This is a genomic window from Marinovum sedimenti (genome assembly GCF_054052205.1).
In genome coordinates, this window is record NZ_CM133223.1 from 2,568,766 (window position 1) to 2,798,093 (window position 229,328).

Annotated in this window: 203 protein-coding genes, 4 tRNA genes and 5 pseudogenes (2 of these 212 only partly in view); 88 read left to right on the forward strand and 124 right to left on the reverse strand. The window is 61.6% G+C overall.

The window, feature by feature from the left end:
- The 4 genes in view from ACW9UO_RS12340 to ACW9UO_RS12355 are tightly spaced (at most 45 nt apart) and all read left to right on the forward strand, a layout consistent with a single transcriptional unit that may run on beyond the window.
- Positions 1-237, forward strand: the 3' portion of a protein-coding gene (locus tag ACW9UO_RS12340) for a RidA family protein (RefSeq protein ID WP_457086101.1). The gene continues 228 nt to the left of window position 1, outside the view; only the last 237 of its 465 coding nucleotides appear in the window; its start codon lies beyond the left edge, outside the window; the stop codon is at positions 235-237.
- A complete protein-coding gene (locus ACW9UO_RS12345) occupies positions 234-986 on the forward strand; it encodes a glycerophosphodiester phosphodiesterase family protein (RefSeq protein WP_457086102.1) in 753 nt (250 codons plus the stop codon). The genes ACW9UO_RS12340 and ACW9UO_RS12345 overlap by 4 nt, the downstream gene beginning before the upstream one ends.
- Positions 987-1,031: 45 nt before the next feature.
- On the forward strand, positions 1,032-2,219 hold the full coding sequence (locus tag ACW9UO_RS12350) for a GNAT family N-acetyltransferase (protein WP_457086103.1): 1,188 nt from the start codon (positions 1,032-1,034) through the stop codon (positions 2,217-2,219).
- Positions 2,216-2,512 (forward strand): 4a-hydroxytetrahydrobiopterin dehydratase, encoded by a 297-nt coding sequence (locus ACW9UO_RS12355; protein ID WP_457086104.1) that lies wholly within the window; start codon positions 2,216-2,218, stop codon positions 2,510-2,512. The genes ACW9UO_RS12350 and ACW9UO_RS12355 overlap by 4 nt, the downstream gene beginning before the upstream one ends.
- Before the next feature lie 52 nt (positions 2,513-2,564).
- Here ACW9UO_RS12355 and ACW9UO_RS12360 read toward each other — a convergent pair whose 3' ends face one another.
- On the reverse strand, positions 2,565-3,053 hold the full coding sequence (locus ACW9UO_RS12360) for a peroxiredoxin (protein WP_457086105.1): 489 nt from the start codon (positions 3,051-3,053) through the stop codon (positions 2,565-2,567).
- 100 nt (positions 3,054-3,153) lie between these two features.
- On the opposite strand from ACW9UO_RS12360, the gene ACW9UO_RS12365 reads away from it, so the two are divergent.
- Positions 3,154-4,362 (forward strand): NAD(P)/FAD-dependent oxidoreductase, encoded by a 1,209-nt coding sequence (locus ACW9UO_RS12365; protein ID WP_457086106.1) that lies wholly within the window; start codon positions 3,154-3,156, stop codon positions 4,360-4,362.
- On the forward strand, positions 4,359-4,922 hold the full coding sequence (gene rsmD / locus ACW9UO_RS12370) for a 16S rRNA (guanine(966)-N(2))-methyltransferase RsmD (RefSeq protein WP_457086107.1): 564 nt from the start codon (positions 4,359-4,361) through the stop codon (positions 4,920-4,922). Before ACW9UO_RS12365 ends, rsmD begins: the two co-directional genes overlap by 4 nt.
- A 197-nt stretch (positions 4,923-5,119) precedes the next feature.
- Here the strand turns inward: rsmD and rlmH are convergent, their stop codons facing one another.
- From rlmH to ACW9UO_RS12390, 4 genes are all read right to left on the reverse strand, one after another.
- The gene (gene rlmH, locus ACW9UO_RS12375) at positions 5,120-5,590 is read right to left on the reverse strand and encodes a 23S rRNA (pseudouridine(1915)-N(3))-methyltransferase RlmH (protein WP_457086108.1); all 471 of its coding nucleotides are present in this window, start codon (positions 5,588-5,590) and stop codon (positions 5,120-5,122) included.
- Positions 5,591-5,599: 9 nt separating this feature from the next.
- A complete protein-coding gene (gene rsfS / locus ACW9UO_RS12380; protein ID WP_457086109.1) occupies positions 5,600-6,073 on the reverse strand; it encodes a ribosome silencing factor in 474 nt (157 codons plus the stop codon).
- A 46-nt stretch (positions 6,074-6,119) separates the two neighbouring features.
- Positions 6,120-7,475, reverse strand: a complete 1,356-nt coding sequence (locus ACW9UO_RS12385) for a mechanosensitive ion channel family protein (protein ID WP_457086110.1) — start codon at positions 7,473-7,475, stop codon at positions 6,120-6,122.
- Positions 7,476-7,571: 96 nt separating this feature from the next.
- Positions 7,572-7,733: a hypothetical protein gene (locus ACW9UO_RS12390; RefSeq protein ID WP_457086111.1), complete on the reverse strand. Its 162-nt coding sequence runs from the start codon at positions 7,731-7,733 to the stop codon at positions 7,572-7,574.
- 259 nt (positions 7,734-7,992) lie between these two features.
- Here ACW9UO_RS12390 and leuC point away from each other — a divergent pair, with 259 nt between their 5' ends.
- The 8 genes from leuC (at position 7,993) to ACW9UO_RS12430 (ending at position 15,257) form a co-directional block, all read left to right on the forward strand.
- The gene (gene leuC / locus ACW9UO_RS12395) at positions 7,993-9,396 is read left to right on the forward strand and encodes a 3-isopropylmalate dehydratase large subunit (protein WP_457086112.1); all 1,404 of its coding nucleotides are present in this window, start codon (positions 7,993-7,995) and stop codon (positions 9,394-9,396) included.
- Positions 9,397-9,478: 82 nt separating this feature from the next.
- Complete coding sequence (leuD, locus tag ACW9UO_RS12400; RefSeq protein WP_457086113.1) at positions 9,479-10,084, forward strand: 3-isopropylmalate dehydratase small subunit; 606 nt, start codon at positions 9,479-9,481, stop codon at positions 10,082-10,084.
- 384 nt (positions 10,085-10,468) lie between these two features.
- Positions 10,469-11,296: a hypothetical protein gene (locus ACW9UO_RS12405; RefSeq protein ID WP_457086114.1), complete on the forward strand. Its 828-nt coding sequence runs from the start codon at positions 10,469-10,471 to the stop codon at positions 11,294-11,296.
- A gap of 50 nt (positions 11,297-11,346) precedes the next feature.
- Positions 11,347-12,342: an endonuclease/exonuclease/phosphatase family protein gene (locus ACW9UO_RS12410; RefSeq protein ID WP_457086115.1), complete on the forward strand. Its 996-nt coding sequence runs from the start codon at positions 11,347-11,349 to the stop codon at positions 12,340-12,342.
- Positions 12,343-12,448: 106 nt separating this feature from the next.
- Positions 12,449-13,555 carry a 3-isopropylmalate dehydrogenase gene (gene leuB / locus ACW9UO_RS12415; protein ID WP_457086116.1) on the forward strand — a complete coding sequence of 369 codons (1,107 nt, stop codon included), beginning with the start codon at positions 12,449-12,451 and terminating at the stop codon, positions 13,553-13,555.
- 216 nt (positions 13,556-13,771) lie between these two features.
- On the forward strand, positions 13,772-14,047 hold the full coding sequence (locus ACW9UO_RS12420; RefSeq protein ID WP_457086117.1) for a hypothetical protein: 276 nt from the start codon (positions 13,772-13,774) through the stop codon (positions 14,045-14,047).
- A gap of 95 nt (positions 14,048-14,142) precedes the next feature.
- Positions 14,143-15,084 (forward strand): DMT family transporter, encoded by a 942-nt coding sequence (locus tag ACW9UO_RS12425; RefSeq protein ID WP_457086118.1) that lies wholly within the window; start codon positions 14,143-14,145, stop codon positions 15,082-15,084.
- A 96-nt stretch (positions 15,085-15,180) separates the two neighbouring features.
- Positions 15,181-15,257 (forward strand) — tRNA-Pro (locus tag ACW9UO_RS12430).
- Positions 15,258-15,341: 84 nt separating this feature from the next.
- Here the strand turns inward: ACW9UO_RS12430 and ACW9UO_RS12435 are convergent.
- The gene (locus tag ACW9UO_RS12435; protein WP_457086119.1) at positions 15,342-16,082 is read right to left on the reverse strand and encodes a sulfotransferase-like domain-containing protein; all 741 of its coding nucleotides are present in this window, start codon (positions 16,080-16,082) and stop codon (positions 15,342-15,344) included.
- 397 nt (positions 16,083-16,479) lie between these two features.
- Here ACW9UO_RS12435 and ACW9UO_RS12440 point away from each other — a divergent pair, with 397 nt between their 5' ends.
- The gene (locus tag ACW9UO_RS12440; protein ID WP_457086120.1) at positions 16,480-16,791 is read left to right on the forward strand and encodes an H-NS histone family protein; all 312 of its coding nucleotides are present in this window, start codon (positions 16,480-16,482) and stop codon (positions 16,789-16,791) included.
- A 102-nt stretch (positions 16,792-16,893) separates the two neighbouring features.
- Here ACW9UO_RS12440 and ACW9UO_RS12445 read toward each other — a convergent pair whose 3' ends face one another.
- On the reverse strand, positions 16,894-18,492 hold the full coding sequence (locus ACW9UO_RS12445; protein WP_457086121.1) for a phosphoenolpyruvate carboxykinase: 1,599 nt from the start codon (positions 18,490-18,492) through the stop codon (positions 16,894-16,896).
- A gap of 359 nt (positions 18,493-18,851) precedes the next feature.
- Between ACW9UO_RS12445 and ACW9UO_RS12450 the strand changes: the two genes are divergently transcribed.
- Genes ACW9UO_RS12450 through ACW9UO_RS12480 form a run of 7 tightly spaced genes read left to right on the forward strand, consistent with a single transcriptional unit; the run spans position 18,852 to position 24,215 of the window.
- Complete coding sequence (locus tag ACW9UO_RS12450; RefSeq protein WP_457086122.1) at positions 18,852-19,553, forward strand: response regulator transcription factor; 702 nt, start codon at positions 18,852-18,854, stop codon at positions 19,551-19,553.
- Complete coding sequence (locus ACW9UO_RS12455) at positions 19,553-21,259, forward strand: sensor N-terminal transmembrane domain-containing protein (RefSeq protein ID WP_457086123.1); 1,707 nt, start codon at positions 19,553-19,555, stop codon at positions 21,257-21,259. The genes ACW9UO_RS12450 and ACW9UO_RS12455 overlap by 1 nt, the downstream gene beginning before the upstream one ends.
- Positions 21,260-21,276: 17 nt before the next feature.
- Complete coding sequence (locus ACW9UO_RS12460; protein WP_457086124.1) at positions 21,277-21,666, forward strand: HPr kinase/phosphorylase; 390 nt, start codon at positions 21,277-21,279, stop codon at positions 21,664-21,666.
- A gap of 15 nt (positions 21,667-21,681) precedes the next feature.
- Entirely contained in the window at positions 21,682-22,581 is a 900-nt protein-coding gene (rapZ, locus tag ACW9UO_RS12465; protein ID WP_457086125.1) for an RNase adapter RapZ, read from the forward strand.
- Positions 22,582-22,623: 42 nt separating this feature from the next.
- Positions 22,624-23,025: a PTS sugar transporter subunit IIA gene (locus ACW9UO_RS12470; RefSeq protein ID WP_457086126.1), complete on the forward strand. Its 402-nt coding sequence runs from the start codon at positions 22,624-22,626 to the stop codon at positions 23,023-23,025.
- Positions 23,022-23,300 carry an HPr family phosphocarrier protein gene (locus tag ACW9UO_RS12475; RefSeq protein WP_457086127.1) on the forward strand — a complete coding sequence of 93 codons (279 nt, stop codon included), beginning with the start codon at positions 23,022-23,024 and terminating at the stop codon, positions 23,298-23,300. The genes ACW9UO_RS12470 and ACW9UO_RS12475 overlap by 4 nt, the downstream gene beginning before the upstream one ends.
- A 39-nt stretch (positions 23,301-23,339) precedes the next feature.
- Complete coding sequence (locus ACW9UO_RS12480) at positions 23,340-24,215, forward strand: lysophospholipid acyltransferase family protein (RefSeq protein WP_457086128.1); 876 nt, start codon at positions 23,340-23,342, stop codon at positions 24,213-24,215.
- Between the two features lie 50 nt (positions 24,216-24,265).
- On the opposite strand, the gene ACW9UO_RS12485 is transcribed toward ACW9UO_RS12480, so the two are convergent.
- The gene (locus tag ACW9UO_RS12485; RefSeq protein ID WP_457086129.1) at positions 24,266-25,141 is read right to left on the reverse strand and encodes a 3-hydroxybutyryl-CoA dehydrogenase; all 876 of its coding nucleotides are present in this window, start codon (positions 25,139-25,141) and stop codon (positions 24,266-24,268) included.
- A 170-nt stretch (positions 25,142-25,311) separates the two neighbouring features.
- Between ACW9UO_RS12485 and ACW9UO_RS12490 the strand changes: the two genes are divergently transcribed.
- The gene (locus ACW9UO_RS12490; protein WP_457086130.1) at positions 25,312-26,142 is read left to right on the forward strand and encodes a DUF6473 family protein; all 831 of its coding nucleotides are present in this window, start codon (positions 25,312-25,314) and stop codon (positions 26,140-26,142) included.
- Between the two features lie 99 nt (positions 26,143-26,241).
- Here the strand turns inward: ACW9UO_RS12490 and ACW9UO_RS12495 are convergent, their stop codons facing one another.
- The 3 genes from ACW9UO_RS12495 to hemC all read right to left on the reverse strand — a co-directional run bounded on the left by ACW9UO_RS12495 (position 26,242) and on the right by hemC (position 29,041).
- The gene (locus tag ACW9UO_RS12495) at positions 26,242-27,168 is read right to left on the reverse strand and encodes an electron transfer flavoprotein subunit alpha/FixB family protein (RefSeq protein WP_457086131.1); all 927 of its coding nucleotides are present in this window, start codon (positions 27,166-27,168) and stop codon (positions 26,242-26,244) included.
- A complete protein-coding gene (locus ACW9UO_RS12500) occupies positions 27,168-27,926 on the reverse strand; it encodes an electron transfer flavoprotein subunit beta/FixA family protein (protein ID WP_457086132.1) in 759 nt (252 codons plus the stop codon). The genes ACW9UO_RS12495 and ACW9UO_RS12500 overlap by 1 nt, the downstream gene beginning before the upstream one ends.
- A 149-nt stretch (positions 27,927-28,075) precedes the next feature.
- Complete coding sequence (gene hemC / locus ACW9UO_RS12505; RefSeq protein WP_457086133.1) at positions 28,076-29,041, reverse strand: hydroxymethylbilane synthase; 966 nt, start codon at positions 29,039-29,041, stop codon at positions 28,076-28,078.
- A 99-nt stretch (positions 29,042-29,140) separates the two neighbouring features.
- Here hemC and hemE point away from each other — a divergent pair, with 99 nt between their 5' ends.
- The 8 genes from hemE (at position 29,141) to ACW9UO_RS12545 (ending at position 37,948) form a co-directional block, all read left to right on the forward strand.
- The gene (hemE, locus tag ACW9UO_RS12510) at positions 29,141-30,178 is read left to right on the forward strand and encodes a uroporphyrinogen decarboxylase (RefSeq protein WP_457086134.1); all 1,038 of its coding nucleotides are present in this window, start codon (positions 29,141-29,143) and stop codon (positions 30,176-30,178) included.
- Between the two features lie 103 nt (positions 30,179-30,281).
- Positions 30,282-31,211: an ABC transporter ATP-binding protein gene (locus ACW9UO_RS12515; RefSeq protein WP_457086135.1), complete on the forward strand. Its 930-nt coding sequence runs from the start codon at positions 30,282-30,284 to the stop codon at positions 31,209-31,211.
- Positions 31,208-31,969, forward strand: coding sequence for an ABC transporter permease (locus ACW9UO_RS12520; protein ID WP_457086136.1), 762 nt, complete (start codon positions 31,208-31,210; stop codon positions 31,967-31,969). The genes ACW9UO_RS12515 and ACW9UO_RS12520 overlap by 4 nt, the downstream gene beginning before the upstream one ends.
- An 89-nt stretch (positions 31,970-32,058) precedes the next feature.
- Positions 32,059-32,856: a S49 family peptidase gene (locus ACW9UO_RS12525; protein WP_457086137.1), complete on the forward strand. Its 798-nt coding sequence runs from the start codon at positions 32,059-32,061 to the stop codon at positions 32,854-32,856.
- A 168-nt stretch (positions 32,857-33,024) separates the two neighbouring features.
- Positions 33,025-33,996: a calcium/sodium antiporter gene (locus ACW9UO_RS12530; protein WP_457086138.1), complete on the forward strand. Its 972-nt coding sequence runs from the start codon at positions 33,025-33,027 to the stop codon at positions 33,994-33,996.
- 17 nt (positions 33,997-34,013) lie between these two features.
- Positions 34,014-34,790, forward strand: coding sequence for an SDR family oxidoreductase (locus ACW9UO_RS12535; protein WP_457086139.1), 777 nt, complete (start codon positions 34,014-34,016; stop codon positions 34,788-34,790).
- A 312-nt stretch (positions 34,791-35,102) separates the two neighbouring features.
- Complete coding sequence (uvrC, locus tag ACW9UO_RS12540) at positions 35,103-36,977, forward strand: excinuclease ABC subunit UvrC (RefSeq protein WP_457086140.1); 1,875 nt, start codon at positions 35,103-35,105, stop codon at positions 36,975-36,977.
- Positions 36,978-37,178: 201 nt separating this feature from the next.
- Positions 37,179-37,948, forward strand: a protein-coding gene (locus ACW9UO_RS12545; RefSeq protein ID WP_457088577.1) for an IS5 family transposase whose coding sequence is annotated in 2 segments (ribosomal slippage) — positions 37,179-37,515 and positions 37,515-37,948 — 771 coding nt in all. Because the reading frame shifts where the segments join, the coding sequence is not laid out codon by codon here.
- A gap of 554 nt (positions 37,949-38,502) precedes the next feature.
- Here the strand turns inward: ACW9UO_RS12545 and ACW9UO_RS12550 are convergent.
- On the reverse strand, positions 38,503-39,615 hold the full coding sequence (locus ACW9UO_RS12550) for an AAA family ATPase (protein ID WP_457086141.1): 1,113 nt from the start codon (positions 39,613-39,615) through the stop codon (positions 38,503-38,505).
- Between the two features lie 335 nt (positions 39,616-39,950).
- Positions 39,951-42,449, reverse strand: coding sequence for an adenosylcobalamin-dependent ribonucleoside-diphosphate reductase (locus tag ACW9UO_RS12555; RefSeq protein WP_457086142.1), 2,499 nt, complete (start codon positions 42,447-42,449; stop codon positions 39,951-39,953).
- A 116-nt stretch (positions 42,450-42,565) separates the two neighbouring features.
- On the opposite strand from ACW9UO_RS12555, the gene ACW9UO_RS12560 reads away from it, so the two are divergent.
- Positions 42,566-42,997 (forward strand): DUF1489 family protein, encoded by a 432-nt coding sequence (locus ACW9UO_RS12560; RefSeq protein WP_457086143.1) that lies wholly within the window; start codon positions 42,566-42,568, stop codon positions 42,995-42,997.
- Positions 42,998-43,061: 64 nt separating this feature from the next.
- Here ACW9UO_RS12560 and ACW9UO_RS12565 read toward each other — a convergent pair whose 3' ends face one another.
- The 6 genes from ACW9UO_RS12565 to ACW9UO_RS12590 form a co-directional block, all read right to left on the reverse strand.
- Positions 43,062-43,622, reverse strand: a complete 561-nt coding sequence (locus tag ACW9UO_RS12565; protein WP_457086144.1) for an MOSC domain-containing protein — start codon at positions 43,620-43,622, stop codon at positions 43,062-43,064.
- A gap of 4 nt (positions 43,623-43,626) precedes the next feature.
- Entirely contained in the window at positions 43,627-44,175 is a 549-nt protein-coding gene (locus tag ACW9UO_RS12570) for a biotin transporter BioY (protein ID WP_457086145.1), read from the reverse strand.
- A complete protein-coding gene (locus tag ACW9UO_RS12575) occupies positions 44,165-44,788 on the reverse strand; it encodes an energy-coupling factor transporter transmembrane component T family protein (RefSeq protein WP_457086146.1) in 624 nt (207 codons plus the stop codon). Before ACW9UO_RS12575 ends, ACW9UO_RS12570 begins: the two co-directional genes overlap by 11 nt.
- On the reverse strand, positions 44,763-45,539 hold the full coding sequence (locus ACW9UO_RS12580; protein ID WP_457086147.1) for an energy-coupling factor ABC transporter ATP-binding protein: 777 nt from the start codon (positions 45,537-45,539) through the stop codon (positions 44,763-44,765). The genes ACW9UO_RS12575 and ACW9UO_RS12580 overlap by 26 nt, the downstream gene beginning before the upstream one ends.
- 96 nt (positions 45,540-45,635) lie before the next feature.
- Entirely contained in the window at positions 45,636-47,072 is a 1,437-nt protein-coding gene (gene cls / locus ACW9UO_RS12585) for a cardiolipin synthase (RefSeq protein ID WP_457086148.1), read from the reverse strand.
- A complete protein-coding gene (locus ACW9UO_RS12590) occupies positions 47,069-47,749 on the reverse strand; it encodes an endonuclease/exonuclease/phosphatase family protein (protein WP_457086149.1) in 681 nt (226 codons plus the stop codon). Before ACW9UO_RS12590 ends, cls begins: the two co-directional genes overlap by 4 nt.
- 132 nt (positions 47,750-47,881) lie before the next feature.
- Between ACW9UO_RS12590 and xylB the strand changes: the two genes are divergently transcribed.
- The 4 genes from xylB to ACW9UO_RS12610 are packed head-to-tail and all read left to right on the forward strand — an operon-like array spanning position 47,882 to position 51,455.
- A complete protein-coding gene (xylB, locus tag ACW9UO_RS12595; RefSeq protein WP_457086150.1) occupies positions 47,882-49,330 on the forward strand; it encodes a xylulokinase in 1,449 nt (482 codons plus the stop codon).
- A 43-nt stretch (positions 49,331-49,373) separates the two neighbouring features.
- Entirely contained in the window at positions 49,374-50,267 is an 894-nt protein-coding gene (locus tag ACW9UO_RS12600) for a DMT family transporter (protein WP_457086151.1), read from the forward strand.
- 60 nt (positions 50,268-50,327) lie between these two features.
- Positions 50,328-51,026: a cytochrome c biogenesis CcdA family protein gene (locus tag ACW9UO_RS12605; RefSeq protein WP_457086152.1), complete on the forward strand. Its 699-nt coding sequence runs from the start codon at positions 50,328-50,330 to the stop codon at positions 51,024-51,026.
- Between the two features lie 12 nt (positions 51,027-51,038).
- Entirely contained in the window at positions 51,039-51,455 is a 417-nt protein-coding gene (locus ACW9UO_RS12610) for a thioredoxin family protein (RefSeq protein WP_457086153.1), read from the forward strand.
- Positions 51,456-51,494: 39 nt separating this feature from the next.
- On the opposite strand, the gene rimK is transcribed toward ACW9UO_RS12610, so the two are convergent.
- From rimK to trpS, 5 genes are all read right to left on the reverse strand, one after another.
- Entirely contained in the window at positions 51,495-52,400 is a 906-nt protein-coding gene (gene rimK, locus ACW9UO_RS12615) for a 30S ribosomal protein S6--L-glutamate ligase (protein WP_457086154.1), read from the reverse strand.
- Positions 52,401-52,445: 45 nt separating this feature from the next.
- Positions 52,446-52,655 (reverse strand): lipopolysaccharide assembly protein LapA domain-containing protein, encoded by a 210-nt coding sequence (locus tag ACW9UO_RS12620; RefSeq protein WP_457086155.1) that lies wholly within the window; start codon positions 52,653-52,655, stop codon positions 52,446-52,448.
- Positions 52,652-53,074 carry a hypothetical protein gene (locus tag ACW9UO_RS12625; protein WP_457086156.1) on the reverse strand — a complete coding sequence of 141 codons (423 nt, stop codon included), beginning with the start codon at positions 53,072-53,074 and terminating at the stop codon, positions 52,652-52,654. Before ACW9UO_RS12625 ends, ACW9UO_RS12620 begins: the two co-directional genes overlap by 4 nt.
- Before the next feature lie 99 nt (positions 53,075-53,173).
- The gene (locus ACW9UO_RS12630; RefSeq protein WP_457086157.1) at positions 53,174-53,995 is read right to left on the reverse strand and encodes a DUF481 domain-containing protein; all 822 of its coding nucleotides are present in this window, start codon (positions 53,993-53,995) and stop codon (positions 53,174-53,176) included.
- Between the two features lie 424 nt (positions 53,996-54,419).
- Positions 54,420-55,454 carry a tryptophan--tRNA ligase gene (gene trpS / locus ACW9UO_RS12635; protein WP_457086158.1) on the reverse strand — a complete coding sequence of 345 codons (1,035 nt, stop codon included), beginning with the start codon at positions 55,452-55,454 and terminating at the stop codon, positions 54,420-54,422.
- A gap of 120 nt (positions 55,455-55,574) precedes the next feature.
- Here trpS and ACW9UO_RS12640 point away from each other — a divergent pair, with 120 nt between their 5' ends.
- Positions 55,575-56,306, forward strand: coding sequence for a rhomboid family intramembrane serine protease (locus ACW9UO_RS12640; RefSeq protein WP_457086159.1), 732 nt, complete (start codon positions 55,575-55,577; stop codon positions 56,304-56,306).
- Between the two features lie 104 nt (positions 56,307-56,410).
- Here ACW9UO_RS12640 and murJ read toward each other — a convergent pair whose 3' ends face one another.
- The 4 genes from murJ to ACW9UO_RS12660 all read right to left on the reverse strand — a co-directional run bounded on the left by murJ (position 56,411) and on the right by ACW9UO_RS12660 (position 60,626).
- A complete protein-coding gene (gene murJ / locus ACW9UO_RS12645; protein WP_457086160.1) occupies positions 56,411-57,958 on the reverse strand; it encodes a murein biosynthesis integral membrane protein MurJ in 1,548 nt (515 codons plus the stop codon).
- 211 nt (positions 57,959-58,169) lie between these two features.
- Positions 58,170-59,285, reverse strand: a complete 1,116-nt coding sequence (locus ACW9UO_RS12650; RefSeq protein ID WP_457086161.1) for a site-specific DNA-methyltransferase — start codon at positions 59,283-59,285, stop codon at positions 58,170-58,172.
- Positions 59,286-59,373: 88 nt separating this feature from the next.
- Positions 59,374-60,006 (reverse strand): ribonuclease HII, encoded by a 633-nt coding sequence (locus tag ACW9UO_RS12655; protein ID WP_457086162.1) that lies wholly within the window; start codon positions 60,004-60,006, stop codon positions 59,374-59,376.
- A 164-nt stretch (positions 60,007-60,170) separates the two neighbouring features.
- Positions 60,171-60,626 (reverse strand): hypothetical protein, encoded by a 456-nt coding sequence (locus ACW9UO_RS12660; RefSeq protein ID WP_457086163.1) that lies wholly within the window; start codon positions 60,624-60,626, stop codon positions 60,171-60,173.
- A gap of 199 nt (positions 60,627-60,825) precedes the next feature.
- On the opposite strand from ACW9UO_RS12660, the gene ACW9UO_RS12665 reads away from it, so the two are divergent.
- The 6 genes from ACW9UO_RS12665 to ACW9UO_RS12690 all read left to right on the forward strand — a co-directional run bounded on the left by ACW9UO_RS12665 (position 60,826) and on the right by ACW9UO_RS12690 (position 65,434).
- A complete protein-coding gene (locus ACW9UO_RS12665; RefSeq protein ID WP_457086164.1) occupies positions 60,826-61,065 on the forward strand; it encodes a hypothetical protein in 240 nt (79 codons plus the stop codon).
- Between the two features lie 105 nt (positions 61,066-61,170).
- Entirely contained in the window at positions 61,171-61,875 is a 705-nt protein-coding gene (locus ACW9UO_RS12670; protein ID WP_457086165.1) for a hypothetical protein, read from the forward strand.
- Between the two features lie 367 nt (positions 61,876-62,242).
- Positions 62,243-63,544 (forward strand): histidinol dehydrogenase, encoded by a 1,302-nt coding sequence (gene hisD / locus ACW9UO_RS12675; protein ID WP_457086166.1) that lies wholly within the window; start codon positions 62,243-62,245, stop codon positions 63,542-63,544.
- Between the two features lie 3 nt (positions 63,545-63,547).
- Positions 63,548-63,895 carry an arsenate reductase (glutaredoxin) gene (gene arsC / locus ACW9UO_RS12680; protein ID WP_457086167.1) on the forward strand — a complete coding sequence of 116 codons (348 nt, stop codon included), beginning with the start codon at positions 63,548-63,550 and terminating at the stop codon, positions 63,893-63,895.
- Between the two features lie 60 nt (positions 63,896-63,955).
- Entirely contained in the window at positions 63,956-64,897 is a 942-nt protein-coding gene (locus ACW9UO_RS12685) for a serine hydrolase domain-containing protein (protein WP_457086168.1), read from the forward strand.
- An 18-nt stretch (positions 64,898-64,915) separates the two neighbouring features.
- On the forward strand, positions 64,916-65,434 hold the full coding sequence (locus tag ACW9UO_RS12690; RefSeq protein ID WP_457086169.1) for a DUF2937 family protein: 519 nt from the start codon (positions 64,916-64,918) through the stop codon (positions 65,432-65,434).
- Between the two features lie 48 nt (positions 65,435-65,482).
- Here ACW9UO_RS12690 and ACW9UO_RS12695 read toward each other — a convergent pair whose 3' ends face one another.
- From ACW9UO_RS12695 to ACW9UO_RS12705, 3 genes are all read right to left on the reverse strand, one after another.
- Positions 65,483-65,857 (reverse strand): hypothetical protein, encoded by a 375-nt coding sequence (locus ACW9UO_RS12695; RefSeq protein ID WP_457086170.1) that lies wholly within the window; start codon positions 65,855-65,857, stop codon positions 65,483-65,485.
- Positions 65,858-65,889: 32 nt separating this feature from the next.
- A complete protein-coding gene (locus tag ACW9UO_RS12700) occupies positions 65,890-66,285 on the reverse strand; it encodes an arsenate-mycothiol transferase ArsC (protein WP_457088649.1) in 396 nt (131 codons plus the stop codon).
- Between the two features lie 67 nt (positions 66,286-66,352).
- Positions 66,353-66,832: a UPF0262 family protein gene (locus ACW9UO_RS12705; protein ID WP_457086171.1), complete on the reverse strand. Its 480-nt coding sequence runs from the start codon at positions 66,830-66,832 to the stop codon at positions 66,353-66,355.
- A gap of 300 nt (positions 66,833-67,132) precedes the next feature.
- Between ACW9UO_RS12705 and ACW9UO_RS12710 the strand changes: the two genes are divergently transcribed.
- Entirely contained in the window at positions 67,133-67,786 is a 654-nt protein-coding gene (locus tag ACW9UO_RS12710) for a hypothetical protein (RefSeq protein ID WP_457086172.1), read from the forward strand.
- A gap of 118 nt (positions 67,787-67,904) precedes the next feature.
- On the opposite strand, the gene proS is transcribed toward ACW9UO_RS12710, so the two are convergent.
- Positions 67,905-69,245: a proline--tRNA ligase gene (gene proS / locus ACW9UO_RS12715; protein WP_457086173.1), complete on the reverse strand. Its 1,341-nt coding sequence runs from the start codon at positions 69,243-69,245 to the stop codon at positions 67,905-67,907.
- 254 nt (positions 69,246-69,499) lie between these two features.
- On the opposite strand from proS, the gene ACW9UO_RS12720 reads away from it, so the two are divergent.
- The 4 genes from ACW9UO_RS12720 (at position 69,500) to ACW9UO_RS12735 (ending at position 75,079) form a co-directional block, all read left to right on the forward strand.
- Complete coding sequence (locus ACW9UO_RS12720) at positions 69,500-70,558, forward strand: AI-2E family transporter (RefSeq protein ID WP_457086174.1); 1,059 nt, start codon at positions 69,500-69,502, stop codon at positions 70,556-70,558.
- Between the two features lie 25 nt (positions 70,559-70,583).
- Positions 70,584-71,267 carry a P-loop NTPase family protein gene (locus tag ACW9UO_RS12725; RefSeq protein ID WP_457086175.1) on the forward strand — a complete coding sequence of 228 codons (684 nt, stop codon included), beginning with the start codon at positions 70,584-70,586 and terminating at the stop codon, positions 71,265-71,267.
- A gap of 7 nt (positions 71,268-71,274) precedes the next feature.
- The gene (locus ACW9UO_RS12730; protein ID WP_457088650.1) at positions 71,275-73,449 is read left to right on the forward strand and encodes an RNA degradosome polyphosphate kinase; all 2,175 of its coding nucleotides are present in this window, start codon (positions 71,275-71,277) and stop codon (positions 73,447-73,449) included.
- An 85-nt stretch (positions 73,450-73,534) separates the two neighbouring features.
- Positions 73,535-75,079, forward strand: coding sequence for a Ppx/GppA family phosphatase (locus tag ACW9UO_RS12735; protein ID WP_457086176.1), 1,545 nt, complete (start codon positions 73,535-73,537; stop codon positions 75,077-75,079).
- Positions 75,080-75,247: 168 nt separating this feature from the next.
- On the opposite strand, the gene ACW9UO_RS12740 is transcribed toward ACW9UO_RS12735, so the two are convergent.
- Together ACW9UO_RS12740 and ACW9UO_RS12745 are read right to left on the reverse strand one after the other, a co-directional pair.
- Entirely contained in the window at positions 75,248-78,274 is a 3,027-nt protein-coding gene (locus ACW9UO_RS12740; protein WP_457086177.1) for a valine--tRNA ligase, read from the reverse strand.
- Positions 78,275-78,665: 391 nt separating this feature from the next.
- Positions 78,666-79,676, reverse strand: a complete 1,011-nt coding sequence (locus ACW9UO_RS12745) for a ribose-phosphate pyrophosphokinase (RefSeq protein WP_457086178.1) — start codon at positions 79,674-79,676, stop codon at positions 78,666-78,668.
- 103 nt (positions 79,677-79,779) lie between these two features.
- Between ACW9UO_RS12745 and ACW9UO_RS12750 the strand changes: the two genes are divergently transcribed.
- The gene (locus tag ACW9UO_RS12750; protein ID WP_457086179.1) at positions 79,780-80,376 is read left to right on the forward strand and encodes a 2-hydroxychromene-2-carboxylate isomerase; all 597 of its coding nucleotides are present in this window, start codon (positions 79,780-79,782) and stop codon (positions 80,374-80,376) included.
- A gap of 1 nt (position 80,377) precedes the next feature.
- Here ACW9UO_RS12750 and ACW9UO_RS12755 read toward each other — a convergent pair whose 3' ends face one another.
- Complete coding sequence (locus ACW9UO_RS12755) at positions 80,378-80,734, reverse strand: hypothetical protein (RefSeq protein ID WP_457086180.1); 357 nt, start codon at positions 80,732-80,734, stop codon at positions 80,378-80,380.
- Positions 80,735-80,927: 193 nt separating this feature from the next.
- Positions 80,928-81,683: a DUF1013 domain-containing protein gene (locus ACW9UO_RS12760; protein WP_457086181.1), complete on the reverse strand. Its 756-nt coding sequence runs from the start codon at positions 81,681-81,683 to the stop codon at positions 80,928-80,930.
- Positions 81,684-81,812: 129 nt separating this feature from the next.
- Here ACW9UO_RS12760 and ACW9UO_RS12765 point away from each other — a divergent pair, with 129 nt between their 5' ends.
- Positions 81,813-82,448: a ribonuclease T2 family protein gene (locus tag ACW9UO_RS12765; RefSeq protein WP_457086182.1), complete on the forward strand. Its 636-nt coding sequence runs from the start codon at positions 81,813-81,815 to the stop codon at positions 82,446-82,448.
- Positions 82,449-82,544: 96 nt separating this feature from the next.
- Here the strand turns inward: ACW9UO_RS12765 and rlmN are convergent, their stop codons facing one another.
- Positions 82,545-83,726 carry a dual-specificity RNA methyltransferase RlmN gene (rlmN, locus tag ACW9UO_RS12770; RefSeq protein ID WP_457086183.1) on the reverse strand — a complete coding sequence of 394 codons (1,182 nt, stop codon included), beginning with the start codon at positions 83,724-83,726 and terminating at the stop codon, positions 82,545-82,547.
- 162 nt (positions 83,727-83,888) lie between these two features.
- Entirely contained in the window at positions 83,889-84,398 is a 510-nt protein-coding gene (locus ACW9UO_RS12775) for an invasion associated locus B family protein (RefSeq protein ID WP_457088651.1), read from the reverse strand.
- A 196-nt stretch (positions 84,399-84,594) separates the two neighbouring features.
- On the opposite strand from ACW9UO_RS12775, the gene ACW9UO_RS12780 reads away from it, so the two are divergent.
- Positions 84,595-85,593 carry an asparaginase gene (locus ACW9UO_RS12780; RefSeq protein ID WP_457086184.1) on the forward strand — a complete coding sequence of 333 codons (999 nt, stop codon included), beginning with the start codon at positions 84,595-84,597 and terminating at the stop codon, positions 85,591-85,593.
- Positions 85,593-86,213, forward strand: coding sequence for an HAD-IA family hydrolase (locus ACW9UO_RS12785; RefSeq protein ID WP_457086185.1), 621 nt, complete (start codon positions 85,593-85,595; stop codon positions 86,211-86,213). The genes ACW9UO_RS12780 and ACW9UO_RS12785 overlap by 1 nt, the downstream gene beginning before the upstream one ends.
- 293 nt (positions 86,214-86,506) lie before the next feature.
- Here ACW9UO_RS12785 and ACW9UO_RS12790 read toward each other — a convergent pair whose 3' ends face one another.
- The gene (locus tag ACW9UO_RS12790) at positions 86,507-87,745 is read right to left on the reverse strand and encodes an MFS transporter (RefSeq protein WP_457086186.1); all 1,239 of its coding nucleotides are present in this window, start codon (positions 87,743-87,745) and stop codon (positions 86,507-86,509) included.
- Between the two features lie 135 nt (positions 87,746-87,880).
- Here ACW9UO_RS12790 and zapE point away from each other — a divergent pair, with 135 nt between their 5' ends.
- A complete protein-coding gene (gene zapE, locus ACW9UO_RS12795) occupies positions 87,881-88,951 on the forward strand; it encodes a cell division protein ZapE (RefSeq protein WP_457086187.1) in 1,071 nt (356 codons plus the stop codon).
- Between the two features lie 346 nt (positions 88,952-89,297).
- Here zapE and ACW9UO_RS12800 read toward each other — a convergent pair whose 3' ends face one another.
- The gene (locus tag ACW9UO_RS12800) at positions 89,298-90,560 is read right to left on the reverse strand and encodes an FAD-dependent monooxygenase (protein WP_457086188.1); all 1,263 of its coding nucleotides are present in this window, start codon (positions 90,558-90,560) and stop codon (positions 89,298-89,300) included.
- A 42-nt stretch (positions 90,561-90,602) separates the two neighbouring features.
- Between ACW9UO_RS12800 and ACW9UO_RS12805 the strand changes: the two genes are divergently transcribed.
- The 4 genes from ACW9UO_RS12805 (at position 90,603) to ACW9UO_RS12820 (ending at position 97,308) form a co-directional block, all read left to right on the forward strand.
- Positions 90,603-91,931 carry an amidase gene (locus tag ACW9UO_RS12805; protein ID WP_457086189.1) on the forward strand — a complete coding sequence of 443 codons (1,329 nt, stop codon included), beginning with the start codon at positions 90,603-90,605 and terminating at the stop codon, positions 91,929-91,931.
- Between the two features lie 179 nt (positions 91,932-92,110).
- Positions 92,111-93,301, forward strand: coding sequence for an aminotransferase class I/II-fold pyridoxal phosphate-dependent enzyme (locus ACW9UO_RS12810; RefSeq protein WP_457086190.1), 1,191 nt, complete (start codon positions 92,111-92,113; stop codon positions 93,299-93,301).
- 7 nt (positions 93,302-93,308) lie between these two features.
- Positions 93,309-96,533 (forward strand): DNA translocase FtsK, encoded by a 3,225-nt coding sequence (locus ACW9UO_RS12815; RefSeq protein WP_457086191.1) that lies wholly within the window; start codon positions 93,309-93,311, stop codon positions 96,531-96,533.
- Positions 96,534-96,711: 178 nt separating this feature from the next.
- Positions 96,712-97,308, forward strand: coding sequence for a LolA family protein (locus ACW9UO_RS12820; protein WP_457086192.1), 597 nt, complete (start codon positions 96,712-96,714; stop codon positions 97,306-97,308).
- Between the two features lie 6 nt (positions 97,309-97,314).
- Here the strand turns inward: ACW9UO_RS12820 and ACW9UO_RS12825 are convergent, their stop codons facing one another.
- The 6 genes from ACW9UO_RS12825 to ACW9UO_RS12850 form a co-directional block, all read right to left on the reverse strand.
- The gene (locus tag ACW9UO_RS12825) at positions 97,315-97,722 is read right to left on the reverse strand and encodes a universal stress protein (RefSeq protein WP_457086193.1); all 408 of its coding nucleotides are present in this window, start codon (positions 97,720-97,722) and stop codon (positions 97,315-97,317) included.
- Positions 97,723-97,843: 121 nt separating this feature from the next.
- Entirely contained in the window at positions 97,844-99,151 is a 1,308-nt protein-coding gene (gene hisD / locus ACW9UO_RS12830; protein WP_457086194.1) for a histidinol dehydrogenase, read from the reverse strand.
- Positions 99,152-99,163: 12 nt separating this feature from the next.
- Entirely contained in the window at positions 99,164-100,225 is a 1,062-nt protein-coding gene (locus ACW9UO_RS12835) for a DUF475 domain-containing protein (RefSeq protein ID WP_457086195.1), read from the reverse strand.
- A 31-nt stretch (positions 100,226-100,256) separates the two neighbouring features.
- On the reverse strand, positions 100,257-102,575 hold the full coding sequence (locus ACW9UO_RS12840; protein ID WP_457086196.1) for a TRAP transporter large permease subunit: 2,319 nt from the start codon (positions 102,573-102,575) through the stop codon (positions 100,257-100,259).
- 80 nt (positions 102,576-102,655) lie between these two features.
- Positions 102,656-103,750 (reverse strand): TRAP transporter substrate-binding protein, encoded by a 1,095-nt coding sequence (locus tag ACW9UO_RS12845; RefSeq protein ID WP_457086197.1) that lies wholly within the window; start codon positions 103,748-103,750, stop codon positions 102,656-102,658.
- 128 nt (positions 103,751-103,878) lie between these two features.
- Positions 103,879-105,480, reverse strand: coding sequence for a GMC family oxidoreductase (locus ACW9UO_RS12850; protein ID WP_457086198.1), 1,602 nt, complete (start codon positions 105,478-105,480; stop codon positions 103,879-103,881).
- Positions 105,481-105,572: 92 nt separating this feature from the next.
- On the opposite strand from ACW9UO_RS12850, the gene ACW9UO_RS12855 reads away from it, so the two are divergent.
- Positions 105,573-106,358 (forward strand): IclR family transcriptional regulator, encoded by a 786-nt coding sequence (locus ACW9UO_RS12855; RefSeq protein WP_457086199.1) that lies wholly within the window; start codon positions 105,573-105,575, stop codon positions 106,356-106,358.
- A 9-nt stretch (positions 106,359-106,367) separates the two neighbouring features.
- Here ACW9UO_RS12855 and ACW9UO_RS12860 read toward each other — a convergent pair whose 3' ends face one another.
- Complete coding sequence (locus ACW9UO_RS12860) at positions 106,368-107,108, reverse strand: N-formylglutamate amidohydrolase (protein ID WP_457086200.1); 741 nt, start codon at positions 107,106-107,108, stop codon at positions 106,368-106,370.
- A 152-nt stretch (positions 107,109-107,260) separates the two neighbouring features.
- Here ACW9UO_RS12860 and pyk point away from each other — a divergent pair, with 152 nt between their 5' ends.
- The 5 genes from pyk to pheS all read left to right on the forward strand — a co-directional run bounded on the left by pyk (position 107,261) and on the right by pheS (position 110,928).
- Positions 107,261-108,706 (forward strand): pyruvate kinase, encoded by a 1,446-nt coding sequence (pyk, locus tag ACW9UO_RS12865; RefSeq protein WP_457086201.1) that lies wholly within the window; start codon positions 107,261-107,263, stop codon positions 108,704-108,706.
- A gap of 30 nt (positions 108,707-108,736) precedes the next feature.
- A complete protein-coding gene (locus ACW9UO_RS12870; protein ID WP_457086202.1) occupies positions 108,737-108,958 on the forward strand; it encodes a hypothetical protein in 222 nt (73 codons plus the stop codon).
- 128 nt (positions 108,959-109,086) lie between these two features.
- Positions 109,087-109,287 (forward strand): 50S ribosomal protein L35, encoded by a 201-nt coding sequence (gene rpmI / locus ACW9UO_RS12875; protein WP_457086203.1) that lies wholly within the window; start codon positions 109,087-109,089, stop codon positions 109,285-109,287.
- 13 nt (positions 109,288-109,300) lie between these two features.
- Positions 109,301-109,666 carry a 50S ribosomal protein L20 gene (gene rplT, locus ACW9UO_RS12880; RefSeq protein WP_457086204.1) on the forward strand — a complete coding sequence of 122 codons (366 nt, stop codon included), beginning with the start codon at positions 109,301-109,303 and terminating at the stop codon, positions 109,664-109,666.
- Positions 109,667-109,851: 185 nt separating this feature from the next.
- Positions 109,852-110,928 (forward strand): phenylalanine--tRNA ligase subunit alpha, encoded by a 1,077-nt coding sequence (gene pheS / locus ACW9UO_RS12885; RefSeq protein WP_457086205.1) that lies wholly within the window; start codon positions 109,852-109,854, stop codon positions 110,926-110,928.
- A gap of 216 nt (positions 110,929-111,144) precedes the next feature.
- On the opposite strand, the gene ACW9UO_RS12890 is transcribed toward pheS, so the two are convergent.
- The 5 genes from ACW9UO_RS12890 to ACW9UO_RS12910 form a co-directional block, all read right to left on the reverse strand.
- Positions 111,145-111,597 carry a YaiI/YqxD family protein gene (locus ACW9UO_RS12890; protein WP_457086206.1) on the reverse strand — a complete coding sequence of 151 codons (453 nt, stop codon included), beginning with the start codon at positions 111,595-111,597 and terminating at the stop codon, positions 111,145-111,147.
- A 4-nt stretch (positions 111,598-111,601) separates the two neighbouring features.
- Positions 111,602-112,429 (reverse strand): S-formylglutathione hydrolase, encoded by an 828-nt coding sequence (gene fghA / locus ACW9UO_RS12895; protein ID WP_457086207.1) that lies wholly within the window; start codon positions 112,427-112,429, stop codon positions 111,602-111,604.
- Between the two features lie 26 nt (positions 112,430-112,455).
- Complete coding sequence (locus ACW9UO_RS12900) at positions 112,456-113,385, reverse strand: AEC family transporter (protein WP_457086208.1); 930 nt, start codon at positions 113,383-113,385, stop codon at positions 112,456-112,458.
- Positions 113,386-113,478: 93 nt separating this feature from the next.
- Entirely contained in the window at positions 113,479-114,453 is a 975-nt protein-coding gene (mbfA, locus tag ACW9UO_RS12905) for an iron exporter MbfA (RefSeq protein WP_457086209.1), read from the reverse strand.
- A 71-nt stretch (positions 114,454-114,524) separates the two neighbouring features.
- On the reverse strand, positions 114,525-115,367 hold the full coding sequence (locus tag ACW9UO_RS12910) for an isocitrate lyase/PEP mutase family protein (RefSeq protein WP_457086210.1): 843 nt from the start codon (positions 115,365-115,367) through the stop codon (positions 114,525-114,527).
- Positions 115,368-115,517: 150 nt separating this feature from the next.
- Here ACW9UO_RS12910 and ACW9UO_RS12915 point away from each other — a divergent pair, with 150 nt between their 5' ends.
- Positions 115,518-116,159 carry a TetR/AcrR family transcriptional regulator gene (locus ACW9UO_RS12915; RefSeq protein ID WP_457086211.1) on the forward strand — a complete coding sequence of 214 codons (642 nt, stop codon included), beginning with the start codon at positions 115,518-115,520 and terminating at the stop codon, positions 116,157-116,159.
- Positions 116,160-116,254: 95 nt separating this feature from the next.
- Here the strand turns inward: ACW9UO_RS12915 and ACW9UO_RS12920 are convergent, their stop codons facing one another.
- From ACW9UO_RS12920 to ACW9UO_RS12930, 3 genes are all read right to left on the reverse strand, one after another.
- Entirely contained in the window at positions 116,255-116,950 is a 696-nt protein-coding gene (locus ACW9UO_RS12920; RefSeq protein WP_457086212.1) for an NYN domain-containing protein, read from the reverse strand.
- 31 nt (positions 116,951-116,981) lie between these two features.
- Positions 116,982-117,476 (reverse strand): GNAT family N-acetyltransferase, encoded by a 495-nt coding sequence (locus tag ACW9UO_RS12925; RefSeq protein ID WP_457086213.1) that lies wholly within the window; start codon positions 117,474-117,476, stop codon positions 116,982-116,984.
- A gap of 75 nt (positions 117,477-117,551) precedes the next feature.
- Positions 117,552-118,664, reverse strand: coding sequence for an S-(hydroxymethyl)glutathione dehydrogenase/class III alcohol dehydrogenase (locus ACW9UO_RS12930; RefSeq protein WP_457086214.1), 1,113 nt, complete (start codon positions 118,662-118,664; stop codon positions 117,552-117,554).
- Positions 118,665-118,858: 194 nt separating this feature from the next.
- Between ACW9UO_RS12930 and ACW9UO_RS12935 the strand changes: the two genes are divergently transcribed.
- Both ACW9UO_RS12935 and ACW9UO_RS12940 read left to right on the forward strand, forming a co-directional pair.
- Complete coding sequence (locus ACW9UO_RS12935; RefSeq protein WP_457086215.1) at positions 118,859-120,523, forward strand: Y-family DNA polymerase; 1,665 nt, start codon at positions 118,859-118,861, stop codon at positions 120,521-120,523.
- A gap of 115 nt (positions 120,524-120,638) precedes the next feature.
- The gene (locus tag ACW9UO_RS12940) at positions 120,639-120,974 is read left to right on the forward strand and encodes a DUF2794 domain-containing protein (RefSeq protein ID WP_457086216.1); all 336 of its coding nucleotides are present in this window, start codon (positions 120,639-120,641) and stop codon (positions 120,972-120,974) included.
- Between the two features lie 42 nt (positions 120,975-121,016).
- On the opposite strand, the gene ACW9UO_RS12945 is transcribed toward ACW9UO_RS12940, so the two are convergent.
- The 3 genes from ACW9UO_RS12945 to ACW9UO_RS12955 all read right to left on the reverse strand — a co-directional run bounded on the left by ACW9UO_RS12945 (position 121,017) and on the right by ACW9UO_RS12955 (position 122,727).
- A complete protein-coding gene (locus tag ACW9UO_RS12945; protein ID WP_457086217.1) occupies positions 121,017-122,279 on the reverse strand; it encodes a glycosyltransferase family 4 protein in 1,263 nt (420 codons plus the stop codon).
- 167 nt (positions 122,280-122,446) lie between these two features.
- A complete protein-coding gene (gene ykgO, locus ACW9UO_RS12950; protein WP_057820407.1) occupies positions 122,447-122,572 on the reverse strand; it encodes a type B 50S ribosomal protein L36 in 126 nt (41 codons plus the stop codon).
- A gap of 80 nt (positions 122,573-122,652) precedes the next feature.
- A tRNA-Val gene (locus ACW9UO_RS12955) sits at positions 122,653-122,727 on the reverse strand.
- 154 nt (positions 122,728-122,881) lie between these two features.
- Between ACW9UO_RS12955 and ACW9UO_RS12960 the strand changes: the two genes are divergently transcribed.
- Positions 122,882-123,742, forward strand: coding sequence for an N-formylglutamate amidohydrolase (locus ACW9UO_RS12960; protein WP_457086218.1), 861 nt, complete (start codon positions 122,882-122,884; stop codon positions 123,740-123,742).
- A gap of 4 nt (positions 123,743-123,746) precedes the next feature.
- Here ACW9UO_RS12960 and ACW9UO_RS12965 read toward each other — a convergent pair whose 3' ends face one another.
- On the reverse strand, positions 123,747-125,000 hold the full coding sequence (locus ACW9UO_RS12965) for a DNA polymerase IV (RefSeq protein WP_457088652.1): 1,254 nt from the start codon (positions 124,998-125,000) through the stop codon (positions 123,747-123,749).
- Between the two features lie 64 nt (positions 125,001-125,064).
- On the opposite strand from ACW9UO_RS12965, the gene ACW9UO_RS12970 reads away from it, so the two are divergent.
- Positions 125,065-125,484, forward strand: a complete 420-nt coding sequence (locus ACW9UO_RS12970; protein WP_457086219.1) for an NUDIX hydrolase — start codon at positions 125,065-125,067, stop codon at positions 125,482-125,484.
- Positions 125,485-125,717: 233 nt separating this feature from the next.
- On the forward strand, positions 125,718-127,703 hold the full coding sequence (locus ACW9UO_RS12975; protein WP_457086220.1) for a hypothetical protein: 1,986 nt from the start codon (positions 125,718-125,720) through the stop codon (positions 127,701-127,703).
- Between the two features lie 126 nt (positions 127,704-127,829).
- On the opposite strand, the gene ACW9UO_RS12980 is transcribed toward ACW9UO_RS12975, so the two are convergent.
- The 13 genes from ACW9UO_RS12980 to ACW9UO_RS13040 form a co-directional block, all read right to left on the reverse strand.
- The gene (locus ACW9UO_RS12980; RefSeq protein ID WP_457086221.1) at positions 127,830-129,284 is read right to left on the reverse strand and encodes a hypothetical protein; all 1,455 of its coding nucleotides are present in this window, start codon (positions 129,282-129,284) and stop codon (positions 127,830-127,832) included.
- 268 nt (positions 129,285-129,552) lie between these two features.
- The gene (locus ACW9UO_RS12985) at positions 129,553-130,938 is read right to left on the reverse strand and encodes an alkaline phosphatase family protein (protein WP_457086222.1); all 1,386 of its coding nucleotides are present in this window, start codon (positions 130,936-130,938) and stop codon (positions 129,553-129,555) included.
- 61 nt (positions 130,939-130,999) lie between these two features.
- Positions 131,000-132,418, reverse strand: coding sequence for a DUF6880 family protein (locus ACW9UO_RS12990; RefSeq protein ID WP_457086223.1), 1,419 nt, complete (start codon positions 132,416-132,418; stop codon positions 131,000-131,002).
- 116 nt (positions 132,419-132,534) lie between these two features.
- Positions 132,535-132,957 carry a GlcG/HbpS family heme-binding protein gene (locus ACW9UO_RS12995; protein ID WP_457086224.1) on the reverse strand — a complete coding sequence of 141 codons (423 nt, stop codon included), beginning with the start codon at positions 132,955-132,957 and terminating at the stop codon, positions 132,535-132,537.
- Between the two features lie 69 nt (positions 132,958-133,026).
- Entirely contained in the window at positions 133,027-134,502 is a 1,476-nt protein-coding gene (locus ACW9UO_RS13000; protein WP_457086225.1) for a tripartite tricarboxylate transporter permease, read from the reverse strand.
- Positions 134,503-134,560: 58 nt separating this feature from the next.
- Positions 134,561-135,034: a tripartite tricarboxylate transporter TctB family protein gene (locus tag ACW9UO_RS13005; RefSeq protein ID WP_457086226.1), complete on the reverse strand. Its 474-nt coding sequence runs from the start codon at positions 135,032-135,034 to the stop codon at positions 134,561-134,563.
- A gap of 146 nt (positions 135,035-135,180) precedes the next feature.
- Entirely contained in the window at positions 135,181-136,161 is a 981-nt protein-coding gene (locus ACW9UO_RS13010) for a Bug family tripartite tricarboxylate transporter substrate binding protein (protein WP_457086227.1), read from the reverse strand.
- Positions 136,162-136,702: 541 nt separating this feature from the next.
- Entirely contained in the window at positions 136,703-138,520 is a 1,818-nt protein-coding gene (locus tag ACW9UO_RS13015; protein ID WP_457086228.1) for a cation:proton antiporter, read from the reverse strand.
- Positions 138,521-138,733: 213 nt separating this feature from the next.
- Entirely contained in the window at positions 138,734-139,615 is an 882-nt protein-coding gene (locus tag ACW9UO_RS13020; RefSeq protein ID WP_457086229.1) for an NAD(P)-dependent oxidoreductase, read from the reverse strand.
- Complete coding sequence (locus tag ACW9UO_RS13025) at positions 139,605-140,891, reverse strand: TRAP transporter large permease (RefSeq protein ID WP_457086230.1); 1,287 nt, start codon at positions 140,889-140,891, stop codon at positions 139,605-139,607. Before ACW9UO_RS13025 ends, ACW9UO_RS13020 begins: the two co-directional genes overlap by 11 nt.
- The gene (locus ACW9UO_RS13030; protein ID WP_457086231.1) at positions 140,888-141,454 is read right to left on the reverse strand and encodes a TRAP transporter small permease; all 567 of its coding nucleotides are present in this window, start codon (positions 141,452-141,454) and stop codon (positions 140,888-140,890) included. Before ACW9UO_RS13030 ends, ACW9UO_RS13025 begins: the two co-directional genes overlap by 4 nt.
- 81 nt (positions 141,455-141,535) lie before the next feature.
- On the reverse strand, positions 141,536-142,477 hold the full coding sequence (locus ACW9UO_RS13035) for a TRAP transporter substrate-binding protein (RefSeq protein WP_457086232.1): 942 nt from the start codon (positions 142,475-142,477) through the stop codon (positions 141,536-141,538).
- A gap of 101 nt (positions 142,478-142,578) precedes the next feature.
- On the reverse strand, positions 142,579-143,664 hold the full coding sequence (locus ACW9UO_RS13040) for a 4-hydroxythreonine-4-phosphate dehydrogenase PdxA (protein ID WP_457086233.1): 1,086 nt from the start codon (positions 143,662-143,664) through the stop codon (positions 142,579-142,581).
- A 98-nt stretch (positions 143,665-143,762) separates the two neighbouring features.
- Between ACW9UO_RS13040 and ACW9UO_RS13045 the strand changes: the two genes are divergently transcribed.
- On the forward strand, positions 143,763-144,437 hold the full coding sequence (locus ACW9UO_RS13045; RefSeq protein ID WP_457086234.1) for a GntR family transcriptional regulator: 675 nt from the start codon (positions 143,763-143,765) through the stop codon (positions 144,435-144,437).
- 41 nt (positions 144,438-144,478) lie between these two features.
- Here the strand turns inward: ACW9UO_RS13045 and ACW9UO_RS13050 are convergent.
- The 18 genes and pseudogenes from ACW9UO_RS13050 to ACW9UO_RS13135 form a co-directional block, all read right to left on the reverse strand.
- Positions 144,479-144,751 (reverse strand): annotated as a pseudogene (locus tag ACW9UO_RS13050) (integrase core domain-containing protein); the annotation flags it as partial.
- A 36-nt stretch (positions 144,752-144,787) separates the two neighbouring features.
- A pseudogene (locus tag ACW9UO_RS13055) lies at positions 144,788-145,285 on the reverse strand (IS30 family transposase); the annotation flags it as partial.
- A gap of 254 nt (positions 145,286-145,539) precedes the next feature.
- Complete coding sequence (locus tag ACW9UO_RS13060) at positions 145,540-146,565, reverse strand: IS110 family RNA-guided transposase (protein ID WP_457086235.1); 1,026 nt, start codon at positions 146,563-146,565, stop codon at positions 145,540-145,542.
- 86 nt (positions 146,566-146,651) lie between these two features.
- Positions 146,652-147,527 (reverse strand): annotated as a pseudogene (locus ACW9UO_RS13065) (transposase); the annotation flags it as partial.
- A gap of 46 nt (positions 147,528-147,573) precedes the next feature.
- Positions 147,574-148,238, reverse strand: a pseudogene (locus ACW9UO_RS13070) (IS3 family transposase); the annotation flags it as partial.
- Positions 148,239-149,600 carry an IS110 family RNA-guided transposase gene (locus ACW9UO_RS13075; protein ID WP_457085813.1) on the reverse strand — a complete coding sequence of 454 codons (1,362 nt, stop codon included), beginning with the start codon at positions 149,598-149,600 and terminating at the stop codon, positions 148,239-148,241. It abuts the pseudogene before it with no gap.
- A gap of 227 nt (positions 149,601-149,827) precedes the next feature.
- A pseudogene (locus ACW9UO_RS13080) lies at positions 149,828-150,070 on the reverse strand (transposase); the annotation flags it as partial.
- A 44-nt stretch (positions 150,071-150,114) separates the two neighbouring features.
- Positions 150,115-150,657 (reverse strand): hypothetical protein, encoded by a 543-nt coding sequence (locus ACW9UO_RS13085; RefSeq protein WP_457086236.1) that lies wholly within the window; start codon positions 150,655-150,657, stop codon positions 150,115-150,117.
- 92 nt (positions 150,658-150,749) lie between these two features.
- Positions 150,750-150,824 (reverse strand) — tRNA-Phe (locus tag ACW9UO_RS13090).
- Positions 150,825-150,931: 107 nt separating this feature from the next.
- The gene (locus tag ACW9UO_RS13095) at positions 150,932-151,984 is read right to left on the reverse strand and encodes an alginate lyase family protein (RefSeq protein WP_457086237.1); all 1,053 of its coding nucleotides are present in this window, start codon (positions 151,982-151,984) and stop codon (positions 150,932-150,934) included.
- On the reverse strand, positions 151,912-154,641 hold the full coding sequence (locus tag ACW9UO_RS13100; RefSeq protein ID WP_457086238.1) for a tetratricopeptide repeat protein: 2,730 nt from the start codon (positions 154,639-154,641) through the stop codon (positions 151,912-151,914). The genes ACW9UO_RS13095 and ACW9UO_RS13100 overlap by 73 nt, the downstream gene beginning before the upstream one ends.
- On the reverse strand, positions 154,629-155,942 hold the full coding sequence (locus ACW9UO_RS13105; RefSeq protein ID WP_457086239.1) for an alginate O-acetyltransferase AlgX-related protein: 1,314 nt from the start codon (positions 155,940-155,942) through the stop codon (positions 154,629-154,631). Before ACW9UO_RS13105 ends, ACW9UO_RS13100 begins: the two co-directional genes overlap by 13 nt.
- Positions 155,942-156,766, reverse strand: coding sequence for a hypothetical protein (locus tag ACW9UO_RS13110; RefSeq protein WP_457086240.1), 825 nt, complete (start codon positions 156,764-156,766; stop codon positions 155,942-155,944). Before ACW9UO_RS13110 ends, ACW9UO_RS13105 begins: the two co-directional genes overlap by 1 nt.
- 3 nt (positions 156,767-156,769) lie before the next feature.
- A complete protein-coding gene (locus tag ACW9UO_RS13115; protein ID WP_457086241.1) occupies positions 156,770-158,302 on the reverse strand; it encodes a right-handed parallel beta-helix repeat-containing protein in 1,533 nt (510 codons plus the stop codon).
- Positions 158,259-159,662 carry a mannose-1-phosphate guanylyltransferase/mannose-6-phosphate isomerase gene (locus tag ACW9UO_RS13120; protein WP_457086242.1) on the reverse strand — a complete coding sequence of 468 codons (1,404 nt, stop codon included), beginning with the start codon at positions 159,660-159,662 and terminating at the stop codon, positions 158,259-158,261. The genes ACW9UO_RS13115 and ACW9UO_RS13120 overlap by 44 nt, the downstream gene beginning before the upstream one ends.
- Positions 159,659-160,756: a hypothetical protein gene (locus ACW9UO_RS13125; protein ID WP_457086243.1), complete on the reverse strand. Its 1,098-nt coding sequence runs from the start codon at positions 160,754-160,756 to the stop codon at positions 159,659-159,661. The genes ACW9UO_RS13120 and ACW9UO_RS13125 overlap by 4 nt, the downstream gene beginning before the upstream one ends.
- Positions 160,757-160,765: 9 nt before the next feature.
- Positions 160,766-162,241 (reverse strand): glycosyltransferase, encoded by a 1,476-nt coding sequence (locus tag ACW9UO_RS13130; protein ID WP_457086244.1) that lies wholly within the window; start codon positions 162,239-162,241, stop codon positions 160,766-160,768.
- Between the two features lie 41 nt (positions 162,242-162,282).
- Positions 162,283-163,602, reverse strand: coding sequence for a nucleotide sugar dehydrogenase (locus ACW9UO_RS13135; protein ID WP_457086245.1), 1,320 nt, complete (start codon positions 163,600-163,602; stop codon positions 162,283-162,285).
- A 541-nt stretch (positions 163,603-164,143) separates the two neighbouring features.
- Between ACW9UO_RS13135 and ACW9UO_RS13140 the strand changes: the two genes are divergently transcribed.
- The 4 genes from ACW9UO_RS13140 (at position 164,144) to ACW9UO_RS13155 (ending at position 171,709) form a co-directional block, all read left to right on the forward strand.
- On the forward strand, positions 164,144-165,028 hold the full coding sequence (locus ACW9UO_RS13140; RefSeq protein WP_457086246.1) for an MBL fold metallo-hydrolase: 885 nt from the start codon (positions 164,144-164,146) through the stop codon (positions 165,026-165,028).
- Positions 165,029-165,305: 277 nt separating this feature from the next.
- Positions 165,306-165,491, forward strand: a complete 186-nt coding sequence (locus tag ACW9UO_RS13145) for a hypothetical protein (protein ID WP_457086247.1) — start codon at positions 165,306-165,308, stop codon at positions 165,489-165,491.
- The gene (locus ACW9UO_RS13150) at positions 165,491-165,700 is read left to right on the forward strand and encodes a hypothetical protein (RefSeq protein WP_457086248.1); all 210 of its coding nucleotides are present in this window, start codon (positions 165,491-165,493) and stop codon (positions 165,698-165,700) included. Before ACW9UO_RS13145 ends, ACW9UO_RS13150 begins: the two co-directional genes overlap by 1 nt.
- Before the next feature lie 414 nt (positions 165,701-166,114).
- Entirely contained in the window at positions 166,115-171,709 is a 5,595-nt protein-coding gene (locus tag ACW9UO_RS13155) for a DUF11 domain-containing protein (RefSeq protein ID WP_457086249.1), read from the forward strand.
- A gap of 94 nt (positions 171,710-171,803) precedes the next feature.
- On the opposite strand, the gene ACW9UO_RS13160 is transcribed toward ACW9UO_RS13155, so the two are convergent.
- From ACW9UO_RS13160 to ACW9UO_RS13170, 3 genes are all read right to left on the reverse strand, one after another.
- A complete protein-coding gene (locus ACW9UO_RS13160) occupies positions 171,804-172,085 on the reverse strand; it encodes a transposase (protein ID WP_457086250.1) in 282 nt (93 codons plus the stop codon).
- Positions 172,086-172,197: 112 nt separating this feature from the next.
- Positions 172,198-172,274: transfer RNA gene (locus ACW9UO_RS13165), tRNA-Arg, on the reverse strand.
- A gap of 55 nt (positions 172,275-172,329) precedes the next feature.
- Complete coding sequence (locus ACW9UO_RS13170) at positions 172,330-173,994, reverse strand: tryptophan halogenase family protein (protein ID WP_457086251.1); 1,665 nt, start codon at positions 173,992-173,994, stop codon at positions 172,330-172,332.
- Between the two features lie 197 nt (positions 173,995-174,191).
- Here ACW9UO_RS13170 and ACW9UO_RS13175 point away from each other — a divergent pair, with 197 nt between their 5' ends.
- Complete coding sequence (locus ACW9UO_RS13175; RefSeq protein WP_457086252.1) at positions 174,192-175,217, forward strand: LacI family DNA-binding transcriptional regulator; 1,026 nt, start codon at positions 174,192-174,194, stop codon at positions 175,215-175,217.
- A gap of 9 nt (positions 175,218-175,226) precedes the next feature.
- Positions 175,227-176,468, forward strand: coding sequence for a winged helix-turn-helix domain-containing protein (locus tag ACW9UO_RS13180; RefSeq protein ID WP_457086253.1), 1,242 nt, complete (start codon positions 175,227-175,229; stop codon positions 176,466-176,468).
- Between the two features lie 97 nt (positions 176,469-176,565).
- Here the strand turns inward: ACW9UO_RS13180 and ACW9UO_RS13185 are convergent, their stop codons facing one another.
- Positions 176,566-176,817 carry a hypothetical protein gene (locus tag ACW9UO_RS13185; protein ID WP_457086254.1) on the reverse strand — a complete coding sequence of 84 codons (252 nt, stop codon included), beginning with the start codon at positions 176,815-176,817 and terminating at the stop codon, positions 176,566-176,568.
- Positions 176,818-177,019: 202 nt separating this feature from the next.
- Here ACW9UO_RS13185 and ACW9UO_RS13190 point away from each other — a divergent pair, with 202 nt between their 5' ends.
- Together ACW9UO_RS13190 and ACW9UO_RS13195 are read left to right on the forward strand one after the other, a co-directional pair.
- A complete protein-coding gene (locus ACW9UO_RS13190) occupies positions 177,020-178,966 on the forward strand; it encodes a cytochrome c3 family protein (RefSeq protein WP_457086255.1) in 1,947 nt (648 codons plus the stop codon).
- Between the two features lie 139 nt (positions 178,967-179,105).
- Positions 179,106-179,312, forward strand: coding sequence for a DUF1127 domain-containing protein (locus tag ACW9UO_RS13195; protein ID WP_457086256.1), 207 nt, complete (start codon positions 179,106-179,108; stop codon positions 179,310-179,312).
- 7 nt (positions 179,313-179,319) lie between these two features.
- Here ACW9UO_RS13195 and ACW9UO_RS13200 read toward each other — a convergent pair whose 3' ends face one another.
- The 12 genes from ACW9UO_RS13200 to ACW9UO_RS13255 all read right to left on the reverse strand — a co-directional run bounded on the left by ACW9UO_RS13200 (position 179,320) and on the right by ACW9UO_RS13255 (position 194,377).
- Positions 179,320-179,919 carry a glutathione S-transferase family protein gene (locus ACW9UO_RS13200; RefSeq protein WP_457086257.1) on the reverse strand — a complete coding sequence of 200 codons (600 nt, stop codon included), beginning with the start codon at positions 179,917-179,919 and terminating at the stop codon, positions 179,320-179,322.
- A 78-nt stretch (positions 179,920-179,997) separates the two neighbouring features.
- The gene (holA, locus tag ACW9UO_RS13205; RefSeq protein WP_457086258.1) at positions 179,998-181,023 is read right to left on the reverse strand and encodes a DNA polymerase III subunit delta; all 1,026 of its coding nucleotides are present in this window, start codon (positions 181,021-181,023) and stop codon (positions 179,998-180,000) included.
- 6 nt (positions 181,024-181,029) lie between these two features.
- Positions 181,030-181,524, reverse strand: coding sequence for an LPS assembly lipoprotein LptE (lptE, locus tag ACW9UO_RS13210; protein ID WP_457086259.1), 495 nt, complete (start codon positions 181,522-181,524; stop codon positions 181,030-181,032).
- Entirely contained in the window at positions 181,511-184,084 is a 2,574-nt protein-coding gene (leuS, locus tag ACW9UO_RS13215; RefSeq protein WP_457086260.1) for a leucine--tRNA ligase, read from the reverse strand. Before leuS ends, lptE begins: the two co-directional genes overlap by 14 nt.
- Positions 184,085-184,255: 171 nt before the next feature.
- Positions 184,256-185,896, reverse strand: a complete 1,641-nt coding sequence (locus ACW9UO_RS13220) for a peptidoglycan-binding domain-containing protein (RefSeq protein WP_457086261.1) — start codon at positions 185,894-185,896, stop codon at positions 184,256-184,258.
- 17 nt (positions 185,897-185,913) lie between these two features.
- Entirely contained in the window at positions 185,914-187,086 is a 1,173-nt protein-coding gene (locus ACW9UO_RS13225; RefSeq protein ID WP_457086262.1) for a phenylacetate--CoA ligase family protein, read from the reverse strand.
- A gap of 80 nt (positions 187,087-187,166) precedes the next feature.
- Complete coding sequence (locus tag ACW9UO_RS13230) at positions 187,167-188,003, reverse strand: ABC transporter ATP-binding protein (RefSeq protein WP_457086263.1); 837 nt, start codon at positions 188,001-188,003, stop codon at positions 187,167-187,169.
- A gap of 68 nt (positions 188,004-188,071) precedes the next feature.
- Positions 188,072-189,364: an ABC transporter substrate-binding protein gene (locus tag ACW9UO_RS13235; RefSeq protein ID WP_457086264.1), complete on the reverse strand. Its 1,293-nt coding sequence runs from the start codon at positions 189,362-189,364 to the stop codon at positions 188,072-188,074.
- A 61-nt stretch (positions 189,365-189,425) separates the two neighbouring features.
- Positions 189,426-190,502 carry a branched-chain amino acid ABC transporter permease gene (locus tag ACW9UO_RS13240; RefSeq protein ID WP_457086265.1) on the reverse strand — a complete coding sequence of 359 codons (1,077 nt, stop codon included), beginning with the start codon at positions 190,500-190,502 and terminating at the stop codon, positions 189,426-189,428.
- An 84-nt stretch (positions 190,503-190,586) separates the two neighbouring features.
- Positions 190,587-191,540, reverse strand: coding sequence for a branched-chain amino acid ABC transporter permease (locus ACW9UO_RS13245; RefSeq protein WP_457086266.1), 954 nt, complete (start codon positions 191,538-191,540; stop codon positions 190,587-190,589).
- Between the two features lie 10 nt (positions 191,541-191,550).
- Positions 191,551-192,363 (reverse strand): ABC transporter ATP-binding protein, encoded by an 813-nt coding sequence (locus ACW9UO_RS13250; RefSeq protein ID WP_457086267.1) that lies wholly within the window; start codon positions 192,361-192,363, stop codon positions 191,551-191,553.
- 49 nt (positions 192,364-192,412) lie between these two features.
- Positions 192,413-194,377 (reverse strand): AMP-binding protein, encoded by a 1,965-nt coding sequence (locus tag ACW9UO_RS13255; RefSeq protein WP_457088653.1) that lies wholly within the window; start codon positions 194,375-194,377, stop codon positions 192,413-192,415.
- 625 nt (positions 194,378-195,002) lie between these two features.
- On the opposite strand from ACW9UO_RS13255, the gene ACW9UO_RS13260 reads away from it, so the two are divergent.
- Both ACW9UO_RS13260 and ACW9UO_RS13265 read left to right on the forward strand, forming a co-directional pair.
- Positions 195,003-196,913 carry a hybrid sensor histidine kinase/response regulator gene (locus ACW9UO_RS13260; protein WP_457086268.1) on the forward strand — a complete coding sequence of 637 codons (1,911 nt, stop codon included), beginning with the start codon at positions 195,003-195,005 and terminating at the stop codon, positions 196,911-196,913.
- Complete coding sequence (locus ACW9UO_RS13265) at positions 196,910-197,614, forward strand: response regulator transcription factor (protein ID WP_457086269.1); 705 nt, start codon at positions 196,910-196,912, stop codon at positions 197,612-197,614. The genes ACW9UO_RS13260 and ACW9UO_RS13265 overlap by 4 nt, the downstream gene beginning before the upstream one ends.
- A gap of 9 nt (positions 197,615-197,623) precedes the next feature.
- Here ACW9UO_RS13265 and ACW9UO_RS13270 read toward each other — a convergent pair whose 3' ends face one another.
- Positions 197,624-197,785, reverse strand: a complete 162-nt coding sequence (locus ACW9UO_RS13270; RefSeq protein ID WP_457086270.1) for a hypothetical protein — start codon at positions 197,783-197,785, stop codon at positions 197,624-197,626.
- A 125-nt stretch (positions 197,786-197,910) separates the two neighbouring features.
- Between ACW9UO_RS13270 and ACW9UO_RS13275 the strand changes: the two genes are divergently transcribed.
- On the forward strand, positions 197,911-198,312 hold the full coding sequence (locus tag ACW9UO_RS13275; RefSeq protein ID WP_457086271.1) for an MAPEG family protein: 402 nt from the start codon (positions 197,911-197,913) through the stop codon (positions 198,310-198,312).
- Positions 198,313-198,344: 32 nt separating this feature from the next.
- Here ACW9UO_RS13275 and ACW9UO_RS13280 read toward each other — a convergent pair whose 3' ends face one another.
- Entirely contained in the window at positions 198,345-200,030 is a 1,686-nt protein-coding gene (locus ACW9UO_RS13280; protein ID WP_457086272.1) for a phospholipase D-like domain-containing protein, read from the reverse strand.
- 142 nt (positions 200,031-200,172) lie between these two features.
- Entirely contained in the window at positions 200,173-202,941 is a 2,769-nt protein-coding gene (fdhF, locus tag ACW9UO_RS13285) for a formate dehydrogenase subunit alpha (RefSeq protein ID WP_457086273.1), read from the reverse strand.
- Positions 202,942-203,234: 293 nt separating this feature from the next.
- On the opposite strand from fdhF, the gene ACW9UO_RS13290 reads away from it, so the two are divergent.
- Genes ACW9UO_RS13290 through ACW9UO_RS13300 form a run of 3 tightly spaced genes read left to right on the forward strand, consistent with a single transcriptional unit; the run spans position 203,235 to position 206,086 of the window.
- Positions 203,235-203,885, forward strand: coding sequence for a histidine phosphatase family protein (locus tag ACW9UO_RS13290; RefSeq protein ID WP_457086274.1), 651 nt, complete (start codon positions 203,235-203,237; stop codon positions 203,883-203,885).
- A 12-nt stretch (positions 203,886-203,897) separates the two neighbouring features.
- On the forward strand, positions 203,898-204,962 hold the full coding sequence (locus ACW9UO_RS13295) for a saccharopine dehydrogenase (RefSeq protein ID WP_457086275.1): 1,065 nt from the start codon (positions 203,898-203,900) through the stop codon (positions 204,960-204,962).
- Positions 204,959-206,086, forward strand: a complete 1,128-nt coding sequence (locus ACW9UO_RS13300; RefSeq protein ID WP_457086276.1) for a saccharopine dehydrogenase family protein — start codon at positions 204,959-204,961, stop codon at positions 206,084-206,086. Before ACW9UO_RS13295 ends, ACW9UO_RS13300 begins: the two co-directional genes overlap by 4 nt.
- 10 nt (positions 206,087-206,096) lie before the next feature.
- Here the strand turns inward: ACW9UO_RS13300 and ACW9UO_RS13305 are convergent, their stop codons facing one another.
- From ACW9UO_RS13305 to ACW9UO_RS13315, 3 genes are all read right to left on the reverse strand, one after another.
- The gene (locus ACW9UO_RS13305; protein ID WP_457086277.1) at positions 206,097-206,819 is read right to left on the reverse strand and encodes a metallophosphoesterase family protein; all 723 of its coding nucleotides are present in this window, start codon (positions 206,817-206,819) and stop codon (positions 206,097-206,099) included.
- A gap of 117 nt (positions 206,820-206,936) precedes the next feature.
- Positions 206,937-208,532, reverse strand: a complete 1,596-nt coding sequence (gene serA / locus ACW9UO_RS13310; protein ID WP_457086278.1) for a phosphoglycerate dehydrogenase — start codon at positions 208,530-208,532, stop codon at positions 206,937-206,939.
- An 89-nt stretch (positions 208,533-208,621) separates the two neighbouring features.
- The gene (locus ACW9UO_RS13315) at positions 208,622-209,776 is read right to left on the reverse strand and encodes a phosphoserine transaminase (RefSeq protein WP_457086279.1); all 1,155 of its coding nucleotides are present in this window, start codon (positions 209,774-209,776) and stop codon (positions 208,622-208,624) included.
- A gap of 242 nt (positions 209,777-210,018) precedes the next feature.
- Between ACW9UO_RS13315 and serB the strand changes: the two genes are divergently transcribed.
- Positions 210,019-210,894: a phosphoserine phosphatase SerB gene (gene serB, locus ACW9UO_RS13320; protein ID WP_457086280.1), complete on the forward strand. Its 876-nt coding sequence runs from the start codon at positions 210,019-210,021 to the stop codon at positions 210,892-210,894.
- Between the two features lie 261 nt (positions 210,895-211,155).
- Here the strand turns inward: serB and ACW9UO_RS13325 are convergent.
- The 3 genes from ACW9UO_RS13325 to ACW9UO_RS13335 all read right to left on the reverse strand — a co-directional run bounded on the left by ACW9UO_RS13325 (position 211,156) and on the right by ACW9UO_RS13335 (position 213,533).
- Positions 211,156-211,925 (reverse strand): IS5 family transposase gene (locus tag ACW9UO_RS13325; RefSeq protein WP_457088577.1). Its coding sequence is split into 2 segments (ribosomal slippage): positions 211,156-211,589 and positions 211,589-211,925, totalling 771 coding nucleotides; the frame shifts between segments, so codons are not numbered across the junction.
- Between the two features lie 87 nt (positions 211,926-212,012).
- Positions 212,013-212,939, reverse strand: a complete 927-nt coding sequence (locus ACW9UO_RS13330; protein ID WP_457086281.1) for an aldo/keto reductase — start codon at positions 212,937-212,939, stop codon at positions 212,013-212,015.
- Between the two features lie 3 nt (positions 212,940-212,942).
- On the reverse strand, positions 212,943-213,533 hold the full coding sequence (locus ACW9UO_RS13335; protein WP_457086282.1) for a VOC family protein: 591 nt from the start codon (positions 213,531-213,533) through the stop codon (positions 212,943-212,945).
- A 252-nt stretch (positions 213,534-213,785) separates the two neighbouring features.
- Here ACW9UO_RS13335 and ACW9UO_RS13340 point away from each other — a divergent pair, with 252 nt between their 5' ends.
- Complete coding sequence (locus ACW9UO_RS13340) at positions 213,786-214,706, forward strand: SHOCT domain-containing protein (RefSeq protein WP_457086283.1); 921 nt, start codon at positions 213,786-213,788, stop codon at positions 214,704-214,706.
- A 115-nt stretch (positions 214,707-214,821) separates the two neighbouring features.
- On the opposite strand, the gene ACW9UO_RS13345 is transcribed toward ACW9UO_RS13340, so the two are convergent.
- The 8 genes from ACW9UO_RS13345 to xdhA form a co-directional block, all read right to left on the reverse strand.
- Positions 214,822-215,904, reverse strand: a complete 1,083-nt coding sequence (locus tag ACW9UO_RS13345; protein ID WP_457086284.1) for a BMP family ABC transporter substrate-binding protein — start codon at positions 215,902-215,904, stop codon at positions 214,822-214,824.
- Positions 215,905-215,951: 47 nt separating this feature from the next.
- Positions 215,952-216,875 carry an ABC transporter permease gene (locus tag ACW9UO_RS13350; RefSeq protein WP_457086285.1) on the reverse strand — a complete coding sequence of 308 codons (924 nt, stop codon included), beginning with the start codon at positions 216,873-216,875 and terminating at the stop codon, positions 215,952-215,954.
- 85 nt (positions 216,876-216,960) lie between these two features.
- Positions 216,961-218,049, reverse strand: a complete 1,089-nt coding sequence (locus tag ACW9UO_RS13355; protein ID WP_457086286.1) for an ABC transporter permease — start codon at positions 218,047-218,049, stop codon at positions 216,961-216,963.
- Positions 218,046-218,213: a hypothetical protein gene (locus ACW9UO_RS13360; RefSeq protein WP_457086287.1), complete on the reverse strand. Its 168-nt coding sequence runs from the start codon at positions 218,211-218,213 to the stop codon at positions 218,046-218,048. The genes ACW9UO_RS13355 and ACW9UO_RS13360 overlap by 4 nt, the downstream gene beginning before the upstream one ends.
- The gene (locus ACW9UO_RS13365) at positions 218,200-219,723 is read right to left on the reverse strand and encodes an ABC transporter ATP-binding protein (RefSeq protein ID WP_457086288.1); all 1,524 of its coding nucleotides are present in this window, start codon (positions 219,721-219,723) and stop codon (positions 218,200-218,202) included. The genes ACW9UO_RS13360 and ACW9UO_RS13365 overlap by 14 nt, the downstream gene beginning before the upstream one ends.
- On the reverse strand, positions 219,720-220,472 hold the full coding sequence (gene xdhC, locus ACW9UO_RS13370) for a xanthine dehydrogenase accessory protein XdhC (protein WP_457086289.1): 753 nt from the start codon (positions 220,470-220,472) through the stop codon (positions 219,720-219,722). The genes ACW9UO_RS13365 and xdhC overlap by 4 nt, the downstream gene beginning before the upstream one ends.
- Positions 220,469-222,907, reverse strand: coding sequence for a xanthine dehydrogenase molybdopterin binding subunit (gene xdhB / locus ACW9UO_RS13375; protein WP_457086290.1), 2,439 nt, complete (start codon positions 222,905-222,907; stop codon positions 220,469-220,471). Before xdhB ends, xdhC begins: the two co-directional genes overlap by 4 nt.
- On the reverse strand, positions 222,904-224,292 hold the full coding sequence (gene xdhA / locus ACW9UO_RS13380) for a xanthine dehydrogenase small subunit (protein ID WP_457088654.1): 1,389 nt from the start codon (positions 224,290-224,292) through the stop codon (positions 222,904-222,906). The genes xdhB and xdhA overlap by 4 nt, the downstream gene beginning before the upstream one ends.
- A 332-nt stretch (positions 224,293-224,624) precedes the next feature.
- Between xdhA and dnaE the strand changes: the two genes are divergently transcribed.
- Positions 224,625-228,125, forward strand: a complete 3,501-nt coding sequence (gene dnaE / locus ACW9UO_RS13385) for a DNA polymerase III subunit alpha (protein WP_457086291.1) — start codon at positions 224,625-224,627, stop codon at positions 228,123-228,125.
- 183 nt (positions 228,126-228,308) lie between these two features.
- Here dnaE and ACW9UO_RS13390 read toward each other — a convergent pair whose 3' ends face one another.
- Positions 228,309-229,076 (reverse strand): sulfite exporter TauE/SafE family protein, encoded by a 768-nt coding sequence (locus ACW9UO_RS13390; protein WP_457086292.1) that lies wholly within the window; start codon positions 229,074-229,076, stop codon positions 228,309-228,311.
- 147 nt (positions 229,077-229,223) lie between these two features.
- Between ACW9UO_RS13390 and ACW9UO_RS13395 the strand changes: the two genes are divergently transcribed.
- Positions 229,224-229,328, forward strand: the 5' portion of a protein-coding gene (locus tag ACW9UO_RS13395) for an acyl-CoA dehydrogenase family protein (RefSeq protein ID WP_457088655.1). The gene runs 1,596 nt beyond the window's last position; only the first 105 of its 1,701 coding nucleotides appear in the window; its start codon is at positions 229,224-229,226; its stop codon lies beyond the right edge, outside the window.

Genomic DNA, 229,328 nt, shown 5'->3' on the forward strand with positions numbered 1-229,328 from the left:
CAGGTGCGCGCCGCCTGTGACGGCGATCTGTCGCGGCTGAAACGGGTGGTGAAGCTGACCGGTTTCGTCAACTCCACCGATGATTTCACCGACCAGCCCAAGGTGATCAACGGGGCCTCGGATACGCTGGTCGAAATCCTTGGAGACGCCGGGCGGCATGCGCGTTCTGCGGTGTCTGCTGCCGCGCTGCCTTTGGGCGTTGCGGTTGAAATCGAAGGCATTTTCGAAATCGCATGACCCTGCATTCCGATTTCTTGACTCGCCCGGTGGCGCACCGGGCCTTGCATGATCTTGCCCAGGGGCGGCCCGAAAACTCGCGGGCTGCCATCCGTGCCGCGATTGCGCGCGGCTATGGCATCGAGATTGACCTGCAACGCTCGGCGGACGGTCGGGCAATGGTGTTTCACGACTATGATCTGACGCGGCTGACCGGGGTTGAGGGGCGGCTGGCCGATCACACCGAAAGCACGCTGGCCGGGATTGGGCTCACTGGCGGTGACGAGGGCATTCCGACGCTGCCCGAGGTGCTTGAGATCGTTGCGGGACAGGTGCCGCTGCTAATCGAGATCAAGGATCAGGACGGCGAAATGGGCCCCAACGTGGGTCCGTTGGAGCAGGTCACGGCAGAGGCGCTCAAGGGCTATGCCGGGCCGCTGGCGGTGATGTCGTTCAATCCGCATGCCATGGCCGAGATGGCGCGGCTGGCGCCGGATATTCCGCGCGGGCTGACCACCTGTGGCTATGATCCCGAAGACTGGCCCGAGGTGCCTGAACCGGTGCGGGCGCAGCTGCGTGATATTCCCGATTTCGACCGGGTCGGGGCCTGTTTTATTAGCCATCACGCCCGCGATCTGGCCGCCGCGCCGGTCGCGGCGCTCAAGGCCCGCGACGTGCCTGTTCTGTGCTGGACCATCCGCACGCCCGCGCAGGAGGCAGAGGCGCGCAAGCTGGCCGACAATATCACCTTCGAGCGGTATTTGCCTTGAAAGCGGATCGCGCCGCGCCAATTCTGACAGTGCAAGGCAGGTGACATGCGCGAAACCCAGATCGAAATTCAGACCCATGACCGGATTTCCGCGATTGGCGCGGCGGTTTGGGATGCCTGTGCCTGCCCCGAGGCGCAGGACGGCGGGCGGCCGGTGGACCCCTTCACCACCTATCGGTTTCTCAATGCGCTGGAAGACAGCGGATCGGTCGGGCGCGGCACCGGGTGGCAACCCACCTATCTGACCGCGCGGATTGATGGCGAGGTCATCGCCTGCGCGCCGCTTTATGCCAAAAGCCACAGCCAGGGCGAGTATATTTTCGATCATAACTGGGCGCAGGCTTTTGAAAACGCGGGCGGCGACTATTACCCCAAGCTTCAGATCGCCGCGCCCTTTACCCCAGCGACAGGCCGCCGGTTTCTGTGCCGTCCGGGGTTTGAGGAAGTTGGCGCCTCGGCCTTGGTGCAAGGCGCGATACGGCTGGCGGCGAACAACGATCTATCGTCGCTGCACATCACTTTTTGCACCGAGGAAGAGGCCGAAGCCGGGGCCGAGATGGGCCTTTTGCGTCGCCAGACCCAGCAGTTTCACTGGCTCAATCAGGGATATGCCGATTTCGACGGGTTCCTTGCCGCGCTGTCATCGCGCAAGCGCAAGACCATCCGCAAGGAACGCCAGCGCGCGCAGGGCTTTGGCGGTACCATCCGCACCCTGACCGGCGATCAGATCGAACCGGAGCATTGGGATGCCTTCTGGGTGTTTTATCAGGACACCGGCAGCCGCAAATGGGGCACGCCTTACCTGACGCGGGCGTTTTTCGACATCGCGCAGGAGGTGCTGCGCGACGATATCGCCTTGGTGCTGGCCGAACGGGATGGCGTGCCGGTGGCGGGGGCGCTTAATTTCATCGGGCGTGACGTGCTGTTTGGCCGCTACTGGGGCTGTATCGAAGATCACCCCTGCCTGCATTTTGAGGCGTGTTACTATCAGGCGATCGACTTTGCCATTGCGCGCGGGCTCAAACGGGTCGAGGCCGGGGCGCAGGGCGAGCATAAACTGGCGCGCGGATACCTGCCGGTGCCCTGCCATTCGCTGCATTGGGTGGCGGACAAGGGTTTTTCCGAAGCGATTGCGCGCTATCTTACCGCAGAACGGGCCGCAATTGACGAGGATATCGAGATCCTCACAAGCTATGGCCCGTTTCGGCGCGACACCAGGGAGGAACAGCCATGAGCGAGAAATTGTCGGACACCGGTCGCAAGACCATGCTGGCCCCATTGATCGAGGCGGGCTGGACCGTCGATGAAGCCCGCGATGCGATCTGCAAGACCTTTGAGTTCGCCGATTTCGTTGAGGCGTTCGGCTGGATGACACGCGTGGCGATCTATGCCGAGAAATGGAACCACCACCCGGAATGGCGCAATGTCTACAAAACGGTTGAGGTGGTGATGACCACCCATGATCTGGGCGGTTTGTCGGCGCTGGATGTCAAGCTGGCGCGGCGGATGGAACAGCTGGCGGAATAGTCAGAGGGGGCCGGGGGGGCCGGGCGCGCAGAGCCTGCGCACCCGGTTTGTATCAGATTTCCGCCAGCAGCGCTTCGCCGCCCGAGATGTCACAGACGCCGGGGCTTTCCTCGCGGTGCAGCACCTTGACCACGCCGTCTTCGGCATAAAGTGCATAGCGCTGCGACCGGTCGTGCAGGCCTGCGGGAGGGGCGTTGAACTCCATGCCGATGGCTTTGGTGAACGCGGCCGAGGCATCGCCAAGGAAGGTCAGGCCCGCCTCGGTGGCACCGGTGCTTTCGCCCCAGGCCTGCATCACGAAGGGATCATTGACCGACACGCAGATGATCTCGTCCACGCCTTTGGCATCAAAGTCACCCTTGGTGCGCATAAAGCTGGGGACATGTGCGCTTGAACATGTGCCGGTATAGGCACCGGGCAGGCCAAAGATCACCACTTTGCGGCCCTTGAGCTTGGCACCCAGATCGACCTGTTCCGGTCCTTCATTTCCCATTGTCAGCAAAGTTGCCTGCGGCAGGCTGTCGCCCACTGAAATCGCCATATCTACGTTCCCATTCGAATTGATTTCACATCTCCCGGCAATATAAGGTCCGGCGAACCGGGCACCAGCCCCAATAGGCCGATCAGTCAAGAGGAACGCCATGACCCATTTCATCGTTGTCGGCGGCGGACAGGCCGGGGCGTCGCTTGTGGCGAAACTGCGCAATTCGGGGTTTGAGGGCGAGGTCACGCTGATCTGTGGCGAACCGGTGCCGCCGTATGAGCGCCCGCCTTTGTCCAAAGCGTATCTGTCGGGGGACATGGCGCAGGAGCGGCTTTATCTGCGGCCCGAGCAGTTTTACGCGGATCAGGATATTGCGCTGCGGTTGAATGCGACGGTGAGCGCGATTGATGCCGAGGCGCGGACGGTTCGCCTTGGCGACGAGGTGCTGCAGTATGACGAATTGGCGCTCTGCACCGGTTCGCATCCGCGCCGGTTGCCGGCTGCGATTGGTGGCGATCTCGGCAATGTTTTTGTGGTGCGCACGCTTGGCGATGTCGACGCGATGGAGCCGCAGGTGCGCGAGGGTGGGCGCGCTCTGATTGTGGGCGGCGGCTATATCGGGCTTGAGGCGGCGGCGGTGGCGGCCAAAAAGGGGATGACAGTCACGCTGGTCGAGATGGGCGAGCGCATCCTGCAACGGGTCGCGGCGCCAGAGACGTCGGATTTCTTCCGCAAGCTGCACCGCGATCACGGCGTGGATATCCGCGAAGGCGTGGGGCTGGAGCGGTTGCTGGGCGACGGCAACGTGTCTGGCGCGCGGCTGAGCGATGGCAGCGAGATCGCGGCGGATATGGTTGTGGTTGGCGTCGGCATCATGCCCGCCACCGAACTGGCCGAAGCGGCAGGGATTGTGATCGACAACGGCATCGCGACCGATGCGCAGGGCCGAACCTCTGCGCCGCATATCTGGGCGGCGGGCGATTGCGCCTCGTTTCCCTATCGCGGTGGACGCATCCGGCTGGAAAGCGTGCCCAACGCCATCGACCAGGCCGAGGTGGTGGCGCAGAACATGATGGGCGGCGCGGTGGATTACGTTGCCAAGCCGTGGTTCTGGTCGGATCAATATGACTGCAAACTGCAGATCGCCGGGCTGAACACCGGCTATGACCACGTCGAAACCCGCCACAGCGATTCGGGCCATGTGTCGTTCTGGTACTTCCACGGCGATGCGCTGGTGGCGGTGGACGCGATGAACGACGCGCGCGCCTATATGGTGGGGAAGCGGCTGATCGAGGCAGGCAAGACCCTGAGCCGCGATGAGGTACACACGCCCGATGGCGATATGAAAAAGCTGCTCAAGCGGTGAGGATCATCGCCGGAGAGCATCGCGGACGGGCGCTGACGCCGCTGGGCAAGGGCGACGCGGGCGCGCATCTGCGGCCCACCACAGACCGGGTGCGCGAAAGCCTGTTTTCGATGCTGGGCGGCGGGCGGTTTGGCGCGCCGTTTGACGACACCCGTGTGCTTGATCTCTTTGCGGGCACCGGCGCGTTGGGGCTTGAGGCCCTGTCGCGCGGGGCGGCGCATGTCACCTTTGTTGATGATGGCCGCAAGGCGCAAAAGCTGATCCGCGCCAATGTGGCGATGCTGCGCGAAGAGGAAAGCTGTCGGCTGTTCACCTGCGATGCCACCCGGCTTCCGGCGAATGACGGGGCAGCTTGCGATCTGGTATTCCTTGACCCGCCGTATGGCAAATCGCTTGGCGCGCGGGCGCTGGGCGTGGCGCAGGCGGGGGGCTGGCTTGCCTCCGAGGCGCTGATCGTCTGGGAGGAAAGCACCGCCCAAAGCGCGCCGGACGGCTTTGACCTTTTGGAGAGCCGCAAGTACGGCGATACCTTTATCAGCATACTTGAATTTATTGCCTGACCGGCTGTGACATTGCGGTGACAGACAAGAAATTTCATGTTACGCTTGAAGCAGTATCGTACCACCCTCACGGCGGCCTAGGGGCCGCAAAATGCCACGGCATCGGAGAGCTGCGCACGGGCCACAAGCAATTGGGGCTAGCTCTCTCGATGGCCGTGGTTTCGTTTTGCAGGGGGGGTCGTTTCGCGGCTAAAGCGTCAGACCCGGTGGTAAGGCGCACCGGCAAGGATGGACGCCGCGCGATACAGTTGCTCGCTTAGCATCGCCCGCACCAGCATATGCGGCCAGACCATTTTGCCAAACGACAGCGCCATATCGCATTCGGCGCGCAGCCCCGGATCAATGCCGTCCGCCCCGCCGATGATCAAAGCGAGGTCGCCGCGCCCGTCGTCGCGAAAGCGGGACAGGACACCGGCAAAATCCGGCGAGTTCATCAGCTTGCCGCGTTCATCAAGCGCGATACACACCGCGCCTTGCGGCAAGGCCTTGCGCAAAAGCGCGGCTTCGGCGCCCATGCCGCCGCCTTTGCGATCCTCAACTTCGTGCAGTTGCAACGGGCCAAGCCCCAAGGCCCGGCCGGTGCGATCAAAGCGCGTGACATAATCATCAATCAGCGCCTTTTCGGGGCCCGCCCGCAGGCGACCCACAGCGCAAATATGCACCCGCATCCGTCTAGATCAGTTGTGGCTTGTCGGCCGCGCCGCGGCTTCGTCTGTCGGCAGCCACATCTTTTCCAGCTGATAGAACTCGCGTACCTCGGGGCGGAACACGTGCACGATCACATCACCGGTGTCGATCAGAACCCAGTCACCGGTGCCCTTGCCCTCAAGCTTGGAGTGGCGCCCGAATTCAGTCTTCAACGTATCGACAAGCCGTTCCGAAATCGACGCAACCTGACGCGACGAGCGACCTTGGCAGATCACCATATAGTCGCCGATGGCGGTTTTGCCGCGCAGATCAATCTGCACGATTTCCTCGGCTTTGCTGTCAGCAATAGAGGTTAGAATGTGCGCAAGCAGCTCTTCGCTGGTGACTTGCGCGTGTTGGCCCGCGTGGGGCACGCCTTGAACGGCTGTGTTTGCCGCTTCAATGGTAACAGTCAGGACACTGTCCTCCTTGATATCGCGCCGATTGGCCCTGGCGCCGAGCATCTCCCTAAAATAGCAAGCAACAGGTCACATTTCAATGAATGTGGCATCAAGGCTGCAAGATGCCGCCGGTTTCGGCCGTATCCGCATCGTCCTTGAGCACACGCACCTCGCGCTGCGGGAAGGGAATCGAAATGCCGTTTGCCTTGAAAGTGTCCCAGAGTGCAAGGTACACATCGCCGCGGATGTTGGTCAGGCCGCCGGTCGGATCCTTGATCCAGAACCGCAGAATGTAGTCTACCGACGAATCTCCGAAGCCAACGATGTGGCAAACCGGGGTTTTGGGGAACTCCAGCACCCGTTCGGCACCAGAGGCGGCCTCGATGGCGAGTTTGCGCACTTGGTGCGGGTCGTCCTGATAGGCGGTGCCGAAAAAGATATCGAGCCGCACGAAATCCGACGAGTGTGACCAGTTCACCACTTGCCCGGTGATCAGGTCTTCGTTCGGGATCAGGTATTCCTTGCCGTCGCGGGTCACAACGCTGACGTACCGCGCGCCCAGCGAGTTGATCCAGCCAAAGGTTTCGCCAAGGCTGATGACGTCGCCCGGCTTGATCGACTTGTCGAGCAGGATGATGATGCCGGATACGAGGTTCGACACCACCTTTTGCAGACCAAAGCCCAGGCCGACGCCGATGGCCCCCGACAACACCGCCAGACCGGTGAGATCGACGCCGACAAGGTTGAGGCCGATAAAGAAGGCCGAGCCGTACAGCACCACTTGCAGGAACTTGACGGTCAGCACCTGCATCGAGGGCGAGATGTCTTCGTTGCGGCGAATGCGGTCCGAGGTGGTCTTGGCGATGAACCGCGCCAGCGCGATGGTCGCCGTCAGCATCACCAGCGCCTGCACCAAAAGCCAGGCCGAGATCCGGGTGTCGCCCAGCGTGATGGCCATGCGATCCAGAAGGATCTGCGTGCCGTCGGTGAGGCCAAGGATCGACAGTGTCACCCAGATCCACGCGCCATAGCGCACGGTGGTGCGCAGCAGCGGATTGTCGATCAGCCGGGTGGCAAAGACCACAAATAGCCAGGCCGTGGCCAGATTTGAGAAGATCCCAAGCAGATAAGAGCGGGATGGCCAAGCGATCTCGCGCATGATCAGCACGGCGATCCAAAGCAGGATGACGAAGAAGATCATCCTGAGGCGCCGGTGCACAATCACCAGTACCCGCATGCGCCAGCGTGGCCAGCCTTCGCGCCCGCGCATCCAGTCATGAAGCCGTGGGCGGGCGAGGCTGCCCAGCCCCCAGGCCAGCGCGAACAGGCCAAGGGCAATGCCAACCTGATACAGGTTCCATCTGCGCATCAGGCCGGTGAGGTAGAATTCGCCAAGAGATTTTGCGTTGGTGAGAAATTCCTGAAGCAGGGCCATGGCCGCTACCGGGTCGGTCTGGGGATCCATCTGCGCTCCTGTCAGGGTCTTTTCTCAGGGTCGCATGATTTCCAGCTGTTTCACAAGTCGCAGGGCAAGTCGCAGCACAGGGCGCGGGACAGGGCGTTAGGGCTGGCCCAGCCCGGTGGCCTCGATGATGGCGCGCAGGCTTTCCTCGGAAAACGCGGTTTCCGACGGGGTGATCCCGCCTTGACCGGCCTGCACGGCCAATCCAACGCTTAAGGTCGCGGCGCACAGGGCCGCATAAATCACACTCAACTTGCTCATCGCCAATACCTCACTACCGCTGCGTTTTGTCCACGCATCCCACCGGATCACGATTTTCGGGAAACTTCCGCCAAGGCTTGATAGAATCTCGCCTAGGCTGTAAGTGGCGAGCTATGCAAATGCTGACAAATATTCAAGACCGTGCCCGCCTTCGCGAGCGGTTCTACGGTGCGTCACATACGGTGCTCGCCCGGGCTTGAGCGGCCTTTTGCCAATCCGCCCCACACATATTTAATTTTTGAACGGGAGAGGACCAGCCATGTCCCCCAAAACGCTCTATGATAAAATCTGGGATGCGCACCTTGCGCATGAGGCCGAAGACGGCACCAGCCTTCTGTACATCGACCGTCACCTTGTTCACGAAGTGACCAGCCCGCAGGCCTTTGAAGGGCTGCGGATGACGGGCCGCACCGTGCGCGCACCGGAAAAGACCATCGCGGTGCCCGATCACAATGTGCCCACCACCGAAGACCGCGTGAACGGCATCGACAACGAAGAGAGCCGCATTCAGGTCGAGGCGCTCGACAAGAACGCCAAGGAATTCGGCGTACACTATTACCCGGTGTCGGATGTCCGTCAGGGCATCGTGCACATCGTTGGCCCCGAGCAGGGCTGGACCCTGCCGGGCATGACCGTAGTCTGCGGCGACAGCCACACCGCGACGCATGGTGCCTTTGGCGCACTGGCGCATGGCATCGGCACCTCCGAGGTTGAGCATGTTTTGGCGACGCAGACGCTGATCCAGAAGAAATCCAAGAACATGAAGGTCGAGATCACCGGCAAGCTGCGCCCCGGTGTGACCGCCAAGGACATCACCATGTCCGTGATCGGCGAGACCGGCACCGCCGGCGGCACCGGCTATGTCATCGAATATTGCGGCGAAGCGATCCGCGATCTGTCGATGGAAGGCCGCATGACCGTCTGCAACATGGCGATCGAAGGCGGCGCACGCGCCGGCCTTATCGCGCCGGACGAAACCACCTATGCCTATGTCAAAGGCCGGGCGCATGCGCCCAAGGCTGGCCAGTGGGAAGCGGCGCTGACCTGGTGGAAAACGCTCTATTCCGATGACGACGCGCATTGGGACAAGGTGATCACTCTCAAAGGCGAAGACATCGCGCCGGTTGTGACTTGGGGCACCTCGCCCGAAGACGTGCTGCCGATCACCGGCAAAGTGCCCGCCCCCGAAGACTTCAAGGGTGGCAAAGTCGAAGCCGCGAAACGTGCGCTGGCCTATATGGATCTGACACCGGGTCAGGCGCTGACCGATATCCAGATCGACACGGTCTTTATCGGGTCGTGCACCAATGGCCGGATCGAGGATCTGCGCGCTGCGGCCGCGATCCTCAAAGGCAAGAAGGTCAAAGACGGGATGCGCGCGATGGTCGTGCCCGGCTCGGGCCTTGTGCGGGCGCAGGCCGAGGAAGAAGGTCTGGCGGATATCTTCAAAGCAGCCGGTTTCGAGTGGCGCATGGCGGGCTGTTCGATGTGCCTCGCGATGAACCCCGACCAGCTGTCCGAGGGAGAGCGCTGTGCCTCGACCTCGAACCGCAACTTTGAGGGGCGTCAGGGTTTCCGGGGTCGTACCCACCTTGTTTCCCCTGCGATGGCGGCGGCTGCGGCCCTGACCGGCCACCTGACTGACGTGCGCGAGATGATGTGACGGTGTGCCGGGCCTATGCCCGGCCTACCCATGACCGTAGGCCGGGCTACTGCCCGGCACCCGTTCCAAGAGGATTGAACCGATGGAAAAATTCCAAAAACTCACCGGCACCGCGGCCCCCATGCCGTTGGTCAATATCGACACCGACATGATCATCCCCAAGGTGTTCCTGAAATCCATCCAGCGCACGGGCTTTGGCAAGAACCTGTTCGATGAGATGCGCTATAACCGCGACGGCAGCGAAGTCGCGGATTTCGTGCTGAACAAGCCGCAGTACCGCAACGCCGAGATCATCGTCGCGGGCGACAACTTCGGTTGTGGCTCGTCGCGCGAACATGCGCCATGGGCGCTCAAGGACTTTGGCATCAAATGCGTGATCTCCACGTCCTTTGCCGACATCTTCTTTAACAACTGCTTCAAGAACGGCATCCTGCCGATCGTTCTGCCGCAGGAAGATGTCGACAAGCTGATGGATGACGCAGGCCGTGGCGCCAACGCCACCCTGACCGTGGATCTGGTAAACCAGACCATCCAAGGCCCCGACGGCGGCACCATCGCCTTTGAGGTGGATGCGTTCAAAAAGCATTGCCTGCTTGAAGGTCTCGACGACATCGGGCTGACCATGGCCAAAGAGGCGTCGATTGATGCGTTTGAAGCCAAGGCCGCGCAGGAGCGTCCCTGGGTCTGAGTTTTACGACCCCTGTCAAATGAGGCGGCGCTGGATACTCCGGCGCCGTTTTCGTTTCTGCTCCCCCGACTCTGCCCCGATTGTTTCCACGCGGCCTTCGCCCTATGCGCGCGCCGCTAGTGGTGCGGGGGGCACGTTCCGCTATATCTGGTGTACCCTGTTTTCATTGACATTTTTTGGCCACCGGATTGATGCAATGCAGCACCACCCGCCCCACGAAATCGCCAAATTGAGTCCCTTATGGTGAACAGACGGTTGAGACACCGGCCGAAAAGGGGCAACAATTGGGCAAGAATGAGGCAGGCCGCATCACCCAAGCGGCATCAAACGGGAACAAGAGCACGGCATTGAACCGCGCTCGACCGGATTGAAGGGGAACGAACAGTGATTTCACGCATTTTCGGTGCGGCTATACGGGCGTTGCTGGTGTCCAGCGTTGTCGTCCTTCCCGGCCTGATGCTCGGCTCGAACGGAGTCGACAGTGCGCAGATCTCTGTCTTTGTCGCTTTGCTTGCCGCGCTGTTCGTGTTTGCCGAATATGCCTCCTCTTACCCCAGTTTCGTTGAATTCCGCCAAGCGCCGCCGTTCAACCGGATGCGCTTTGTGATGTTGGTTCTGATGGTGCTTTGCCTGACGTTGCTTAGCCGCGATGCGACCCATCCCGGCGTGCTGTCGGGCGTTGTGGCCCGCGGTGCGGCCACCATTGGCGATTTCATGGACCTGCCGTATTCGCCGGTGCGCATCCTTGTGTATGGCTTGCCCGCCGATTCCAGCCTTGAGTTGGTTCAACGTGCCCGCGACGGGGCGGCGCTGGTGTATGCGCTGTCGTTGACGGCGCTCGGGACTTTTGCGCTGTTGGTGCATATCTATGACTGGCCGTCGCGCAATGGTGCCTTCAACGTCTGGACCAATCTGCCGCTGTTTGATCCAACCACCGGCGGCGATGTGCTGCCACGCCTGCGCCGCGACGGGTATCTCAACATTGCGGCGGGGGTTGTGCTGCCGTTTCTGATCCCGGCGTTGTTCCGGGTGGCCTCGGTGATGTTCGACGCGCTGTCGCTGTTTGACTCGCAGAGCTTTGTATGGACGATGGTTGCATGGGCCTTCATTCCCGCCAGTATGATCATGCGCGGCATCGCGATGAGCCGGGTTGCCGATCTGATCGAGGAAAAGCGGCGCCGCGCCTATGCCCGCGCCCAGCACGCTGGCTGATTTGCCTTTTTAGTTTGATGGTGGGTCCGGCTTTGGCCGAACCTGTGCGCGTGGCGACATGGCATGTGGAGCTGAGCCGCAAGGGGCCGGGGCTTATGCTGCGCGACATCCTGAAGGGCAAAGACCCGCAGGTGGCGGCGGTGATCGAAACGCTGGCCGAGGTCCGCCCCGATATCCTGCTGCTCACCGCGATTGACCATGATCTGACGCTGGCCACTCTGACCGCGCTGGTCAAGGGGCTGGCCGCGCGCGGTGTTGAGTACCCGCATCTGTTTGCGCCAGTGCAGAACGCTGGCCGCGATGTCGGCGCCGATCTGGACGGCGATGGGCGGCTGCAAGAGCCGGAGGATTCGTTGGGGTTTGGGTTTTTCACCGGGCAGGGCGGCAATGCGGTGCTGTCTCGGTATCCGCTGGATGTCGCGGCGGTGCAGGATTTCTCGGGGCTTTTGTGGCGCGATCTGCCGGGCAATCTGATGGAAGGGGCCGAGGTGCCCGAAGCGGCGCAGGCGGTGCTGCCGCTGTCGAGCACGGCGCATTGGGTGGTGCCGGTGCTGATGCCGGGGGGCGTGCTGAGCCTGCTGACCTTTTCGGCCACGCCACCGGTGTTTGACGGCCCCGAAGATCGCAACGGGCGGCGCAACCATGACGAGGTGCTCTTTTGGCGGCAGTATCTTGATGGCGGTTTCGGGCCGGTGCCCGCGCATTTCGTGCTGATGGGCAATGCCAATCTTGATCCGTCCGACGGCGAAGGGCGCCATGATGCGATCCGTATGCTCTTGGCTGACCCTCGGCTTCAAGACACGCAGCCCGCCGATCCTGCTGCTATAGCCGAGGACAACCCGGCGCAAACCGGCGATCCGGCGCTTGATACCGCGAATTGGAACGATCCGGTGCCGGGCAATCTTCGGGTGGATTACGTGCTGCCGTCGGCCGGGTTGCAGGTGATCGACAGCGGCACACTTTGGCCCGCGCCGGGCAGCCGGGCGGCCGAGGCCTCGCGCCATGCGCTGGTTTGGGTGGATCTGGAGTGGCCGCCCGCGCGCTGATCCGCGTTTCAGGGTCGGTAAGAGCCCATTGCGGCGGTCATTTCTTGAACTTCCCGCCGGTATTGGCTAGGCGATGCGGGACCCATTTCGACAAAGGAATACCCCCATGAGCACGCCCTCCCTTCTGATTCTGCCCGGCGATGGCATCGGCCCCGAAGTCATGGCGCAGGTGCGCCGGATCATCGCGTGGTACGGCGACAAGCGCGGGCTGAATTTCGACGTCAGCGAAGACCTCGTCGGCGGCTGCGCCTATGACAAGCACGGCACCGCGTTGCACGATGACACGATGGCCAAGGCGCAAGAAGTTGATGCCGTTCTGCTTGGTGCCGTTGGTGGCCCGCAGTACGACAACCTCGATTTCTCGCTCAAGCCCGAGCGCGGCCTGCTGCGTCTGCGCAAGGAAATGGACCTTTATGCCAACCTGCGCCCGGCGCAATGCTTTGACGCGCTGGCGGAATTCTCGTCGCTGAAAACCGAAGTGGTGTCGGGCCTCGACATCATGATCGTGCGCGAGCTGACCTCGGGCGTGTACTTTGGCGAGCCGCGTGGCGTGTTCAAAGAAGGCAACGAGCGTGTGGGCATCAACACCCAGCGTTACACCGAGTCCGAGATTGCCCGCGTGGCGCGTTCGGCCTTTGAGCTGGCCCGCAAGCGCAACAACAAGCTGTGCTCGATGGAAAAGGCCAATGTGATGGAATCGGGCGTGCTTTGGCGCGATGTCGTGACCGAGGTGCATCAGGCCGAGTATTCCGATGTCGAGTTGACGCATATGTATGCCGACGCCGGTGCGATGCAGCTGACCCGCTGGCCGAAACAGTTCGACGTGATCGTGACCGACAACCTGTTTGGCGACATGCTGTCGGATCTGGCGGCAATGCTGACCGGATCGCTCGGCATGCTGCCGTCGGCCTCGCTTGGCGCACCGATGGCCAATGGCCGCCCCAAGGCGCTGTATGAGCCGGTACACGGTTCGGCGCCCGACATCGCCGGTCAGGGCAAGGCCAACCCGATCGCCTGTATCCTGTCGTTCGCAATGGCGCTGCGCTACAGCTTTGACCAAGGGTCCGAGGCTGACCGTCTGGAGCAAGCCGTGGAAAAAGTGCTGGCCGATGGTGTGCGCACTGCAGATCTGCTGCAAGCTGACGGTTCCGAGCCGGTGTCGACCTCTGAGGCCGGTGATGCGGTTCTGGCGGCGTTGGACGCCTCGCTTTGATATCGGTCCGGGGGCGGCGGAGTTTCGCCCCCGGTTCTCTCCCCCCCGGATCTGCTCTGTGATCTGAACCATCGACGGCACGTCGACCGCTGCGATAGGCTGGGCCTGTTTCAACCCCACAGGTGCCTCATGTTCAGAGCTTTTGTAGCCTCCCTTTTCCTCGCCACCCCCGCATTTGCCAACGGAACCGAAATCGGGGAGATCGTCGATTGGCCGATGGCGGAGATCACGCAGGCCATCGCCGGCTTTCCTGCCAGCGAGGAAGAAGGCCGCCCCCAGATCAATTTTGTCCTGCGGCGCAACAACGAGGGCCACACCGTCGCGCAGTTTGCCGAAACCGGGTTTGCCGACGATTCGGTGTTTGGTGAGCGCCACACCTATGTGCTGGAAAATCAGGCAGACGGGCGGGTAAAGCTGCTCGACGCCAAGGTAGAGTACAGTTGTTACCGTGGTGCCACCCCCAGAACGTGGCAATCTGGCCTTTGCCCGTGATCGCGCGCCGCACCCCTTGAACCCGGCAGCCAAATCGCCCTAACAGTTGGACGACGCGCAACACCCGCCCCGGCGGCCAGATCCGGCGAGATCCCATGAACATCAAAGGCCTTCTGTATGCCCTTTTGGGCTTTGCCATGTATTCCACGCATGACGTGGTGGTAAAGTTTCTCGGCGCCACCTATTCGCCTGTGCAGATCATCTTTTTCGCCTCGCTGATCAGCTTTCCGCTGGTCACGTTCATGCTGATGACCGACCCGAGCCGCGACCACATTCGCCCGGTGCATCCCTGGTGGGTGCTGATGCGGGTGCTGAGTGCGCTGATTGCCGGGCTTTGTGCGTTTTATGCCTTTTCGGTGCTGCCTTTGGCGCAGGTCTATACACTGCTGTTTGCCGCGCCACTGCTGATCACCGTGTTGTCGATTCCGATGCTGGGCGAAAGCGTTGGTCGGCATCGCTGGGCGGCGGTGATTGTCGGGCTGATCGGGGTGCTGGTGGTGCTGCGGCCGGGTTCGGGGGCGGGGCTTTCGCTGGGCCACCTCGCGGCGCTGACGGCGGCGTTCGGCTCGGCGCTGGCCTCGGTGATTGTGCGCAAGGTCGGGCGGGAAGAGCGGACCGTTGTGCTCTTGCTCTATCCGCTGGCGGGCAACTTTGTCCTGATGGGCGCGGCGTTGCCGTTTGTCTATGTGCCGATGTCGTTGTTGGAGTTTGGCGGCATGGGCGTGATTGCTTTGCTCGGCTTTCTCGCCTCGTTCTGCATCATTCTGGCCTATCGCAATGGCGAGGCCGCGATTGTCGCGCCGATGCAGTATTCCCAGATCCTTTGGGCCACGTTCTTTGGCTGGATGCTGTTTAATGAAACGCTGGATCGGCCAACGCTGATCGGGGCGGGGCTTATCATCCTGTCGGGCATCTATATCGTGTTCCGCGAAAGCCGGGCGGGCGTGTCCGAGAACACGCCGGTGTTGCGCAACCGGTCGCGCCTGTTCAGCCCCGGCGGGTTCCGCGTTTCGGTGCTTTTGCGCCACCACGATTAGGCGAACCGCCTTGGGGCGGTGCGGCTGGCGGGATGACAAAAGCGGGGAATGCCTCTTGCAAAGTGGCGAAGCCCGATGTAATCCGCCGATCACAGTCGGAGTGTAGCTCAGCTTGGTAGAGCACTGTCTTCGGGAGGCAGGGGCCGGAGGTTCGAATCCTCTCACTCCGACCATTTTCCCGCTTTCCCTACAGTCTATTGCCGTTGATCGCAGGCTTGCGCAGGTTGGCCGCGGCGGCGCATGTCGCGCGGTTTCGCTTAGCCGTGTGGGGCGGTTTCCGGGCCGGGCAGGGCGTGTTCCCGGAGCCGCCGATAGTGCGGCAGGGCGGCGTCTGCGACGGCCTGAAGCGCGGTTGTGAGCGTTGGCAAAACCCCCTCCGCCCCGGCAAACCCGGTCGAGCGGTGGGCGGCATCGTACCAATGCGCCGCCCAGACACCATCGCGCGCGTGGCCACCGGCGGGCCAGCGTAACATCCCCGGATCGAAGGGGATGCCAATCGCCGTGCAAAGCTGCCGCAGCATCCATTCGGGCGCGCGGCGCAGATCGGCGCTGTCGATCACCACAGCCGGCGCACCCGCCGCCCGGACCTGATCGAAAATCTCGGTCTGTTGCCGAAATCCGATGTCATCGAGCACCGGCTTTTCCCGCTTGCGATCATAGCTGGCGAGGACACGCGCAGGGTGGCGAATGAGGAAAATATGGGTAACAGAGCCGAACCATTCTCGGTCAAATCCGGAAATCATGTGATGGGTCATATGTTTTTGATAAAAAAGTTTCTGGCCGCCCGGCGCTGGCATCGCGCAGCCTTTCGCAACCACTGCGGGATCTGGTTCGCCGGCGGAAATGATCGCCTCGCGCATTGGATGGACGAGCCCGGTCTGCGCCAGATAAGCCGCATAAAAAGGTTCATCCCAGATATAGCAATCCGCGCGCGCACCGAAGGAATACATCATCGCGGTCGACAAATTCCGTGGCCCGGACCACATGGCAATATTCATGGCCAATTCCTCCAACCCATTGCGAAATCTTTGCAAATTCCAGCAACTGTAAGCCTGCGCCAAGCCATTGAGTAAAGCAATTGCTTATCTGGCACCCTCTGCATTCAAAGGCCAGCAGTGCCAATTCAAAGCGATGGTCATAGCCGCGGATTGATCTTATCGGCCGTTTCCCGCCGGTGCGCAACGGGCGCGATATGCTGCTATCTTTAATCGCCTTTATGTTGATACTGGTTCGCGTCAATGGCAACCCAGTGCACAGTCTAAACGCGAAGGAATGCCCTGAATAAAAGGGGAAAGTTGTGTACTTGTCGCCTTGACACAAATAGCCGAATTGACTGTATATTCACGATGAATTAACGATCTTGGGTGAGACAAAAAACCACCAACAGGAAAGGATATGCCGGAAATGGACTTAGAGGGACTTTCTTTAAAGGAACTGAAGCAGCTGCAGAAACAAGTGGCAAAGGCGATCAGTACTTTTGAAGACAGAAAGAAAAAAGAGGCGCTTGCAGCACTGGAAGCCAAGGCAGCAGAGATGGGGTTTTCCCTTTCCGATCTGACCACAGGCAAGGGCGGCAAGATCTCAGCGCCCAAGTACCGAAATCCCGACGATGGCACTCAAACCTGGACAGGCCGCGGCCGTAAACCCGGTTGGTTTGTCGAAGCACTCGACCGCGGCGTTTCGCCGGAAGACATGCATATTTCCTAAAAATACGGGCCGAAAGGCCACCTTGCCTGGAGTGAGACACAGGCCACAACAAAACCCCCGGTGCCAAGCATCGGGGGTTTTGCGTTTATATATCTGCGCAGGTCAGCCGATGGCGGCCGCTTTCACATCGTCGTCGATGAAAGGCACATATTGCTCGAAATTGTCGGCAAACATCTGCACCAGCTTGGCGGCCTGCGCATCATATTCGTCGCGCGCGCCCCAGGTGCGGCGCGGATCAAGCAGAACCTCGGGCACACCCGGCACGTCCTTGGGCACGTCGAAGCCAAAGTTCGGATCCTTGCGGAACTGTGCATCCGCCAGCGAGCCATCGAGCGCCGCTGTCAGCAGGGCACGCGTTGCCTTGATCGGCATCCGCGAGCCAGTGCCATAGGCCCCACCGGTCCAGCCAGTGTTGACCAGCCAGCAGGTCGCGCCATGTTTGGCGATCTTTTCGCGCAGCAGGTTGCCATAGGCCTCGGGGCGGCGCGGCATGAAGGGCGCACCAAAACAGGTCGAGAAGGTTGGCTCAGGCTCGGTCACGCCACGCTCGGTGCCCGCCACCTTGGAGGTGAAGCCCGACAGGAAGTGATACATCGCCTGCGCCGGGGTCAGCCGGGCAATCGGAGGCAGCACGCCAAAGGCATCACAGGTCAGCATGATGATGTTCTTGGGGTGCCCGCCTAGCGCGCTGGACGAGGCGTTGGAGATGTACTCCAGCGGATAGGCGCAGCGCATGTTGGCCGTCAGGCTGTCGTCTTCAAAGTCCAGCTCTTTGGTCTCTTCGTCATAGACCATATTCTCGATCACCGTGCCGAACTTTGACGTGGTGGCGAAAATCTCGGGCTCGGCCTCGGGCGAGAGGTTGATGGTCTTGGCATAGCAGCCGCCTTCGAAATTGAAGGTGCCGCGATCCGACCAGCCATGTTCGTCATCGCCAATCAGAACGCGCGCGGGATCGGCCGACAGCGTGGTCTTGCCGGTGCCCGACAGGCCAAAGAAGATCGCGGTATCAACCGGATTGCCCACTGCGTGGTTGGCCGAACAGTGCATCGGCATGATGCCCTTGGCCGGCAGCAGGTAGTTCAGCAGGGTGAAAACTGATTTCTTGTTCTCGCCGGCGTATTCGGTGCCACCAATCAGGATCATCTTGCGATCAAAGTTCATCGCAATCACGGTCTCTGACCGACAGTTGTGGCGCGCGGGGTCGGCCTTGAAGGTGGGGCAGTTGATGACGGTGAAATCCGCCGTGAACTCATCCAGGTCTTCCAGCTCAGGGCGGCGCAGCATGTGGCGGATGAACAGCCCATGCCAGGCCAGCTCAGTGACCATGCGCACGTCGATGGAATGCGCCGGATCGGCCCCGCCCACCAGATCCTGAACAAAATAGTCGCGGCCCTTCATATGGGCCAGCATGTCCTCATACAGCGCGTCAAACCCTTCGGGCGACATGGCGGCATTGTTGTCCCACCAGATGCTGTCAGCGACGCTGTCGGTCTTGACGACATGTTTATCTTTGGGGGAGCGGCCGGTGAATTTGCCGGTCGATACAAGGAATGCCCCTCCTTGCCCCAGCGAGCCTTCCTCGCGCCGAAGTGCCTCTTCAATCAGCGCCGGTTCCATGAGGTTGTAATAGACATTGCCCAGACCTTCGATCCCTTGATCTTCGAGCCGGAACTGCGGGTTTACCCGTCCAAATGCCATCTTTTCTCTCCATGTATCCGCGCATCACGCAGCGGAAGTCTTGTAACTTGGCGGTCTAATTGACGCCCCCGCGACGTATTTCGACGCCCCGGTGACAAAGGTGTAACATGCCGGTTATTCGGGTGAACAGGACGCAAACGCACAGTTAGCGCCACCAAACCCCTGTTTAGCGCAATCATATTTCCCTTAGGTCACAAGTGAAGACGTAGGTGAGGCAAATTAGCCATTCCTTCGTACTTTTCGGGTGTGATGTGGGGGATGCAGTTGCCTGATTCGCAGTTAAGGATTGATTGCGCTCTGCGAAACAAGGCATAAAGGTGAAAAAATACAGGCATCCAAGCAGTATAAGGACAGACATAATGTCTAAAATCGCCCTTGTGGACGATGATAGGAACATCCTGACATCCGTCTCCATGACGCTTGAAGCCGAAGGCTTCGAGGTCGAAACATACAACGATGGCCAGTCCGCGCTCGACGCGTTCAGCAAGAAACTTCCCGACATGGCCGTGTTGGACATCAAGATGCCGCGCATGGACGGGATGGACCTGCTTCAGCGCCTGCGCCAGAAAACCACCATGCCGGTGATTTTCCTGACTTCCAAAGACGACGAGATCGACGAAGTGCTCGGTCTGCGGATGGGGGCGGACGACTATGTGAAAAAGCCGTTTTCCCAACGGCTTCTGGTAGAGCGCATTCGTGCGTTGCTGCGCCGTCAGGACGCGATGGACAATGACACCGTCGGCGACACCGAGGAAACCAAGGTGATGGAACGCGGCGATCTGCGGATGGACCCGCTGCGCCATGCGGTGGCCTGGAAGGGTCAGGACGTGTCGCTGACCGTGACCGAGTTCCTGCTGCTTCAGGCGCTGGCCCAGCGCCCCGGTTTCGTGAAGTCGCGCGATCAGCTGATGGATGTGGCCTATGATGATCAGGTCTATGTCGACGATCGCACCATCGACAGCCACATCAAGCGTCTGCGCAAAAAGATGCGCACCGTGGATAGCGATTTCTCCGCGATCGAGACGCTGTATGGTATCGGTTATCGGTACAACGAAGAGTAATGGCTCTGGTCGAGGAGATGGGCGTGCAGGACGCAGGCTCTAAACGCCGCGGGGACGTGGTTCTTGGCGACGATTGGGTGGCTCCCGACGGCACCGTCGAGCAGGAGCTTCAGGACAGTCGCGCGCGCCGTGGCTGGTTTTCGCTGCGGACATCGCCGCTGACGCGCAAGATTATCATGTTCAACCTCGTGGCGTTGAACGTGCTGGTTGGGGGCATCCTGTACCTCAATTCCTCGCGTGATGGTCTGGCGGCGCAGCGCGCCTCCGGGCTTGTCAGCGAGGCAGAGCTGATCGCCGATGTGTTCGAGGCGCAACTGCCGGGAAGCGCGCCGGTCAATCTGGCCACAGGCGACGGCATCGACGTGGGCGGAACGCTGGACGGCATCGCCTTGCGACGCGGGGCCGAGGTGTTTGTTTTCGATCCGGGTCAGGCGCTGGTGGGGCGGTCGGCCTCCAAGACTGTCGGCGCTGCGGATGAGGATGGCCGCACCTTGATCACCGATCTTCTCGGAACGATCTGGGATACGGTGGCCGGTCTGGTCACGCCCTCCGAAGAAGAGCGTATCGCAGCCTTTGAAGAGCATCTGACCGGGCTTGCCGAACCGGCGTTGGCGGGCAAAACCACCGTGCGCACCACTGAATCCGCTGAGGGTGGCACGGTCTTTACCGTCGGCACGCCGATTGAGCACAACGGCACCACCATCGGTGCCGTGGTTCTGGTCTCGGCCTCGGGCGAGATTGACACGCTGGTCCGCACCGAGCGCGAGCGGGTGTTGCAGATGTTCCTCGTGGCGACGCTTGTTTCAATCGGGCTGTCGCTGGTGCTGGCCTCGACCATCTCCAATCCAATCTCCGATCTGGCGCGCGCCGCCGAGTTGGGCCGCGAGAAAGACCGACGCAAGGACTCCAAGGGCCGTATCCGCATCCCCGATCTGACCGCGCGGCCCGACGAAATCGGCCGCCTGTCGGGGGCTTTGCGCGGCATGGTGACCGCGCTTTACGACCGGATCGATGCCAACGAACAATTCGCCGCCGATGTGGCGCATGAAATCAAGAACCCGCTCGCGTCCTTGCGCTCTGCCGTCGGCTCGTTGCGTATGGTCAAGCGTGAGGATCACCGCGCGAAACTGCTCGACGTGATCGAGCATGACGTGCGTCGCCTTGATCGGCTGGTCAGCGATATCTCCGATGCCTCGCGGCTTGACAGTGAATTGGTCAAAGAGGACGAGGATCAGTTCAACCTGCTCGATTTGCTGGGAAATCTGGGCGAGTATCTGGGCAAGGATGCACAGGCCAAGGACATCGAATTCATCACCGATCTGCCCGACGCGCCGATCATGGTCGACGGGCTCGAGGCGCGGCTGGCGCAGGTTTTCGTCAACCTGATCACCAACGCCATCAGCTTTTGCGAAGAGGGCGATGCCATCCGCGTCTGGGCCCGCCAGCGTGAAAATCGCGTGCTGGTGGTGGTCGAAGACACCGGTCCTGGCATCCCGGACGAGGCGCTGACCAAGATTTTCAAGCGCTTCTATTCGCACCGTCCCGAGCATGATTTTGGCAACAACTCCGGCCTTGGGCTCGCAATCTCCAAGCAGATTGTCGAAGCGCATGACGGGGTGATCTGGGCCGAAAACATCCGTCCAACCGAGGCTGACGTGACGTCGGAACCGCTGGGCGCGCGCTTTGTCGTGGGCCTTCCGGTCTGATCCTGCACGCCAGCACTGTGGCGTTGGCGGGGCGCGGGGTGTTGATCCTCGGGGCGTCGGGGCGCGGAAAATCGGCGCTGGCGCTGGAGCTTTTGGCGCTGGGCGCGGGGTTGGTGGCGGATGACCGAACGGTGATCACGTTGCGGGACGGTCAGGCCATCGCCAGTTGCCCGCCCGCGCTGTCCGGGCTAATCGAGGCGCGGTTTGTGGGGCTGTTGGCGGCTGATCCGCATCCGCCGGTGCCGCTGGCGCTGGTGGTCGATCTTGACACAACTGAGGACCAACGCCTGCCGCCGGACCGTCGTCGGGACATCGCCGGGATCACGCTCCCGCTGCTTCACAATATCGCGCGGCCCTATTTCGCTGCTGCAATTCGACAATATCTCTTGCATGGTCGCCGCGACTGAGGAGACGACACCGAAATGGCCCAGACCCCTCTGGCCCCCCAACCCCGCCTTGTGCTTCTGACCGGCCCGTCCGGTGCAGGCCGGTCTACTGCGCTTAATGCACTCGAAGACCTCGGGTTTGAAACCATCGACAATCTGCCGCTGTCGCTTGTGCCGCGCCTGCTTGACGGTGGGCTGACCCGCGATATGGCGCTGGGCCTTGATGTGCGCACGCGGGATTTCTCGCCTGCCGCGGTGTCTGGGCTTCTGGCGGAAATTGCCACGCTGACCGGCCAAGCGGCGGATCTTTTGTTTCTTGACGCAGAGCCGGGCATTCTGGTGAACCGCTATTCCGAAACCCGCCGCCGTCATCCGATGGCTCCGGATGGTACGCCAGAGGCCGGGATCGCGCGCGAATTCGATTTGCTCGGCCCGCTGCGCGATCAGGCGTCGATCCTTGTCGACACCTCGGCCCTGTCGCCGCATGAGTTGCGCGCCGAGGTGCACCGGATCTTTGGCGTCGATGGCGGTCATGAATTGGCGGTGTCGGTGCAATCGTTTTCCTACAAACGTGGCCTGCCGCGCGCGGCGGATGTGGTGTTTGATTGCCGCTTCCTGACCAACCCGCACTGGCAGCCCGATCTTCGCCCGCTGACCGGCGAAGACAGCCGCGTCGCGGATCATGTCGCCAGTGATGCCCGCTTTGCGCCGTTTCGCGAAAAGGTGCTTGATCTGCTGGTGTTCCAACTGCCCGCCGCACGCGAAGAGGGTAAGGCGCATTTCGCTGCCGCCTTTGGCTGTACCGGCGGCAAACACCGTTCTGTTGCCCTTGCGGAAAGCATTGCCCGGGGGCTTGCAACGGCGGGCTGGCGGGTGTCAATTAGGCACCGTGAACTAGAGCGGCGCGCGCTGGCGCCGAAGGCCCCGGATGAGTGATGACGCGATGAAAATGGGGCGATGGACGGGAGACCGACGACGTTGATCGGGATCGTGATTGTGGCACATGGCGGATTGGCCCGCGAATACCTGGCCGCGATAGAACATGTCGTGGGCCAGCAGCCGGGGATCCGCGCCATCGCGATCGAGCCCGACCATGTCCGCGAGGTCAAGCAGGGCGAGATTTGCAGCGCTGCCGATTCCGTGGATCAGGGCGGCGGTGTCGTGATCGTGACCGACATGTTCGGCGGCTCTCCGTCGAACCTTTCCTTGATGGCCTGTGCTCCGGAAAATCGCAGAATCCTGTACGGCGCGAACCTGCCAATGCTGATCAAATTGGCAAAAAGTCGCGATTTGGGCGTTGCTGATGCCGTTCGGCGCGCGACAGAGGCGGGACGTAAGTATATAGACAGTCAGAATATCTCGTCGGATCAGGCATTATGACACAAAGCGTTACCCGTAATTTGAAGATCGTGAATGAAAAGGGTCTTCATGCCCGGGCCTCGGCCAAACTTGTTGAGGTGGTCGAAGGATTCGACGCCCGCGCCGAGGTGTCACGCGATGGCATGGACGCGTCGGGCGACAGCATCATGGGGCTTTTGATGTTGGCAGCGTCAAAAGGAACCACTATTGAGGTTCAGACGTCGGGCCCTGACGCTGAAGCGCTGGCAGACGCGGTCGAAGCGCTGGTGGCGGACCGGTTCGGAGAGGACTGCTAAGGCCTCATTTGGCCTTTTTGGAAGGACCTGGACGCAAGAATGGTGGAATCCGCGCAATCCGCAGCCGAGCGCAAAGCGTCTTTGGCAGCCCAGCAAGCCCCCTATGACAAGCGCAAGCTGTCCTATGCGAACACCTTTACCAACCCGTGGAAGGCCAACACCATCCGTGCGATGGAATGGCTGACGGGCAAGCTGCCGCTGTTGCGGCTGGTGCGTCGGTTCGAGCGCGAGGGGCCCAAACAGGGCCATGCGTTCTTTGGCCAAGCGCTTGAGTTCATGAAAATCGAGCTTCAGACCCCGCCAGAGCAAATCGCCCAGATCCCCAAGACCGGCCCGGTGGTTATCGTGGCGAACCACCCGCATGGGCTGGTGGATGGGATGGTGCTGGCGGAATTGGTCGGGCGGGTGCGGACGGACTACAAGATCCTGACCCGCAACCTGTTGTCCGGGGTCGAGGAGATCGAGGACTTCATGATCGCGGTGCCGTTTCCGCATGAGGATAACGCGCGCGAAGAAAGTCTTGAGATGCGCAAGCAGGCCATGAGCCATTTGGCCAACGGCGGCGTGCTGATCCTGTTTCCGTCCGGAGTTGTGGCGGCGAGCGAGACGATGTTTGGCGACGCGGTTGAGGCGATCTGGAACCCGTTCACCGCCAAGTTGATCTATCGCTCGGGGGCGACTGTCGTGCCGGTGCACTTTGTTGGCCAAAATTCGCGGATCTATCAGATCGCAAACAGGATTTCAGCGACGCTGCGCCAGGGGCTGTTGATCCATGAGGTGATGCACGCCTGCAAGCGGCCGCAGGCCCCGATCATCGGCGCGCCGATCTCACCCGAGGAAATCCAGCGCTGGGGCACCAAGCCGCGGCGCATGATGGCTCGGCTGCGGGAACATACGCTTGGTCTTGGCGGGTAGAAATTCCGTCAACGGAATTTGCAAATTTCATTGATGAAATTTCGCCCCGCTTACCGCGTCGGCACCGGCTCATCGCCCCGATAATCATAGAAGCCACGCTTCGTCTTACGGCCCAGCCAGCCGGCTTCGACGTATTTCGTCAACAGCGGGCAGGGGCGGTATTTGGTGTCGGCCAGACCGTCATGCAGCACGTTCATGATCGCAAGGCAGGTGTCGAGGCCAATGAAATCCGCAAGCTCGAGCGGGCCCATCGGGTGGTTGGTGCCCAGTTTCATCGCCCGGTCGATCGAGGTGACGTTTCCGACGCCCTCATACAGCGTATAAACCGCCTCGTTGATCATCGGCATCAGGATGCGGTTGACGATGAAGGCCGGGAAATCCTCGGCACTGGCGGCGGTTTTGCCCAGCTTGGTCACGACGCCAAGACAGGCGTCATAGGTTTCCTGATCGGTGGCGATGCCGCGGATCAGTTCGACCAATTGCATGATCGGCACCGGGTTCATGAAGTGGAACCCCATGAATTTTTCCGGCCGGTCGGTGCGGCTGGCGAGCCGGGTGATCGAGATCGACGAGGTGTTGGAGGTCAGGATCGTGTTCGGCTTTAGATGCGGCAGCAGCCCGTCAAAGATCTTTTGTTTGACCACCTCTTGCTCGGTCGCGGCCTCGATGATCAGGTCGGTCTGACCGACCTCCTCGGGGGCCATCGTCGTCGAAATACGGGCCATCGCGGCGGCGTGGTCTTCGGCCGACAGCCCGCCTTTCGACACTTGGCGGCTGATATTCTTGTCGATCCGCTGAACGGCGGCGGCCAGCGCATCTTCGGAGATGTCGGTCATCACCACGTCATACCCGGCAACCGCCATCACATGAGCAATGCCATTGCCCATTTGGCCCGCGCCGATCACGCTGATCGAATGAATGTCCATGCCCTGCCCTCGTCTTGGTTTGCCAGACAATAGGCAGCAACGCCAACCAAGGGCAAGGGCGGGCGACTGCGGCGAAAAGGTTAAAGGTTGCTGTAAATCCGTTGTTTAGCCTTTTGGCAATCGAATCAGGCGATAGTCAACTTAGGTGAGTAATTAACTAGGTGGGTAACATGACCTTTGAAATGACCGGAGCCGATGCTCCTGACTATCTTCCGTGTCGCTACGGCACATCGCGTCTGACGTTCCGTGGACCGCGTCGCAAGCTTGACGGAGACTATATTGCCTTTGTTGGCGGCACGGACACGTATGGCAAATTCATTGAGACGCCGTTTCCGGCTTTGACCGAGGACACACTTGGCGTGCCTTGCGTGAATTTCGGCTGTGTCAACGCCGGGGTCGACGCGTTTGTCAACGATACCGCGCTGCTTGAGGCGGCCAACGGGGCCAGCGCCACCGTTATTCAGATTATGGGCGCACAGAACATGTCGAACCGGCTTTACTCGGTGCACCCGCGCCGGAATGATCGCTTCGTCAACGCCTCTGCGATGCTCAAGGCGATTTATCGCGAAGTGGATTTCACCGAATTCCACTTTACCCGGCATCTGTTGACCGAGCTGGAAGCGATCAGCGAAGAGCGGTTTCGGATGGTGCGCGAAGAGCTTCAGGCGGCGTGGATGGCGCGGATGCGGTTGCTGATCAGCCGGATCAAGGGGCCGGTGGTTCTGCTGTGGCTCGGCGAGTCCGCGCCCTCGAACGACGAAAACCACCGGGCCGATCCACTGTTCATCACGCGCGACATGCTGGATGAGATCAGCGAAAATGCGGCCGGCTTGGTGGAAGTTGCGGCATCAGACGCGGCATTGCGCAAGGGCACGGAAGGTATGCTGTTCAATCCGATGGAAGCGGCTGCGGCCCGCGAATTGCTTGGCCCCGCGGCACATGATGAAGCTGGAACGGCGATCTCGGCCGAACTGGCTGGCCTGTTGCGCCTGCGCCATTGAACGTAAAAAGGCCCGCCGTGATTTTGGCGGGCCTTTCTTTTTGCGGCACCCCGATCTGTCAACAGATCGGTTCCGATCCATTGATGGATCGGCGCGTCGTTACAGCTTTTCGGTCAGTTCCGGCACAGCCGTGAACAGATCGGCCACAAGCCCGTAGTCGGCAACCTGAAAGATCGGCGCTTCTTCGTCTTTGTTGATGGCGACGATGATCTTGCTGTCTTTCATCCCGGCGAGGTGCTGAATCGCGCCCGAGATACCGACGGCAATGTACAGATCCGGCGCGACAACCTTGCCCGTCTGGCCAACCTGCCAGTCGTTCGGGGCAAAACCCGAATCCACAGCCGCGCGCGAGGCACCAACCGCTGCGCCAAGCTTGTCGGCAAGGGCTTCGATGATCTTGAAATCGTCTTCCGATCCCACACCGCGTCCACCGGACACAACCACACCGGCCGAGGTCAGCTCGGGGCGATCGCTGGCCGCCAGCTTGTCTTCGATCCACGAGGAGAGGCCCGGATCTTCTGCCGCGCCAATGGTTTCCACCGAAGCAGCGGCCTGTTCGCCGGCTGCATCAAAGGTCGAGGTCCGGATCGAAACGACCTTTTTGGCGTCGACGGATTTGACGGTTTGGATCGCATTGCCCGCATAGATCGGGCGCTCGAACGTGTCAGCGTCAACAACGCCCGAGACATCGGAAATCACCATCACGTCCAACAGCGCCGCCACACGGGGCAGCACGTTTTTCGCGTCGGTGGTGGCCGGGGCAACGATGTGGTCGTAATCGCCGGCCAGTGACACGATCAGCGCCGCGGTCGATTCCGCAAGGCGGTGGCCCAGCGAGGCGTCTTCGGCCACGAGAACTTTGGTCACGCCCGCGATTTTGGCCGCCGCATCGCCCGCGGCAGCAGCCGAGCCGCCCGCGCAGAGCACATGCACATCGCCAAGCGAGGCCACGGCATTGACCGCCTTGGCAGTGGCGTCGAGCGACAGTTCGCCATCGTTGACTTCTGCAAGAAGAAGAACAGCCATCACACAGCCCCCGCCGCTTTGAGTTTCTCGATCAGCTCGTCAACCGAACCCACCATTTCGCCCGCAGCGCGTGCCGCCGGTTCCACGGTTTTGATCACTTCAAGACGCGGGGTGACGTCAACGCCATAGTCTTCGGGCGTCTTCTCATCCAGCGGCTTTTTCTTTGCTTTCATGATGTTGGGCAAAGAAGCATAGCGCGGTTCGTTCAGCCGCAGATCGACAGTTATCACCGCCGGCATCTTGACGCTGATGGTTTGCAAGCCGCCGTCAACTTCGCGTGTGACCTTGGCAGTGTCACCGTCAATGTCGACTTCCGAGGCGAACGTCGCCTGCGACCAGCCCAGAAGCGCCGCAGTCATCTGACCGGTGGCGTTCATGTCATTGTCGATGGCCTGTTTGCCGCAAAGCACGAGGCCGGGGGCCTCTTCTTCAACGATTTTGGCAATGATCTTGGCCACGGCCAGCGGTTCGATGTCTTTGTGCACATCATCAGCGGCCACCACGAGGATCGCCCGGTCGGCACCCATCGCCAGCGCGGTGCGCAGGGTTTCCTGCGACTGCTTCACGCCGATAGAGACGGCGATGATTTCTTCCACTTTGCCGGCTTCTTTCAGGCGGATCGCCTCTTCGACAGCAATCTCGTCGAAAGGGTTCATCGACATTTTGACATTGGCCAGATCGACACCGCTTCCGTCCGCTTTGACGCGCACTTTCACGTTGTAATCGATCACGCGTTTGACGGGTACAAGGACCTTCATCTGCGTATCTCTCCGATGGTTCTCGCCACTTCTTGGCGACTCTGAATACGTGTTTCCGCCACGTTGATACTGATTGGGTTCACATGGCAACAGGCCAAAAACGCTCCGCTAGCGCTAAACGACGCTGCGTATGGCCAAAAGTCTGAGGCCTATAGGCTACGCCAGTCGAAAAATCCCGGCCCGGCGCGGTCCAACAGGCGCAAGCCCAACTCGCGGCCCAGCGCGGCACCATCCTCGATCGGGGCATCGGCGGCGTCGCTTAGGGTTTCGCTGCCATCGGGGCGCAGGATTTCGCCGCGCAGACGGAGCGTGCCGTCGCTCAGTTCTGCCAGACCGGCAATCGGGGTTTCGCAAGATCCATCCAACGCGGCCAGAAAGGCGCGTTCGGCAGCAAGGCGTTGACCGGTTTGCAGATCATGCAGCGGTTCGAGCAGGGCAGCGGTGGCGGTATCGCCCTCGCGCCGTTCGATGCCAATCGCGCCCTGCGCGACGGCGGGCAGCATATCGTCGGGGGCAATCGGGAAGGCGGGCACCAGGCCCAGCATCCCCAACCGCGTCAGCCCGGCCATCGCCAAGAAGGTGCAAGAGGCCGCGCCGTCATCCAGTTTTTTCAGCCGGGTCTGCACGTTACCGCGGAATTGCACCACCTCAAGATCGGGCCTGCGCGACAGCAATTGCGCGCGCCGCCGCAGCGACGAGGTGCCAACAATCGCGCCCGTCGGCAGATCGGAAATGCCGCCAAGCCCTGGCGAGACAAAGGCATCGCGCACGTCTTCGCGCGGCAGAAAACAATCAAGCACCAGCCCGCCGGGCTGCAACACCGGCATGTCTTTCATCGAATGCACGGCAATATCGATGCCACCCGACAGCAGCGCCTCTTCGATCTCGCGGGTGAACAGCCCCTTGCCGCCCAGCTCTTTCAGCGGGGTGTCCGTAGCAATCAAAGCGCGATCATCGCCGGTGGTCTTGATCACCACGATCTCAAACGCCGCCTCAGGCAGGTCAAACGCCGCCGCAATCCGGGCGCGGGTTTCGTGGGCCTGTGCCAGCGCCAGCGGCGAACCACGGGTGCCGATTTTCAGCGGTGCATCGGGGGAGGGAAGGGGGTGCGTCATGGCCAACTGTCTAGCCTTGGCCAAAAGGCGTGACAAGCGGTTGCCTTGACATCACCCGCCCTACGTTAGACCAACCTGCAAACCAAATCGGAGACCGGCATGACCAAAGCGAATAAGACAATCCTGCGCGCGCTTGCCGGAGAGACCCTGCCAACGCCGCCAATCTGGATGATGCGGCAGGCCGGGCGTTACCTGCCAGAGTATCGCGCGACGCGGGCGCAGGCCGGGGATTTCCTGTCGCTGTGCTATAACCCTGAGCTGGCCGCCGAGGTGACGCTGCAACCGATCCGCCGCTATGGCTTTGACGCCTCTATCCTTTTTGCTGACATCCTGCTGATCCCCCAAGCACTTGGCGCGGATCTGTGGTTTGTCACCGGCGAAGGCCCGCGCCTCTCGACGATCACCGAGCAGCGTGATTTCGACAAGCTGAAACCGGCCTCGGATATCCATGACACGCTGTCGCCGATCTATGAAACCGTCCGCATTCTGGCGCGGGAATTGCCGTCCGAGACCACGCTGATCGGCTTTGCCGGCGCGCCCTGGACCGTTGCCACCTATATGATCGCCGGGCGCGGCACGCCGGATCAAGGCCCGGCACATGCGCTGAAAGACGAAAACCGCGCGCTGTTTGAGGCACTGCTGGATCGGATCACTGAGGCGACGATTGACTACCTCTCCTGCCAGATCGAGGCCGGGGCCGAGGTGGTCAAGCTGTTCGACAGTTGGGCCGGATCGCTCAAGGGCGACGATTTCGAGAAATACGCACTGGCCCCGGCCAAACGGATCATTTCGGCGCTCAAAGCCAAACATCCCGACACACCGGTCATCGCCTTCCCGCGTGAAGCGGGCGAAAAATACATCGGTTTCGCCAAGGCCACCGGTGCCGATTGCGTCGCGCTCGACAACTCGGTCGATGCCTCTTGGGCGGCGGCGCATGTGCAGGTGGACGGCTGTGTGCAAGGCAATCTGACCTCGTCGCATATGGTCACCGGTGGTCAGCCGCTGGTCGATGAGACCCGCGCCATTGTCAACGCACTGCGCGGCGGGCCGCATATATTCAACCTCGGCCACGGCATCACGCCGGACGCCGACCCCGAAAATGTGCAGCTGATGATCGACACTGTGCGCGGGATGTAACCCCGCAATCTGTGCGCCAGCGCGCGATGGCCTCTGCTGAAATCGAGATTGCGCTAACCCGTGGTGCCATTAGATTGCGCCCCTGACCATCAGGGAGGCTGCTATGGCCGCGATCGTGGAAATCAATGACCTGCGCAAAGTCTATGACGGCGGGTTCGAGGCGCTCAAGGGCGTCACGCTCGACATCGAAGAGGGCGAAATCCTCGCGCTGCTTGGCCCCAATGGCGCGGGCAAAACCACTCTGATTTCAACCGTTTGCGGCATCACCAATGCCACCTCCGGCTCGGTTCGGGTGGGCGGGCATGACATCGTCCGTGACTTCCGCGCCGCGCGCGGCATGATCGGGCTGGTGCCGCAGGAAATCTCGCTCGAGCCGTTCGAAACCGTACACCGCGCGGTGCGCTATTCGCGTGGGCTGTTTGGCTGCAAACGCAACGATGCGCATGTGGAAAAGGTCCTGCGCGACCTGTCGCTCTGGGACAAACGCGATGCCAAACCGATGGAGCTATCGGGCGGTATGCGGCGCAGGGTGCTGATTGCCAAGGCGCTGAGCCACGAACCGCGGGTGCTGTTTCTTGATGAGCCGACCGCCGGGGTGGACGTCGAACTGCGCCGTGACATGTGGAACGTGGTGGCCGATCTCAAGGCCGCTGGCGTGACGATCATCCTGACCACGCATTACATCGAAGAGGCCGAGGCGATTGCAGAACGGGTGGGGGTGATCGCCAAGGGCGAATTATTGCTGCTCGAAGAGAAGGCGGCGCTGATGGCGCGGATGGGGCGCAAGACTTTGGACATCGAACTGACAGAACCGGTGAGCGAAATTCCGGCAGCCCTTGCCGGCCATCCGCTGGAGATCGTCAACCAAGGCCGGGCGCTGCGCTATAGCTATGACGTCAATGCCGAACGCACCGGGATCACCCAGCTTCTGGCCAATCTCGCGGCCGCCGGGTTGCAAATGCGCGATTTGCAGACCCGTCAATCCAGTCTCGAAGAGATCTTTGTCGGTCTCGTGGCGGAGGATGCAGCATGAACTTCCGAGCAGTCTGGTCAATCTACACCGTTGAAATGGCGCGGTTCTTCCGCACGCTGGCGCAGAGCTTCATCTCGCCGGTCATTTCCACATCGCTGTATTTCGTCGTCTTCGGCACCGCCATCGGCAGCCGCATCGATCAGGTCGAAGGCATCAGCTATGGCGCCTTTATCGTGCCGGGGCTGATCATGCTCACGGTGATGACGCAGGGGCTGTCGAACGCCTCGTTTGGGATCTATTTCCCTAAATTTATCGGCACTTTCTACGAATTGCTCTCGGCCCCGATCAACTTCCTCGAAATCGTGCTTGGCTTTGCTGGCGCGGCGGCGACCAAGGCGCTGTTCATCGGCTTGGTGATCCTCGCCACCTCGGCGTTCTTTGTCGACCTGTCGATCATGCACCCGTTTGCGATGGTGCTCTTTTTGGTTTTGACCTGCATCTCCTTCTCGCTGTTCGGCTTTATCATCGGCATCTGGGCGAAAAACTTCGAGCAATTACAACTCATTCCGCTGTTGGTGGTCACGCCGTTGGTGTTCCTTGGCGGGGCGTTCTACTCGATTTCGATGCTGCCGCCGTTCTGGCAATCGGTGTCGTTTTTCAACCCGGTGGTCTATCTGATTTCCGGCTTCCGTTGGGCGTTTTACGGCACCTCTGATGTGCCCATCGGCCTCAGCCTGTTGGCGATTGCCGGGTTCACCGCGCTTTGCCTTGGCATCGTTTGGTGGATTTTCCGCACCGGCTGGCGCATTCGGAGCTGACCGGGGCGCGTGCCGGAATTCCGGGCGGTCGAAAAGATTGCCGGGGCCGAGCCTTGTTTGTGGGGCCACAGCCATTTACATCCGAACGTATGAAACGCTGGCTTCCCTTTGTGAAATCCGGTCCCACAGTGGCCGTTATCCGTCTTGAAGGTGCGATTGGCACCGGCGGACGCTCATCGCTGACTGATGCCGGGCTCGCGCCCGTGATCGAGAAGGCGTTCAAACGTGGCAAGCCCGATGCGGTGGCGTTGGAGCTGAATTCGCCGGGCGGATCGCCGGTGCAATCCTCGCTGATCGCGGGCCGCATTCGGCGGTTGGCGGCCGAGAAAAACATCCCCGTGTTCGCCTTTGTCGAAGACGTGGCGGCCTCTGGCGGCTATTGGCTGGCCTCGGCGGCGGATGAAATCTATGCCGATCACTCCTCGATTGTCGGGTCGATTGGCGTGATTTCCGCTGGCTTCGGCGCGAGTGTTTTCCTTGCGCGCCAAGGGGTTGAGCGGCGGGTGCACACCGCAGGCAATTCCAAGAGCTTCCTCGACCCGTTCCAACCGGAAAAGGAAGAAGACGTCGAGCGGTTGAAGCGTTTGCTTGACCAGCTGCACGTCAACTTCATCTCGCAGATCAAGGAGCGGCGCGGCGACAAGCTGGCCGATGACCGTGATCTCTTTACCGGCGAGATTTGGGTGGGCGAGACTGCGCATTCGGTGGGTTTGATCGACGGGATTGGCCATCTTGACGCGGTGATGAAGGACCGTTTCGGGGCCAAGGTGAAGTTTCGCCGCTATGGCAAGGGCCGCACTTTGGCGCAACGGCTCGGCATGTCGCTGGCCGAAGATGCGCTTGGGCTTGTCGAAGAACGGGCAGCCTTTGCCCGGTTCGGGCTGTGACGTGATCGTTAAAATTGTAACTCTTTTTCTGATCGGGATCGGCGTGCTTGCGATGTTTGGCAAGCTGCGCCTGCCCAAACAGTTGGCTTCGGCCAAATGTCCGTCCTGCGGGCGCTATCGTATTGGCAAGGGGCCGTGCCCCTGCGGACGGGACAAGGGACGCCGGGGATGATGGTTTGGCTATTGTGTGGGCTGGGGCTGGTTATCCTGCTCCTCGCCGGGGATGCGCTTGTCAAAGGCGCGGTCAACATGTCGCTCCGGGTCGGTATTCCGGCGCTGATCGTCAGCCTGACGATTGTGGCGTTCGGCACCTCCGCGCCCGAGCTTTTGATCGCGATTGCCGCGGTGCATGAAGGCGCTCCGGGGATTGCGATGGGAAACGTGGTGGGGTCGAACACCGCCAACGTTTTGTTGGTGCTGGGGATTCCGGCGCTGATCACCGCGCTGCACACCTCGGAATGTGACACCCGCAAAAGCTATCTTCAGATGCTGGCCGCGACGGTGCTGTTCATCGCGCTGGCCTTTACCGGCACGTTCACCTGGGTTTCGGCGCTGGTTTTGTTGCTGGCGCTGGGTGTCATGCTGTTCTTCACCACCCGCGATGCCCTGCGCCATCGCCGCGATATCAAGGCCGCAGCACGCGACAATTCGGCGTTGGAAGACCTCGAAGATGTCGAGGGCGCTGATCCCAATATGCCGTGGTGGAAGATCGTCGTTTACCTCGTGCTTGGCCTGATTGGCTTGCCGCTGGGGGCTGATCTTCTTGTCGACAATGCGTCTCAAATTGCGCGCGCTTACGGTATTTCGGACACGGTCATCGGGCTGACGCTGGTGGCGGTGGGCACCTCGCTGCCAGAACTGGCGACAACGGTTGTGGCGGCGCTGCGGCGGCAGGCGGATGTGGCGCTTGGCAATGTCATCGGGTCGAATATGTTCAACCTGCTGGCGATTATTGGCATCGCGGCGCTGATTGGGCCGATCCCGGTTGATCCCATCTTCCTGCGGTTCGATCTGTGGGTGATGCTGGCGGCCTCGCTGATCCTGTTTCCGTTTGTCTTCCTGCGCTGGAACATCAGCCGGGTCTGGGGCGGAGTTCTGGCCGCGCTCTACCTCGTTTACATCACGATGGTCATTATCTGAGAACGGCGGAGGGCGCGATGCGGGCATTGGTGACAGGGGCGGGCAAGCGGCTGGGCCGGGCGATGGCGCTGTATCTTGCCGACCGTGGCTATGACGTTGCGGTGCATTTCGCCAGCTCTGCCGAGGCGGCCGAGGCTGTGGCCGAAGAGATCCGCGCCAAGGGGCGCAACGCCGTGATTTTGCAGGCCGATCTGGTGGTCGAAGATCAGACGCAGGCCCTGTTGCCGCGCGCGGCCGAGGCGTTGGGCGGGCCGATCACGGTGCTGGTGAACAACGCCTCGATCTTTGAATACGACACGATCCAAACCGCCACCCGCGACGGCTGGGACCGGCATATGGAGAGTAATCTGCGCGCGCCTTATGTGCTGACCCAGGCGCTGGCGGCGCAGGCTCCGGCGGCAGCGATGGATGACAATGGCGAGCCGGTGGCGCAGGCGCTTGCGGTCAACATGATCGATCAGCGGGTGCGCAAGCTGACGCCCGAATTCTCGACCTATACCCTTGCCAAGATGGGCCTTTGGGCGTTGACGCAGACAGCGGCGCAGGGGCTTGCGCCGAATGTGCGGGTCAATGCCATTGGTCCGGGGCCGACGCTGATTGGCGAACGCCAAAGCGAGGCGCATTTCGCGGCGCAGCGGGCCGGTACGGTGCTGAGCCGGGGCGTGGACCCCAGCGATATCACCGCCGCGCTGGGCTATCTGCTGGATGCGCGTGGCGTGACCGGCCAGTTGATCTGCGTGGATGGCGGGCAGCATCTGGGGTGGAAAACGCCGGACATTCTTGGGGTTGAATAGCCCCTTAGAGATGCGGCTTTGCTGCATTTCGTCGGGAAGTTGTGCACTGGCCTCTGAACACCGGCCAATAATATGTAAAAAGCTATGAAATACAAACGTTTACAAAACGTTAAAAAAAGTACCATTGTAAATCAATGGCTTAAGGTGCAGCCTAAAAATTAGGCACTTTAATCAACACCCCTGAAAAACAGGGAAAAAGCGTGATCTCCTGAACTAACCCCCAAACTTATCCACAGATTTAGTGGATGTTAAATCTCTTGTCCCAGACGCCATCCCGTTGCAGCGCAGCGAAGGGAATCATAAGTTGGCGCAATGACAGATTTGCCTGAGGGGACAGCCGCCCCCGACGTGACCGGCCACGCCTGTATTCAGGCCTATCTCAAGACGCTGGACAGTTCGCCCGGCGTGTACCGCATGCTCGATGCCAAGAACGCCGTGCTCTATGTTGGCAAGGCGCGCAACCTGCGGGCGCGGGTGTCGAACTATGCGCGTGCGTCTGGCCACAGCCCGCGTATTGCGCGGATGATCCAAGGCACGGCGTCGATGATGTTTCTGACCACGCGGACGGAAACCGAGGCGCTGCTGCTTGAGCAGAACCTGATCAAACAGCTCAAGCCCAAGTACAACGTGCTGCTGCGCGACGACAAAAGCTTTCCCAATATTCAGGTGACCGAGCACGCCTTTCCGATGATCCGCAAGCACCGTGGTGCCAAGAAAGAAAAGGGCGCGTATTACGGCCCCTTTGCCAGCGCCGGGGCGGTGAACCGGACGCTGAACCAGCTGCAGAAGGTGTTTCAGCTGCGCAATTGCTCGGACGCGATGTTCGAGGGGCGCACGCGGCCCTGTCTGTTGTTTCAGATCAAGCGCTGTTCAGCGCCCTGCGTTGGTAAGATTTCGGACGCCGCTTATGCCGACAGCGTGCGCGATGCGCAGCGGTTCCTGTCGGGGCGGTCGACCAATGTGCAGGAAAAGCTGGCCGCCGAGATGCAGATCGCGTCGGAGGAGATGGAGTTCGAACGCGCGGCGTCATTGCGCGACCGCATTCGCGCGCTGACGCAGGTGCAGACCGCGCAGGGGATCAACCCGCGCACGGTGGACGAGGCCGATCTGATCGGGCTGCATCTTGAGAACGGGCAGGCCTGCGTGCAGGTGTTTTTCATTCGCGCCGGGCAGAATTGGGGCAACCGCGATTTCTATCCGCGTGTGGGCGAGGATGTGGAGGCGGCGGAGGTGCTTGAGGCCTTTATCGGCCAGTTCTACGATACGAAAGAGCCGCCCAAGCAGTTGATCCTGTCCCATGGCATCGAAAATGACGATCTGATGACCGAAGCGCTGAGCCAGAAGGCGGGCCGCAAGGTGACGCTTTTGGTGCCGCAGCGGGGCGAGAAGTCCGAGCTGATCGAGAGCGCAGTGCGCAATGCCCGCGAGTCGCTGGGTCGCAAGATGGCCGAGACTGCGACGCAGGCGAAGCTGTTGCGCGGGGTGGCGGAAGCTTTTGAGATGGAGAAGGTGCCGGCGCGGATCGAGGTATATGACAACAGCCACATTCAGGGTGCGCATGCGGTGGGGGCGATGATCGTGGCGGGGCCGGATGGCTTTATGAAAAACCACTATCGCAAGTACAACATCAAGGGCGACGACCTGACGCCGGGCGACGATTTCGGCATGATGAAAGAGGTGCTGGCGCGGCGGTTCAAGCGGTTGTTGAAGGACGATCCCGAGCGGGACAAGGGGCTGTGGCCGGATCTTCTGTTGATCGACGGCGGCGCGGGGCAAGTTTCGGCGGTGGCCGAGATCATGCGCGAATACGGTGTCGAGGATATTCCAATGGTGGGCGTGGCCAAAGGTGTGGACCGCGACCACGGCAAGGAAGAGTTTCACCGGGTTGGCCAGCGGGTGATGGCACTTAGGCGCAATGATCCGGTGCTGTATTTCGTACAACGGCTGCGGGATGAGGCGCACCGCTTTGCCATCGGCACGCACCGGGCAAAACGCGCCAAGGCGGTGGGGGCCACACCGCTGGACGAAATCGCCGGTGTGGGGGCGGCGCGCAAGCGGTCGCTCTTGGCGCATTTCGGGTCAGCCAAGGCGGTGAGCCGGGCCAATCTGGCGGATTTGAAAGCCGTCGATGGCGTGTCAGAGGCGCTGGCGGAGAAAATCTATGCGTTCTTTCACGAGGCGGGGTAGATTTTTCAAACGGTGCGCTGCGCGCGCAGGTTGGTTTCCGTTCGCGCCACGGAGGCGCTGGGGGCTCTGCCCCCAAACCCCCGCGGTATTTTCGGGCTTATGTATCAAACGCACCAAGCGGGCGCTAGGCTCAGGACCCATTGATCTGCTTGAGGCTACGTCGGCAGCGTGATTTAAGCTCCCAAACTGACGGGGGTGATGATGAGCAACCTTTTCTGGCTAACGGACGCGCAGATGGACCGGCTTCGGCCGTTTTTTCCCAAGAGCCATGGCAAGCCGCGGGTGGATGACCGGCGTGTTCTGAGTGGAATAATATTCATCAATCGCAATGGCTTGCGCTGGTGCGACGCGCCCGCGGAATACGGCCCGGCCAAAACGCTCTATAACCGCTGGAAACGATGGAGCGACAAGGGCATTTTCGCGAGGATGATGCACGGCCTTGCGTCGGAGGCAGCGGTTCCAAAGACGGTGATGATCGACGCGACCTATCTGAAGGCGCACCGCACGGCGAGCAGTCTGCGGTCGAAAAAGGGGGGCCCGACGACCAGCGGGGGCGCGCGATCGGCCGAACCAAAGGCGGCATGAACACCAAGCTGCATGCCGTCACCGATGCCGAGGGACGACCGATCCGGTTTTTCATGACCGCGGGCCAGGTCAGCGACTACACCGGCGCTGCGGCCCTTCTTGGCAGCCTGCCATCGGCACAATGGCTTCTGGCCGACCGGGGCTATGACGCCGACTGGTTCAGGGAAGCGTTGAAAGACAAGGAGATAAAGCCCTGCATCCCTGGCCGGAAGTCCCGCGCCAAGCCCGTCAAATACGACAAGCGCCGCTACAAACGCCGCAACAGGATCGAGATCATGTTCGGGCGCCTGAAGGACTGGCGCAGGATTGCCACACGCTACGACCGATGCCCGAAAGTCTTCCTCTCCGCCATCGCCCTCGCCGCAACCGTCATGTTCTGGCTATGAAACGAGAACGAGTCCTGACCCTAGGTGTGGTCTCTCTTGGGCAGCCATACTCAATAAAATCAAGCTTTGCCTTTGCCACTGGCATGCTTTGCCATTTTGCGAATCGGTCTGTTGATAAGGTGGACTGGATTGACGACTTTCCAGACAAGAACCTTTACTTAAATGATATCGAACCATATTGCGCACGGTGGAAAAGGTATCGAAAGCTCAAGCTTAAAGTCGAGGAAATTGCGAATCGCACCTTTAAGGAGGAAACAGACGATTTCCGAAACTCCTACAACCACGGGTTTTCATCTCGATTTCTCATTGGGCAGGTCACGACCATCAATAGACGCGTGACTGTAGGCAATATGATATACCGCGTGGCAATCGGCCATAAGGAACCACTGAGTCTTGAGCATCTAGCGAACGTGTTGGATGCTGAATGCGAAAAGTGCCGAAAAGCTTTCGCTGCATTCCAAGCGCTGGTTCGAGAGCACATAGATGTAATAACGTGCTCTCAGAATGGCGATCCGGTAACAGCAGGCGGACGCAAATAGAGTGGTCACATTTACTCACTGCAGCCGCGGCCGCCCCTCCAGCGTCTCCGCCCGCTCCAGCATCCGCACCACGTCTCGCAGGCTCATCCGGCGCCCCATGATCCGGGGCGCCATCACCAACGCCTCGCAGACTACCTCCAGCGCCTCCTGCGACAATTTCATCTCCATCCCGCGCCGCACGGCAAAGTCGTGCAGCTGCGCCGGGGTGATGTCGTGGACCTCGACGATCTGGCAGCGCGACAGGAAGGACTCCGGCACGGTGCTTAGCTTGTTCGACGTGAACAGCCAGGAGAAGTGGCTCATGTCGAAGGTCACGCGGAAATAAGGGCAGTTCCAGGTACGGGCCGCGCCTGGTTCCATCAACCCGAGCATGGCGTCGGTCAGGGAAAACGCGCGCCCGGTCGTGGAAGTCGCGATCCCGGCCTTGCAGATCTCGTCCACGACGAAGATCGGATTGGCGACCCGATGATTCAGAAGCAGGTTAACCAGCCGCCCGGGTTGCGCGCTGCTCCAACCGCGTTCTACACCCGCCACATCGAACCCGGCGCTGCCGGCCCCGGCATCGCTCTGACCCATTGGCAGCCCAAGTTGATCCGCCAGGGCCCGCGTCCAGGCGCTCTTGCCAATGCCCGGGGGACCGTTGATCACCATGGGCGCGATCTTGATCGGTGTGCCGCGGCGGGCGGTCCGGCGCAGATCATGCCAGGCGCACTCCGTCGCCCGGCCCATCCAGGGCATTTGCGCGTGCAGCGCCGCGGCGATCTCGTCGGCCCAATGCTCCGACGGCGCCGTGACGGCCTCCATGGAGGCATCTTCCGGTGAAAGGCGCGCAAGGTCATCCTTCGCGAGATGCGCCGTCCCCGTGGCCCGATGGCGCTTGGAGACGAGGCAGCGCACACGCGCCGCGATCGCAGCCTCATCCTTGTAAGTGATGTCAACGTCCGGCAGCCCATGCCGGTAACCCTCGACTTCGATATCATCAAACTCAGACGAGAACTCGTCGTCTCCGATGAGCTCTTTCGCAAGGATCCGCTTCCGAAGGTCGCGAAGATAATCGCGCAGATGTTTTTTGATGGCGCGCTCGTCGGTGTCGAGAGCTCGTACCTGGATGATCTTGATCTTGGGCATGTTGGTCTTCCGTGGTCGGCTGAAACGGGATGGGCTTGGGCGCAACCAACACGCGGCGCGCCGTGGCCCAAAGGGGCGGGTCAGGTGCCCCGTATGAGGCCGATGGGAAGATGCTTTGCCATACCGAACAAAAAAGGCGATCCGAACCCGAAAGGTCAAGCCCGGCCTTGGACACGAAAAACGCCGCCCCGGTTCGGAGCGGCGTATTTTGGGGTCACGCAATATCAATGACTTACGCGGCGGTGGCAGAGATAGACCCGCCAGGTGGCGGCCGAAATGCCCAAAGTGGCAAATTTACCTTGGGCATTTCAATCAATTTCCTTAATAAACCCCAGTCACCCGCACTTCGAGTGCCCGCAGCTGCCGCAGGTCATGCAGCCTTCTACCATCCGCAAATCGTATTGGCCGCAGGACGGGCAGGCTTTGCCGCGGCTTGGGGCCTCTAGGCCGACGACTTTGGCGGTGGGGTCGGTTTTCAGGCCCATGCCTTCGCCTTCGAGGAAGCCGGTGGCGATCATGTGGCGTTCGATCACGCCGCCGATGGCCGCGAGGATCGAGGGGATGTATTTGCCCTGCACCCAAGCGCCGCCGCGCGGGTCGAAGACGGCTTTCAGCTCTTCGACCACAAACGACACATCGCCGCCGCGCCGGAACACTGCCGAGATCATCCGCGTCAAAGCCACCGTCCAAGCGAAGTGCTCCATGTTCTTGGAGTTGACGAAAACTTCGAAGGGGCGGCGGTGGCCGTTGATGATAATGTCGTTGATTGTCAGATAGATGGCGTGTTCGCTGTCGGGCCACTTCAGCTTGTAGGTCGAACCTTCAAGCTCTTGCGGGCGGTCCAGAGGCTCGGACATATAGACCACGTCGCCATGCGGTTGCAGAGGGGCGGCGTCGGTGGTGGCGGCCACTTCGGGGGCGGTATTGCTTGACCCAATTATCTCGGAGAATGAGACTTTCAAAACCGATGCAATTTTCTCCAATCGATCCAAAGTCGGTTCTTTGCCGTCTTTAATAATTCCGTGCAAATATCCGTGGCTCAACCCAGCATCTAGCGAGACCTGCCGCATTGTCGTGCCTCGCGCTTCAATCAGATTGGAAAGCCGCTCTCTGAAAGTCAGATTGTCTGCCGGTTTCTCCTCCGACACCGACAAAACCGAGCCCGTCACATCATTCGGCCGATAGGTCGTGCAGCCTTTGCAGCCGGTCTCGTAGGCCTGCATATAGACGCTCTTGAACGCCTCGAAATCAATGTCCTCAGGGCAGTTGATCGTCTTGGAAATCGACGAATCCACCCACTTCTGCGCCGCCGCCTGCATCTTTACATGCTCCGACGGGGCCAGCGTCTGGGCGTTGACGAAATAGTCGGGCAGGGCGGTGTCGCCAAACATGTCGCGCCACATCTGCACCGCGTAGTCGACGACTTCTTCCTCGGTTCGCGTCCCGTCTTTCTGCAAAACCTTGCGGGTGTAGCGGTAGGCAAAGACCGGCTCGATCCCCGACGACACGTTCCCGGCGTAAAGCGAGATCGTCCCGGTGGGCGCAATCGAGGTCAGCAAAGCGTTGCGGATGCCGTGCTTGGCCACCGCCTCTCGCACGTCGGCGTCCATCGCTTGCATCGTGCCGCTGGCAAGGTATTTCTCGGCGTCGAAAAGCGGAAACGCCCCCTTTTCGCGCGCCAGATCGACCGAGGCAAGGTACGCTGCGCGGGCAATCCGTTTCAGCCAGCTTTCGGTCTGGGCGGCGGCCTCGTCCGAGCCATAGCGCAGGCCCTTCATCAGCAAGGCGTCGGCCAAGCCAGTGACGCCAAGGCCGATCCGGCGTTTGGCAGCGGCTTCGCGCGCCTGCGCCTCAAGCGGGAATTTCGACACGTCGACCACGTTGTCCATCATCCGAACGGCGGTGGCGACGAGGGTATCAAGCGCCTCTTCGTCGATATGCGCCGCGTCCGAGAACGGATCAGACACCAGCCGCGCAAGGTTGATCGACCCCAACAGGCAGGCGCCGTAAGGGGGCAGGGGCTGTTCACCGCAAGGATTGGTGGCGGCGATGGTCTCGACATAGCTCAGGTTGTTGGCGGCGTTGATCCGGTCGATGAAAATCACCCCCGGTTCGGCATAGTCATAGGTCGCCTTTATGATCCGGTTCCACAGATCGCGGGCCTGAATGGTGTGATAGACCGTGTCGCCAAAGCGCAGATCCCACGGGCCATCCGCCTTAACCGCCGCCATGAAATCATCGGTGATCAGCACCGACATGTTGAACATCCGCAGGCGGGCTGCGTCCTGTTTGGCGGCGATGAATTCCTCAACATCGGGGTGGTCACAGCGCATGGTGGCCATCATCGCGCCCCGGCGCGAGCCTGCGGACATGATGGTGCGGCACATCGCATCCCAGACGTCCATGAAGGACAGCGGGCCAGAGGCATCCGCCGCCACGCCGGTCACGCCTGCACCCTTGGGGCGGATGGTCGAAAAGTCATAGCCGATGCCGCCGCCCTGCTGCATCGTCAGCGCCGCTTCGCGCAGCATGTCAAAGATGCCGCCCATGCTGTCGGGCACGGTGCCCATGACAAAGCAGTTGAACAGCGTCACCTGACGCGCGGTGCCGGCACCTGCGGTGATGCGGCCGGCGGGGAGGTATTTGAAATCCTCAAGCGCGGCATAGAACCGGTCTTCCCACAGCTTGGGGTCGGCCTCTTTGCGCGCCAGATCGCGGGCGATGCGGCGCCAGCTGTCTTCGACCGAAAGATCGATGGGTGTGCCATCCGCCTGCTTGAAACGGTACTTCATGTCCCATATCTGCTCGGCGATGGGGGCGGCAAAACGGGTCATGGGGCGATTCCTCGGATATGGGGAAGGCCACTATACCGCATGGATCGCACCACAACAACTTGAAGCCCTCTGCCGTGGGCCTACAATAGATAGGACCGCTGGGGGGCGGGAATCGCATGTCGCACCATATCAATCTGATCAAACTTTGCGTTGGCACCGAAACGCCGGATGACCTCGCGCGCTGGCAAACCACGCGGCGCAAGACCTTGCCTGACAATCTGCCGCGCCATGTCACCCGGATGTGGCCCAAACGCAGCGCCGAGCTGATCGACGGCGGTTCGCTTTATTGGGTGTTCAAGGGGGTGACTTTGGCCCGCCAACGGGTGATCCGGCTGGATGAGGTGATGGGCGAGGATGGTATCCTGCGCTGCGGCATCGTGCTTGACCCGGACATCATCCGCACCACTCCGATGCCCCGGCGCGCCTTTCAGGGCTGGCGCTATCTCAAGCCCGAGGACGCGCCCGGTGATCTGACCGACCGTGGCCAAAGAGAAGACCCGCTGCCCGCCGCGCTGAATGCGGCGCTGGCCGAGATTGGCGTGCTCTGACCCCGGCTTTGGGGATCTAAGCACATCGCATTTCATCTAAATTGCCGGTAAAACGCGAAACGCTCTAGCCCGGCTGTTTGGTTAGCCGGTCGCCGACGCTGACTCGCCCGTCCTGCACAATCCGGCACAGAATGCCGCGCAACCGCAGATCACGGTTGGGGCCGGTGTTGATCCAGTGCAGGCTGTCGCGGCCATACCACTCTTGCCATTTGGCACAGCCCGAATTGCGCTTGTCGGACACTTCCAAAATCGCCGTTCCAGCCTGAAGCCTTGTGCCGACCGGCAGGTTGTCGTGACCAAGGTCCATGTCGACCACAATCGGATCGCCGGGGTGGGGCGTGCCGTCGCGGTCGCGCCAGCACAGGTCCATCACCCGCTTGGACAGGATCGACACCTGGATCCGGGGGTCCGGCGTGCCATCGGGCAATTTCAGCCAAGGCGCTGTCAGCCAGCGTTCCCCCGCAATCCCGCCCGCCACCGTCATATCGAGGTGATCGGGATAGGCGCGCGCACCAACGGCAGGGCGGAACACCAGCTGATCGATCACCGCACCGTCCTTGGGCGCGGCGCGGATATGCTCCAGCGCCGCGTCAAGCTCTTGGGTGGTGACAGGGACACCCGTCATGGCGTCAGGCCGTGCGCGACAGAACGCTGCCGGGACGTGCCCGCGCCAGCCCTGCGGTCAGGTTGCCCGCAATCGCCGCCTTGAGCAGATCGCCGGGGATGAACGCCGTCACCAGACCGGCGGATTGCATCAGCGTCTTGTCCAGAGCGATTGCCATGCCAACGATGCCAAAGACATAGAGCACGCCAATCCCACCAATGACCGAGGCCACCCCGGCCACCAGCGTCAGCGGCGCATCGCGCCACTTCTCAACGATAAAGCCGGTCACAAAGGCCGCCACCGGCCAGCCGATCAGGAACCCGGCAGAGGGCGAGGCAAACAGCCCAAGGCCACCGCGCCCACCCGCCAGAAGCGGCAGGCCAATTGCCACCAACAACAGGAACAACAGCACCGCCAGCGCCCCGCGACGCGCGCCCAAAACCGTGCCGCACAGCATGATCCCAAGGCTTTGCGCTGTGATCGGCACGCCAAACCCAAGGGTGAATTTCGGGATAAGCCCCAAGACGGCAATCAGCGCTGCAAACAGCGCGATCATGACAACGTTACGTTCCATTTCTGTCCTCCATGGAAACCAGTCCCCCGCGCGCCCGCAGCGCGTCGGAGATATGTTCAGCGTCGTCCAGCGCAAGCAGCGTGAACGGTAAAACGATGCGCCAGTTGGGCCGCCGCGGCGACCGCGCGCGCCAGGCATCGGCCAGCGCCGTGCCCTTGCCCAAAAGCACAGGGGTGATGCGAATGACCAGCGCAATCGCAATCTCAAGCGCGCGGGTGTTCAGCCCCAGCGCGCGCAGCGGGGTGGTGACGCGGTGCACCACCGCAATCATATCCGAAAGCCGGGTGGTCATCGTGACCAGATTGGCCAGCGCCACCGCCGACATCAGCCGCAGTACGATCACCGCGCCTTTGGTCAGGCTGCCGTCGATCAGATGGAAGATCACCACCACAAGGATAAACGGCCAAAGCACCTTCAGCTTGGCCAGCCCGGCGCGCAAAAACACCAGCCCCGGCAGCGCATAAAGCCCCAGCACCGCTGCGAAAATCGCCAGTTGCGCTGGCAGCTCGGTGACAAAGAACAGGCCCAGCGTGGTCACGCAAAGCGCCGCCAGCTTGGCCCCGGCAGGCCAGTCGTGGGCGCGGGTCTTAATCGGAGAGGTCAGTGATATCATCAGCCTCTCCCAGCTCTGTCATCCGCGCCACATAAGCGTCGATCACCGTATCACAGGCCCCATGTTGGCGGATCTTACCCTCGTCCAGCCACAGCGCCTGATCATAGCCCGCCAGATCCGCCGGATCATGGCTGATGTGGATCAGATTGCCCTCGTAATGGCTTAGATACCGGGTGAGCTGCGCCCGTGTCGGGATATCGAGCCCGGCAAAGGGCTCGTCCAGAATAAGCAGCCGCGGCCCCATCGCCACCACGGCCATCAGGCACACCAGATGCTTCTGACCGTGGCTCAGGGTGTTGATATAGACCTCTTCCCAATGGCTCTTGCCAAACCGCGCAAGCGTGTCGCGCGCCAAGGCATCGGCCTCGGGCTGCTTGCGGCCCTGTTGCGCCAGACCAAAGGCCAGCTCTTCAAGCACGGTGGGGAAAATGATCTGATGATCGGGGTTCTGAAACAGAATGCCGACCTCGCCCAAGGCCGCCTTGCGATTGCGCGAAACATCGACGCCATTGATCGTCAACGTGCCGTGCTTGGGCGCGACAAGCCCGGCCAAAAGCCGCGCCAATGTGGACTTGCCCGAGCCATTGCGCCCGACAATCGCCAGCCGCGTGACCGCAAGATCAAGCTGCAAATCGCTCAGCACAGGTTTCGCATCATGCGCAAAGGACACATGGGCAAGCGCAAGCCGGCTGGCCGGTGTCTGGCGCGCAGACAGCCCTTGGCCGTCCTGTGTCATGGCCCGTGCGTTCACGGCAGTCTCCCAGGCGAAATGTGGTCGGCTTTGCATTTCAGATGCACGCGCAGAATGCAACCTGTACGACAGCCGCGCTTTACGCTACCGCCCCGCTCACAGGATCGGGCCGACCGTCGCCACCAGATTGTTCCAGATCCGCCGATGATACGGCCAGTTCATCACGATATCCAGCGTCACAGCCTCGGCACGCGGCAAATAGCTTTGCTGACGTGCGCGCAGGGCACGGGTCAAATCATCGTCTTGAAACAGGATGTTGTTCTCATAGTTCAGGTCGAAACTGCGCAGATCAAGGTTGGTTGACCCGATCAAGCTGACGCAACCATCGATTGTGAGGGTCTTGGCGTGCAGCATGCCGTCAAGGAATTCGTAAATCTCGCATCCGGCTTCGAGCAACAGCCGATAATAGCTGTGGCTCGCGGCGGCGACGATCCAACTGTCACTGCGCTTGGGCAGGATCAGAACCACCCGCACCCCGCGCAGCGCGGCTGCGGCCAGCGCCTCGAACACCGTGGTGTCGGGCACGAAATACGGCGTGGTCAGCACCAGTTCCTCGCGCGCAGAGCCGATCAATGCTGAGAACAGCTGCGGGGTCGAGCCGCGCCGTTCGGTCGGGCCGTCGCCAATCACCTGCGCCGGAAAGCCGCCCGGTTCGGGCACAGCCTCCAGCCGCACATCGTCGAGCACCTCGCCGGTGGCCTGCATCCAATCGCTGGCAAACAGCAGTTGGTTCTGATCGACCACCGGGCCGGTAAACCGCATCATGATGTCGATCCAGGGCGCATAGCGCGCCTTGATCTGGAATTTGGGGTCGGCGGAGTTCTGGCTGCCGCAATAGGTGATGCGCCCGTCGATCACCGCGATCTTGCGATGGTTGCGCAGGTCAACCCGGCTGGTGAACAGCGTCCGCATCAGGTGATCAAGCGGAAAGGCCACGGCCATGTTCACCCCCGCCGCCTCCATATCAAGCCACATCGGCGATTTGATAAGCTGCCGAGACCCCAACCCATCGGCAATCGCCCGACATGTCACCCCGCGCTGGGCGGCCCGGATCAACGCGCGGCCAATCGCCCGGCCGGTGTAGTCCTCAAGCCAGATGTAATACAGCACATGCACATGGGTGGTGGCATTGTCGATGTCGGCCACCAGCCGGTCAAGGAACTCGCCGGACCCGGGCAGCAGCTCGGCCTTGTTGTCGGGCATCGGGTAAAAGCCGTTAATGGTCGCGGCATAGGCAAAAGCCGGGCGATAATCCCGCCCGATCAGCCGCGCCAAACTGTCTGGCGTGCCCATATGCGGCGCGGCCCGCTTGCGGATCAGATCCCAGATCGCATCGTGGCGCTTGCGGGCGCGATGGCCAAGGTCAATCTCGCCCAGCAGGAAGTACAGCAGCGACCCAAGGACCGGGATCAGCACAATGGCGATGAACCACGCCAGCCGCGCCGGAGGGGTCAGATCATCGCGCAGCAGGATGCGAAGGGTGAAGGATATGACAAACGCACCGTTCAGCGCAGCCAGCAGGATCCAGATCACGGCGCATCCCCCATTTCGAAATCCATCACCACCGGAAGGTGGTCAGAGGCCCGCGCCGCCAGCGGCGAGCGGTGCACAAACGACGCGGTATGCCGCAGCGGCCCCGAGAGGATGAAACGATCTAGATGCGCCACCGGCACCGAGGCATGAAACGTTGGCCCCGGTTCGATCACCTCGCCCAATTGCTCGACATGATCGCTGCCCCGGCGCCATTCGTTGAAATCACCGCCAAGGATCACCGCGTGATCAACCCCGGCCACATGCGCCTGAAGCGCGTCCAACTGCTTGCGTCGCATCGCGGCATTCAGCCCCAGATGCACGCCAATCACCTCAAGCCGGGGCTGTTCCAACAGCGCCGATACCGCGCCGCGCGGCTCGACCGAGGGCAGGTCAATCCGCTGGGTTTGACGAACGGCGTGGCAGGCGCGAATGAACAGGGCGTTGCCGTGCCAGCCGTGGCTGTCGGCCCGGATCGACAGGTCCGCCGGGACATAGCCCAGATCTTCGCGGAGCCGATCCAGCTGCAAAACGCCCTCGCGCCGCCCGATCCGCTTGTCGGCCTCTTGCAGCACCACAATATCGGCATCAATCTCGGCCAGCACCTCGGCAATCCGCTCAGGCTTGCGTTTCCAGTCGAGGCCCACGGCCTTGCGGATGTTATAGCTGACAATACGCAAGGTGTGAGGCGTCCTTTTTGGCATGGCGTTCCGGGTGTCGGTTGATTTAACCGTATGGGTCACGCCAGTTGCACACAGCGCTGTACTGTTTTCTAGTGCGCCAAACCGAGTCCGCCAGTTGAAAGGCCGAAAATGACATATCTTGGGATCGATCTTGGCACGTCTGGCCTGCGCGCCTTGCTGATGGACGACACTGGCAAAATGCTGGCCTCGGCAGAGCGGCACTACGAGGTGAGCCACCCCCATCCCGGCTGGTCCGAGCAAGATCCGGCCTGCTGGATCGCCGCTTTGGACGGCGCGGTTGAGGAACTGCGGGCGGCCGCGCCCGAGTTTGCCGATTTGCGTGGCATCGGCGTGGCGGGGCATATGCACGGCGCCACCCTGCTTGACCACACCGGCGCTGTGTTGCGGCCCTGTATCCTGTGGAACGACAGCCGCGCCAGCGCCGAAGCGGTGATCCTGGATGCGATGGCCGGTGTTCGCGGGATCTCGGGCAATATCGTCTTTCCCGGCTTCACTGCGCCAAAGCTGGCCTGGGTGCGCAACCACGAGCCCGAGGTCTTTGCGCAGGTCGCCAAGGTGCTGTTGCCCGCCGCCTACCTCAATTATTACCTCACCGGCCAGTATGTCGCGGATATGTCCGACAGCGCCGGCAGCGCCTGGCTTGATACCGGCGCGCGGGCGTGGTCGCCACTGTTGCTCAGCGTTGGGCATGTCGATCTGATGCAGATGCCGCGGCTGGTCGAGGGTTGTGAACGGGCCGGGGGGCTGCGTCCGGCCCTGGCCGAGAAATGGGGCCTGTCCGAGCCTGTGACCGTGGCAGGCGGCGCGGGCGACAATGCAGCGGCGGCCTGTGGTATCGGCGCTTTGAGTGCGGGGCAGGGGTTTGTGTCGCTTGGCACCTCGGGCGTGCTTTTGGCGGCGCGCGATGGCTATGCGCCGGCACCCGGCTTGGGCGTACACACCTTTTGCCACGCGGTACCCAGCAAATGGTATCAAATGGGGGTGATGTTGTCGGCCACCGACAGTCTGAACTGGCTGGGCCGCATCACCGGCGCCAGCCCCGCCGAGCTGACCGCCAGCCTTGGCGACGACGTACAGCCCCCCGGCGCGGTGCGGTTCCTGCCTTACCTCTCGGGCGAGCGCACGCCCCACAACGATGCCGACATTCGCGGCAGCTTTACCGGACTGTCGACCGCCACCACCCGCGATGACCTTACCCGCGCGGTGCTTGAAGGCGTGGCCTTTGGCCTGCGCGACAGTTTCGAGGCGCTGCAAAACGCCGGGGCCAGTCTTGACCGGCTGATGGCGATTGGCGGCGGCAGTCGGTCGGACTATTGGCTCAAGCTGATCGCGACGGTGCTGGATGTGCCGCTTGACCTGCCCGCCGAGGGCGAATTTGGCGCGGCGATGGGGGCCGCGCGTCTGGGCCAATGCGCCGCCGGGGCCCATTGGCGCGACGTCATGACTCCGCCTGCAATTGCCCGCAGCATCGCACCGGTTGTGCCTCTGAAAGTGGCATTTGACGATGCGTATTCCGGCTTTCGCGCCGCGTACCTCCACATCAAGGCCGCGCAGTAAAACCGGCTTTTCAATCCCCGGCCCCGCCACTACAGCTTGGCGCATGGATATACGCGCAATCTTGATGGGGCTGGCATTTGCCGCCATGTGGTCTTCGGCCTTCACCTCCGCAAGGATCATCGTGGCCTATGCGCCGCCGATGGGCTCACTTGCGCTGCGGTTCCTGATCTCTGGCCTGATCGGCGTGGCCATCGCCCGCGCCATGGGCCAAAGCTTTCGCCTCACCCCCGCCCAATGGCGCGCGACGCTGATCTTTGGCGTCTGCCAAAACGCGATCTATCTCGGCCTCAACTTTGTTGCCATGCAAACCATCGAAGCCTCGCTGGCCTCGATCATCGCCTCGTCGATGCCGCTGATGGTGGCGCTGGCGGGCTGGGTGCTGTTTCGCGATCGGCTGCCGCGGATGGCGGTGGCGGGGCTTGTCGCGGGCTTTGGCGGCGTGCTGCTGATCATGGGCGCGCGGCTGGGCGACGGGGTCGACCTTTTTGGCCTGATGCTCTGTGTCATCGCCGCCGGAGCCCTGACGGTGGCCACGCTTTCGGTGCGCGGCGCCTCATCGGGGGGCAATGTCATGATGATCGTCGGCTTGCAGATGTTCGTCGGCGCGGCGATCCTTGCGGTGGCCTCGGCGCTGCTGGAATGGCCGTTCGAGGTGCAGATGACCCAGCCCTTGGTGCTGGCCTTCCTCTACACGACGCTGGTGCCCGGACTTTTGGCCACCTATGTCTGGTTCACGCTGGTCAACCGGATCGGCGCGATCAAATCGGCCACCTTCCACTTTCTCAACCCGTTCTTTGGCGTCGCTGTCGCCGCTGTGCTGCTGGGCGAAGAGCTTGGCCCGCTTGATATGATCGGCGTGGCCATCATCGGCGCGGGCATCCTCGTGGTGCAATTGTCCAAGCAAACCGCACCCAAGATGCCACGCACCACGGTCTAGCTTGCGGTGTTCACCCACTTGTCAGGTGACATTTCAGCCGCGCGCAGCACCTAATGCGGCATGGAACTGCTGTTTGCCTATGGTGCGGGGATACTGACCCTGATCAACCCCTGCGTTTTGCCGGTGCTGCCGATCGTGCTGGCCAGTGCCCTGCAATCGGGGCGCGCCGGGCCGCTGTGGCTGGCGGGCGGGATGAGCCTGTCGTTTGTGAGCCTCGGCGTGCTTGTCACCGCCTTTGGCCACCTGATCGGACTGCGGCCCGACGACATTGCCCAGGGTGGCGCGGTGCTGATGATCCTATTTGGCGTGGTGCTGCTGGTGCCGCGCCTGTCGCTGGGGTTTTCCACCGCCACCGCCGGTTTTGCCGCCCGCGCCGATGGCACGCTGGAGGGCGTCGACCGCACCACAGCACGTGGCCAATTCACCGGCGGCTTGCTGCTTGGCGCGGTCTGGAGCCCTTGCGTTGGCCCCACCTTGGGCGGTGCGATTGCGCTGGCCTCGCAGGGCGAAAACCTCGCCAAAGCCACCGCGATCATGGCGTTCTTTGCCGCCGGGATTTCGACGCTGATCGCCCTGCTTGCCTATGTCGCCCAGAACACCAGCGTGCTGCGCAAGCTGGCGCATGTGTCGCGCCCGGTGCTGGGCGTGGTTTTCATCCTCGTCGGGGCAACACTTTTGTTCCGGCTGCACTATATCATCGAAGCCTGGCTGCTTGATCTCATGCCCGCCTGGCTGATCGACTTCACTGTCGTGATCTGAAAGGAACCTGAAATGCTACGTCGCGATTTTCTGATACTGGGCGCTGCAAGCCTTGCCACACTGCCGCTGTCGGCCTCTGCCGCGCCGCTCGACTACATGCCGGGCATGCTGCAAGATCGGCTCGACAACGGCGAAACGCTGTTCCTCGACTTCAAGGCCAGCTGGTGCAGCACCTGCCGCGCACAAGAGAAGGTGTTGACCAAGCTCAAGGCCGACAACCCGGCCTATGAGGCGAATATCACCTTCATCAACATCGATTGGGATCTTTACGGTGCCTCGCAAATGGCGGTGCGGATGAAGATCCCGCGCCGCTCAACGCTGGTGGTGCTCAAGGGCGATGACGAACTCGGCCGCATCGTGGCGCAAACCCGCGAAGAAAAGATCCGCGAGCTGATGGATCTGGCGCTGAACGCCGCGACCTCGGTCTAGGCCAAGCTGCGCCGCCGAACTGCCGGCGGCGCGATGCCTTTAGCCTTTGCCGCGGGTGCGGGTGTTGCCGGGTTTGGCATTCTTTTCAAGATGTTCAATCATCATCCCGGCGATGTCCTTGCCGGTGGCGGTTTCCACGCCTTCCAATCCGGGCGATGAGTTCACTTCCATCACCACCGGGCCGTGATTGGCGCGCAGCATATCGACACCGCAGGCGTTCAACCCCATTGATTTGGCCGCCCGCGCAGCAGTCGAGCGTTCCTCGGCGCTCAGCTTGATCACCTCAGCCGATCCGCCCCGGTGCAGGTTCGAGCGGAATTCGCCCTCGGCCCCGGTGCGTTTCATCGCCGCCACCACCTTGCCGCCCACCACAATGGCGCGGATGTCGGTGCCCGCAGATTCCTTGATGAACTCCTGAATCAGGATGTTGGTCTTGGTGGCGCGAAACGCCTCGATCACCGATTTGGCCGAACGGTCGGTGTCGGCCAGAACCACACCCAGCCCCTGCGTGCCCTCAAGCAGTTTGATCACCAGCGGCGCGCCGCCAGCAAGCTTGAGCACCTCTTCGGTCTGTTTGGGGTCATGGGCAAAGGTTGTCACCGGCAGGCCAATGCCATCGCGCGCCATCAACTGCATCGAGCGCAGCTTGTCACGCGACCGGCCAATCGCCACGCTTTCATTCAGCGGATAGACCCCCATCATCTCGAACTGGCGCAGCACCGCCGTGCCGTAAAACGTGACCGAGGCCCCGATTCGCGGGATGACAGCATCATAGCCCGTCAGCCGCGCGCCATTGTAATAGACGTCGGGCCGCCGCGAGGCGATGTTCATGTAACACCGCAAAGTGTCAATGATATCAAGCTGGTGGCCGCGCTGTTCTGCGGCTTCTTTCAAACGTTTGTGGGAGTAGAGTTGCGCATTCCGCGCGAGCATGGCGATTTTCATGACGTTTCCTTCCAATTGAGGTCGACAGGTGAAATCGGGGCGGCTCTAGCGTCGCTTTCCGGTCGAGCCGAACATCCAGCCGAGCGCAAATCCCAGAAGCACACTGCCAAGGATGAGAACCGCGCGGCGGCTGTTTAGGGTCCATGTTAGAAAATGGACCTCAATCTGCGCGCCGTTCTGCACCATGAACAGGGTGACAAGCAGCCCCCCGGCGATAAGTGTAAGCCAGCGCAATTGTTGCAGTATTCCGGTCATGCCGCATCCTCCTCGGGGGTTGCAGGGGGCACACCCCGGCCTGAGATCATGCCCAGTTCGGTGCAGGCACGCAGAATGGTTTGGTAATGATGGCGAATTTCGGCCTCGCTCAGGCCGCCTTGGTTGGCCCTCGGCAAGGTGATCGTCCGATCGATCGGGCCGATGGCGACCAGGCTGTCAATCTGGCTGAGCGCATCATCAAGCGCATCAAGCTGGATCAGGATCAGATTGCCCTTCATCCATGGCAAAGTGGGGATATGCATCAGGCGATCAAACGCCAGCTCTGCGGCCGCACAGGTGCCAAGTACGGCGACCTGCGGCCCGGCAGATGCGCCGACAAGCCGATATCCAAAAACGGTTCCGTCACGTGTGTTGGTGAGAACGTCCACATAGTTTGCGTCTGCTTCGGGTTCTGTCATCCGATGTTGCATGGGATGGCCCTCCTCGCTTGGCAGATGAAAAAAGGGGGGCGGTGTCCCGCCCCCAAGTTTACATGAGGGATAGAGCAGTCAGTCGATTTAGAAGCCGTAAACCAGCGACACACCCAGGGTGTTGTCTGCGTTTTCGAGGCCAGGAAGCGGATCGCTGTCCCACTCGGTGCGGTACGAAATACGGGTCGACAGATTGTTGCTGACCTTGAAGTTCGCGCCCAGATCGTTGGCAACGACCGCATCTTCCTCAGAGAAGATCACATCGGTGTCCATCGAGAAGGACACGGTATCGGTCAGACCGTAGAAGTAGCGCGACGAGGCGATGCCCGCGACTTCGGTGGTGTTGCTGCCGTCTTGCTCTTCGACATAACGCACGCCTGGGCCAGCCTGAACGCGCCAGGTTTGGTTGGGCTGGTTGATCACGCGGTAGCCGGGGCCAACGCCGATGAAACCGTCGATTTTGTTCGAGTCAAAGTTGTCATACCGGGCCGAGGCCAGACCAAAGACGTAGAAGTTTTCCGAAAAGTAACGGTTTACGTCATAGGTGGTGTAGAACTCTTCTTTGTTCCGCACGGCATTGTCTTCGGCAAATTCTGCCGCGAAACCAATGGTGTGGTTCCAGGGTCCGCTGCCATAACGGAAGCGACCAGCCAGATCGAGATCGGCCGTGTCGGTGTTGCCCGATGTCGCCGAAAAGCCCAGCGCGAGGCTACCGGTCCAGCCCTGCGCGTACTGGTTGCCCAGACGGTCGCGGGTGTTGGCATTCGACAGATCGTCAGCGACGTCTTCCTGAATGTCATCGATACGGTCGTCCAGCGCGTCAACACCAACCAACGCGCCCTGTGCAAATGCAGGCGCGGCAACCAGGAGAGCGAGGACCGAAGCGGCCAGGATGTTACGTTTTTCCATGGGTCTATCCTTTCCCATTAATTCTGTGACCCGTCCCAAAAGGAGGGGAGCATACTTGCTGAAACAGCAGATAGGGCGTGATTTGAATTGATGAAAATTCAAATTATTCGGGGATGGCTTGATTATTACTTATGGATAGTGAAAGATGAGCACTTCCGGGCACTTCGCGGGGTTTGGGCCGAAAACTCGAAGACCTGTGCGGTTTTCAGGGCCGCGTGTTTCGGATTTTAGTGGCTAAATAATCACGAATTGTAGGGTTTGGCGGCAGGTGCTCGGGGCATCCCCGGCGCAGCGTGCCCTGCGGATCAGAGATCCTTTGCCATGAGACCTGCGCAAAAGAAAACCCCCTGCGCGCGCTGGGCGTACAGGGGGCATTGTGGTGCTGCATGCGTCCGTCTGGCCGCATCAGTATCCGTCGGTGGGCTTAGCCGCGCACCATGCCGACGATTTCATAGGTCCGCTCAAGGATCGGCTGGGCAATCTCTCGCGCACGCCCCGCGCCATGCGCCAGAATGCGGTCAATCTCGGCCGTGTCATCCATCAGCCGCGCCATTTCACCGGAAATCGGCGACAGCTTGGCCACCGCAAGATCGGCGAGCATCGGTTTGAACTCCGAGAACTGTTTGCCGCCAACATCCGCCAGCACCTCGGCCACACTCTGGTCATTCAGCGCGGCGTAGATGTTCACCAGATTGCGCGCCTCAGGTCGCTCTTCCAGCCCTTTGGCCTCCGATGGCAGCGCCTCGGGGTCGGTCTTGGCCTTGCGGATTTTCTTGGCAATCGTGTCGCCATCATCGGTCAGATTGATGCGGCTGGCGTCCGAGGGATCGCTTTTCGACATCTTTTTGGTGCCATCGCGAAAGCTCATGACCCGCGTCGCCGCGCCTTCGATCACCGGCTCGGGCACCGGAAAGAAATCGGTCCCGAAGTCATTGTTGAACTTGATTGCAATGTCGCGGGTCAGCTCAAGGTGCTGTTTCTGATCCTCGCCCACCGGCACATGCGTGGCGTGATAAGTCAGAATATCCGCCGCCATCAGCGCCGGATAGGCAAACAGCCCGAGCGAGGCGTTCTCTTGGTTCTTGCCCGCCTTGTCTTTCCACTGGGTCATGCGCTTCATCCAGCCCATGCGGGCCACACAGTTGAAAATCCACGCCAATTCGGCATGGGCGCTGACCTGCGACTGGTTGAAAAGGATCGACTTTTCCGGATCAATGCCCGAGGCGATGAAGCCGGCGGCCAGTTCACGGGTGGCACGACGCAGATCGGCAGGGTCTTGCCAGACGGTGATCGCGTGCATATCGACCATGCAAAAGATCGATTGAATGCCATTGTCCTGGCTGTCGGCAAAGCGCTTGAGCGCGCCGAGGTAGTTGCCAAGGTGCAGGTTCCCCGAGGGCTGAATGCCCGAAAATACGCGGGGGGTGAAGGCAGATGGGGTTTGGACGCCCTCTGTCATGGGATCTCTCCGTCTGGATTTCTGGTTCATCTGCGCTTACCTACGGCATTCGGGGCCGTCAAGCCGACGCGCCCGACCAGTCCTGTCCAGACCTGCCCAGACCTGCGAGCGTGCCCCCCAATGTCCGACCCGTCCAAACCCAATCCTTTCAAGCCCGACCCCTTCAAGTCTGAGCCGACCTATCAGCCACCGATCAACCCGATGCCGCCCGCGATTGTCGGGCTGTTTCTGGTGATGGCCGGGATCGAACTGGCCTTTCAGATGGGCGCGCAGGGCTATGTCGGCGGGCCGCAGGCGGTGGGCTGGCGACTTGAGGCGATGCGGACCTATGCGTTTTCGGGCGACATCTTTGACTGGATGCTGGCCAATGGCATCTATCCCGCAAGCGAGCTGATGCGGTTTGTCACCTACCCGTTTGTGCAGGCCAATTTCACCCATGCGCTGTTTGTCGGCGTGATGCTTCTGGCGCTCGGCAAATGGGTGGGCGAGGTGCTGGGCGGCGTGCGCGTGCTGGCGCTGTTCTTTGCCGCTTCGGTGGTGGGGGCGTTGGCCTATGGTCTGCTGCTCAACGATCCGGTGCCGCTGATGGGTGGCTTTCCCGGCGTCTATGGCATTATCGGCGGGTTCACCTTGTTGCTGTGGCGGCGGCTTGGCGACGAAGGTGCGCCGCAGGCGAGGGCATTTTTCCTGATTGGTGGCTTGTTGGTGTTCCGGCTGGCATTCAGCCTTTTGTATGGTGTCGACAGCACTTGGGCCGCGGATTTCGCCGGGTTTGGCACGGGGTTCCTGTTGGCGGCGGTGCTGGCACCGGGCGGCTGGCGGGCGGTTCTGGCCCGCATCCGGCGCGATTGAGGCAGGCGGGGTTTGGGGGCTTTGCCCCCTCGGCCTTCGGCCTCACCCCCAAGGTATTTTAAAACAGAAGAAGCCCTAGGGGGCGTGGTTTTGCCGCCTAGGCGTCACGCTTTGCGGCGGCTGAGCGCGCCTTTTAATTCCCGGTAGGTGAACGCTCCGAACAACTGGCCGAAGGCGAAGTAGCTGAGGCTGCCAAGCAGGATCAGCACCAGCAGGGCCGGGTAGCGGATGTAATCCATCACGAGGAAACGTCCGAGGCTGGCGTTCAGGCCCCAGAGCACCACGCCCATCGCGACCGAGGCGGCGATGATGCGCCAGATGCGGGCGCGAAAGCGGGCGTCAAACCGCACCGTGTCACCGAATTTGCGGCTGCCCAGCATCAGCATCAAGACCATCGCCCAGCCCGCCAGTGTTGTGGCAATGGCGGGCGCGATCCAGCCGAGCACATACGACAGCCCGATCGCCACCACCGCGTTGATTGCCATGGTCCAGACCGCATAGCGGAACGGGCTTTTGGTGTCTTCGCGGGCGAAAAACAGCGGTTGCAGCAGCTTTTGCAGGATAAACGCGGGCAGGCCGAGGCCGTAGATCGCCACCGCCACCGCGATGGCAGCGGCGTCGTCGGGGCCGGTTGCGCCGCGCTCGAACAGCACCGACACCAGCGGCAGCGGGATCGCAATCAAGGCCACGGCGCAGGGCAGCGAAATGATGAACGCGAACTCGCTGGCCCGCGACAGGGCATCGCGCGCGCCTGTATCATCGCGCGCCTTCAACCGGCGCGATAGGTCGGGCAACAGCACGATCCCGGCGGCAATACCCACCACGCCCAGCGGCAGTTGATACAGCCGGTCAGCGGCATAGAGCCAGCCCACGGCCTTTTCGAAATGCGACGCGACCTGTTGCCCGACCAGCAGGTTGATCTGCATCACCCCGCCCGCCAGTGCCGCAGGCAGCGCCACAACCGCGAGCCGCTTCATATCGGGCGTCAGCCGCGGCCTGCGCCATTCCAGCTTGAACCCCGCGCGGCGCACTGCCACCCAGACCACCGCCAACTGCGCGACGCCGGCAAACGGCACGGTCCAGATCAGCACCTCGGCAATGGGCCCGCCGACGAAGTAGGCAATCGACATCGTGGCGATCACAAAGACATTGAGCAGCACCGGCGCGGCGGCCGCGGCGGCAAAGTGACCCGAAGCGTTGAGCATCCCCGAAAACAGCGCCGCGAGCGAGATGAACAGGATGTAGGGAAACACCACCCGACCGAAATTCACCGTCAAATCAAAGCGTTCGTTCCCCGAAAATCCCTCAGCCGTGGCCCAGACCAGCGCGGGCATGAACACCAGCGCCAGCCCGGTCAGGCACAACAGGATGAAGGCAAGGCCCGACATCGCCTCGGAGGCAAAGCCTTCGGGATCGGTCTGCGCCTCGAGCCGTTTGGAAAACATCGGCACAAAGGCGGCGTTGAACGCGCCCTCGGCGAAGAAGCGGCGAAACATATTGGGCAGGCGGAAGGCGGCCACAAAGGCATCCATCACCGGCCCCGGCCCGATCAACCCGAGGATCATCACCTCGCGCACCACGCCAAACACGCGGCTGAGAAGGGTCCATAATCCGACGGTGAACATGCCGGAAATCAGACGGATCGGTTTCATATGCGCGCCTCGGGTTGCTCTTGCCCGGACTTAGCGGATTGGCGGGCAGGGCGGAAGAGGGCGCAGAGAATGGGCACCGCCGCCATCGCGGAAACACGCCGCCGAAAACCATGGGTTGAACGAAAAAAGCCCCGCCAAACATGGCGGGGCAAGTCGGGTGCCGCCGCATTGGGACGGCACCGGCGGTGTTCTGATTGTTCTGGAGGGTAACTTAGTTCGGGCGGTGGCCCATTTCGGCGCGAATCTGTTGGCGGAACACGTCGATCGGCACCGATTTGCCGTCACGCTTGATGTGCCAATAGGTCCAGCCGTTGCAGCTTGGCGCGCCTTCCAGCGCCGCCCCCACCTGATGGATCGAGCCGCGCACATCGCCGCCAACCAGCGTGCCATCGGCGCGCACCTTGGCGTGGTGGCGTTGGTTCATCGAATGCAGTTCTTCGCCCGGACACAGCATGCCACGCTCGACCACCTGGCCAAAGGGCACACGCGGTGCCGAGCGTTTCGAGGCCGACACTTCCAGCACGTCACGGTCAAACTTGCGGATCTTGGCGATGCGTTTCTCGGCGACCTCGCGGTAGGCCTCTTCCCGCTCGATGCCGATAAAATCGCGGCCCAGCATCTTGGCGACAGCGCCGGTGGTGCCAGTGCCAAAGAACGGATCAAGCACCACGTCGCCCGGATTGGTCGACCCGACCAGCACCCGGTGCAGCAGAGATTGCGGCTTTTGCGTCGGATGCGCCTTTTCGCCAGCGTCATTTTTCAGCCGCTCACCGCCGTTACAGATCGGCAAAACCCAGTCCGACCGCATCTGAATACCCTCGTTCAAGGCCTTCAGCGCCTCATAGTTAAAGGTATATTTCGCGCCTTCCTCTTTCGACGCCCAAATCATCGTTTCATGGGCGTTGGTAAAGCGTTTGCCCCGGAAATTCGGCATTGGGTTGGACTTGCGCCACACCACATCGTTCAGGATCCAGAAACCTGCGTTCTGCATCGCGGCCCCGACGCGGAAAATGTTGTGATACGAGCCGATGACCCAGATCGCGCCCTTGGGCTTGAGCAGGCGGCGCGCCGCGGCCAGCCACTCTTGGGTGAATTTGTCATAAGCGGCAAAAGACGAGAACTGGTCCCAGTGATCATCCACCGCATCAACGCGGGAATTATCGGGGCGGTGAAGCTCGCCTTTGAGCTGAAGATTATAGGGCGGGTCTGCGAAAATCAGATCGACCGAGTTTTCCGGGAGGCTTCGCATCACCTCGATGCAATCCCCGGAAAGAATCGTGTTTAGAGGGAGCGCAGTTGCGCTCTGTGCTTGTATTTTGGTCTTCATGTTCTGCCTCTGTCCCGGTGCGTTATCGCACTCATTGGTTGCCTACAGGATGAGTCAAAGGCGAATCGTGGTCAATTTCTTTATTGAATCAAGAGGTTAAGTTTTTATCTTGATACAAGATATGGTGTACCGGTTTGAAGGAACGTCTATGGTGTGGGGTCACCCCAAGATTCACCAGCGCGGCCTTGTGGCTTTTCGTCGGGTAACCTGCGTTTTGCTCCCAGCCATATCCTGGGAAGTGTTGCGCCAAATCCCGCATGACATAATCCCGCCTGATTTTGGCCACAATTGAGGCCGCTGAAATCGACTGTGAGCGGCTGTCGCCCTTGACGATGGCCTCGGACGCAAGGGTGAGGCCACGGGGAATCAGATTGCCATCAATCAGCAGGTAATCCGGCGGTTCGGGCAAATTGGCGATGGCGCGCACCATGGCGATGTGGCTGGCGCGCAAGATGTTGTGTTCGTCAATCTCGGCAACGCTGGCCTCGCCAATGCCGATCTGGGCGCAGGCTTCGATCTCGGCCAAGAGGGCGATGCGCTTCTTCTCGCTCAACACCTTGGAATCGTTAAGGCCTGCCGGGATGCGCGCGGGGTCAAGAACCACCGCCGCCGCCATCACTGGCCCGGCCAGCGGGCCACGCCCGACCTCATCCACCCCGGCGATGCGGGCAAATCCACGGACGCGGGCGGCGTCTTCGAAACTCATATCTGGCTGTGTCATGGCCCCGGAGTGGCCCGCATCACCCGCGCAACGCAAGCAGAATCAATGCGCCGGAAAACGAAAAACCGGAGCGCCCCATGATGGAGCGCTCCGGCGCGGTGCAAGCCGCAGGGGCGTGGGGCCTGCACATCTGCTCGATCAAGCAACGGTGAATCGAGCGATCTCTAGCGTCCGGCGACGCGGAATCCGCGGTTGCGCAGGCAGCGCGGGCTATATCCGACTCGGGTGACGCGTCTGCCGTTGTCCCGGGTCCGCACTTGCACCTTGCACGATTGCGGCAGGCGGTCGGCGTGGCGATAATTGCGGTTCAGACAGCGTTGGCCGTACATCCGCACAGGTCCATCGCGCGATTGCACGCGGGTCAGACAGTATCCCGGCAGCGGCGCATAACCGCGCTTCTTGGACTTCTTCTTATACCGGCGCTCGGGTTCGTACCCCCTGCCACGCTCGAATCCACCATTGTTGTTGGCGAGTTGGTTCAGCAACAACAGCGTGCCAGCCCCGATGACAAAGCGATCAAGGTTGCGGTTGTGACCGTGGTTCGCGGCGGCTGGTACGGCCGAGAGGCTGGTAAAGGCCATGGCGGCGGCCACGACGGCGGCGATGAGTTTACGTGACATTGAAAAGTCCTTTCTAAGGCAAGTCTTCCTTCGCTGAAATGGCCCGGTGGGATGTGCAGGGGATGTGTGGGCCGACGGTAAGGAAACGATGCGGCAGACCGGCCCGGACAGGCAATAACAGGGGGCTGTTATCCAATAACAGGGGGGTAAACCTGCTGTTGTTATTGAAAAACATCGCGGTGGCGCGCAGGGTGGAGCCATGAACAGACCCCTTGCATATCTCGCGCTCGCCGCAACGCTAAGCCTGACCCCGGCCTGGGCCGAGGCGGCCTGTTTCGCCGAGTTCAAAGCCAAGAGCGACAATCCTCTGGCGCTTTATTATGATGTCGCGCGGATCAAGGGGCCCTGCACCGTTGAAAACGCGACCGCGCAATTGCAGCTGCGCCTCGCCCGTCGTGGGCTGACCCTGCTCAAGGTGCTGTCGGTTCAAAGCGACTGAGCGCGACTGAGCGCGCGTGCGCGTGACTGAGCGTGACTGAGCCCGGTTGACGCGATGCATGTCATCGTGCGTCATGGTCGCCAGCCAGCAAACCCGGAGCCGCCCTTGGAAGACACCGAAGCCACCGCCGCCGACCTGCGCCGTTCCGGCAGCCGACTGGTGCAATTCGGCGTCATTGCTATTGTCGCGATTCTCGCGCTGACGGCGGTGTTTCTGTTCCTGACCTTGCCCGACGCGAATGCCTTTAATGCGCGGGTGGAACGGATCTTCGTCGAGAACGACGCGCTGACCTCGGATGCGGAAATCAAGCTGCTGGAAATCCTCGCGCTTTCCGGCACGGCGTTTTCCGAGACGTTGTCCTCTTACCGTATGGTCATTTTTGTGCTGTTGATCTTCGCCGCCGCGCTGCTGATCGCGACTCTGGTGTTTCTGGTCATGCTGGTGGCGTTGAATCGGCGCATGGCCCAGATCGAACATTCCGGCATTCAGGTGTCGTCGCTGCTGATCAGCCGCGATGAAAAGACGGTGTACCTCAACAATATGGGCTTCAAGCTGACCGACGCCGCGATTGAAACGCTGTGTGTGCTGGCCGAGGCGCGGATGGATGAAGAGGTGCTGACCGGCGTGCAGATCGAAGCGATGATCTCGGGCCGGCCCGAGCCCGACTGCGAAGAGGCCGCCGGGGCCACCCGGGTCAAACGCCTGCGCGATGGTCTGGGCAATCAATTGGTCAGCGCGCTTTTGGTCAAGAACATCGCCCGGCGCGGCTATGTGCTCTCGGTCGGCAAAGACGTCATCCGCGTTCTCTAGCACACCAAGTCCTAAACCACTCCGCTAAGCCCCCACTCCGCCCCGCCGCCCCCGATCTGTCAACAGATCGGCCCTGATCCATCAATGGATCAGTTCCCCCCCACCGCGCCCACCGCGCTCCCCGATCTGTCAACAGATCGGTTCTGATCCATCAATGGATCAGATCTCCCTCACCGTGCCCACCGCGCTTCCCGATCTGTCAACAGATCGGTTCTGATCCATCAATGGATCAGTTCCCCCCCACCGCGCCCCCGAAGCCCCCCCGATCTGTCAACAGATCGGCACCGATCCATCAATGGATCGGCCCTCTGTCTTGAGCCTCGCCCCCCGGCGGTCTATGTCTCACGGAATATATCAGGAGCCCGCCATGCCCGTTTTTCTGTCGACCCGTCAGCCCGATTTCGAGCCGCAGTTCCGCGCGCTTCTGAGTGCCAAGCGCGAAGACAGCCCCGATGTCGACGACACCGTTGCCAAAATCATCGCCGATGTGCGCGCCCGCGGCGACCGTGCGGTGATCGACCTGACCGAACGCTTCGACCGGCTGACGCTAGATCCCGCCACCATGGCCTTCACCGCGCAAGAGATCGAAGACTACAGCGCCCAAGTGCCCGATGCCGAACGCCACGCGCTCGAAACCGCCGCCGAACGCATCCGCGCCTACCACGTCCGCCAAATCCCCGACGACCAGCAATGGACCGATCCCGAAGGCGCCACTCTCGGTTGGCGCTGGACGCCGGTCTCGGCTGCGGGCCTCTATGTGCCCGGCGGGCTGGCCTCCTACCCCTCATCTGTGCTGATGAACGCGATCCCGGCCAAGGTCGCGGGCGTCAACCGCCTTGCCATCACCGTGCCCACCCCCGACGGCGTGGTGAACCCCACCGTTCTGCTGGCCGCCAAAATCGCTGGCGTCGACGAGGTGTACCGCATCGGCGGCGCGCAAGCGATCGCCGCGCTCGCCTATGGCACCGAAACCATCGCCCCGGTCGACAAGATCACCGGGCCGGGCAATGCCTTTGTCGCCGCCGCCAAACGCCGAGTGTTCGGCAAGGTCGGCATCGACATGATCGCCGGCCCCTCGGAAATCCTGGTGATCGCCGACAAAGACAATGACCCCGACTGGATCGCGCTCGACCTCATGAGCCAGGCCGAACACGATGAAAGCGCGCAATCGCTGCTGATCACCGATGACGAAGCCTTTGGCCGCGCCGTCGCTGAGGCGGTGGAAAAACGCCTCGAAACCCTCGAACGCCGCGCCATCGCCGGGGCAAGCTGGCGCGATTTCGGCGCGGTGATCACCGTGCGTGACCTCGACGAGGCCGCGCAACTCTCCGACCGGATCGCCCCCGAACACCTCGAACTCTGCGTCGCCGACCCCGAAGCGCTATGCGAAAAGGTCCACCACGCCGGCGCAATCTTCCTTGGCCAATGGACGCCCGAAGCCATCGGCGACTATGTCGGCGGCCCCAACCACGTCTTGCCCACCGCCCGCTCGGCCCGCTTCTCCTCCGGCCTCTCGGTGCTCGATTTCATGAAGCGCACCACGCTGTCGAAGATGTCGCCCGACGCCCTGCGCGCCTGCGGCCCTGCTGCCGAAATCCTCGCCAAATCCGAAAGCCTCGAGGCCCACGGCCTGTCCGTCACCGCGCGCCTGCGCAAACTCAACGGATAACCCATGGCCATCGTGATCTTTCACAACCCCAACTGCTCGAAATCCCGCGCCACGCTTGATTTGATCCGCGAGACGGGGACAGAGCCGACCGTGGTGCCCTACCTCAAAACCGGCTGGACCAAGCCGCAGCTTCAGGCGCTGTTCGCCATCGCCGACATCTCTCCGCGCGACGCCCTGCGCACCGCGCGCGGCACCGCACAAACCCTCGGCCTGCTTGATGACGGCACCAGCGACGAGGCGATCCTTGATGCGATGGTCGCCCACCCCGAACTGGTCGAGCGCCCGCTGGTCTGTTCGCCCAAAGGCGTCCGCATCTGTCGTCCGCCCGAGCGTGTCACCGATCTGATCTGAGACTTGCGCGCGCGGCGGCTTCGGGCAAGGGTGACACGTCATCCCAACCGGAGCCTCCCCATGCGCCTGCTCGCCTTTTGCCTCAGCCTTCTTGCCGCGCCGCTTTCGGCGCAGGACGCCGCCACGCGGGTGCAAGAGGCGTTTGACCTCTGGATCGGCGCCCAAGGCCACCCCGCCGCCGTGCTGGTGCTGATGCAGGGCGACAGCGAGATCGCCGCCATCGAACGCGGCATCACCGCCGACATGCCGGTTGAATTGCAAAGCAATTCCAAGGCGATCACCGCGCTGTGCGTCAAGTCTCTGGTCGATCAGGAGCGGCTGACCTGGCAGACCCCGCTAAGCACCTTGCTCGAGACCAACCTTGATCTGACCATCGCCGACCTTATCACCCACACCACCGGCCTGACCGCCGACGCGACGCAAGCGCTGATGCCAGAGTGGCGCGGCGATGGCACCCCGCGCTGGGCCGAGGCCACGGTTTCCGCACTGGCGCGCACCCCCAAAGGCCCGCGCGGGGCCTTTGCCTATAACAATGAAAACTACGCCATCCTCGGCACCGTGATCGAGGTCGTCACCGGCGAGGATTATGCCACCGCTTGCCAGACCCGCGTGCTCTCGCCTGCCGGTGTCACCACGGCGCGGCTGTCGGCGGTCACCGGCAGCTTTGGCCCGTGGGGCGGCTGGGAAATGTCGGCGCGCGATTTCGCCCGCTTCCACCGCTATCACTTCGTAGGTCAGGATTTCACCGCCTTGCCCTCGGCCCATATCGGCGATGGCGCATACTATGGGCTTGGCATGGCGGGCCGGACTGCGGGCACCGGCATCAATCGCTGGAACTTCGGCGTGCTCTGTTTCCTTGGCGGGCCGGGCGACGGCGGCAGCTTTACGGTGAACTGGGGCGCGACCTACAGCCTTTTTGCCGCGTATTCCGCCTGTGTTCCGGGCGAAGCGATGGCCGGGCTTGATCGCGCGATGATCGAGGCTCTATCCTTGGACCGATAATAAACGAGCAGGTCAGCCATGTTTGCCAAAGCCCTCACCCTCGCGGGCGGGATCACCGGCGCGGCGGGATTGTCGCAATTCCCCGAGTTTTCCCAGCAGTATGCCCAGCGGCTTGGTGGCGCGGTGGATGAACTGTCGCGCGTGGTCACAGAGTTCGATGCCGACGCCGCTGATCTCGGGTTGACCCGCGCCGCCGCGCTCACTGATCTCGCACAGGGCAGCGACATGGGCCTTGCTCGCGCCCGGTCGATTCAGACCACCTTTCGCCGTCACGCCCAGCTCTCGGCCGACCTTGCCGCGCTTGACGGTGCTGGCCCCTTCACCCGCGCCTATCTCGCCTCTCGGATGACCGACAGCGACGTCGCCAAACGCGCGTGGGAGGTCTACAAACCAGCGGTGCCCGTCACCTTTGAAGGCGCGGTTTTTGCCGGGGTCGGGTTTGTCGGCGGGATGATGATATTGGTCGCGCTGATGTCGATGCTGCGGCGGTTGCTGCGCCGCAATCCCGCGCAGCGCACCCAACGTGCGCCGGGTTAACCAACTGTTAGTAAACAACAAATGTTTCGCGCGCGAAACATTTCCCGCCTAAAGGTCGATTTCGTCCGGCACCTCTTCGGGGTCTTCGATCCTCTCGTCCGGCGTCTTGCGACGGATGATGATATCGCCATTCTCAAGCACCTCGGGCGGGTGGTAGGCGCTCCAATCCTCGACCTCGGCCATCAGGTCGCGCAATGCCGGCCCCATCTCATTGGCAAACGCCCGCAAGCCCGGCTCGATCTCTTGCGCTAGGCCTTCAAGGTCTTTCAGCGCCGGTTCCATCTCGTCCATCAGCCCGCGAAAGAACAGCCGCGCGCCTTCTTCCATCAGGTTAAAACCTTCGTCCTCTTCCTGCGCAGCGGCAGGCAAACCAAGGCTGATGGCAAGGCATGTGGCGGCGGTGATCCGGGTCAAATGTGTCATGCACAAAGATATAGGCGCGCCACAGCGCGGTTTTAAGAGGCCGCGCGCGGACCCCAGTAGGATTCCAGCTGCGTCACGATTTGATCGCGGGTCTGTCGATAAGCGGCAAGCTTTGTGGCGCGGGTTTCGCCGGTGCTGGTCGGGTCGAGCACCGGCCAGAATTCCACCGTCAGATGAAAGCAGCGCGTCAGCTCCAGCGCCCGCTCATGGCTGGTGCGCGACAGGGCCACCACCAGATCAAAGGACGACAGCGCCTCGCCCCATTCCTCAAGCTCGTCAAAACTGCGCGAGCGATGGCGGTCCAACTCGACACCGATTTCCTGACAGACCGCGATGGCGAAACCGTCAATCTCCAGATCGTTGCGCACGCCGACCGACTGCACATAGGTCTCGGTGCCATAGAATTTCTTCATGATCCCTTCGGCCATCGGCGAGCGGACGGCGTTGTGATCACAGCAGAACAAGATCGATTGTGGCAGCGCACGCGTCACCCGGTCAGGCCCCGAAATGCAACACGCAGATCAGCGTGAACAGCCGCCGGGCGGTATCGTTGTCGACCTCGGCCTTGCCTTCGAGACGCTCTTGAAGAATGCGCGCACCTTCGTTGTGGATGCCGCGGCGGGCCATGTCGATGGTCTCGATCTGGCTGGGAGGCAGCTTTTTGACCGCATCGAAATAGCTTTTGCAGATCTGAAAGTAGTCCTTCACCACCTGCCGAAACGGCGTCAGCGACAGATGGAATTCCGCCGCTTGCTGGTGGTCTTCGGTGGCGACATCAAACACCAGCCGCTTGTCGCGGATCGACAGGCCAAGCCGATACGGCCCCGGCGGCACCACCCGGTCATCGCGGGCGGGCAGGTCAAAGGAATTCATTTCCATCAGGTCGAACATGGCGACCTTGCGCTCTTGCTCGACCTCCGGCGTCGGCGGCGGCAGATTGGCGTCGTCCAGATCGATTTCGATGATACGGCTCATGGCGTTGGCCTTAGGTTGGGCAATCGCCCCCTGCCTAGCGGATTGGCGGGGGCCGGGCAATGCGGCGATAGTACACCCGTGGCGGTGCCGAGCGTTTTCCGTCCGACCCACACGGTGATTGGAGGTGGCGGTGCAATGTCGAAATCCGACGTACCTAGGTGAGTGATGAGGAGCTGGTTCAATCTTAGATTGAAACTTTTGCGAATTTTCGTTATGCAAAGCAAGCTTTCTTAAAAATTTAATCTGCAAAACTGGAGTATTGTTATTGTCCGTTTTCTGACCTGTTTTTTGACGGCTTTCGTGAGCGTCATGCTGTCTCTGCCTGCGATGGCCCAGACCGATTTTACATTCACGGCACCTGACATTTGCCCGGTTGATCCGGTAGCTTATGCGACGGTCGAGCTTATCGCCGGGGCCAAGGACGCGCGCGTCATGGTGGAACGGCGGGGCTATGAGGTGCCAGTTGTCGTGACCTACAACCACAATGCGCGCAGCGTCACCCTTGATACGCGGGGGGATGGATCAGTGCGGTATACGCTGCAAGAGGATCAACAGGCGGCAATCTCGGTGTCTGTCACCGGACCGGATGGCAAATCGGTCGAGACCATCCTAGCCCCGGAGTTGGGCTTTGCCTATCTTGCAACCCCTGAAGAAGGCGTGGAAAAATCGGTGCATGGCCTGAAAAGCGGGATATTTCAAAGCATATTGGCACCCAAGGATGTGCCCGACGGGCCTGCGGGTACAGTGCGCCGGCTTGCCCTGTCTGCGGACGATGACACCGACCAATGCGGGCCGAGCGCCGCGATCTGTACCAGCCGCTTTAACCGGATGATCGGGGACGGGTTTCTTTGCGCGGTCAGCCTTGGCGGGGATCTAGGGGCCTGCAACGGGGCCAATGAGGCCAAATGCGCCTGGTGCGAGTGCAAAGGCTATGCCTGTCAGGGGTGCGACTAAGCCGAGGCGGCTTGCACAGTTTTTATCCGCGCGGTTGCGAAAGATTGAAACCTGCCGGTCGCAGATGTTGCGGTTCGGCGGCGAGAACGGCGACTGTCCGGTCGCCGTTCTCATGTGCCTAGAGAACGCCCTGATAGATCGCGGCGAGGCGTTTGACCGCCTCTTCGGGCGGCAGCTCTTCGCTTTCACCAGTGCGGCGCGAGGTGAGTTCGACCACGCCGTTTTTCAAACCGCGCGGTCCGACGGTGATGCGCCATGGCAGGCCGATCAGGTCCATCGTGGCGAATTTCGCCCCGGCGCGGTCCTTGCGGTCGTCATACAGCGGGTCGAGGCCGAGCGCCTTGAGCGCGGCATACAGCGCGTCACAGGCCGCGTTGGCTTCGTCGTCGCCTTGCTTGAGGTTGACGATCCCACAATGGAACGGCGTCACGCCTTCGGGCCAGATGATGCCTTTGTCGTCGTGGCTGGCTTCGATGATCGCGCCAAGCAGGCGCGAGACGCCAATGCCGTGCGAACCCATGTGGACCGGCACCTTGTTGCCCTCGGCGTCGGCCACGGTGGCGCCCATAGCCTCGGAATACTTGGTGCCGAAGTAGAAGATCTGGCCCACTTCGATGCCGCGCGCGGAGCGGCGGCGCTCTTCCGGCACCTCGTTAAACAGCGCCTCGTCATGGGTTTCATCGGTGCGAGCATAGCGCGAAGTGAACTCGTCGAGCACCGCGCTACAGGCGGCGTGATCGTCGAAATCAATCTCGCGGTCGCCGAACTTCAGCTCGGTGATCTGGCTGTCATAAAACACCTCGGATTCGCCGGTTTCGGCCAGCACGAGGAATTCATGGGTGTCGTCGCCGCCAATCGCGCCGGAATCGGCGCGCATCGGGATGGCTTGCAGACCCATGCGTTCATAGGTGCGCAGATAGCTGACAAGGTGGCGGTTGTAAGCGTGCAGCGCGTCTTCTTTGGTGAGGTCGAAGGTGTAGCCGTCTTTCATCAGGAATTCGCGGCCGCGCATCACGCCAAAGCGCGGGCGGATCTCGTCGCGGAACTTCCACTGGATTTGATACATCGTCAGCGGCAGATCCTTGTAGCTGCTGACATGGCTGCGGAAGATGTCGGTAATGAGCTCTTCTGCGGTGGGCGTGAACAGCATTTCGCGGTCGTGCCGGTCGGTCATCCGTAGCATCTCTTCGCCAAAGGCATCGTAGCGCCCGCTTTCGCGCCATAGATCGGCGGATTGCAGGGTCGGCATCAGCATGGCGATGTGGCCGGCGCGCTCTTGCTCTTGGTGAATGATCTGCTCGATCCGTTGCAGCACCTTAAGCCCGAGCGGCAGCCAGGAATAAATCCCGGCGGAGGCCTGTTTGATCATCCCGGCACGCAGCATCAGCCGGTGGCTGACGATCTGCGCCTCAGAGGGGGTCTCTTTCAGCACGGGCAGGAAATAGCGGGACAGGCGCATGTTGCTTGATCTTTCGGCAATCGGGGTTGCACCGGGTTTTGCGGTATGGGGGCGAAGATGGCAAGGGGGCTGAGCGTTGCGCAGACCCTGGCCACGGCTTTCGGCACCAAAACGGCCAAAAGAAACCGCAGGGTGCCGCAGGATCACCGAGTTATACACTGTTATACAGGGTTATACGGCGTGTCGCGGTGTGGCCCGCCCTTGAAACCCCGACCTCAACAGGCGATGTATCGGGAAACATAAGGGATGTGCGCATGGCCCTGCCGGTTCGGGAACAGTTCAAATATTGGGGCGTCGCCGCCGTTGTTATCGCGTTGTTGCTATGGCTTCTGGGCGATGTGCTGTTGCCTTTTGTCCTGGGCGGCGCGATTGCCTATCTGCTTGATCCGGTGGCGGATCGGCTAGAGCGGGCCGGGTTGTCGCGGGCTGCGGCTGTGGCCGTCATCACGGTCTGTGCGCTGGTGGTCTTTGTGCTGCTGGCAATCCTGGTGGTGCCGACGCTGGTGACACAGGCGGCGGACCTTGTGGACATTGCGCCCGAGCTGTTTGCCAACCTGCGCGACTTCCTTGTCACCCGGTTTCCTGACCTGATGGAAGCGGATTCCGCGATGCGGCAATCGCTGGTGTCGATTGGCGAAAAGGTGCAGGAATACGGCGGCAAGCTGTTGGAAACATTGTTGTCTTCGGCGGCGTCGATCCTTAGCATCGTTATGCTGTTTGTTATCGTTCCGGTGGTGACCGTCTATCTTTTGGTCGATTGGGATAACATGGTGGCCCGCATTGATCAGCTGCTGCCGCGCGACCATGCGCCGGTGATCCGAGGGCTGGCGCGCGACATTGACAGGACGCTGGCCAGCTTTGTGCGCGGTATGGGCACCGTCTGCCTTATCCTTGGGACATATTATGCCGTGGCACTGATGCTGGCGGGGCTGCAATTTGGCCTGATCGTCGGGTTTATCGCCGGGCTTGTCACCTTTATCCCCTATGTCGGCGCATTGGTCGGCGGGGCGCTGGCGCTGGGGCTGGCTTTGTTTCAGTTCTGGGGCGACTGGCTGCAAATCGCAATTGTCGCGATAATTTTCGTTGTGGGACAAGTGATTGAGGGTAATCTGTTAACACCCAAGCTGGTGGGAAGCTCGGTCGGGTTGCACCCGGTCTGGCTTTTGCTGGCGCTCAGCGTGTTTGGATCGCTGTTCGGGTTTGTCGGGATGCTGGTGGCCGTGCCAGTGGCCGCGGCGCTGGGTGTGGTGGCCCGATTTGCCACCCGCCAATATCTTGACAGTCGCCTGTATCGGGGGGTGTCGGATGACTGAATTTGCCGGCCGCAGGATATTTGAAATGACCAAGCAGCTAAAGTTCGACCTGACAGAACAGCCGGCGCTGGGGCGGGATGATTTCTATATCTCGCCGTCCAATGCGCTGGCGCTTAGCATGATTGATGGCTGGCGCGATTGGCCCGGGCGCAAGCTGGTGCTGAAGGGTCCAGTGGGCAGTGGCAAGACGCATCTGGCGCATGTCTGGGCCGAGCAATCGGGCGCGCGGATCGTGCGGGCGGTGGACCTGCCCGACGCCAAGGTGGGCGAATTGGCGCAGGGATCGCTGTGTATCGAAGACGCCGAAGAGGCGGCGGGCAACGCCGATGCCGAGGCGCATATGTTTCATCTGCACAATCTGGTGCTGGCCGAGGGCCATACGCTGTTGATCACCGCGACGGATGAACCGGTGCGCTGGGGGCTGGAGCTGCCCGATCTGAAAAGCCGGATGCAAGGGACACAGGTGGTGGCGGTGAACCCGCCCGACGACGAATTGCTGGGCGCGGTGCTGGGTAAGCTGTTTGCCGACCGACAGCTTAGCCCCAGCCCGGATGTGATCCCGTATCTGGTGCGCCATGCGCCGCGCTCGTTCCTTGCGGCGCAAAAGATTGTGGCGGAACTGGATGATGTGGCGTTGAACAGTGGCAAACCGATGAGCCGCGAAATGGCGCGCCGCGCCGTGCAGGCGCTTGCGGATCTGGATGGCTGAGCCCGTCATGACGCAAGCCGATTTCCTGAATTCCGACTTCCCCGAGCCGGTGGCACAACCCAAGCTGGATCTTGCAGGGCCGGGGCGATTTTTTAACCGGGAATTAAGCTGGCTGGGGTTTAACTGGCGGGTATTGGAAGAGGCGGGCAATCCGCGTGTGCCGTTGCTGGAGCGGCTGCGGTTCTTGTCGATATCGGCGGCGAACCTTGATGAGTTTTTCACCGTGCGGGTGGCGGGCCTGCGCGAGCTGGAGAACAAGGGCCTGACCACGCCTGCCGCAGATGGGCTGACACCGGGTGAGCAGCTGGTGTTGATCCGCAATGATGCGCGGCGGCTTATGGCGTCGCAACAACAGACATGGGCGGCGCTGCGCCGCGAGATGGAGGGCGAAGGGATCGAGATCGTCGACCGGGTCGATCTCAAATTTTCGGACAAACAGCATCTGGATCAGGTGTTTATGCGGCAGGTCTTTCCAATCCTCTCGCCGCTGGCGATTGATCCGGCGCATCCGTTTCCGTTCATTCCCAACACCGGCTATAGCCTCGCGCTAGAGCTTGAGCGGCAAAACGATGGCCGGGTGCTGAAAGCGCTGTTGCCGATCCCGCATCAGACCGACCGGTTTGTGCGGCTGCAATCGGCCGAGGGCACGCATCGGTTCCTGCCGCTGGAGCAGCTGTTGCTGTTGCACACCGAAAGCCTGTTTCCGGGCTATCGCTTGCGCGCGCATTTCCTGTTCCGGGTGCTGCGCGACAGCGATCTTGAGGTTGAGGACGAGGCCGAAGACCTTGTGCGCGAATTCGAGGTGGCGCTGAAACGCCGCCGTCGGGGCGAGGTGGTGCGGCTGACGATTTCTGCCGGGGCCCCGCCGCGCCTGTTGGATGTCGTCAAACGCGAACTGCATGTGCGCGACGAAGAGATTATCGAGCTCGACGGCATGTTGGGGGCCGCTGACCTCAAGGAATTGGTGCTAGAGAGCCGGCCCGATCTGCTGTGGCCCACGTTCACGCCACGGGTGCCCGAACGGGTGCAGGACCACGACGGCGACATGTTTGCCGCGATCCGGCAGAAAGACATGCTGCTGCATCACCCGTATGAGACCTTTGATATGGTGGTGCGCTTCCTGCAACAGGCGGCGCGTGACCCGGATGTGGTGGCGATCAAACAGACGCTGTATCGGACGTCCAAGAATTCGCCCATCGTCAGTGCGCTCTGCGAGGCGGCGGAGGATGGCAAATCGGTCACCGCGCTGGTCGAGCTCAAGGCGCGGTTTGACGAGGCTGCCAATATTCGCCAGTCCCGCCGGTTAGAGCGGTCGGGGGCGCATGTTGTCTATGGTTTTCTGGAGTGGAAAACCCACGCCAAGGTTTCGACGGTGGTGCGGCGCGAGGGCAAAGACCTTGTGACCTATACCCACTATGGCACCGGCAATTACCACCCGATCACGGCGCGGATTTACACCGATCTGGGCTTTTTCACCTGCGATAGCGGGCTTGGCACCGACGCGACCAAGCTGTTCAACTATGTCTCGGGCTATGCGCGCCCGTTGGAATTGAAGAACATCTCGATTTCGCCGCACGACATGAAAAATGATCTGTTGGCGATGATCGAGGCCGAGGCGGCACATGCCCGCGCTGGGCGGCCCGCCGCGATCTGGGCCAAGATGAATTCGGTGATCGAGCCGGATATCATCGACGCGCTTTACGGTGCCAGTCAGGCCGGGGTGAAGATCAGCCTGGTGATCCGCGGCATCTGTGGGCTGCGGCCGGGCGTGAAGGGGCTGAGCGAGAATATCCGCGTCAAATCGATCATCGGTCGGTTTCTGGAGCATTCGCGGATTGTTTGTTTTGGCAACGGCGGCGGGCTGCCGTCGGACCGCGCGCGGGTGTTTTTCAGCTCGGCAGACTGGATGGGGCGCAACCTTAACCGGCGGATCGAAACGCTGGTCGAGGCCAAGAACCCCACCGTCAAAGCGCAGATCACCGATCAAATCATGGCCGCCAACCTGGCGGATGTGGCGCAAAGCTGGGTGATGCGACCGGATGGAAAATTTCTCCGGGCCGTGCCGGGGGAGGGCGAATTTGCCTTTAATTGCCACCGGTTCTTTATGGAGAACCCCTCGCTTTCGGGGCGCGGATCGGCGGGCGCGGGCGATGTGCCGACGCTGACACACGGCAGCGACTGACCGGTCGCGCGACGATTTATGCGGATCGGATCGTTGACCCGAGAGGGGCGACTGGTCCATATGAGAAAAAACACCGGGGACTTCCATGGATGTAACAACCGAGACCGCGGGCCAGGATCATGGGCCATTTGGCCGGGCTTTGTTTGACGATCCCAGCGCACGCAAGCTGGCGCGGGTGGGGGTGGTCGACATCGGGTCGAACTCGGTTCGGCTGGTGGTGTTTGACGGCGCGGCGCGCAGCCCGGCGTATTTCTACAACGAAAAGATCATGTGCGGCCTTGGCGCGGGGATGGCGGAATCCGGCATTCTCAACCCCGAGGGCCGGCGCCGGGCGCTGTCTGCGCTGCGCCGGTTTCAATACCTCGCGCGGGGGATGGACCTGCCGCCGCTGACCGCCGTGGCCACCGCTGCGGTGCGGGATGCCGAGGATGGGCCGGACTTCTGCCACCAGGTCGAGCGCGAATGCGGGCTGAAGATTCACGTCATTGACGGCGAAGAAGAGGCGCGGCTGTCGGCGCAGGGCGTTCTGCTGGGCTGGCCGGGGTCGTATGGGCTGGTCTGCGATATTGGCGGCTCGTCGATGGAACTGGCCGAGATCAACGACGGGGTTGTTGGCAAGCGGGTGACCTCGCCTTTGGGGCCGCTGAAGCTGCGCGATATTAAAGGCGGGGCCAAGGGGCGTAAGGCGCAGATCAAATCGGTGATGGAGGACCTGCACGCGCGGATGGGGCCGCAATCGAACCGGTTGTTCCTTGTCGGTGGGTCGTGGCGCGCGATTGCGCGGATCGATATGGAGCGGCGCGGCTATCCGCTTCATGTGCAACACGAATACCGGATGAGCACCACGGCGGTGCGCGAGACAGCGAAATACATCGCGGGCTGGGATCTGGAAGAGTTGCGCGGCGTTTGCGGCTTGTCATCGTCGCGGATGGCGCTGGTGCCGTATGCTGTTGAGGTGCTGAAACGGCTGGTGCAGACGTTCCGGCCCAAGGATATCGCGGTGTCGAGTTATGGCATTCGCGAGGGGCTGCTTTATGAGCAGATGCCGCAGCAGTTGCGCGACCGGGATCCGCTGATCGAGGCCTGTCTGTTTGCCGAGGCCAAGGATGCGCGGCTGCCGGGGTTTGGCCGTGATCTGTACGAATTCATTCTGCCGCTGTTCGCCAATGTGCGGCCGGAAAAGCTTCGGCTGGTGCAGGCGGCGTGCCTGTTGCATGACGTAAGCTGGCGGGCGCATCCGGATTACCGGGCCGAGACCTGTTTTGACAACGCCACCCGCGCCAATCTGGGCGGGTTGAGCCATCCGGAGCGGGTGTTTCTGGGGCTGGCGCTGCTGCATCGCTACAAGAACAAGCGGAGCGGCTCGCGGTTTGAGGAGCTGTTCGGCATCATTGATGAGCCATCGCAGCGCGAGGCCGAAATCCTCGGTAAGGCGATGCGGTTTGGTGCGATGTTGTGGATGTCGGAGGGTGGGCATATTGGCGAGCTGGGCTGGCGGCCGAAGAAGAAGGTGCTGAGCCTGCGGCTGAGCGAGGGGGCCTGGCCACTGTACGGTGAGGTGGCCGAAGCGCGGTTCATGTCGCTGGCGGCGTCGCTTGATGCCACGGTTGACGTTCATCTGGTGAACTGACCGGATGCACTTCTGGCGCGCGTTTTCAAATTGAGCGCTTCCGCGCGCTTTTTCTTATAGATGTAGTGAGGTGACGCGCCTTTTGGGGGCGCGCCGCCTGTTGTTTCGTGCGGGAACGAGGGGCCAGCCCCTCGCGCTCCCCGCGGTATTTTAGAACAGAAGAAGGGGTTAGAGTTCGCTGAGGCGAGCGAGGGCCTCTTTCAGTTTAGACTCTTCTTCTTCGCGCGCGGCAAGGTTGGCGCGGGTTTCTTCGACCACCTCTTCGGGTGCGCTTGCGGCGAATTTCGGGTTTTTCAACCGCCCGCGCAACCCGCCCAACTCCTTGGCGAGCTTGCCAAGGGTCTTTTCCAGCCGCGCCTTTTCTTCGTCGACATCAATGATATCGGCCAGTGGCAGGCCGAAGGTGGCGCCGGTGACGGGCAGGGTGGCGCAGCCTTTGGGGAAGCTGTCGACGGCGGTCAGGCTGTCGATGCGGGCGAGGCGCTTGATCAGCGTTTCATTGCGATCCCATGCGGCGCGGGCGAGGTCGTCCATTTGGGTGACCAGCATCGGTACGTGCAGACCAGCGGGGACGTGCATCTGGGCGCGGACCGAGCGGGTGGTTTCGATCACTTCGATCACCCAGTTCATTTCGCGGCTGGCCTCGGCATCGATCAGCGTGCTGTCGTAGGTGGGCCAATCGGTGTGGACCAGCATTTTCGGTCGTGTCGCCAGCGTGCCCCAAAGCTCTTCTGTGATGAAGGGCATGATCGGGTGCAGCAGGATCAGGCATTGGTCGATGACCCAGCCCATGACCTTTTGCGTTTCCGCCTTGGTGGCGTCGTCGCCGTCAAGCAGCAGCGGTTTGGAGAACTCGACGTACCAGTCGCAGACCTTGCCCCAGACGAAGGCATAAAGCGCTTGGGCGGCATCGTTAAAACGGAAATCGGTCAGCGCTTGGTCGACCACTTCGCGGACGCGGGCGGTTTCGCCGATGATCCAAGTGTTGACCGGGTAGGTGGCCGTCGGGATCGTGCCGTCCGAGCCTGTCGCGCCGTTCATTTCGGCGAAACGGGCGGCGTTCCAGAGCTTGGTGCCGAAGTTGCGGTAGCCGGCAATGCGCTGCATGTCGAGCTTGAGCACGCCGCCGAGCGAGGCCATCGCGGCATTGGTAAAGCGCAGGGCGTCAGCGCCGTATTCGTCCACGATATCAAGAGGATCGACCACATTGCCGGTGGATTTCGACATCTTTTTGCCTTTGGCGTCGCGCACGAGGCCATGCAGATAGACGGTGTCGAAGGGGATTTGATCGACCACGGCGAGCTGCATCATCATCATCCGGGCGACCCAGAAAAAGATGATGTCTTGGCCGGTGATCAGGGTCGAGGTCGGGAAGTATTTGTCGAGCGCCTCGGTGTTTTCGGGCCAGCCGAGCGTGCCGATTGGCCAGAGGCCGGAGGAGAACCAGGTGTCGAGCACATCGGGGTCGCGGAACACCGGGATCGCTTGCGGGCGGCGGCGTTGGTCGACGCCGGTGGTGTCGGTCATGTTCTCGAAGTAGCTCGCCAAGAGATCGGTCGCGGCCTTTTCATCCTCGACCATCAGGAATTCAGCGTCGTCGCCAAAGGTCGCGTGCATTTGCGCCAGCGCATCTTCTTCGGTGGCGGCGCAGAACGAGCGCCATTCGTCGCCAGTGCCGGGCGTGTGCCAGACCGGGATCTGGTGGCCCCACCACAGCTGGCGCGAGATGCACCAGGGTTCGATGTTTTCGAGCCAGTTGTAATACACTTTTTCGCCCGACTCCGGGATGATCCGAACCGTGCCATCGCGCACGGCGTCGAGCGCCGGCCCGACGATTTTCGCTGTGTCGACAAACCATTGGTCGGTCAGCATCGGCTCGATCACAACTTTGGAGCGGTCGCCATACGGCTGCATGATCGGTTTGTTTTCGACATAGGCCATCATGCCGCCGTCAAAGCAGGTTTCGCCGTCTTCAACCGGCGGGGCAGGGACCATCACGGCGAGGCCCTCGTCGGTGATTTGCTGCACCACGATTTTGCGCGCTTCGAACCGGTCGAGACCGCGCAGGTCTTCGGGGACGAGGTTGATGGCGTCGGCTTCAGACTCGGTCAGGGTACGTTCGCCGGTGGCGACTTCGACTGCGATTTCAGAGGCTTCTTCATACGGTGCGCCGTCGTCGCGCATCTGGCCGCGGGTGTCCATCAGGCGGTACATCGGGATGCCGCCGCGTTTGGCCACCTGATAGTCGTTGAAATCATGCGCGCCGGTGATTTTCACCGCGCCGGAGCCGAAATCTTTGTCCGGGTATTCGTCGGTGATGATCGGGATCAATCGGCGGTGTTCTTTCGGGCCCACCGGGATTTCGCAGAGCTTGCCGACGATGGACGCATAGCGTTCGTCGGACGGGTGCACCGCGACTGCACCGTCGCCGAGCATGGTTTCGGGGCGGGTGGTGGCGATGGAGATGTAGTCGCGGGTTTCGCGCAGGGTGACGTTGCCGTCTTCGTCTTTCTCCACGTACTCATAGGTCGCGCCGCCCGCGAGCGGGTATTTGAAGTGCCACATGTGGCCCGGCGTCTCGATATTCTCGACCTCGAGATCGGAGATCGCGGTTTCAAAATGCGGGTCCCAGTTGACCAAGCGCTTGCCGCGATAGATCAGGCCCTTGTTGTACATTTCGACAAAGACTTTGATCACGGCGTCGTGGAAATTGCCCTCTTCGCCCGCAGGCGCATTCGGCGCGCCCGACATGGTAAAGGCCGCTCGGTCCCAATCGCAGGAGGCACCGAGGCGTTTGAGCTGTTGGAAGATCGAGTTGCCGGAGGTGTGTTTCCACTTCCAGATCTCGGCAGTGAAATCATCGCGGTCCCAGTCGCGGCGCGGCGGTTTGCCGTCTTCGGCCAGTTTGCGTTCGACAACCATCTGCGTGGCGATGCCGGCGTGATCGGTGCCGGGCTGCCAGAGGGTGTCATAGCCCTGCATGCGTTTCCAGCGGATCAGGATGTCTTGCAACGTGTTGTTGAAGGCATGGCCCATGTGCAAAACGCCGGTGACGTTGGGCGGCGGGATCATGATGCTATAGGTCGATGCGCCGTCGCGGGCATTGGCACCGGCGCGGAAGGCACCGATGTTTTCCCAGGCGTCATAGATCCGTTGTTCCGCGGATTGCGCGTCGAATGTCTTTTCCAGTGCCATGGGGCTCTTTCCGCTGTCGAATTGGGTTTGGATTGGTCTAGCGAATCTAGGGGCCGAGGAAAAGTGGGTAAGCGTGGGGGGATTGTGCTGCGCGCGGAATCAAGGCCGCAGGCCGCCGCGCATCCATTGCCCGGCAGGAGATTTGGCCGCGCCAAATCCGCCGAGAGGGGCTGGGCCGCCCCCTGGCACGGCGATTTGGCTGCGGCTGGCGCATTGGTTAGGGGGTGTACGGGTTTTGCGGGGATAAAGCGCTGTAACAGTGCCGTTGGCTCGCCGTACCACGGCCCAGCGATGCGCGGCTTGCGCCAGCGTCGGTAGGGGGCACATTGCGCGGCTTGTGTGGTCTGTCGGGGGATGCGCCCGCCGATGGGGCGGGCGCGATGTTAGGGGATCAGAGGATGCCTTCGTAGATCGGCTCCAGCGTCTCGTGATCGAACAGCGAGGACACCGAGGTGCCGTTCCAGATGTTCAGGATCGCTTGGGCAAAGATCGGCGCGGTTGGCACGATGCGGATGTTTTTGGTGTTTTTCACCGCGTCGGTGGCTTCGATGGAATCAGTGATCACCAGCGATTTCATCACCGATTTGGAAATCCGCTCGACCGCCGGGCCGGACAACACGCCGTGCGAGATGTAGGAATGGACCTCGGTCGCGCCGGCCTTCAGCAGCACTTCGGCGGCTTTGCACAGCGTGCCGGCGGTGTCGCAGATGTCGTCGACGATGATGCATTTCTTGCCCGTCACATCGCCGATTACGGTCATTTCCGCCACTTCGCCCGCCTTTTCGCGGCGTTTGTCGACGATCGACAGCGGTGCGTTGATCCGCTTGGCCAATTCCCGTGCGCGGGCCACGCCGCCAACGTCGGGCGATACGACCATGATGTCATCCATCTTGCCCTTGAACTGGTTCTTGATGTCGAGCGCGAACACCGGGCTGGCATAAAGGTTGTCGACCGGGATATCGAAGAAGCCCTGGATCTGCGCGGCGTGCAGGTCCATTGTCAGAACCCGCTCGATCCCGGCCTGGGCGATCATGTTGGCCACCAGCTTGGCGCTGATCGGGGTGCGCGCCTTGGAGCGGCGATCCTGACGGGCGTAGCCGAAATAGGGGATCACAGCGGTGATCCGCGCCGCCGACGAGCGTTTGAGCGCATCGGCCATGATCAGCAGTTCCATCAGGTTGTCATTGGCGGGGTTCGAGGTCGGCTGGATAATGAACATATCCTCGCCGCGGACGTTTTCATAAACCTCTACAAAGACTTCCTGATCGTTAAAGCGTTCAACACGGGCGTCGACAAGGCCGACATTTATTCCGCGATGCATCGACATCCGGCGTGCGATGGACTTCGCCAATTGCAGGTTGGCGTTGCCGGACATCAGTTTCGGTTCGATCATCTGGGGCATGTCGTGGTCCTGAGGAGGAGGGAAAGTAAAAGATTCGTGACGTTGACTTCGCTTAGCACGCGGTTACGGTCCGCAAAACCCAACTGTCAGGGGACAATGCGTCATGACACAAATTGATTACTACTTCGCGACAATCTCACCATTTGTCTATCTTGCAGGCACACGCCTTGAAGAGGTGGCCAAGCGCCACGGGGCCGAGATCAATTATAAGCCCTTCGACATCGCGGCCTGCTTTGGCCGGACCGGGGGGCAGCCGCCGAAAGACCGCCATCCGAGCCGTCAGGAATACCGGCTACAGGATCTGGAACGGCAGGCGAAAAAGCTGGGGATGCCAATCACGCTTAAACCAGCGCATTTCCCGACCAACATGGCACCGTCGTCGTATGCGTTCATCGCGGCGGGGCAGGCAGGGGGCGGAAATTTGGGCGAACTGGCGCATTCGTTTACCCGAGCGGTTTGGGCCGAGGAACGCGATATTGCGCAGGATGATGTGATCCGCGATCTGTTGGGCAAAGCTGGGTTTGATCCGTCGCTGGCCGACAGCGGCCTGCTGGCCGGGGCCGAAGCTTATAGCGCCAACCTTGAAGCGGCGGTTGAAAACGGCGTGTTTGGTGCGCCGTTTTACATTGTCGGGGAGCAGAAGTTTTGGGGGCAGGACCGGCTTGAAGAGCTTGACCTGCACCTCGCGGGGAAGCTGTAACCTAGCGCAACGCGGCCTGCATCGGAACGGCACCTGCCGTCACCGGTATGGTCGCGGCGGGCAGCGTGTCGAGGTCGAACACACAGCGATAGCCGGTGGGGGCCCCATCGGCGTCGCGGATCACGGTGCCATGGGCATAGATCGGGCGGGCACGGCCGGTTTCAGTGTCTTCCAACTCGGCTTCGGCACAGCCGTCAATCACCGCGATGGCGTGATCGGACGCGGCGATAAAGCTCGGGCCCGTCACATCCACCAAAACCTGTCCGGTGTCGCCGCGTGATACCGTGATCTCTGCGCCGTCGGGCGTGGGGGTGGCGCTGGCGCGAACGTGGGTCTCAAAGGCGGTGATCAGGCACATGATGGGCTTCCTGTTGTCTGGTGGCACGTCCGCCGGGCGCGGCGGGCATTCGCAGGGACAACGGGGCAGGGGGCTTTTGGTTCCCCGGCTTTCGCCAGCACATCTGCCAGCCCAGCCGTTTGCCAGTTTCCAAAGGAAAACCCCGGCCACTGGGACCGGGGTTTATCAAGATTACTGTACGATGCAGGCCGGTTTACGGCTGCTCTTCGCCGTCGTCTTCGCTGCCGGGCAGGTTGAAGAAGCTGTCGGCGTCGTGGATGTCGCGCTTGTCTTCTTCTTCCTCATCATCGTCGCTGCCAGACAGCGAGAAGGTCTCGAGACCCTCGATGGCCGTCGGAATGCGCGGCTCTGTGGTCATGCCGAGGCTTTGCTCGGTGGACAGCAGCTTGCGACGTTCGTCATCCGACATGGCATCGCCCGCGGCGGCACGCTTGGACGCGGCTTTCTGGACGGCGGCATCCAGTTCGGTCTGTTTGCACAGGCCCAGCGCAACCGGATCAATCGGCTGCATGTTGCCAATGTTCCAGTGGGTCCGTTCGCGGATCGACTGGATTGTCGGCTTGGTGGTGCCCACCAGCTTGGCGATCTGGCTGTCGGCCAGTTCGGGGTGGAATTTCACCAGCCAGAGGATCGAATTCGGCCGATCCTGACGTTTGGACAGCGGGGTATACCGCGGACCGCGACGTTTTTCTTCGTCATGGGCGGCGGCGTTGAACTTCAGCTTGAGACGCGCCATCGGGCTCGATTCGGCCTTGTCGATGTCGTCTTGGGTCAGTTGATTGTTGGCAATCGGGTCAAAGCCTTTGACACCAGCGGCAACATCGCCATCCGCGATGCCCTGAACTTCGAGCTCATGCATACCGGTGAAATCGGCAATCTGCTTGAAAGTCAGCGTGGTGTTGTCCACCAGCCAGACGGCGGTTGCCTTGGGGTGCAGCAGTTTGGCCATGCGGCGGTCTCCTTTGAACAAATCTCTCCCGTCGCCTGGATAAGGCTGTCTCGGTCTGGGCCGAAACTGTTTCCATTGTCGGGGAACTGCGGGGCTTATAGTGTTGCCGGGGACAAAAGGGAAGTAAAAATGCGTGTGATTGCTGTGTGTGTGGCGTTGAGCCTGCCGGTGTTGGCCTGGGCCAAGGGAGAGAAGACCGGGGAGTTTGATTATTGGGTGCTGGCGTTAAGCTGGTCGGCGAACTGGTGCGAAATTGAGGGCGATGCCAAGGGATCGGAGCAATGCGATCCGCGCCACGATTATGGCTGGACGCTGCATGGGCTGTGGCCGCAGTACCATCGCGGCTGGCCGTCGTATTGCCCGACGGTGGCGCGCGCGCCAACTCGGGCGATGACCAGCGATATGGTTGATATCATGGGAACATCCGGGCTGGCCTGGCATCAGTGGAACAAGCATGGCACCTGTTCGGGGCTTTCGGCGGCGGGGTATTATGACGCCTCGCGCAAGGCCTATGACGCGGTGGTGCGGCCAGAGGTGTTTCGCAAGCTCGACCGGGTTGTGAAGCTGCCAGCCACGGTGGTGGAAGAGGCGTTTTTGAAGGAAAATCCAGAGCTGGAGCCGGATATGATCACCGTGACCTGCCGCGATGGATTTATCCAGGAGGCGCGGATTTGCCTCTCGCTTGATATGGAGCCGGTGCCCTGCGGGCGCGATGTGATCCGCGATTGTTCGTTGCAGGATGCGGTGTTTTCGCCGGTGCGGTAGGGGTGTGAGGCCGGGAGAGGGAAGAAGGGGGCGCTGCCCCCTCGGCCTTTGACCTCTCCCCCGAGGTATTTTTTACCAGAAGAAGCCTGAAAGGGGTCAGCTTTGTGAGAGGCCGGTTTCGGCTTCGATGGCTTTGCGCGATTTGCGGGCGCGTTCGGTTGCGGATTTGAGCTGGCCACAGGCGGCCATGATGTCTTCGCCGCGGGGTCTGCGCACGGGCGAGGCATAGCCCGCGTTGTGTACGATATCGGCAAAGCGTTTGATCCGCTCGTTGGTGGAGCGTTCGTACGGCGAGCCGGGCCATTCGTTGAACGGGATCAGGTTGATCTTGGCCGGTATGCCCTTGATCAGGTTGACCAAACGGCGGGCATCTGCGTCGCTGTCGTTCACGTCCTTGAGCATCACATATTCAAAGGTGATGCGCTCGGAATTTGAGACCCGCGGATATTCGCGCAGCACGTTCAGCAGGGTTTCGATGTTCCAGCGTTTGTTGATCGGCACCAGCGTGTTGCGCACTTCGTCGGTGGTGGCGTGGAAGCTGACGGCCAGAAGGCAGCCGATTTCCTCGGCTGTGCGGGCAATCTCGGGGACCACGCCCGAGGTCGACAGGGTGATCCGGCGGCGCGAGAGTTGGATGCCTTCGGGGTCCATCGCGATTTTCATCGCGTCGCGGACGTTTTCAAAGTTGTAGAGCGGTTCGCCCATGCCCATGAGCACGATGTTGCTCAGCAGGCGCGGTTGGTTGCCCGTTGCGCCCTGTTCCGGCCATTCGCCAAGGTCATCGCGCGCCAGCATGACCTGGCCGATGATTTCCCCGGCGGTCAGGTTGCGCACCAGCTTTTGCGTGCCGGTGTGGCAGAACGAACAGGTCAGCGTGCAGCCGACTTGCGACGAAATGCACAGGGTGCCGCGATCGGTCTCGGGGATATACACCACCTCGACTTCATGGCCGCCGGCGATGCGGACGAGGTATTTGCGGGTGCCATCGGTGCTGACGGATTTGGTGACGATTTCGGGCAGTTCGATGCAGAAATGGTCAGCCATTTCAGCGCGGTACGCCTTGGACAGGTTGGTCATCGCATCGAAATCGCGCACGCCCCAGAGATAGAGCCACTGCCAGATCTGGCCGGTCCGCATGCGGGCCTGCTTTTCCGGGGTGCCCATGGCAATCAGCGCGGCGCGCAGGGCGTCACGGGTCAGGCCAATCAGATTGGTCTTGCCGCCCTCAGGCAGTTTACGGGGGATGGTCAGGACATCCTGAGTGATCGGCGCGGTCATATCAGCGGCTCATTTTCCGAAAAGAAGTGCCCCACATATAGGATTCGGGCGCGGAATCAAAAGGATTCCCGCCCGAAGTGCGGCCAGTGGTGCGGCATGTCGCCTATGGGCCCGGCGCGGCGCTCTCATATTAAAGAGAGCACAGCCGGGATAAACGCGGGGTTACCCGGCGCAGCGGTTTTCCGCGTCTTCGATCATTGCGGTGAACCCAAGCAGCGAGAACGTGTCCTTGGTGATCGTGCCGCGCGCCGAACGGGCGGTCAGAATCGCGGAAGATCCGCGCTTCATCGCAGTCACGATCTTGGCATCATCGGCAGGCGATGCCGCCCAAGCCCATTCGCCCTCGGTGAACAGCTCGAACTCGGTGCCGCTCACGTTGATGTTCACCGTCGATCCGCTGGCAAAGGGATAGCCGCCGGTAAAGGTGATCTGTGCCGTCTTGACCCCGGCCTCGGGGCGGAAGAAGGCAAACAACAGGATGTCGCCCCGGCGCACCGCCACGACGCGGCCATCGCGGGTGTTGACCGTTTCCTTCGGTCGCGTCACGGCCCAGCATTCCTTGGGGTCGCTCTCGGTGAAAACGCTCCAATCGGTCTGGGCCGCGACGCGATTGGTGCTTTCTTGTTGTGCAGACACGCCGGTTGCTGCCGTCAGTGCGATCACCGCGGCCATGCTGCGCGCAAAACCAAAATTCATATGTCCAGCCTCCAAGCTGTCCTAGCCTCAATCAAACAAAGCCGCGTGGTCCCTTTTGAGGGTCGGGCTTCCTACGCGGCCATTTCCTTCTCGACCAAACCATATTAGCGTCAAAGGTGCGACGGGCGAAAGGCCCGTTGGCAGAAAATCGCCAATAGTTGAACGGTGTTTGATGACCCAAAATCCTCATGCCGGTGCTGTGCCACTGGTAGAAATCCGGCGCGGTCCGTTTCTGGAAAGCCTCCATCACGGTCATGCCGTCATTTGCGACAGCAGTGGCGCGATTGTTGAGGCCTGGGGGGATCCGGAGGCGGTGATCCTGCCGCGCTCGTCGATCAAGATGATCCAGGCGTTACCTTTGCTGGCCAGCGGGGCGGGCGCATCGCTTGATTCGTCGCATCGCGCGCTGGTTTGTGCCAGCCATGACGGTGCTGCGATCCATACGGATCTGGCGGCGTCCTGGCTCGCCGGCATGGGGCTGGGCGAGGCGGATCTGCGCTGTGGATCGCAGTGGCCCGATGACCGTCCGGCGCAGGCGGCGCTGATCAAGGCAGAGGAGCGCGCTTGCCAGCTTCACAACAACTGCTCTGGCAAACATTGTGGATTTCTGATGCTAAACAAGCACTTGGGTGGTGGGCCGGAGTATGTCACGCCGGATCATCCGGTGCAGCGTGCGGTGCTTGAAGCCTATGAAACCGTGACCGGCGAGACCAGCCCCGGCTATGGCATCGACGGCTGTTCGGCGCCGAATTTTGCAGCCTCGTTGCACGGTGTGGCGCGGGCGATGGCGTGGTTTGCCAGTGCCGGGTCGCGCAGCGATACGATGAGCCAAGCGGCAGCACAGTTGGTGAGCGCGATGCACGCCCATCCGGAGTTGGTGGCCGGCGAAGGCCGCGCTTGCACCGAGCTGATGCGGGAGATGCAGGGCACTGTGGTCAAGACCGGGGCCGATGGCGTTTTCACTGCGATTGTGCCGCGTTTGGGCATGGGCATCGCGCTGAAAATCGCGGATGGGGCGACCCGTGCGAGCGAGGCGTTGATCGCGCAATTGTTGATCCGTTTGGGGGAACTTGACGCCAATCATCCTGCCGCGCTGCGCCGGGTGAACCATGTGATCAAGAGCCGTCGGGGCGTTGAGGCCGGGCTGATCCGCTGCGTGGAGGGCATCTGATGGCGATCGAGGCCGTGGTTTTCGACATTGGCAATGTGCTTTTGGAGTGGAACCCAGAGCGATTCTACGACGCCACGATCGGGGAGGTGCGGCGCAAAACGCTATTTGCCGATGTGCCCTTGGCCGAGATGAACGACGATGTTGACCGGGGGGCGGATTTCGCGGCCTCGGTGGGTGATCTGGCCACGGCGCACCCGGAGTGGCACGCCGAGATCATGCTGTGGCGCGACAATTGGATCGATATGGCCAGCCCGGCGATTGATCGTTCGGTGCGGCTGTTGCGTGGACTGCGGGGGCGGGGTGTGCCGGTTTATGCGCTGTCGAATTTTGGCCGGCAAACCTTTGATCTGGCCTGCGCCCGATATCCGTTTCTGTCGGAATTCGACCAGCGCTATATTTCCGGACATATCGGCGCGATCAAGCCTGAGGCGCGGATTTATCAGCTGTTGGAAGCGACCTGCGGCGTGGCCCCAGAGGCGCTTTTGTTTGCGGATGACCGGGCGGACAATATCGCCGTCGCCGAGGCGCGCGGCTGGCAAGTGCATCTGTTTGACGGGGCCGAAGGCTGGGCCGCGCGGCTGGTGTCTGAAGGGTTGTTGACGGAAGAAGCGGCCGCATGACGCTTCCACGGTGGCATGCTGACACGAAACGCTCTGCGGCGGAGGACACCGATCTGTCAACAGATCGGATTGCGTCCCAGTTTCAGCGCGCGCGTACCTTTCCCTATGGAAGTACTGCGGCTCGCGGCAACCACCCCGATCTGTCAACAGATCGGCACCGATCCATCAATGGATCGGGCTGCGCCCCGGTTTCAGCGCGCGCGTACCTTTCCCAAGGTAAGCGCTGCGGCTCGCGGCAAACGCCCCGATCTGTCAAAAGATCGGTACCGATCCATCAATGGATCGGGCTGCGCCTAGGCTGCAACGGGCGCGCGGCGGATCTCTTTGACCGGCAGATGCACGATCGCCGAAAACGCCCCAACGCCGACGCCGATCCACCAGACCATCGTGTAGTCGCCATAAACGTCATACATCCGCCCGCCCAGCCAAACGCCCAGAAAGCTGCCCAATTGGTGGCTGAAAAACACGATGCCATAGAGCGTGCCCATGTAGCGCAGCCCATACAGATGCGCGATCAGCCCCGACGTCAGCGGCACCGTCGCCAGCCAGAGCGCGCCCATGCCGACGGAAAACAGCAGCACCGTGACCGGGGTGATCGGGACCAGGATGAACAGCGCCGCGATCACCGTCCGCCCGGCGTAAATCCCCGCCAGCAGGTATTTGCGCGAGTAGCGATTGCCCAGCCAGCCCGCCGACAATGTGCCAACGATATTGGCCAGGCCGATCAGCGATATCGCCACCGCGCCTAAGGCCGAGGTCGAGGTGATGCCGATATTATAGAGTGCGCTACCGGGCAGGATCGGGGCGCTCATCTCGGTCACCATCGCCGGGAAATGCGCGGTGACAAAGGCCAACTGATAGCCGCAGGAGAAAAATCCGAGGAAGATCAACGTGTAAGACGGGTCGCGAAAGGCCCGGTTGAGGATTTGGCCCATGCTTTCCTCAAGCTCTGCCTTGCTGGCGGCCTGCGGCGCGCGCATCAGCGGCAAGGTCAAAAGTGAGGCAAGGATCACTCCCGCAAACACAAGGAACACGGTCTGCCACGACATCAACCCAAGCAGATATTCCGCCAGCGGCGCACCAAACACCTGACCGGCGCTGCCTGCGGCGGTGGCAATGGCAAGGCTCATCGAGCGGTTTTCATCCGAACTGGCCCGACCCACGACCGCAAGGATCACCCCGAATCCGGTGCCAGCGATGCCAAAGCCCACGAGGATTTCCAGCATCTGATGCGCTTCGGGCGTGACAGCCGCCGACGACAGCACCAGCCCCACCGCGTACATCAGGCCACCCACCACAATCGCCACCCGGTCGCCCAACTTTTCGCCAAGCGCGCCGAATATAGGCTGACCTATCCCCCAAGCGAGGTTCTGAATCGCGATGGCGAGGCTGAATTCTGCCCGCAGCCAGCCGAAATCCTCGGCAATCGGGATCTGAAACACGCCAAAGCTCGCGCGGACGGCAAAGCTCAGCATGATGATGACGCAGCCGACCATCAGGACGGGGGTAAACAGCGGTGTTTTGGCGTGCATGATCGGGCCCCTCCTGACGGGCAGCGGCCACCATAGGTGATATGAACGCTTGGTCAATTCAGCAATTGTGATGCGTACAATTCCACCCTGCGATGCGGGCTACACAATCCCTGAGCGGCGCGGTATTCGAGGGATATGGAAACCCTGCCCGAGATTTACGCCGCCCGCGTCGCGGCCAAAGAGCTTCAGCGCGACGATGCGCAGGAGGCAGTTTTGCCGGAGTTCGAGCGCATTCGCGCCGCGCTGGCCCAGCCGGTGAAACGCGGGCTGTTCCGCAAGGCACCGCCGCCGCCGCAAGGGCTTTACCTGTGGGGCGGGGTCGGGCGTGGCAAATCCATGCTGATGGATCTGTTTGCCGAGGTGCTTTCTGCGCAGGATATCCCGGTGCGTCGGGTGCATTTTCACGCCTTCATGCAGGAAATTCACCGCGGCATGCATGAGGCGCGCAAATCCGGGGCCGAAGATGCATTGGCCCCGGTGGCCAAGCAAGTCGCCAAGGGGCTGCGCTGTCTGGCGTTTGACGAAATGCAGATCACCGATATCACCGATGCGATGGTGGTGGGCCGTCTGTTCGAGTTCCTGTTTCAGGCCGGGGTGGTGGTGGTCACCACGTCGAACCGGGTGCCGGATGCGCTTTATAAAGACGGGCTGAACCGTCAGCTTTTCCTGCCGTTTATCGAGCAGATCAAAGAGCATTTGGTGGTCTGGGAGCTGGCCAGTCCGCGCGATTACCGCCAGGATCGTTTGTCCGGCGAACAGGTGTTTTTCACCCCCGCAGACGATGCCGCCCGCGCCAAGATCGAAGAGGTGTGGCAGCAATTGACCGGCGGCAAGGGCGCGCCTTTGACGTTGGTGGTGAACAAGCGCGAGGTCGAGATCCCGGCGTTTCACAACGGCGTGGCGCGGGCGCGGTTTTATGACCTTTGCGGGCGGGCTTTGGGGCCTGCGGATTATCTGGCGCTGGCCGAGGCGGCGCGGGTGTTGGTACTGGAAGACATCCCGCGCCTGAGCCGAAACAACTTCAACGAGGCCAAGCGTTTCGTGACGCTGGTGGACGCGCTTTACGAAGCCAAGGTCAAGCTGGTGGCGAGTGCGGCGGCGGAGCCGGAAATGCTCTATGTCGAAGGCTCGGGCGCGTTTGAATTTGAACGCACGGCGTCGCGATTGCGCGAGATGCAGGATGCCGATTGGGGCCGCGCGGATTAAGTTACGCTGGGCCGACGGCTGCCCGCTCGACTGGGCTGTCGTGGCGTCCCAAGCGTTTCGCTTTGAAAGTGTCCGGATTTTCTGGGGATAAAGTGCCTTAAAGCACCGGTGCTGAGGCATCCCGTGGACAGCCGTTGGCCCGGCTTTGCGTTCAATCTATCGCGCGGAATCAAGGCCGCAGGCCGCCGCGCAATCGCCGACCCGCCCCTTGGGGCGGCGATATGGTGAGGGCATCGCATTGTATGAAAGATCTACGGTGAGGCAGAGATAAAGTGGCTGTCAAATCCGTTGGATCGCCACCCCACGGGTCGGCGATTGCGCGGCTTTCGCTTGGTGCGTGGGTTGGTTACAGCGCTTTGCCTTGCAACAGTCGCGGCAGATCGCCGGTCAGGCCAGCCGCCTCTCGGATAAAGCTGCGGCGCAGGGCGGGGACGGCGTTGACCAGCCCCATGCCGATGTCACGCCCGGCACGCAGGATCGGATTGTCGTTCGAGAACAGGCGGTTGAACGTATCCGTCGCCCCGGCCAGCGTGGCCGTATCAAACCGCCGCCATTCGGCGTAGCGCGGCAGCACCAGCGGGCTGGCGATGTCTTCGCCCCGGCGGGTGGCATCGGTGATCACCTCGGCCAGCGCCGCAATATCGCGCAGACCCGCGTTCAGCCCTTGCCCCGCAATCGGGTGCAGCCCATGCGCCGCATCCCCCACCAGCGCCAGCCGGTCGCCGACAAAGCTGTTGGCGAGGCTGAGCGACAGCGGATAGGTGAACCGCGCCCCGGCAAGGGAAATCTCGCCCAGGAAATCGCCGAAACGCGGGCGCAGAATGGCGAGGTAGTCGTCTTTCGGCAGCGCGTTGATCGCGGCGGCCTGCGCGTGGGTCTCGCTCCAGACAATCGAGCTTCGGTTGCCGGTCAGCGGCAGTATGGCGAGCGGTCCGGCGGGCATAAAGAACTGATGCGCGCAGCCGTGGTGCGGCAGTTCATGCGCGATGGCACAAACCAGCGCGGTCTGGCCATAGTCCCATCCGGTGCGCTGGATGCCCGCGCGCGCAGCGGTGCCGGAATTGCGACCATCGCACCCGACCAAAAGCCGGCCAGTCAGGGTACGGCCCGAGGCCAGCGTGACGCGGGCGGCACTGGCGTCGGTATGTTGGGCAATCACGGTTTCGCCGGGCAGATAGGTGAGGCCGGGCGCTGTGGCGAGGGCGTCTTGCAAGCTGCGGCGCAGGTAGCGGTCTTCGACCATATAACCCATCGGGCCTTCTTCGATTTCATTGTGATCGAAGTGCAGGAAAAACGGCGAGGGGCCTTCGCCCGCGCGCCCGTCCGATACCTTGATGTCGAGCATGGGCTGGGCGTGGGCGGCCAGCGGCCCCCAGAGATCCAAAGCGGCAAGCATCCGCTGGGACGCCTGCGCCAAAGCATAAGAGCGGCCATCAAAATTGTCTGATTTTTGGGCAGTGCTGTCTTGAGCGTCTATTATAATAGCCGAAAACCCGGCCTGAGCCGCCGCAAGTGCCAGAATTGGGCCATTCAGCCCACCCCCGACAATCAGAAGATCGCTATCGTACATCATGATGGGGAATATGGCGCGCCGGGCGGGATTGTCCATGCGCTTCGGTGCCGCTACCGTCCGCAAAAATGGAGGCGCGAGATGCAGGATTGGCTTTGGATGACGGCGGCAGAGCTGGGCCGTGGAATTGGCGCGGGCGAGATTGACCCGTTGGCCCTGACCGACACCTATCTTGACGCGATTGCGGGCCATGAGCATGGCACGGTGATCTATGCGCGGGTGACGTCAGAGCGGGCGCGGGCCGAGGCAAAGGCGGCGGCGGCGCGGGCGAAGTCCGAGCAACGGCTGTCGCTGCTCGATGGGGTGCCGGTGTCGTGGAAAGACCTGTTTGACAGCGCGGGCGTGGCCACCGAGTCCGGCTCGGCGCTGTTGGCCGGGCGGGTGCCGGACCGCGATGCGGTGGTGTTGCGCAATGCCACGGCGGCGGGGCTGGTGTGCCTCGGGAAAACTCACATGAGCGAGCTGGCGTTCTCGGGGTTGGGGCTGAACCCGATCACCGCGACGCCGCCTTGTATCAATGGCGAGGGGGCGGTGCCGGGCGGGTCATCCTCGGGCGCGGCAACCTCGGTGGCCTATGGCTTGGCGGCGGCGGGCATCGGCTCGGACACCGGCGGATCGGTGCGTATCCCGGCGGCGTGGAACGACCTTGTTGCGTTGAAAACAACGGTGGGCCGGGTGTCGTGCAAAGGCGTGGTGCCGCTGGTGCCGACCTTCGACAGCGTCGGACCTTTGGCGCGCACGGTCGAGGACGCGGCGCTTTTGTTGGCGATCTTAGAGGGCAGCAAGCCGGTGGACCTGCGCGGCGCATCGCTCACAGGGCGGCGGTTTGCGGTGCTGAAAACCGTGGCGATGGACGGGGTGCGCAAGGCCCCGCGCGCGGCGTTTGAAAGCGCGGTTGACCGGTTGCGCGGGGCCGGGGCGCTGGTCGAGGCGATTGAGGTGCCCGAGGTGGCCGAGGCGCTGGAGCTGTCGGCGATTCTGTATTCGCCCGAGGCCTATGGCACCTGGGGCGCGGTGATCGAAGCCGCGCCAGACAAGATGTTCGCGCCCATTCTGGAACGGTTCCGCAGCGGTGCCGAGGCGACCGCGAGCGATCTGTTTGTCGCGCAGGGTATTCTGGCGCGGTGCAAGGCGGCGTATTTTGCGGCGACAGCGGGCTATGATGCGGTGATCACCCCGACGGCGGCCAATCTGCCCCCCGATTACGAGCGTTTGATGGCCGACCCGGCGTATTACGTGACCGAGAATCTGTTGGCGCTGCGCAACACACGGATCGGCAATCTTATGGGCGGTTGCGGGCTGAACCTGCCGACCGGGGTGCCGTCTTGCGGGTTGCAGATGCTGGCCCCGCCGATGGCAGAGGCGCGGTTGCTTCGGTTGGGCGCGGCGGCGGAACGGGCGCTGTCATAAGGGCGAACCGCCCAAGGAGGCAGCGGGTGTGTGGCGCGAGTGCGGCGGGATTGGCGCAAATGCCACAAAGCCTTACGTCATCGCGCCTTTTTCTGGACGAGGGCGAGGCGGTGCCTTATCCTTGGGCGGAAATGGGGCATAAATGACCCCGTATCCGAGGCAGAAAAAGCAGTATTCTCATGTTCCCCGAACGGTTTTCGAACCTTCCGGCCTATGCGTTCCCGCGGTTGCGGGCGCTTTTGGACCCCCATGCACCCGCAGCGGCGCATGGGGCCGATGTGCTGCATATGACCATTGGCGAGCCGCAACATGCCTTTCCGGGCTTTGTGGCCGAGGTTATGGCCGAAAATATCGCCGGTTTCGGGAAATATCCGCCAAATGACGGCACGCCCGAGCTGCGCGGCGCGATTTCGGATTGGGCAAAGCGCCGCTACGGCGTGACGCTCGATGCCGAGACGCAGATCATGCCGCTCAATGGGTCGCGCGAGGGGCTGTATAACGCCGCGATGGCGCTTTGCCCCGAGGAAAAGAACGGCCAGCGGCCCATCGTGCTGACCCCGAACCCGTTTTATCAGGTCTATATGATTGCGGCGATTTCTGTCGGGGCCGAGCCGATGTTTGTGCCCGCGACCGAGGCCACCGGGCATTTGCCGGATTACGCCGGACTGCCTGAGGACGTGCTGAACCGGGTGGCGATGGCCTATATCTGCTCGCCCGCCAATCCGCAGGGCGCGATTGCCAGTGCGGACTATTGGCGCGAACTGATCGCTCTGGCCGAACGCTATGATTTCCGCATCATCGCGGATGAATGTTACTCTGAGATCTACCGCGATGCGCCGCCCACCGGCGCGCTGGAGATTGCCGCCGAGATGGGCGCAGACCCCGAGCGGGTGGTGCTGATCAATTCGCTGTCGAAACGCTCGAACCTGCCGGGGCTGCGGTCGGGTTTCATCGCGGGCGGACCGAAAAGCATTGCGCGGGTCAAACAATTGCGCGCCTACTCGGGAACGCCGCTGCCGCTGCCGTTGCAGATGGTCAGCGCGCGGGTTTGGGCCGACGAGGCGCATGTGGTGGAAAACCGCGCGCTCTATCAGGAGAAATACACCGCGGCAGACGAGATTTTCGCCGATGTGCCGGGATACGCCGGTCCAGAGGCGGGATTTTTCCTTTGGTTGCCGGTGAAGGATGGCGAAGACGCTGCTTTGACGGCGTGGCAAGAGACGGCGGTGCGGGTGTTGCCCGGGGCCTATCTGTCGCGCGATGTGGCCGGGGACAATCCGGGCAAAGGATATATCCGGGTCGCCATGGTGGCCCCAATAAAGGACATGTGTCGCGGGCTCACTCGCCTGCGCGATTGTCTGTACAGGTGAGGTAAACATGGCATTTCAGGCACGCGGGCGGGATCCGCTTCTCGACAGCAACACTCAGGCCGCCGTTGAAAAACGTGGCAAGGAGCTTTTCGGAATCGCGCTGATCCTGTTGGGTTTGGCTGCGGCTGCGATGATTGCCTCTTACACACCGGAAGACCCAAGCTGGATGTCGGCCACCGATGCGCCTGTTCAAAACTGGATGGGCCGCGCCGGGGCATCGATTGCCGCGCCGTTGTTCATGATTGTGGGATGGGGAAGCTGGGGGCTGGCCGTCGGGCTGTTGGCCTGGGGCGGGCGCTTTGCGCTGCATCTCGGGTCGGACCGGGCGATGGGCCGCGCGATTTTTGTGCCGATTGCGATTGCTTTGGCCGCCGTTTACGCCGCGACGCTAGTGCCGGGGCCGGAATGGACGCATGCCTTTGGGCTGGGCGGGCTGTTTGGCGATACGGTGCTGGGTTCGGTGCTGACGGCCTTGCCGGTCGGGTCTTCGCTGGTGGTCAAGCTTGCTTCGTTGGTGATGGGCGTGCTGATCCTTTTGGTCGGGGCCTTTGTTTTGGGCTTTACCGTGCCAGAGGTGAAATCCATCGGGCGGTTCCTGTTGCTGGGCGTGATCATGGCGTATGCGACGCTGCTCAAGGTGCTGGGCCGTGGGGCCACAGGCGCGCTGGGCGCGGCACATGTGTTGCAGACCCGCCAGGCCGAACGTCGCGCGCAACGCGAAGAAGAACGCAAACAGGCCGATGATTGGGCCGCACAACAGGCGACGGAAGCCCATGCCGCGATCACGCGGCCTTATGTGCCGCCGGTGCCTGAAGAGGTGCCCGCCTATAGCACGCCGGAAAAACCCAGCTTGCTGGCGCGGATGCCCTCGCTGATCCGGCGCGCTGATCCCGGGCCCGAAGAGATGCCTTCGCCGGAATTGATTGAGATGGCTGGGCCAGATCATGAGGTGGCGATGCCGGGGGAAGACCGGATCAAGGCCAAGATCAGCTCGGTGATCAAGGACCGGGTGCGCCGCAGCCCCGAGGTTCAGATTGAATCAGTTGCGCCGCTGACCAAGGGTCGTGGACGTGGCCCCGATCCGCTTATCTTCCGGGATGTGCCCCGGACGCCGGCGGCCCCGGTCACGAAAGCCGAACCGCCGCTGACCGCGTCGTATCCTGCGCATGGCACACACACCGATGAGCCGCCGCTGACCGCCCCCGCGCAGGGCCACGCCGAGCCGCGACTGAGTGCCGAGGCCCCGCGCCCTGCGGCCCCTGCGCCGCGACTGAACGCTGCCGAACCGCGCCCCGCCGCCGCGGCACCGCGCGTGAATGCGGTTGAGCCGCGCATATCCGCCGCTGCCGCACCGCGCGCTGCTGCGCCGATGCCGGAATCAGCCCCCATTGCGCCGATCATGGCGGCAGATCCGATGGCGACCCCTGTTCCTGCGCCGACGGCCCCCGTGGCCGAGCTTGCCGAGCCTGACTATGACCGCGACCCGGTGAATATCTTTGCCGAAGACGGTTCAGGGTATCTTAACTCGGGCGACGAAGACGATTACGATGTGACCGAGGCCGATATGGCGCCCTCCGCCGCCTATACGCCGACCCGGATTCCCACCGCCGAACCCAAGAAAGTGGTGCAGCAAACGGTGCGCAAAGCCGCGCCCATGTCGCGGCGTGCCGAGGCCGAAGCCCAACCCAGCCTCGCGTTTGACGACAAGCAAACGGATTATGAGCTGCCGCCGCTGGCGCTGTTGGCGGATCCGACCAATATAGAACGGCATGTGCTGTCCGACGACGCGCTGGAAGAGAACGCGCGGATGCTGGAATCGGTGCTTGATGACTATGGCGTCAAGGGCGAGATCGTCTCGGTTCGCCCCGGCCCGGTTGTCACCATGTACGAGCTTGAACCTGCGCCGGGCCTCAAGGCGAGCCGGGTGATTGGCCTTGCTGACGATATTGCACGCTCGATGTCGGCGCTGTCTGCGCGGGTGTCGACGGTGCCGGGCCGCAGCGTGATCGGTATCGAACTGCCGAACGAAAAGCGCGAAATGGTCTCCTTCCGCGAGATCCTGTCAGGCCGCGATTATGGCGATGGCAACCGGTCGCTGCCGCTGGCACTGGGCAAGAACATTGGCGGCGAGCCGATGGTGGCCAACTTGGCCAAGATGCCTCACCTTCTGATTGCCGGTACCACGGGGTCGGGTAAGTCGGTGGCGATCAACACGATGATCCTGTCGCTGCTGTACAAGCTCACGCCCGACGATCTGCGGCTGGTGATGATCGATCCCAAGATGCTGGAACTCTCGGTCTATGACGGCATTCCGCACCTGCTGTCCCCGGTTGTGACCGACCCCAAAAAGGCGGTTGTTGCGCTGAAATGGGTCGTGGGCGAGATGGAAGAGCGCTATCGCAAGATGTCCAAGATGGGCGTGCGCAACATCGACGGCTACAACAGCCGGGTCAAAGACGCGCTCGACAAGGGCGAGCTGTTCAGCCGCACCGTGCAGACCGGCTTTGACGATGACACCGGCGAGCCAGTTTTCGAGACCGATGAATTCAAGCCGGTCAAAATGCCCTATATCGTGGTGATCGTCGACGAGATGGCCGACCTGATGATGGTGGCAGGCAAGGAAATCGAAGCCTGTATCCAACGGCTTGCCCAGATGGCGCGGGCCTCTGGTATCCACCTGATCATGGCGACACAGCGCCCCTCGGTTGATGTGATCACCGGCACGATCAAAGCCAACTTCCCGACGCGGATTTCGTTTCAGGTTACCTCGAAGATCGACAGCCGCACCATTCTGGGCGAGCAGGGGGCCGAACAGCTTTTGGGCATGGGTGACATGCTTTACATGGCGGGCGGGGCGAAAATCACCCGCTGTCACGGGCCGTTCTGTTCGGATGAGGAGGTTGAGGAAATCGTCAACCACCTCAAGGCCTTTGGCCCGCCGTCTTATGTGTCTGGCGTGGTGCAGGGCCCGGATGACGACAAGGCCGAAAACATCGATGCGGTGCTGGGGCTGAACACCGGTGGCAACACCGGCGGCGAAGATGCGCTGTATGATCAAGCGGTTGCCATCGTGATCAAGGACCGCAAATGTTCGACGTCTTACATCCAGCGCAAGCTGGCCATCGGCTATAACAAAGCCGCGCGGCTGGTCGAACAAATGGAAGACGAGGGCGTTGTGTCGTCGGCCAACCATGTCGGGAAACGCGAAATTCTGGTGCCCGAGCAGGCGTGATTTGGCCCAATCGGGCCCGATCTGTCCGGGTTTCTCACGCTCAATTGAGCAAAACCCCGCGAGGGTGATTTGCCTACGTGGGGGTGCGCCCCTACATCTATACGCAAGTGACGTGATATCGCATAACAACGCGGTTTGCGTCATGCTTGGTGAAACGAAACCAGTGAGACATAGAGTAATGCGTGCATTCAAGACCCTGATTCTGGCGCTGGGCGTATCCCTCGCCGCGCTTCCCGCCGCCGCCGAAAAGCTGTCGCTTGGGCAGTTGTCGGGCTATCTTAACCAGATGAAACAGGCCAAAGGCGCCTTCACCCAGATCAACGACGACGGCACCATTTCTACCGGTGACATCTCGATCAGACGGCCGGGCATGGTGCGGTTTGACTATAACCCGCCGGCCAAAGCGCTGGTGCTGGCCTCGGCGGGCGAGGTGGCGATCTTTGACCGCAAAACGCGGCAAGCGCCGGATCGCTATCCGCTGCGCGATACGCCGCTGAACCTGATCCTCGACAACAACGTTGATCTTGCGCGCTCCGGCATGGTGACCAAGCACAGCTATGACGGCACCTCGACAACCGTGCGCGCGCGCGATCCCAAGCGCCCGGAAATCGGCACAATTGATCTGGTGTTCACCGCCAACCCGGTTGAGCTTCGCCAGTGGGTGATCAACGATGATGGCGGCGGCAAGACGACCGTGATTCTTGGCGAACTCGACAAGAACGCGCGCCTGCCGCACAACATTTTCTCGATCGTGCGCGAGATTGAGAACCGCTAACGCCTGTCAGGTCCGAAACACATGCACGGCACAGGGCGCGTGTCGCACGACGCGCGCCGCTGTGGACCCGAGCAGGTAATCGCTGAAATCCGGTTTATGCGAGCCGATCACAATGCAATCAATCGCGTGTTGCGAGGCATATTCCACAATCGTGCGATAGGTATGCCCGCGCACGATCTCGGCCGTCACACCGTCAAGGTGGGCGGTCTTTTCATTGAGCAGCGCCTGCGCGCGCTCAAACCCCTGTCGGATCGCGTCTTTGCCCAGATAGGCGCTGGCGGTTGAGGGCGGGGCCTCGACCACGTGAATGGCCTTGATCTGGCCGCCGGGGTTGCACAGCAGCTTGGCAATCTCAAGCATCTGCGGCGAGATGCCGTGATCAAGCGCCATGGCGACGAGTAGCTTGTTGTACATGCGGGTCTCCTTTGCTGGCTTAAAGCGTTACGCGAATTGCCTGCGATACCAATCATCCCCTAACGCGTTATAATCTTTGCTTTCAGGCAGTGTCAGGGGATCTAGGTTGTTCGCATAAGGCTTAGTCTTGCCCGGTCAGATCGAAGGTTTCATCGGGGAAATACTTGGCCAAACGCACATCGGCGGCGCGGGCGTGGCCTTCCATCCCTTCGAGCCGGGAAATGCGGGCGGTCGCCTCGGCCACGGGCTTTGACCCTTCGCGGGTCGCGCGCTGCCAAGTGACGATCTTCAGGTATTTGTGCACCGACAGCCCGCCGGTGTAATTCGCGGCGCGCGAGGTGGGCAAAACGTGGTTGGTGCCGGCGGCCTTGTCGCCATATGACACGGTGGTTTCCTCGCCCAAAAACAGCGAGCCATAACAGGTGAGACGGTCGAGCCACCAATCGGGGTCGGCGGCCTGCACGGTCAGGTGCTCGGGGGCGTATTCATCGGAACAGGCGGCCATGCCTTCGCGGTTTTCACACAGGATCACCTCGGCATAGTCGCGCCATGCGGCGGCGGCGTTGTCGCGGTTCAGCTCGGGCAGATCGGCGATCATTCCGGGGATATAGGCCATGACCGCTTCGGCCAGCGCGCGGTTGTCCGTCACCAGCCAGACCGGCGAATTGTAGCCATGTTCGGCCTGACTGACGAGATCGGTGGCAACGATATGCGCATCGGCCGCGCCATCGGCAAGGATCAGACTGTCGGTCGGACCGGCGATCATATCAATGCCAACGCGGCCAAACAGGATGCGCTTGGCCTCGGCCACGAACTGATTGCCGGGGCCGACAAGGATGTTGGCAGGCGGCAGGCCGAACAACCCGTAGGTCATCGCCGCGACGCCCTGCACCCCGCCCATCGCCATGATCTTGTCCGCGCCGCAAATATGCGCCGCATAGACAATTGCAGGATTGACGCCGACGCCGGGGCGGGGCGGGGAACAGGCGGTGATGTGCTTGCAGCCCGCGACCTTGGCAGTGGTCACCGTCATGATGGCGCTGGCAATGTGGCTATAGCGCCCGCCGGGCACATAACAGCCCGCCGCCGCCACCGGGATCGCCTTCTGCCCGGTGACAAAGCCCGGCGTCAGCTCGGTTTTGACATCGCTGAGGGTGCTTTTCTGCAACTCGGCAAACTTGCGTACGTTGTCATGGGCAAAGCGGATGTCGGCTTTGATCTTGTCCGACACCTGCGCGCAGGCCGCTTCAATCTCGTCCGGCGTCAGCAGGACGTTGCCATCGTATTTGTCAAATTTCGCTGCATACTCAAGCGCTTTGGCGTCGCCGCCCGCCTCGATATCGGCAAGGATGCCCTTCACCACCGCGTGGGTTTCCACCTCAGTCGTTTCCGGCGTGAGATCAGCCTTTTTCAGATATTCGCGGGGCATGCACCGATCCTTTTAAGCTTTGGTCTGTCTGTCTTCGCGCCGATTGTGACGCACCGAAGAGTAAAGCGCCAACCCGATCAGCGCGACGCCGACAAAGCCGGTGATCGTCTCCGGCACATGGGTCAGCGATTGCAGGAACATGATCAGCGACAGCGCAAAAATCGAATAAAAGGCACCGTGTTCCAGATAGAGGAATTGTTTCAGCGTGCCCTTGTCGACCAGCATGATGGTCATCGACCGCACGTACATCGCGCCGACCCCCAGACCGATGGCAATCAGGATGATGTTCGAGGTGAGGGCGAAGGCCCCGATCACGCCGTCGAAAGAAAAGCTCGCGTCCAGCACTTCGAGATAGAGGAACGCGCCCATGCCACCGCGGGCGGCGTCGTGGTTTTTCTCGCTTTCGCTGCGGTCGAGGTAGGTGCCCAGCCCGTCGACCATGGTGAATACCAGCAAGCCCATGATCGACGACAGCAGGAACGTGGCCTGTTGATCGGCGGGCAGGGCGCGGGCGATCAGCACAACGATGACCAGCACAAAGGCAATTTCAAAACCGCGCACCGAGCCCCATTTGCGCAAGCGCCGCTCGACCACGCCGATCCAGTCGATGGATTTGTCCTGATCGACAAAGAAGTTCAGCGCCACCATCATCAGAAAGGTGCCGCCAAAGGCCGCGATTGAGCCATGTGCGCCGGAAATGATCCGCGAATACTCTTCTGGGTCTGCGAGCGCGAGGCGCACCGCCTCAAACGGATTTACCCATGCGAAAATCGCCACGATGGCCAGCGGAAACACGATCCGCATGCCGAACACCGCGATCAGAATGCCCCAGGTCAGGAAACGCTGCCGCCAGACCGGTGTCATCTCCTCAAGCTTGTTGGCGTTGACGATGGCATTGTCGAACGACAGCGCAATCTCCAGCGTGGCCAGCACGATGCCGATCAACAGAAAGGACATCACGCCGTTCACCGTGCCAACCGTCGCCCAGCCAAGCCAGCCGGACAGGGCGATGCCGATGGCCGTCACGATCAGCGGCCAGAACAGGTAGGACAATATCGAACGCGGCTGGGTCATGGGGCTTTACCTTTGTGCGCGGTCGGGCCGATCAGTTGGCGTAGATGTAATTCGGCAGCCACAGCGCGATTTGCGGGAAGACGAAGATCAGGATCAACCCGATCAGTTGAATCACCATGAACTGCATCATGCCCAGGTAAATGTCACGTAAATCCCATTCCGGAACCACCCCTTTCAGGAAATAGGCCGACAGCGCCACGGGCGGAGAAAGCCACGCGGTCTGAAGATTGACTGCGACCAATATCGCGAACCAGATCATCAGGTCGTTGCGGTTCTCAAACCCGAGGTCGAGCGAGGTGACGGTGGGAATCAGGATCGGCACGATGATCAGCACGATCGGCACCCATTCCAGCGGCCAGCCGAGCAGGAAGATCAGCGCCATGATCAGCATCAGGATCAGCACCGGCGACATATCGAGCGACAAAAGCAGCTCGGTCAGCATCTTGGGCGTGCCAAGGTTGGAAAACACCGCGCCAAAGAAGTTCGACGCCGCGACGAGGAACATGATCAACACGGTGATCTCAAGGCTTTTGATCAGTGCATCGTAAAGGCCGGGGATGGTGAATTTGCGATAGAGCATCGAGAGCAGCACCGCGCCGAACGCGCCGCAGGCCGAGGCTTCGGCAGGGGTGGCCCAGCCTGCCAGGATCGAGCCGAGGGCAAAGGCAATAAGCACGGTGGGCGGCACGAGGCCCATGAAGAACTCATACCAGAGGTCGGAGAAATAAAAGCCGCCGGGGCGGATTTTGCGCATCCAGACATAAACCGCGAACATCACGCCGATCCATGCCAGCGGCACAATCAGCCCGCCCAAAAAGAAGCCAAACCCATGGGTCAGGCCACGGGTGATCAGCCAGATCAGGATGACCAGCGAGGCCATGACAAGGATGACTTCGAGCAGGTAAAACCGCGATGTGACGGGCTGTTCTTCGGGCGGCAGGATCGGCCCGAGGCTGGGGTTAAGCCAACAGCGGCCCAGCGCATACAGCAGATACAGCCCGGCCAGCATCACGCCGGGGAGGATCGCGGCGCGGAAGAGGTCTGTCACCGGGACTTCGAGCACCGGACCCATGACGATCAGCATGATCGACGGCGGGATCAGGATGCCAAGCGTGCCGCCAGCGGTGATGGTGCCCGCCGCAAGCCGCACATCATAGCCCGATTTGTTCATCGTGCGGGCGGCCATAATGCCAAGGATCGTGACGGACGCGCCAACAATGCCGGTGGCGGCGGCAAAGATGGTCGAGACGAACAGCACCGCGATGAATAGCGCGCCTCGGGTGCGGCTCATCATCATCTGCACCGCTTGGAACAGGCGTTCCATCAGCCCGGCTTTCTCCATCACGATGCCCATAAAGATGAACAGCGGCACCGCAACCAGTTGATCTGACAGCATCACCGAGTTGGTTTGCAACGTCATCAGAAAGGTGGCGAGTTTGAAATTCGCGCCCCATGTGCCGAAAACAAAGCCAAGGAAGATCAGGGTGAACGAGATCGGGAATCCGATGAAAATGGCGAACAGCATCACCGCGAGCATAATCAACCCGATGGTGGGTTTGGCGACGTTGAACAGGCCTTCGCGGCCAAAGGCGTCTTTCCACCAGTCCGAAATCGGCACGATATCCGGGAAGAACACCGCGCCGGTGACGATGGCCAAAGCGACGCCGTAAAACGGCAGGATGCGCAGGAATTTGGCCTCGCGGTCCTTGCCCATCTTGTGAAAGGCGCGGAACAGTTCGGGCAGGCCTTGCAGCAATAAAAGGAAGGCCCCGACCGGCATCGCCAGACGCGCGGGCCAGAGCAGCGGGGCCCAGGTGCTGTCGCTGGCCTGTTCGCCGGACAGAAAGGCCTTGAGCCAGTATTCCGTTGAAACCCAAGTGAAAAACAGCATCGCGGGGATGTAGAACGCCATGTAGAGCACGGCGTCGACGGTGGCCTGCGTCTTGTCCGACCAGTTGCGATAAAGGAAATCGGCGCGGATGTGGACGCCGCGCATCAGCGCATAGCCAGCGGCGGCCATGAACAGTACACCGCCGAGCATGCGGGCAATGTCATAGACCCAGAGCGTTGGGCCAAAGCCCCAGGCAATTGCCTGTTCGTTCATGCCGTTTTCGGTCAGCACGGCGAACATATTGCGCGAAAACACCTCGTATACGATGGCGAGGATCAGCGGGATCATCAGCACGCAGATGATGCGCCCGGCCCAAAGGTTGATCACGTCGATGGTGGCGGTGATCGGACGCTGCCACGGGGTCATATCGCTTGGCGTCTGGCCGGGCTCTTCGGCGCGGCGTTCAGCGATCAACTCATCCGTGATGTCGAGTGCGTCGGGAATTACCTCGTCGGCCATGCGACCCGTCCCTGTCTTGTCTTTGGCGTATAAGCGAAAGCCCCGGACGGGCCGGGGCTTTCATCAGGTTTCGGACCTGATTATTTCAGGCTATCGGCAAAAGCCCGGCCTAGGTTGGCATTTGAGGTCTGTGCCCCGGCCCAGAAGGGCACCGCAACCGCGGCGAAATCCTTCTGGCTTTGCCAAACTTCGGCAAAAAACTCGTTATCGGCAGCATTGGATTCGAGTGCCGCCTTAGCCGCTGCCATATACTCGGTAAAATAGTCCTTGGGGGTGTCGTGCAGGATGACGCCATGATTTTCGGTCAGGTCTTTCAACGCCTTGCCGTTTTCATAGATCCGATAGGACATGGATTTCGACAGCGAGGCATTTGCCGCCACTTCCAGCGCCTTTTTCTCCAGATCGGTCAGCCCTTCGTACACATCACCGTTGATATAGAGATCGGCGTTCACCACGACCTGGTGCAGACCTTGCAGGTAGTAGTGCTTCAGCACCTTCTGGAAACCGAACACAGAGTCCGGCTTGGGGCAGCACCATTCCGCCGCATCAATCGTGCCTTTTTCCAGCGCGGGAAGGATGTCCCCGCCGCCCATCGCCACCGAAGCGACACCGATGTCTTTGTAGGTCTGGCCGGGGATGCCCGGAGGCGTGCGGAAGCGGTATTTGCGGAAATCCGCCATGCTTTCAATCGGTTCCTTGAACCAGCCCAGCGCCTCGGGGCCAACTGGCTGGAGCATGAAGCCTTTGACGTTCATGCCCATCTCGTCCCACAGTTGGTCATACAGCTCTTTGCCGCCGCCATATTGGAACCACGAGACAAAGGCGATGTTGTCGATGCCGACGCCAGCGCCTGCAACGGGCGAGCCGAACAGCATCGCCGCCGGGTGCTTGCCCGACCAATAGTGCGTCCAGGCAAAGCCGCCCTCGATCAGCCCGCTGTCGACCGCATCCAATGTCTCGCGTACGCCGACAACCGCGCCTGCGGGCAGCACTTCGATCGTGAGCGACCCGCCGGTCAGCGCCGCGACGTCTGCGGCGAAATCCTCGAGCATATGCACCTCGTCGGCCTGCGCCGGGATCACCGATTGCACGCGAATGGTGGTTTGGGCCAGACCAGCAGTTGCCGTCAGGGCCAAGGCCGCGGCACCCATTGCCAATGTCTTGAGATTGAACATCAATTCTCCTCCCTTGATGTGTTGCCCCCGGTCTATTTATTCTCAAGCACAAGGTGAAGGCGACCTTGGCTGTTTTCGTATCCCGATGACCCCCCTCCCAAAGGGCCACCGGAATTCCTGTGGGGCCGTCAGGCCCGCGCGTCTTGCAAAATGAAATCACTCGCGCGTTCGCCGATCATGATCGCGGGCGCGTTGGTGTTGCCACTGACAATCTGCGGCATGATCGAGGCATCGGCCACGCGCAATCCGCGTATGCCATGTACCCGAAGGCGGGGGTCGACCACTGCCATCGGGTCGATGCCCATCTTGCAGGTGCCGGTGGGGTGATAAATCGTGGTCGCGGTGCGGCGGGCCCAGTCCAGCGTTGCGGCGGTGTCCTCGAACGCCACGCCTTTGCCCGGCGCGTGCTCTTCGGTGATGTGGTCGCGCAGCGGGCCAGTGCGGGCGATGCGGCGGGCGATCTGGATGCCTTTGACCAGCGTGCGCCGGTCGGTTTCGGTGGCAAGGTAATTGGGGTGGATCGCCGGATGGTCATCAATACTGGCGGATTGCAGCTCGAGATGGCCGGTGCTTTCGGGGCGCAGTTGCAAGACCGAGGCGGTGAAGGCGGAAAACTTATGTGCGCCCTCTGCCGGGCTGTCGGCGCTGAACGGCTGGATGTGAAACTGGATATCGGGGGTCGCCAGATGCGGCTCGGTCTTTAGGAAACCTGTGCCGAGGCTGGCGGCCATTGTCATCGGGCCGCACTGGGTCAGCGCATATTGCAGCGCGATCCGAAGCTGTTTGCGGACATTGTTGGCTTCGACATTGATCGTGCTGAGATCGGTTTTGAACACCGGGCGGGCCTGTAGATGGTCCTGAAGGTTGCGGCCAACGCCCTTGAGATCGGCGAGCAACTCGATGCCATGCGGGCGCAGTGCATCGACATCGCCAATGCCCGACAACATCAGGATCTGCGGCGAGCCAATGGCCCCGGCGCTCAGGATCACTTCGCGGCGGGCAAAAATGTCGACGAATTTGCCCTTGATGCGGGCGCGCACGCCGTCGGCCTTGCCATCGGTGATCAACAGCTTTTCGGTCACGGCACCGGTGAGGATATGCAGGTTCTTGCGCCCGCGCGCCGGGCGAAGATAGGCGGCGGCCGAAGAACAGCGGCGGCCGCGTTTCATCGTCAGCTGGAAATATCCCACGCCTTCCTGATCGGCACCGTTGTAATCGGGCGTCTTGCGATAGCCGGCCTGTTGCGCCGCCTCGATCCAGTGATCGACAATGTCGCGCCGCAGCCGCGAGGTTTGCACCGACAGTGGGCCATCGCGCCCCCGCAGACCGTCGGGGTTTTCGCCGCCCCAGGTTTCGGCCCGTTTGAAGCAGGGTAGCACATCATCCCAGCCCCAGCCGGTGCAGCCCGCCTGCGCCCAGCCATTATAATCCTGCGGTTGCCCGCGCACATAAAGCAGCCCGTTGATCGAGCTTGATCCGCCAAGAACACGCCCACGCGGCCAGGGAATCGAACGCCCGGCAATGCCGCGATCCGGCTCGGTGCGATACCGCCAATCCGAGCGCGGATTGCCCATCGTGCGAAAGTAGCCCACCGGGATATGGATCCACGGATTCGTATCGCGCGGGCCAGCCTCCAGCAGGGCGACCGCAAAGCGACCGTCCTCTGACAGGCGGTTCGCAAGGGCACAGCCTGCTGAACCTGCGCCGACGATGACGAAATCGTACTCCATAAGCCTCCGAAAGTGAAATTAATGAGACTTTTGGTCTCGATTTTTGGGTCGAGTGCAGGCTACAGTGATTCGCAGGCAAGTCCATAAACAATTTGAGCAAGAAGACACAAATGGCCGACGGCGCGCGGATACCGACCAACCTCAGAACACTGCTGATCCTTGAAATTCTTGGGAAAAGTGACCGTGCGATGACGGCCACCGAGATCAACGAGGGCCTTGGTTTGCCAAAGCAGACCATCCATCGGCTCTGTGCCACGCTCGAGGAAAACGGCTTTTTAACGCAATATGGCAGCGACAGAAGGTATCAGGTGTCGCGGCGTTTGCGCGAGCTTGGGACCGGGCTGCTGTACAACTCACGCGACCATATCGAGATCCACCAGATCCTTCAGGAGGTGTCGCACGAGGTCGAAGAGACGGTCAATTTTGTGCGCCCCGGCGACAACGGCATGAAGTATATCGACCGGGTCGAGACCGATTGGGCCTTTCGCATCCAGCTGCCGATTGGCACCCACGTGCCGTTTCATTGCACCGCCAGCGGCAAATGTTTTTTGTCCAGTCTCGCCCCCGACGCGCGCAACCGGTTTGTCACGTCGTTGAAGTTGATAAGCATGACCGAAAAGACGATGACCGATCCAGAGCCGCTGTTGGCCGAGCTAGAGACAATCCGCGAAAACGGCTACTCTCTCGACCGTGAGGAATTCCTCGATGGCATGGTGGCGATTGCGGTGCCGGTTACCGATCCGGCGGGGCGGTTTATCGCCGCGATTGCGGTGCATGCGCCCAAGGTGCGGATGACCCTCGACGAGGCGATGGGGCGCAAGGGGCTGTTGCAGGGGGCCGCAATCCGCCTATGCGACACCCTGTTTCCCACGGCCTGAGCGACGGCTTTACAGCCCGGTCTGGTTGAGCACTTCGGCCAAAATCGGGGCAAGCCGTTCGGCCCAAGCGCGCTGCGTTGCCTCTTCGGCGATCAGATCATTTCGCAGCTCTATCAGGATGTTGGGCAGGCCCATCGCCAGCGCATGGCGTTCAATGCTGTCGCCAGGCAAGTGCCCGGAATAGGGCACATTGGCATCAACAACGAGGTCGGGTTCCTGCTGTAACCGTGCGGTCAGCGGCGCGGCGAGGCGGGCATCATGCGCGTGCAGAATGCCGATGTGCCAGGGCCGCGGCGGACGCGCCTGAAGCTGCGGCGTAAAGGAATGCACCGCACAGATCACCGTGTCCGGGCGGCGCGAGGCAAGCTTGTAATACTCGGCATGATAGGGGCGGTGATACGCGTTCAGCCGGCGTTCCACCTCGGCGGCATCGGCGTGGCGGTTGGCGGGAATGAGGGTGCCGTCATAAAGCTTCATCAGCAGGGTCGGGTCGTCTTCGCCCCGGTTCGGATCAATCACCAGCCGCGAAAAATTGGCGAACAGCGCGGGCGCATTCAGCAGCTCTCCGAGGTATCGGGTGACCCCCAAAGCGCCGGGGTCATAGGCGATGTGGCGGCGCATATCGGCGGGCGAAATGCCAAGGTCGCCGCCGTTCACATCCGGCGGCACAACGTTGGTCGCGTGATCGCTGGTGATCAGCCAGCGGCCGGGCCGATCTGCACCTTCTGTCCAATAGGGGTGGAAGCTCATGTCATCCCTTTGTAATGTAACCGGGGGATGTGTACCGCGCCCGGCGCTTGCCTGCGAGGGCGAAATCGGGCATAGAGCGAGTGAACAACGTTAGCGATAACATCGCACCTTTTCTGCGATAAATCCGCAAGCTACGAAAGGGCCTACGAGCCATGAAGCGCGACCGCAAAGTTAAGATTGTTGCCACCCTGGGACCGGCGTCCAGCGATTACGCCATGATCCGCAAGCTGCACGAGGCAGGCGCGGATGTTTTCCGGCTCAACATGAGCCACGGCACCCACGAAGAACAGGCCGCTCGCCACGCGATCATCCGTAAAGTCGAGAAAGATCTCGACAGCCCGATCGCGATTCTGGCCGATATGCAGGGTCCGAAACTGCGCGTTGGCACATTTGCCAAGGATTCCGAAGAGCTTGTGCAGGACGCGATGTTCCGCCTTGATCTCGACAAAGCCGAAGGCGACGCCACCCGCGTTTGCCTGCCGCACCCCGAAATTTTCGCCGCTCTTGAGGCGGGCTCGCATCTGCTGGTCAACGACGGCAAGATTCGCCTGCGGGTCAAAGACTGCGGCAAGGATTATGCCAACTGCGTGGTGGTTGCCGGTGGCACCATCTCTGACCGCAAGGGCGTGAACGTGCCGGACGTCGTGCTGCCGCTGGCCGCGCTGACCGATAAAGACCGTCGCGATCTGGAATTTGCCTGCGAGCTGGGTGTGGACTGGATTGCGCTGAGCTTTGTGCAGCGTGCCAAAGACGTTTGGGATGCGCGCGATCTGATTGATGGCCGCGCCGCTGTGCTGTCCAAGATCGAAAAGCCCACCGCCGTGCGCGATTTTGATGAAATTCTTGATGCCTCCGACGGTATCATGGTGGCCCGTGGCGATCTTGGCGTGGAACTGCCGGTGCAGAATGTGCCGCCGATCCAGAAACGTCTGGTGAAGAAATGCCGTGCCGCCGCCAAGCCGGTGATCGTGGCAACGCAGATGCTGGAAAGCATGATCGACAGCCCGGTGCCGACGCGCGCCGAAGTGTCGGACGTGTCGAACGCCATCTATGAAGGTGCCGACGCCATCATGCTCAGCGCGGAATCCGCCGCTGGTGATTATCCGGTCGAGGCCGTCACCACGATGGACGACGTCGCGGTTGAGGTTGAGAGCGACCCCACCTACACCGACGTGATCGAAGCCGGCCGCCGGATCGAGCGTAAATCAATCGCCGACGGCATCGTTGCCGCCGCGCGTGAGATTGCCGAAGCCACGGACATCAAAGCAATTTGCTGCTTCACCTCCTCGGGCACGACGGCCGCATTGGTGTCGCGCGAAAAGCCGCGGGTGCCGATCATTGCAATGACCAACCATCTGCGCACCGCACGTCGGCTTGCGCTGACATGGGGCTGTTACTGTGTTGTCACGGCTGACATGGAGCGGTTCAAGCAGGCGGTTGTTTCGGCAGCACGGGCGGCACGGTCCTCGGGTCTGGCTACAGAGCATGATCAAATTGTGGTCACTGCGGGCGTGCCGTTCAACGTTTCGGGCACCACCAACATCCTGCGGGTTGCGCCCTGCGATGAGCGTTTGATTTACAATACTGATCCGGAGTAAATCTTCCCTACATTAGATAGGGAGACTTTTATGGATTCAGATTTGGCACTCGTGATCGGCGTGATTGTGTCCGTTCTCGCGCTTCCATCGATTGTATCCGCCATATCGGATGGCCGCGCCCCTCGGGCCGCGGCCATTGCCGTTTTGATCGGCGGCGGACTGGTGGTTTTTGCGGTCTCAAGCCGCGCGGGCGGCTATACCGTCGATGAATTGCCCGAGGTTTTCTACCGGGTTGTCAGCCGGTTCATCTGATCGCTCCCTTGCGGCGCATTTGCGCTTGGCTTTCGTCGCAAGGCATCCTATACGGCGCTTTCCATCGCGCGGCCGGCCGAAGTGGCATGCCGAGTCGTGCGCATAATTTCCGAATGAAGGAGACCGAAATGCCCAAGATGAAGACAAAGTCGAGCTGCAAAAAGCGGTTCAAAGTGACGGCCAAGGGTAAGATCAAAGCCGGCCAGGCGGGCAAGCGCCACGGTATGATCAAACGTTCCACCAAATTCATCCGCGACGCGCGCGGCACCACCGTCCTCTCCGAGGCGGATGCCAAGATCGTTCGCCCGATGATGCCCTACTCGCGCTAAGGAGACCTGACATATGGCACGCGTTAAAGGTGGGGTAGTTACCCACGCCCGTCACAAAAAAGTCACCAAGGCAGCGAAAGGCTATTACGGCCGTCGCAAGAACACCTTCAAGGTGGCACGTCAGGCCGTCGACAAGGCCAACCAATACGCCACGCGCGACCGTAAAGCGCGCAAGCGTTCGTTCCGCGCGCTGTGGATCCAGCGGATCAACGCTGCTGTCCGTGCGTTCGACGAAACACTGACATACTCGCGTTTCATCAACGGTCTGGCCTTGGCCGGTATCGAAGTTGACCGCAAAGTTCTGGCCGATTTGGCCGTGCATGAGCCCGAGGCGTTTAACGCCATTGCCGCTCAGGCGAAAGACGCTCTGCCAGCGTAAGCTGCGGACGTTTGACAGAGATAGAAGGGGCTGTCCGGATCGCCGGGCGGCCCCTTTTTCTATGTTTGATCGGTTTGCGGGCAGGCGCGGGCCACCCGCAGGGCTGAAAGTGGCGCGGACAGCTTGCAACGCCGGGGCGTGGCCGTTACTTGGATCGAAACGCCAAGAACCTCCCGGAGCCTCGCATGGACGACCTGCGCACCAAGTACATTCAGCTGATTGCCGACGCGGGCGACGAATCCGCGCTAGAGGCGCTGCGGGTGCAGGCCGTGGGCAAGAAGGGCGAGATCAGCCTGCAAATGCGCGAGCTCGGCCGGATGACGCCGGAAGAGCGGCAGGTCATGGGGCCAAAGCTTAACGCGCTTAAGGATGAGATCAACTCGGCGCTAGCCGGTCGCAAAGCTTCGCTGGGCGATGCCGCGCTTGAGGAACGTCTGCGCGGCGAATGGCTGGACGTGACCTTGCCGGCCACGCAAACGCGCGGGCAGGGCAGCATTCACCCGATCAGCCAGGTGCGCGAAGAGGTGACGGCGATCTTTGGCGAGATGGGGTTTTCCGTCGCCGAAGGGCCGCAGATCGACAGCGATTGGTATAACTTCGACGCATTGAACATCCCCTCGCACCACCCCGCGCGGGCCGAGATGGATACGTTTTACATGCACCGTGCCGAGGGCGACGACCGTCCGCCGCATGTGCTGCGCACCCACACCTCGCCGGTGCAAATCCGCACGATGGAGAAGGTCGGCGCGCCGATCCGCATCATCGCGCCGGGCCGGGTGTACCGTGCCGATTACGACCAGACGCACACGCCGATGTTCCATCAGGTCGAAGGTCTGGCGATTGACCGCGATATCTCGATGGCGCAGCTGAAGTGGACGCTGGAGGAATTTCTGCGGGCGTTTTTCGAGGTTGAGGGCGTGGAGCTGCGTTTCCGCGCTTCGCACTTCCCCTTCACCGAGCCGTCGGCCGAGGTCGATATCCGGTGCTCCTGGGCGGATGGTCAGCTTAAGGTTGGTGAAGGCGATGATTGGCTCGAGATCCTTGGATCGGGCATGGTGCATCCCAAGGTGCTTGAGGCAGGCGGGATTGATCCGAATGAATGGCAGGGCTTTGCCTTTGGCATCGGGATCGACCGGATTGCGATGCTGAAATACGGCATCCCCGATTTGCGGGCGTTCTTTGACAGCGATCTGCGCTGGCTGCGGCACTACGGCTTTGGTGCGCTGGAACAGCCAAACCTGCATGGCGGGCTGAGCCGGTAATCGCGCAGTTTTGCGAACCCCGACCAACGCGAGCCGGGCCAGTGGCTGCCCGCGGGATGCCGTAGCAACCGGTATGGCGGCCACTTAATGTCTGCAAAGTCACTCTGACATCTCAAAGGCGTGCAAAGCTGAGAGGTAGCGGCAGCCCGGGGGGCGGGCAGCCGCTGGCCCGGCGGCTACGCCTTGATTCCGGGCTAAGGCAATAAGCGGGCTCTGTTACACTTGCCGCGCCGCCGCCCGGATCGCCCGTTCCAATCCATCCAGAAACCGCGAGCGGTCCGCCTTGGAAAACGCCTTGCCGCCGCCCTGACGAAACGGGTCGGCGGCGCGCAGATCGGTCATCAGGTCGCGCATCGCCAATTGCTGGCCGATATTGGCCTGCGTGAAAGCATCGCCAGTGTGGCGCAAAACCTGCGCGCCGGCCTCGACACATTTCGCCGCCAAAGGGATATCCCCCGTCACCACCACATCGCCCGGTCCGGCGCGGTCGGCGATCCACATGTCCGCCACGTCCGGCCCATCGGGCACGATCACCACCTCGACAAACGGGTTCTGCGACATCCGCAACCCGCCGTTTGACACCAGATACATCTGCATCTTGTGCCGCGTGGCGACCTTTTCGGCCTCAGCCTTGACCGGGCAGGCGTCGGCATCGATAAAAACCGCCACCGGGTCAGGCCCAGAGCGCGTTGGCGTGAAAACCGATGTGGTCTTCGATGAATGTCGAGACGAAGAAATAGCTGTGATCATAGCCCTTCTGCATCCGCAGTGTATGCTCGACCCGCTTTTCCGCCATCGCCCGCGCAAGCGCTTCGGTCTTGAGCAGATCGCCGAATTGGTCGTCGGTGCCGGTGTCGATCAGCACCGGTATATCAATACCATCCTGCGCCATCAGGCGGCTGGCGTCATGCGCCTCCCAGTCGGCATCTTCGCCAAGATACGCAGTGAACTGCTTGCGGCCCCAATCGCTGTCCGACGGATTGCAGATCGGGGAAAACGCCGAAACGCTGGCAAAACGGCCCGGGTTCTTCATCGCCAAAGTCAGCGCGCCATGCCCGCCCATCGAATGCCCGGTGATCGACTGATGCGCCACGTCGAGCGGGAAGTTGTCGAACAACACGCCCGGAAGCTCTTGTGTGATATAGCTTTCCATCTGGAAATGCGGGGCCCAGGGGTCTTGGGTGGCGTCGATGTAGAACCCCGCGCCCTGACCCAGATCATAGGCGTCGTCATTGGCGACATCCGCGCCGCGCGGCGAGGTGTCGGGAAACACGATGGCGACGCCATGCTCGGCGCACCAGCCCTGCGCGCCAGCCTTGGACATGGCGTTTTCATGGGTGCAGGTGAGGCCAGACAGAAACCAGATCAGCGGCACCGGACCGTCCTCGGCCTGCGGCGGCAGGTACAGGCCAAAGGTCATCTCGCCCTGACAGACCTCTGAGGTGTGGGTGGCAACAATCTGACGGCCCCCAAAGGCGCGGTTGTCGGAGGTGATCTGCATGGGCTGACCTTTCGTTCGAATGGGTTTTACGCCCCGGAAATCCAGGCGATGACATAGGGCAGCGTCAGGATCGACGCGGCAGTGGAAAACAGGATCGCCGCCGAAACACGCTGGGGCGCGACACCGTAATGCTGCGCAAGGATGTAGACATTGCCCGCCACCGGCAAGGCGGCGGCCGACACGATGATGGTGGCGGTGAAGGTATCGACCGGAAACAGGACCAGAGCCGCCAGCGCCACCGCCGCCGGGTGCAGCACCAGTTTGCAAAACGACAGCCAGCCCGCCACCGACACCCGCTCGGCCGATTTCGACGCCAAAGAGGCCCCGATGGCAAACAGTGCGCCGGGGGTGGCCGCACCGCCAAGGATCACCGCGAATTCGTTGACCGGGGTGGGCAAGGGCATGCCGGTGGCCGCCCAACCAAGGCCCAAGACCATCGACACAATCATCGGGTTCTTCAGCAGGCCAAGCCCGACAGGGCGCAGCACGCCAAGCGACATCCGCCCATCGCGCGCGCCGGTGATCAGGATCACAATGACCGAGGAAAACACGATCAGATCGACCGACAGCACCAGCATGATCGGGCCAATCGCCGCCTCACCAAACAGCAGCACAAACATCGGCACGCCAAGAAACCCGGTGTTGCCGATCACCGCGCATTGCGCCTCAACCGCGGTTTGTTCAATGCCGATGCGGCGGAACAGCCCGACGAGCGTGGCCACGATATAGATCGCGGTCGTGCCGGTGAGATAGGCCAGCACCAGCTGGCTGTTCCAGATTTCTGCCAGCGACAGGTTGGCCGAAAACCGGAACAACATCGCCGACAGGGCAAAGTAGAACACGAACTTGGTGAGGTAAGAGGTGGCCTCTTCCGAGAAGAACCGCGCGCGCCCCGCCCCGTAGCCAAGGGCGATGATTGCAAAGAACGGCAAGGTTTTGAGGAAGATGGCCAGCATGATCAACCGATAGCATGTGAGGGGGCGGGGTCAATTTGAAAGGTGGCTGCGCCCCGGGTTTGATCCGGGGCGGGTCTGTTTGGCCCGATCCGCCTAGCCCGATCCGATCAACACGCCCGCGCCAAACACCAGCGCGCCGCCAAGGACAACCTGAAACGCCGCGCGCAGCATCGGCGTGTCCATAAACTTGTTCTGGATCCAGGCAATCGCCCAAAGCTCGATGAACACCACAATCATCGCGACACTCGTGGCGGTCCAGAAATCCGGGATCAGATAGGGCAGCGCATGGCCCAGCCCGCCCACCGTGGTCATCACCCCCGAGGCGATGCCGCGTTTGACCGGCGAGCCCCGGCCCGAAAGTTCGCCATCGTCCGACGCCGCCTCGGTAAAGCCCATCGAGATGCCCGCACCAATCGACGCGGCCAGCCCGACAAGGAAAGTGGTCCATGTGTCCTGAGTGGCAAAGGCGGTGGCAAAAATCGGCGCCAACGTCGAGACCGAGCCATCCATCAGCCCCGCCAGCCCCGGCTGCACCCACGTCAGCACGAATTGCCGCTTGGCGCTGGCCTCTTCGCTCTCGCGGCTGTCGTCGTCGAGGTGCGCGGTTTCGAGCCGTTCGGCGCTGTCTTGATGGCCGGCCTCGGCGGCGGCCAGATCGCCCAAAAGCTTGCGCGTGGCGGCATCGGTGGTGCGTTTCGCGGCAGTCAGGTAAAACCGCTCGGCATCGCGTTCCATCGCGGCGGCCTCTGTCCGGATACGCTCCAGCCCGAGATTTTCCACCAGCCAGACCGGGCGGCGGGCGTAATACCCCGCCACATGTTCACGCCGGATCAGTGGGATCACCTCGCCAAACCGGCTGCGGTGCAGATCGATAAGCTGCTGTCGGTGGCCGTCTTCTTCCATAGCCATGCCATCAAACACCCGCGCGGTATCGGGAAACTCGGCGCGCAGCCGCTCGGCATACATCCGGTAAATGCGGGCGTCGTCTTCTTCCGACGAAATCGCCAGCGCAAGCACCTCTTGCTCGGAGAGATCGGAGAAATGTCGCCGTTGTGTGAGAAATCGCATGGTCGCCCCTCGTTTAGAATTGTTCTAAACATAGGCGTTGGACGCTGGGTGGCAAGTGGATCGCGGTGCGCCTAGCTGCGATCTTTTCGCCGCCCCTGCGCCATCAGCGCCGCGACGCTGCCATCGGCCATCGCGGCATCGGCGTAGGTAAATGTGCCGTGGTCGCGCACCTCTTCGGCGGCGCGTTTCAGGGCGCCCAGGGCGGCGCGGGCAAAGCTGCCGCCGACGCTGATCCGGGTGACACCGGCCTCGGCCAATTGCGCCACGCTATAGGCCGGGCCGCTCAGGCCCATCACCACGTTGACGGGTTTGTCGACCTCGGCGCAGACCCGGCGGATATCGTTGATGTCCCGCAGGCCGGGGGCATAAAGCACATCCGCCCCGGCCTCGGAAAACGCCTGAAGCCGGGCGATGGTGTCGTTGAGGTCGGGGCGCTGCCAGAGAAAGTTTTCGGCCCGCGCGGTCAGCAGAAAGGGCTTGCCGCGTGCGGCCTCGGCGGCGGCAATGATGCGGTCGCGGGCAAGGGCCGGATCATGGATCGGGTTGGCCGGATCGCCGGTGGCATCCTCGATCGACCCGCCCACCAGCCCGGCCTCGATCGCCTCGGTGATGGTTTGGGCACAATCCTCGGGGGCGGCACCAAACCCATCCTCGAGATCCGCCGAAACCGGCAGGTCGGTGGCCCCGACGATATCGCGGGCGTTGGCAAGGATCTCGGCGCGGGTCAGGCTGGCAAAGCTGTCACGCTTGCCGGCGGAAAAGGCATAGCCGGCGCTGGTGGTGGCCAGGGCGGCAAAACCCATCGCGCTTAGGATACGCGCCGATCCGGCATCCCACGGGTTGGGGATGACAAAGGCCCCGTCCGTATGATGCAAGGCCTGAAAGGTTTGGAATTTCGCGGCTTGATCGGGCATGGTGCGCCTCCTTGTTGTTGGGTCCGGCATACCATCTTAGCGCGGGTCGAGCGAAGCTTTCAGCTATACGGTCAAGCGAAGCTTTCCGCGCCGTGCCTTGTTGAAACTGAACTGATCAGTCTATACTTTGGTGCAAAGGGGAGTTGCCACATGGGCGCAGATGCCAAGCTGGCGAACACGGGTGATATTTCGCAAATTCGCCGTGGCCGGAAATTTGATCAGGTGCTGGCCGGTGCGCGGGATGTGTTTCTCGCGCAGGGGTTTGAGGGGGCGTCGGTGGATGATATCGCCCGTGCTGCGGGGGTGTCGAAGGCGACGCTGTACAGTTATTTCCCCGACAAGCGGCTGCTGTTTTCCGAGGTGACGGCCTGCGAATGCTGCCGTCAGTCGGATCATGCGCTGACGGCGGTAGACATGACCGGCCCGCCCGAACAGGTGCTTGATCAATGTGGACGGCACTTTCTCGGCTTTATCCTGTCGGATTTTGGCCAGTCGATTTTTCGCATCTGCGTGGCCGAGGCCGATCGCTTTCCCGATCTCGGGCGTCAGTTCTACAATTCCGGCCCGGCGGTGATGCACGCGGCGGTGTCGGAATACCTGCGCGCGGCCGTTGCGCGGGGCGAGCTTCAGGTTGATGATTTCGACCTTGCCGCCGCGCAATTTGCGGAACTGTGCAAGGCCGACCTGTGGATCAAGATGATCTTTAACGTGACGCCGCAGTTTGAGCCTGAAGAGATTGACCGGGTGATCACCGGCGCGGTTCAGACATTTTTGGCGCGCTATGGCACCTAAATCATCTTGCCTTTGAGTGCGTCTGCAAAGCGTTGAAAGTATAGATTTCAACGCTTTGGAAGATGTTGAATGCTCCGTGTAGAACGCGGAATGCTCTAGTCGACTCGGCGCACAAGCAGCTGATTTCCGGGGCCTTTTCGGGTCTCAAAGACCTTCAGTTGCGCCACAAGATCGCTCAGTTTGCGGTGGCCATAGCTGCGGGTGTCGAAATCGGGATTGGCGGCGGTGATGAACTGGCCGATCTGGCCCAGCGTATACCATTCGTCGCCTTGCTCGATCCCCTCCATCGCCTTGAAGATCAATTTGCGCGCCTCGTCGAGCGACCGGTTGCTTGGGGCCTCGGTGGCTTCCTGCTCGCCGATGTTTTCCAGAAAGATGAACCGCTTGCAGGCTTTGCGAAAGGCGTCGGGCGTTTTGCGCTGGCCCATGCCGTAAACGGCAAGCCCCTGTTCGCGGATGCGGCTGGCCAGACGGGTGAAATCGCTGTCAGAGGACACCAGCACAAAACCGTCGAACCGGCCGGAGTGCAGCAGGTCCATCGCGTCGATCACCAGAGCAATGTCACTGGCATTCTTGCCGACGGTATTGGCGGGCTGGTGATGCGGAACAAGGCCGAATTCGGCTTGCACCCTGCTCCACCCGGCCATCTGCTGCGAGGAGAAATCACCATAGCAGCGCCGGACCGAGGCTTCGCCAAGGGTGGCGATCTCGTCAAAGATCGCCTTGGTGTATTTCGGAGATGTATTGTCGGCGTCAATCAGGACGGCGAGGAGATTTGTTTGATCTGTCATGCGCGCAACATGGGGTCAGTCCGGTCCAAGGTCAAACCAAAGTCTTGTGCATCACAAGAGCATCGACATAGCCCTCAGCCGGATGGTGGAATGCGCCGGGCAACCGGCCCACTACATCAAAGCCCGCCCGTTCCCATGTCGCAATGGCGCGGGTGTTGGTGGCGATAACGAAATTATACTGCATCGCACGATACCCCTGCTGCACGGCTTCCTCCAACGAAAACGCCAGCATCGCACGGGCCGCGCCTTTGCCCAAAGCGCCAGCCGCGGTGCAATAACCTGCGTTGCAGACATGTGCCCCTTTGCCGGTCTGGTTTGGCCGCAGATACCAGCACCCTAGCGTTTCGCCCTCCTTTTGTGCCAGCCAGACCTGTGCTGTCTCGGGCCAGAAGGAGGCCAGCCCGCCCGCTTGCCCGCCGCCGGGATCGGCACAAAACGTCTCACCATTTTCCACGGCTGGGCGAATTATCGCCCAGACCGCATCGTCATCAACGCCGCGCCGCGCCGCGTGCATTTCGATCATCATGGGCCCCAATGCCTAACAAATCGTAAAATCCAACGCCGCAGGGTGCGCATTTTACAGCGCACCCCGCCTGTTTCATCAGAATTCCACGACCGCGCGGATCGATTTGCCCGCGTGCATCAGCTCGAATCCTTCGTTGATATTGTCGAGCGTCAGCTTGTGCGTGATCATCGGGTCGATCTCGATTTTGCCGTCCATGTACCAGTCGACAATCTTGGGCACATCGGTCCGCCCCGACGCGCCGCCAAAGGCCGTCCCGCGCCAGACCCGGCCGGTGACCAATTGGAACGGACGGGTCGAAATTTCGGCCCCCGCCGGGGCCACGCCGATGATGATCGATTCGCCCCAACCCTTGTGCGCGGCTTCCAGCGCGGTGCGCATCACATTGACGTTGCCGGTGGCGTCAAATGTGTAGTCCGCGCCGCCCTTGGTCAGCTCGACCAGATGCGCAACCAGATCGCCTTCCACCTTGGAAGGATTGACAAAATCGGTCATGCCAAAGCGCGTGGCCATCTCGATCTTGTCTTCGTTCAGGTCGACGCCGACGATCTGATCGGCCCCTGCCAGCCGCAGCCCCTGAAGCACGTTAAGACCAATGCCGCCGAGGCCGAAAACAATGGCGCGCGAGCCGATTTCGACCTTGGCGGTGTTGATCACTGCGCCGATGCCGGTAGTGACGCCGCAGCCGATGTAACAGACCTTGTCAAACGGTGCGTCCTTGCGGATTTTGGCCAGCGCGATCTCGGGCAGAACGGTGTGATTGGCGAAGGTCGAGCAGCCCATGTAATGCAGGATCGGCGTGCCATCGAGCATCGAAAACCGCGAGGTGCCGTCGGGCATCACGCCTGCGCCTTGGGTGGTGCGGATCGCCTGACAGAGGTTGGTCTTGGGGTTGAGGCAATACTCGCATTCGCGGCACTCGGGCGTATAAAGCGGAATGACGTGATCGCCGGATTTAAGGCTTTTCACGCCCGGTCCCACCTCAAGAACAATGCCCGCGCCTTCGTGGCCGAGGATCGCGGGGAACGCGCCTTCGGGATCGGCGCCGGAGCGGGTGAATTCATCGGTGTGGCAGATGCCGGTGGCCTTGATTTCCACCAGAACCTCGCCCGCTTTGGGCCCTTCGAGGTTCACTTCCATGACTTCGAGGGGTTTGCCGGCCTCAAGTGCCACTGCTGCTCTGGTGCGCATGTGTTTTCTCCTTGCGAAATGTTTGCCCGACCCTGTGGCAAAGGCCGGGCAGGATCAAGGGTGCAGGGGCGACGTTTGCGTGGGGGCCGTTTGTGAACAATTTGAGTTAAATCGGCGGATGGCCAATCTCGACTCTGGCGGTGGCGGGTGATACGCATGAGAACATAAAGCGAACAAACCTGCCAGTTTACGCCATGTCACGCCGCCGTCTGCTCTCATTATGGTTCCCCAGGTTGGGGGCCGAACGCCTGTTGCGCCATGCGCGCGGGGCGGCTCTGGTGCCTGACCAGCCCTTTGCCGTGGTTGAGGATGTGGGCAACAGCCAGATCCTGTCGTCGGTCTCGGCTCTGGCCTCGGCGGCGGGGGTGTATCAGGGCCAGCCCCTGCGCGATGCCCATGCTGTGGCCGCCGATCTGCGCACCGCGCGGCGCAATCCACAGGCCGAGGTGGCGTTTCAGAGCGCGTTGATGCGCTGGGCGAGCAAGTTCAGCCCTTGGGTCGGGCTGGATGGCGAGGACGGGCTGATGCTGGATGTGACCGGTTGTACGCATCTGTTTGGCGGCGAAACCGCGCTCTGCGCGCAGATGGCGCAGGACTGTAGCGATATGGGCCTGACGGCGCGGGTTGGGCTGGCCGACAGTCGCGGCGGGGCCTGGGCGCTGGCGCGGTATGCCGGGCGCGGTGGTGCGCATGCGCGGTCGGGCGATGACATCGATCAAGAGGCCCGCGCCACCCGCTCGCGTGCGGCCAAACGGCGGCATTGGGAACGCGGCGGTGCGGCCCCTTCGGGGCGGCAGTTGCGGGCAGAGACCGGCTTTATCGCGCTGCCGGGCCAGACCCGGACGGCACTGGCGGGGCTGCCGGTGGCGGCACTGCGGCTGGATGGCGATACGGCGGCGCAACTGGCGCGGCTGGGGCTGCGCAGCATTGGCGATCTGGCGGGCCAGCCGCGCGCGGCGCTGGCGCGGCGGTTTGGCACCGGGCTGGTTTTGCGGCTGGATCAGGCCTTTGGCGCGGTGTCCGAACCGCTGTCGCCTGCCCCCCCGCCAAATCGATACGCCGTGCGGATGAGCTTGCCTGATCCGATCGGGCTTGAGGCGGATCTGGCCGCCGGGATGGACCGGCTGCTGCCGCGTCTGTCGGAGCGGCTCAGGGCAAAGGGGCAGGGCGCGCGCACCCTGCGGTTTCAGGTGTTTCGCAGCGATCATACGATGCAGACCCTCGAGGTGCGGCTGGCGCGGGCCTCGGACGACCCAGAGCGGCTGCGGCCGCTGTTGATGATGAAGCTGAGCGACATCGACGCCGGTTTCGGCATCGACCTCCTGCGGCTTGAGGCGGTGCAAGTTGAACCATTGGCCGAGCATACCCCCGTGGGCCACATCGGCGCGGGGGCGGCGGTAACGGCGCAGCTTGCGGCAAACACGGCGCTTGACGATCTGATCGGGCGGATCGGCGCGCGGATGGGGATGGAGGCGGTCACCCGCCGCCACCCCGGCGACAGCCATATCCCGGAAAAGAGCGAAACCGTTCTGGCCGCCGCTTGGTCAGAGCCGGCTGCCTCTTGGGGTGTGCCCGCGCGGCCGCGCCCGTTGCTTTTGTGGCGGCCCGAGTCGGTGCAGGTCTCCGATGGGGCGGTCCTGCCAAAACATTTTCGTTGGCGTGGGCGAGATTTACGGTTGGAGGTGGCACGCGGGCCAGAGCGCATTTCCCCGGAATGGTGGCTGGACGATGCCAACTGGCGCTCGGGCCAGCGCGATTATTGGCGGGTGAGTTGCGCCGAGGGGGATAAGTTGTGGCTGTTTTATGCCCATGGTGCCGCGATGTCGGCGGGGTGGTTCTGTCAGGGGAGCTTTGGCTGACGAACCTTAGTTGAGCGGAGGATGCCGCCCAAAGATCAGGCGGCAAGGCCACAGTTGTCGCACTCTCGCACCACAGACGCTTGCCATGCGGCGAAAAGCGCGCGACGCTTGGGGTATGAACAGCATCTCTCCGTTTTCCGGCTCCGGTTCGGATGTGGTGGCCTTCCAGCGGGCCGAGTTGGGTGTGATCCTGTCGCTCTATGGCCGCATGGTGGCCGCCGGAGAATGGCGCGATTACGGCATTTCCAATCTGCGCGAGGTCGCGGTGTTCTCGGTGTTTCGCCGGACTGCGGAAAACCCGCTTTACCGAATCGAAAAGCGCCCCAAACTTCGGCAGAAACAGGGGATGTACGCCGTGATCGGGACCGAGGGGCAGATGCTCAAGCGCGGGCATGATCTGCGCGCAGTGCTGCGGGTGTTGGAGCGTAAATTGATCCGGGCGGTGGACTAAGCGCGCAATGTCGCCACGCCTGAGAGCGCGGCGGCCCTCCGATCAATCCTGTGGCGGGCGCGGCTCTAGTTGCATCAGACTGTCGACCCAAGCCAACTGTCGCGGCAAACACACCTTTTGCAGATCATACTCCGCCACCACTTTGGCCCGCGCCTTTGCGCTAAGATCTGCGCGCAGATCGGCGTCGTCGAGCAGGGTACAGACCTTGTCGACCAGAGCCGCGCGGTCAAAGAAATCCACCAGCAGCCCGGTTTCGCCATCGCTCAAAACCTCGCGCACCGGGGCGGTATCGCTGGCCACGATCGGCGCGCCGACACTCATCGCCTCTAGCAAAGACCAACTGAGAACAAAGGGATAGGTGAGGTAGACATGCGCCCGGCTGACCCGCATGAACGACAAAAACACGTCATACGGCACCCGGCCCAGAAAATGCACCCGCGCCCAATCGGCATCGGGGATTTGCGGCCGCACCTCATCGATGAACACCTGTTTCCAGGTCTGTCCGTCGGGGGCCTTGGCGCCGTAACTCACCTGATCGCCACCGATCAGCACCACCTGCGCGTTCGGCCGTCGGCGCAAAAGGTCGGGCAGGGCGCGCATGAAGACGTGATAGCCGCGATAGGGTTCGAGATTGCGGTTGATGAAGGTGATGACCTCATCCCCGGTGCCCAGCGCGCGCCCATCTGGCAGGCTCAGGCGCGCGGCCCCATCGGCCGTGACAAGATCGGTGTCGATGCCATCATGCACCACGCTGATCCGGTCGCGCATCGCGGGCGGAAAGGTGTCGGCCTGAAAAGCGGTCGGGCTGATCCCAGCGTCACCAACCTCAAAATGCAGACGATTGTTGAGATTTTTCAACCGCAGCCGCAGGGAGTCGGTCTCGGGCGACGCACCGGTGAATTCAGGGTCAAAACCGACGAATGGATAGTCCGAGGTGTGGTAAAGCTCGCAATACAGGCCCAGCCGGGCCTCGGGCCAGACATCCTTGAGAAACAGGCTCTCGCCCCAGCCATGGTGCGCGAGGATGACATCGGGGGTAAAGCCGCGGTCGCGCAGGGCCAGCGCGCCACGATAGCAGGATTGGCCGCGAATCAGCTTGGTCTCGAAATCCACCAGCCAAGGGTGCAGCCCCTTGGCCGGTTTGCCCGCGTATTTGTAGGGCACGACGGTCACGCCCTTCCATTGCGTCACTTTCTCGACCTTGGGCGTCAGCGCCACCACCTGATCGCCGCGCGCAGCCAGAGCCGGGGCAAGGTGTTTGTACTGGCCGGGGAAATTTTGGTGAATCAGGAGGTACTTGGTCACTGTGGGGCACTGCTTTCGGCTTTTCCCCGACTATGGGGGCATTTGCCCCATGGCTCAACAGGCGCTGCGCCGAGTGGAACAGAAAGGCCCGGCACAAGAGAACCGCACAAAAGAAAAGGACCGCGCAATCGCTTGCACGGTCCTTTTGATCTGATCGCTGTGTGCGTTCAGCCCTGACGGGCCTTGAACCGCTTTTGCGTCTTGTTGATCACATAGACGCGGCCCTTGCGGCGCACTACGCGGCAATCGCGGTGGCGATTCTTGAGCGAGCGGAGCGAGTTCTTGACTTTCATGTCAGTCTCTCCTGTTACGCGGCGCTGGCGTGCGCCTAAGTTACGGTTCTGCCCCCGGGAAACCCCCGAAAGCGGTGATATGGTGGGCGATACTGGGATCGAACCAGTGACCCCTTCGATGTCAACGAAGTGCTCTACCGCTGAGCTAATCGCCCGAGAAAACTCGAACCAGGCGGGAGCCCCAAATAATTGGGGCGCGGAACCCCGCGCCAGTGGCGGCTTCTATAAAAGCGAATGAAGGGGGGATCAAGGGCTTTTGATGCACAAAGAAAAAGGACTATCATAAGTTTATCCGATCAGGAGACATGCGTGCCGAAATTCGCCTTTCATCTGACCCGGCCAGAGCGGCCGGCGACCCCCGTTGTGTTTGCCTCGCCGCACTCCGGGCGGGATTACCCATGGTCGTTTCTGCGCCGCACGGTTTTGGATGAACATGTGATCAGAACCTCGGAAGATGCCTATGTAGATAGGCTTTTCGAGTGTGCGCCGCAGTTTGGGGCCGCGTTTTTGCGGGCCGGGGCACCGCGCGCTTTTGTCGATCTCAACCGTTCTGCGGACGAGCTTGACCCGGCGTTGATCGAGGGCACGCGCAAGCTTGGGCACAATCCGCGTGTGACATCCGGGTTGGGGGTGATTCCCCGCGTGGTGGCCGGTGGGCGCACGATTTATCGTGGAAAGCTGACCTTGGCCGAGGCCGAGCGGCGAATCGAAAACTATTGGCGGCCCTATCATGACCAGCTTCAGCAGCTTCTTGACGAGTCGCACCAGCGGTTTGGCGAGGCAGTGCTGGTCGATTGTCACTCGATGCCGCATGAGGCGCTTGATCCGATTGCCCGCGCCGGTGCGCGCCGCCCCGAGGTGGTGATTGGCGACAGGTTCGGGGCCTCCGCCAGCGAAGCGGTGGTCGAGCGGATCGAAGCGGCCTTTGTGAATGCCGGGCTCTGTGTGGTGCGCAATGCGCCCTTTGCCGGGGCCTATATCACCCAGCATTACGGGCGGCCGTCGCGCCAACAGCACGCGGTGCAGATCGAGATCGACCGGTCGATCTATATGAACGAACACGCGATTCGGCCCAACGCGAACTTTCAGGCGTTTCGCAAGGTGCTGCGCGGCGTGGTCGAGGAAATCTCGCACATCGGGGCGCGCGAACTGCCTCTGGCGGCGGAATAACCGATCAGCGCAGGGCGCGTCCCTTAAGAATCGCATCCGGGCCAAAGCGCGCGCGAATTGCATCGGTGGCGCGTTCGGCTCCGGCCCGGCGCGCGGCATCGGGATCGAGCAGGTCGGGCGTGCGGTCGGCCTCGCCTGCGGGCACCAGATGCGAGATGCCGCAGCCCAAAAGCCGATACGGTCCCTTGTCGCCCGATGCGTCAAACAGCGCCCGCGCGGTGCGGTAAATCGTGTCGGCCATCTGCGTGGCGTCGCGCAGCGATTGGCGGCGGCTCAGGGTCTGGAACTTCGCGGTCTTGAGCTTGAGCGTAACAACGCGGCCCGCCTTGTCCTTGGCCTTGGCCCGGTCCGCCACCTTTTCCGCCATGCGCCAAAGGTGGCCATCAAGCAGGTCAGGGTCGCCGGTGTCCTCAAAAAACGTGGTTTCGTTTGAGATCGATTTGACCGGCGCATTGGCCGAGACGCGGCGGTGGTCTTGCCCGCGCGCCAGGTGCCACAGCCGGGTGCCCATCGTGCCGAACCGCACGGCGAGATCGCGTTCGTCCCAGCGGCGCAGATCGTCAAAGGTGCGGATGCCGGCGCGCTCAAGCAATTCTTGCGTGGCCTGCCCAACGCCCCAGATCAGCCGCACCGGCTTGCCCGCGAGAAAATCGCCAGTCTGCGCCGCGCCGATCACCGAAAACCCGTGCGGCTTGTCGAGATCGCTGGCGATTTTGGCGAGAAACTTGTTGTGGCTCAGCCCGATCGACCCGGTGATCCCCAGCTCGACCCGCATCCGCCGCACCAGCCGCGCCAGCATCACCGCAGGCGGCGCGCCGTGCAGGCGTTCGGTGCCGGTCAGATCCAGAAACGCCTCGTCGAGCGACAGCGGTTCGACCACTGGCGTCAGCTCGTCCATCATCGCTCGAATGGCGCGCGACACTTCAACATAGGCGTCCATGCGCGGCTTGATCACCACCGCATTGGGGCAGAGCTTCAGCGCCTGAAACATCGGCATCGCCGAGCGCACACCGCGAATCCGGGCGACATAACAGGCGGTCGACACCACGCCGCGTTTGCCGCCGCCGATGATCACCGGTTTGTCGGCAAGGCTGGGATCGTCGCGCTTTTCGACGCTGGCATAAAACGCATCGCAATCCATATGCGCGATGGTCAGCTGGTTCAGCTCTTCATGCGCCACAACGCGCCGCGACCGGCACGCCGGACAGGCGGTGCCAGTGTCAAATTCAGTAAGGCAATCGCGGCAAAGGGCAGGCATGGAGGTGCTCAGGCTGGCATCCCACCATATATACGCTTGATTGGCCATCAGAGCGAGGGGCGTCATGGAAATTTCTGCATTTGCCGGGGCGAAGCTGGCGCTGTTTCTGGGGCCTGACCTGTTGGTGATCCGCCGGGATGACCGCGCCGATATCCCCTACCCCGATCATCTTGACCTGCCCGGCGGCGGCCGCGAAGGGGCGGAAACCGCCGAGACATGCGTGCTGCGCGAAACGGCAGAGGAGGTGGGGCTGCGAGTCACTCCGGCGCAGCTGATCTATCGCCGGGCGTATCAGCGCCCACACGGACTTGTGGTGTTTTTCGCCGCGCATTTGCCTGCCGAGGCCGCGCAGGATGTGGTGTTTGGCGACGAGGGGCAGGGCTGGATGCTGATGGCCCCCGAAGCCTTTGCCACCCACCCCGAGGCCGTGCCGCATTTCCGCGAGCAGCTGCGGATTTACCTTGATCAGGCGGCGCAGCGCTAAGTCTACCCCTTAGGTCACAGCCGCGTTCGCTTTTAAGGAGATTTATCCTTTGACGAATCTCCCGCAGATCGACCACGATAGAGCCTTGATCTGTTTCGTTTATTGATTGGCGGCACTCTGCGGGGCGCTGCGCCCGGTTGTTTCAAGCCGATTTCAGTGTTCCCGCCACCGGTCCCCAGCGCGTTGCGCCACGGACCCCGGCGCGAGAGCAGCCCTTTCAGGAGATCCATTGCATGAGCCTCTTTGACTATCCCCGCATTCATTTTTCCGGTGCCTGCACGCTGAACCCCGGCACGGCCAACAATGACGATTATTCCGGCGGAGCGATCTGGCCGCCGACGGGGGAGAACCTCGCCCTGATCGACAGTGCCACCGTGATGCCGCGCACCTTTGGCATGACCGACGATGCGTTTCGCGCGTGGATTCAAAAGCCACAGACCTTTGACAGCGCGCATGCCCCCAACAACGCCGATCCCGGTGATGCTGCCGATTGCACCAAAGCCAAAGCTGCCACCAAGACCACCGAGATTGTCCCGGCGGAGTGGAATTACTATGGCGATATGCAGATGGACGTGTCGGCCCCGATCACCGGGGTGCAGGTTGATCCCGCCACTGCGCCTGACCCTGCGGTGCAAAGCGCGCTTGAGGCGCTCAACGGTCAAAGCCTCAGCTTTGCGGGCAACATCACCGATGTAAATTCCGAAGGCTCGCCGCCGGGCACGCAGTTTTTCATCAACGCCCCCACCTTTGCCATCGGCGCCAACACGCTTGGCGGCACCCCGACCAAGGCGGCCTGTCAGTGGATCAACTTCCTGCGCAACGTCAATCTGGTCGCGGATGGCGGGGCGGGCGGCTACATGTACCATGTGATTGAGGGCGCGCAGAAGGGCCTGCCGGGGTTTGATGCGCCGGGTGTGACCGGGATTGTCCTGCGGTACTACCTGTTCGCACGGCACGGCGGGCTTTCGAAAAACGCGGATATTGCAAAGCTTTACGAGAGTGGCGGCATCAATCCGGCCGAGCTTCAGATCACCGGAACGATCGCGCCCTATTACGGCAACGAAACCGCGCGCACCGGCCCTGTGGGGCATTTGTTGACCGCGGATGTGCCGAACATCTCGGTCCCGGCAGAGTATCACAACAACCTGTCACAGCCCTCTGGCCCCACCGAAATCGCGCTGGCCCCTGCGGTGGTGAGCGTTGCGGGCCAAAGGGTGAGCATCGACGCCATCGGCAGCTTTCCGGAATGCGCCAACAGCGGGGTGACCAATCCTTGGTCCGACCCGACTAAATTCAACCCCAAGTTCGATTTCGGCCCGGTGGCGCTTCAGGTGGCCAGCAGCGCCGGGAATACCGCGACGCTGGGCGAGATCGATTACGCCGACACGGCTGGGGGCAACGCCAAAGGCTGGATCTTTGATTTTGATGTCTCAGACAATGCGGCGGCGGCCGAGATACTGGAGGACTCCGAAGCGCAGTTCTCGCTGGTTCATCCAGCCTACGGTCCGGTGCTGTCGGAATCCGAGTATTACGTGCTGACCAACATGCAGGCGATTTACGGCGAACAGGGCGGATCAACCACCGCCTTTCGCAATCAGGGGGCCGCGCTTGAGGCGGTGTCGTTTGACGTGCTCCGCTATGGCGCGCCGGTGGGGGCGGGGGGCGCCCCGATGCAGGTTTGGGCCTATCGCACCACGCCACTGGGCTATTCGAGCAACCGGGTGAAGCTGGGCGGAAACTACGTGCCGGGCGCGCCGCTGACGATCCCGGTCGACCAGTCCGGCACCTTTCTTCTGACCCTGCAAATCGGTGACGAAGCCCCGCCGCCCGAGACCTATGGCCCCAACCCCGGCACCTATATCGGCCCGAACTTCACCATCCTGACCAACCGCACCGCGATCAGCCTGCGGGTTCTGCCGAACGAGGATTTCTCGGCCTACCTCACTGGTCCGGCAGAGGCACCAGTGGGCAACGACGCGCTGACCTTTGATGTGGTTTATGCCCATGTGCTGCGGACCTATGATCTTTTGTTCCCGTCGATGAACAAACACTTCCACCTCAGCGATGAGGCGGCGGTGATGTCGAATGCCGGGTCGATCCTTGCGCGCACCGACCCGAACATTTGGAACACGCCGCAATACATGCCAATCACCCGCGACCTCTCGGACAGCCGCCGGACGCTGTTGCAGGCGTGGTGCCGCAAGGCGCTGGCAAGCTGAGCCAAGGGGCGCATCCGCCCAAAGACGCGTCGCATGATCCATAAGAAAACCCCCGCGAGAGCCAGTCTCGCGGGGGTTATTTTTAGGGCGAAACGGCAGGGTTCCCCCGCCGCTGCCCTGTCCTGTTTATTGCTTCGGCACCGTCAGCTGTTTGATCTGAGAATAGATATGGCTGAGCTCGAACGGCTGAAAGCTGTTGGGCGAGGTTGGCGTCACCGCGTGGCAGCTAAAGCAATGGGTGCCTTGGGTATAGGTTTCCATCGTGCCGTTGAAGGCAAACAGCGAGCCACGCAGATCACCGTTGGTATACCCCGAGGCGCTGGGAATCGGCGCATCGGCGGTGGCGCTGGCCGCGCTGGTCCAGATGCCGCCGGTCTGGATATAGTTGGCGCGCACGTCGCCCGCGCTCAGCTGTGAGCGGATCGAGGCATTGACCGACAGAAGCGAGGTGTTGTTGGTCACGGTTGCCGTGCTCTTGTCATCCTTGGCGCTGCCCCACGGGTATTGCCGATAGGTGTTCGAGGCCACAATCCCGCCGTCGCAGGCGGTTGCCCCGCTGCCAAGGGTGGTGGCAACGATGTCGCTTTTCGAGGCCTTGGCGCATTCGATATTCTGCGGCTCTGGCGCGTTTCTCGCCATGAACAGAAACTCGCCATCCGACGAAAACGCCTGTTCCACCACATCACCGGCGGTGTTCATGTAATAATAGTTGCCGTCGGGCGCATTGGTGATGTGCTCGTAGGTGATCCAGACAAATTCCGGGTGGTTTTGCACCGTGCCAACGATATGCAGCCCGGCCAGCGCCAGTGTCGTGGATTTCGGCGGGCCTTGGGTCCAGGTGGAGTTGTCGGCATTGGCGGTATAGGTCGGAACGGTGGCCTCGATCGTTACGAACTGGCTGACGTCGGCCACAGTGTCGGCCTCAACCCAAGAGCTTTTAAGCTCCATCACCAGCGTATCAGGCGCGACCAGCGTCTCGTTCGGAAAAGTTTTGGCCATATAGGTCTGGATATCGCTCAGATCCTGCTGGTTGCGCGGGAATTCGGTTTGCGCCAGCGCGCCGTCCTTTTGCCCGGTGAGGAAATAGCCATAAACGTCATTCACATGCACGCCGTAATACACCAGCCCGCCGGCTTGCGACACCAGCACGCCGCTGCTGCCCGCCTGTCCGACTTCGCCAATGTCATCCTGTTTTTCCGCCCGCAGCGCAAAGTTCAGCGCCGCGCCGGTGTCGTTCTCCTGAAAATACCGGTCGCCGTTGGCATCGACGGGCAAGACGTTGAAAATCGCCGGGCTGTCGAGCACGCGGCCCATCTCGGCCGGGGAGGTCAGCCAGAGGAACATCTGCGCGCCCCAGGTGTAGAAATCGCAGACGGTGTTGGTGGTGGGGAAGGTCACGCTGTTGGCGGCCTTGACCACGCCATCAGCCGAGGGCGCGCCATCCTGGAACCAGCCCGAGAAATCCGCAGGCGCAACGCTACAGCTGTCTTGCACATCCGTGGGGATCGCCATCTGCGCCGCAACCGGAGCCGCCAAAAGCGCGAGCGCCGCCGCGAGGGGGGCCAAGGGTTTATAAGTCATGGTGTGGTTCCTTCCCTGAAATCTGATTTTATTATTATGTGTTGACCGCGTTTCAGCAGGCCGCGCCTGGAATATTCGGCGTGAGGCGCACTGCCGGTTTGGTTGAATAACAACCACCAAGAATCGTAACGCGCGTATACGCCTGACAGGCTGGCACCCTGCACCATACCTGTCAACTTGCGTGCAATTGTAGCCTGAATTCCCGCATTGCGGGAGTGACCTGCGTCACGTGAGCAAGCTGAAACAGGCCGGGCGGTCGGCTCTGGCGTCAGGAAAAGATGTGATCGAGCACCAGTTTCTTGAACGCAACCGCCTCGACCGGCCCCTCGGGCAACAGCTCTGGACGCGATGAAATCACCAGCGGCCCATGCGCCGGGTCATCGGTGATCCGCCCATGCGTGCCTTTGACCAGCTTGGTATCCGAGGGCGAAATCACGTCGAGCAATTGCCGCTGGCCCAGTTTTCGCCGCGCCAGTTTCAACCCCATTTGCAGTTTCGCCATCGGCAGGGCGGGGTCAACGAACAGTTCAACCGGATCGTAACCGGGCTTGCGGTGAATATCGACGGTGCGGGCGAAATCGGGGGCTTTGTCTTCGTCGAGCCAGTAATAATAGCTAAACCACCGGTCCGCCTGACTGACAGCGACAAGCTCGCCCGAGCGGGGATGCGCCAGCCCGTTGGCCTGTTTCCCGGCCTCGTCCCAGACGCTTTCCACCCCGTCGAGCCCGGCGACAAGCGCCTGAACCTCGGCAATGCGCGCAGGGTCTTTGACGTAGATATGCGCGATCTGATGGTCGGCGACGGCAAAGGCCTGCGACGCCCCGGCATCCAGAATTTCGCGTCCATGTTCCTCGGGGCGCACCGCCAAAAGCCCGGCGTCGCGCATCGCCCGATTGATGTGGATTGCATCGGTCGCGGGTGTGATGCCGTATTCCGACACGATCACCACCCGCCGATCCGTTGCCTCGGCATAGTCGATCAGCTCGCCACACAACACATCAATCTCGCGCAGATCCTGTTGCAGGCGGGGATGATCGAGGTCGGGACCAAGGCGCTGCAGGTTGTAATCCAGATGCGGCAGATAGGTCAGCGTCAGCGTCGGATCACGGGTCTCCATCACGTGCAGCGTCGCCTTGGCGATCCAGTCGGACGAGGTGATATCGGCCAGCGGCCCCCAGAATTTGAACAGCGGAAACTGCCCCAGCTTGGCATCAAGTTCATCGTGCAGATCGGGCGGAAAGGCATAGTGATCGGGGATCTTGCGGCCATCGGCGGGGTACATCGGGCGCGGCGTGGCCGACCAATCGGCGGTGGAATACATGTTGTACCACCAGAACATCTTGGCACAGGTGAACGCCGGATCGCGCAGTTTGCCCGCATCCCAGATCTTTTCGCCGCTCACCAACTGGTTAGGCTGGCGCCACAGCAGCACCTCAGCGAGATCCTTGAAATACCAGCCATTGGCCACCGCGCCATGCCCCGAGGGCGGCAGGCCAGTGACAAGCGTCGATTGCACGGTGCAGGTGACGGCGGGGGTGACGGTGTTGAGCGGGCGCAACCCGCCTCGATCCGCCAGTTTGGCCAGATGCGGCGTGTGGGGCCCGATCAGGTCCGGGCTTAGGCCAACGACTAGAATCACAAGAGTTTTTTCCATTGCCTCGACCGTCCTGAAATCACTGAAAGAAAGCAAGTGTTTTGGGCGAGGTGGTGCGTCCTTACCCCAGCTTCTGCCAGAACGAAGGCTTGCGCGCATGATCGCGCCGCAGCGCCTCGGCATAGGCCTCATGTGTTGGGAAATCGCCATAGTCGGCGATGAACGGGGCGCTCGCCTGACACTCGGCAAAGTGGCGCGCGGCATGGCGGTAGCGTTTGGATTTGCCGTAATCCAGCGCGTGGCGAATGATCGCCCGGCGCAGCACCGATGCGGCCAGCGGGTGGTGGGGATCAAGCGCATCGGCAATACGGGGCAGGGCGTACCAGGCGTCGCCGTCAATCTCATCGGCGCGGGCCAGCACCGCCTGCGCAGCGCGCTCAACGGCGGGCCAATCGATCAGGAACTCCAGCGCGTCGGTCAGGTCGGGGTGGTCTTCGGCCAGTCTCAGGGCCGCCTCTTCGGCCTCATCATCATCGAAATCCGGCAGCAGCTTGAGCAATTGGCGCAGGCTGTCGGCATGTAGGTCGCGCGCGAACCGGTCGCGCAGGTGGTCTTTCAGCGCCTCGGTATCGCCCATCTGCTTGAGACAGTCGGCCTGCGCGTCCTCAAGTTCGGGGTAATCGCGGTCGGGGCTGGCGGCGCGGGCCTCGGCGATGATGCGGGCCGCGTCTTCGGTCCGGCCAGCCTCAAGCAATCGCTGCGCCACGCCGGGCGCGATGGTTCCATAGGTCAACTGCTCGGGTGAATACCGCGCCATATAGGCATCGACGTCGCCCTGTGCGTCGGCCACATCGGCGAGGATCACCGAGGCGGTCAGCTCCCTCATCCGCCGAACCCGGTCTTCCTTGGAGCCACGGCCATAATAGTCGACGTCGGCGAGTTCGGCCTCGGTCGGCGGACTCTGCTCCCAAGCTTGGGTGAGCGTTTTGAGGTGGGCAAGCCCCTCTGGCCCCAGCGTCTCGGCCAATGCCGGAATGATATTGTCGAACTCGCCGTACCCGGCCTGTGCAATTGCTTCAAGCATCCGTTCCGCAAGGGTTTCTGTGTTCTGGACCAGCCGGGGCGCGAGGCTCTCGATCAGCGCCATGGCGGCGCGGAACACCGTGCCGATGGTGCCGTTGCTGTCATCCGTGCGGCCGTGGATCGGGGAGGCAAGCTCCAGAAAGCTCCACGTGACCTCAAAGGCCAGATCGGCGTCATGCGGGGCGATGGCGGTCTCAATCGTGGCAAGCAGGCCGGTGAGCTCTTTCACCAGCGTCCTTTGTTTGCGCCAACCGATATAGCTGCGCGAGCGGCGGATCGTGGCGAAGCGCTTGCGCAAATCGGCGGCCACCTCGGTTGGCCCCTGCGCCGCCGACAGCTCCATACGCGCGCGGGTTTTCAACGGCGCGCTGCCTTGCACAAGCTCCATCACCAGCGCCGCAAGCCGCTCTGGCCCCAAGGCTTCGAGGTTCTTTTGATTGAGGGTCTTGCGTGACATCGGTTCGGTTCCCAAGGGCAGACCCTGCGCAAGATGCCTTAACATCGGCGGTCGAACAATGGCACGTCAGCAGGAGGACCACCGAATGCGGCAATCCTCCTCGTTTGGGTCGGCCTTCAGACCGTCTCGGCCAAGGCGGTAAGGGCGGCTTCTGCCACCGAGAGATCCTGATCCGGCGAACCGCCGCTGACGCCGATGCCGCCAACAACCGCGCCGCCGAGCGACACAGGAAGCCCGCCGGCAATGACCACCATGCGCCCGCCAATCGTAGAGGCCACGCCGTAGGCCGGTTTGCCGGGTTGGCTGGCGTCGCCCAACCCTTTGGTCGGGTTGCGCGTGCCCGCCGCGGTAAAGCTTTTGTCGATGGCGATGGTGATGCTGGGCACTTTTGAGCCGTCCATCCGCTCAAACGCGATCAGGTTGCAGCTTTCGTCGGTCACGGCAATGCACATCGGCACGCCAATGGCCTCGGCCTTGGCTTTGGCGGCGGTGATCAGGGCGCGGGCCTCGGACAGGTCCATTCGGTTGAATGTCAGCATGTCATTTCCAATTTTATTGCAGACAACAGTAGGGGGCCAGCCCGTCTAGGCGGCCCCCTGTGTGCGGGTCTAGGCGTTGGCAGCGGGGCGCTGGCGCATCCGGGCCACGAGCATCCCGATCAACGGAATGGTCCAGATCAGGATCGTGACCACCCCAAGGGTGCCGCCGACCGGGCGATCAAAGAAGCCGATGATGCCGCCGTCAGATTTGATCACCGTCGCCATGAAGTTATCCTCAAGCATCGGGCCAATCACGATGCCAAGGATGGTGGGCGCGATTGGAAAGCCGTTCTCCTCCATCAGGAAACCGATGATGCCAAGCACCACCATGATGGCGATGCCAAAGACGCTGTTTGTGATGGCGAACGAGCCGACGATGCAGAACAACAGGATCACCGGCATCAACAGCCGCGCCGGGGTTTGCACCACGTACCGCGAGCCGCGAATGGCGAAGTAGCCAAGGAACAGCAGCAGGAAGTTGGCGACAAAGAAGGTCAGGAAAATCGCGGAGGTCAGTTCGGCCTGCATGACAAACACCATCGGGCCGGGGGTGATCCCCTTCATGAACAGCACGCCGATGGCGATGGCTGTCACCGAGTCGCCGGGGATGCCAAACACCAGCGCCGGGATCCAAACACCCCCAAGCGCGGCGTTGTTCGAGGCCCCGGCAGCGGCAAGGCCTTCGGGGTGGCCGGTGCCGAATTTCTCGGGCGTGCGGGAAAACTTTTTGGCCACGGCATAGGCGACCCAAGCAGCGATATCCGACCCGGCCCCCGGCAAAATGCCAACAACCGTGCCAATCAGACTGCCGCGCACAAGGTTGCCTTTGTTGTCGCGCATCATCTTGGCTTGACCGCCAAAGACGGTGGAATTCGACTTCGGGATCGCATCTTTGTCGTGCCGTTTGGCCATCGCAAAGCGCAGGATCTCGGTCATCGCAAACATGCCGATCATCGCGGGAATAAAGCTCACCCCGGCCATAAGCTCGACCGAGCCATAGGTGAAGCGCGGGAAGCCGCCGGTGACGTCAATGCCGATGGTGGCGATAAACAGGCCGATCAGCAGCGCAATCATGCCCTTGACCGCCGAGCCGCGCGAAATGATCACCGAGCAGCTAAGACCCAGACAGGCAAGCCAGAAATACTCGACCGTGCTGAACTGAAACGCAAATTCCGCGAGGAATGGCGCAGAGGTGGCCAGAATGATCGCCCCGACCATGCCGCCAAAGACCGAACAGACCAGCCCGATGCCAAGCGCCTTTTCGGCCTCGCCGCGCAGAGTGTATTGATAGGAGTCATCCACATAGGCCGCCGAGGCCGGCGTGCCCGGAATGCGCAACATTGCGCCGGGAATGTCCCCGGCAAAGATCGCCATGGTCACCGCGCTCACGATGGCGGCAATGGCCGGCAGCGGGTCCATGAAAAAGGTCAGCGGCACCAAAAGCGCCGTGGCCATCGTGGCCGACAAGCCGGGGATCGCCCCGACAAACAGCCCAAACACCGACGAGGCCAGGATCACGCCCAGCACCGTGGGGTCCAGGACCATTAAGACAGCTTCACCAAACGTACCCATGAGGTTCTCCTTGCCAGCCTGTCAGGCCAGTTTACCAGGCAATAGATTGAAGGATGCCCCAAGGCAGGGGGACGAGAAATACTTTGCTGAACAGCGAGTGGATCGCCAGCGAGGCGATCACCGACAGCAAAACCGCCGTCAGCAGGCTCACCCGGAGCGAGATCAGGAAGGCCAGCAGCAGCGAGATGCTGAGCACCGGAAACCCGATCACATCAAGAAGGGGAAGGAAGCTGGCCGTTCCAAGCAACACGATCCCGACGCGGATAATCCTGCGCGGGTCGGTGATCCAGTCGCCCGGCGCAATCAGCTTCATGCGCTCGGCGTTCAGGACATCCTTGGCAATCAGGATGATCGCGCAGACCCCGATGCCGAGGGCCACGATGGTTGGCAAAAGGCCAGAGCCAATGGATTGTCCGGGGATCACAGGGAAGGCGCGGGCCTGAAGCAATATTCCGCCCGCAAACAGCAAGAGAAAGCAGCCAATCAGTCGGTCACTAATTTTCATGTCTTTTCCAATCGATATCCGGGGGCCGGCCCCAAATATGCGGGCGTATCGGACACAGTCCGGGCCATCGCCGCTTGGCAATCAGGGCGTCTTTCGGACTGTGCGATGGGGTGGCGCACCGGTCAATAAACCAGTGCGCCGCTGGGTTACTTCGCGAGACCTGCCGCTTTCATAACCTTGCCGTTCGCGGCATCCGCTTCGGCCATAAAGGCACCATATGCGGGGCCATCCATCCAGACCTTGCCAAAGCCACGGTCGGCCATGAACGAGGTGAACTCTTCCGAGTTCCATGCGGATTCCAGCGCTGCCGAAAGCTTGGTCACGGCGTCGTCGGGCATGCCCGCCGGGCCAGCAACGCCGCGCCATGTCGCGACTTTCAGATCAATGCCGGTTTCGGATTTGACAGTCGGAAGATCGTCAAGACCCGGCAGCGTTTCGTCGGCCATCACGGCCAGAGCTTTGACCTTGCCCGCAGAAATCAACGAAGCCGCTTCGGGGTAGGAGCACGACACGATGTCAACACCGCCCGAGACCAGATCCTGGAGGCCAGCAGCGGAGCCTTTCGAGGGCACCCACGGCACAGCATTGGCATCAAGGCCCGCTTCCACCACGAGACCCGCCATCGCCAGATGCCAGATGCCACCTTGGCCGGTGCCCGAGGATTTCATCTCGCCCGGCGCAGCTTTGGCAGCGTCGAGGAACTCGGAAATCGTATTGTACTCCGAATCGGCGCTGACGTGGAACGCCGCCGGATCTGCGTTGAACAGCCCGATCGGGGTGTAGGCAGAGTAATCAAGCTCGGTCAGACCGGCGTGGTGCATCATTGCGATTTCCACGGTCGCGGTGCCGATGGTGTAGCCGTCAGCTTCGGCATTTGCGATGGCCGAGTGGCCCACAACGCCCGAACCGCCGTCACGGTTGACCACGGACACAGGAACGCCAAGCTCCTCTTCCATCAGACCGGCCAGCATACGGCTTGTCGCGTCGGTGCCGCCACCGGCGCCCCACGGCACGATCCATGTGATCGGACGTTCGGGGTATTCCGCCAGTGCGGAGCCCGCAAATGCCATCGCACCCACAGCGAAAGTTGCAGTGCCAAGCGCGGCTGTGACAAGATTACGAATCATGAAGTTCTCCCAGTTTGTTATGCGTATGGGCGGCTCGGAATTCCTCCTGGCCGGCAACGCCCAATTCTTGTGTCAGTGTCTTGAGGTAAGCGGTCTTCTTCGAACACAGTCCGTTTGACTGGCGGCGGTGTCCCCAAGGTGCCTGCGTCGCGGTCAAAGCCGCGGATGCGCATCGGCAAAAGGGCAAACGCCAAGCCAAATAGAACAGTCGCCTCCCATTTTACGACCAACATCGCATTGCTACACGAAAGTAGGATACTAGTCAGCAACTTTTTTGGGCAGATGTCATTCGGCTGATACGAACTGGCTGAGCCGTCCAAAGCCGCGTCTTGTAACGGATAGCTGGCGTCACGAAAAGGCACGCCAAACAGGGTCCGGTGTCTACTAGAGCAAACCCGAATGCGCCTGACAATGAGTCTGCTGCCTGTAAGTGCAATCTGCACGCATTTTGGGCGGCCCTGACTTGCGTATTGGCCCTCGGGTTTACCACAGCCCGCTACGCGACATCCGCCCGATAGGCCCGGCCTGTCAGGCGCTTGGATCAGCTTTCACTCCGCTTAGCTTTGGCGGGCATCAGCGACAGAAGCTCAACATCGGTGGTGTTTTTCGGGTCGGACTCCGGGCCAAGGACGCGCAGCTTGCCGCTCTTGTCGAGTTCCGCAACCGGAAAGCCTTCGGGGTTCTTTTCGCGCCATTGTTCAAACGTGAACTCCTCGGACAAGCCGGTGACCCGAAATTCCCAGCCCTCGGCGATCAGGGCGTTGGCTTCGAAATAGGTCTTGCCGCCGCCAATCGGTTGCCCGCCCAGCGTTGCGGGCAGAGCGTGGCGCGAACTGGCCTCGCGGACACGTTTCACCTGAAACACGTTCTCGCGGCCAAATTCCGGCGCCAGATCGGTTGCGACCAACGTGTTATAGGCATCGTTGTCGGTGGCGCAGACCAGCGTTTCATAGGCCACAAGGTCAAGCCGTTCCTCGGCGGCTTTCGACAGGATATCGCCAAAGAACGTGTCCACTCCGGCCTCGCGCGCGCTGCGCAGATGGGCATGGTTGGGATCAGCGATGATCACTTGCAGGTCCATCTTTTTGAGCGCCAGAGCCAAGGCCACAGACCAGCGCGACCCGCCCAAAATCATCACCCCCGGACTGGCCGACGCGGTCAGCCCAAGCAGCCGGGCCATCGGCGTCAGGGTAAAGCCGTGCAGAACAACGGTCGCCGCGACAAGCGCAAAGGCCAGCGGGGCAATGCGGGCGGCATCGGCGATCCCGATCTCGACCAGCCGCTCGCCAAACAGGCCCGCAACCGCCACCAACACAACGCCGCGCGGCCCGGTAAAGGCCACCAGCAAGCGCTCGCGCCAGGGCACGTCTGAAAACGAGAGCGCCGCCAGCACAGGCAGCGGCCGGGCGATCAGGATCACTGCCAGCACAAACAGCAGCGCAGTCATGTCCAGCGATCGCAGCGAGGCCCAGCTCATGTTGGCCGCCAAAAGGATGAACACGCCCGAGACCAGCAGAACGGTCGCGTGCTCCTTGAAACGCCGCAGCTCGGTATAGGAGGGCAGGCGGGCGTTCGCGACCCAGATGCCCATGATCGTCACCGCCAGCAATCCGGATTCATGCAGCACATAGTCGGACAGGGCAAAGATGCCGAGAAGCACGACAAACAGAACCGGAACCTTCATGTATTCAGGCACATAGGCCTGACGGAAGGCACGCGCGATACCCCAGCCACCCGCAATGCCAAGCAGCGTGGCGATCCCGATGCCGATGGTCAGATCCTGCACGGCGGCGCTGGCAGAGGTGGCGGTTTCGAGCACGATGACCACTTCAAAGGCCAGAACCGCGGCCAGTGCGCCCACCGGATCGTTCACGATGGCCTCCCATTGCAGCAGGGCGGCGGGGCGTTTTTGCAACTTGGCTTGCCGCAGCAATGGCGCGATGACGGTCGGGCCGGTGACGATCATGATGCCGCCAAAGACCGCCGAGGTGGCCCAGCTCAGCCCGGCCACATAGTGCAGTGTCAGGGCCGAGGCGAGCCAGCCGAGCGGCGCACCGAGCGCCACAAGCCGTCTGACACCCGTCGCGGCGTCGCGCAGGGTGTGGAAGTTCAGGGTCATCCCGCCTTCGAACAGGATGATCGCCACCGCGATGGCGATGATCGGCCCCAGCATATCTCCGAACTGCGCCGCAGGGTCGAGGACGCCCAGAACCGGGCCAAAGATCAGCCCGGCCAGCAGCATCAGCACGATCGACGGCATGCGCAATCGCCAAGCCAGCCATTGGCTGCCGACACCCAGAGCGCCCACAAGGGCAAATGCCAGAACCGGGGCCAACCCAGCTGCTTCCGCTGTCGCCATCAATCATCACCGCTTTTATTTGTGTCCGACGCTACCCCGCCCTGCGCCCGTTCGCCAGCCTCTTTGGCGGGCGGCCCACAATGCCCTTCCGTCATATCGGCTCACCTTGGGCATCGCCCGCCCTGCATCGCCTGGATCAAGAGAACCAAAGTCGCGCGGCAAAAGACTGCCGTGGTGTCGCGAGACGACCCGGATGTGGACCCCGCGTCGGTGTTATGGATTGGCCAGCGGTTGCAACATGCGGCTGACAAATTCATCGCCGCGGCTGTTGTCGACGTGGCGCAGCAAGATGCGATGGATCGCCTGCGCCAGTTCGGCCTCGTCGCCTAGCGTCGCGGCGGCATACCGAATGTCCTTTTCGGCGTTGCGGATGGTAAAGCGACTGCCATCGAAATCACCCGCCAGCGCGGGGCCAACGGCCTTTTCCAGCGTCCCGGACCGGGCCGCGCCGACGCACATGACATCGTAAAGCGATTGCCAGTCGACACCGAGCCGGTTTGCCGCCCCGAACGCCTCGGCCAGCAGCGCCATCGTGCCTTGGGTGACGAGGTTGTTCAGCAGCTTGGCAGTGTGGCCGGTGCCGACGTCGCCAAACCTGCGCACAGCGCTGGAATACACCGAAACAACCGCATTCACCCGGTCGAACGCAGGCTCTACACAGCCCACAAGCGAGGCCAGTTCACCCGCCTCGGCCTGCGCCGGGCCGCCTGTCACCGGCGCGTCGGCGAAGATGGCACCGCGCTGGGCGGCCTTCTGCGAAATGCGCCGTGTGACCTCCGGGTCCGAGGTGGTTGTATCGATCCACAGCGTGTCGGGCGTCAGGGCGGGCAGGATCTGGGCCGCACAAGCCTCCACCGCCGGGCCGTCGGGCAGGCAGGTAAGTACCACGTCAACCGCTCCGGCAAGCGCGGCGGCAGAGGTGCATTCCTCGGCACCATCGGCAACCAGCCGGTCGATGATGCTGCGGTTGCGGTGCGGCAAGACCCGCACGTGGTGCCCCGCGCGCAGCAGACAGGCCGCCATGCCGCCGCCCATCATGCCCGCGCCGATCACGCCGATGGTGGGTTTGGCTGCACGCACCGGGTCACGGCCCATAGAACACATTCACCAGCGATAGCGACACGGCAGGCACATAAGTGACCAGCAGCAACACCAGAACCAAGACGCCGATGAACGGCAGGTTGGTGCGGGTTGTGCTCCAGACATCCGTCTTGGCAATCGAACAGGCGGTGACAAGCACGCTCGCGACCGGCGGTGTTTGCTGGCCCAAGGCGATGTTGAGCGTCAGAAGGATGCCAAACTGGATCGGGTCGATGCCCAGTTGGTGCACCAGTGGCATGAAGATCGGCACCGTCAGAATGATCGCCGCCGCGCCATGCAGGACCATGCCGACAAACAGCAGAAAGACGTTGATGATCATCAGCACCGCCAGCGGGTTGGTGGTGATCCCGGTGATGCCCTGCGCCAACCGCTGCGGCAGTTCGGTTTCGGTCAGATAGAGGCCGAGCACCGCAGAGGAGGCGACAAGCAGCATCACGACGGCTGTCTGGTTCACACCATCCACAAGCGCGTGGTAAAGCTTGGTCGCGTTCAGCTCGCGGTAGATAAACCCGCCGATCAGCAAGGCGGCTAATACGGCAAGTCCTGCGCCCTCGGTTGCGGTCACGATGCCGCCAAAGATGCCGCCAAGGATGATGACGGGCAAAATCAACGCCCAGACCGCCTCTTTCGTCGCGTGCCACAACCGGCACAGGCTAAAGCCTTCTTCGCGCGGCAGGTCATAGCGCACGGCGAAATAGTAGCAGAGCGCCATGAGCAGTGCTGCGCCCAACAGGCCGGGCACAATGCCAGCGACGAAAAGCTTGACGATCGAGGTGTCTGACAATGCGCCGTACAGGATCATCGGGATCGAGGGTGGAATGATGATCGCCAGCGATGCGGTTGATGAGGTCAGCGCGGCGGCAAAGCGCGGCGAATAGCCCTTTTTCTTCATCGCCGGAATCAACACCGAGCCGGTGGCCGCAACATCAGCGACCGCCGACCCAGAGATCTCCGCGAAAAACAGCGAGACGCCGACGTTGACCATGGCCAATCCGCCGCGGACAAAGCCGATCAACGCCGAGACAAAGCCGATAAGGCGGGTCGAGATGCCGCCGGTGTTCATCAGCGCCCCGGCCAGGATGAACAGCGGGATCGCGATCAGCGGAAAGCTGGTCGCCCCGTCATAAAGCGAAAGCGCGGCGTTCAAAAAGCCCAAGTGGCCGTTGAGGATATACACCCCGATAAGTGCGCTGCCTAAGATAGCAACGGCAATGGGCACACCGATGCCGATCATCAGGAACATCGACAGAAGGATCAAGGCTTCGGTCATTGGTTGGTCTCCGTTCCGGCGCGTGTGCGGGCCAGTTCGGCCTCGGCGCGGGCAATCTCATGCTCAATTTCTCGGGTTTCGGGGTCGATGCCCGAGTGCACGTCGGCTTTGCGTCGTGGCAATGTCAGGGCGCGGCCTAGCAAGATGAACGCAGCACTGACCGGCAAGATGCCCTGCACAACGGTGCGCGGCACAAAGCGCAGAGTGGTCATGGTTTCGTTGCCAAAGATGCCCAGAATGGTCCAACCAGCCCACAAAACGATGGCGAAAATGGCGAAAAAGATCACCTCGACCAGCCAAAACAGCGCCATGCGCCCGGCGAGAGGCAGGCCAAACATCAACCCGGTAAAGCCAAGATGCGCGTCTCGCAAAACAGCGAGGGCCGCACCGCTAAAGGTGGTCCAGGCCAGCAGCAGCACCGCGACCTCATCATACCAAATGAGCGAGTTGCCCGAGTAACGAAAACCAACGGCCAGAAGCACGATGGCGGCAAGGATAACAATCAGCGAGACGGTGAAGACTTGCAGAATGATATCGAGCCAATGAATGACGCGGTCGAGCATTGCACTGTCCGTTTAAAATAAGGGTAGGGAAGGAAAAAGGACGCATCAAACCAATGATGCGCCCCTTTCATTCGGGTAAGATCAGGAGTCGCCGTCAGCGAGAGACATGACCTGATCAATCATCGCCTGGCCGCCTTCGACCTCTTCGGCGAACTTTTCGTACAGCGGTGCCGAGGCTGCGACGAAAGCGGCGCGGTCGGCCACGTTGACCTGCATGCCGCCGTCCTCAAGCTGTTTGAGCAGCACCCCATCTTGCTGGGCCCCTTGATCGCGCGCCCAAAGCGCAATTTCCTGCGCGGTTTCCGTCAGAACCTGCTGGATCGCTGGATCGAGCTTTTCAAACGCCGCCACGCCAACCGTCGGATAGGCGGGCGAGTAGACGTGACCCGACATCGACAGGTACGTCTGCACTTCGTTCAGCTTGCCGCCGGCGATGTTGGTCAGCGGGTTTTCCTGCCCGTCGATCACGCCGGTTTGCAGGGCAACGAAGACCTCAGAGAACGACATCGGCGTGGGGTTCGCGCCATATTCGCTAAACATCGCAACCCGCCATGACGAGTTGGGCGTGCGGATCTTCAGGCCTTTGAGGTCGGCAGGCGTGTTGATCGGCCGTTCATTGTTGGTGATCTGGCGAAAGCCATTTTCCCAAACCGCGAGCGGGCGATAGCCTTGCTCTTCGGCGGCGGGCACAAGCACGCCTTTGAAAAACGTTTCGTCGATGCGGGCAAGGTGATCCCGGTCAGCCACGAGGAACGGCAGGTCAAAGATTGCGTATTCAGCCGCGATCTCGGGCATGATCGACGAGGGCAGGGTCAAATGCATGGTGCCCAGCTTGATCTTCTGGAGCATATCCTTGTCTTTGCCCAGTTGCGAGCTGTCGAACAGCTTTACAACAGCCGTATCGCCCAGCTTTTCGTTGGCCACGCGGGTGAATTCCGCCGCGCTTTGCTGTTGCAGCGAGCCGGTGGCCGCGCTGATGCCGAAAATGATTTCTTCTTGGGCGACGGCGGCGCCCGCAGTCATGGCCAGCGTGGCTGCGCCGAAAATAATGCTATCAAGTTTCAATGGTCTTCCTCCCTTTGGTTGGTGACGGCAGTGCCGTCGGTCAGGCTTTCAGCCTGTACTTAACTCTCTGTCGTGGCCTCCTGCGTTGCCGACCCGCGGAACAATTCCACCCATGCGTCTGGCGTCACATCTGCCAGCGCGGTTTTGCGCTCGGCGCGGGCGGCCAATTTGCGGCCAAGCGCGACGGCATTGAACGTCGCCCCCGTGTCGGCCACGCCCTTGCCCGCAATGTCATAAGCGGTGCCGTGGGCCGGGGTGACAATCGGAAACGGATAGCCCGCGATCAAGGTCACTCCGCGGTCAAACCCGATCAGTTTCATCGCGATCTGGCCCTGATCATGATACATCGTCATGACCGCGTCGAACTCTCCCTTCAACGCGCGTACAAAGACTGTGTCTGAGGGCACCGGGCCGGTCACAGCCATCTGACGGGCCTGCGCCTTTTGGATCGCAGGCAGCAGCACGTCGTCATCTTCGGTGCCAAAGTTGCGCCCGTCGCCCGCATGGGGATTGAGCGCAGCGACGCCAATGCGAGGCCGCTCGAACCCTGCGTTCTCCATCGTTTCGATGGTCAGGCAAAGCGCATCAAAGACCCGATCGGTGCTGAGGGCATCGGCGACGTCGCGCAGCGGAATGTGCGAAGTGACACGCGCATTCCAGACCTCATCAAGCACATTGAACTCGCGTCCGCTGCGCGTGGCGTTGATCGTGGCGTTGATAAAGCCGATCTCGTCAACGTAGTCGGATTTGGCGAGCCGCATCCCATGTTTATTGAACGGCGTAAAGAATGCAGACCCCGCGAGGCCAGCATTGGCAATCCGCAGAGCCGCCGCAAAGTTCTCAAGCGCGGCCGCACCGGTTTCTCGGCAGGACTCACCCAGCGTCAGCGTTTCGGGATCGCAATTGGCCATATCCACCAGAACCGTGCCGTCCGGCAATCCTTGCGCGGCTTGTTCCGGCGTGATCGTGGGCAGGTCAATCTCGACCCCTGCGTGCTGTGCCCCCATGGCGAGCACGCGGGCATCGCCAATGACAATCATATCGCCCTGATTGGCCTTAGCATCCGCAATCACGCGGGCGCTAAGTTCCGGGCTAATTCCCCCCGCATCGCCAATGGCAAAAGCTACTCGCTGTTGGTGATTCATGTATTTCCTCATCATGTATACAAAATACATTGCACAGTCTCGCCGCGGGAGGCAAGAGGTTATATAGGTGTCGAGACGACGAATCCGGGAGCCTAGGCATGGACAATCTTGACGTGACGACGGGCGGGCCTGTCGCGATCCAAAAGCAGACCCTTCACGATCAGGTTGCGAACCGCATTCGTGACATGATCATCGAAGGTTATCTTGAGCCCGGCAGCCGGATCGACGAGACGCGCTTGATCGAGCAGCTCGAGGTGTCGCGCACGCCCTTCCGCGAGGCACTGCGGACCTTGGCGGCCGAAGGGCTGGTGATTATCCGTCCGTCCCGTGGCGTGCTGGTCCGCAAGCTGACCCGCCATGACGTGTTCTCGATGCTTGAAGTGCTCGCGCATTTGGAGAAACTTGCCGGACAACTGGCCTGTGACCGGGCCAAGGATGAGGACGTCACGGCCTTGTTGGCGCTGCACGAGAAGATGCTGGCCCTCTACGAAACGCGCGAACGGCTTTCATATTACAAGCTGAACCAGGACTTCCACTCACAGCTGTGCAAGCTGTCGGGGAACGAGACGTTGCAGGAAATGCAGCGCAACATTCAGGCGCGGCTAAAGCGCATCCGCTTCATGGGCAACCGGAAGCCGGAATACTGGGCCGCCGCCGTCGACGAGCACGAGAAAATGGCCGCCGCACTGCTCCGCCGCGACGGTGCCGCCCTTGGTGAAATAATGGCGCAACACCTGATGAATACATGGGAGCGCGTGAAAGACAGCGTTTAGGGCTGGACCTGTCACGCTTTAGTGCCGCCCCAAGTGCTCGTTTATGCCACCTTTCGTTCAAAAGCGACCGGGCTTTTCCAGCCGAGTGCCGAGTGGCGTCGGCGAGGATTGTAGAAGCCGTTGATGTATTCGAAGATCGCCATCTCAGCCTTCCGTCGCGTTTCCCAAGGGTGTCTCCAGATCAGCTCAGCTTTGATGGTTTTGAAGAACGTCTCGACCGCTGCATTGTCGTAGCAATTTCCTTTACCGCTCATGGACACTTTGAATCCATGCTGACGCAGGATCTTCTGATAGTCGTGAGAGCAGTATTGGGCGGATTCAACTGGTCGTCGCAACGGTTGGTTTATATCTTACCGCAGGACGTCGTCCAATGCCTCTGCAGGCGTTCTCCAGCCAAGCGTTTTGCGGGGTCTGCTGTTGAGTGTGTGTGCCACGGCGTTCAACTCGTCCTCACCATGCGCACTTAGATCCGTTCCTTTGGGAAAGTATTGGCGCAGCAGGCCGTTGGTGTTTTCGTTAGAACCGCGTTGCCAGGGGCTTTGAGGTTCGCAAAAGTAGACGTCGATCCCGGTTTCAGACGTCAGCGTTTCGTGCTGAGCCATTTCAGCACCTTGGTCCCACGTGAGTGATTTACGCAAGTGTTCGGGCAGATCCTGAATGGATTTGGCGATGGCGTCGCGCACGGCTTCAGCGCCGTGCCCGGCAAGAGCTGGGCCGTTCTTGAGGCGCAGGCCCGTTCCATGGCCGGGCATAGGTGGCAAATGAAGCAGCAGCGTAAAGCGGGTTTTGCGTTCAACCAATGTGCCGATCGCAGAGCTTTTAAGACCGAGGATCAAATCTCCCTCCCATGTGTGGATGCCCCGTTTGATGCAAGAGATTTTTTCAACGGTTCGAACATGTGATCGGGTACGGTCATGTGTCAGGCCTCAGTTTGCGACTTTTCACATGCCGCGGGCCGGTATGGCGATGCGAAGGTCGGGTCCAAATCAATGCCACGAGCGCGAAGCTCTCTGGGAAGGCCTGGTTTTCCTAACCTCGATCTAATCGATCATTTGTCCTTACTGTCTCAATGTCCTTCTCACATCATACCGAGTGCTGCAGTTTACACTGCCGCGATCGGATCTCGATAATCTTCATGCTTCGTCATCATTGCCCAGATGGTGCGCGCTGTTTTGTTGGCGAGCGCAATCGCCACCAACATGCGCGGCTTGCGCTCCAACATCTGCTCCAGCCATGAGCCTTTCGGCGGGCCATTCTTGATCGCCCATCTGACCCGGGACATGGCGCCAATGATCAACAATCGCCGGATATCGCGTTGCCCCATCTTCGATGTCTTGCCTAATATTTGCCTGCCGCCGGTGGATTTCTGGACAGGGACCAACCCAAGCCATGCGGCATAATCACGTCCTCGCTTGAAGCCCTCCAGTGGGGGTGAGAACGCTTTGATTGCCATGGCGCTGACTGGGCCAATGCCCGGTGCAGTCTGCAAACGGATCGTTTCGGGATCAGATTTCGACTCCTCTTTTAGACGTCGCTCTATCGCGACAACCTTGTCCGTGATGACACTGAGCTGCTCCAGATGCACACGGCTAAGTTCCATGACAATTGAAGGCAGGTCACTATCTGGGTTTTCAATCTGTTCGGCTAATTTCTTCACAAAATTTCGGCCGGGTGGAGCGATAATGCCGTATTCCATCAAATGACCGCGCAACGCGTTAATGATCGCATTACGTTGCCGAACGAACAAATCTCGCGTCTTAAAAACCATAGAACGGGATTGTTGTTCAGCCGATTTGACCGGCACAAACCGCATCGTTGGCCGGACAGCCGCTTCTGCAATGGCCTCGGCATCGTTCGCGTCATTCTTCTGACGCTTGACGAATGGCTTCACATAGATCGGCGGGATCAAGCGGACGTCATGGCCGAGCTTCATGATCTCACGTCCCCAGTAATGCGATGAGGCACACGCCTCCATCGCCACCACACAGGGCGGCTGTTCGCTGAGGAACTTTAAGAACTGCCCTCGAGATAATTTCTTACGGAACACGGGCTCACCCGTCGCTGTCGCGCCATGCGCTTGGAAAACTGACTTTGCCAAGTCTACGCCAATCATTGTAACTTCGTTCATGGATGCCTCCTCCGGTTTGGTGCTTTCAACATCACCACTATGGCACAGTTTGATGCCGGTTTCGGGGTGGGGCACCCACACCATCAGTGTCCTGGAACCGCACGATCCTCGACTTCGGCTGGACGTTCACTGATCATTATCTCGTCCGTAACGTAAGCCTTGCCTTTACCCTTTCGTCGCGCGCGAGGAACGCGCAAGGCGCGGCCAGAGCGCAGGCAAGCGACCAATTCTCGACGCAGCGCACCACGCCCCTGAATAAACAAGGACTGATAAATGGCTTCATGGCTGATACGCATCAAGGGGTCATCCGGATAATCCAGCGGTAGGCGGCGTGCAATTTGCTCAGGGCTCCAAGCCAGGGCCCATTTGCGGTGCTGGCGCCGCACCGAACGCCGCTTTGTCCAGCGTACGGTAGGACCAGCGACAACATCCCCATCGGGGCCCGCTATCTGACCCGACAGCCGCTCTTCGACATAGTGCCGCAACATATCATGTCGTGCCAGTTTTGTTGTCTTGGGTCTGCGCGCTGCACGATCAGCGTGCCATTGGGCGGTTGTCGCGCGATACTCAAAACCGCCGCTGCGCGTTGCTGCATTACGACGCAATTCTCTGGAAATCGTAGAAGCAGCTCTGCCAATCTTACGGGCGATCGCGTTGACGCCCAAACCTTGAGCCCGACAAAGCGCAATCTCTTCACGTTCTGCAAAACAGAGATAGCGCCCCGAAGGTGGCGGTGCGGAACTGGAGTATTGTGATGGCGGCATGCCTCCGGCCTCTCGAAACCAACGACTGCCAACAGGGGCAGACGCTCCAGCTTGAACTGCGGCTTCTTCGCTGGAAATGCCCTGTTCAATCAATCGCCAAAACAAAACTTGCTGAGCGCGATCTGCCACTTTGGGCCGTCCTGGCGAGCGCATCTTGTCTCGGGTGCTTCGATCCGAAGCTCGTTTGTGTGTTGTCATCACAACCTCCAATCTGGAACCGTTGCGACGACCAGTTGAATCCGCCTTGGCTGCCGCGATCCGTGTGGTGGATGCAGTCTTTCGGCGGTGACCGGAACGCGATGGCCATTTTCAAAGCCCGGATCGCAAGATCGCGCTTCATGCGATTGCTCACAGCCCACCTGTTACCCGGCAGTGGTTTGCCTTTGCAAACCATGAGAGGGCGATGACACGACGGGAATGCAAATCTATGACCACAGCCAGATACAGCCATCCCTCACGGGTCCAGACGTAGCTTATGTCACCAGCCCATTTCTGATTTGGCCCATCTGCGTTGAAGTCACGATCCAGCAGGTTTGGCGCGATATTGAACTTGTGATTGCTGTCTGTGGTCACCTTGTGTTTGCGCGTCCTGACCACAGATATGCCGTTCTGACGCATCAAGCGCCCGACACGGCGGTGCCCGACATCCAGACCAATCTCTTTCAGTTCTTCGGTCATCCGTGGCCTTCCATAACTGCCCAAACTAAGACGGGACTGTTCTTTGATGTGGGCCAAGGTCACCAGATCTGACCGCTGCCGACGGCTGGCAGGACGACTGCAGAAGGCACGTAGACCGCGTGCGCTGACACCAACGACATCGCACAAGCGATTGGCTGGGAAGCTGGACATGTGCTCTTCGATGAACCTAAACCTCATTGCTTTAGACCCGCGAAGAATTGGGTGGCCTTCCTAAGAAACAGCCGCTGTCTCCGGGATGGGCGCCAATGCAAATCCGAGGGTCTTGGCGCGCCGTTGAAGGTTTGACAGCACACGTTGCCGATGTCGTTCGTCATAAGCTGCGGCGCCTTGATCTTGGTAAGTCATGCCGTGCCGCACAGCGTTGTAAAACAGAACTGCGATCTTGCGCGCCGTTGCGGTCACCGCCTTCTGCTTGCCGATCCGGGCCGAGAGGCGTCGATAGAACGCACCGAGGGCCGTGTCACTTCGGCCAATCGTGACGGCTGCAAGACGCAGAAGTGCAGCGGCGCGGCTTGAAGATCGGCGTGTCCGCGAAGACAGCAGCTTGCCACCAGAGATCTTGTTGCCCGGCGCCAGACAGAGCCACGACGTGAAGTGCTTGGCGCTCTTCCACGCGCGCAAATCCGTGCCGCATTCGGCCACCAGCTTCAAAGCCAGCGACGGCCCAAGGCCATGGATCTGCGTCAGGTCCGTGCCCAGCACCCCGTAAAGTGCAGCGCGCACATCGAAAGACGGCGCGTTGTGCTGCTTGCACTTGATCCGTGCCTTGGGCAGTGGGGCCAGATCTCCATCTGCCTTGGCAGTCAGCGCTCCGACCGCCGTCTCGAGCCTGCGGTCGCATGCTTCGATCTGCGATTTGTAGAAATCGTAAAGTTCCAGCGACTGTGTCAGGGCAAAGACATGCTCCTCACGGTCGTTGCCGACCAGCGCGGCCTTGATCGTGTCCATAGAGGATTTGCAGCGAACATCCCGGAACGCGGCGAGAGCCTCCGGATCACGCTCGCCAGCGACGATGGCGCGGATGATCCGCATACCGGTCCCGCCTGTGATATCGGAGACGACATGATGCAGTTGCAGGTTCATCTCCATCAGCGCCTTCTGCATGTGTTGGATGTGAGCGGCGGCATATTCTGTCAGGCGTTCGCGCTGGCGCATATAGGCGCGCAAGGTGGCGATCTCGGCCTCAGGCCGAAAACTGCCACGCAACAGACCATAGGAGTGTAGCTGACGCAGCCATCCGGCATCGCTGACATCGGTTTTGCGGCCAGGCACATTCTTGGCGTAACGGGCGTTCACGAGGATGACCTCGAAGCCATTCGCTTCCAAGATCTCGAAGGCCGGTATCCAGTAAACGCCGGTCGACTCCATGGCCACGCTGGTGACACCGCACGACCGGAACCAGTCGGCAAGGTCGTGCAAATCTTGTGTGAATGTCCCAAAGGCGCGCACTGGCATGATGTCGGTGTCAGGGTTCACAGCCGCCATGTGCATCGTCGAGCCGATGTCGATCGCGGCCGCATTGGGATTGACCATCTTCAAGTCCGGGTGGCCACCGGATTTACGCTTCGTCATGGCACCTCCTCCGTTCAAGGCGAAGGGCGTGGGCTATGCAAGTTCGTCATCTTCCTAACCGGGATCACCGCGATGGCGGCGTCACCACTCTCAAGTGCGCATCAGCCCATGTGCCACGTTTTTTAACGGGGTCCAGCCCACCAATAAGCCATCGGCAACTGCCCTTCAGGCGCAGCATAGCACAGGCTGTTTATACTGCGCACAGGCGGGCTGCGGCCGGGAACGGTTTTTTTTAAGATCTCCCTCTCCTCCTTGAGGAGCCTGATCTCGCGCCGAAGCCGATCATTCTCTTTGGCGAGGTCTAAATCCTCTTTGGAAACCACGTCTGTATCTCGGTGCGCGGTGATCCATTTGTTCAGCGTTGACATGCCAACACCCAGATCGTCAGCCACCTGCTTACGTGTTAGCCCACTGGTTAGTGCGATACGAACCGCATCTTGGCGGAATTCGTCCGTCCGTTTCAGTCCCATAGTCAATCTCCTTTGTTGCAGTAAATGCTATCAAAGGAGCGGCATCAAACCGCGACAGGTCCAATTTGCTTCTTGCGCTTTTCAGGGATCAACATGGCCTTCTCCACCAGATAAAAGCGAAAGGCGTCCGTGATGGTCGGCTCGGGGCTGGTTTCGGGTATTCCTTTTAGGAGTGCGGTCGCTTGAGCTTCCACCTCAGCGGGGACTGCGTTCCACTGCCCTGTGTCGGTGTCTTGGAATGGCGCTAGCATCTGGTCAGCCGCCTCGCTGCGCCAAGTTCGCTCATTCGCATCTGCCCCCGGCGAATGCGGGTCCGCGCTCCAGCCCTTCAGCATCGCTTTAAGGTGGCTACGCTGTTCGGCAGCGGTCCGCCCAGTCACTCCAGCCTGTGCTAGGGCGAGAAGATGTTCGATGTGCTCATGATACTTACCATTGGCAACCATCGCCGCTCCGCCCTTGCCTAGTGCTTTAACAAGCATTGTTTGGCTGGGAAAGAACTGTTGCAGCGCCTTTGGAACGCGGCGGCGGTAATTCAGGTTGCCCGTTCGGGTGTCTGTCTTGGCATACTTCACGGTGATCATCGGCATTGCTATACCCGTTTGTGAACACGGGTGTGAACACAGATACCAATCCGCTGGCAGTAATGTCCATTAAAATCAAAGTCTTGTGTGTGATTTAATGGTGCCCGGGGGCGGAATCGAACCACCGACACGAGGATTTTCAATCCACTGCTCTACCCCTGAGCTACCCGGGCACGGGAGAACGACACGTCGTTCGGGTGCAGGCCTTTTAGAAGCGCTAAGCAGCGGTGTCCAGCGGATTATTCAAAAAATCCTCACCCGCGAAAGCACGCCACAAAAACTAAGGTTTTCTCCAGATCAAAGACTGATCGCCACCAAGTTTCGAACTGCCCAAAGGCCGATAGCGCGCAGCGATATCTTCGAGGTCGATCGCGTCCGGCGCGGCGAGATATGCCTCGAGCCACGCCAGATTATACGAGGAAATCTCGCGGCTTCCGTCGAAATAACTCTGGACCTCGCCCGTTATGTTTTGCGTGTGGTTTCCATCAGCGAGGTCGTCGATCACAAAGCCCACAATACGGTTCAGCGCGTCGTCGCAGCGGGCCCCCGGCGCGATGTCCCAAGCGTTGAGAAGCCGGGTCGTGACGACCAGCGGAGCGACTGCGTGCAGTTGGTAATGATAGGCAAGGCGCCCGCGCGTCATCTCTTGGGGGAGGCTACCGTCGGGGGCGGCAGTACAGAGCACGTGGTCGGTTGAAACGGTGGCCCAAGCGCGCAGGATTGCGTCGTCTGTCAGATCCGAGATCGCCGCCAGCCCCAGCGCCGCCCAGGCGCGCAGATTGCCGCGCCGCGCACCGTCGGGGGCGGCGTCCTCCCAATAGGTCATCTGCGCATAGGCCAGCCCGGTGAGCCACTCCAGCACCTGTTTGTATTCCTCGGTGGCGGCGGCGTGTGGCGCGACTTGGCGCAGGATCATCCCGATCCCGGCGAGGCGTGAGCCGACGGTGAGCTGCGCGGTCTCTGTCGACAAAGTGGCCAGCGCATCGGCGCGGGCCCAGACGGCGAGTTGGCTGACCACGCAGTCGGAAATCGTGCTCTGTGCCGCCTCGGGGGCGTATACCTGATTGGCCAAATCTGCGAGGTCGCGGATGAAATCGTCAAGCGGCTGAAGGGCGGCTTCGGTCTCGGCCTCGGCGTCGGGATCGATGTCGGAGCGGGTGGCGCTGTCGTCGGTATAGCGGCTTTCAAACGCCAGTGTCAGAACCGGATCCGGCGCAGGGGCGCAGTCTTGGGCAAAGCTCAGGCCGGGCACGCCTGCGATCAGCGCAGCCGCAGCCAGCGCGCAAGTTCTGCGGCGTCCGGGTCTTTGGCGGTGGCAGCTTTGTCGAGCCATTCGAGGGCCTCCGTGTCGTCGCGGGTGATGCCGAGCCCAAGAGCCAGCGCGCGGCCGTATTGCGTCATGGCCGGGACCGATCCGGCCAAAGCGGCGGCGCGGACGGCGGTAACGGCCTCGGCCAGAGCTTGTATCGAACCGGCGTCGGACTGCAACAGCCGGGCTTGGCGCCAGAGCGCATCCGGGTCGCCGGCCTGTGCGGCTTTGGCGAGCAGCAGCTTGAAATCGAGCGCGTGATCGATGGCCGCGCGCAGCTCTGGCGGGGTCGCCAGATATTGCTCAAAGGCGCGCGGCATGGTGCCGGGGATCTGGGCGAGGGCCTTGAATTGGCTGGCGGCGGTTTCGGGGTCGTAGCCAGAGAGGTCGGGGCTGCCGGTGAGCGCAAACAGCCGCCAGAGCGCGGCGGTATCAGCGCCAAGATCGCGCTCTGCCACGGCGCTGGCGGTCGGGGCCGCCTGGGTGTCGAACCCCTCCATCTGGCCATTGGTCAGCCGCAGCCGGGACAGGGTGTTGTGGCCTTCGATGGTCAGCCCAATCTCGCGCCAATGAAACGACATGTCGGCATTGCCGTGGATGGCGTGGGCCTCGCCCATCTCATCGGTGTCCTTGGTGGTGCAGTTCATCTCGCTGGCGGCGCGGTCGAAATAATCGTCGCGTTTGTCGGCCGTTACATAGGGCAGGGCGAACATCATCGCCAGAAAATCGCCACGGTCGTCAATGATCTGGGCGAATTCGTCAAACACTTGCTGTTCGGCATCCGCCTCTTTGCCAAGCCGGGCAAGCAGGCGGATCGCAGCGCCTTCGCCGCGGTGGCTGGCTTGGCGCAGCTGGGTGCGGACTTCGGCGGCCATGTCCGGCGACATGCCATTGTCGTTGATCATCGCGACCGACAGATCAAGCGCCGAGGTGACACCGTTGTTAAGGTAAACCCGGCGGAAGAATTCAAGCGCCAAGGCGCGTTCGGCGGGGTTGGTGGCCAGCTCAAACTCCAGCTTGGCGAATTCTTCCAACGTCTTGTCGGAATTGTCGGTGCGGTCCGCCCAGAGGCGCTGGCGGGTCTCGGTGGCCAGCGGATCGACCTGCACCAGTTGCAGGTAATTGGCGAGCGAAGTGGGCCGCCCCGACAGGGCCTGCGCTTGCAGACGGGCAAGGCGCCAAGGGTCTTTGAACGGGTCGAGCGCCAAAAGGTTGGTGGCGCTGAGCGAAACGGTGTCATGGCCGGTGGCCCGATAGGCGCGGGCCCAGGGGGCGGCATTTTCCAGCAGGGGCGCGTTCGGGGCCTGACAGCGAAACAGGGTATCAAGCGCGTCCATCGCCGGAGCATCCCGGTGGCGGGTGGCGGCGCGAGTCAACAGGTCGATCGCGCGGTTGAGCTTGGAAGGATCGTCGCGATAGCGCAGCAGCTTGCGCGCCAAAAGCCGCATGCCTTCGGGATCATCGCGGTTCGTGGCAATCTCAAGCTGCGCCATGATCTCGTCTTCGCCAGCCCAACGGCCAATGCGCACCTGCAGCTCTTGCGCCAGATCGGTAAAGACCGCGCCGGGGGCGGAGGGCAGGGCGACGATTTCGCGCAGATAGATCAGGTGGGGGCCGGACAGGCTGGTTTCTTCAGCATCAATGTTGACGTTCAGCCGCAGCAACCCGGTCAGCGAGGGGCGTTGGCGGCCCCGGTCGTCGGACTGGTTGAAGGCAAGGATTTCGCGCAGGGTGTCGGCGTCGATGCCGCCGGCTTTCAATTGCCCCTGCGCCGCATCGTCGACCACAATCCCGCGTGACACCGCGCGGCGCAGATAGTGCAACATCTCGGCGTTGTCTTGCTGGTTCACCCCGGCCGAGAGGTGAAATTCCACCATCCGCCACGACGCCCGCGCCGAGCCCAGATCGGCGGCAAAGCGATACCACGCCCGCCCCAGCTCGGGGTTTCGGCGCAGGATGCCACCGCTCAGATACTCTTCGGCAATGCGTTCGGCGCGGGCGCAGACCCGGCCATCCATCTGGCCCAGCAGCCCGCCAAAGGCCATCGTTGCCGTCAGGTCTTGTGGGGCATCCCAGCCGGGCAGCGGGCGATCCTCGGCCAAGCGGCGGGCGATGAACAACAGCGCCTCGGGGTGGCCCCCAAAGGCCGCCTCGCGGATCAGATCAAAGGCCGCCGTTTCATCGGGCTGCGTGCCGACACCTTGCAGCAGGAACAGCGCAAGCCGCATGCGCTGCGCATTGTTCAGGGTGTCGCGCGTGTCGAGCAACTGTTGCACAAGGCCGGCCTGTTCCAGCGGCAGCACCCGGCCCGCATCGATATGAAGGCCGATCATGTCGATCAATTCGTTCGGCCCGCCAAAGCTCGCATCCGCCGCAGTCAGCCGTTTGCGCAGGTCTGCGACGAAATCGAAAAACCGGTCCGGGTCTTTCGATTGGAACCGGCGGATATCGCGTTGCAGATAGCGGACACGTTCGAGATCGGTCAGCCTGTCGTCCTGCCCCGGTGATCCATCGTGGACGGTTCGTTCCTCAAGCCCGGTGCCGCAGAGGCTCTGTTGCTCAATGGTGGGCGGCAAAAAGGCAAGCTCCAGCGGCGCAGACACCGACGCGCTTGGGATCAGCGCAGGCGCCAGCAGCGCAGCGGTGCAGGGGGCCAGAAACATCCGCTTTAACGCTGACATGCGCGCACCTCGATCTTGTCGCCAAACGGCACATCCAGTGTCACCTCGACCGAGGCCGCCCCGCCGGGCCAGAGCCCGGTCATCGGAGTATAAAACCGCCCCGTCGGCACTTGCGCCTTGTGGCGGTCAATGTCGCGGTGGCGGATTTCGCCGGCGTCGTTGGAATAGGCAAAGCGCGCGGCCCAAGCGGGCGCGCCGCCGCTGTCGACAAACAGCATATAGTCGGCCTCGGGGTCGAGCGCGGCAAGATCGACGCTCACCCTGTCGGGGCGGTCTTCGTCCCGCTGAACCTCCAGTTCAAGGCTGCAGGTGCCGCCCGCCGCCGCGATCAGCTCTTGCATCGGCTGGTCGTCATAAAGGCCGGGGGCCTCGGATTGGGGGAACTCCCAGACAAGGATGCTGGGGCGGGCGGATTGGAACTCTGCCGAGGTCAAATAGGTGGAAATCGCCGCAAAGGCACCGCCGCCGGGCACGGAATACTGGATCACATCCAGCCCACTTTCCTGCGCAAGAAACCCGGCAAAATTGGCCTGCGGCGTGTCGGAATATTCGCTGCCCAACAGCGCGATGATGCCCTGCGCGCCCTCGGCGGTGTAGGTGCGCGTTGTGCGATAGGTCTCGGTTTCGGCCTCGGGCAGGGCTTCGGCGCAATGACGCTGGCGGATCAGACGGGCGGGCGAGTCCACCACAGATGTGCCCGTCGCTTCGGATTCAAACCGGCTTTTGGCAAGGTCATCGATGCCGGGCACCTTGGCGATGGCCGCTGCAATGGCGGTGGCCGCGATGCGCGCGCCCTCGGCCGTCAGGCGGGGATCGGTCTTGAAATAGGGCAGGGGGCCATCAGGGTTCACTTTGTCGGCGCGCACCATATCGGCGCGGATGTCCACCACGCGGACCCCGGCGGTGTGCAACCTGTCCAGTTTGTCGAGAAAGACGGTGGTCGCGAGCGAGTAATCAAAGCCGAAATCGACCGTGTCCTGTGACAGAAACCGGGGCATCGCCAGCGATTTCTCGGGCACCGGCACCACGATCAGCGCGGTGCCTTTGGCGGCAAGCGTGCGGGTCAACTGGGCGAGGTCTTCGACGGTTTCGGGCTCCATCGGATGGTCGTTCTTCAGCGCCGGATCAATGCGAAAGAGCACGCCGTCGCGGCCCTCAACGCTCGCCATGTAGTGCCCGCCCGCCAAGCCCGAGCAGCCATAAAGCGTTTCTGCGGCAACTGGCGCGGCGAGCAGTGTCGCGGCCAGAAGGGAGGCCGCCAATGTGGGAGGCAGGGCGCGTCGGAAGGCGTGGCGTGGCATCAATTGGTTCCCCGAACGTCTACCCGAGCGTCAGCCCGTGCGTTGACCTGTGCGGCAAGCCGAGCCTCGGCCCCGGTACGCAGGCTGTGCGCCACCGTGCGCAAGGCCGGATCGCCGTGGCGCTCCGCGAGGGTGAAGTAGCCGATGATGCGGGTCAGATCGCCGGCCTCAAGCCCCTCGTGCCCGAGGTCCGCAATGGCGAGGCTCAGCACCAGACGCCCATGACTGTCCGCCGCCTGTGCCACGATCCGTTCGCGGGTGGCAGGGCCCATCGGGCCAAACAAACGGCCCGGTCCGTTGAGCGCGATCATGGCGTCCTGCGCCATCGTGTTGCCCGCCCAGGCGTGGCCGTAGAGGATGCGAATGTATTGCGAAATCCGCGCCTTGGGTTCGGTTTCGGGATCAAGCAGATAAAGCGCCTCGACGAAATCATTGAGCATGCCCTTGCGCCCGGCACCTGCCGCGACGCTGGCATAAAACGCGATGTCAGAGGCGTTTTTACGGGTGTCGCGCGTGCGCAGAAGTTTGACCATTTTAAGCGCGGCAAGTGAGTCTTTGGCGTCGGCCAACTGGCGCAGATCGGCTTCGGCCATCGCGGCCTTGCCGACCATCTGTTTGCGCAGATAGCGCAGGTGCGGGCTGCGCAATTGCCGGGTGTGGGTGATGCCACGGTCGACAACAACGGTGATCTTGCGGCTTTCCGGCGGAGCGGGCAGCACCAGAGATTGCGCCAGCGAGGCGGTGGCCAACACAGTGGCCAAAAGGGTGGCCAGCATCATAGCCAGCAGGGCCCCGGCACCGGTTTTGATCCAACTCTGCCGCATCGCTCAGCCTCCGTCGCAGTGGCGGGTGAGGTCGGTGATCTGCACCGGGCCCGCGGCATCCAGCGCAATCGCCGTTGCGCCGGTAAGATCGGACGCCACGAACCGCGCTTGCCGCACCATGTCACCGTCAAGAAACTTCGGGAACTGGGCGGTGAAATCGTTGCCCTCAAGCAGCAGCGCCTCGGCGGTCGCGGTGGCAAGCCCCGAGCCATTGGCATCCAGCACGTTGTCCTCGATCCGGGTAACCGCCCCTTTGGGCTGGCCCGAGACCCAGATCCCGGCGCTTTTGTTGCCGACCAGCATATTGCTGCCCAGTCGCGCTTCGAGACTGCGGCGCACTTCGATGCCTTTTTGCCGGTTGTCGATCAGGAAGTTGCCGGTCACTTCGGTACAGCGCGCCCGGTCGACCTTGATCCCGCTGCCATCGCGACGCCAGACGATATTGCCGTGGATGCGGGTGCGGTCGGCGGCGTTCTTGATCAGGATGCCCACCCGTTCGCCGCCCAGAATGGCGTTGCCCGCCAGATACGTCCCGACCGAGCCTTCGAGCACGCGGATCGCATTGGTCGTGGATTTGCCCTGCACAAGGTTCGACGTCACCGTAACATCGCGGCTGTGCTGGATGACCAGCGCCGCAGAGCTCGCGTCAATCAGGCGGTTGTTGTCAAGCGTCAGCCCGTGGGCGGATTGCACCGAGATACGGCGCACGCGGGTGATCACACTGTCGGTGATAAACGAGGCCGCGGCGGGCCGGTCCAGCGCGGTGCGCGCCACGGACAGGCCGGAAAACTTCACCGTGCTGCCAAACCCAAGATCGGTGACGCGGGTGCCGCGGATCTGGAGCGTGCCGGGGCCGGAGGTTGTGACAAAGGGCGCGAACTCTTCGTTGTGCGGGTTTTCCCCGCCGACGCCGCGCAACTCGGCTCCGTCGATGATCAACCGGCCGAAATTCAGGATAAAGGCCCCGTGTTCGCGGCTGAGTTGCAGCATCTCGCCGGGGGCGACCCGCAGTTCGGCCCCGTGCCACAGAATGATTGGCGCACGCAGCTCCAGCACCGTGGCGCCAGAGACGGCCTTGGGCCCCATGATGGTTGCCAGATCAGCAAGGCTCAGGCTGCCTTCGGTGATCATCATCACCTCGGTGCCACTGGCCTGTTGTGCGGCCAGAACCGCGCTGTTGTCTTCGTGGCCGAAAGCCTGCGCCAACAGCCCAAGCGCGATGCGCAGATCAAACCGGTCGGTCGTGACCGCACCCCCGCTGCGCGCTGGCAGCGGCGACAGGTTTGGCGGGGCAGGCAGGGCAAACCCGGCCTCGGTGATCAGTTGCCGCGCACTTCGGCGCGCGTCGGGATCGGCCTTGGTGGCCTCGGCCAAACCCTCGACCGCGCGGCGCTGGATCTGGCCGGGGCTGTCAGGGGCGGCGGCCAAAGGCATGGCCAGCGCCGCCAACAGCCCGAAGAGTGCCAGCCGGGACGTCAGCGCTCTGGTGCGCTCACGACGCATATCGCGCGCTGCTTGCCAGATCTTGTGGAGCATCCTGCATTGCAATCGTCAGAACCAGCACCTCAAACGGCACATCGTTGGGATTGCTCAGGGTGGTGTGGGTTTCGTCACACAGCAGTTGGCGGTCGCCTTCGCTCAGCCGGGCCTGCGTGCGGCCATTGGTCAGAAGCGCCTCGCCGGCAGAGACAATCGCCTCACGCCCCGGTGCCGGATCAAGCCGCATGGTGGCCCCCGGTTTCACCGTCACGGCGCACATGGTCATGTGATCGCGCGCCACGATCTGGCGGATGCTGCCCCATTCGTAATCGCTGCGCTGGTGCTTCTCGGCCTCGATGCGTTCGTTCGATTTCAGGTGTTCGGCCACCTTCTTGACGCTTTGACAATGGCCCACCTTGGTGACCAGCAGCGCGTCAGCGGTGTCGACCACAATAATGTCCTCCAGCCCGACACAGGTCACCAGCCGGGTTTCCGACCGGATCATACAGTTCTTGGTCTCGACCGAGATCACATCGCCCTGAATGACATTGCCGTTCGCGTCCGCATCCGAAATGCCGTACATCGCGGTCCAGCTGCCAACATCGCTCCACTCCACGTCCAGCGGGCAAAGCGCGATGCGGCGGGTGCGTTCAAACACCGCCTTTTCGGTCGGCTCACTGTCGGCGCGGCCAAAGGCATTGCCGTCGAGCAAAAGCCCCTCGGGGGTGTCGGTGCCCGCGCTCAGCGCCTGCACCACATGGTCAAGCGTATCGGGGTCGTATTTGCTGTATTCCTCGATGATGGTCGAGGCCTTGAACAGGCTGATCCCCGAGGCCCAATAGGCGATATCGCTTTCCACCAACAGCCGCGCCTTGCGGGTGGGGGGCTTTTCGACAAAGCGTTCGACTTCGCGCAGATTGGCATGTTCGATGATCGGGCCGCCATCGGTGATATAGCCGAACCCGGTTTCCGCATAGCGCGGCTTGATGCCGAAGGTGATGATATAGCCCGCTTCCGCCCCGGCCTGCACCGCCTGAATCGCGGTGTTGATGTCGCCTTCGATCACATGATCGGCGGGCACCACCAGCATCAGCGCTTCGGGGTCTTTGGCCGAGAGTTTCAGCGCCGCCGCCAGAACCGCAGGCCCGGTGTTGCGGCCCATCGGCTCAAGGATCACATCCGCGCCGCGCCCGATCTGGCGCAATTGCCGGTGCAGCGTGCGGGAATGCTTGGCCGATGACACCACAACGGGTGTCGCAAACCCGTCACCAGAGTGCCGCTCGACGGCGGTTTGAAAGAAGGTCAGCGTATCCTGCGCACCGATGCGCTGAAATTGCTTGGGGCTGTGCGTGCGCGATATCGGCCAAAGCCGGGTGCCGTTGCCGCCGCAGATGATCAGAGGAGTGATCTCGTTCATTGCGCTTCGATCCCATTTTCGAATGCTCTGGCGAAAAGTGCCTTGGAAATCCGCACCCGCGCGGATTTGCCAATATCATTGGCGGTGAGAGCGCCAGGTTCCGGGTCAAGCCGGACGGGCAGGAAGATGTCGCCTTCTTCCGCCGCCGCGCTTGTCGCAGATGTCAGGATGACACGCGCCGGTATGGCCCGCCCGTCATCCATTTGAAGATGGACAAGTTCGCCGCTCATCGCGCGCGACAGGCCCTCGGTGCTCATCTGGGTCTGGACCCGCACCGATGTGTCATCGCCATACAGCGTCAGGATGCTGTCACCGGGCAAAACCGTCGCGCCCTCAAACATGGCGTCGGTCAGCGAGACTTCGCAGTCGCAGGGCGATTGAAAGTTCAGCACGTCGCCGGTGGTGGCCGAAAGCGAATAAAGCACCTCGCCCTTGCCCGCTGTCGGATCGAGATAGATGATCTGGCCGCCGCTGGTGGCGCGCATCTCGTTGCCGGCCCGCATGATAAACACCGGACGCAGCTCATAGCTGGTGGTGTAACGCTGGAACAGCGAGCCGAGCGCGAGGTAGATCAGCACCGCCGAAAGGATCACAACGCCGATGCTTTTGACCCGGCGGCGGTTGTCGGCAGGGGTGTTGCCGATGGTATTAAGCTCTTTCAACTGGGTCGGCCCGGTGTAGGCCATCATTGACCCCAGTGCCACGACATCGCCCGCGATATAGGTGTTGAGGATATAGCGCAGCTGCGGCAGGTGCGGCCCGGTGGGGTCAATGAATTGCAGCGTCAGCTCGTCGCCGGTGGCATTGGCGGTCACGGATGCTTCGACAAACAGCGTGACGGTAAAGCCGCCAAAATCGAACCGCAGTCGGACGGCCTGGCGGGTGCCGATCAAGGTCGGCGAGATCGCGCCTTGCAGATCGACATAGGCCGCTGTGACCGAAATGCCGGTGCCGTTGAATTTGGCTTCGCCGATCTGGGCGGTGAAGGGCACCGGCAGGACCGGGTGCTCGGTGTCAAAGCCGAATTCGGCGGGCACTTTGGGCGGTACGGGAATGCCGTTTGCGTCTTTTTCAGTCGTGATCTTGTCGAGCATTATGACCCCTCAGACCTTTGTAAAATACAGAATGGCAAGCGTGAGCCAGACCAGTGCAATGATGTGATGAACAGCGCTTTCGGCGGCCTTAAGCTTGTCGCGGAAGGCAACAATGGCGCCGCTGGACCCGGTCGATTGTCGGGTCCATTTCTGCTTGTCCATGCGGAAGCTGACGTAGGTTTTCAATGCCGCACCCACGACTTGGCTAAAGTAGAGGATCGGTGGGTGGGTGATGGGAAACCATGTGCCGCGAAACAGGGCGATGATCACGCAGAACACGTAGCGCGTGACCATGACCCAAGCGATATAAAGCGGGATGACGGTGGGCGAGACCATGAGCGCCGCCAGTGCTACGGTGATCGGGCCAACAAGCGTCGTCCACATCGAAACCCGCTGGTCGAGGATCGACCACCAGGTAAACGGGCCGATCAAACTTGGAGCCAAGCGCATCGCCCGGCCATTGGTGCGGATCATGTTGCCGAACCAACGCACCATCAGCGTCTTGGAGCTGTCAAGGAACGTCGGGCGCGGCTGAAACTCATAACTGACCGAGCAGACGTCGGGCAGGTAGTGCATTTCGTAGCCGTTTTTCAGCAGCCAGTACCATGTCGATTTGTCGTCGCCGGTCAGGAACTTGACCCGGCCGAGCCGCCAATGATCGAGGAAATCATGGTTGATGCCTTCGATGAAATCCGCCCGCGTCGCCAGATCGGCGCGAAACACGCTCATCCGACCGGTCAGCGTGAGGACATGTTTGGACAGGCCCATCGAACACATCATCACCTGCCGTTGGTTAAAGCGCAGCACGAACCAGTCTTTGAACAGGCTCTCGCGGCCCACTTCGACGGCTTCGTCGGTGGTCAGCGCGCCCACCTTGAGATCGGTAAACACCGGGGCGCTTTCGAACCAGATATCCTCGGGCACCATCGTATCGCCGTCGATGAACACAAGGATGTCGCGGTGGGTGGGGCTGTGGCTGCCCAGAATGCGCAGGGTCTTGGCCAGGGCATCGCGTTTGCCGTTGGCCTTGATGCGGTCAATGATCAGGTGAACATTGGCCATGTCCTCGACCTGTGTCTCATAGATCGAGCGGATTAGGCGTTCGTCCGCGCCATCGACCACAGAGGCCACAATCGTTGCGCCATCCCGAGCGCGCGACGCGGCGCGAAAGACGCTGCGATAGACCGGCAGGGTGACATGCGGTTCGACCATGTAAGACGTGACCAGCATGTACATATGCGAATTGCCCGCCCGCTCGGCAAAGCGCTTGCGCGCCTTGCGCTTGCGCTTGGGATGCACGATCCGGCGGAAAATCACGGCACGGGTAAAGTTGATCGCCGCCCAGCTGTAGCGCCAGGTGCCCAGAAACCCCATGATGAAGATCGTGTTGGTTGCGTAGCTGATCTCCCCCAGTGCCGCCTTGGGCACCAGGGTCACCAGCAGGATCACCACTGAGAAATAGGCAAGATGGGAGAGCGCAAGCATGGCTCGGCTCCTCTTTGCGATCGGGGTGTCGGAGTGCTGGATTACCAGCAGATCCCTTCATAGGTGCCGTCAGACACTTTCGAGCGGCTCATCCGGGTCAGGTCTAGAACCGGGCGGCTGGTGGCCGCCGCTTCCAGCGTTTCCACCGTGTCGCGGTAGAAGTTGCCCACCAGAATGGCTCCGGCCCCGTCGATCATCGCATCAAGGTCCGGGGTCATCCGGTCCTTGAGGTCGGGGATCACATCGTTGCCGCGCCCTGCTGTCGAATTGTCGTTGGCATAGGCCTCAAACACATAGGGATCGTAGATATCGACCTGCACACCGTTCTTGATCAGCCGCGCGGCCAGTTCGGCCAGCGGGCTTTCGCGCAGATCATCGGTGCCGGGTTTGAAGGAGATGCCGACAAAGCCGACCTTCTTGGCCCCGGTGCGTTCAACCATTTCCTCGGCGCGGCGAATTTGCGCCTCGTTTGCCTCAAGAACTGCGTTCAGCAGGTGCGCCGGGGTGCCTTGGGTGCTGGCCAGATGGCGCAGCGCGCGCACATCCTTGGGCAGGCAAGAGCCGCCAAAGGCAAAACCGGGCCGCATGAAGTAAGACGAGATGTTAACCTTGGTGTCAGAGCACAGGATTTCCATCACGGTCTGCCCGTCAAGTCCGCTGGCCTTGGCGATATTGCCGATCTCATTGGCAAAGGTGACTTTGACCGCGCGCCATGTGTTCGAGGTGTATTTCACCATCTCGGCGGTGCGCACGTCGACAACCTTGATCTCGCAGGGGAGGCCGGTGTTGATCTCGGTGAGAATGTCAGCGGTGCCTTGATCGAGCGCGCCAAAGACGATCAGACCGGGATCGTAGTAATCCTCGATCGCGGTGCTTTCGCGCAGGAATTCAGGGTAATAGCCAACGCCAAACTCTTTGCCCGCGGTTTTGCCGCTGGCCTCTTCGAGCACCGGAATGCAGGTGCCTTCGGTCGAGCCGGGCACAATGGTCGAGCGGATGACAACCGTATGATAGGCGTCTTTCTTCGCGAGCGCCGCGCCGATGTTGCGGCAGACGATCTCGACATATTTCAGACCGACAGAGCCATCCGGCGCGCTGGGCGTGCCAACGGCGATGAAGCTCGCATCGGAGTTGTCGATGGCGTATTGCACATCGTCTGTTGCAGTAAGTTTGCCGTCTTTGACGACCTGTTCGATCAAATCGTCGAGTCCGTTTTCGACAATCGGGGACAAACCGGAATTGATTGCATTGATTTTGCCGGGGTCGACATCCACCGCGATCACTTGGTGGCCATCGCGGGCCAGACAGGCCGCGGAGACCACGCCTACATACCCAATGCCGAAGACACTGATTCTTGCCATATTCTCTACCTCAATTTCCGCTCTTTTTGAGCGGTTATGTTTTTTTAGGTGCGCCCGTTTTCGGGCTGCATTGTTTCGCGTCAGGCGCGATTTATAATGCAATGTTAAGAATTTGGCCGGTTTGCGTAAAGTAAAATGTTAACAGATTTGGGCCGCCGTCGCTTGGTGGTATTTGCGCCACAGTCACTTTTGGCCGGTTTGCAAGGCTTGACGCGCAACGGCGTCACGTCACCGATGGCAAGCGCATGGGGTTTAATTTCGAACATATTGACGGCGCGACAACCTCGCCCACGATATATCGCGAGCGCGTCTATTCGTTGGTCACCGGGTTCTTTGTGTCGGAATATGCTGGGGCAGCGCCGACCTGCACGCGCGCCGGTCTGTGGGATTTTGACCGCAAGTTCAATTTTTGGAATTTTCCGGGGTTCGGCCCCGGGCGAAAGTTGTATTGCAACATTTTTATGTGGCCGACTCGCGGTTATATTGCCCCCGTGGCCATTGATTGGCCTGCGCCAGCGTCACCGAAGTTCAGGAGAGCAAGATGAGCCAGTACCCCACGAATTTGACGGTTGTGCCGCATGTGCAGGGCTTTTTCGACGCGGCCACCAACACGATCTCTTATGTCGTCAAGGATCCGGCGTCCAAGGCCTGCGCGATCATCGATTCTGTCATGGACATCGATTATGCGGCAGGCCGGATCACCTATGAACACGCCGATGAGCTGATCCGCACGATCCGCGAACAGGATCTGAGCCTTGAGTGGATCATCGAGACGCATGTGCACGCCGATCACCTCTCGGCCGCGCCTTATATACAGGACGCGCTGGGCGGGCAGATCGGCATTGGCCGCAATATTATGGTGATCCAGGACACCTTCGGCAAAGTGTTCAACGAGGGCACTGAGTTTCAGCGTGACGGCTCGCAGTTTGACCGGCTGTTTGACGACGGCGACACCTATATGATCGGCACCATGAAGGCCTATGCGATGTACACGCCCGGCCACACCCCCGCCTGCATGACCCATGTGGTGGGCAACGCGGCCTTTGTTGGCGACACGCTGTTTATGCCCGACGGCGGGTCGGCGCGGGCCGACTTTCCCGGGGGCGATGCGGGCATGTTGTTTGACTCGATCCAGAAGGTGTTGCGCCTGCCCGACGAGATGCGCCTGTTCATGTGCCACGATTACGGCCCCAATGGGCGCGACATCCAGTGGGAGACCACCGTGGGCGAGGAGAAAGCGCATAATATCCACGTGGGCGGCGGCAAGACGCGGGAAGATTTCATCACCTTCCGCACCGAACGCGATGCGCAACTGGCGATGCCCCGGCTGATCATCCCGTCTTTGCAGGTCAATATGCGCGCCGGAGAGGTTCCGCGCGACAAAGACGGCAATGCGGTGCTGAAGATCCCGGTCAACGGGCTGTAATACGCGGCTGAGGCGGGCGTTTGGTTTGATTCGCCTGCCATCCCGACCTTGCCAAAAGGCTTTGCCAATAGGCCTTTCGCGCCACTGGATGCGATAAATCATTGGTTTCAGACGCGTTACTCGGTGAATCTCCATCGAAACCTCACCCGTTCGCAGGGGCAGACCTGACCAAAAGGATAGTCGCCTCACCCTCCGCGCACCGCGCTAGGCTTTCGCAGTCCTGCCCCGAACGGCAAAGCAACTGTAGCTTCAATCCCAGAAGAACACGGATCAAGGGATGAAGACGATGAACGACTTTTCAGACAAAGCAAGAATGGGCCGCCTCAAGGCACTGGATTTCCTCAACTCTCAGCGCAGCCAACGCGCTCAGATGCTCAAGCAGACCGGCATCGGCGGTCGCTCCGGGCAGATTGTTTCGCCATTTGGCAACCTGCAGTCGAAATTCCACGCGGAGGCACTGTAATGCTGATTGGTCTTGTCATGTTGTCGGCCGTGTTCGGCGCGATCTGCGGTCTTGTTGCGATCATTTCGGGTGTTGGACTCATCGGATCCTTGGCGATCTACGCCGTGGTCGGCCAGGTGCCTTACCTTCTTTATGTGATCTTCATCTTCATGACTGACGATGTTGATGTCGAGGCGGGCTTTGTTTCCGGGGTTTCTGCCCGGTTCTAAGCCTCTGAGTGTTTTCTGGTTTTGTGATTTACCAATTGTGAACGTCAACCTGCGAAGAAGAAGGAGCCATCCTTGGCGCGCTGCCGTGTTTGGCATGCCACGGGGACCCGGCGCAGGAGTAAAGGACCCGTTTTTATGAGTGCTGTTGTATCGCGTGTGTTGAGTACGGATCGTAAAATCCGCCGCCTTTGTTGGACATTGGCCATCTGGTGCCTGACGGCCGTGGCCGCGTTAAGCCATGGGGCCTGGTTGGGCACCGGCGTTATCGATCTCACCCCCGGGTCCCGGACTGAGATCAAAGGGCGGGTCCAAAGTGGCCAGCCAGCGGTCAGTGCTGGTGATGTTGTTGAGATTTTTTCGAGTTTTCCTGTTATCGCGGACGGCACCCTTGATGGTCCGGGGGGCTATGCAACAATGTACGTCCCCGCCGGAACCGAGGTGGTTGGGGCCTTCATAACGGACGCAGCGGGTAATCCCTTGCCCGCGCGTCCGGCACAGGCCACCACCGGAAGTGGCGTTGCCAAAGGCTGGGGCCCCAAAGGGCAGCAAGCCTTTGATGTGACTGCATTTGGGTGGCAACCGTCTGAAACGACGGCCTGTTCGCTCGCCGGGTATACCTCTGATGATTGCAACTCTGGTCTTGCCTATATCTATGGCGATACCGGGATTTTTTATTCCACGCGGTCCGACACGGCGCTTTTTGCCGACGGTTCGGATATTGCGACTTTGGAAAACGGCTATCTGGTCGATCCGACCAACGGCACCCCCTGGACAACCGTAGGCGGCACTGGCACCGCGCGCGTACACAACAAGTGGGATGCGGTTCAGATCAACGCCTTTGGGTCAGGCGGCAGCATCTTTGACAACGGGTTTTCGACCAGTGAGCAGACCACCATCACCGGCGGTCGCGGCGCAACGCCGTTCCGCTCTGGCAGCCCGGTCGCAGGGCCGGAAAGCGGCATGGATTGGGACAGGTACGGAACCACCGGACCGTGGAATCGCATTCAGTACGCGGGGTCCTGCAAGGCAGACGATCCGGCGATTCCCGGACAGGAAGGCCCGGCCAATGGCGATGGATCGGTTTTCCCCGAAACCACTGATCCCGGCGTGAACTCGGTTGAGGTCTGTTCTGATGCTTCGGCCTCTGGCGTCGATTTGAACACAACGGACGTAACATCCTTGCCCGCGGGCACCAATGCGGTGCGTTTCGCCTTTGGCGGGATTGCTGAGAACGAGATTTACTATGCCTCGCTGCGTCTGCGAATCACAGATCCCGACGCGCTTGGCCCGATCAATGCCGAGGGCCACGGCGGCGACAGCGCCCAAGGCGCATCAGCAGGCAACGATAACCCCTGGCGCTACTGGGTCGCGGGGTCGTCGACCTATGCGGTGCCCGGCCCGGACGATATCGTTGTGGGCATCTCGATTGTCGAGGTGAACGGCGCGGCCTATCCCGGTGGCGATATCCCGCCCGCGGCCACCGTTCGCTATCGCGTGACCTATGCCAACACATCGCTGTCGCCTTTGACGGACGCGCTGTTGCAGGTAACATTGCCGACGCAGACCACCGCCACCAGCAATTTCGAGGTGATCGCAGGCGACGATATTCGCCCCGCCAGCAACCCGGCGGGCGGCACGTTCAGCTTTGCCAACATGCCGGTGCTAAAGGGCTTCGGCAACGGCATCGTCGAATTCGACGTCACCACCAATGCGGCCGGGGGCGCGGTTGTGCAGGCCGATACCCAGATCGCCGCCAATGAATCCGGGCCGTCCAACGATACTGTAAGCGTGAATGTCACGCCGGCCCCCGTAGGCGTGCTGCCCACATGTAACGGCTCGTTCTTTTCGCTGGTGGATTGGGCCACCGAAGCCCCCGCTCTTGTCGGTCAAAACGTGGCGTTCTCGCGGTATGGCGTGTCCGGTTCCGTTGTGGCCAGCGATCTGTCCCAGGCCTTCCGCCCGGCGGCCGTGTCGACCATCAGCACGCTTTACCCCGGCACCGGCGGCAACCCGATGCTGGATGCGCAGTATGTCGAAGTACGCGTGACACTTAGCCAGAAAATGAACGGCGTCTATTTCTATGTCGCCGATCTCAATCAGGATGAATCGATCACCGTTTACGGCGAATTGGTTGGCCAGCGCATCAGCCCGGCCATGACCACCGCGGTCGGCAGTTTGGGGATGACCTTGGTCGCCAACAATGACGGCAGTGTCACCGGTGAACGCTCCGGCCCACTGGGCACAGGCGCAAGCCGTGCTCTTACCGTCGGCTTCAGCCAGCCCATCGATACCTTGGTAATTCGGCATACACCGCTGGTGTTTATCGGGCCCGGCCTGTCGGGGGCGGACGGAATGCACCTCAGCGATATCCAGAGCTGCGCCGACTTTACCGACGCGCCCAGCATCCTTGGCGACGCATTCCACAACTTCATCGACGGCGACAAATACGTGATCGGTCCGGTCATTTCCGGGGATACGGCACCGGGCGACGCGGCAAATGCCGACAGTGACGATGACGATGGCGTTAGCTTCCTGCCAATGACCCAAGGCATTCTGACCACCATCACAACCGAGGTCTCGGGCAATGACGGCCTGTTGCAGGCTTGGGTGGATTGGAACGGGAATGACGTGTTTGAAACCGGCACCGCCGAACATATCGGGCTTGATGTCGCGGACGACGGCACCGGGTTTGACGATGTTGCGGGCGATGGCCTCATTCAGATTGACGTTGTCGTGCCCGGCGATGCCGTGCTCGATCAGACCTATGCGCGCTTTCGCTGGTCCACCACTCCCGCGCTTAGCGTGACCGCCCCGGCCAACGACGGTGAGGTCGAGGACTATGCTGTTGTGGTTGCGGCGGCTCCGGTTGTTGACCGTGGCGATGCGCCCGAAAGCTATGGCGACCCACAGCACATCATCGCCGAAGTGGGCGGCGTGGCCGGTACGTTTCTTGGCCCGATACAACCGGATCCTGATGCCGCTTCGCAATACAGCGCCAATGCCACCGGCGATGACCTTGACGGCAACGACGACGAAGACGGCGTGGTCATGCCGCAGCTGTTCCAGGGTGGTACGGCGGAAGTATCTGTTATTGTGAACGAAATCACCGGACGGGTTGGCGGCTATACCGGCGCAATCGCCTATCTTCAGGCCTGGGTCGATTTTGACGGCAACGGCACATTCGATCCCACTGACATGATTGCGTCGAACCTGCGTGACGGCGAGGCAGGCGATAAAGACGGGCTCCAGAACGGCACGATTGTGTTTGACGTTGCCGTTCCAGCGAACGCCACGCTTTTCCCGACCTTCGCGCGGTTTCGGTGGTCAACCACTGCGGGCGTGGTTCCCTTGGCGCTCGATGGCGAAGTCGAGGATTATCAGGTTACCGTTTCGGGCGATGCTCCGCCGGTGATCTGCGACGCCGGGCTGTATCAAATTGCCACCACAGATTCGACGCTCAAGAAGCTGGTCTTTTCCGCCGGTGTTACGGGCTACACGCTGAACCTTCAGGATCTGGGGACGGCGGGGGAAAACCTCAACGGTGGCTGGGGTTACAGCGAAGTTGACGGCTATTTGTATGCAGTCAAAAACAAAAAACAGGAGCTGTGGCGCGTTGATGGCGGCGGCAACTTTACCCAGATGCCCGATCCGCCGAACTCGGTCGAAAACGGGTCCAACGCCGGTGATATCATGCCCAACGGTGTGATGATTTACAAAAAGGACGGAAACGAATTCCAACTCCTCGATATCTCGAACCCCAACGCTTCGGTCGACAATGGCCTGTTACAATTGGATGCCAGCGTCAACGTGGCCGACTTCGCGTTCAACGCCTTAGATGGAAATATCTATGGTCTTGACGGCAACACCAGCCAAGCATTCCGCGTGTCCGCGAACGGCGGCAATGCCAGCGTCGGCAGCGAAGCGGTCGAATTTTTCGGACCGGCAATTCACACCGGCACCTTCGGCGCGATCTGGTTTGACGATACCGGACGGATGTACGCGTATGACAACGATACAAATGAGGTCTTTCTGGTCGATACAGTAACGGGTCTTCGCCAATTGCTTGCCGTCAGTCAGGACGAAGAAGGCGGTACAAACGATGGCGCATCATGCCGAGGCCCGTCGGCCATCCCTTATGGCAGCCTGTCTGGCAATATCTATATCGACCAGGATGGCTCGGATGCTAAAGACGGGGTCGAGGTCAACCTTGGCGGCGGCGTTGCGATTGATGTCTACGATGATGGTGCCACACCCAATGACCTGAGCGACGATACATTCCTGAAAAGCGTGAATACGCTGGCCGACGGCACATATTCGGTTGGCGATCTTTCTCCCGGCACGACCTACCGTGTTGAAGTCGATGTAAACGACACCGATCTGCCGGCTGGTTCGCAGATCGGCACGTCGAACCCGATCGTTGGCGTCGTCGTGACACCATACAGTGACACGCCCAACAATAACTTCGGCTTTGACCCGCAGGAAAGCGACCTGTCGATCACTAAGGTGGCTTATAACAATGGCGGCAACACGGTCATCACCCAGGCTGCACCCGGGGATTTGATCGACTTCGTGGTTTCAATCAACAATGCCGGGCCGGGCTCGCCCTCTGGCGTCACAGTGATCGAAAAGCTGCCCTCCGGCTTCCAGTACGTCAGTGACAATGCGCCAGCGACTGGCGACTACTATGATCCGGCCTCCGGCGTCTGGTTCGTCAACGAGATCCTGCCCGGCGCGGTCGAAGAGCTGCGTATAACTGTGCGGGTGCTCTCAACCGGCAACCATGTCAACTCTGTCGAGATTATCGAAAGCTCGCTGCCCGACACCGACAGTGACGTCAATGTCGGCGCCGCGGTAGACGATTTGAACGATGGCTTGGCGGATGACGATGAAGACAGCTACGCCATCTCTTTGTACGCAGGCGAGCGACTCTTGTCGGGGCGGGTGTTCATTGACAATGGTACGGGCGGCGGCACCGCACATGATGGCCTGTTCAACGGCACAGAGGTCGGCGCGCCCATTGCGCAACTGCTCATCACCGACGGAACCGGCGGGGTTGTCGCGTCACCGCTGGTCGATGACGATGGCACCTGGAGCTATGCTCTGGACGCTTCTTTCAACGGTCCAATCACGCTAAGCGTAGCAGGCACGGCCAGCCACGTGCCGATCTCTGAGCGGAAATCCGGACTGCCTGCCCTGGTCGATCCCGATCCGCGCGACGGCAGCTATACCTTCACACCGGACGCTGAGACGGATTATGCCGGACTGGATTTCGGTCTCGCGGCCGAGCCACGGTTCACCCAAGATCAAACGGTGGCTGTCGAAGCCGGGCAAATCGCGCTGTTGAAGCACGAATACGTGGCAACAACGAGCGGTACGGTCTTATTTTCCTATACCCAAGTGAACATGACCCCCGATGGCGCATACAGCGCTGCGATCTATACCGACGCGGATTGCAATGGCGAACCAGAGACGGCCTTGAACACTTCTGTTACAGTGGTCGCAGGTGAACGCGTCTGCATCGTCTCGCGGGTGATGGCCAGCGGCGGGGTTGGTCCAGGTGCCAACCTGACGTACGACATTCTCGCAACGACCACCTTTGCATCCACCACAGTTACGCATGTTGTTGACAATACCGACCGCGTAGAAACGGGCAGCCGATTGGGACAATTGAAACTGTCCAAATCGGTTCGCAACGAAACTCAAGGCACGCCCGAAGGCACCGCAAACGCGGGCACCGCCGGGGACGTGCTCGAATACCGGATCCGGTTGGAAAATTTGAGCAACGCTGCGGCGCTTGACGTGATAATCTATGACCGAACGCCGGCCTACACCAGTTTGGCTGAGCCAGTGCCGACCCCGGTCGCCGTTGGCGGCGCGCTGAGCTGTGCTCTCGCTGCACCAGCAGTAAACGTGGCAGGATACTCTGGCCCCCTCAGATGGGAATGTTCAGGAGATTACCCGCCAGCTTCGGATGGATCGGTAACATTCAAAGTCCGCATCGATCCATGATCAAAGAGGTGAGCCGCTCGCGTGAGATCCGCCTAGAAACTGTCTCTTCCATTCGGCTGGCACCATCCATATCAGACGCGCCTTGCATAAAACGTTAGCGACTGTGACAAGCTTTCTCGTGACGGCGGTGATGACGACCTTGTGTGGTTTTCCAGCGGCGCGAAGCCGGTCGGCGAATGTCTTTTAGGACTGCATTGTGACGGCTGCCGACGAGAGCGGCTTGGAACATCACATGCCGTGGCAATCGTCGGCCACCGCCATCTGCGCGCTTGCCGCGTATCGCGCCGCTGTCATGTGCAATTGGCGCAAGGCCTGCGAGCGCAGCCACTTGCCCGCCCGTGATCTGGCCGAGCTCCGGCATTTCAGCGATCAGCATCGTGCCGGCAACCGGGCCGACGCCAAGAACGGAAAGAAAATTGCCATCAGTCGTGGCAAGGCTCTCATCTGCGGCGATGACCTTTTCGTTCTGTGCCTCAAGTCCTGCAATCTGGTGACCCCGATTGGATTCGAACCAATAACCTGCCCCTTAGGAGGGGGCTGCTCTATCCAGTTGAGCCACGGGGCCGTCCGTGGGTGACATAACCGCTGGCGCGGAGGTTGTCAGCCTCAATCAAGCGCGCTCAGAAAAGTCCGGGCGCGTCTGTGTCCAGGGGGTCGGCGCTCACACCCTGTTTGATGCGCATGCCCGCTCGGGCACCCGCCTTCATCGGTGCGCCAAGTCCTGGCAATGGCCCACCCCGCGCCCCAGCAGGCTCAAGCTCGCCGCGGATGGCCATCAGGCCCAGCCGGTGGTCAGAGCAGGCGTTGAGGATACCCTGCCGCCGGGTGTCATACTCCTTCAACTGCTTGACCCAAGCCTCGCGGTTCATCGCGGCACGGCGATGCACACTGCCGTCGCCAAAGCCGGTCTCGTACACCCGTTTGCCCATCAAAACCGCCTGATAGGTCGGATGATCAAACAGATGCCCCGTCGCCAGATCAAGCGGGCCGGGGGGCTGCATTTTCCACAGCTCAAGGTTCTCGGCCAGGCTGTCAGGCACCGCCAGATCTTCGCGCGCCGCGATCCAGTAAGGGTCATCCGTCCGGTTGCCCAAAGCGTAGTGCAGGCAAATGAAATCAAGCACTTCGCTGTAAAGCGCTTCCATCGCCTCGTTGTAGCGCTTGCGCTTGGCCTCGGCGAAATCGGTGTCGGGAAAGTACAGCAGCAGGCGCTGAATGGCGAGGTCGATCATGTGGATCGCGGTGCTCTCCAACGGCTCGATAAAACCAGAGGACAGGCCGATGGCGACGCAGTTTTTTTCCCAGAAAGTCTGCGACCGGCCCACCCGCATCGGGATGATACGCGGCTCTGCCCCCTTGGGCGCGTCGCTGCCCAGATGCGCCATAAACTCGTCACGCGCCTCTTCGTCGGTGCGGTGCGCCGAGGAAAACACATAGCCGGTGCCGATCCGGTGAAACAGCGGCACCCGCCAGACCCAGCCAGCGCCAAGCGCGGTGGACGAGGTGCAAGAGGTGATCTTGGTTGGATCAGGGTGGGGGATTTGCAGCGCCATCGCGCGGTTGTTGCCCAGGTATTTCGAATAATCGATAAACGGCACCTTGAGCGCCTTATTGATGATCAGCCCCTTGAAGCCGGTGCAATCAATGACAAATTCCACCGGATGCAGCCCGCGCTCTTTCAGCTGGATGCCAGATACATTGCCCTTATCGTCAAGCGCCACATCCTCGACATCATCAAGGATATGCTCGATCCCGCGCTCGGTGCCGATCTCGGCCATCATCTTGGCAAAGGCCCCGGCATCAAGATGATAGGCAAAGCCGACACCGGGCACGTTCTTACCCACCTCGATCGACATCGGCCCCTTGTTCAGCCGTGCCAGATCAAGGCTGGGCGAAAAGGTCTGGGCAAAGGCGCGCCCGCCCGAACCGAACCTCTGGTGATACACACAGGCATCCACCCCGCCGAGGATCTGCGGCTTGCCGAAAGGGTTGATGTAATCCACCATCTTGCCGTCGGGGCCGACATTCCATTGCTTGAACATCACGCCAAGCTTGAAGGTCGTGTTGCAGCGTTTGAAAAACTCGCGGGTCGGGATCTTTAACATGCTGAGCGTCAGCGGCATCTGCGGCACCGTGGCCTCACCAACACCAACGGTGGGAATGTTGGGCGACTCGATCAATTGCACATGCAGCGATTTTTCCGACAGGGTGCGCAGCATCAGCGCGGTCAGCCAGCCCGCTGTGCCGCCGCCAACGATGGTCACTGTCTTGATCTGATCCGCCATTTGAAACCTCCCGCGCTTGTCCCTACGTCAACCTTAGAGCAATCCGACGCAAACGGGAACGGCACAGGGATTGGTACGGAAACAGCATAGGCCACAGGACGGGGCGCGATTTGCCTAAAGCAGCGCCGGACGTCAGCAACTTGTATAACCCTGCCAGATTGCTTTAGTCTGCGGATATATCAAACGGGATTATCCAAGTGACATCAGAGCATAACCGCCCGCTGACGCTGCGCGACGTGTCCGAAGCCTCGGGCGTGTCCGAAATGACGGTCAGCCGGGTGCTGCGCAACCGGGGCGACGTCAGCGCCGCCACCCGCGAAAAGGTTCTCGCTGCGGCCAAGGAGCTGGGCTATGTGCCCAACAAGATCGCAGGCGCATTGGCCAGCCAGCGGGTCAATCTTGTGGCGGTGATCATCCCGTCGCTGTCCAATATGGTGTTCCCCGAAGTGCTCAGCGCGATCAGCGCAGTGCTCGAAGAGACCGAGCTGCAGCCGGTTGTCGGCGTCACCGATTACATGCCCGAAAAAGAAGAACGAGTACTGTTCGAGATGCTGTCGTGGCGCCCCTCGGGGGTGATCATCGCCGGGCTTGAACGCTCGGACGCAAGCCGCGCCATGCTCAAGGCCTCGGGCATTCCGGTGATCGAGATCATGGACACAGACGGCACCCCGGTCGATGTGGCCGTGGGGATTTCGCACCGTCGCGCCGGGCGCCAGATGGCCAAGGCGATCCTCAAGCAGGGTTATGAAAACATCGGGTTCATGGGCACGAAAATGCCGCTGGATCATCGTGCCCGCAAGCGGTTCGAAGGCTTTACCGAAGAGCTCGGCCGCAACGGTATCGAGATTATGGATCAGGAATTCTATTCCGGTGGCTCGGCGTTGGCCAAGGGCCGCGAGATGACCAAAGCAATGCTGGATCGCAGCCCCGACCTCGATTTCCTGTATTATTCCAATGACATGATCGGGGCCGGTGGGCTTTTGTATCTGATGGAAGAGGGCATGGATATCCCCGCCCGCATCGGTCTTGCCGGGTTCAACGGCGTCGAGTTGCTGCAAGGTTTGCCGCGCCAGTTGGCCACGATGGATGCTTGCCGGCGCGACATAGGCACCAAGGCGGCGCAGGTGCTTGTCGAGCGGCTGGAAGGCAATGATCAGGACGGCCAGCGGGTGTTTGAGATGACCCCCAAGATCAGCTTCGGCGACACGCTCAAACGCTACTAGGCACCCCCGATGCCGGGCGCGCTTTCCCATCCGAACGGAGGTCGGCCCTCGGTGCTTGAAATCGACAACAAGACCGCGCGGCGGATTTTCCTCGACCGACATGCGCTGGCCGAACAGCCGGGCGGCGCGGCGCAGGGGGCGGCCCTGACCGATCTGATCACCCGGCTCGGCTTTGTGCAGATCGACTCGATCAACACCGTGGCGCGCGCGCATGACATGATCGCTTTTGCCCGCCGCCCGCGCTATCGCACTGGCAATCTCGGGCAGCTTATTGAGCGGGATCGCACGCTGTTCGAACACTGGACCCATGACGCCGCGATGATCCCGATGGCGTTTTACCCGGCCTGGGCGTTAAAGCGGCGGCGCGACGCAAACACTCTGAAACAGCGCTATAAAGATTGGCACCAGCAGGAATTTCAGCAGGAATTCGACCGGGTGTTAACCATGATCCGCGATAAGGGCCCAGTGTGTAGCAGCGACTTGGGGCCTGACACGCCGCGCAAATCCGGCGGTTGGTGGGATTGGCACCCGGCGAAAATCGCGCTGGAATACCTGTGGCGCAGCGGCACGCTGGAAATTTGTCACCGCGCCGGGTTTCGCAAATACTATGATTTGGCCGAACGTGTGGTGCCGGGCGCCCTGCGCACCGCCGACTGGAGCGAGGCTGAGACGATTGATTGGCTGATGCGCGGCGCGCTTGATCGGCTTGGCTTTGCCACCAGCCGTGAACTGGCGGCGTTCTGGGATATCGTGTCGCCGCAAGAGGCGCGCCACTGGTGCAAGGCGGCACTGGCGCGGCACGACCTTATCGAGGTTGCGGTGATCGGGGCCGATGGCACGCCGCGCACCCACTTTGCCCGGCCCGATATTGCCGAGGCACCGACCCCCGCGCCGCCCGGTCGGCTGCGTGTGCTCAGCCCGTTTGATCCGGCGCTGCGCGACCGCAATCGGGCCGAGCGTCTGTTCGGGTTCCACTACCGGATCGAGGTGTTCGTGCCCGAACCCAAGCGCATCTATGGCTATTACGTGTTCCCGCTGCTCGAGGGCGACAGCCTTGTTGGCCGCATCGATATGAAGGCCAATCGCAAGGCCGGCGTGCTTAACGTCACCGCGCTGTGGCCCGAGCAGGGCGTGCGCTTCGGCACCGGGCGGCAGGCGCGGCTGGAGGCCGAGCTAGAGCGGATTGCGCGACTCGCCGAGGTTGAACAGGTGGTTTTTGCCGACGGATGGCTTCGGGCCGCGAAGTCTTAAGTTGTCATTGGGCTGTTACTTTAGGCGGCTAAACGCAGGGGCGTTGATCAACGCTTTTTCTGGCGTGCCCCCGGTTCCGAGTGATTTCTAGAGCAATTTACACCACCAACGGATGGCCTTTTGGGCCATCCAATTTTCCGGCGCAAACCAAGGCGCTCTCGTTAGGGTTGTGTTTGACGTAAAGAGTCGAACCGCAGTTCAATCCGTCGGCGCAGTTATAAAGGTAGGGTTCCATATCAAAACAGCCCCGCATGGAGGCTGCTTTGATCTCGCCTGACCTGCGATGCAGGTCATCATTTTCTGGAACCCGGGGAGGATCAAGCGCCAGATCATGGGCGGGAGCGTTCATTTCGTGTACCGCTTAAGGTGTAGGATGCATGTCAAATTTCATTCTGTCAAGAACGTGCCGACCTCTGTGCTTTTTGGGGCACAGTCCCCGCGCTCTACCCCCGCTGCGCCACCCATTCCGACCGACCGCGCCATTTGACGCCATTGCCCGATGGCACGCCGCGCCGTAGCATTGCAGCGACATTGCGCGCGAAGGGGCCAACATGACCTTGCTGCATTCAATCCTCCGGGTCTTGGCGCCTCTCGCGCTGGCAAATCTGCTGGGCACCTCCGTCCCAGCCGAGCCCTTGCCCGAGGCGCTGCAAAACGTGCTGAGCGAGTTCGACGTGCCCGTGACCCAAGGTGCGGCGCCGAATTACGTGCCCGATGCCGTCTGCGGCACTTGCCATGCCGACAAGGCCGAAAGCTTTGCCGAGGTCGGTATGGGCAAAAGCTTTTACCGCCCGTCGCCCAACACCGTGATCGAAGATTTCACCCTGCCGCCCTTTGTGCACGCCCCATCCGGGCGGACCTATCGGATTGAGATGCGCGGCGAGCACTACTGGTTTCGCCGGTGGCGGCGGTCGCCCGAGGGGGCCGAAGTGGATGTCTTCGAGCGGCGGATCGACTGGATCATGGGGTCGGGGCACCACTCGCGCGTCTATCTGTACCAAACCCTGAACGGAACGCTCTTTCAATTGCCGCTGGCGTGGTACGCGCAAGAGGGCAAATGGGCGATGGCGCCGGGGTATGAATTTGCCGATCACCTAGGCATCCAGCGTCAGGTGCCGCAGCGCTGCATGGGCTGTCACAACGGACTGCCGGATGTGCCCGAGGGCAGCGATCTGGCCGGGCATCCCAACTTCTTTCCCACCGATCTGCCCGAGGGCATCGGCTGTCAGCGCTGTCATGGCCCCGGTGCGCGCCATGTGGCCACGGCCTTTGGCGGCGCGGCCGAGCCTGAGGCCATTCGCGCCGAAATCGTCAATCCCGCCAAACTGCCCCCCGACCAGACTTATGCGATCTGCTACGGCTGCCACCTGCAACCCTCGGTCGCGGTCAATTCCGATGTGCGCTTTGGGCGCGGCCAGTATTCGTTTCGCCCCGGTCAGGCGCTGACGGATTTCCTCGTGCATCTCGATATCGAGGACGGCAACCAAACCAAATCCGAGCGGTTTGACATCAATCACCACCCCTACCGGCTTGAGCAAAGCCAGTGTTTCATCGAGAGCGAAGGCGCGCTGGGTTGCCTGTCCTGCCACGACCCGCATGTGAAACGCAAACCGCAAGAGCGGGCGGCGCATTACCGGGCCGCCTGTCTAACCTGTCATGACACCGATACGGCGGGGCAGGTGGTGGCGTTCACCCCCGGTCTGACCCACCCCGAGATCGCCGAAACCGACGATTGCACCGCCTGCCACATGCCCCCGCGCCGCACGCAGGACGTGATCGAAGTCTGGATGACCGATCACAACATCAGCCGCGCCCCCGCCGAGGGGCTGCTGCGCCCGATCCCCAAGATCATACCCGACGTCCGCGCCGTTCGCCTGCATGCGCCGGGCACCATCCCCGCCGATGAGTCGCTGATGCAGAAAACGCGCGCGGTGCTTGAGCTGACCGGGCATGGCTCGGACGAGGCCGAGGCGGCGCTGGAACAGGCGCTTGCGGAGTATGACGGCCCGGCGGTCGAGCCGTGGCTGGCGCTGGCCGAGGCAAAGCTGGCGGGCCACGATACGCTGGGCGTGATCATCGCGGCGAAAAAGGTGCTGGCCCTCGCGCCCGACAACCCCTCGGGGCGGTCCCTGCTGGCGTCGGCGTACATTCGCGGCGGCGCCTTGGACAAAGCCGAGGCGCTGCTGGGGGATCTGTTGCGCGACCACCCCGGATTGGCCAACGATTGGTTCAACCTCGCGCTGGTGTATCTGCGCCAAGGGCAGGAGACGCAGGCCATTGCCGCCGCCCGCGAAGCACTGGCGCAGCAGGACACCCATTGGCGCGCGCAACGCCTGATCGCGCGGATCGAGGCCGGGCGCGGCAACCAGGCCGCCGCAATCGAGAGCTATCTCGCCGCCCTCGCGCTTGAGCCGCGCGCAGACGATGTGCGCGCGCCGCTGGTCAAGCTTTTGACCGGCGAGGGCCGTCTAGACGAGGCCGACAGATACGCCGAGTGACCAAGCCACCCGCCAAAACTGCTATGCGCCTGTTGCAATACGGGGTTTCCGCGATGGGCCTAGTAGAAAATGCTGCAGGTGCATAATCTATATCCAACACACGGCCTTCTCCCCCGGGCCACTGAAAAGGATAAAGACCATGGCACAAGTCACAACCAACCTGCACATCGAACGCCCCAGCATCTGGGAGCGTATCGGCAACTTCCTCGTCTCGATTGCCGAAAACGATCACCGGATCAAGAAAGTTGATTTCCTCAACGGTCTGTCCGACGCCGAGCTGACAAAACGCGGCATCCGTCGTGAAGACATCGTGCGCCACGTCTTTGCCGACTCGATGGGCATCTAAGACGGCCTCAGCCGTCAGTCTTACCCAATGCACGGGCGCGTCCGAAAGCCGGACGCGCCCGCATGTTTGACAGATACCGCGCCAAGCCGGGCTCAGGCTCTGGAAACTTGGCGGAAATGGCCCAGTTACAGCAATGGGTCAGCACGATATCGGGTATCGTCATCATCTCTCCCATCACAAACGGCCCTTCGATCCGCGCCGAGAGTGCCTTGATATTGCGCGCATATTCAAGCTTTAGGCTGTCTTTGACCGCAGGCACACGCTCGCCCTCGGGCAGCACAAAGGAATGGCGCGCCGCCGTCCACAGCACCGCGTCCAACTCATCAAGCACCGCACAGGTGACCCCGTCTTGCCGGGCGCGATCAAGGGTGCCGGCGGGATAGGTCAGGGCCTGATGCTTGTCGGCCAGATAGGTCAGAATCGCTGTCGAATCGCTCAGCGCTTGCCCTTCGTCAATCAGCACCGGGATCTTGCCGCGCGGATCATGCGCCGTCACCTCGCCCGAATGTGGGCGCGCGGGCACATGTTCATACGACGCGCCCAGTTCTTCGAGCATCCAAAGCACGCGGAACGCGCGGCTCGCGACGCCGCCGATGACAGTGTACATGACAGTTCTCCCCCAAACGCTCGCGCAGGTTAGGGCGATGTCGGACCCCACCGCAACCACGATTGCGGCCAAAAGTGCCTAGCGGGTGGCCCCAAGCATCGCCAAACGGATCAGCATCCGCTCGACCAGCGCCATCGCCGGGGCGTTCTGGCCCGCCGAGCGCAATTGCAGATCGGTGTCCGTCAACAGCGAGATCGCCTGATCCAGCTTGTGCGGCCCCCAGGCCTGGGCCTGCCGGGTCATCCGGTCGCGGCGCGGCCCAAAGATCGGCGGACGCATCGCACCAATGCCGCGCGCGGCCCCGTCGGGGTGGCTCGAGGCGGCATGCAGGGCGCGGAAATGGCGCATCGCGGCAATCACCAGCCCCACCGGTTGCGTGCCCTGCGCCGAGAGCCGCGTCAGCATCGGGCCGATTTCGCGGGTCTTGGCCTCGGCCACAATGTTCAGCACGTCGTCCAGCTCCGCCTCGGTCGACACGGGTGCCACGGCGGCCACATCCTCGGGCGTGACCGGCGTGGTGTCGCCGTGTTTGTACAGCGCCAGCTTCTCAAGCGTCTGGCGGAAATCGCCGGGATCAAGCGCGCGGCTCAGGGTGGTGATGTCCTCCATCGCGTCGCCGCCAATGCGGACGCCCGCGCGGCTCAGCTCGGCTTCGATCTCGGCGCGCGAGGGCGGATCATCATAGATTCCAACGGCATAAGCGTTAGAGTGCCCCTCAAACGCCTTGCGGATCTTAGAGGTGGCCTTGAGCTGGCCGGCGGTCACGACGATCTGCGCATCGCCCTCGGCCCAATCCTCAAGCGCGGCAAGGATGGCGGGGGCGGCGGTGTCGGTCGCCTCGTCCACAAAGGCCACGCGCGGGCCGGGGAAAAACCCGATCGCCTTGACCGCATCCGACAACAGGCTCGGCTCTTTGCGCAGGTCACTGCCGGGAATACGGCTCAGCCGCATCTCGGATTCACCTTCGGGGCCAACCAACGCGGCAATCACCTGCTGCCGTTTCAGGGCAACGCGCATGCCGTCGGGGCCATAGATCAACAGCCCGGTGCGGCGCGGGTCAGGTTTGGCGAAATAGCCGGTGGCTTCGCGGGGGGACAGTTTCATGCGCGCTCAGAAATCGGGCGCGGCCAGAACCAAGCGGTCAATCACCTGATCGGCCAGCATGATCATCAGCCGGTCTTCGGCGTCGCGCTGCGCGGCAAGGGTGGCGACCGTTGACCCCGAGGCGGAATAGCCGGTAAAATTGCGCACGATCCCGGTATAAACCGCCGTCGCATCACCGGGGCGGCGCAGGGTGAACTCTGTCTGCCCAAGGATGCGATACCGCGTCAGTTTGCCGTCCGAGGTGGTGCCAAAGCTGTCTTGCGAGGTGTCGATCGACAGCGCCAGCGTATAGGGCGCAGCGGTGCCCCCCGCGCCAAGCCGTTCCTCGATCCGGCGGGTGACAACATAGGCCTCGTGGTCGCCGGGTTCGTCGATATGGATCGCGTTTTGCAACTGCGACGCGCTGCCACCGGTGCCATAAGCGGGCGCAAAACCGCAGCCCGCCAAAACCACCAGCGCCACTGCGCCGCCAAGGGTTTTGCGGCGATCAGACAACCACATTCACGATCCGTCCGGGCACAACGATCACCTTCTTGGGCGCGCTGCCATCCAGCGCCTTGACCACAGCTTCGTGGGAGAGGGCGATCTTTTCAACCTCTTCTTTCGACATATCGGTCGGGACGCTGATTTCCGCCCGCCGCTTGCCGTTGATCTGGATCGGCAGGGTGACGGCATTCTCGACCATCATCGCCTCGTCGGCCACCGGCCAAACCGCGTCAATCACCAGCCCGTCGCCGCCCATCATCGTCCAGATTTCCTCGGACAGGTGCGGCGTCATCGGTGACATCAGCTGTGCCAGCACGCGGGTCGCTTCGCGGGTGGCTTCGGCCCCGGCCTTGGCTTTGGCAAGGGTGTTGGTAAAGGCATACAGCCGCGCGATGGCGGCGTTGAAGCCAAAGCTTTCGATGCCCAGCGTCACGTCGCGGATCGCCTTGTGCATCTCTTTCAGCAGGTCTTCATCACCCGCTTGCGGGCCAGCGTCCGAGGCCGCGGCCTCCGTCGCGATGCGGTGCACGCGCGACAGGTGGCGCGCGGCGGCTTCGGCCCCCGAGGCGGTCCATTCCACGTCCCGTTCGGGGGGCGAGTCGGACAGCACAAACCAGCGGGCGGTGTCGGCCCCAAAGGACGAGATGATCGCGAGCGGATCAACCACGTTGTTCTTGGATTTCGACATCTTGGCCGAGGGGATCACGGTCACGGCCTCGCCGGAGGCCTTGACCACAGTGCTGCCGTCCCGTTCCTCGACATCCGCCGGATAGTGATAGACCGGACGGCCGGTATCGGCATTCTCGGTCTGGTAAATCGCGTGCGTCACCATGCCTTGGGTGAACAGCGCATCAAACGGTTCGCGCGCGCTTTCCGGCAAGTGGCCGGTGATCTGCATCGCACGGGCGAAAAAGCGCGAATAGAGCAAGTGCAAGATCGCGTGCTCGACACCGCCGATATACTGATCGACGTTCATCCAGTATTTCGCGGCGTCGAGATCGGTGGGCGTCTCGGCGTGCGGCGCGGTGAACCGGGTGAAATACCACGAGCTGTCAACGAAGGTGTCCATCGTATCAGTCTCGCGCAGCGCGTCCTTGCCACAGGCGGGGCAGGCGCAGTTGCGCCAGGTCGGGTGCCGGTCAAGCGGGTTGCCGGGGGTGTCAAAGTTGACATCATAGGGCAGTTCGATCGGCAGGTTCTCTTTCTTCTCGGGCACCACGCCACAGGCGTCACAATGCACCACCGGGATCGGACAGCCCCAATAGCGCTGCCGCGACAGGCCCCAATCGCGCAGGCGGAACTTGGTCACGCCTTGGCCCACACCATTGGCCTCACAAAAGGCGATGGCGGAGTCGATGCCTTGCTCGCCGGTCTGCTCGGTCTCGCCGGCAAAGCCGCGCACATAGATCACCTTTTCCGACTTCAGCGGCACATAAGCCTCGCCGCCGTCTTCGGGTAGGGTGCGGCCTTCGTCTTCGGCCGAGGCAAAGGTCGAGGTGACAGGCAGCTCATATTTGCGGGCGAATTCAAGATCGCGGGCGTCATGCGCCGGGCAGCCGAAAATCGCGCCGGTGCCGTAATCCATCAAGATGAAGTTGGCGATATAGACCGGCAATTCCCAAGCGGTGTCAAACGGATGGCGCACGCGCAATCCGGTGTCAAAGCCCTTCTTCTCGGCCTTTTCAAGCGCCTCTTCGGTGGTGCCTGTCTTGCGGCAATCCGCACAGAAAGCCGCAAGCTCGGGGTTGTCCTTCTCAAGCTGTTTGGCCAGCGGGTGATCCGGCGAAATGCCAAGGAACGAAGCGCCGAGCAGCGTATCGGGGCGGGTGGTATACACTTCAACCCGGTCAAACCCTTCGGGGGCATCGACCAGACCAAAGGCAAATTGCAAACCGCGCGACTTGCCGATCCAGTTCTGCTGCATCAGCTTGACCTTGGCAGGCCAGTCGTCGAGCCCATCAATGGCATCGAGCAGATCTTCGGCCATGTCGGAAATGCGGAAGAACCACTGCGTCAGCTCGCGCCGCTCAACCTCGGCACCCGAGCGCCAGCCCTTACCATCCTCGACCTGTTCATTGGCCAGAACGGTCATATCCACCGGATCCCAGTTCACCACCGCGTTCTTGCGATAGACCAGACCCTCTTCGAGGAAGTCTAGGAACAGCGATTGCTGCTGGCCGTAATACTCGGGATCACAGGTGGCAAACATCCGCGACCAATCGAGCGAGAGGCCCAGCGGCTTCATCTGTTCGACCATCGTGTCGATGTTGGAATAGGTCCAGTCCTTGGGGTGGCCACCGCTCGCCATCGCGGCATTTTCGGCGGGCATGCCAAAGGCATCAAAGCCCATCGGATGCAGCACGTTATGCCCGGTCGACATCTTGTACCGCGCGATCACGTCGCCCATCGTGTAGTTGCGCACATGGCCCATGTGCAGCTTGCCTGACGGATAGGGGAACATCTCAAGCACATAGTACTTCGGTTTGCCGCCCTCCATTGTGGCGGTGAAAGACTGGGCCGTGTTCCAGGCCTCTTGCCATTTTGCCTCGATCGAGGCGGCATCGTAGCGCGACATCAACGTATTCCCTTGGGCGGCCTGTGGTCCTTGCGGGTGATATTGCGTGACGGGGCCAGCGTCCAGTGTGCTGGCCAAGAAACCGGGCAATTTGCCCCCGATGCGCCGCCTAGACGAAAAAAAAGCGCCCCGCCGGTGGGGCAGGGCGCGATTGCAGTGGTGTGGGCTGGCTTAACGACCGGCGAGAAGGAAACCAGCGGTGCGCTTGGTCACATAGCCGGTGATGTCGATGCCACGGTCCTTTTGATAGCGTTTGATCGCGTCGCGGGTGTCATCCTTGAAGTTGCCATCGACAAATCCGGGATCGTAGCCAAGGCTTTGCAGCCGCTGTTCAACAAGCAGCCGGGTCACCGGGCTGTTGAGGATCTCGCGTTCCTCATCGCGTGCGGCGCGCAGGCGGTCGTTGTCATTGTCCTCGGCGGCGGCTTGCAGCGCACGGATGCGGGCCTGGGCCTGATTTGCAAACTCGCTGTTGCCATAGCTGTTGAGAAAATCGCGGTATCCGGCCACCGAGTTGATCTCTTGCGCCTGCTGCCAAGCGCGGCGTTCGGCGCGTCGGTCTTCGGTTTCACGGGCTGCTTCGATCTCTTGCAACTCGCGTCGGGCATCTTCGGCAAAGCGCCCACGGGGATACCGCTCGAGGTAGCGGCGCAGCCCAGCCTCACCACCATCAGCGCCGTTTTGACGCCAGAACGTGGTTTCGGCGCGCTCATCCTGCTGCGCCTGTTGGGCGCGGCGGCGGTCGCCCTCGTCGCTGATCTGGCGCCATTGCCGGTCGGTCAGGAACGAGGTCACCTCATGGCCGCGATCCCGTTGCCACCGGCCAATCGCGCTGCGGGTGCCTTGGCCAAAGATGCCATCGATGCCGCGGGTGTTATACCCCAGCAGCGTCAGATCGCGCTGAAGCTTGCGGCGGTCATCGCGGCTCAGGTTGAGGTTGGTCTCTTCACGCTCCCAACGGCCCTGCCGGTCGGCGACAAGCGCCGTGATGCGGTTGTTTGCTTGGGTGCGGAACCGGCCACGCGGGTAACGCTCGATATAAAGCTGCAAGGCCGCCTCGGTATCAATCGCGCGGGCGGCATTCCAAAACCCCTCGTCCAACGCGGCCTGTGTCACCGCATCGACATCGACAACCGGGCCCGAGCGGCCGCCATCGGTGAACCCAAGGCTGTCGGTCAGGAACCCACGCGCCGCGAGTTGGCTCAGCGCTTCGTTCAGGCTTTTGTCACGGTTGAGCAGCCCTTGCAGGATCGCCGCTTCCAGCCGATTGGAATTGCCGCTCGCCAGGGTTACGCCCTGTGGCAGATCCACCCCTTGGGTGCCAATCCGCAAGCCTTCGCCCCGCAGCCGCAGCTCGCTTGACCGCCCGGCAAAAATCACCGCCCGCCCGGCGGCGTTTCGGCCCGCGATCTCGGCCAAGGCCGACAGCGACAGCCCCTGTGACGCGACCGTCAGCTGATCAACATCGCGCGTGTCGGTCGACAGCAGCCAGGCATCGGTGCCGGTGCTGACGAAATGGCCATCAAGCAGGATGATCACCCGGTCCGCATCGCTGGCACGGCGCTGAAACTGCGCGGCGGCCTCGGCCATATCGCCGGTGCGCGCATTGTAAGTCTCGATCACGTCAAAGCCTTCGCGCGCCAGTTGCCGCGCAATCGGCCGCAGGTTTTCCGCAGCGCGCGGGTCATCAAGACGTTGGTAATCGTAGTTCGCAATCACAAGCGCCAAATCGGCAGCGCTGGCCTGACTTGCAGCAACAAACGCCGCCGCCGCCAGTCCGCGCAGAAATGCGCGAGGCAGAGTGAGGGGCATAGAGGGATCCTCCCGGTTCAATCGTAAACCCGAGTATCCTCTATCACGATCCCGTCTTTGGGAAGGGTGCCGGGGGACACAAGTTCGATAGACCCGCGCAGCTTGAGCACTTCGCGCACCGTTACATCATAGCGCGAGGGGTCGTCGCCCGCGCTTTCCAGCCGCACGATCATCTTGTCGGTTTCGCCTTCGCGCGCGGCAATCACGCGGGCGCGGGTGATGTCATCATGGCGCGCCACCAGTTCGGCCACCTGTTCGGGGCGCACAAACATGCCCTTAATCTTGGTGGTCTGATCGGCGCGGCCCATCCAGCCCTTGATGCGGGTATTGGTCCGCCCACAAGGGCTTTGGCCCGCCATAACCGCGCTCATATCGCCGGTGGCAAAGCGGATCAGCGGATAATCGGGGTTCAGCGTCGTCACCACGACCTCGCCCACCTCGCCCTCGGCCACAGGCGTGCCGGTGCCGGGCGTCACGATCTCGACGATCACGCCTTCGTCGAGGATCATCCCCTCCTGCGCGTCGCTTTCATAGGCGATATTGCCAAGATCAGCGGTGGCATAACATTGCAGACAGGTGATGCCGCGATCGGCGTATTCCTGCCGGAGCGAGGGGAACAGCGCGCCGCCGCCCACCGCCGCGCGGGTGATTTTCAGCGGCAAACCCATGTCGTCGGCCTTATCAAGAATCACCTTGAGGAAATCCGGCGTGCCCGCATAGGCCGTCACGCCGACATCATGCGCCGCCCGCGCCTGAAGCTCGGTCTGGCCGGTGCCAGCGGGCAAGACCGTCGCGCCAACAGCCCGCGCGCCGTTTTCAAAGATCATGCCAGCCGGTGTCAGGTGATAGCCAAAGCAGTTCTGCACGATGTCACCCGCGCCAATCCCCACCGCATGCAGAAACCGCCCCATCCGCCACCAATCGTGGCTGACACCGCCGGGTTCATAGATCGGGCCGGGCGATTGAAAGATATGCGCGAGGTTCGACACCGGCAGCCCGCCAAACGGCGGCTGTGCCTTTTGTTTTGCCACCAGATCGGATTTGCGCAGCACGGGCAGGGCGGCCAGCGCCGAAAGATCGCCAACCGGGTCCAGCCCGTTCGCGGCAAGCTGGGCATTCAGCTGCGCCAGATGCGTCGCGGTACGCTCATCATGCGACCGGGTTTCGAGGGCATCGTAATGTCGAGTCATGACAAAAGTCCTTTGATCAATGGTCGCGGCACGCGGCACAGAGGGGGGCAGAGCAAAACTGTTTGGGTGGGGGAGGCGGTTTACGCCAGCCACCTTTTGCGGCGCCGGTACGAGCGCACATCGCGGAAGGATTTGCGGCCATCGTCCGACATCCCGAGGTAAAATTCCTTAACATCCGGGTTTTCGCGCAGATCGGCGGCGGGGCCGTCCATCACCACACGACCCGATTCCAGAATATAGCCGTAATGCGCAAAGCGCAGCGCCACATTGGTGTTCTGTTCGGCCAGAAGAAAGGACACGCCTTCCTTCTCATTCACCGATTTCACAATCTCGAAAATCTGTTCCACCAGCTGCGGGGCCAGCCCCATCGACGGCTCATCCAGCAGGATCGTATCGGGGCGGCTCATCAACGCGCGGCCAATCGCCGTCATCTGCTGTTCCCCGCCCGAGGTATAGCCCGCCTGCGATTTGCGCCGCTCTTTCAGCCGTGGAAAATAGTCATACACCATCTCTAGATCGGCCTCGACAGCGCCTTTGCCATCGCGCCGCGTATAGGCCCCGGTGCGCAGGTTTTCCTCAACCGTCAGGTGCTCGAAACAGTGGCGGCCTTCCATCACCTGGATCACACCGCGTTTGACAAGCGCCGCCGGGTCCAGCCCCTGCACCCGCTCACCCTTGTAGATGATCGAGCCTTTGGTCACTTCGCCCCGCTCGGAATGCAGCAGGTTTGAAATCGCCTTGAGCGTCGTCGTCTTGCCCGCGCCATTGCCGCCCAGCAACGCGGTGATCCCGCCTTTGGGCACCGACAGCGACACGCCCTTGAGCACAAGGATAACGTGATTATAGATCACCTCGATATTCTTGACCTCAAGCAGGGTCTCTTTGGTTGTGGCTTCGGTCGGGGCGGCGTCCAGCATCGTCTTCTCTTTCCAAAAGCGTAAGGTCCGGCGGCAACGGGCTGCGCTGCCGCCGGAAGGTCACGAGATTACATCTCGCAGTTTTCGGCCACCGGCCAAGGCGCATTGGCCTCGGCGTATTCAGCAGCTTTTTCAGCCACAAGCGCCTCATAGGCATCGGTGCGCGGCGTCATGTGGTCCGAGACTTTGACGAATTTCTCGCCGTCCCATTCCAGCATCCAGCCGCCCGATCCGCCTGTGTGATCCGCACAGGTGGTTTTGAACGGCGGCACCATGCCATCCAGACCCAGCTCCGCAATCCGTGCTTCGGTCATGTCGATGTTTTCCAGACCCCAGCGCAACTGGCTGGCGCTGATCTCGGCGGTGTCATACTCGGCTTGCGCCATGCGAATGCCCTCGGCCAAGATCGCGGAAATGATGATCCCACGGTTATAGAACACGCCGGCCATCTCTTCTTCGTTCGACTGGGTGTTGCCCGCGTCAACAACGTGTTTCTTGATGTCGGCCACCACCGGCGCATCGAGATTGGGGAAGGACCAGGAAATCGACTTATAGCCCTTGCCGTCTTCACCAACGATCTTGAGGTCGGCATCGTGACCGGCCCACCAAACGCCAACCATGTTTTCCATCGGGAACTTGGTTTTGACGGCTTCGGTGATCGCCCCGGCGTTCATCGCGCCCCAGCCCCACATCACAACGTAATCAGGGCGTTCGCGGCGAATTTGCAGCCACTGCGCCGATTGGTTCTGCATCTCTTTCAGACCAACCGGGATCGGCACCAGCTCAAAGCCCTTTTCGCTCGCCATCTTCTCCATCAGCGGCAGCGGCTCTTTGCCGTAGGGGTGGTCGAGGTGCAGGAAGGCAATCTTTTTGCCATCGAGATCGCCCTGACCTTCAAGGTACTGAACGATCATATCGGCTGCATCCCAATAACCGGCAGGCGTGTTAAAGGCCCACTGGAAGGTCTTGCCGTCCATCATCGGCGAAAAGCCATAGCCGGGCGCCAGGATCGGGATCTCGTCGATGTTGGTCTTGGGCAGCACCTGAAGCGTGATGCCGGTCGACCAAGGCTGGGTCACAATCGCCTTGTCCTTGGTCTTTTCATAGCATTCCGCGCCTTTTTCGGTGGAATAGCCGGTTTCGCATTCTTCAAAGTCGATCATCACGCCGCCGATGCCGCCATCGCGGGCGTTCAGCATCGCCATATAGTCGGCCTGACCGTTCATCAGCGGAATGCCGGTCGCCGCAAACGGCCCGGTGCGATAGCTGAGGTTCGGCGTATACAGCCCTTCGGCCATCGCAGCGCCTGCGGTGATGGATGCGACCACTGCGGCCACAGCCAGTTTGGTGAAATGTTTCATGTGTTTCCTCCCATTGGATTTAATTTCCCTCGTAACGGTTTGTTTTTGTTGGGCCGGGCCCCTAGTGGGGGAACGGCCAGAGTATAAGCTTTTCACGGATCAGCGCCCAAAGCCGCGCCAGCCCATGCGGTTCGATGATCAGAAAGAACACGATCAGCGAGCCGACAATCATGATATTGAGGTGTTCAACCATCGCCGAAGACACCGGAATGCCCAGCGCTTGCGGCACGGTGCCCAGCACCACCGGCAGACCGACGATCAGGATCGCGCCCAGATAGTTGCCCATGATCGACCCCAGCCCGCCAATGATCGCAATGAACAGAATGCGGAAGGACAGCGGGATGTCAAAGAGGTTCGGCTCTGCCGCGCCGCGCCACATAAAGACAAACAGCGCGCCCGACACCCCGACAACATAAGAGCTGACAGCAAAGGCGGTGAGCTTGGATTTCATCAGGTTGATGCCGATCAGCTCGGCCGCGATGTCCATGTCACGGGTGGCTTTCCACGTCCGGCCAAGATTGCCTCGGGTGAGGTTGATGCACAGCAGGGTCATCAGCGACACGATGCCAAGCACCACGAAATATTGCGTGACCGAAGACGCCTGCGGCCCGGCGACGTACACGCCAAACATTTTCAGGTTCGGCACCTGGATCGCGCCAGAGGCGTTGTAATTGTACAGCCACGCCCATTTCTCAAACAGCCAGACCAGAAAGAACTGCGCGGCGAGGGTGGCAATGGCGAGGTAAAACCCCTTGATCCGCAGCGACGGTATGCCAAACGCCACGCCGATCCCGGCACTGAAAACGCCCGAGAACAGGATCGCAAGGATCGGGTTCATCCACGGCATCAGTGTGACCATCTTATAGCAGGCATAGGCCCCGACACCCATAAACGCCGCCGTCCCAAGGCTCAGCTGCCCGGCATACCCGGTGAGGATATTCAGCCCCATCGCGGCCAGCGAATAGATCAGGATCGGGATCAGCAGCGTCTGAAAGGTGAATTCCGACGCGGTGAGCGGAAAGATCACCCAGGCAAAGGCAAGGATAACCATCAGCAGAATGGCGTCCTGCCGCACCGGAAACAGCGCCTGATCGGCCTTGTAGGTGGTCTTGAACTGACCTGCGGTTCTGTAGAGCATTGTTATGTCTTTCCGGATGTTTGTTCCGTTCGCCGGGGGCGTTTCCCCCGGCTGCTTTACCGACTGGCGGGCGCGGGGCCCGCTCTACACCCTCTCGATGATACGTTCCCCAAACAGCCCCTGAGGCCGGAACAACAGCACCGCCAGCGCCAGCACAAAGGCAAACCACGTCTCGGTATTGCCGCCCAGCAACGGCTGGCCCCAGTAAATCTCGAACAGCTTCTCGCTCAGCCCGATCAGCAGCCCGCCAATGATCGCCCCGGTGATCGACTCCAGCCCGCCAAGCATCAGAACCGGCAGCGCCTTATAGGCGATCACTTCCAGAGCAAAGCTCACCCCGGCCCGCGCGCCCCATGCAATCCCGGTGACCAAAGCGATGATCCCGGCGATGAACCAGACCAGCACCCAGACCGTCTGAAGCGAGATCCCGACCGACAAAGCGGCTTGGTGATCGTCGCCCAAGGCGCGGATTGCCCGGCCCATCTGGGTGTAGTTGAGAAAGGCCAGCAGCGCGATCACCAGCAGCGTCGCCACCACAACCACCGTGATATCAAGGTGTTGCAGGATCAACAGACCGCCCCAAGGCTCCAGCACCGTGTCGCCGGTGGGAATGCCAAGCTCGCTCGTGATCATCACCTTGTTTTCACCGCCAAAGATGATCTCGCCCAAGCCAATCAGGAACAGCGTGATGCCGATGGTGGCCATGAACAGGATGATATCCGGCTGCCCGACCAAAGGCCGCAGCACGATCCTCTCGATGCTGACCGCAAGGAGGAACATCACCACCAGCGTCAGGCCAACGGCGATCCACGCCGGCACGCCCATCGCATGCAGCCCCACCAGCGTCAGCGCGGCAAAAACCACCATGATGCCTTGGGCAAAGTTGAAAATCCGGCTCGAGCGGAAGATCAACACAAACCCCAGCGCAATCAGCGCGTAAAGGATGCCGGAAACCAGCCCTTCCCACAGCACCTGCAAAAGGAAGTCCGGCGCTTCGACCATATCGACGAAGGGTTTGATAAATATATCGTTTAGCATTGTGTTTCCCTCAGTGCGCCACGCCAAGATAGGCGTCGATCACATCTTGATTGTTGCGCACTTCTTCTGGCGTGCCGTCGCCGATCTTCTTGCCGTAATCCATCACCACCACCCGGTCAGAGATGTCCATCACCACGCCCATATCGTGCTCGATCAGCGCAATGGTGGTGCCAAATTCGTCATTCACATCAAGGATAAAGCGGCTCATGTCCTCTTTCTCTTCGACGTTCATCCCGGCCATTGGCTCATCCAGCAACAGGATCGACGGCTCCGCCGCCAGCGCCCGCGCCAGCTCGACCCGTTTCTTCAATCCATAGGGCAGGGTGCCCACTGGCGTCTTGCGAATGGCCTGAATCTCAAGGAAATCAATCACTTCCTCAACCTTGCGGCGGTTGGCGATCTCTTCATCACGCGCCTTGCCCCACCACAGCGCCTGCGCCGCGATGCCGGAATTCATATGCGTCAGCCGCCCGGTCATCACGTTGTCGAGCACCGACATCCCCTCGAACAAAGCGATGTTCTGGAAGGTCCGCGCCACGCCGAGCCGCGCCACCTCATAGGGTTTCATCGGCGGGCGCTTCGACCCTTTGTACCAAACCTCGCCGTCGCTCGGCGTATAGAACCCCGAGATCACGTTCAGCATCGAGGATTTCCCCGCGCCGTTCGGTCCGATAATGGCCCGTATCTCGCCTTCGCGGATGTCGAACGAGATGTTCTCGATCGCCACAACGCCGCCAAAGCGCAGGGTGATGTTCTTCATCTCCATCAACACGCCGCCAATCTGGCGACCGTCCGCGGTGACGTATCCATCCGTGTCCTTCACGCGACACCTCCCTGCTGCATGTCTTTGATAAAACCCGTGCTGGCGCCGCTCATTCCGCGGCAACCTTCTGCGGCACCACCGGCACAACCTTGGCATCGCGGATCTCCAGCGTTGCCTTGATCTTGCCTTTGCGCCCGTCTTCATAGGTCACTTCGGTCTCGGTATAGATGCTGTCCGACCCGGCATAGAGTGCGTTCACAAGGTCTTCGAACTTCTCGCCAATGATCTTGCGGCGCACCTTGCGCGTCCGGGTCAGCTCGCCATCATCGGCGTCCAACTCCTTGTGCAGCACGAGAAAACGATGCACCTGACAGCCCGACAGCATGTCATCTTCAGCCACCGAAGCATTCACCTCTTCCACATGGCTCTGGATCGTGTCGAGCACCTGCTGGTGCCCGGCCAGCTCCTGATACGAGGCATAAGCGATGTTGTTGCGCTCGGCCCAGTTGCCGACAGCGGCAAGGTCGATGTTGATGAACGCACAGCAGAGGTCACGCCCAGCACCAAACAACACCACCTCAAGAATGTTGGGGAAAAATTTAAGCTTATTTTCCACATATTTCGGCGCAAACAGGCTGCCATCGGCCATCTGGCCCACGTCCTTGGCCCGGTCGATGATCCGCAAATGCCCGGTATCGGGCTCAAAAAACCCGGCATCGCCGGTGGCCACCCACCCCTCGGGGTCTTTGGTGTCGGCGGTACTTTCGGCGTTTTTGTAGTATTCCACAAACGTCCCGGGCGAGCGATAGAACACCTCGCCATTCTCGGCGATGCGGATTTCCACACCGGGCGAGGGCACGCCAACCGTATCCGACCGCACCTGACCATCCGGCTGCTGGGTGATAAACACCGAGGCCTCGGTCTGGCCATAAAGCTGTTTCAGGTTGATCCCAAGCGAGCGATAAAAGTCGAAAATCTCCGGCCCAATCGCTTCGCCCGCCGTATAGCCCACACGCACCTTGGAAAACCCAAGCGTGTTTTTCAGCGGGCCATACACCATGATTTCGCCCAGCCCATACCGCAGCCGGTCCAGCATACCCACGCTCTCGCCATCAAGGATACGCGGCCCGACCTTGCGAGCGTGGTTCATAAAGTGGTGGAATATCTTGCGCTTAAGCGTCCCGGCGTCTTCCATCCGGATCATGATCTGCGTCAGCTGGGTTTCAAACACCCGCGGCGGCGCAAAGTAATACGACGGCGCAATCTCGCGCAGATCGGTCATCATGGTTTCCGGCGATTCCGGGCAATTGACACAGAATCCGGTCCAATAGGCCTGACCAATCGAAAAGATAAAGTCGCCCACCCAGGCCATCGGCAGGTAGGCCAGTACCTCGTCCCCGGCGCGCAAATGGTCAAAATCCGAGGTGTTCTTGGCAGTTTCGATGATGTTGCGGTTCGACAGAACCACGCCCTTGGGCTTGCCCGTCGTGCCGCTGGTATACAGCATCACACAGGTGTCATCATACCCCAGTTTGTCACGTCGCCGGTCGAGTTCGGTGATGAATTCATCGCGCGCGGCGCGGCCCTGATCTTGCACATGGCTGTACTGATGCAGGTGCGAATGATCGTATTTCCGCAAGCCGCGCGGATCAATATAGATCATGTGTTCAAACTGTTGCAGGCTCTCCTGCACTTCCATCACCTTGTCGACCTGCTCTTGGTCGGCCACGATGACAAACCGTGCGCCGCAATGGCCAAGCACGTATTCCATCTCTTCGGCAACCGCGTCCTGATACAGCGGCACGGGCACTGCGCCAACCATCTGCGCGGCCACCATCGACCAGTACAGCGACGGCCGATTGCGCCCGATGACAGCGATGAAATCACCCTCATTCACGCCAAGGTTCAAAAGGCCCAATGCGAGCGCTTCGATTTCCCCGTCCACGTCAGACCAGGTCCGGCTCTGCCAGATCCCGTACTCCTTTTCGCGGTACGCGGGTTTGTCACGATATTGCGTGGCGTTGCGCTTCAAAAGCGCCGGAATCGAGCGCAGACCTTCTACGCCCTGAGACAACTCAGCCAATCCATTTCCTCCCTTTGCCCCGTTTTCCGGGGCCGACCGCCTGTGCGCGATTCTGCCTCTCATTTGGTCAGGGCCTAGGCTGCCGGTCAACTTTTTCCTGAACTTTTCCCAAATCTTACGAATTGTAACAGCGGCGGATTTCTCGGTTCGGCGTGGCGTTAAGGAAGTCTTAGGTTTTGGGTGCGCAAATATAGGGACATCGACTGCTTTGGAGAGCTATGTGCATCCGCTCGTTAACTTTTTCGAAGGTCTGAACCTTGCCGGGCCGGTCCTCAGTCCGATTTGGCTGGTCGGCATGTTCGCAGGTTCGGCGTTTGTACCCTTCGCGCTTCTCCTTCTGACGGTGTTACCCTTCGCGCGGCGTTCCAGCCCCGTTCTGGTGCGGTGTCGCAATGAAAGTCACGCCCAACGGGTAATCCCATGCTCTTTACCTGCCAAACGCGGGTACTCTGGACGCCAAAATCGGCCTCCATGACCCACCGCATGATCCGAACAGTGTTGCACAAGTCGCCCGGTCGGGCAGATGGCTTATACCCCCCGGACTCCGCCGAGGTTGATAAGCCACGGCGAACCGCGTAATTCCGACAGGTCATTCAAGCGGGGGGCGACCCGAGGCATGCATCTGTCCGACAGACAGCTATCCGATCTGACCCAGGCGGGTCTGAACCTGATCCAGCAGGCACTCTCCATCTATGATCGCGGTCTCCGTTTGGTTCAGTGCAATGGCCGGTTTCAGGAAATGTTCGATCTACCCGAGGCGCTTGTCACTCCCGGTGCCCGGTTCGTCGATACCATCGGCCATCTTGCCGCGCGTGGCGAATACGGTGAAATTGCCGATATGGACGAATTTATCGCGCTGCGCGTCCGCCAAGCCCGCGCGTTTGAGCCGCATTATATGGAACGGCCCCGCTCGAATGGCCGCTTCATTTCGGTCGAGGGCGCGCCTCTGCCACAGGGGGGCTGGGTCACGGTTTACACCGACATCACCCGCACCAAGGAGCAAGAGCAACTGTTGCGCACCCGGTCCGAGCTGTTGTCGGAAGAGGTGCTGAAACGTTCCGAACAGCTGGCCGCCACCAACCGCGAACTCGCCTCTACCGTCAGCGCGCTGGAAGAGACCCAGCGCCAGTTGCGCGCGATTGAGGCCCGCACCCGCTTGACCGCTGAAATGATGCCCGCCCATATCGCCCATGTCGATGCAAACGGCCATTACACCTATTCCAATCAACGGCTTAGCTCGGTTATTCCCGGCCGCCCGTCCGGCATCGTCGGCATGTCAATCAAAGAGGCGCTCGGCCCCGACGCCTATGCCAAAGTGCGCCCGCACCTTGATGCCGCGTATGGCGGCCAACAGTCGGTGTTCGAATTCACCGATGCCCCCAGCCTGCGCCGCATTCGGGTGGCCTTCACCCCGGATCAGAACGAAAACGGCGTCTATATCCTGTCGATGGACACCACCGAGGAAACCCAAGCCCGCGTTGCCCTGCAACAGACCCGCCGGCGTGAAATCGCCGCTCAGTTGACCTCGGGGCTGGCGCATGACTTTTCCAACCTGCTGACGATCATCCTCGGGATGCAATCCAAACTGGGCCGGATGAACGATCTGCCACCAGGCGCCGCGCCGCTGATAAGCGCAACGCTCAGCGCCGCGCGCCGGGGTGGCACGCTTTTGGGCCGGATCGCCGACATGACCGGCAGCCGCCTGCACCAGCCAGTGCCCACCCGACTGGACCGTTTTCTTGAAGAACTACAAACGCTTGCGCGCCCCAGCCTGCCGCCGGATCTGGAGCTAACGCTCAGTGCAGATGTGCCCTCAGCCGTAATGATTGACCCCGGCATGTTGCAGGATTCGCTGCTTAATCTCATCCTCAACGCGCGGGATTCCTGTGGGACCAGCGGCAAGATCACGGTCTCTGCCCGTGCCGATGCCGACACCTGGCTCAGCTTTCGCATCACCGACACCGGCCCCGGCTTTAGCGCCGAAGCGCTCGCCCACGGAACCGAGCCGTTTTTCACCACCAAGGGCGACGAAGGCTCGGGGCTGGGGCTGGCGATGGTCTATGACGCCACCAAACTGGCGGGCGGCGACCTCAAACTGGCCAACACGCAGATGGGCGCGCAGGTGCTGTTGCGGTTGCCGCTGCGTCTGGTGCCCGATCCGGTTGAGGCCGAGCCAGGCATGGTGCTGCTCGTCGATGACAACCCGGACCTGCGCGGCACGGTCCGCGACCTGCTCACCGGTCTGGGCCACCGCGTTGTCGAGGCGGCCTCGGTCACCGAGGCGCGCGCTTTGGTGGCGGGCCTGCCCGAAATCACCTCGGTCCTGACCGACATCCAGCTTGAAGGCGGCCTGACCGGCCTTGATCTTGCCGTCGCCGCGCGGCATCTTCCGGTCACGTTGATGACGTCTCTGCCCGCCGACCACGCACTGTTTTGCGCCGCCGAGGCGCGCGGCCCGGTCCTGCGCAAACCATTCGACGCCATCCACCTCGCCGCCGCGCTGGCCAACACGAAAGCCAAAGCATGAGCGACGCGCCCCTGGTCACCATTCTTGACGATGAGCCTGAGATCCGCCGGCTTCTGGCCGACACGCTGGAGGAAGCCGGGTTTCGCACCCTGAGCTTTGGCCGCGCCACCGAATTTGAGGCGGCGCTGCGGCGCACCACGCCGGATGTCTGCCTGGTGGATCTGAGCCTGCCGGACCGCGATGGCCTGTCGCTGGTGCATCGCCTCGCGCTTGAGCAGGGGGCGGCGGTGATCATCATTTCGGGGCGGGCGCAGGTGCAGGACCGGGTGATCGGGCTGGAGCTCGGGGCCGACGATTACATCATAAAACCGTTTGATCCCAGCGAAGTGGTCGCCCGCGTGCGGGCGCGCCTTCGGTCGACGCGCACGGTGGTGCATGCCGGGCGGATTGCGGCGTTCAGCGGCTGGGAGGCCGATTTCGATGCCTACACCCTGCGCAGCGAGGCCGGGGCCGAGGCCGGATTTTCCCATGCCGAGGGCGAGGTGCTGCGGATGTTTCTGGAAAGCCCCCGGCGGCTGATCACCCGGCAACAGATGCAAGAGACGCTGGGCGGCGCGGCGGGCGAAAGCTTTGACCGGGCGATGGATGTGCGGATCTCGCGACTGCGCACCAAACTGGGGGAAGACCCGAAAAACCCCCGCCTTATCAAGACGATCTACGGCGCGGGCTATATCTTTCTGGGCGATGTCAACTGGCGCTAGCCCCGGCCCTTATCCCCAGAACAGCAACCGCACCAGCGGCAGCAGCGTTGCCGCCAAAACCCCGACAACCCCGCCGATGATCAGCCGGATCACCGGCTTGCCCAGCCGTGGCCCGGCCAGCCCGAGCACGCCGCAAACAAAGGCGTAATAGGAAACGGTGATGATATCCATGAGCACAGCCTAACATAAATATTTTGTGAAATCAGCCCGTTGCGGGCGCTGATCTGCGAAATGACAAGGCGCGCCGCCCTGAATCGTGGTATACGGCACCGGTGAAATCTTGCACGAGAGAGACGATGATGACCACTCTGGAATTCTATACCACGCTCAGCGCGATTTGGATCGCGCTGGCTTGGGTGCCCTATATCCTTGACCGGATGTTGGTGCGCGGGCTGATGGGCGCACTGGCCAATTACGATGCCAACGCCAAGCCGCAATCGCCTTGGGCGCAGCGGGCGATGCGGGCCCATACCGTCGCGGTCGAAAGCTTTGTGGCCTTTGCGCCGCTGGCGGTTCTGGCCATGATCCGCCTGCCCGAGGATGGCTATCCCGGCACGCTGGCGATGACCTATTTCTTCGGCATCGTCGCCCATTACGTGGTGTATTGCCTTGGTATCCCGGTGCTGCGCACCTTGGTTTTCGCCGTGGCTGTGCTCTCGACCGTTGCCCTTGGCCTGCGGGTGCTGGGCGTGATCTGACGACCCGCCTGACAGTCCGCACGCGGCGGTTGTCAGGCAAACGTCCCGTGGGAAAAATACACCCGTCGGCGGGATTTATCGCCGTCGCCGAAATGGCCGCGCCACCAATCACCGGTGCTCAGATGGTTAAGCTGCGGCCGCGCTCTGCCGGACTTATTAAGGAAATCGCGAAAGGCATGGTGGTTGTAAAGCCGCATGTATTCGCAAAGGTACAGATCGGCGACCCGGGTATTTCCCCGTATAATCAGCATGTTCTCATCATTCTTCTCGGTCGACGCTTTCGAGAAGTTGGCCGATCCGCCGATAACAATCGGATCATCCGACAGCGGATCAATCAGCATGAATTTGTTGTGCACATAGCGCACATGCGAGTTCAGGCCAGTCAGCTTTTCGGCCAGCCAGGTGCCAAACCTGTCGCGCCGCAGGTGTGAGCCGATGCCAAACAGGTTCTCGACTTTGAACCGTAAAAACTTGATCCGCTCCTCCTCGGCCTCGCGGTCGGCCTGAGTGCGAAACGACCGTGTGGCGCGCTCCATCAGCGCAAATCGCAAGCGGGAGGTGCCCTCGCGATAGGCGGTCTTGAACCGGTCATCCATGCCAAAGGCAAAGGTCATAAACAGCGCATCCTTGGCCGCCAGCGCCTGCTGCGCGTACCAATCAAGCAATTCAAGCGAGTCGCGCGGCGAAAACATCGGCGTCACGCCGGGGGCAGGGCGGCCCACCGGTGTCGGCGTCATCTTCTCGATGGGCGCGCGCATCGGTTCGGCAGACAAATCCTGCGCCAAAAGCGCCCAGAATTCGGCATAGGTCGCGGCAACCCCCGCGTCTTCGACCACCTGCCCCACGTTCGATTGGCCATAAATGCCGCCGTCCGAAAAGTTGGTTCCGCCGGTCCAAACCTCGGTCGGCACGTCACCCTGATAGCGGATCATGAACTTGTTGTGGCTGATCGCGGATTTCATCGCCGCGCGTTCGATCACAAGGGCCGGGTCCAGCCCCGCCGCAAGCACCGCCGCCCGATTGGCATCGCGGGGAAAGACCATGCCGTCGCGGGGTTTGTCCTTGGCATCATAGATAATTTTCAGATCGACGCCCCGGTCGACCGCCTGTTTCAACACCTTGAGGAACGGCACGAAATGGAATTCATACGCGCAGATCCGCAGCTTGTCGCCCGGCGCAGCGCGCGCCACAAAGGCCACCATCGCCTCGAACAGCCCCCGCGACAGCCAGGCCCAGGCCGGATCGTCAGGGTCGTTTTCGTCGGGTTTTCGGTTGCCAAACAGCCGGGCATATTGCTGGCTGGCCGCGATGCCCCGGTTGAAATGCACGTCATTCACGCCGCCCTCCGGGGCCTCGGCCTCAAGCGTAATATCGGTTTCGGCCACCGGGTCGAGCGCCGCAGGCGTGCCTTTCAGCGCGATCACCCGATAGGAGTACCTGCGCCCCGGTTCGGCGGAATAATCCGACCACAGAAAGCTTTGGATCGGATGCTCTCGGGTTGAATGCAGCGCGCCAAGGTCGCCGCCGGGATCGGTCGCGGCAAAGGTCTTCATCCCCATCAGCCAGCCTTTGCGACCCGTAAAATGATCGGTCTTTTCAATGGCAAAGCCCATCAAACCGTCGCATTTGTCTTCGGGGTAATCCCAGCCCAGCATCACAACATGGCTGCCGCTGACGCCCAACAGGGTTAATGCCCCGTCCGATGAACGCGCACGCATCGAAATATCTCCTGAAAATACACCGTACAATTCAGGGTAGTATAACACAAATCGCAGAACCGCGGGTGCAGATTATCTCGCCTCCACGGCCGAAGGCGTTTTACGCCGCAATTTCAATCCATTGCGGCGTATTGTCGGGGGGCTACTCCGCCGCCACCGCGCCGCTGTCGGCCTTTTCCACCCTCACCGCCGAAAATTTGAACTCGGGGATTTTGCCAAAGGGATCAAGCGCCGGGTTGGTTAGCACGTTCGCCGCCGCCTCGACAAAAGCAAAGGGCAGGAACACCATATCCGGCGCAATCGCCCGGTCGGCGCGCGCCATAACAGTGACCGATCCGCGTTTCGTGGTCAGCCGCACCATGCCGCCGGGCTCGACCCCGAGTTGCCGCAAAGTGGCGGGGTGAAGCGAGCAATTCGCCTCCGGCTCCACCGCGTCCAACACGCTGGCACGCCGCGTCATCGACCCGGTGTGCCAATGCTCCAACTGCCGCCCGGTTGTCAGGATCATCGGATAATCCGCATCGGGCACGTCATCGGGTGGGATGATACTGGCGGGGGTGAATTTCGCCCGGCCCTCGGGGCGGGGGAAGCCATCGCCAAATACCACCGGCTGGCCCGGATCTGTTGGGCTAAGAGACGGATACATCACCACATTTTCCGCCTCAAGCCGGTCCCATGTGATATTGCTGAACGATTTCATGTTCAGCGTCATCTCGTGAAACACTTCGCGCGGGTGGGTGTAAGTCCAGTTCAGCCCGCAGCGTTTTGCCAGCTCCACCGTGATCGCCCAATCCTCGCGCGCCTCCCCCGGAGGCGTCACTGCAGGGCGGCCCATCTGGACCTGCCGATTGGTGTTCGTCACCGTGCCGGACTTCTCGTAAAACGCCGAAGCGGGCAGGATCACATCAGCATAATTCGCGGTCTCGGTGAGGAAAATATCCTGCACCACCAAGTGGTCAAGCTTGGCAAGCGCATCGCGGGCGTGCTCTACATCCGGGTCCGACATCGCCGGATTTTCGCCAAGGATATACATCGCCTTGATCTTGTCGTCGTGGATCGCATCCATGATTTCGACCACGGTCAGGCCCTTTTCGGCGCTGAAATCTTCGCTGCCCCAAACCTCGGTAAAGGCACTGCGCACGCCGTCATCGGTCACGCTTTGATAATCGGGCAGGAACATCGGGATAAGCCCGGCATCCGACGCGCCCTGCACATTGTTCTGCCCTCGCAACGGATGCAGACCAGAGCCGGGGCGCCCGATCTGGCCGGTCATCAGCGCCAGCGAAATAAGACAGCGCGAATTGTCAGTGCCATGAATATGCTGGGAAATTCCCATGCCCCAGAAAATCATCGCCGCCTTGGCCCCGGCAAACGTTCGCGCCACATCGCGCAGAACATCGGCCTCGATGCCGCAAATCCCGGCCATCTTTTCGGGCGGGAAATTGGCCAGATGCGCCTTTTCGGCCTCCCAATTCTCGGTAAAGGCCTCGATATATTGCCGGTCGTAAAGCTCTTCTTCAACAATCACGTGCATGATCGCGTTCAGCATCGACACATCGGTGCCGGGCCGGAATTGCAGCCGGTGCGTGGCATAGCGTTTCAGCCCCACACCACGCGGGTCCATCGCAATCAACTTGCCGCCGCGCTTGGCGAATTGCTTGAAATAGGTCGCGGCGACCGGGTGGTTTTCGATCGGATTGGCCCCGATCACAATCGCCACATCGGCGTTTTCGATCTCGTTAAAGGTGGCGGTCACTGCCCCCGACCCAACGTTCTCCATCAGCGCCGCAACCGATGAGGCGTGGCACAGCCGCGTGCAGTGATCGACGTTGTTGTGGCCAAAGCCCTGCCGAATAAACTTCTGAAACAGATAGGCCTCTTCGTTGGTACATTTGGCCGAACCAAAGCCCGCAACTTCGCGCCCACGCCCCTTGAGCCCACCCGCGGCGGCATCCAGCGCCTCGTCCCACGAAGCCTCGCGGAAGTGCGTCAACAGATCGCCGGGATCGACGTTAAGCCCTTTTGCCGGGGCATCCGCGCGGCGGATCAGCGGTTTGGTAAGCCGGTGCGGGTGGTGGATATAGTCAAACCCAAACCGCCCCTTCACGCATAGCCGCCCCTCGTTGGCGGGGCCATTCACGCCCTCGATATACTTGACCTTGCCGTCTTTAACCTTAAGCGAGACCTGACAGCCAACGCCGCAAAACGGGCATATGCTTTTGACTTCGCTGTCGAAATCCTTGCTGTCCCCCGCCTGCGCTTCGTCGACAACAGTGGCGGGCATCAAGGCACCAGTCGGACAAGCCTGCACGCATTCGCCGCAGGCCACACAGGTGCTCTCGCCCATCGGGTCGTCGAAATCGAAAACCGGATAGGCATCATGCCCGCGCCCCGCCATCCCGATCACATCATTAACCTGCACTTCGCGGCACGCCCGCACACAAAGCCCGCATTGAATGCAGGCATCAAGGTTCACCGACATCGCAACGTGGCTGTCATCGAGCAGCGGAATGCGCTCGGCCTCCAGCGTTGGCAGGCGACTGGTCGCAACGCCGCTCAGATCGGCCATGTCCCACAAATGCGACGACCGGTCATGCGCCGCCGCGCGCTCGGGCTGGTCGGCCACCAGCATCTCGATCACCATCTTGCGGGCACCGGTCGCGCGCGCCGAATTGGTGGTCACGGTCATGCCTTCGGCAGGCTCGCGGATGCAAGAGGCCGCCAGCACGCGTTCGCCCTCAATCTCGACCATGCAGGCGCGGCAATTGCCGTCGGGGCGATAGCCGGGAGCAGGCTTGTGACACAGATGCGGAATCACCAGGCCACGGCCATGCGCCACCTCCCAGATCGTTTCGCCGGGCTGCGCCTCGACCTCTCGGCCATCAAGCGTGAATCGGATCGTGTCGGACATGCGTGCTCCTCCTGTCCCGAGCATCTACAGCATGGGCCGGGGCGCAGGGCAGGGTCAATCCCGACACCTGTCATCGGAATTGCGGCGTTCAGGTTTCCGATACGGGCGATCCGTGCCAATCTGGCACACGGCGCGTTAACAGCGGGTAAAGCCCGCCGCGCATCGCCATCCCCCCACCGGGGCGGCGATATAGCCCGTTATCCGGCGCACGCGCTGGCTGTTTCGGGGCGTCCGGCCCTTTTCACCCGCGCCAAGGCCCGCTAGCAAAGAACAAACCAAGGCAAAGGCACCGCATGACCCACATCACCCTCGTTCGCCACGGGCAGGCCAACACCCACGCCAAGACCGCCGCAGACTATGACCGCCTCTCGCCGCTGGGCGCGCAACAGGCCGAGTGGCTGGGCGATCACATGCGCACGCACCAGGCGCATTTCGATCACGTCTGGGCCGGTGACATGTCGCGCCATTTGGGCACCGCGCAGGGCATGGGCCATCTGACGCCGCAGATCGACACCCGGCTGAACGAGTTCGATTACTTCACCCTCGCCACCTTGGCCGAGGCCGACAATGGCCTGACCGCGCCGCAAAGCCCCGCTGAATTCACCCGCCATATCCCCAAGCTGATGGAGATGTGGCAGCAGGATGCAATCGCCGGCGCCCCCGAGCCATTTGCCACCTTTGAGGACCGCGCGCTCAGCTCGATGGACGATATCCTAAGCCACGGCGGGCGGGCGTTGGTCGTCACCTCCGGCGGCTTTATCGCGATGGTGCTGCGCCATGTGCTTGGCCTCGACATCCAGGCGATGACGCTGTTGATGTTCCAGCTGCGCAACTCGGCGGTGACCGAAATCCAATACGTCCACGGCCAGAAAATGCTGGCCTCTTACAACGCCATTCCGCATCTGGCCTTGCCCGACCGGGCGCATGCCCGCACCTTTATCTAAGGAGACGCCGCTATGACACATCTTTGGGTCCGGGCCGAACAGCGCCAAAACGAAGAACGCGTCGGAATCACCCCCGAAGGCGCGGCGCAACTGCTGGCGCAGGGAATCAAAGTGACGGTCGAGGAAAGCTCGGTGCGCGCCATCCCGATTGACGGCTATCGCGACGCGGGCTGTGCCATCGCGCCGGAAAACAGCTGGCCCAAGGCCCCCGCCGACGCGATCATCTTTGGCCTCAAGGAACTGCCCGAAGACGGCACCCCACTGACCCATCGCCACATCCTGTTTGGCCATGCCTACAAAGGCCAGCCGTCGGGGCAGGTGCTGCTCGCGCGCTTTCGCGCCGGGGGTGGCACGCTCTATGATCTCGAGTATCTGGTGGATAAAACCGGCCGCCGGGTGGCCGCCTTTGGCTATTGGGCCGGGTTTGCCGGGGCCGCCGTAGCGCTGCGCTGTTGGGCGGCGCAGCAGGACGGAGCGCTTTGCGGTCCGGTCGCGACGCACCCCTCGGCGGACCACCTCAAAGCTGATCTGGAAGAGGCGCTGTCGCTCACCGGCAAAGCCCGCCCCGATGCCATCGTGATTGGCGCGTTGGGCCGTGTTGGATCGGGCGCGGCGGACCTGTGTGATGCGATGGGCGTGCGCGTCACACAATGGGACATGGCCGAAACCGCCAGCGGCGGGCCGTTTCCCGAAGTGCTCGACCACGACATTTTCCTCAACTGCATCCTCGCGCGCCCCGGCACGCCGGTCTTTGTGCCCGCCAATGCCAAAACCGCCCCCCGCAGGCTCACCGTGATCGGCGATATCGCCTGTGATCCCGACAGCGATTTCTCTCCGATCAAGGTCTATGACCGCACCACAACATGGGCCGACCCGGCGCTGCGCGTCCACGCGACCCCGCCGCTCGATGTCACCGCAATCGACAATCTGCCCTCGATGTTGCCGGTGGAAAGCTCGCTGGACTACGCCGCGCAACTGCTGCCCTCGCTCATGGTGCTGAGCGACCTGACCACCGGCGTCTGGGGCCGCGCCAACGTGGAATTTAAACGCCATCTCGCCGCGGCAGCCGGCGCATGACGATCCATTGGTGCGGCACCGGACTGTCAGCGGTCCCCGGTCTGCGCCGATTGCTACAGGCCGGGCACGCCCTGACCGTCTGGAACCGCACGCTGGACAAGGCGCAGGATGCGGTGGGCGATTTAACCAACCAGATCAAGCGGTTCGACATCAAGGCCCTCACCGCCGAGGTCCAGCCCGAAGATGTCATCGTCTCGATGCTGCCCGCAAATTGGCACGTGCCCCTCGCCACTTTGGCGATCACCAAAGGCGCGCATTTCGTCTCATCAAGCTACATCAGCCCCGAGATGCGCGCCCTGCATGCCAAGGCCCAGATCAGGGGCGTGAGCTTGGTTAACGAGGTCGGGCTTGATCCGGGGATCGATCACTTGATGGCGCATGCGCTGGTATCTGATTACCGCACAAGCCCACGCTGCGAGGCGTCGAATGCACTCGGCTTCACCTCCTATTGCGGCGGCATCCCCAAGCACGCCACCCCGTTTCGCTATAAATTCAGCTGGTCGCCGCTGGGCGTATTGAAGGCTCTCAAAACCCCGTCGAAAGCGCTCCACGACTTTCGCGAGGTCACAGCGGCCCGGCCCTGGGACGCGCTCAGCACCTACACCGCGCCGCTGCCCCACCCCGAAAGTTTTGAGGTCTACCCCAACCGCGATTCCGTGCCATTCATCGAGGAATATCACTTCGATCCCACCTGGCGGGTCGAGACTTTCGTGCGCGGCACCCTGCGGCCCAACGGCTGGGCCGAAGCGTGGAAACCGGTGTTTGATGCGGTCGAAACCGCCGATGAGGCGGAACTGAAACAGATGTCAGACAGCCTCTGGAACGATCACGCGTATAGCAAAGATGAGCCGGACCGCGTGGTCCTCTGCGTGTCGCTCTCGGCCTCCAACAGCACCGGCACCGTCTGGCACAAGACCCATGTGCTTGATGCTTGGGGCGACGCGCGCGGCACCGCGATGGCGCGTCTGGTCTCAATTCCGGTTGCGCTTGCGGTCGAGGCAGCGCAGGCCGGAAAGCTCCCTGCCGGGGTGCAGGCCGCGCCGTCAGATCCGTCGATGGTCACGCAGTGGATGGCCGAAATTTCCAAGCTCGCCCAACACCTTGCGGTGGTCGATCACACCTGATCGCCGCGCCTTAGCTTAGCACCGCGCGCCCCAAATCCGTCAGGTGAAACACTTCCCCGTCCTCGAAAACCCCAACAGACAGCGGATGGCCATAGCCCGCGCCGGTGTCAAGATTGACCCGATTGCCATAGTGCATCGGGGTTTTCACCACGGTATGGCCGTGCACAATCAGCGCCTCGAATGCCCCGGTTTCATTGTGAAACTCATCGCGAATCCACAGCAGGTCATCCTCGTCCTGATCCGCCAGCGCCACACCGGGGCGCAGCCCGGCGTGCACAAAGATCAGCCCCGGCTCGCGATGCACCAAAGGCAGCGCCTCGATGAAATCGCGATGGCTCTGCGGCACCTTCTCTTGCGCCTCGGCCAAAACCTTGGCCACGGGGCGGTCTGCCGCATTCGCCACCCCGTAAGAGGCCAGCGTCATCGGCCCGCCCAACCCTGGAAACAGCCAGCCGCGCCCCGACAGAATGCGCGCGTCATGCAGCGTGCCGTCGTGCAGAAACCGTGCGCACATCCGGTCATGATTGCCCTTGATCGTGACCCAGTTGCGCCCCTCGGCCTTGCCCGTCACCAACCGCTCGATCACGCCACGCGCGTTCGGCCCCCGGTCGACCAGATCGCCCAGAAACACCACCCGCGCGTCGGGGCCGCCGTCGGCCTCGATCCAGTCCAACGCGGTGCAGAGCATGTCATACTGGCCGTGAATGTCGCCTATGGCATAGATCGCTGTCATCGCCTGTCGCCTCCTGCTTGCATTCGCGCGGAATAGCATCTTGGCGCTTGGGCTGCACATGAAAACGGGCGCTGCAACTGCGCAGCGCCCGTTTCAGAATTGCCAAAAGACGGGCGCTTAGGCCACTTCAAACGCCAGCGGCTTGACCTGGCGGAACATGCCAGTGTCGCACAGCTTTTGCAGCACGTCCGCAGGCACCACATCGTCAACATACAGCAGGGCAATCGCCTCGCCGCCTTTGTCGTGGCGACCAAGGGTAAAGTTGGCGATGTTGACGCCGTTTTCGCCCAAAGTCTGGCCCAATGTGCCGATGATGCCCGGCATGTCTTCGTTCGAGGTATACAGCATATGCGCGCCGATCTCGGCATCGATGTTGATGCCTTTGATCTGGATAAAGCGCGGTTTGCCGTCCGAGAACACAGTGCCGGCAATCGAACGCTCGCGCTTGTCGGTGACCACGGTCACCTTCATATAGCCGTCAAACGCACCGGATTTGTGCTGGTTGGTGGTCGAAATCTTGACGCCACGTTCTTCGGCAATCACCGGCGCGGACACCATGTTCACCTCGGGGTTGGCGCGCGTCATGATGCCGGCGATTGTGGCACAGTTCAGCGCCGCAAGGTTCATTTCTGCAACCGAGCCATCATACAGGATGTTGATCGCCTTGATCGGCTCATCGGTCATCTGGCCGATAAAACCACCGAGATGGCCCGCAAGTTTCACCCATGGTCCCATGACCTTGGCTTCCTCGGCGGTCACCGACGGCATGTTAAGCGCGTTCTCGACGGCACCGGTGAGCAGATAGTTCGACATCTGTTCCGCCACTTGCAGCGCCACGTTTTCCTGGGCTTCGGTGGTGGCCGCGCCAAGGTGCGGGGTGCAAACGACATTGGGCAGACCGAACAGCGGGTTTTCCTTGGCCGGTTCTTCCGAGAACACGTCAAAGGCCGCGCCAGCCACATGGCCGTCTTTCAACGCATCCGCCAGCGCCTGCTCGTCAACCAGACCGCCGCGCGCACAGTTGATGATCCGCACGCCTTTCTTGGTCTTGGCAAGGTTTTCGCGGCTCAGGATATTGCGGGTGCCATCGGTCAGCGGCACGTGCAGGGTGATGAAATCGGCGCGCTTGAGCAGCTCGTCGAGCTCGACCTTTTCAACGCCCATCTTGTCGGCTTTTTCCTGGCCCAGATAGGGGTCAAACGCCACGACCTTCATCTTGAGACCACGGGCCCGGTCACAGACGATGCCGCCAATGTTGCCCGCGCCGATCACGCCGAGGGTCTTGTTGGTCAGCTCGACGCCCATGAACTTGGACTTTTCCCATTTGCCGGCGTGGGTGGAAACGCTGGCCTCGGGGATCTGGCGCGCCACGGCGAACATCATCGCGATGGCGTGTTCGGCGGTGGTGATCATGTTGCCAAACGGCGTGTTCATCACGATCACGCCCTTTTTCGAGGCGGCGGGCTTGTCGATGTTGTCGGTGCCAATGCCGGCGCGCGCGATCACCTTGAGATTGGTGGCGGCGTCGAGGATCTTTTCGGTGACTTTGGTGGCCGAGCGGATGGCAAGGCCGTCATAGTCGCCGATCACTTCGGCAAGCTTGTCCTTGTCTTTGCCCAGTTCAGGGCGGAAATCGACGTCGATGCCACGATCGCGAAAGATTTGAACGGCGGCTTCAGACAGGCTGTCGGAGATGAGTACTTTGGGAGCCATGAGATTGGTCCTTTGGATGCAATTTGAAAGGGGAGGGAACCGGACTCTTTCAAAGAGTCCGGTCCGATTTCTTGTTTAAGAAATCGGCGTCAAGCCGCGGAGGACAGCGCGTCGATTTCGGCGTGGAACGCCCAGTCGAGCCAAGGCAGCATGGCCGCGATGTCCGCCGTTTCCACTGTGCCGCCGCACCAGATGCGCAGGCCCGCCGGAGCGTCGCGATAGGCCCCCACGTCCAGCGCCACGCCTTCCGCTTCCAGCCGCTTCGCCACCGCTTTGGCAAAGACTGCGCCATCGGTGATCCGGTGGTCGGTGAACTTCAGACACACACTGGTGTTCGACCGCGTGGCCGCGTCCGCCGCGAGATTGGCGATCCAATCGTTGGCCGCGCAGAAATCGAAAATCGCCTGAGCATTGGCATCCGCCCGCGCCATCAGGCCCTTCAGCCCGCCAACCGACCGCGCCCAATCAAGCGACACAAGGTAATCCTCAACCGCCAGCATCGACGGCGTATTGATGGTTTCCCCCACAAAGATGCCTTCGATCAGCTTGCCGCCTTTGGTCAGGCGAAAGATCTTCGGCAGCGGCCAGGCCGGGGTGTAGCTTTCCAGCCGTTCCACCGCGCGGGGCGACAGGATCAGCATCCCATGCGCCGCTTCGCCGCCCAGCACTTTCTGCCAAGAGAAGGTCGTCACATCCAGCTTGTCCCACGGCAGGTCCATCGCAAAGGCCGCCGATGTGGCGTCGCAGATGGTCAGGCCATCTCGGTCCGCCGGGATCGCGTCGCCATTCGGCATCCGCACGCCCGAGGTGGTGCCGTTCCAGGTGAACACCACGTCGGTGTCATAATCCACTGCCGCCATATCGACGATCTCGCCATACTCGGCGGTCTTCACCTCAGCGTCGAGTTTCAGCTGTTTGACCACATCCGCAACCCAGCCCGCGCCAAAGCTTTCCCAGGCAACCATCGTCGCCTTGCGCGCACCCAGCAGCGACCACATCGCCATTTCCATCGCGCCGGTGTCGGAAGCGGGCACAATGCCGATCCGATAGTCGGCGGGGATGCCCAGCAGCTCGCGGGTCTCTTCGATGGCGGCTTTCAGCTTCGCCTTGCCCACAGCGGCACGGTGCGACCGGCCCAAAGGCGCGTCGGACAGGTTTGCCAGCTCGAATGTGGGGATTTTGGCACAGGGGCCAGAGGAAAAACGCGGGTTCATCGGCCGCGTGGCCGGTTTTTGCATAGCCATAAAATGCTATCCTTCCAGATAAGCGCCCTTCGTTGGGGAAGGGTGTCCCACGGGCCGCAATATGGGCGTTTCTGATTCCGCACAAGCGCAAAAATGCGGCGTCTACGACCAATTGGCATGAAAAGGCGACCACGTCCGTTCCGATAGGAAACGCGCGTATCGCCGTTGTCGGCGTCGCAATCGGGCAGTGGCATTATGCCAAACTCTGCGCTATGGGCTGCCGTCAAACGAAAGGCCGCGCCATGTATGTCTGCACTTTGATCGCCAAACCCGGAACGCTTGATCCCGCCGCTGCCGAGGCGCTGCGCAATGCTTGGGGCGGGGGCACGCTGGAGTGGCTGGCCCCCGACGAGGCGGCGGAATTCTCGCTTGAGGTGATGCCGGGCAACCGCTGGCAGGTCTGGGATGACATGCAGGCGCTGGGGATCGATCTGGTGGTGCAGCCCGCCGAGGGCCGCCGCAAAAAGATGCTGCTGGCCGATATGGACTCGACGATGATCGAGCAGGAATGCATCGACGAACTGGCCGAAGAGGCCGGCGTTGGCGCCCGCGTCAAGGACATCACCGCGCGGGCGATGAACGGCGAGCTGGATTTCGAGGGCGCGCTGACCGAGCGCGTCGGCTTGCTCAAAGGTCTGCCCGAGGCGATCATCGGCCAGGTGCTGGACGCCCGGATCACCCTGATGCCCGGCGGCCCGGCTCTGCTGGCCACGATGAAGGCCAACGGCGCCTATTGCGCGCTGGTTTCGGGGGGCTTCACCGCCTTCACCGCGCGGGTGGCCGAGCAACTTGGCTTTGACGAAAACCGCGCCAACACCTTGATCGTGGGCGAGGGCGCATTGACCGGCGAGGTGGGCCGCCCGATCCTTGGACGCGAGGCCAAGGTGCAGGCGCTCGAAGAGATCACCGCGCGCTTGGGCATCACGGATGCGGATGTGCTGGCGGTGGGCGACGGGGCGAACGATCTTGGCATGTTGGGTCGCGCCGGGGCCGGGGTTGCGCTGCACGCCAAGCCTTCGGTCGCGGCGGAGTGCGATCTGCGGGTGAACCACGGCGATCTGACCGCGCTGTTGTATTTGCAGGGCTACGCGAAGTCGGAATTCGCAGCCCACCCCTAACCACGCAACGCTGGCTGACACTCTGGCCCGGAATCAAGGCGAAGCCGCCGGGCCAGCGTCGTGCCGGAGGCACGCCTTCGGCGTGACCCGCCCCCTGGGGCGGCGCTATTGTGAGCAGCAGATTTCCCGTCTAACGACTGAGCGATTTTGCAGGCATAAAGCGCCCCTCATAGCGCGAGCAGCGCCACCCCACGGGTCGGCGCTGGCCCGGCTTGAGTTCCGTCGAGACGACCTTGTCTAGGGTCAGGACTCGTTCTCGTTTCATAGCCAGAACATGACGGTTGCGGCGAGGGCGATGGCGGAGAGGAAGACTTTCGGGCATCGGTCGTAGCGTGTGGCAATCCTGCGCCAGTCCTTCAGGCGCCCGAACATGATCTCGATCCTGTTGCGGCGTTTGTAGCGGCGCTTGTCGTATTTGACGGGCTTGGCGCGGGACTTCCGGCCAGGGATGCAGGGCTTTATCTCCTTGTCTTTCAACGCTTCCCTGAACCAGTCGGCGTCATAGCCCCGGTCGGCCAGAAGCCATTGTGCCGATGGCAGGCTGCCAAGAAGGGCCGCAGCGCCGGTGTAGTCGCTGACCTGGCCCGCGGTCATGAAAAACCGGATCGGTCGTCCCTCGGCATCGGTGACGGCATGCAGCTTGGTGTTCATGCCGCCTTTGGTTCGGCCGATCGCGCGCCCCCGCTGGTCGTCGGGCCCCCCTTTTTCGACCGCAGACTGCTCGCCGTGCGGTGCGCCTTCAGATAGGTCGCGTCGATCATCACCGTCTTTGGAACCGCTGCCTCCGACGCAAGGCCGTGCATCATCCTCGCGAAAATGCCCTTGTCGCTCCATCGTTTCCAGCGGTTATAGAGCGTTTTGGCCGGGCCGTATTCCGCGGGCGCGTCGCACCAGCGCAAGCCATTGCGATTGATGAATATTATCCCACTCAGAACACGCCGGTCATCCACCCGCGGCTTGCCATGGCTCTTGGGAAAAAACGGCCGAAGCCGGTCCATCTGCGCGTCCGTTAGCCAGAAAAGGTTGCTCATCATCACCCCCGTCAGTTTGGGAGCTTGAATCACGCTGCCGACGTAGCCTCAAGCAGATCAATGGGTCCTGAGCCTAAGGCCTCTCCTTCAAGCCTCCTCCAACCGATCCGTCGCAGGTGGCGGCGTGGGCACCAGTGCCGAAATCCGGGCATAAAGCGCATCGTCCATCTCAAACCGCAAAGCCTCAAGCGAGGGCATCAATTGCTCCGTTGAGCGCGCGGATATGATCGGATGCGGCCCCGCCGGATGGCGCGCCGCCCAGGCCACCGCCAAAGTCGCCGGTGCAGTGCCAAGCTCGGCCGCAATTTTCGCCAAATCCGCCGCCGCCGCCCGCATCCAACCGGGCGCATAGCGCTTGGAATACATATCTACTTCGTCCAGCCGCCCGCCTTCGCCCCGCGCGTATTTCCCGGTAAGCAACCCGCCCCCCAGCGGCGAATAGGGAAAGGCGGTGATGCCCTCACTGGCGCACATCGGCAAAATCTCAACCTCGGCCTGCCGCTTCACAAGGTTGTACATCGGCTGCAACGCATCGATCCGTGTGCCAAACTGTGCCGCCACCGCCTGCGCCTTCATCACCTGCCACGCCGCGTAATTCGACACGCCGATATAACGTATGCGCCCGGCCTCCTGCAGACGCGCCAGCGTCTCAAAGGTCTGCTTCAATGGCACATCCTCATCCCACCGATGCATGTAATAGAGGTCCACCACCTCCATCCCCAGCCGCGCACAGCTCTCGTCCAGACTGCTCAGAATGTTCTCCGGCCCGGCCCCGCCGAGATAATTCGCCTTGGTCGCGACAAACACCGACTCGCGGTCGGTCACACAGCGGCCAAGGATCTCTTCGGATTGCCCGCCGGTATAGACATGCGCGCTGTCAAAATGCGCGACGCCCGCGGTGCGACAGGCCTCATACATCGCGTGCGCGGCGGCCTCATCGGCCTTGCCGCCAAATTGCATCGTGCCAAAGGCAAACCGGCTGACCGGGCTGCCGTCAATCGTGGTCATTCGCATGGGTCAGGACTTTCCATAAGGGTCGCGCGCGCTTCTGTCTTCGCTCAGGCTCTGTTGGCGGCGCGCCACCAACCCCTCGATTGCATCGGCCAAATGCACCTCGGCAATACTGTAATCGCCCCGATCCACGCGGATACGGTGCGCCTCGATCATCACGTCGGCATGGCTACAGCCCATCGGCGGCTCGAACCGGTAACAGGCCAGTTCAATCAACAGACCAAGCGGATCCTTGAAATAAATCGAATCCATAAAGCCGCGATCCTTGACCCCGGAATGGCCAATCCCGCGCGCGTCCAACCGCTCGACCGCCTGGCTGAACGTCGCTTTCGACACGTTGAACGCCAGATGATGCACACAGCCCGGATCACTCGGCGTGCGGCTGTGCACGGGCTTGCGGGTCTCATTGGTAAAGATCGTGATAAGCCGCCCATCGCCGGGGTCGAAATACAGATGCGCTTCGTCGGGATCATCCAGATTGGGCTGATCGAAAATGAAGGGCATCCCCAGCACGCCCTCCCAGAAATCGAGACTGGTTTGCCGGTCGGCCCCGGTCAGCGTGATGTGGTGAACGCCTTGCACCTGAAGCTTGCGCATGATGACTCCCTTTCGGCTTTTGCCCGAGGATAGCGACTGTTCCCCAAAAGGCGAGTGAGTGCGCGCAATTGGTGCGATTTTCGCAGGCCTCACCCGCGCCTGTCCCTCGCGCATAAATCGGACAAACCGCGCGCTGTCGTCCACAATTTGGGCACAGCGGCACGGCGCGGCCCGCAGCCCCAACAAAACGTGTCAAAAGTGCCGCCGAAATGCTATGGCCCGGCAAACACCCCCAATTGCAAAGATCACAACATGCAAAGTTTGACCGACGAAGGGCAACGGTTGGTCGCAGAGATCGCCGCACGCCACGCCATAAGCCCAGACGCCGCGCTGCATATGGTAAGAGCCGTGGTTGCCGGGCGCGGCACGCAGGCACAGTTCAACCACCAAGAGGTGGGCGGTATGGGCCAGTGGTCGCACGGCGGGATGACGATGGTGGGCGACATGTTCAACACCGGGCTCAAGGCCCGCGTCGATGCGCTGTGCTCTGATATTGCCGGGATTTTGCGCAACCACGCGATGTTTGCGGCGCCGGTGTCGTCGCAGTCGCAATCCCAGTCCAATGGTCACGCCAGCACGCAATCGCAGGGCAGCGGGTCCAGCCTGTTCATCCCGAGCGCGCCGGACTGGCCCGCCGAATTGGGGCAACCGGCCTCCGTCGGGTCGCAAAATGATCTGCGCTATGCGTATTTCCCGATGAAGCGGCGGCTGGCCATCGATGTGGCGGGCCGGATCAGCGTCTATGACACCGGCGATCACCAGATCACCGGGTTTGGTCAGGCACAAAGCGGCAGTCAAAGCATCACCCTCACCAGCCAAAACGGCTTGGTGCGCGTGGCCGATCTGCCTTTGGTCACATCTCCCGAACCCGCCGCCGACCCTGTGCCCCGGCCTGTCGAGCCCACCCCGGCGGCACAAATCCCGCCGCCCGTACACCCCATCTCGCCCGCGCCAGCCCCGCCCGAGGCCACGGCACCCCCGGTTTCCCCCCCACCGCTCGCCCCGCCCGAAGCCACGGCGCACCCGGTTTCGGCCCCATCTGCCGCCCCGTCCGATATGTCCGACGATCAGATTTTTAGCCGAATAGAACGCCTCGCCGGGCTGCACGAAAAAGGCATCCTGAGTGATGCCGAATACGAAACCAAAAAAGCCGAGCTTCTGGCCCGCCTCTGATCTAACTGGCCCAAACCAACAGGCCCAACCCAACTGGCACAAGCCGCCCCACCGCCCGGCCAAACAAAAACCCCCGCCACAAAGGACGGGGGATTCCAAGGTCATCTAGGCAGGATCAGTTCGGAATGGTGCCCGTCAGCCCTTCGACATAAAAGTCCATCCCCGCCAGCGTGCCGTCATCGGCGGTCTCGCCCTCGGCCAGCCAGTCAGAGCCGTCCTGTTTCTTGATCGGCCCGGTGAACGGGTGGTATGCGCCCGACGCAATCGCGTCTTTCATCGCCAGCGCTTCGGCTTTCACATCCGCAGGCACCGCATCCGAAATCTCGCCGATGCCAACCATGCCCGGCCCAATGCCGTCCCATGTGTCTTTCGACTCCCATGTACCATCCATCACCGCTTTGACGCGCGCGATGTAATAGGGGGCCCAATCGTCAATGATCGAAGACACCCGCGGCATCGGCGCATAATCGAGCATGTCCGAGGCTTGGCCAAACGTGATCACATTGCCGGCTTTTTGAGCGGCGGCCTGCGGCGCGGTAGAGTCCGTGTGCTGCAAAACGACGTCCGCACCCTGTTCGATTAACGCGGTGGCGGCGTCGGCCTCTTTCGCGGGGTCCATCCACGTATAAGCCCAGATCACCGAAAACTCGACATCCGGGTTGATCTTCTTAGCGTGCAGATAAGCCGAGTTGATGCCGCGAATGACCTCGGGGATCGGGAAGGACGCAATATAGCCGATCTTGTTGGTCTTGGTCATATGCCCGGCGATCGTGCCTTGGATGGCGCGGCCTTCATAAAAACGGGCGGAATACGTGGAAACGTTGTCGCCGCGTTTGTAGCCCGTAGCGTGCTCGAATTTCACATCCGGGAATTTCTTGGCAACGTTTACTGTCGGGTCCATGTAACCAAACGACGTGGTAAAGATGATGTCCGCACCCGAAAGCGCCATCTGAGTCATCACGCGTTCACTGTCGGCACCTTCTGGCACGGATTCTTGATAGACTAATTCAACCTTGTCGCCGAAATGTTCCTTCATCTCGGTGGCTGAATGGTGATGCGCCTGATTCCAACCGCCATCGGTAATCGGCCCGACATAGACGAAACCAACCTTGGTCACATCTGAATGGCTCGCGGCGAAGGCCGTGCTGGCAAGACCCAGCGCCATCGCGGCACTGGCAAGAAGAGTTCTGCGTTTCATGTGGTAGCTCCCTGAGTGATAGTGTGCGTGTTTTTTTTGTGTGTGCCTCAGCTTGAGGCGTGGAACGAGCGGCCCAAGGAGGCGGGCGCGCCGTGATAGCCGCGGGCCGAGATGATAACCAGCACGAGGATTGTTATCAGATACGGCGACATCGACAAGTATTCGACAGGAAGGCTTGTGCCCGCCGCTTGCAGGTTCAATTGCAGCACGGTGACGCCGCCGAAAAGATAGGCGCCGATCATCACGCGCCAGGGTTTCCAGCTTGCGAACACCACAATCGCCAAGGCAATCCAGCCAGATCCGGCAGTGATGCCTTCGACCCATTGGGGCACCCGAACCACGCTGACGTAGGCCCCGCCCAGCCCCGAGCACGCCCCGCCGAAAAAGATCGCCATCATGCGGATGCGGATCACCTTATAGCCCAGCGCATGGGCGGCATCGTGGCTTTCACCCACCGCCCGCAGGATCAGCCCAAAGCGGGTGAATTTCAGCACCGCCCAGACCGCCGCAATCAGCGCGATCGAGATGTAAACCATCGCATCATGCTGAAACAGCATCGGCCCAAAGAACGGAATATCCCCCAGAAGCGGGATATGCAGATCGGGCAGGGTGGGGGACTTCATCCCCTCATACGGCTTGCCAATCAGCGACGACAGCCCCAGCCCCACCAGCGTCAGCCCCAGCCCGGTCGCCACCTGATTGGACAGCAGATACTGCGTTAAAACGCCAAAGCTCAGCGACAGCACAGCCGAAGCCAGCGCGGCCGCGACAAATCCCAACCCTGGCGACCCGGTGTTGACGGCGACGGCAAAGCCGACAACGGCCCCGGTGATCATCATGCCCTCAACCCCGAGGTTGAGCACGCCGGATTTCTCCACCACCAATTCGCCGATGGCGGCCAGCAGGATCGGCGTGGCCGACACCATAAGCGAGGCCACAAGGAGGACCGGGTTGATTGTTCCGAAATCCATCAGCCAAAGCTCCTATTCGGTGTCATGACGCGCCCGGCCTCATGGCGCGGCGATGGCGCGGCTTGCGCTTGAACAGAGGGCCGGTTCATCCTGCCACCTCCGCCTTGCCAAACTCGATCCGATAATTGGTGAACACATCCGTCGCCAGCAGGAAAAACAACAGCATCCCCTGAAACAGTTGGATCGACGCGCCGGGCAAACCCAGCATCAATTGTGCCAACTCGCCGCCAATATAAGTCAGCGCCATCAGCAGCCCGGCCAGCAAAATGCCCACCGGATGCAACCGGCCCAGAAACGCCACGATGATCGCGGTGAAGCCATACCCCGAGTTAAAATCGATGGTGATCTGCCCGGCAGGGCCGGAAACCTCAAACAGCCCCGCCATCCCGGCCAAAGCCCCCGACAAGCCAAGGCAAAACAGCACAACGCGGGCCGGTTTCACCCCGGCAAACTTCGCGGCCCGCGGCGCTTCGCCGGTCAGTCGAATGTGAAAGCCGCGAATGTGCCGGGTCAGCAGAACATAGGCAAAGATCACCGCGATAAAGGCCGCCACCACGCCCCAATGCATGCCGGTGCCGGCGATCACATCGGTGTTGGCCCCGGCGTCATACTGCTGAAAATTGCGCGAACCGGGAAAGCCACGGCCCTCGGGGTTTTTCAACAATCCCGACGCCACCGACGCCAGCCACGCCTCAGCGACATAGACCAACATCAGCGAGACCAAAATCTCATTGGTGCCGAACTTCACCTTCAAAACCGCCGGGATCATCCCCCAGGCCCAGCCACCCAAGGCCCCGGCAATCACCATCAACGGGAACACGATGAAACTGTCGAGCGGATAGAACGCAAGGCCCACCCCCGCGCCAGTGATCGCGCCCATGATGTATTGGCCCTCGGCCCCGATGTTCCAGATCCCGGCGCGAAAGCCGATCGACAGCCCGATGGCAATCAGGATCAACGGCCCGGCCTTGACCAAAAGCTGCGGCCGCGAATAGGCGGCGAATTGCGGGTGAAACAGCGGGTCCCAGAAGATCGTGCGTATCGCCTCCAACGGCGGCTTGCCCAAGGCGGCAAACATGATGCCACCGACGATCATCGTCAGAACCACAGCCAACAGCGGCGTGACAGCGGTCCAGAGCCGCGAGGGTTGCGGACGTTTGACAAGCTGGATCATGCAACGCCCCCCGCACCCGGACGCAGCCAAAATCCATTGATGGATTTTGAAAATTTCATTGATGAAATTTCCTCGCCCCCGCACGCGCATCCGAAATCTTCAAAAGATTTCGGCCCGATTTCTTTCAAAGAAATCGCGGTCCCGTCGGTCTCAAGCGTCCACATGGGCCACCTCCATATCATGCGCGCCGCCCATCATCAGGCCGATCTGTTCCACCGTCAGCCCCTGCACCGGGCGGATCTCCGACAGCCGCCCTTCGTTCAGCGCGCCAAACCGGTCCGCCACTTCCATCAGCTCATCGAGATCCTGACTGATCACCAACACCGCCGCACCTTCCGCCGCCAGATGCAGCAGTGCCTGCCGGATCGCAGCCGCAGCCGCAGCATCCACACCCCAGGTCGGCTGGTTGACCACCAGCACCTGCGGCCGCTGCATCACCTCGCGGCCAATGACAAATTTCTGCAAATTCCCGCCCGACAGCGCCCGCGCCGCCGTCGACGCCCCCGGCGTGCGCACGTCAAATTCCTTGATGACCCGCTCGGCAAACCCCGTCGCTTTGCCCCAATCGAGAAAGCCGTTCTTCATCAGCCCCTCACGCCCCGCCGCCGTCAGCATCGCGTTCTCGGTCAGGCTCATGTTCGGCGCCGCCGCATGCCCCAGCCGTTCCTCCGGAGCCGAGAGCAATCCAGCCCTGCGCCGCGCCTCAGGCCCCTGCGCCCCCACAGCCGCGCCGTCAAACTGCACCATCTCTGCTGCTGTCACGATCTCGCCCGACAGCGCCGCCAGCAATTCATCCTGCCCGTTGCCCGCAACCCCACCGATGCCCAGCACCTCACCCGCCTGCACCGCAAACGAGATGTCCTTCAGCGAGGTGCCAAACTCCCCCGGCGACGCCACCGACAGCCCGCGCGCCTCAAGCCGCACCGCGCCAAAATCCCGCGCCTCGCGATGGACCGCATCAAACGACGCCCCCACCATCATCTCCGCCAACTCCCGCGCCGTGGTCTCGCGCGGGGTGCAGGTGTCGACCACCTTGCCCAGCCGCAGGATCGTGGCACTTTCACACAGGCTGCGGATCTCCTCGAGCTTGTGCGAAATATACAGGATCGCCGTGCCCTCCGCCGACAGCTTGCGCAGCGTCTGAAACAAGATCTCCACCTCCTGCGGCGTCAAAACCGAGGTCGGCTCGTCCATGATCAACAGCTTGGGATCCTGCAACAAACAGCGAATAATCTCGACCCGTTGCCGCTCCCCCGCGGACAAACCCCCAACAGTGCGATCGGGGTCAAGCGGCAGGCCATAGGTCTCCGAAACCTCGCGGATTTGGCGCGCCAGATCGCGCGGTTTCGGCGGGTTCTCCATCCCCAACGCCACATTCTCGGCCACAGTCAACGCCTCGAACAGCGAGAAGTGTTGAAACACCATCGCCACCCCCGCCGCGCGCGCCGCATGTGGGTCGGGCGGGGTAAACGCCGCACCGTTCAACGCCATACTGCCGCTGTCGGGTTTGACGAGGCCGTAGATCATCTTGACCAGCGTCGACTTGCCCGCGCCATTCTCGCCCAGCAGCGCATGCACCTCGCCGCGCCCGATGGAAAACGACACATCGGAATTGGCCACCACACCCGGATAGGCTTTGGTCAGCCCTTTGATCTCCAACAAGGTTTCTCTCACGCGTGTCTCTCCTTGAGGGCAGGGGCCTGACGGCTTTCTCTGAGGTAACGGGCGGCGACACCGACCGCAATCGCTTGCGGATGTTTGCCAAGGCTCGGATCGCCAATCGGGCAGGCAATGCGCGCAATTTGGGCGGGGCTATGGCCCAAAGTGACCAATCGTTTGCGAAACCGCGCCCATTTCGTGTCCGACCCGATCAGCCCCGCACTGGCAAATCCGTGGTGCAAAAGCGCGTCACACAGGCCCAGATCAAGGTCATGCGAATAGGTGGTGATGATGTGATCGGCCTGTTCCGGCGCATGGCGCACCACCCGCAGCGGATCAGCGGCCACCAGCGGCGTAACCCGCGCAGGCACCGGATCAGGCAAACGATCCGCCGCCACATCCACCAACGTCACCGGCACGCCAAGCGGGGCCATCACAGCGGCAATCGCCCGCCCCACATGCCCCGCGCCCCAGATCCACAGCGCGCCACTCTCGGGCTGTAACACTCCCGCATTGCGCACAAATTCCAACGTCACCGCGCCACCACAGCACTGCGCCATATCGGGGCCAAGCGCCATCTTGCGCCGCGCCGCTTCGGTGCCATCCGCCAGCATCTCGCGCGCGATCAACGTCGCCTGCCACTCCAGCGCGCCGCCGCCAATCGTGCCCTCTTGCCGGTCCGGCCAAATCCGCATCACCGTGCCCGCATCGCGCGGGGTCGAGCCGCGCGCCTCGGCAATCGTGACACCAATCCAGTCGCTCATCCGCGCGCCCGTGCAATGGCGTTCAGCACCTCTTGGGCCGTCGCCGGGGCCTTGAGGTCAGGATACATCGGCCCACAGGCCGCCACCGCATCCGACAGCGCAAAAAACGCCGACATCCCAAGCATAAATGGCGGCTCGCCCACCGCTTTCGAGCGGTAAATCGTCTCCGAGGGGTTCTCCCCCTCCCACAGCGCCACGTTGAAAACCTCGGGCCGGTCAGAACAGGCCGGGATCTTATAGGTCGAGGGCGCATGGGTGCGCAAACGCCCCTTATCGTCCCAAACCAGCTCCTCCATCGTGAGCCACCCGGCGCCCTGCACAAAGCCGCCTTCGATCTGGCCAATGTCCAACGCCGGGTTCAAAGACGCCCCGGCATCATGCAAAATATCGGTGCGCAGAATGCGGTTTTCGCCGGTCAGCGTGTCGATCACACATTCAGTCAGCGCCGCGCCATAGGCGAAATAGAAAAACGGCCGCCCGCGTCCCTTGATCCGGTCCCAGGCCACATCCGGCGTCTTGTAAAACCCGGTGGCCGACAGGCTGATCCGCGCCTCATAGGCGGTTTTCGCGGCCTGCGCAAAGCTCAGAACCTCGCCGCCCACATGCACCTCGCCGTCCTCAAACCGCACGCTTTCGACCGGCTGTTGGTGCAGTTCCGCAAGATGCCCGGCAATCCGCGCCGTGATCTTGTCACAGGCATCCTTAACCGCCATGCCGTTCAAATCCGACCCGGAAGAGGCCGCCGTGGCCGAGGTATTGGGCACCTTGGCCGTATCGGTCGCGGTGATCTTAATGGTCTCAATCGGCACGCCAAAGCGGCTTGCGGCCACCTGCGCCACCTTCTGAAACAGGCCCTGACCCATCTCGGTGCCGCCGTGATTAAGGTGCACCGAGCCGTCTTGATAAACATGCACCAGCGCGCCGGCCTGATTAAGATGGGTCAGCGTAAAGGAAATCCCAAACTTCACCGGCGTCAGCGCCAGCCCACGTTTCAGCACCGGATTGCCTGCATTCCACGCATTCACAGCCGCCCGGCGCGTGCCGTACTCGGCCTGTTCGGCCAGCGCATCCGTCATCTCATTCAGAATGAAATCCGTGACTTCCATGCCATAAGGCGTGGTCTGCGCCCCCGGTTTCGGCGCTGGCACAGCGGGGGCCGCCACGTTCGACGCTGCCCCACGCGAGGCCAGATCTTCGCTTGGGGCCGCCGCCGGACCGGGCGTAGCATAGCGGCTGCCCTTGCCGGTGGTGTCGCCACTAAAACGCGCCCCAGTGCCCGCGCCGGTCTTTGCCGGAGCCGCGTAGTAATTCACCCGCCGCACCGCCAGCGGGTCCAGCCCGAGGTGATGCGCGATATGGTCAACCACCCGCTCGATCCCCAGCATCCCCTGCGGCCCGCCAAAGCCGCGATAGGCAGTGGCGCTCTGGGTGTTGGTCTTAAGCCGATGGCTCTCGATCCGCGCATGTTCGAGCAGATAAGCATTATCGGAATGCAGCATCGCCCGGTCGGCCACCGGCAGCGACAGGTCCTGCGCCCAGCCACAGCGGGCATATTGCACGAAATCGATCCCGGCAATGCGGCCCGCGTCGTCAAAGCCGACCTCATAATCGATGCGGAAATCATGGCGTTTGCCAGTGATCACCATGTCATCGTCGCGGTCATAGCGCATCTTGCAGGGCTTGCCCGTCAGCCGCGCCGCAACGGCACAGGCCACCGCCAAAGCATTGCCCTGGCTCTCTTTGCCGCCAAAGCCACCGCCCATCCGCCGAGTCTCAACCCGTACCGCGTGCATCGGCACCCCGATGGCCTCGGCCACCTTATGCTGAATTTCCGTCGGGTGCTGGGTCGAGGAATGCACCAGCATGTCGCCATTGTCCTGCGGCAGCACCAGCGCCGCCTGACCCTCAAGGTAAAAGTGCTCTTGCCCGCCCATCGTCAGCGAGCCCTTAAGCAGATGCGCCGCCCCGGCAATCGCCGTCGCCGCATCGCCCTTGGCATAGATCCGCGGCCCTTCCTCGAACCGGCTGTTCGCGGCTAAAGCCTCGTCAATCGTCAGAAGCGGCCTGTCTTCCGCGGCCTCAATCTGCCCCAGCCGCGCGGCCTTGCGCGCATTCAGATGGCTGTCGGCCACCACCGCAAACAGCGGCTGGCCAAGGTAGTGAATGGCGCCGTCCGACAGCAGCGGCTCATCGTGGATCGACGGCGAGACATCATTGGCAAACGGCAGATCCTCAGCGGTCAATACCGCAACAACACCCGTCGCGGCCCGCACCGCAGTCAGATCCATCGCGGTGATCGTGCCCTTGGCAATCTCGCTGAGGCCAAAGGCCAGATGCAGCGTGCCTTTCGGCGTCGGAATGTCATCGACATAACGCGCGGCCCCGGTGACATGCAAAGCGCCTGCGTCGTGGGGGAGGGGTTTGGAAACGCTCATGGCCGCACCTCCAGCACCGAGGTCGGCGTGCCATCGAGATCATAATAATATCGCGTCAGCAAGGACTTGGCCGTCTGCATCCGATACGCCGCGCTAGCGCGCATGTCGCTCATCGGGGTGAAATCCTGCTCCAGCGCCTCGGCGGCCGCTGTCATACTGTCCTCGGACCACGGCTGGCCGATCAACGCGGCCTCGCAGGCTTTGGCGCGTTTCGGCGTGCCCGCCATGCCGCCATAGGCGAGGGTGGCGGCGGTGACTTTGCCGTCCTTAACCGTCACATTAAACGCCGCACAAAGCGCGGAAATATCTTGATCGAAGCGCTTGGAAATCTTGTAACAGCGCAGGGCGCTCTGGCCTTTCGGCAGGGTCACAGCCTCGACAAATTCGCCCGGCGCGCGGTCCTGTTTGCCGTAGTCGATAAAGAAGTCCTCAAGCGCAATATCCCGCCGCGCCGCGCCATGGCGCAGATGCAACCGCGCGCCGAGCGCGATCAGCACCGGCGGGCTGTCGCCAATCGGCGAGCCATTGGCGATATTGCCGCCAAGGGTGGCGGCCTCGCGGACCTGCACGCTGCCATAGCGGCGCAAAAGCTCGCCAAAGCTGGGATAAAGCTCGGCCATCAGCGGCCAAAGACGTGCGATGGTGACGCCCGCGCCAATTTTCAGCGTGTCGCCCCAGTCTTCGATCTCTTGCAGATCGCGGACCTGATGCAGGAAGATCGGCTGGTCCAGTTCGCGCAACTGCTTGGTGACCCAAAGGCCGACATCCGTGGCACCGGCGATCAGGGTGGCCTCGGGGGTTTTGGCGTATACTTCCGCCAGTTCGTCCGAGTTTTGCGGAAGGAGGGGGGCTCTGCCCCCCGCTGCGCTCCCCCCGAGGTATTTTTGAACAGAAGAAGCATCGGTGGCGGTCCACTTTGGCACCGGGGCGCTTTCGGCGGCCTTGGCGGCGCGGACAATCGGGGCGTAGCCGGTGCAGCGGCAAAGGTTGCCCGCGAGGCGGTCGTCGTGGTCGGTCTGGCCATTGGTGTGCGCGGTGGCCATCGAGGCGATGAAGCCCGGCGTGCAAAAGCCGCATTGCGAGCCGTGATGTTCCACCATCGCCTGTTGCACCGGATGCAGCCCGCCCGCGTCGTCGCGGATGCCTTCGACGGTGCGCACCGCCTTGCCATCTAGCTGGGGCAGGAACAGGATGCAGGCGTTGAGCGCGCGAATGCCGCTGTCGTCCTGCACCATCACAGTGCAGGCGCCGCAATCGCCCTCGTTGCAGCCTTCCTTGGTGCCGGTCAGGCCACGCTCTTCCCGCAGCCAGTCCAGAAGCGTCATTGTTGGCGTGTCGGGGCGGAACCGGACCGGTTCTCCGTTGAGAAGAAAGCCTATGTCCATGTTGATGACCTGCCGCTCTACCATGCGCACCTCTTGGCAAGTTTTCGATGCGGCGTAGAAAACCTGCGTGCCTTTCGGGATTTTACGAGGATAGGGAGGCAATTTGCAGGGTTGCAAGAAAATCCTTAGCCGCAGCGCAGAAAAACCGAGCGGCGCACAAGGGTTAAGCAGCCGCTTTGCACCGCGCCTTATGCGTTATCAGATGCTTACCCGATTGTTCGTCTATTTTTGAAACAGCGTTCGGCTTTGGCGATGTCACCCGTCGCCGGGCTTTGCGTAATCTGGCCCGTCTTGGCCTTTCCTCGGTCCGGCCGTCGCAATATGGTCGGGCGATGAGCAGCACACCCCGATTCATCCATCTCCGCACCCACACCGAATATTCCCTTCTCGAAGGTGCCATGCGGCTGAAAAAGCTGCCCGGGCTTTGTGCCGATATGGGCATGCCCGCCGTGGCCGTGACCGACCGCAACAACCTGTTTTGCGCGCTTGAGTTTTCCGTAGGCGCCCAGGCGGCCGGCGTGCAGCCGATCATGGGCTGCCAGGTTGACGTGGCCTATCAAGAGGCCAAGCCCGGCGACAAACCGGTGGACCCCGCCGCCGTGGTGCTTTTGGCGCAGAACGAGCGGGGCTATGAGCATCTGATGAAGCTCAACAGCTGCCTTTACATCGACAAAGGCGGGGCGTTGCCGCAGGTCACACTTGAGGAGCTAGAGGCCAATTCCGACGGGTTGATCTGTTTGTCTGGTGGTCCGGATGGGCCGGTGGGGCGGCTGTTGCGCCGGGGCCAGCGCCCGGCAGCCGAGGCGCTGATGACGCGGCTCAAGGCGATCTACGGCGACCGGCTCTATGTCGAGCTTCAGCGCCATCCCGGTGACGGCGGGCTGCCCCCGGCCGAGGCGAAATCCGAGCGGGGTTTCGTTGAAATGGCCTATGCGATGGACCTGCCGCTGGTGGCGACCAACGATGCCTATTTCCCCAAACCCGAGATGTACGAGGCGCATGACGCGCTGATCTGTATCTCTGAGGGCGCCTATGTCGATCAGCAGGATGGCCGCCGCCGCCTGACCCGCGAGCATTACTTCAAGTCGCCGCAAGAGATGGCAACGCTGTTCGCCGATCTTCCGGAAGCCTTGGAAAACACAGTGGAAATTGCGCAGCGCTGCGCCTTTGGCTGTTATCGCCGCGACCCGATCCTGCCGAAATTCGCGGATGACGAAGTTGCCGAATTGCGCCGCATCGCCAACGAGGGCCTGCAAAAACGGCTCGCGGTAATCCCCCATGCCGTCAGCGTTGAGGACTATCAGAAACGCCTCGATTTCGAGCTTGGCATCATCGAAGGCATGGGCTTTCCCGGCTACTTTCTCATCGTTGCCGACTTTATCCAATGGGCCAAGGATCACGAAATTCCGGTGGGGCCGGGGCGGGGCTCTGGGGCCGGGTCGCTGGTGGCTTATGCGTTAACCATCACCGACCTTGATCCGCTGCGCTATTCGCTGCTGTTTGAACGGTTTCTTAACCCTGAGCGGGTATCGATGCCCGACTTTGACATCGACTTTTGCATGGATCGCCGTGAGGAAGTGATCCGCTATGTGCAGGAAAAATATGGCCGCGATAAAGTGGGCCAAATCATCACCTTCGGTGCCCTGCTGTCGAAGGCGGCGGTGCGTGACATCGGGCGGGTGTTGCAGATGCCCTATGGACAGGTTGATCGCCTGTCCAAGATGATCCCGGTGGAGGGGGTGAAACCCGTGTCCATCGAAAAGGCGTTGGTGGATGAACCGCGCCTGCGCGAAGAGGCGCGCGCCGAAGAGGTGGTTGACCGCCTTCTGACCTACGGCCAACAGGTCGAGGGGCTGCTGCGCAATGCTTCGACCCACGCCGCCGGTGTGGTGATTGGCGACCGTCCGCTGGATGCTCTGGTGCCGCTCTATCAGGATCCGCGCTCTGACATGCCGGCCACCCAGTTCAACATGAAATGGGTGGAGCAGGCCGGGCTGGTGAAGTTCGACTTTCTCGGCCTCAAGACCCTGACCGTGATCCAGAATGCGATGGATCTGGTGTTCAAATCCGGTCGCCCGCTGCATGTGTCCGCCAGCGGAACCGAACTGTATGACCCCGCTGAAGGGGCCGAAAACCAGATCAACGCCATCCCGCTTGATGACGAGGCCGCTTATAAGCTCTACGCCGCCGCCAAAACCGTCGCGGTGTTTCAGGTGGAATCCTCGGGCATGATGGATGCGCTCAAGCGCATGAAACCCACCTGTATCGAGGATATCGTTGCCCTCGTCGCGCTGTATCGTCCCGGCCCGATGGAGAACATCCCGACCTATTGCGAGGTCAAGAATGGACTGAAAGAGATCACCTCGGTCCACCCGTCGATTGACCATATTCTGGCGGAAACCCAAGGCATTATCGTCTATCAGGAACAGGTGATGCAGATCGCGCAGGTCATGGCGGGCTACTCGCTTGGCGGCGCCGACCTGTTGCGCCGCGCGATGGGTAAAAAAATCAAAGAGGCGATGGACGCCGAGCGGCCCAAATTCGAAAAAGGTGCCAAGGAAAACGGCGTCGACAAGAAGAAGGCGACCGAGGTTTTCGACCTCTTGGAAAAATTCGCCAACTACGGCTTCAACAAATCCCACGCCGCCGCCTATGCCGTCGTCAGCTATCAAACCGCCTGGCTTAAGGCCAACCACCCGGTCGAGTTCATGGCCGGCGTGATGAACTGCGATATCCACCTGACGGACAAGCTTTCGGTCTACTTCGAAGAGGTCAAGAAGGGCCTCGATCTGCCCTATGTGCCCCCCTGCGTGAACCGCTCTTTGGCGACCTTCGATGTGGTCGACGGGGCCTTGGTCTATGCGCTGGGCGCGTTGAAAAACGTCGGGCTTGAGGCAATGAAACTGGTGGTCGAGGGCCGCGACGGCAAACCGTTCGCCACGCTCTATGACCTCGCCCGCCGGGTCGATCTTAAACGCGTCGGCAAGCGCCCGCTTGAGATGTTGGCCCGCTCCGGCGCCTTCGATCAGCTCGATGCAAACCGGCGGCGGGTGTTTGAATCACTCGATGCGCTGGTGGCCTATTCCGCCGCGGTGCATGAACAAAAGAACTCCAATCAGGTGTCGCTGTTTGGCGAAGCGGGCGACGATCTGCCCGAGCCACGCCTCGCGCCGGTCAACGATTGGCTGCCCGCCGAACGGCTGGCCGAAGAGTTCAAGGCCATCGGTTTTTACCTCTCCGGCCACCCGCTTGATGACTACATGGCCCCGCTGAAACGCAAAGGCGTGATGACCCTCGACGAGGTGATGGCCAAGGCGGAAAGCACGCCCTGTCTTGCCAAATTGGCCGGCGTTGTCGCCGGGCGGCAAGAGCGGAAATCGGCACGCGGCAACCGTTTCGCCTTTTGCCAACTCAGCGACACCACCGGCGCTTACGAGGTCACGCTGTTTTCCGAAACGCTTGAAAAGTCACGCGATTTTCTCGAAACCGGGGCCAAGGTTGTGGTGACGGTCGAGGCGACGATGGAGAGTGATCAGCTCAAATTGCTCGGTCGTTCGGTTGCGCCGATTGACGTGGCGGTGGCCGATGCCGGCTCGACCGGCCTCAAGGTGTTTGTCGAAGAGCCGGGCGCGATTCCCTCGGTCGCGACCATCCTCGCGGACGCGGCGCAAAAGGGGCTAAAGGCCGCGCGCGGCCCGATTTACCTCTACCTGATGGACCCCGCGTTGCCCGGCGAAGTCGAGATCGACACCGGCATGGAATACCCGGTGACGCCCGAAATCAAAGGCGCGTTGAAAAGCCTGCCCGGGGTGATGGCGGTCGAAGAGGTCTAGGCTCCCGGCACGGGCTCAAGGCGAAGCCGCCGCGCATCGCAGGGCCGCCCCACGGCACGGCGATTTGGCTCAATTTAGCGTATTGTCGGAAACTTTTACGGATTTGGCCGGGATAAAGCGCCGCAAAACGCCCGTCGGATCGCCGCACCACGGCCCAGAAACGCGCGGCTTGCGCCTCCCCGATCACACCAAAAACGCCCGCCGGATCAGGTTCAGCCCCGCCACCAACAGCACCACCAGCGTTGCCCGGCGAAAGGTGTCCTGGTCAATCCGGTCCTGAATCTGCCCGCCCGCCCAGGTGCCCAGCATCGCTGGCACACAAAGCCAGACCGAAAACCAAAAGGTCTCGGCCCGCACCACACCGCTTTGCCAATGCGCGCCCAAAAGCAGCACCGCGCCAAGCCCAAAGGCCGCGCCCTGCGTGCGCATCTGCATCTTTTTCTCGGTGTCCAGCGCGGTCAGATAGGCCACCAAAGGCGGCCCCCAAACCCCCGACAACCCCCCGATAAACCCCGAAAACGATCCGATGGCGAGCTCGGCCTTGGTGCTCTGCGCCGCTAGATGAAAGCGCAGGCCGACAAGCTGCATGAGGCAGAACAGCGTGATCGGCAGGCCGATGGCCAAGAATAGCACCCAAACCGGTAAGAAAACGTAAAGCTGCGCCGAAGCGATCAGCATGACCCCCGCCGTGATCAGATACACCCGGAATTGCCGGACCGCCGCCCATGCCGGGCGCCACCCCTGCCGCAAGGCCTGCATTCCGTTGGACAAAAGCGTCGGCAGAATCAGCCCGGCCAGCGCCACATCCGGCGGCAAAAAGCTGCCCAGCGATGAAATCATGATCATCGGCATGGCGAATCCCACCGTGCCCTTGATCACACCGGCAAACAGCGCCACCGCGCCGCTTAAGCCAAAGGCCCACCACCCGAATTCTGCAACAAAGCTTTCCATCCCCGCCGCCTAACACAGCGGCAGAGGTGCTGCATTTGAAATCGCTCCGCGTAATTTATGCCATAAAGTATAGGTTAAAACGTATTTATGTTGCGCTGCATCTGCGAAGTCATTATGCACGTGCAGGATAATTTGAGGAATGCGATGATGGCCCATGACGGACAAGACCTGAACATGGAGGCGCAAGTGTTGCTGCCCAATCTGCTGACACTCACCGGCGCGGCGATTGCCCCGGTTGAGACGATCTTTGAC

Coding starts and splice junctions, on each gene's coding strand:
- ACW9UO_RS13150 (WP_457086248.1), top strand. CDS start 165,491: ATGCTGATTGGTCTTGTCATGTTGTCGGCCGTGTTCGGCGCGATCTGC.
- mbfA (WP_457086209.1), bottom strand. CDS start 114,453: ATGCGATTTCTCACACAACGGCGACATTTCTCCGATCTCTCCGAGCAA.
- ACW9UO_RS12735 (WP_457086176.1), top strand. CDS start 73,535: ATGGATGTAACAACCGAGACCGCGGGCCAGGATCATGGGCCATTTGGC.
- rplT (WP_457086204.1), top strand. CDS start 109,301: ATGGCACGCGTTAAAGGTGGGGTAGTTACCCACGCCCGTCACAAAAAA.
- ACW9UO_RS13030 (WP_457086231.1), bottom strand. CDS start 141,454: ATGCTCGACCGCGTCATTCATTGGCTCGATATCATTCTGCAAGTCTTC.
- ACW9UO_RS13160 (WP_457086250.1), bottom strand. CDS start 172,085: ATGCTGATCGCTGAAATGCCGGAGCTCGGCCAGATCACGGGCGGGCAA.
- hemE (WP_457086134.1), top strand. CDS start 29,141: ATGACCAAAGCGAATAAGACAATCCTGCGCGCGCTTGCCGGAGAGACC.
- ACW9UO_RS13185 (WP_457086254.1), bottom strand. CDS start 176,817: ATGAACGCTCCCGCCCATGATCTGGCGCTTGATCCTCCCCGGGTTCCA.
- ACW9UO_RS12620 (WP_457086155.1), bottom strand. CDS start 52,655: ATGACCGGAATACTGCAACAATTGCGCTGGCTTACACTTATCGCCGGG.
- ACW9UO_RS13315 (WP_457086279.1), bottom strand. CDS start 209,776: ATGGCTATGCAAAAACCGGCCACGCGGCCGATGAACCCGCGTTTTTCC.
- hemC (WP_457086133.1), bottom strand. CDS start 29,041: ATGACGCACCCCCTTCCCTCCCCCGATGCACCGCTGAAAATCGGCACC.
- ACW9UO_RS12995 (WP_457086224.1), bottom strand. CDS start 132,957: ATGCTGACATTCAACCGAATGGACCTGTCCGAGGCCCGCGCCCTGATC.
- ACW9UO_RS12860 (WP_457086200.1), bottom strand. CDS start 107,108: ATGAGCTTCCACCCCTATTGGACAGAAGGTGCAGATCGGCCCGGCCGC.
- ACW9UO_RS13000 (WP_457086225.1), bottom strand. CDS start 134,502: ATGGTCCTGGACCCCACGGTGCTGGGCGTGATCCTGGCCTCGTCGGTG.
- ACW9UO_RS13060 (WP_457086235.1), bottom strand. CDS start 146,565: ATGAACGAAGTTACAATGATTGGCGTAGACTTGGCAAAGTCAGTTTTC.
- ACW9UO_RS13275 (WP_457086271.1), top strand. CDS start 197,911: ATGATGACCACTCTGGAATTCTATACCACGCTCAGCGCGATTTGGATC.
- ACW9UO_RS13095 (WP_457086237.1), bottom strand. CDS start 151,984: ATGGCTCGACAAAGCTGCCACCGCCAAAGACCCGGACGCCGCAGAACT.
- ACW9UO_RS12490 (WP_457086130.1), top strand. CDS start 25,312: ATGACCTTTGAAATGACCGGAGCCGATGCTCCTGACTATCTTCCGTGT.
- ACW9UO_RS12755 (WP_457086180.1), bottom strand. CDS start 80,734: ATGTGCCTGATCACCGCCTTTGAGACCCACGTTCGCGCCAGCGCCACC.
- ACW9UO_RS12525 (WP_457086137.1), top strand. CDS start 32,059: ATGAAACGCTGGCTTCCCTTTGTGAAATCCGGTCCCACAGTGGCCGTT.
- ACW9UO_RS12750 (WP_457086179.1), top strand. CDS start 79,780: ATGACACAAATTGATTACTACTTCGCGACAATCTCACCATTTGTCTAT.
- ACW9UO_RS12745 (WP_457086178.1), bottom strand. CDS start 79,676: ATGCCCCAGATGATCGAACCGAAACTGATGTCCGGCAACGCCAACCTG.
- ACW9UO_RS12910 (WP_457086210.1), bottom strand. CDS start 115,367: ATGCCCGATCAAGCCGCGAAATTCCAAACCTTTCAGGCCTTGCATCAT.
- ACW9UO_RS12900 (WP_457086208.1), bottom strand. CDS start 113,385: ATGCTGGCCATCTTCCTCAAAACCTTGCCGTTCTTTGCAATCATCGCC.
- ACW9UO_RS12800 (WP_457086188.1), bottom strand. CDS start 90,560: ATGGACAATCCCGCCCGGCGCGCCATATTCCCCATCATGATGTACGAT.
- ACW9UO_RS13025 (WP_457086230.1), bottom strand. CDS start 140,891: ATGACCGAAGCCTTGATCCTTCTGTCGATGTTCCTGATGATCGGCATC.
- ACW9UO_RS13200 (WP_457086257.1), bottom strand. CDS start 179,919: ATGTACACTGTCATCGGCGGCGTCGCGAGCCGCGCGTTCCGCGTGCTT.
- ACW9UO_RS13265 (WP_457086269.1), top strand. CDS start 196,910: ATGAGCGACGCGCCCCTGGTCACCATTCTTGACGATGAGCCTGAGATC.
- ACW9UO_RS12630 (WP_457086157.1), bottom strand. CDS start 53,995: ATGGAAAAACGTAACATCCTGGCCGCTTCGGTCCTCGCTCTCCTGGTT.
- ACW9UO_RS12815 (WP_457086191.1), top strand. CDS start 93,309: ATGGCATTTCAGGCACGCGGGCGGGATCCGCTTCTCGACAGCAACACT.
- ACW9UO_RS13235 (WP_457086264.1), bottom strand. CDS start 189,364: ATGAAACATTTCACCAAACTGGCTGTGGCCGCAGTGGTCGCATCCATC.
- ACW9UO_RS13075 (WP_457085813.1), bottom strand. CDS start 149,600: ATGACGAAGCGTAAATCCGGTGGCCACCCGGACTTGAAGATGGTCAAT.
- ACW9UO_RS12700 (WP_457088649.1), bottom strand. CDS start 66,285: ATGGCCGAAGGGATCATGAAGAAATTCTATGGCACCGAGACCTATGTG.
- ACW9UO_RS13180 (WP_457086253.1), top strand. CDS start 175,227: ATGCCGGGCGCGCTTTCCCATCCGAACGGAGGTCGGCCCTCGGTGCTT.
- ACW9UO_RS13130 (WP_457086244.1), bottom strand. CDS start 162,241: ATGCTTGCGCTCTCCCATCTTGCCTATTTCTCAGTGGTGATCCTGCTG.
- xdhB (WP_457086290.1), bottom strand. CDS start 222,907: ATGAGCGTTTCCAAACCCCTCCCCCACGACGCAGGCGCTTTGCATGTC.
- ACW9UO_RS12365 (WP_457086106.1), top strand. CDS start 3,154: ATGACCCATTTCATCGTTGTCGGCGGCGGACAGGCCGGGGCGTCGCTT.
- ACW9UO_RS12685 (WP_457086168.1), top strand. CDS start 63,956: ATGCGCCTGCTCGCCTTTTGCCTCAGCCTTCTTGCCGCGCCGCTTTCG.
- ACW9UO_RS12485 (WP_457086129.1), bottom strand. CDS start 25,141: ATGGACATTCATTCGATCAGCGTGATCGGCGCGGGCCAAATGGGCAAT.
- ACW9UO_RS12655 (WP_457086162.1), bottom strand. CDS start 60,006: ATGACACAGCCAGATATGAGTTTCGAAGACGCCGCCCGCGTCCGTGGA.
- ACW9UO_RS13270 (WP_457086270.1), bottom strand. CDS start 197,785: ATGGATATCATCACCGTTTCCTATTACGCCTTTGTTTGCGGCGTGCTC.
- ACW9UO_RS12930 (WP_457086214.1), bottom strand. CDS start 118,664: ATGCGCACCAGAGCAGCAGTGGCACTTGAGGCCGGCAAACCCCTCGAA.
- ACW9UO_RS13240 (WP_457086265.1), bottom strand. CDS start 190,502: ATGCTCTACAGAACCGCAGGTCAGTTCAAGACCACCTACAAGGCCGAT.
- ACW9UO_RS13195 (WP_457086256.1), top strand. CDS start 179,106: ATGGCACAAGTCACAACCAACCTGCACATCGAACGCCCCAGCATCTGG.
- ACW9UO_RS13105 (WP_457086239.1), bottom strand. CDS start 155,942: ATGCCACGCCACGCCTTCCGACGCGCCCTGCCTCCCACATTGGCGGCC.
- dnaE (WP_457086291.1), top strand. CDS start 224,625: ATGAGCAGCACACCCCGATTCATCCATCTCCGCACCCACACCGAATAT.
- ACW9UO_RS12605 (WP_457086152.1), top strand. CDS start 50,328: ATGGAACTGCTGTTTGCCTATGGTGCGGGGATACTGACCCTGATCAAC.
- ACW9UO_RS12475 (WP_457086127.1), top strand. CDS start 23,022: ATGACACAAAGCGTTACCCGTAATTTGAAGATCGTGAATGAAAAGGGT.
- rlmH (WP_457086108.1), bottom strand. CDS start 5,590: ATGCGGGTGCATATTTGCGCTGTGGGTCGCCTGCGGGCGGGCCCCGAA.
- ACW9UO_RS12390 (WP_457086111.1), bottom strand. CDS start 7,733: ATGAGCAAGTTGAGTGTGATTTATGCGGCCCTGTGCGCCGCGACCTTA.
- ACW9UO_RS12575 (WP_457086146.1), bottom strand. CDS start 44,788: ATGATATCACTGACCTCTCCGATTAAGACCCGCGCCCACGACTGGCCT.
- ACW9UO_RS12805 (WP_457086189.1), top strand. CDS start 90,603: ATGCAGGATTGGCTTTGGATGACGGCGGCAGAGCTGGGCCGTGGAATT.
- ACW9UO_RS12500 (WP_457086132.1), bottom strand. CDS start 27,926: ATGAAGGTCCTTGTACCCGTCAAACGCGTGATCGATTACAACGTGAAA.
- ACW9UO_RS12850 (WP_457086198.1), bottom strand. CDS start 105,480: ATGGAGTACGATTTCGTCATCGTCGGCGCAGGTTCAGCAGGCTGTGCC.
- ACW9UO_RS13230 (WP_457086263.1), bottom strand. CDS start 188,003: ATGCTGGACGCCGCCCCGACCGAAGCCACAACCAAAGAGACCCTGCTT.
- lptE (WP_457086259.1), bottom strand. CDS start 181,524: ATGTGGTTGTCTGATCGCCGCAAAACCCTTGGCGGCGCAGTGGCGCTG.
- ACW9UO_RS13145 (WP_457086247.1), top strand. CDS start 165,306: ATGAAGACGATGAACGACTTTTCAGACAAAGCAAGAATGGGCCGCCTC.
- ACW9UO_RS12555 (WP_457086142.1), bottom strand. CDS start 42,449: ATGACCCGTTTTGCCGCCCCCATCGCCGAGCAGATATGGGACATGAAG.
- ACW9UO_RS13330 (WP_457086281.1), bottom strand. CDS start 212,939: ATGCGAATGACCACGATTGACGGCAGCCCGGTCAGCCGGTTTGCCTTT.
- ACW9UO_RS13305 (WP_457086277.1), bottom strand. CDS start 206,819: ATGACAGCGATCTATGCCATAGGCGACATTCACGGCCAGTATGACATG.
- ACW9UO_RS13360 (WP_457086287.1), bottom strand. CDS start 218,213: ATGTGGACGCTTGAGACCGACGGGACCGCGATTTCTTTGAAAGAAATC.
- rpmI (WP_457086203.1), top strand. CDS start 109,087: ATGCCCAAGATGAAGACAAAGTCGAGCTGCAAAAAGCGGTTCAAAGTG.
- hisD (WP_457086194.1), bottom strand. CDS start 99,151: ATGCCCCGCGAATATCTGAAAAAGGCTGATCTCACGCCGGAAACGACT.
- leuB (WP_457086116.1), top strand. CDS start 12,449: ATGAGCACGCCCTCCCTTCTGATTCTGCCCGGCGATGGCATCGGCCCC.
- serA (WP_457086278.1), bottom strand. CDS start 208,532: ATGGCTCCCAAAGTACTCATCTCCGACAGCCTGTCTGAAGCCGCCGTT.
- ACW9UO_RS13300 (WP_457086276.1), top strand. CDS start 204,959: ATGACGATCCATTGGTGCGGCACCGGACTGTCAGCGGTCCCCGGTCTG.
- ACW9UO_RS12740 (WP_457086177.1), bottom strand. CDS start 78,274: ATGGCACTGGAAAAGACATTCGACGCGCAATCCGCGGAACAACGGATC.
- ACW9UO_RS12810 (WP_457086190.1), top strand. CDS start 92,111: ATGTTCCCCGAACGGTTTTCGAACCTTCCGGCCTATGCGTTCCCGCGG.
- ACW9UO_RS12785 (WP_457086185.1), top strand. CDS start 85,593: ATGGCGATCGAGGCCGTGGTTTTCGACATTGGCAATGTGCTTTTGGAG.
- ACW9UO_RS13345 (WP_457086284.1), bottom strand. CDS start 215,904: ATGAAACGCAGAACTCTTCTTGCCAGTGCCGCGATGGCGCTGGGTCTT.
- ACW9UO_RS13280 (WP_457086272.1), bottom strand. CDS start 200,030: ATGCGTGCGCGTTCATCGGACGGGGCATTAACCCTGTTGGGCGTCAGC.
- ACW9UO_RS13335 (WP_457086282.1), bottom strand. CDS start 213,533: ATGCGCAAGCTTCAGGTGCAAGGCGTTCACCACATCACGCTGACCGGG.
- ACW9UO_RS13155 (WP_457086249.1), top strand. CDS start 166,115: ATGTACGTCCCCGCCGGAACCGAGGTGGTTGGGGCCTTCATAACGGAC.
- ACW9UO_RS12515 (WP_457086135.1), top strand. CDS start 30,282: ATGGCCGCGATCGTGGAAATCAATGACCTGCGCAAAGTCTATGACGGC.
- xdhC (WP_457086289.1), bottom strand. CDS start 220,472: ATGAGCGACTGGATTGGTGTCACGATTGCCGAGGCGCGCGGCTCGACC.
- rlmN (WP_457086183.1), bottom strand. CDS start 83,726: ATGACCGCGCCGATCACTCAGGATGTCCTGACCATCCCCCGTAAACTG.
- ACW9UO_RS12535 (WP_457086139.1), top strand. CDS start 34,014: ATGCGGGCATTGGTGACAGGGGCGGGCAAGCGGCTGGGCCGGGCGATG.
- xylB (WP_457086150.1), top strand. CDS start 47,882: ATGACATATCTTGGGATCGATCTTGGCACGTCTGGCCTGCGCGCCTTG.
- ACW9UO_RS13170 (WP_457086251.1), bottom strand. CDS start 173,994: ATGGCGGATCAGATCAAGACAGTGACCATCGTTGGCGGCGGCACAGCG.
- ACW9UO_RS12480 (WP_457086128.1), top strand. CDS start 23,340: ATGGTGGAATCCGCGCAATCCGCAGCCGAGCGCAAAGCGTCTTTGGCA.
- ACW9UO_RS13015 (WP_457086228.1), bottom strand. CDS start 138,520: ATGGCGACAGCGGAAGCAGCTGGGTTGGCCCCGGTTCTGGCATTTGCC.
- ACW9UO_RS12445 (WP_457086121.1), bottom strand. CDS start 18,492: ATGGCATTTGGACGGGTAAACCCGCAGTTCCGGCTCGAAGATCAAGGG.
- ACW9UO_RS12450 (WP_457086122.1), top strand. CDS start 18,852: ATGTCTAAAATCGCCCTTGTGGACGATGATAGGAACATCCTGACATCC.
- ACW9UO_RS12935 (WP_457086215.1), top strand. CDS start 118,859: ATGTCACGCCGCCGTCTGCTCTCATTATGGTTCCCCAGGTTGGGGGCC.
- hisD (WP_457086166.1), top strand. CDS start 62,243: ATGCCCGTTTTTCTGTCGACCCGTCAGCCCGATTTCGAGCCGCAGTTC.
- ACW9UO_RS12965 (WP_457088652.1), bottom strand. CDS start 125,000: ATGCCTGCCCTTTGCCGCGATTGCCTTACTGAATTTGACACTGGCACC.
- ACW9UO_RS12825 (WP_457086193.1), bottom strand. CDS start 97,722: ATGTACAACAAGCTACTCGTCGCCATGGCGCTTGATCACGGCATCTCG.
- ACW9UO_RS13100 (WP_457086238.1), bottom strand. CDS start 154,641: ATGTCAGCGTTAAAGCGGATGTTTCTGGCCCCCTGCACCGCTGCGCTG.
- ACW9UO_RS12925 (WP_457086213.1), bottom strand. CDS start 117,476: ATGATGATCGAAATGCACGCGGCGCGGCGCGGCGTTGATGACGATGCG.
- ACW9UO_RS12420 (WP_457086117.1), top strand. CDS start 13,772: ATGGCGGAGATCACGCAGGCCATCGCCGGCTTTCCTGCCAGCGAGGAA.
- pheS (WP_457086205.1), top strand. CDS start 109,852: ATGGACGACCTGCGCACCAAGTACATTCAGCTGATTGCCGACGCGGGC.
- ACW9UO_RS12820 (WP_457086192.1), top strand. CDS start 96,712: ATGCGTGCATTCAAGACCCTGATTCTGGCGCTGGGCGTATCCCTCGCC.
- ACW9UO_RS12985 (WP_457086222.1), bottom strand. CDS start 130,938: ATGGAAAAAACTCTTGTGATTCTAGTCGTTGGCCTAAGCCCGGACCTG.
- ACW9UO_RS12840 (WP_457086196.1), bottom strand. CDS start 102,575: ATGGCCGACGAGGTAATTCCCGACGCACTCGACATCACGGATGAGTTG.
- ACW9UO_RS13115 (WP_457086241.1), bottom strand. CDS start 158,302: ATGCTCCACAAGATCTGGCAAGCAGCGCGCGATATGCGTCGTGAGCGC.
- uvrC (WP_457086140.1), top strand. CDS start 35,103: ATGACAGATTTGCCTGAGGGGACAGCCGCCCCCGACGTGACCGGCCAC.
- ACW9UO_RS12920 (WP_457086212.1), bottom strand. CDS start 116,950: ATGACAGATCAAACAAATCTCCTCGCCGTCCTGATTGACGCCGACAAT.
- ACW9UO_RS12355 (WP_457086104.1), top strand. CDS start 2,216: ATGAGCGAGAAATTGTCGGACACCGGTCGCAAGACCATGCTGGCCCCA.
- ACW9UO_RS13340 (WP_457086283.1), top strand. CDS start 213,786: ATGCAAAGTTTGACCGACGAAGGGCAACGGTTGGTCGCAGAGATCGCC.
- ACW9UO_RS12650 (WP_457086161.1), bottom strand. CDS start 59,285: ATGAAGACCAAAATACAAGCACAGAGCGCAACTGCGCTCCCTCTAAAC.
- ACW9UO_RS12690 (WP_457086169.1), top strand. CDS start 64,916: ATGTTTGCCAAAGCCCTCACCCTCGCGGGCGGGATCACCGGCGCGGCG.
- fghA (WP_457086207.1), bottom strand. CDS start 112,429: ATGCAGATCACCTCCGACAACCGCGCCTTTGGGGGCCGTCAGATTGTT.
- ACW9UO_RS12940 (WP_457086216.1), top strand. CDS start 120,639: ATGAACAGCATCTCTCCGTTTTCCGGCTCCGGTTCGGATGTGGTGGCC.
- xdhA (WP_457088654.1), bottom strand. CDS start 224,292: ATGGACATAGGCTTTCTTCTCAACGGAGAACCGGTCCGGTTCCGCCCC.
- ACW9UO_RS12440 (WP_457086120.1), top strand. CDS start 16,480: ATGCCGGAAATGGACTTAGAGGGACTTTCTTTAAAGGAACTGAAGCAG.
- ACW9UO_RS12720 (WP_457086174.1), top strand. CDS start 69,500: ATGGCCCTGCCGGTTCGGGAACAGTTCAAATATTGGGGCGTCGCCGCC.
- ACW9UO_RS12760 (WP_457086181.1), bottom strand. CDS start 81,683: ATGGCCAAACTGCTGCACCCCAAGGCAACCGCCGTCTGGCTGGTGGAC.
- ACW9UO_RS13020 (WP_457086229.1), bottom strand. CDS start 139,615: ATGGGCCGTGACCCGGTGCGTGCAGCCAAACCCACCATCGGCGTGATC.
- ACW9UO_RS12625 (WP_457086156.1), bottom strand. CDS start 53,074: ATGACAGAACCCGAAGCAGACGCAAACTATGTGGACGTTCTCACCAAC.
- ACW9UO_RS12845 (WP_457086197.1), bottom strand. CDS start 103,750: ATGTTCAATCTCAAGACATTGGCAATGGGTGCCGCGGCCTTGGCCCTG.
- ACW9UO_RS13350 (WP_457086285.1), bottom strand. CDS start 216,875: ATGGATTTCGGAACAATCAACCCGGTCCTCCTTGTGGCCTCGCTTATG.
- ACW9UO_RS12565 (WP_457086144.1), bottom strand. CDS start 43,622: ATGACGGGTGTCCCTGTCACCACCCAAGAGCTTGACGCGGCGCTGGAG.
- ACW9UO_RS12835 (WP_457086195.1), bottom strand. CDS start 100,225: ATGACCCAGCCGCGTTCGATATTGTCCTACCTGTTCTGGCCGCTGATC.
- rimK (WP_457086154.1), bottom strand. CDS start 52,400: ATGAAAATCGCCATGCTCGCGCGGAATGCGCAACTCTACTCCCACAAA.
- ACW9UO_RS13295 (WP_457086275.1), top strand. CDS start 203,898: ATGACACATCTTTGGGTCCGGGCCGAACAGCGCCAAAACGAAGAACGC.
- ACW9UO_RS12780 (WP_457086184.1), top strand. CDS start 84,595: ATGACCCAAAATCCTCATGCCGGTGCTGTGCCACTGGTAGAAATCCGG.
- ACW9UO_RS13120 (WP_457086242.1), bottom strand. CDS start 159,662: ATGAACGAGATCACTCCTCTGATCATCTGCGGCGGCAACGGCACCCGG.
- ACW9UO_RS12705 (WP_457086171.1), bottom strand. CDS start 66,832: ATGAGCCGTATCATCGAAATCGATCTGGACGACGCCAATCTGCCGCCG.
- ACW9UO_RS13110 (WP_457086240.1), bottom strand. CDS start 156,766: ATGCGGCAGAGTTGGATCAAAACCGGTGCCGGGGCCCTGCTGGCTATG.
- ACW9UO_RS13035 (WP_457086232.1), bottom strand. CDS start 142,477: ATGACTGCGGGCGCCGCCGTCGCCCAAGAAGAAATCATTTTCGGCATC.
- ACW9UO_RS12385 (WP_457086110.1), bottom strand. CDS start 7,475: ATGGATCCCCAGACCGACCCGGTAGCGGCCATGGCCCTGCTTCAGGAA.
- rsfS (WP_457086109.1), bottom strand. CDS start 6,073: ATGCTCGGCGCCAGGGCCAATCGGCGCGATATCAAGGAGGACAGTGTC.
- ACW9UO_RS12345 (WP_457086102.1), top strand. CDS start 234: ATGACCCTGCATTCCGATTTCTTGACTCGCCCGGTGGCGCACCGGGCC.
- rapZ (WP_457086125.1), top strand. CDS start 21,682: ATGGCCCAGACCCCTCTGGCCCCCCAACCCCGCCTTGTGCTTCTGACC.
- murJ (WP_457086160.1), bottom strand. CDS start 57,958: ATGAAACCGATCCGTCTGATTTCCGGCATGTTCACCGTCGGATTATGG.
- ACW9UO_RS13225 (WP_457086262.1), bottom strand. CDS start 187,086: ATGACTCGACATTACGATGCCCTCGAAACCCGGTCGCATGATGAGCGT.
- ACW9UO_RS12980 (WP_457086221.1), bottom strand. CDS start 129,284: ATGACTTATAAACCCTTGGCCCCCCTCGCGGCGGCGCTCGCGCTTTTG.
- ACW9UO_RS12435 (WP_457086119.1), bottom strand. CDS start 16,082: ATGAATATTGCCATGTGGTCCGGGCCACGGAATTTGTCGACCGCGATG.
- ACW9UO_RS12360 (WP_457086105.1), bottom strand. CDS start 3,053: ATGGCGATTTCAGTGGGCGACAGCCTGCCGCAGGCAACTTTGCTGACA.
- ACW9UO_RS12730 (WP_457088650.1), top strand. CDS start 71,275: ATGACGCAAGCCGATTTCCTGAATTCCGACTTCCCCGAGCCGGTGGCA.
- ACW9UO_RS13085 (WP_457086236.1), bottom strand. CDS start 150,657: ATGCCGATGATCACCGTGAAGTATGCCAAGACAGACACCCGAACGGGC.
- ACW9UO_RS12970 (WP_457086219.1), top strand. CDS start 125,065: ATGGAAATTTCTGCATTTGCCGGGGCGAAGCTGGCGCTGTTTCTGGGG.
- leuS (WP_457086260.1), bottom strand. CDS start 184,084: ATGTCGCGCTACGATGCCGCCTCGATCGAGGCAAAATGGCAAGAGGCC.
- ACW9UO_RS13040 (WP_457086233.1), bottom strand. CDS start 143,664: ATGAATCACCAACAGCGAGTAGCTTTTGCCATTGGCGATGCGGGGGGA.
- ACW9UO_RS13220 (WP_457086261.1), bottom strand. CDS start 185,896: ATGCCCCTCACTCTGCCTCGCGCATTTCTGCGCGGACTGGCGGCGGCG.
- zapE (WP_457086187.1), top strand. CDS start 87,881: ATGGAAACCCTGCCCGAGATTTACGCCGCCCGCGTCGCGGCCAAAGAG.
- ACW9UO_RS12665 (WP_457086164.1), top strand. CDS start 60,826: ATGAACAGACCCCTTGCATATCTCGCGCTCGCCGCAACGCTAAGCCTG.
- pyk (WP_457086201.1), top strand. CDS start 107,261: ATGAAGCGCGACCGCAAAGTTAAGATTGTTGCCACCCTGGGACCGGCG.
- ACW9UO_RS13260 (WP_457086268.1), top strand. CDS start 195,003: ATGCATCTGTCCGACAGACAGCTATCCGATCTGACCCAGGCGGGTCTG.
- ACW9UO_RS12350 (WP_457086103.1), top strand. CDS start 1,032: ATGCGCGAAACCCAGATCGAAATTCAGACCCATGACCGGATTTCCGCG.
- ACW9UO_RS12640 (WP_457086159.1), top strand. CDS start 55,575: ATGTCCGACCCGTCCAAACCCAATCCTTTCAAGCCCGACCCCTTCAAG.
- leuC (WP_457086112.1), top strand. CDS start 7,993: ATGTCCCCCAAAACGCTCTATGATAAAATCTGGGATGCGCACCTTGCG.
- ACW9UO_RS13390 (WP_457086292.1), bottom strand. CDS start 229,076: ATGGAAAGCTTTGTTGCAGAATTCGGGTGGTGGGCCTTTGGCTTAAGC.
- fdhF (WP_457086273.1), bottom strand. CDS start 202,941: ATGTCCGACACGATCCGATTCACGCTTGATGGCCGAGAGGTCGAGGCG.
- ACW9UO_RS13005 (WP_457086226.1), bottom strand. CDS start 135,034: ATGAAAATTAGTGACCGACTGATTGGCTGCTTTCTCTTGCTGTTTGCG.
- ACW9UO_RS13290 (WP_457086274.1), top strand. CDS start 203,235: ATGACCCACATCACCCTCGTTCGCCACGGGCAGGCCAACACCCACGCC.
- ACW9UO_RS12775 (WP_457088651.1), bottom strand. CDS start 84,398: ATGGCCGCGGTGATCGCACTGACGGCAGCAACCGGCGTGTCTGCACAA.
- ACW9UO_RS12765 (WP_457086182.1), top strand. CDS start 81,813: ATGCGTGTGATTGCTGTGTGTGTGGCGTTGAGCCTGCCGGTGTTGGCC.
- ACW9UO_RS12660 (WP_457086163.1), bottom strand. CDS start 60,626: ATGTCACGTAAACTCATCGCCGCCGTCGTGGCCGCCGCCATGGCCTTT.
- ACW9UO_RS12870 (WP_457086202.1), top strand. CDS start 108,737: ATGGATTCAGATTTGGCACTCGTGATCGGCGTGATTGTGTCCGTTCTC.
- ACW9UO_RS12520 (WP_457086136.1), top strand. CDS start 31,208: ATGAACTTCCGAGCAGTCTGGTCAATCTACACCGTTGAAATGGCGCGG.
- ACW9UO_RS13355 (WP_457086286.1), bottom strand. CDS start 218,049: ATGATCCAGCTTGTCAAACGTCCGCAACCCTCGCGGCTCTGGACCGCT.
- ACW9UO_RS12560 (WP_457086143.1), top strand. CDS start 42,566: ATGTCGCACCATATCAATCTGATCAAACTTTGCGTTGGCACCGAAACG.
- serB (WP_457086280.1), top strand. CDS start 210,019: ATGTATGTCTGCACTTTGATCGCCAAACCCGGAACGCTTGATCCCGCC.
- leuD (WP_457086113.1), top strand. CDS start 9,479: ATGGAAAAATTCCAAAAACTCACCGGCACCGCGGCCCCCATGCCGTTG.
- ACW9UO_RS12790 (WP_457086186.1), bottom strand. CDS start 87,745: ATGCACGCCAAAACACCGCTGTTTACCCCCGTCCTGATGGTCGGCTGC.
- ACW9UO_RS13190 (WP_457086255.1), top strand. CDS start 177,020: ATGACCTTGCTGCATTCAATCCTCCGGGTCTTGGCGCCTCTCGCGCTG.
- ACW9UO_RS12915 (WP_457086211.1), top strand. CDS start 115,518: ATGGGCGCAGATGCCAAGCTGGCGAACACGGGTGATATTTCGCAAATT.
- ACW9UO_RS13045 (WP_457086234.1), top strand. CDS start 143,763: ATGGACAATCTTGACGTGACGACGGGCGGGCCTGTCGCGATCCAAAAG.
- ACW9UO_RS13245 (WP_457086266.1), bottom strand. CDS start 191,540: ATGCTAAACGATATATTTATCAAACCCTTCGTCGATATGGTCGAAGCG.
- ACW9UO_RS12425 (WP_457086118.1), top strand. CDS start 14,143: ATGAACATCAAAGGCCTTCTGTATGCCCTTTTGGGCTTTGCCATGTAT.
- ACW9UO_RS13135 (WP_457086245.1), bottom strand. CDS start 163,602: ATGGCAAGAATCAGTGTCTTCGGCATTGGGTATGTAGGCGTGGTCTCC.
- holA (WP_457086258.1), bottom strand. CDS start 181,023: ATGAAACTGTCCCCCCGCGAAGCCACCGGCTATTTCGCCAAACCTGAC.
- ACW9UO_RS12725 (WP_457086175.1), top strand. CDS start 70,584: ATGACCAAGCAGCTAAAGTTCGACCTGACAGAACAGCCGGCGCTGGGG.
- ACW9UO_RS12610 (WP_457086153.1), top strand. CDS start 51,039: ATGCTACGTCGCGATTTTCTGATACTGGGCGCTGCAAGCCTTGCCACA.
- ACW9UO_RS13140 (WP_457086246.1), top strand. CDS start 164,144: ATGAGCCAGTACCCCACGAATTTGACGGTTGTGCCGCATGTGCAGGGC.
- ACW9UO_RS12975 (WP_457086220.1), top strand. CDS start 125,718: ATGAGCCTCTTTGACTATCCCCGCATTCATTTTTCCGGTGCCTGCACG.
- ykgO (WP_057820407.1), bottom strand. CDS start 122,572: ATGAAAGTCAAGAACTCGCTCCGCTCGCTCAAGAATCGCCACCGCGAT.
- ACW9UO_RS13010 (WP_457086227.1), bottom strand. CDS start 136,161: ATGATTCGTAATCTTGTCACAGCCGCGCTTGGCACTGCAACTTTCGCT.
- ACW9UO_RS12550 (WP_457086141.1), bottom strand. CDS start 39,615: ATGCCCAAGATCAAGATCATCCAGGTACGAGCTCTCGACACCGACGAG.
- ACW9UO_RS13125 (WP_457086243.1), bottom strand. CDS start 160,756: ATGCTCGACAAGATCACGACTGAAAAAGACGCAAACGGCATTCCCGTA.
- ACW9UO_RS12600 (WP_457086151.1), top strand. CDS start 49,374: ATGGATATACGCGCAATCTTGATGGGGCTGGCATTTGCCGCCATGTGG.
- ACW9UO_RS12990 (WP_457086223.1), bottom strand. CDS start 132,418: ATGTCACGCAAGACCCTCAATCAAAAGAACCTCGAAGCCTTGGGGCCA.
- proS (WP_457086173.1), bottom strand. CDS start 69,245: ATGCGCCTGTCCCGCTATTTCCTGCCCGTGCTGAAAGAGACCCCCTCT.
- arsC (WP_457086167.1), top strand. CDS start 63,548: ATGGCCATCGTGATCTTTCACAACCCCAACTGCTCGAAATCCCGCGCC.
- trpS (WP_457086158.1), bottom strand. CDS start 55,454: ATGACAGAGGGCGTCCAAACCCCATCTGCCTTCACCCCCCGCGTATTT.
- ACW9UO_RS12695 (WP_457086170.1), bottom strand. CDS start 65,857: ATGACACATTTGACCCGGATCACCGCCGCCACATGCCTTGCCATCAGC.
- ACW9UO_RS12570 (WP_457086145.1), bottom strand. CDS start 44,175: ATGGAACGTAACGTTGTCATGATCGCGCTGTTTGCAGCGCTGATTGCC.
- ACW9UO_RS12455 (WP_457086123.1), top strand. CDS start 19,553: ATGGCTCTGGTCGAGGAGATGGGCGTGCAGGACGCAGGCTCTAAACGC.
- ACW9UO_RS12530 (WP_457086138.1), top strand. CDS start 33,025: ATGATGGTTTGGCTATTGTGTGGGCTGGGGCTGGTTATCCTGCTCCTC.
- ACW9UO_RS12495 (WP_457086131.1), bottom strand. CDS start 27,168: ATGGCTGTTCTTCTTCTTGCAGAAGTCAACGATGGCGAACTGTCGCTC.